We start from the raw sequence: 228,223 nt of genomic DNA on the forward strand, positions 1-228,223 counted from the left end.
GGAACATGATCGCCGGGCCGGCGTCGTCCTTGATCTTCCGCATGCGGTCGAAGGAGAACTTGACGTCCTTCGAGGTGAGGGCGTTGCCGTTGCTGAACTTCAGCCCGTCACGCAGCTCGCACTTGAAGACCTTGGCCTCCATGTCCGTGAAGCCGCAGCTCTTGGCGGCCTCCGGCTCGGGTTCCGTGGCGCCCTTGGGGAAGCTCAGGAGGGACTGGAAGACGTTGTTGAACAGGAGCCACGACCCGGGGTCGTAGCCGGATGCCGGGTCGGTGGCGAGGACGTCGTCGGACATCCCCACCACGACCGCGTCGCCCGTCTCGCCCGCTCCGCCCGACTCCGATCCGCAGCCGGTCAGCAGGGCGGCGGCGAGCCCTCCCGTGAGGGGAAGGGCCAGCCACTGGTTACGACATTTCACGTACGTGCCTTTGTTGTTGTGGTCATTCGGTGGGACTGGGGCCTGTGGGAGGGGGGAATCAGCCGCTCACACCGCGGCCGAGCTCCCACAGCTGGAGGTTCGACGAGGAGTTGAGGGCCCACTCGACGCCCGTGATGTCGTCGCGCGCGGCGATGTACTGCTTGCCCTGCCACAGCGGGAGCACCGGGACGTCCTCGGCCACGATGTCCTGGATCTTGCGGATGCTCTTGGACGCGGCCAGCCGGTCGGCCTCGCGGCGCGAGGTGGGGATCAGCTGGTCGTTGATGTCGCGGTTGACGTACGGCGAGCCGAGGAAGTTGTCCTTGTCGAGGAAGGGCGCGAGGAAGTTGTCGGCGTCGGGGAAGTCGGGGAACCAGCCCATGCCGTACACGTCGTACTCGCCGTCGCGCTCGGCCGCGCGGAACGTGCTCCAGGGCGTGCCCTTGATCGAGACGTCGAAGAGCCCGGAGGCGTTCAGCTGCCTCCGCAGCAGCTCGAACTCCTTCTTGGTGGCCGAGCCGTAGTGGTCGGTGGTGTAGTGCAGCGTGAGCTTCACCGGGGTGGTGATGTTCGCCTTGTTGAGCAGCGAACGGGCCTTGGCCGGGCTCGGGTTGCCGTACTTGTTGAAGAACGAGTTGGCGTGGCCCGTGATGGTGGAGGGCACCAGTGAGTACAGCGGCTCGGCCGTGGAGCTGTACACCGCGGAGGCCAGCGCGCCGCGGTCGACGACCTGCGCCATGGCCTGGCGGACGGCCTTGCTCTTGACCTTCGGGGCGTCGGTGTTGAAGGCGAGGTAGCGGATCTCCAGACCCTGCATCTCGACCAGGTCGATCTTCTTGTCCGAGTCGAGCTTCTCGACCTGCTCGGGCGACATGGTGCGCGTCATCAGGTCGATGTCGCCGTCGTCGAGGGCCTTGCCCATGGACTCGGCGTCCGCGAAGTTGCGCAGCTCCACCTTGTCGCTGTGCGGTGTGAACTCGCCCTTGTACTTGGGGTTCTTGGTGAACACCGTCTTGACCAGGCGGTCGCCGTCGACCTCGTGCTCGGCGGTGTACGGCCCGGATCCGGAGATCTCGAAGCCGTCGCGGAGCTTGTTCTTGCTGTAGTGGTCCTTGCTGATGATGCCGGCGGTGGGGGTGGCCAGCTTGTACGGGAACGTGGCGTCGGGAGTCCTGAGGTGGAAGACGACGCCTCGGCTGCCCTGGGTCTCGATCTCCTCCACGTTCGCGACGAGACCGTCCGAGCCGCTGGGGTCCTTGATCTTGATGTCGCGGACCCGCTCGATGGAGAACTTCACGTCGGCGGCGGTGAGCGGCTTGCCGTCGGAGAACGTCAGGCCCTTGCGCAGGGTGCAGGCGTAGCGCTCGTTGCCCGTGTCGGTGAAGCCGCAGCTCTCGGCGGCCTCCGGCTGCGGGTCGCCGCCGCCGCGGGGCATGGCCATCAGCGTCTGTACGGTCTGGCGCAGCAAATTCCAGGATCCGGCGTCGTAGGCGTACGCCGGATCGAAGGGCGCGGGGACCTCCTTCGAGATGGCGAACGCGTCCGTGGTGCCGACAGCGATCGCGTCGTCACCGTCGCCGCTGCCCGACCCGCCGCATGCGGCGAGTGCGGGGGCGAGCAGGCCTATGACGGCCGGCAGCACCAAAGTCTTGCGGTTCATGCTCGACGTTCTCCAGAGCTCTTGGATCCCGTGAATCCCGCAACGCGGGGTGTGGGTTGGTGGGGCACGGGGGTGGGGCGCGGGGGGTGGGGAGATGTTCTCGCGACGACATTAGTCCGCACCAGTTGGGCTCCGGAGGGGTGGGAGCAGGATCCCCATCACGCAGGGAAACCGGGCGTGAACGCATTGATAACCCGACACTGGAAGGTTTCGTGCATGCGCCCCCCAATCGGGACCAAACGACACGCCCTCAGGGGCCCCCTAAGGGGCCCCTGCACACATCGAGTCCACTGTCGACCCCCATTGGAGTGGGAAACGTCACAGCTTCGACCGAGCCTGACCCGGAACTGTCAGAGGGTCATGAGGCCTTGCAGGAAAGGCAGGTTGACGTGTTCGAGGGAGGGGACGACCGTGCGTCCCGCTGTCGGCGGGATGGGGGCGACCGACGGCACGGCCACCACCCGGCAGCCGGCGGCCTCCGCGGCGGCGACCCCGGTCGCGGTGTCCTCGATGACGGCGCATCTGGCGGGGTCGGCGCCGAGTCCCGCGGCCGCCAGGAGGTAGGGGTCGGGGTGGGGCTTGGTGCGGGCCACCTCGTCGCCCGCGACGGTCAGTTCGAAGTGGTGGGCGCCGATCGAGCCGAGGACGCGGTCGATGATGCGCCGGTGCGAGGCGGAGACCAGGGCCATCGGGACGCCGTGCGCGGTGAGTTCGGCGAGCAGGCGCGCGGCGCCCGGCATCATCGGCAGGGTGCGGCCGATGCGGTCCTCGAAGCCCTCGTTGAGCAGCACGGTCAGCTCGTCGACGGTGATGTCGGCGCCCGTCGAGTCGATGAGGAAGGCCGCGCTGCGCGACATGGGGCCGCCGACCACGACATCGCGCCAGGCCTCGTCGAGCGTGTGGCCGAGCCGGGCGAAGACCTCGACCTCGGCGTCCCACCAGAAGCCCTCGGTGTCGACGAGGGTGCCGTCCATGTCGAGGAGGACGCCCTGGAGCGCCGAGCCTTCGGCCGTCCGGGTGCCGAGCGCGGGAACCGTACTGGTCATGCGACCACACCTTCCATGAGGGACGAGAAGGCCGGCTGCCCGCTTGTGACAAGGAGGCAACCGGCCTGCGTTGGACCGACCAGTCTACGACTGACCCGGATCAGCGCGCGTTGAAATATTTCGCCTCGGGGTGGTGGATGACGATCGCGTCCGTGGACTGCTCGGGGTGGAGCTGGAACTCCTCGGAGAGGTGGACGCCGATCCGCTCCGGCCGGAGCAGCTCGGCGATCTTGGCGCGGTCCTCCAGGTCGGGGCAGGCGCCGTAGCCGAGGGAGAAGCGGGCGCCGCGGTACTTCAGGGCGAACATGTCCTCGACGTCGGCGGGGTCCTCACCGCCGAAGCCGAGTTCGGCGCGCACGCGGGCGTGCCAGTACTCGGCGAGGGCCTCGGCCAACTGCACGGACAGACCGTGCAGTTCGAGGTAGTCGCGGTAGGAGTCGGCGGCGAACAGCTCGGCGGTGGCCTCGCCGATCCTGGAGCCGACGGTGACGACCTGGAGGCCGACGACATCGGTCTCGCCGGACTCCTCGGGGCGGAAGAAGTCCGCGAGGCACAGCCGGCGGCCGCGGCGCTGGCGCGGGAAGGTGAAGCGGGTGCGCTCGGAGCCGTCCTCGTTCAGGATGATCAGGTCGTCGCCCTTGGACACGCACGGGAAGTAGCCGTGCACGACGGCCGCCTCCAGCAGGTTCTTGGTGTGCAGCTCGTCCAGCCAGCCGCGCAGCCGGGGCCGCCCCTCGCTCTCGACGAGTTCCTCGTACGAGGGTCCGTCGCCGGTGCGGGCCTGCTTCAGGCCCCACTGGCCCTTGAAGAGGGCGCCCTCGTCGAGCCAGGAGGCGTACTCCTTGAGCTGGATGCCCTTGACGACGCGGGTGCCCCAGAACGGCGGGGTGGGAACGGGGTTGTCGGTGGCGACGTCCGAGCGGGCGGGCCCGTCGGTCTCGTCGGCCTCCAGGAGGGCCGTGGTGGCCTTGGTGGGGACGCGGCGCTGCTTCAGCTCGGGCAGGGTCGCGCCGGGCACGCCGCGCTTGACGGCGATGAGGGCGTCCATCAGGCGCAGGCCCTCGAAGGCGTCGCGGGCGTAGCGCACCTCGCCCTCGTAGATCTCGTGCAGGTCCTGCTCCACGTACGCCCGGGTGAGGGCGGCGCCGCCGAGGATCACCGGGAAGTCGGCGGACATGCCGCGCTGGTTCAGCTCCTCCAGGTTCTCCTTCATGATCACGGTGGACTTGACCAGGAGGCCCGACATGCCGATGACGTCGGCCTTGTGCTCCTCGGCGGCCTCCAGGATCGCGGAGACGGGCTGCTTGATGCCGAGGTTGACGACGTTGTAGCCGTTGTTGGACAGGATGATGTCGACGAGGTTCTTGCCGATGTCGTGGACGTCGCCGCGGACGGTGGCCAGCACGATGGTGCCCTTGCCCTCGTCGCCCTCGACCTTCTCCATGTGCGGTTCGAGGTGGGCGACCGCGGTCTTCATGACCTCGGCGGACTGGAGGACGAACGGCAGCTGCATCTGGCCGGAGCCGAAGAGTTCGCCGACGACCTTCATGCCCTCCAGGAGGGTGTTGTTGACGATGTCGAGGGCGGGCGTGTCCTGAAGGGCCTCGTCGAGGTCGGCCTCCAGGCCGTTCTTCTCGCCGTCGATGATGCGGCGCTGGAGGCGCTCGTCCAGGGGCAGGGCGAGGAGTTCCTCGGCCTTGCCCGCCTTCATGGACTTGGTGGAGACGCCCTCGAACAGCTCCATGAGCTTTTGGAGGGGGTCGTAGCCCTCGGAGCGGCGGTCGTAGATGAGGTCCAGCGCGGTGGTGACCTGCTCGTCGTCGAAGCGGGCGATCGGCAGGATCTTGGAGGCGTGCACGATCGCGGAGTCCAGGCCCGCCTTGACGCACTCGTCGAGGAAGACGGAGTTGAGCAGCACGCGGGCGGCCGGGTTGAGGCCGAAGGAGATGTTCGACAGGCCGAGGGTGGTCTGTACGTCGGGGCGGCGCCGCTTGAGTTCGCGGATCGCCTCGATGGTGGCGATGCCGTCCTTGCGGGACTCCTCCTGACCGGTGCAGATGGTGAAGGTCAGGGTGTCGATGAGGATGTCCGACTCGTGGATGCCCCAGTTGCCTGTCAGGTCCTCGATCAGCCGCTCGGCGACGGCGACCTTGTGCTCGACGGTGCGGGCCTGGCCCTCCTCGTCGATGGTCAGCGCGATCAGGGCGGCGCCGTGCTCCTTGGCGAGCGCGGTGACCTTCGCGAAGCGCGACTCGGGGCCGTCGCCGTCCTCGTAGTTGACGGAGTTGATGACCGCGCGCCCGCCGAGCTTCTCAAGGCCGGCCTGGATGACGGGGAGTTCGGTGGAGTCGAGGACGATGGGCAGGGTGGAGGCGGTGGCGAAGCGGCCGGCCAGTTCCGCCATGTCCTTGACGCCGTCGCGGCCCACGTAGTCGACGCAGAGGTCGAGCATGTGCGCGCCCTCGCGGATCTGGTCGCGGGCCATCTCCACGCAGTCGTCCCAGCGGCCCTCCAGCATGGCCTCGCGGAACTTCTTCGAGCCGTTGGCGTTGGTGCGCTCACCGATCGCCATGTACGAGGTGTCCTGGCGGAACGGCACCGTCTGGTAGAGGGACGCGGCGCCCGGCTCGGGGCGCGGGTCCCTGGCCGGTGCCCGCATGCCGCGTACCCGCTCGACGACCTGGCGCAGGTGCTCGGGGGTGGTGCCGCAGCAGCCGCCGACCAGGGAGAGGCCGTAGTCGCGTACGAAGTTCTCCTGGGCGTCTGCCAGCTCCGGGGCCGTCAGGGGGTAGTGGGCGCCGTCCTTGCCGAGGACGGGCAGGCCCGCGTTGGGCATGCAGGAGATCGGGACGCGCGAGTGGCGGGCGAGGTAGCGCAGGTGCTCGCTCATCTCGGCCGGGCCGGTGGCGCAGTTCAGGCCGATCATGTCGATGCCGAGCGGCTCCAGGGCGGTCAGGGCCGCGCCGATCTCGGAGCCGAGCAGCATGGTGCCGGTGGTCTCCACGGTGACCGAGCAGATCACCGGCAGGTTGGCGCCGGTGGCGTCCAGGGCGCGGCGGGCGCCGAGGATGGCGGCCTTGGTCTGGAGGAGGTCCTGGGTGGTCTCGACCAGGAGCGCGTCGGCGCCGCCCGCGATCATGCCCTCGGCGTTGATCTGGTAGGCGTCGCGCAGCGCGGTGTAGGGGGCGTGGCCGAGGGTGGGGAGCTTGGTGCCGGGGCCCATGGAGCCGAGGACCCAGCGCTGCTGGCCCGTCCTGTCGGTGTACTCGTCGGCGACCTCGCGGGCGATGCGGGCGCCGGCCTCGGACAGCTCGAAGTTCCGCTCGGGGATGTCGTACTCGCTGAGGGCCGCGAAGTTCGCGCCGAACGTGTTGGTCTCGACGCAGTCGACGCCGACCGCGAAGTACTCCTCGTGCACGGAGCGCACGATGTCGGGGCGGGTCACGTTCAGGACCTCGTTGCATCCTTCGAGGTTCTGGAAGTCCTCGAGGGTGGGGTCCTGCGCCTGGAGCATCGTGCCCATCGCGCCGTCGGCCACGACCACGCGGGTGGCGAGGGCCTCGCGCAGGGCGTCGGCTCGGGCCCTGCTCTCGGGCGAGACGGGCGTGGACTGCGAGGACGGGGTCGGCGACGAGGCCATGAATGAGCTCCCTGGAGTGCGACGGCTGTCGGCTTTGCGCCTTCTGTTGGAGGGCGCACTCGGTCAGGGTAGCCGGGACCAAGGTCCCGTTGGGAAGTCGTCCACGGGGCGGACGGGGCCGGACGGGCGGAACGCGGTTGTCACGGCATTAGCGAGAGGTCGACAACGACCGATAGTGTTCAGCATTGTCGAACGTCGAGTGTGGTGCTAGGGACGGAGGTCGGGGCTGCGATGGCACGCAACATCCAGTCGCTCGAAAGGGCCGCGGCGATGCTGCGACTGCTCGCGGGCGGCGAGCGACGGCTCGGTCTCTCGGAGATCGCCTCCGCGCTCGACCTGGCCAAGGGTACGGCCCACGGCATCCTGCGCACCCTCCAGGCGGAGGGCTTCGTCGAGCAGGACCCCGCGTCGGGCCGCTACCAGCTGGGCGCCGAACTGCTGCGCCTCGGCAACAGCTATCTGGACGTGCACGAGCTGCGCGCCCGCGCCCTGGTATGGACCGACGACCTGGCCCGCTCCAGCGGCGAGAGCGTCCACCTCGGCGTGCTGCACCAGCAGGGCGTCCTCATCGTCCACCACGTCTTCCGGCCCGACGACAGCCGCCAGGTCCTGGAGGTGGGGGCCATGCAGCCGCTGCACTCCACGGCGCTCGGCAAGGTCCTGTCCGCCTACGACCCGGTCGCGCACAACGAGGCCGTAGAGGTCGAGCGCGAGGCCTTCACCGTGCGCACCGTGACCGATCCCGAGGGCTTCGAGGGCGTCCTGGACCTCACCCGCGCGCGCGGGTACGCGGCGGACGTCGAGGAGACCTGGGAGGGCATCGCCTCCGTCGCGGCGCCCATCCACGACCGCCGCCGCATGCCGGTCGGCGCGGTCGGCGTCACCGGGGCCGTGGAGCGCGTCTGCAAGGCCGGGGAGCTGCGTCCCGAGCTGATCGCCGCCGTACGGGACTGCGCGCGCGCCGTCTCCAGGGACCTGGGCGCCGGGCGCTTCTGAGCTGCGCCGAGGCCCGTTCGAGCTGCGGAATCACCGATAACGCGAAACGATCAATAACGATCGTGTTTTCAATAACAGAACCCTTGACGTGCAAGTAACACGGGGGTGAGACTCGCGTCCATCGGTCGGCATTGTCGAACACCTACCGGCATTACGCGTTAGAGTGTGACAAGGCCAAGGGCCGGCAACGACCTCACCTGAGGTCGCGGACCACCGGAGGGACCCGGGGTTCGCCTTCCCCTGGACGAAGGACAAAGGAGTCGCGGGTGTCCAGCTCCGACATCTTCATCGGCGAGACCATCGGTACCGCCGTGCTCATCCTGCTCGGCGGTGGCGTGTGCGCCGCCGTCACGCTCAAGCGCTCAAAGGCCAAGGACGCCGGCTGGCTCGCGATCACCTTCGGGTGGGGCTTCGCCGTCCTGACGGCCGCCTACCTCGCGGGGAGCCTCTCCGGCGCCCACCTGAACCCGGCGGTCACGCTCGGGCTCGCGATAGAGGGCGGCACCAAGTGGGGCAACGTTCCGCTCTACCTGGCCTCGCAGCTGCTCGGCGCCATGATCGGCGCGGTCCTGGTGTGGGTCACGTACATGGGTCAGTTCAAGGCCCATCTGACCGACCCGGAGATCCTCGCGGCGCAGCCCGCCGAAGAGGGCATGATCGACCAGAAGGCGGCCCCGGCGGCCGGCCCGGTGCTCGGCATCTTCTCCACCGGCCCCGAGATCCGGAACTACGTGCAGAACGTGGCGACCGAGATCATCGCCACGGCCGTCCTGGTCCTGGCCATCCTCACGCAGGGCCTGAACGACGGCGGCAACGGCCTCGGTGTGCTCGGCGCCCTGATCACCTCCCTCGTCGTGGTCGCCATCGGCCTCTCGCTCGGCGGCCCCACGGGCTACGCCATCAACCCCGTCCGCGACCTCGGTCCCCGCATCGTCCACGCGCTGCTCCCGCTGCCGAACAAGGGCGGCTCGGACTGGTCGTACGCCTGGGTGCCGATCGTCGGTCCGCTGATCGGCGGCGCCATCGCCGGCGGTCTCTACAACGTCGCGTTCAAGTAGACCCGCGACAGCGACCGATGACCGCCTAAGACGCTTGAGAGCCGTCAGAGAAGAATTCTGGAGCACACCGTGACCGACGCACACACCGCAGGCCCCTTCATCGCGGCCATCGACCAGGGCACCACCTCGAGCCGCTGCATCGTCTTCGACAAGGACGGCCGGATCGTCTCCGTCGACCAGAAGGAGCACGAGCAGATCTTCCCGAAGCCGGGATGGGTCGAGCACGACGCCACCGAGATCTGGACCAACGTCCAGGAGGTCGTCGCCGGGGCCGTGTCCAAGGCCGGCATCACCCGCGACGACATCAAGGCGATCGGCATCACCAACCAGCGTGAGACCACGCTGCTGTGGGACAAGAACACCGGCGAGCCGGTGCACAACGCCATCGTCTGGCAGGACACCCGCACCGACGCGCTCTGCAAGGAGCTGGGGCGCAACGTCGGCCAGGACCGCTTCCGCCGCGAGACCGGCCTGCCGCTGGCCTCCTACTTCGCGGGCCCGAAGGCCCGCTGGCTGCTCGACAACGTCGAGGGCCTGCGGGAGCGCGCCGAGTCGGGCGACATCCTCTTCGGCACCATGGACTCCTGGGTCATCTGGAACCTGACCGGCGGGGTCGACGGCGGCAAGCACGTCACGGACGTCACCAACGCCTCCCGCACCATGCTGATGAACCTGCACAAGATGGAGTGGGACACGCGGATCTGCGAGTCCATCGGCGTCCCCGCGCAGATGCTCCCCGAGATCCGCTCCTCCGCCGAGGTCTACGGCGAGGTCACCGGCGGGCAGCTCGGCGACCTGCTCGGCGGCATCCCCGTCGCCTCCGCGCTCGGCGACCAGCAGGCGGCCCTGTTCGGCCAGACCTGTTTCGCCGAGGGCGAGGCCAAGTCCACGTACGGCACCGGCACGTTCATGCTCATGAACACCGGTGACAAGGCCATCAACTCCTACTCGGGCCTGCTGACCACGGTCGGCTACCAGATCGGCGACCAGAAGCCGGTCTACGCCCTGGAGGGGTCCATCGCGGTCACCGGTTCGCTGGTGCAGTGGATGCGCGACCAGATGGGCCTGATCAACTCCGCCGCCGAGATCGAGACGCTCGCGTCGTCGGTCGAGGACAACGGCGGTGCCTACTTCGTGCCGGCCTTCTCCGGTCTGTTCGCCCCGTACTGGCGCTCCGACGCCCGCGGTGTGATCGCCGGTCTGACCCGGTACGTCACCAAGGCGCACATCGCGCGCGCCGTCCTGGAGGCCACGGCCTGGCAGACCCGTGAGATCACCGACGCCATGACGAAGGACTCCGGCGTCGAGCTCGCGGCCCTCAAGGTCGACGGCGGCATGACCTCCAACAACCTGCTGATGCAGACCCTCTCGGACTTCCTCGACGCACCCGTGGTGCGCCCGATGGTGGCCGAGACGACCTGCCTCGGCGCCGCCTACGCCGCCGGTCTCGCCGTCGGCTTCTGGTCCTCGACCGACGAGCTGCGCGCCAACTGGCGGCGGGCCGCCGAATGGACCCCGAACATGGACGCGGGCACCCGCGACCGTGAGTACAAGAGCTGGCTGAAGGCCGTGGAACGGTCCATGGGCTGGCTCGATGAGAGTGGCGAGGAGTAAGACAATGACCACCCTGCAGAGCGTCCCTGCCCTCGGGACGCATCCGGCTGCCGGCCTCAACCCGAGCCGCGCCGAGACCCGGGAGCAGCTTTCCAAGGCGACGTACGACCTCCTGGTGATCGGCGGCGGAATCCTGGGCATCTCCACCGCCTGGCATGCCGCGCAGTCGGGACTGCGGGTGGCCCTGGTGGACGCCGGTGACTTCGCCGGCGCCACCTCCTCCGCCTCCTCCAAGCTGCTCCACGGCGGTCTGCGCTACCTCCAGACCGGCGCGGTGAAGCTGGTGGCGGAGAACCACTTCGAGCGTCGCGCGGTGTCCCGCCAGGTGGCCCCCCACCTGGCGAACCCGCTCACCTTCTACCTGCCGGTCTACAAGGGCGGCCCGCACGGCGCCGCCAAGCTGGGCGCGGGCGTCTTCGCGTACAGCGCGCTGTCCGCGTTCGGCGACGGCGTCGGCCACCTGCTGTCGCCCTCCAAGGCCGCGCAGGACGTGCCGGAGCTGCGCACCGACAACCTGAAGGCCGTCGCGGTCTACGGCGACGACCAGATGAACGACTCCCGCATGGCCCTGATGACGGTCCGCGCGGCCGTCGAGGCCGGTGCCGCCGTCCTCAACCACGCCGAGGTCACCGGACTGCGCTTCACCAAGGGCCGGGTCACGGGCGCGGAGCTGAAGGACCGCATGAGCGGCGACGAGTTCGGCGTCAACGCGCGCCTCGTGCTCAACGCCACCGGGCCGTGGGTCGACCACCTGCGCAAGATGGAGAACCCGGACGCCGCTCCCTCCATCCGCCTCTCCAAGGGCGCGCACCTGGTCCTCAAGCGCACCGCCCCGTGGAAGGCCGCGCTGGCCACGCCGATCGACAAGTACCGCATCACGTTCGCGCTGCCATGGGAGGACATGCTCCTGCTCGGTACGACGGACGAGGAGTTCGAGGGCGACCCGGCGGACGTCAAGGTGACCGAGGCCGACACCGCGCAGATCCTGGACGAGGCCGCGTTCTCCATCCGCGACCAGCAGCTGTCGCGCGACCTGATCACGTACTCCTTCGCGGGTCTGCGGGTGCTGCCCGGCGGTCCCGGCGACACCTCGAAGGCCAAGCGCGAGACGGTCGTCACCGAGGGCCGCGGCGGCATGCTGTCGGTCGCGGGCGGCAAGTGGACGACGTTCCGCCACATCGGCCGTACGGTCATGAAGAAGCTGGAGTCGCTTCCGGGCCATCCGCTCGGCGACGACTACGAGCCGATCTCCGAGCTGCCGAAGAAGCTGCCGCTGCCCGGCATCGCCAACCCGCGCGCCGTCGCCCACCGCCTGCTGGTGGACGGTCCGGCGCCCGGCCCGCGCATGGCCGCCGACACCGCCAAGCACCTGGCGACGCACTACGGCTCGCTCTCCTTCGACATCGCCCGCCTGGCGAACGAGAACCCCGAGCTGGCCGAGCGCGTCCACCCGGACGCCCCGGAGATCTGGGCCCAGGTCGTCTACGCCCGTGACAGCGAGTGGGCCGAGACGGCGGACGACGTGCTGCGCCGCCGTACGACGCTGACGATCCGCGGCCTCGCCACGGACGACGTCCGCGGCAAGGTCGAGGACCTGCTGAAGAAGAAGGCCTGACGGCCACGCAGCGGTGACATGTAAGGGGCAGCCTCCATAGGGGCTGCCCCTTACGCGTATCCGGGCCCTGGACCACCTGTGACGGGTCGCGGCAGCGGGCTACGATCCCAGGAACACCCGCTGACCCGCCCTGGAGTGATCAATGACTCTCCTGACGACCTGGCCGGAGGCCGGGCCGGAGACCGTGGTGCGCCGCACCTCGGAGCCCACTGAGATCGCCGCCGCGCTCGCCCCGATCGGCGTGCGGTACGAGCAGTGGCCGGTGCGCGAGGACGTGCCGGCCGACGCGGACAGTGACACGGTCCTCGCCGCGTACCGCACGGAGATCGACAAGCTCAACGCCGAGGAGGGCTTCAGGACCGTCGACGTGGTGGCGCTGCATCCCCCCGCCGACGGGGCCGACCCCGAGTGGCCGGTGAAGGCGGCGGCGGCCCGGCGGAAGTTCCTGGCCGAGCACACGCACGACGACGATGACGAGGTGCGCTTCTTCGTCGCGGGCGCCGGGATCTTCTACCTCCACGCGGCCGGTGAGGTGCACGCGGTCTACTGCGAGAAGGGCGATCTGCTCGGCGTGCCGCGCGGCACCACGCACTGGTTCGACATGGGCACCTCGCCCGCCTTCACGGCGATCCGCTTCTTCCACGAGGAGGACGGCTGGATAGGGAACTTCACGGGCAGCCCGATCGCGGACCGCTTCCCGGACTTCGACGCGATCCACGCGGGATACGCGGGGCGTGCGGGGCAGGCGGGGACCGCCGCGTGAGTGTCCGGTTCGACGTGGACGCCGTGGTGCTCGACATCGAGGGCACCACGAGCGCCACCGGGTTTGTGGTGGACGTGCTGTACCCGTACGCGCGCGAGCGGTTCGGCGCGCTGCTCGCCTCGCGGGGCGGGGAGCCCGAGGTGGCGCGGGCCGTCGCCCAGGTGCGGGCGGAGATCGGTGAGCCCGGCGCCGACGCGGCCCGGGTCGAGAAGGTGCTCGGCGAGTGGATCGACGAGGACCGCAAGGCCACGCCCCTGAAGACGCTCCAGGGCATCCTCTGGGCGGAGGGCTTCGCACGCGGGGACCTGGTCTCGCACTTCTACCCCGACGTCATCCCGGTCCTGCGGCGCTGGCACGGGGACGGGGTGCGGCTGTACGTCTACTCGTCGGGCTCGGTCGCGGCGCAGCGGGCGTGGTTCGCACACTCCGCCGAGGGCGATCTGCTGGGGCTCGTCAGCGGGTTGTACGACACCGAGAACGCGGGGCCCAAGCAGGAGCCGGACTCCTACCGGGCCATCGCCGCGAGCATCGGCACCGGCCTCGGGCGGCTGCTCTTCCTCTCCGACCGGCCCGGCGAGCTGGACGCGGCGCGGGCCGCGGGGTGGCGGGCCGTCGGTGTGCGCCGGGCCGGTGAGCCCTACGCGGACGCCGAGTTCGGTGACCACCCCTTGGCCTCGGCGTTCTCCGAGATCACCCTTGCCGCGAGGAGCAGTTCATGACCGGGACCACCCCTGCCACCGACGCTTTGGACCTGGCGGAGGCGGGGGCCGTGCTGGCCGCCGAGGCCGCGCGGTTCGCGGCGCTCGGCTGGATGCGGGGCACGTCCGGGAATCTGTCCCTGGTGCTGTCGCGGGACCCGCTGCGGCTCGCGGTCACCGCCAGCGGGCGGGACAAGGGCGAACTGACCGCGTCCGACGTGGTGTTGACGGACGGGGAGGGCGCGGCGGTCGGTCCGGGCCGCCCGTCGGCCGAGGCGGCCCTGCACGCGCGCGTGGCGCGGCTCACCGGCGCGGGGGCCGTCGTGCACGTCCACACCGTGGCTTCGGTGGTGATGGGCCGGCGCTCGCCCGAGGGAATCCCCTTCGAGGGCCTGGAGATGCTGAAGGGCCTCGGGCATCCGACGCACGAGGTCGCGGTGACCCTGCCGGTGATCGCGAACAGCCAGGACATGACGGAGCTGGGTGACCGCCTCGAAGCGGCGCTCACCCCGGGGATGCCGGCGGTCGTCGTGGCCGGACACGGGATCTACGTATGGGGCGCGGACCCCCGCGAGGCGCGGCACCGGGCCGAGGTCGTGGAGTGGCTGCTGGAGTTGGCGGCGGCTGGGGGCTGAGACTCCCACGGGCCGCGCCGCGCTCGGTTCCGGGCCGGCTCGCGCCGGGGCGATCGCCTTGGGCCGGTTCACCCCGGCTCTGGCACCCCGGCGCTGGCTCGCCCCCGCCTCGCCTCGCCCCGGTGCTGAAGAGCGGGGCCCGGGGACGAGGCCCGGGGACGGGGGCCAAGCGCGCTACTTCAGGCGGTCGCCCGGCAGCTCCCCCGCCCCCACCTCCAGCACGCCCCGCTCCGTGACCAGTGCCGTCACCAGGGAGCCCGGGGTCACGTCGAACGCGGGGTTGTGGCCGCGCGAGGCCGCCGGGGCCGTGCGGACGCCCGCCCACTCCAACACCTCGTCCTCGCCGCGCAGTTCGATATGGATGGCGTCGCCCGTCGCCGTGGCGAGGTCCACCGTCGTGGTGGGCGCCGCCACCATGAACGGGATGCCGGCGTGGGCGCACGCCAGGGCGACGGCGACCGTGCCGACCTTGTTGGCCGTGTCGCCGTTGGCGGCGATGCGGTCCGCCCCGACGATCGCCGCGTCGACCTCGCCCCGCAGGATCGTGCCCGCCGCGGCCCCGTCGGCCTGGACGTAGTGCGGGATGCCCTCCTGGACGAGTTCCCAGGCCGTCAGACGCGCCCCCTGGAGCAGCGGGCGGGTCTCGTCCGCGTACACCGCCTCGATCCGCCCCCTGGCATGCAGTTCGCGGATGACGCCGAGCGCCGTGCCCCAGCCCGCCGTGGCGAGGGCGCCGGTGTTGCAGTGGGTGAGGACGCGCAGGGGGCGGTCCGTACCGGGGCCGACGCGCTTGAGGAGCCAGTCCGCGCCGTGGGCGCCCATCGCGTGGTTGGCCTCCAGGTCCTCGCGGACGACCGCGTCCGCCTCCGCGAGCACCGCGGTGATGCCCTCGTCGACGCGGGCCGCCACCCGGTCCACGCACACCATCAGGTTCACCGCGGTGGGCCTCGCCGCGCGGACGCGGGCGATCTCCGCGTCCAGACGGTCACGGCCCCAGCCCTCGCGCTCGGCCTGCGCCATGGCGAGCGCCACCCCGTACCCGCCCGCCGCACCGATCGCGGGGGCGCCTCGGACGACCAGCCGCACGATGGCGTCGATCAGCTGGTCGACGGTGGTGACGTCGAGCCGCTCCAGGGTGTGCGGGAGTGCCGTCTGGTCGATGAGGGACAGGGACGGGTACGGCGTGCCGCCCGCCGCGGCCGCCGTCCACGTCACGGCGCGCAGATGCCGGCGGATCACCGGGGCGAATCCGAGCTGTTCATGGGCTCAACTCCGAAGGAACGAGGGCGATTCCGGCCCAGGAGGGAAGGGGCGCCGCCACCGTACCCGACGTGTGCCAACCACCTTCCGAGAGGCTCGTGGGACCGCACGGAACCCGCTGTCGCCCTCACCGCCCCCACCGCTCCCCCGGTGTCCTGTTCGGTGCCCCCGCCTCGGCGGCGTACGCGATGATCCTCGCCGTGGAACCACCACCGCCAGGAGCCGGAGCCCCCTCATGACGTCCCTCACCGACGCCCTGCCCGTCACCCGTGTCCCGCGCACCGGCCTGCCCTGCCGGGCCGTCGTGGTCGGCGACCCGGGCCGCGCTGCCGCCGTCGCCGACCTGCTGACCGACGCGAAGGAGGTCTCGTACCACCGCGAGTACCGCACCTTCACCGGCACCTGGCAGGGCACCGAGGTCGTCGTCGCCTCGCACGGCGTCGGCGCCCCCGGCGCGATCCTGCTCTTCCAGGAGCTGGCCGAGGCCGGTGTCCGCACGTTCCTGCGGCTCGGCACGGCGGGCGCGATCCGCCCCGGCATCCGGGACGGCGACCTGGTCATCGCGGACGCGGCGGTACGCGACGACGGCGTGACCCAGCAGCTGATCCCCGCCGAGTACCCGGCGTTCTCCGCCCCCGAGGCGGTCGTCGCCCTCCAGCGCGCGGCCCGGGAGGCCGGTGCCCCCTACCACCGGGGCGTGGTGTGGACACGGGCGGCGTTCCAGCCGGGCTTCCTGCCGCTGCCCGGCGAGGCGTACGCGGCGGCGGGCGTCGCCGCCATCGAGATGGAGCTGTCCGCGCTGTACGTCTTCGCCTCGACGCACGGCCTGACCGCGGGCGGCGCGCTGGTCGTGGACGGAGCGAACGCCGACGACCTGGTCGACGAGGACGACCCCTTCTCGACGGGCGGCTACGACCCGCACCGTGACGTGGTCGCCCGAGGGGTCGACCGGGGCGCCCGGATAGCCTTGGACGCGCTGCGTCTGCTGGCCGCGGCCGAGCACTGAACGACGTAGTGACCAGGAGTACGGAACCGATGCGCCCCACCGACCTGCCGGCCCAGGCCCGCGGCGGCCCGACGGACCTGCTGGTGCACGGAGGTGACGTGCTGACCGTCGACGCGGAGGGCACGGTCGTGCCGAACGGCGCCGTGGCCGTGCGCGCCGGACGCGTCGTCGAGGTGGGCCCCGCGCAGCGGCTGCGCACGGCGTACGAGGCCGCCGAGGAGATCGACGCCCGGGGCTGCCTCGTTATGCCGGGTCTCATCAACACGCACACGCACCTCGCGATGAACGTGCTGCGCGGCATCGCCGACGACGTCACGTTGCAGGGCTTCCTTGACCGGGTGATCCCGCGCGAGGCCGAGATCCTCTCGCCGGCCACGGTGCGGGCGGCCCTCGGCGCCGCGATCGCCGAGTCGGTGCGCGGCGGGGTCACCACCGCGCTGGACATGTACTGGTTCCACGAGGCCGCCGAGGCCGTGGCCCGCGAGGCCGGGTGGCGGCTGCTCACCGGGCCGACGTTCATGGACGTGCCGGGCCCGCCGGACGGGCGCCCCTACGCGCGCCGGATCGGCTGGGCGGCCGCCGACCTGGCATCCCGCGCCCCCGCCCCCGGCAGCCGCCGCGTCGTCTTCGCGCACTCCGCCTACACGCTGGGCCCCGCACAGCTGACGGAGATCACCGCGCTCGCCCGGGAGCACGACGCCCTGCTGCACCTCCACGCCGCCGAGAACGCGGGCGAGGTGGCGATGGTCGCCGAGCGGTACGGCATGCGCCCCGTGGAGCTGCTCGACTCGCTCGGCGTCCTCGGCCCCGACACGCTGCTCGCGCACGCCGTCGACCTCACCGACGCGGAGATCGCGACGCTGGCCCGCACGGGCACGGCCGTCGCGCACTGCCCGGTGTCGAACCTGAAGCTGGGCTGCGGCATCGCGCGCGTGCCCGAGCTGCTCGACGCGGGCGTCACGGTGGGGCTCGGCACGGACGGCGCCGTCAGCTCCAACACGCTGGACGTGCTGGGCGCGGTGAAGGTCGCCGCGCTCGTGCACAAGGCGGGCGGCGACCCCACGGCGGTCGGCGCCGAGCAGGCCGTGCGCATGGCGACGATCGAGTCGGCGCGGGCACTCGGCCTCGGCGACCAGCTGGGCTCGCTGGAGGCGGGCAAACGCGCCGACCTGATCGTGCTGGACCTGGACCGGCCGCACCTCGCGCCCCGGCATGACCCGTGGTCGACGCTCGCGTACGCGGCCGCGTCCGGTGACGTGCGGGACACCGTCGTCGACGGGCGGATTCTGATGCGCGGGCGCACCCTGCGTACGCTGGACGAACCGGCTGTCCTGCGCGCCCTGCGGGACGCGGCGACCGACCCCGAAGTGACGAGCACCGTATGACGCCCGACGTACCCGCCCCCACCGCCTCCTACGAGCCCACCCGCGGCTTCACCGGCCGCGCCCGCGCCGCCGACCGCGACCCGCGCCTGCCGCCCGGCCAGTACGACGCGCGCGACGGCTGGCCCGTCCTGTCCGCCGAGGTGACCCCGCGGCTGACCGCCGCCGAGTGGACGTTCCGTATCGACGGGCTCGTGGCGGCGCCGCGCACCTGGACCTGGGACGAGGCGCACGCGCTGCCTCCTTCCGAGTACCGCGGCGACATCCACTGCGTGACCAGCTGGTCCAAGTTCGGGGTGCGCTTCGGCGGGGTGAGCCTGGACACGTTCCTCGCCGCCGCCCGCCCCCTCCCCGGGGCCTCGCACGTCGTCGCGTACTCCCACACCGGCTACACCACCAGCCTGCCGCTCGATGACGTGACGGGCGGCAAGGCGTGGATCGTCTGGGAGTACGAGGACGGGCCGCTGCCCGCCGAGCACGGCGGGCCCGCCCGGCTGATCGTGCCCCACCTCTACTTCTGGAAGAGCGCCAAGTGGATCGCGGGGCTGCGCCTGCTGGACCGCGACGAGCCGGGCTTCTGGGAGCAGAACGGCTACCACCACCGGGGCGACCCGTGGGCCGAGGAGCGTTACGCAGGTGACTGAGAACCCGCAGGACGTCTTCGTGCCGCCGACGCGGTTCGCCGTGCCCGGCCGGATCGCCGTGAGCGGCGGCGCCGCGGCCCTGTGGCAGCGCGCGCTGATCACGGACATCCGCCGGGAGACCCCGGCCGTTTCGACGTTCCGTCTCAAGGTCCCCGACTGGCAGGGGCACTTGCCCGGCCAGCACCTCATGCTGCGGCTCACGGCGGCGGACGGCTACGTCGCCCAGCGGCACTACTCCATCGCCTCCGCGCCCGAGGGGAGCGGCGAGATCGAGCTGACCCTCGACCATGTGCCCGGCGGGGAGGTGTCGGGGCATCTGCACACCGTCGCCCGCGTGGGCGACACGGTCGAGGTGCGCGGGCCGCTGTCCGGCTTCTTCGCCTGGCCGGGCGACCGCCCCGCACTGCTGCTCGGCGCCGGGTCGGGCGTGGTGCCGCTGATGTCGATGGTCCGCCACCACCGCCGCACGGGCCTCGGCCTGCCCCTGCGCCTGGTCGTCTCGGCGCGCACGCCCGAGGACCTGATCTACGCCGACGAGTACGCCGATGAGACCACCGTCGTCCTGACCCGCACCGAAGGCCGTCTGAGCGCGGGGCACTTGGCGCCCTTCCTGGGCGACGGGGGGCGGCCCGAGGGCGGCTGGGAAGCGTACATCTGCGGCTCCAACGGTTTCGCGGAGCACGCCTCACGGCTTCTGGTGGAGGGCGGCCAGCCGGTGGACCGGATCAGGATCGAACGCTTCGGCTGAAGCCGCGCCGCGCCGCGCCGCGCAGGGGACATAATCGGCTCACACATCGGATGTCTGTCGAACGTCGGATGTCTGTCGATTGCTGCTTCTTGAGGCGAGGTCCCCATGGCTGTCACCGACGAAGCCATCGAGAAGATCAAGGAAATGATCGTCTCGGGTGTGCTGCGTCCCGGCGACCGGCTCCCCAAGGAGAGCGAACTCGCCGCCGGCCTCGGCCTCTCCCGCAACTCCCTGCGCGAGGCGGTCCGCGCCCTCTCGCTGATGCGCATCCTCGACGTGCGCCAGGGCGACGGCACGTACGTAACCAGTCTGGACCCCCAACTCCTCCTGGAGGCGCTGGGTTTCGTCGTCGACTTCCACCGCGACGACACGGTCCTGGAGTTCCTCGGCGTGCGCCGCATCCTCGAACCGGCGGCCACCGCGATGGCCTGCGCCCGCATCACGGAGGAGGAGCTGGACGCGCTGACCCGACAGTTGGACGATCTGGGGGACGCGCCCTCCGTGGAGGAGCTGGTCGCCTGCGACCTGGAGTTCCACCGCGGCATCGTCCAGTCGTCCGGGAACTCCGTTCTGTGCTCCCTGCTCGACGGTCTGTCCGGGCCCACCACCCGGGCCCCCGTCCGGCGCGGCCTGACCCAGGAGGACGCCGTCAGCCGCACGCTCCACGAGCACCACGCGATCCTGACGGCGCTGCGCGACCGGGACGCGGAGGCGGCGAGGTCCTGGGCGACCGTGCACATCGCGAGCGTGGAGCGGTGGCTGCGCTCCACGCTGTGACACCGGCGCACTCCACTGCGTGACGAGGTTCGCGTCTCCGCCCGAACCCGCCGTTTCCCGGCGCCTCCCCTGGGCAGTGATCATGCACTCCCCCACGCAAGGGGGCTGCGGAGGGCCCCCGCCGACGCCGTAAGGTTGGGGCGTACGCAAGGGAACGTCGGAAGGAGGCCTGGGTGATCGAGCTCGAGGGGGTTCCCGAGCTGGTCGACCCGGTCATGGTGGCCGCGTTCGAGGGCTGGAACGACGCCGGCGACGCCGCCTCCACCGCGGTCGCGCACCTCGACAAGGAGTGGAAGGGCGAGGTGTTCGCGGCGCTGGACGCCGAGGACTACTACGACTTCCAGGTCAACCGCCCGACCGTCTGGCTCGACGACGGGGTCCGCAAGATCACGTGGCCGACGACCCGGCTCTCGGTGGTCCGCGTCGGCGGCGACAAGCCGCGTGACCTCGTCCTGGTCCGCGGAATCGAGCCGTCCATGCGCTGGCGGTCGTTCTGCAACGAGATCCTCGGCTTCGCCCACGAGCTGGGCGTCGAACTGGTAGTGATCATGGGTGCGCTGCTGGGTGACACCCCGCACACCCGTCCCGTCCCGGTCAGCGGCGTCACGTCCGACCCGGACCTGGCGCGCACGATGGACCTGGAGGAGACCAAGTACGAGGGCCCGACGGGCATCGTCGGCATCCTCCAGGAGGCGTGCACGCACGCGGGCGTCCCGGCCGTCAGCCTCTGGGCCGCCGTCCCGCACTACGTCTCGCAGCCGCCGAACCCCAAGGCCACGCTCGCGCTCCTCAACCGCCTGGAAGACCTGATCGACCTGCGCATCCCGCTGGGCGAGCTGGCCGAGGACGCGCGCGCCTGGCAGTTGGGCGTCGACCAGCTGGCCGCCGAGGACAGCGAGGTCGCCGAGTACGTCCAGTCCCTGGAGGAGGCGCGGGACACCGCCGAACTCCCGGAGGCCTCGGGCGAGGCCATCGCCCGGGAGTTCGAGCGCTATCTGCGGCGGCGTGACGGGGACGGAGGGGCGTTCCTGCGCGACGCTCCGGCCGACCGGACGCGCCCGCCGAAGCCCAAGCCCAGCCCGCGGGCCGGCCAGGACGCCGAAGGGCCGGGCGCCGAGGGCGAGAGCGACGGCGAGGGTTCCGGCGCGGCCGATTCCTCGGACGACTGAGGCTTCTTTCCCACCAGTAGGGCGGTTCCCGTACGGGGGCCGCCCTACTGCTGTGTCTCTTGCCGCCGTGCCTGTGGCTTGCCGCGCCTGTGGCCGAATTGCACGGGTTTCCCTTTTCAACTTCTTCTCAAACACCGTTGCTCAAAACAGGGGTGGACGTCTCGGTCCGCGAGGAGCAGGGTGTGCCCCGAAGGCGCGGCGCAGCGCCCGGCACGGCACCCGAAGGAGCGAAGGGAGCGGTGAAGCGATGACCGACCAGGCAGACCCGGTACGGGAACCAGGCGCCGGCGGGCCGGGCCCCGACGGGGCGGGATTCACCTACCGAGGAGCCGAGCAGGAGCTGATCGTCGTGGCCCGGCCCGAGGCCCGGCTGCGGGCCGCGGAGCGGGAGGTCCACTCGGCGTCCGGCTCCGACGTGTCGGCCCTCAACATGTTCCTCTCCGACGAACAGCTCGCCCTGGAACCGCTGTTCGGCAACGAGGACCGGCTGCGGGCCGCCGCCCCCACCCGCATCGCCGAGGACGACGTGCCCGACCTGGCCCTCTTCTACCGTGTGCGCGGCGGCGAGGACCGGGCGCAGGAGCTGCGCTCGCGGATGGCGGCGCTGCCCGGCATCGACACGGCGTACGTCAAGCCGGGCGCCGTCCCGGCGTCCGTCGACCCCTCGCCGACCGGCCCGCCCGACCTCGACGAGACGTCCTCGCGCCGCAAGGAGGGCATGCCGGCCACGCCCGACTTCACCGGCCGCCAGGGCTACCTGAACCCGGCGCCCGAGGGAGTCGACGCCCGCTGGGCCTGGCAGCGCCTCGGCGGCTCGGGCGAGGGCGTCACGGTCATCGACGTCGAGGGCGCCTGGCAGCTGCGCCACGAGGACCTCGCCGCCAAGCTGGCGGGCGTCGTACTCGGCACGCCCCTCCAGGACCTGGCCTGGCGCAACCACGGCACCGCCGTCATCGGCGTCATCGGCGGCGACCGCAACGGCCTCGGCATCACCGGTATCGCGCCGCAGGCCGTGACGGCGGCCGCCTCCTTCCAGCCGCTCGGCACGGCTGCCACCATCCACGCGGCGGCCGAGCGGCTGGGCCGCGGCGACATCATCCTGATCGAACTGCACCGCCCGGGGCCGAGGTTCGACTTCGAGCGGCGCGACGACCAGAAGGGGTACGTCGCGATCGAGTGGTGGCCGGACGACTACGCCGCGGTGCGCCATGCCACGGCGAAGGGCGTGCTCGTGGTGGCCGCCGCGGGCAACGGCGGCGAGTCCCTCGACGACGCGGTGTACGAGCGCGGGCCGGACGGTTTCCCCTCCTGGTGGCGCAACCCGTTCAACCCCTCCAACCGTTCCTCGGGCGCGGTCCTGATCGGCGCGGGCGCACCGCCGCCCGGCACGCACGGCCGCGACCACGGACCCGACCGCTCGCGCCTCGCGTTCTCCAACTTCGGCGGCCGCGTGGACGCGCAGGGCTGGGGCCGCGAGACCACCACGACCGGCGGCTTCTGGGACCGGCCCGGTGACCTCCAGGGCGGCACCGAGGAGATCGCCTGGTACACCGACACGTTCTCCGGCACGTCCTCCGCGTCGACGATCGTGGTCGGGGCACTGGCCACGCTGCAAGGCATGCTGAAGGCCGCGGGCCAGCAGCCGATGACGCCGGACCGGGCCCGTGCCGTACTGCGCTGCACGGGCTCGCCGCAGCAGGACGCGCCGGGCAGGCCCGCGTCGCAGCGGATAGGCAACCGCCCCGACATCAAGGCGGCGGTCGCGAACCTGCTGCCGTCGGCGGTGGGTTCGGGGCGGGCCGAGCGGTACTGGGACGAGCTGCTCCCGTATCCGCCGCAACTCCCGCCGAGGCTCCGGCTGTTCGTGGCCGGAGAGTGGCGCAACCTCGTCAACCCGTCCCCGGAGACGCGCCAGGCGGTGCACGCCGCCTTCGCCGGGGGCCGGCCGGACGTACGCGTCTGGTACACGGACGACGAGATCGTCGGCCTGGTCGTGACGGGTTGACGGTACGACCAGTACGGGCTGAAGGACACAACCATTGAGGGAAGGTGGCACCCGCATGAGCACCACCCCGCAGATGAGTCAGTCGGGACAGCAGCACCAGGGCCCGAGCACAGCCCCGCCGCAGCAGGAACAGCAGCAAGGGCAGCAGCAGGGCCGACAGCAGTTCGGTCCCCAGCAGGGCATCCAGGGCCAGCAGGGCTTCCAAGGGCAGCAGCCGGGCATGCAGGGACAAGGCATGCAGGGGCAGGGCATGCAGGGGCAGGGCATGCAGGGGCAGGGCATGCAGTCCGGTGGCCAGGGGACGCAGCAGATCCCGCCGCAGCTGCACCGGCAGATCCAGCAGCTCGGGCAGCAGCAGCCGTTCCAGCAACTGCTCCAGCAGTTCGGCCAGGAGCAGCAGCAGATCCCGCAGGCGCAGGCGCCCGAGATCTCCACGCAGGCGCTCGCGTCGAACGTGGCGACGGCGTTCTGGGACGTCGTCGAGCCCCTTCCGGGCCAGGCGTCGACCCTCTATCTGTACATCGAGGACACCTGGAGGGCGTTCATCGATCCCAGCCCGCACACCCACGACGAGGTCCAGAGGGCGTTCGCCTTCGGGCACCAGGTGATCGGCTACTACGACTCCGCCAACCCGTCGTACCTGCTGGCCATCGTGGTCAGCAAGTGACCCGCACGCGAGTCGCGCGCCTCGCGTGAACACACGGCGGCGCCGGGCGGAGGGTTCCCCGCCCGGCGCCGCTCCCTTGCGCCCGCGCGCGGTCGACCGCGTCTACGCGCAGGTGAACCGGGCCGCCGCCCAGTCCGCGTGGTCCCCGCTCCTGGACCCGTTGGTGTCCGTCACCTTCAGCTCCACGTGCCGGGCTCCGCGCACGTCGACGTCCACCGGGACGGTCGCCGACGCGCCCGTCACCTTCGGCGAGGTCCACAGCACCTTGCCGTCGGCCTCGACCGAGAAGGCCACCTCTCCGTAGCCGTTGATCTCGTCGTCGATGCCCACGTCGGCGGTGAACGCGGAGCAGCGTCCGCCCGGATAGACCTCGATGACGGAGTTGGCGTGCGTGCCGATCCCCTTCTCGTACGTCTTTCCGGCGAGGGTCAGTGTGCGGCCGTCGCCGGCGCCCGACTCGCCGTTGCTGCGGTCGCGTTCGGCGGGACCGTAGCCGTTGGTGGACTTCAGCCACACCATGTCGCTCGCCCAGGTGTCCTTGCCGGGGGCCTCGGGCATCACACCGAGCGCGAACCGCTGGAGGGCGGTGCGGTCCTGGCCTGCCGAGCGGTAGCGGGCGGTCGCGGTGAGCGGCTGTTCGCCCGGGTCCGCGCCCTTGGGCGGGGTGACGGCCACCTCGACGCGGCGCGTGGTGCCCGCCGGGATCCGCCCGGTCTTCGTGGCGGCGACGGTCCATCCCCCGGGCGCGTCGAGGGTGACGTCCACGTCGGTGGCGTCCTTCGTGCCCGCCGTGACGTCGACGGCGACCTTGCCCGGCGTGCCCGCGCCGAGCTCCTGGCCCGCGGGCACACCGACGGTGGCGGCCGCGCCGGGCACGGCACCGCCGACGGCGCTTGTGTCGTCGAGGGTCAGTTCGAAGGCGCGGCCGGTCCGCAGAGAAGGCGTCTTGACCTTCACCACGCCGCCGCGGTCGTCCCGGTCGTAGAACCAGCCCCGCCCGGCCTTCTCGTACGCGCCCTTGGACGCGAGCCGCGGCAGCGCGCGTCCGTCCAGCTCGACGCGGCTCGGCGCGTCCCCGGTGTGCAGCGTGAACGCGTAGGGCCTGCTGCTCTGCTTGCCCTTGAACTCGCCCTCGCTCGCGCCGATCCGCACGCTGACGTCGCCCGCTCCGGAGCGCGGTGCCCGCACGTCGGCGCGCTGTGTGGCGTACTCGCCTGCGCGGTGGCGCCGGGTCACGCCGTCGTCCTCGTACAGCTCGAAGGAGGACTTCCCCTGCGGGTAGATGTCCCAGGCGAGCGGCGAGTCGGCTTCGCGGTCCTCGTAGGAGCGTATTCCGCCGGGCCACATGGGCACGCTCGCGCCGCCCCTGACGAACAGCGGCAGGGTGTCGAGGGGCGCGCTGTAGCCGTCGACGGTGGTGGGGCCCCGGTAGATGCGCCCGCTCCAGTAGTCGGTCCAGGTGCCCTTCGGCAGGTAGATGCCGTCGCGGGTGGCGGTGTCCTTGTAGACGGGTGCGACGAGGAAGTCCTCGCCGGTCAGGAATTCGTACTTGGCGGCGTCGGTCGGGGCCTTCGGGTCGTCCGGGTACTCCAGGGCCAGCGGACGCACGGCGCCCACCCCGGTCTTCGTCGCCTCATGGGCGTACGAGTAGAGGTAGGGCAGCAGTGACTCGTGCAGCTTCAGGTACCTGCGGTTGATGGAGGTGTACGGCTCGCCGTAGCGGAAGGGCTGCTTGTCGCTGGCGGCCCAGCCGTCCATCGTCATCGTGACCGGCAGGAACATCTTCCACTGGAGGTCGCGTACGTACGTCTTGGGGCTGCCGCCGAAGATGCCGTCGACGTCACCGGTCGTGTAGGCGAGGCCGGACATGGTGGACCCGGCGTAGGTGGGGATCTGCCAGCGGATGTACTCCCAGCTGCCGCTCTGGTCGCCGGACCACTGCACGCCGCAGCGCTGCGCGCCGGACCAGCTCTCTGGGGCCCAGGTGAAACCGCGGGCGTCGCTGTGGTCCTCGATGCCCTTGTAGGCGTCCTTGCAGCCGTCCAGCGCCTTCTTGTAGCCGTCGCCGACCCAGGCGACGTCCAGCTTGGCGACGCGCTGGCCCGCCTTGACCTGCTCGGCGATCTTTTCGAGGCCGTCCTCGGTCCACAGGCCCATCTTCATCTTGCGTTCGGCGAGGCCCTTGGAGGTCTCGGGGAGGTCCTCGTAGCCGCAGCCGTAGCCGTCGTTGACGAGCATCCAGCCGTTGGGCATGTCGTGCTGGACATAGCCGTCGGCGACCTTGAGGGAGTCCAGGGTGCGCCGCTCACCGCGGTTGGCGTTGTGGAGGTAGCAGTCGGCGTCGCCGATCTCCATGCCGTAGACGGGCGGCAGGAAGGGCTTGCCGGTGAGCCGGGTGTACTGCCCGATGACGTCCTTGGCCGCATCGTCGCCCTTGCCCGCGAAGTAGTAGGCGTCGAAGCGCTGTTCCTTCGCGGTGGCGGTCACGGGCTCCGCGAAGTCGTAGGTGTTGGGGGCGTAGGTGTTCCGGAAGACGCCGTAACCGGCCGTGGAGAGGTAGAACGGCACGGAGTTGGGGTGCCCGCCGTCGTTCCACTCGTAGTCGACGCTGACCTCGACCTTCTTGCCGCGGTGCGAGGTGTTGCCGCGGCCGTTCTGCATCCCGGCTCCGTAGAACTGCTCGTCGGCGCCGCGCGCGAGGCTCTGCGTGGTCGTGTCCTTCGTCCAGGTGAGGCCCTTGGTCTCGGCCCACACCCGGGTGCCGTCGGCGCGGTACAGGGCGAAGCGCAGCGGCGACTTGTAGGCGCGCAGCGTCACCTTGGAGGTGCTCAGCTCGTAACGGTCGCCCTTCTCCCTCCACTTGGTGCGCGGCACCTTCCCCTGGGGCAGGACGATGTCCTTGCCCGTGGGGTCGGTGAACGTGCCGTCGGGGGCGAGTTCGATGCGGAAGGTCTCCGCGGAGACGAAGCTGACGCGGGCGACGGCGGCACCGGCGGTCAGCCGGTAAACGCCCCCCTCGGCATCGAACCCGGTGACGTCCCCGACGGTGGTGGTCTCGTCGGCGGCCCGCGCGGCCTCGCCGCCGGGCACGGCGAACACCGCGAGCAGCCCCAACAGGACACCACCGACGGCCGCTCTTAAGCGCGTAGGAGATCTCATGCGGGAGGTCTAGCGCGTCAACGGGCCCCGGGGCCATGGACTTTACTGGGCCGCTCCTGGACTTCCGGAGCGGCCCGTGCAAGGTGCGGACCCAAGCCCGCCGGGACGAGAATCAAAGCCCGTCCGGCGATTGAGGACGAGCCCGAAGGGCGACAGACCGAGCCGACGCAGACCTACAGGGCCACGCCGAGCAACGCGTCGACGGCCCGCGACACCACCCCGGGCGCCCCCTCGTCCGTACCGCCCTCGGCATCCTGAAGACCGACCCAGCGATCGACGGCGGCCAGCGCGGCCGGCGCGTCCAGGTCGTTGGCGAGAGCCTCCCGCATCTCCTCGACGACCGCCTCGGCGGCGGGCCCGTCAGGGCGGGACACGGCCGCGCGCCAGCGCCCGAGCCGCTCGACGGCCTCGGTGAGGACGGAGTCGGTCCACTCCCAGTCCGCGCGGTAGTGGTGCGCGAGGAGGGCGAGGCGGATGGCCGCGGGGTCGACGCCGTCGCGCCGCAGCTTCGAGACGAAGACGAGGTTGCCCTTGGACTTGGACATCTTCGCGCCGTCCAGGGCGACCATGCCCGCGTGGACGTAGGCCTTGGCGAAGGGGTACTCGCCGGTCAGCGCCTGGGCGTGCGAGGCGCCCATCTCGTGGTGCGGGAAGGCGAGGTCGGAGCCGCCGCCCTGCACGTCGAAGCCCATGCCCAGGTGGTCGAGGGCGATGGCCACGCACTCGATGTGCCAGCCGGGCCGCCCGCGCCCGAGGGATGCACCGTCCCAGCTCGGCTCGCCCTCGCGGGCCGCCATCCACAGCATCGGGTCGAGCGGGTTCTTCTTGCCCGGCCGCTCCGGGTCGCCGCCGCGCTCGGCGGAGAGCAGCTTCATGGCGGCGGCGTCGAGCCCGGACACCTCACCGAAGTGCGGGTCGGACTCCACGGAGAAGTAGACGTCGCCCTCCAGTTCGTAGGCGGCGCCCATGTCCCTGAGGCGTTCGACGAGCGGCACGATGCCGGGTATCGCCTCGACGGCTCCGATGTAGTGCTGCGGCGGCAGGAGCCGCAGCGCGGTCATGTCCTCGCGGAACAGAGCGGTCTCGCCCTCGGCGAGCTCGACCCAGTCCTTGCCGTCACGGTTGGCGCGTTCCAGGAGCGGGTCGTCCACGTCGGTCACGTTCTGGACGTAGTGAACCTGCCGCTTGGTGTCGAGCCACACGCGCTGCACGAGGTCGAACGCGTTGTAGGTCGCCGCGTGACCCATGTGGGTCGCGTCGTACGGAGTGATGCCGCAGACGTAGATACGGGCGACGGGACCGGGGTCGAGGGTGACGAGTCCACCGGTCGCGGTGTCGTGGATCCGGAGGTCGCGGCCCTTGCCAGGAAGGGCGGGGACCTCAGAAGCGGGCCAGGCATGCATGCCCTGAGCCTAACCGGACGGGGCGTCCGCATACGAGTGGGGATCATCGAATGGTGGCCGGAGGCGCTCCGAACGTGGCCGGCGGGGCTCCGAGGGGCTCGACGGGCGGCCGCTCCGAGGGCCTCAGACGGGCGGCCAGGGGATCGCGGGCCACTCGCCGGACGGCTCGGGGTGGCGCCCGGACGCGAGGAGGGACCCCACCCGCGCGCGCAGTGCCTCGATCTCCGCGGCCGTGATGAGCCCGGCGAGCCTTTCGGCGAGGGCGGCGCCCTCCTTGAGCGCGTCCCGCAGGCCCTGGAGGACCTGGACGGCCTCCCCGGTCAGCGGCTCCCCCGCCCACCCCCACAGCAGCGTGCGCAGCTTGTCCTCGGCGTTGAAGGTGACGCCGTGGTCGATGCCGTAGAGGCGTCCGTCCGCGGCCAGCAGATGGCCGCCCTTGCGGTCGCCGTTGTTGATCACCGCGTCGAGGACCGCGAGCCGCCGCAGCCGGGCGTCGTCGGCGTGGACGAGCAGTGCGGTGCGCTCCTCGTCGACCTGGGCGCGCCCGACCGCCTTCCAGCCGTCGTCGGGCTCGTCGCCGTCGACCAGGGCGAGCAGCGCCTCGTCCCCGGAGGGCTCGATCCACAGCTGGCACATGCCCCGGCCGTAGGGCCCGTCGCGCAGGACGGTGGGCGGCACGAGGTCCCAGCCGGTGGCCCGCGACACCTCGTACGCGGCGACCTCGCGCTGCGCGAGCGTGCCGTCGGGGAAGTCCCACAGCGGCCGCTCCCCGGCGACCGGTTTGTAGACGCAGGCGGCTTCCTCGCCCTCGTACGCGACCGTGCAGTAGAGCACCGCGTTCGAGGCCTCACGGATCTGCCCGCGCACGGTCAGCTCCCCGTGCGTGAGGAGCGTGACGGGGTCCGCGGTCACGCTCCCCGCCGGTATCCGTTCTGGCGCGGGCATACGTGTCCTTCCGGGTCGAGCGGGAGGCTGCACAGCGGGCACGGCGGGCGGCCCGCGTTCACGACGTCGAGGGCGCGCTTGGCGAAGGCGCGGGCCTGCGCCCCGGTGAGGCGCACGCGCAGCATCGGCGGGCCGTTCTCCTCGTCCTGGAGGAGCCTTTCCTCGGCCTCTGCGAGGTCGTCCTCGGAGTCGGCGTCCAGTTCGACGAGGGCCTGTGCCTCGACGATCATCCGCTCCTCCTCGCCGTCCCAGGCGAGGGCCATCGTGCCGACGCGGAACTCCTCCTCCACCGGGGCGTCGAGGGGCGCGCTGTCGGTGATCTCGGCGGGCGCGACGGCCGGTACGGCGGCATTGCCCCCGCTGCGGCGCACGACCTCGTCGAGCAGCTCCTCCATGCGCTCGGCGAGCGCGGCCACCTGGGTCTTCTCCAGGGCGACGCTGGTCACCCTGACGCCCGCCGAGGCCTGCAAGAAGAACGTACGCCGTCCGGGCAGCCCGACCGTTCCCGCGACGAAACGCTCCGGGGGGTCGTAGAGGAACACCTGACGGGACACGTCCTGTCTCCATTGGATCGACTGCAAGAGGGGTGTTTCAACTGCAAGAGGGCTGCTTCAACCGCTTCACCCTACTGCGGGCGACGATCACGGTGCGCCCGCACCGCCTCCCACCGTGGCGTCGCCGCCCGGAGGCACCTCCCGGGGCACGAGGGAGGCGAAGTCACCGGTGTCCCCGAGGCGTACGAGGAAGGGGCGCAGCCGGGTGTAACGGATGACGGTGACGGAACAGGGCTCTACGGAGATGCGCTGGAACAGATCGAGGTGCAGCCCGAGCGCTTCCGCGACGAGGGACTTGATGATGTCCCCGTGCGAGCACATCAGGTAGGCGGCGTCCTCGCCGTGCTCACGCTCCACGCGCGTGTTCCACTCGCGTACCGCCTCGGCGGCCCGCGTCTGCATGGCCCGCATGGACTCGCCGCCGGGGAACGCGGCGGCGGACGGGTGCTGCTGTACGACCTCCATCAGCGGCTCGTCGGCCAGCTCGGCGAGCTTGCGGCCCGACCAGTCTCCGTAGTCGCACTCGCCGATGCGGTCCTCGGTGTGCGCCTGGAGCCCGGGGCGGGCCGCGAGCAGCGGCGCGACGGTCTCGCGGCAGCGCTGGAGGGGGCTCGTGACGACCTCGGCGAGGGGCACGGCGGCCAGCCGGGCGGGCAGCGCTGCGGCCTGTGCGGCGCCGCGCTCGTCGAGGGCCACGCCGGGGGTCCACCCGGCGAGCAGACCCGCGGTGTTGGCGGTGGAGCGTCCGTGCCGGACGAGGATCAGCGTGGGCATACGGTCCACCCTAAGTGCCGGGAAGGTGATACCTACGGGGTGACTGGGAACACTGCGCAGTGTGATTGTCGACTGTGCCATTTACCGAGAGGGTCGTCGCCGCGAGGGCCCGCATGACTTCTCCGACGCCCTCGACGAGGCGCGGACCGCCGACGAGTCGTTCGTCTGGATCGGCCTGCACGAGCCGACGGAGGCGGAGTTCGACAAGGTCAGCGAGGAGTTCGGGCTGCACCCGCTGGCCGTGGAGGACGCCCTCAAGGCCCATCAGCGGCCCAAGCTGGAGGTCTACGACGACTCGCTGTTCATGGTCCTCAAGCCGGTCGTGTACGAGCCGGACAGCGACGCCGTCTCCTCCGGCGAGGTCATGATCTTCATGGGCGACTCCTTCGTGGTGACCGTCCGCCACGGGGAGGGCGCCCCGCTCGGCGCCGTACGCCACCGGCTCGAAGCCGACCCGGACGTCCTGAAGCACGGCCCCACCGCGGTCCTGTACTCGATCGCCGACGCCACCGTGGACCACTATCTGGAGGTCGCCGACGAGTTGCAGGCCGACCTGGAGGTCCTGGAGACGGAGGTCTTCTCACCGGACGGCGGCGGCTCGCGCCACACGGCGTCCCGGATCTACAACTTCAAGCGGCAGATCCTCGAATTCCGCCGGGCCACCGGCCCCCTGTCGCTGCCGCTGGCACGCCTCTCCGGAGCGGGCCCCTTCGGGCCGCCCGTGCCCTTCGTGGACGAGACGGCGCAGCCCTTCTTCCGGGACGTCAACGACCACCTGACGCGCGTCAACGAATCGGTGGAGGGCCTGGACCGCCTGGTCTCGGACATCCTGTCAGCGCATCTGGCGCAGATGAGCGTGCGGCAGAACGACGACATGCGCAAGATCTCGGCCTGGGCGGCGATGGCGGCGGTCCCCACGATGATCGCGGGGGTCTACGGCATGAACTTCGACCACATGCCGGAGCTGCACTGGCGGTGGACCTACCCGGCGGTGATCGTCCTGATGGCCGTCCTCGAAGTAATCCTGTACCGCATGTTCAAACACCGGGGATGGATGTAGGGGACGTCCTGGTAGCGGACGCCCTCGTAGCGGACGCGGCCGGTACCTAGGCGAATTCGGGGGCCGGGGCCGCGGGCCCGCCCAGGGCGTCGCGCCGCTCGGGGAGCTTCAGGGAGACCATCCGCCGCCAGCCGCCCATCCGCTCGTACGCGTACACGGCGTGGATGCCCGCCGCGAGCACCCTGCGCTTGGTGTGGGGCCAGGCCAGGATGTGCCCCATGCGGTCCATCACGGCGAGGCTCACATCGCGGTGGACGCGGATCTCGGCGAGCGCGCACTCGCGCAGGGTGCGCTGGATGGTGTGGCCGTGACCGGCGGCGGCGAAGCGCAGCAACTCCTCGTGGCAGTACGCCAGGTGGTTGTCCTCGTCGTTCGAGATCATCCGGACCGCCCGGCCGAGGTCCGGGTGGTCGGCGAAGTTCTTGAGGAGCAGCCGCATCTGTTCGGAGGCGCGCTGCTCGGTGACCCTGCTGTGCGCGAGATACGTGACGACGTCCCGCACCGTCAGCGGCAGGTCGGACTTCAGCTGTTCGTGCGCGAGGCCGATGCCGTGCTTCTCCAGGAGCATCGTGTAGTCGGTCTCGTGCGGCACCTCGACGGGCCGCAGGCCGCGCTTCTTCAGCAGCGCGTGGAAGATCCGGCCGTGCTTGTCCTCGTCCGCGCCGTGCCGGGCGATCTTGGGGGCGAGCGCGCGTTCGTCGGCCGGGACGAGCGCGGCGATGCGGCGGTTCTCCCAGCCTCCCTGGGCCTCGCCGCTGGCGGCGATGGAGCAGAAGAGCCGGAACGACTCGTCGTTGTCGAGGATCTCCTCGAAGACACCTCTGGCCGACAACATCACTGACACCTCCATGCCCCGGTTCGCCCTGTATGCGAACCTCCGCGAGGAAGGAGTCAACGTGCGGGGTTCGCCCCGGAGCAACGGGCATACCGGCCGCCTCCGCCGAACGAATGACGGCGGCTGCGGCCATCAGGCGGTACAGGCCGTAACCGACGGGCCGCGTGACGCGTTGTGTCCCGTGACGGCCGTGGCGGGGAAGACCCCCCGAGCCCCCACCACGGCCGCGGAAATCGTCAGGCCAGACCCGCCCGCTCCAGCGCCTCGGTACCGGCCCGCAGCGCGGCGATCCGCTCCTCCAGCGTGAAGCCGGCGGGCGACAGCGTGAGCGTGGTGACACCGGCCGCCGCGTAGGCCTGCATCCGGTCGGCGATCCGCTCCACGGAGCCGAGCAGCGCCGTCGAGTCGATCAGCTGCTGCGGGATGGCTGCGGCCGCGCCCTCCTTGTCGCCCGCCAGGTACTTGTCCTGGATCTCGGCGGCCTCCTTCTCGTACCCCATGCGCCGCGCGAGCTGGTTGTAGAAGTTCTGCTTGGGGCTGCCCATGCCGCCGACGTACAGCGCGGTGTAGGGCCGGAACATGTCCGCGAGGGCGTCGATCCGGTCGTCGCCGCCGACCGCGATCGGCAGGGTCGGGACGACGTCGAAACCGTCCATGGTCTTGCCGGCCTTCTCGCGCCCGGCGCGCAGGTGGCGCAGCGCGGTCTCCTCCAGGTGCTCGGCGGCCGGGAAGATCAGCAGGGCTCCGTCGGCGATCTCGCCGGTCTGCTCCAGGTTCTTCGGGCCGATCGCGGCGATGTACAGCGGGATGTGCTCGCGCTGGGGGTGGACGGTCAGCTTGAGGGGCTTGCCGGGGCCGCCGGGCAGCGGCAGCGTCCAGTGCTCCCCCTCGTGGGTGAGGCGTTCGCGGGCCATCGCCTTGCGGACGATGTCGACGTACTCGCGCGTGCGGGCCAGCGGCTTGTCGAACTTCACGCCGTACCAGCCCTCGGAGACCTGCGGGCCCGAGACACCGAGGCCGAGCCGGAACCGGCCGCCCGAGAGCGAGTCGAGGGTGGCGGCCGTCATCGCGGTCATCGCGGGCTGGCGCGCCGGGATCTGGAAGATCGCGGACCCGATGTCGATGCGCTCGGTCTGCGCGGCCACCCAGGACAGCACCGTCGCGGCGTCCGAGCCGTACGCCTCCGCCGCCCAGCAGACCGCGTAGCCGAGCCTGTCCGCCTCCTTGGCGACCGCGAGATTGTCCGCGTCCATCCCGGCGCCCCAGTAGCCGAGGTTGATACCGAGCTGCATGGCCGATCCCCTAACCGCTGTACTCATGAGTAACGTCCCTGTGCCGGGGACTGTAGCGCGCGGACGCCCGATCCGTCAGGGGCGCGGGAGGGGCCCGGGGGTGACCGGGTTCTCCACAGTCGCCGGTTTGTCCACAGGCCCGCCCGCCGCCGGGGCCCGGCCAGTAATCTCGCGCCCATGGAGCAGAGGCATCTCGGCCGGACCGGCCTGCGTGTGTCCCGGATCGGACTCGGCACCCTCACCTGGGGCCACACGGAGGAGACCGACGCCGCCGATCTGTTGAAGGTGTTCTGGGAGGCGGGCGGCACCCTCGTCGACACCGCCGATGTGTACGGCGACGGGGAGAGCGAGTATCTGCTCGGCCGCCTGATCGAGCGGCTCGTGCCCCGGCGCGATCTGGTCATCGCCACGAAGGCGGGCAGCGTGCCCGATCCCGAGCGGCGCTTCGACGGCTCGCGTGGCCATCTGCTCTCCGCCCTCGACGCCTCCCTCGCCCGCCTCGGCACGGACTACGTGGACTTGTGGCAGGTGCACGCCTTCGACCCGAGAACACCCCTGGACGAGACCTTGCAGGCCCTCGACATCGCGGTCAGCAGCGGCCGCGCCCGCTATGCCGGAGTCTCCAACTTCTGCGGCTGGCAGCTCGCCAAGGCCGCGACCTGGCAGCTGGCGGTGCCGGGCGCGCGCACCCGCATCGCCAGTACGCAGATGGAGTACTCCCTGCTCCAGCGCGGCATCGAGCGCGAAGTGCTGCCCGCGGCCGTCGACCTGGGGGTGGGTCTGCTGCCCTCCTCGCCGCTCGGCCGGGGCGTGCTCACCGGGAAGTACCGCCACGCCACCCCGGCCGACTCGCGCGGCGGCTCCGACCACATGGCCCCCTTCGTCGCGCCGTACCTCGACGACGCGGCCGGCCGCATCGTCGACGCCCTCGCGACAGCCGCCGACGGGCTCGCGGCGACCCCGCTCCAGGTCGCCCTCGCGTGGGTGCGGGACCGCCCCGGTGTGACGGCCCCGATCGTCGGCGCGCGCAACGCGCAGCAGCTCACGGCCGCATTGTCAGTGGAGACCCTTAGTCTTCCTGACGAGATCTGCCGGGCGCTCGACGATGTGTCGGCGCCCGTGCACCGCTATCCCGATCACGACTGGAGCACGCTGTGAGTACGGAACCCGCCGCCGCGGAGGAGCCCGAGGCCGAGGTCGAGACCAGGGCCGAGGTCGAGGTCCGGGGCGAGGCCGAGCGGGACTCCGAGGCCGGGCCGGAGGGCGGGACCACCGCTTCGGAGGCCACCGAGGCTGCCGCCGACGGCACGGCCGAGAGCCCCGCCGAGGGCACGGCCGAGCTGTCCGAGACCGAGGCGGAGATCGCCGCGCAGCGGGAGTTGCGGGAGCGGATCGAGCAGCGCAAGGCCTCGAGGGAGGGGCCGATCGAGGCGGGGGCGAAGCTGAGCGGGACGGCCGCCGACCTGCTGGCGGCCGTGCGCGCCGTGGAGAGCGGCGAGAAGCCCGTCGCCACCGCGTTCCGGGAGCCGGAGCCAGAGCGCCGCAGGCCCGCCCCGTCGCCCGCCCAGGAGCCCGTACGCCCGCGGCGGCCTGCGGCGGCGGAGCCCGCGCGGGAGGCCGTCGAGGCGGTCGGCGCCGTGCTCGCCGAGGGAGGCGCGCCGCCCGCGCTGGCCGCGGCCACGGCGGCCGCGCTCGGCGAGGGCGCCGATGAGCAGCTGCGGGCCGACCCCTGGCAGTTGCTGCGGGTCGGCGGTGTGCGGCCCGAGCAGGCCGATGGGTTCGCCAGGGCGCTGCTGGGCTCCGCGTGCGGGCCGGACGACGAGCGCAGGGGCAGGGCGATCACCGTCTGGCTCCTGGAGCAGGCGGCGGTCGCGGGGCACACGGCGCTGGACGCCTCCGCGCTGAGCGCCGCGCTGGGGCAGCGCGCGGTGCCGGATCCGGACGCCGCCGTGCAGAGCGCCCTGGCCGAGGGGGACGCCCTGGTCTTCCAGGACGCCCTCGAAGAGGCCGAGGTGCCGGTCCAGCGCGCGGACGGCGAGGGCGCGCAGGACGGGGACGACGGCGCGGACGGCGAGCAGGAGCGCCCGGTCCGCGTCCTGATCGGCCTCGAGCGGTACGCCATGGCGGAGGAGAGCCTCGCCGACGGGCTCGCAAGGGTCATCAACTCCCTGCCCAAGGAAGGCGACGCGGGCCCCGAGGCCGCCGAGTGGGAGGCCGCCGCGGCGCGTGCGTCCGGCTCCGCGGCCGAGCTGATCCGCGCCGCCGCCGGGCACGGCCTCGTGCTGCACTCGGGCGGGGAGGCCGCGCGCGCCGAGCCCGCCGCGCTGGTGACCGCGGCCGCGGCGCTGGGCCTTCGGGTGTGCGCCGCCGCCCACAGCGCCGGCGGACGGCGCCGCCTCGCGCGGGCCCCCGGCCTGGAGGAGGCCGCCGTGACGGTGGCGGGGCTGCTCTCCGGCGAGCAGGGCCCCGGTCGCGACGCCGACGGCGCCCTCGCGCTGGACCTCCTGGTCGTCCTGGACGCCCCGCAGCTGGACGTGGAGACCGCCGCGATGCTGGTGGAGTCCCTGCCGGACGGCGCCCGCCTGGTGCTCAGCGGCGACCCCGGCGTGCTGTGGTCGGCCGGCCCGGGGCGGGTCTTCGCGGACCTCGTGGCCGCCCGCTGCTGCCCGCAGATCGTCTCGCGCACCCCGGACCCGGGCCCCCTCGGGGAGCTGACGTCCGGCATCGGCATCGGCGAGCTGCATCAGGTCGAGGCGCCCGGCAAGGAGGTCGTGCTCGTCCCGGTGCGCGACGCCCCCGAGGCGATCCACCGCACCGTGCAGCTCGTGGCCGACTCGGTGCCGAGGGCGATCGGCGTGCCCGCCGAGCAGACGCAGGTCATCACGCCCGGGCACGGCGGCGCCGCGGGCACCCGCGCGCTCAACGCCGCGCTGAAGGAACGGCTGAATCCAGGCCCCGGCCGGTTCGGCGGCTTCGACCCCGGCGACCGGGTCGCCCACGTCCCCGCGGCGGGCCGCACGACGCTCGGCCGTGTGGTGCGGGCCGACGCGGAGGGGCTGCACCTGGAGTGCGACGGCGCCCCCGTCCTCGTACGCAAGGAGCGGGTCGAGCAGGAGGTGCGGCACGCCTGGGCGCTCACGGCGCACCAGGCGGCGGGGCTGCGCTGGCCCGCGGTGGTCGTGGTGCTTCCCGGCGACGCCGCGCAGTCACTCACGCGGCCGTGGGTCTACACGGCGTTCAGCCGCGGCGAGCGGCATCTGTCGGTCGTGCAGGGCGTCGAGGCGGCCCTGCCGCGGGCGGTGGCGGAGCGCCTCTGGAAGGACCGCACGACACGCCTGCGGACGCTGCTGCGCCCGCAGGTGCCCTCGGCGGCCGCCTGAGCGGCGCCCGCGCGCACGGGCCACGAGCAGGCGCGCCACCCCGTAAGGAGCGGCGCGCCTGCCGGGCCGTGAGCGACGACCGTCAGCGACCGGCTCCCCGGACGCCCCGGCCCGCCCGGCCGGCCTCGCCCGATGCGCCCGGCCTGCCCGGTCCGCCCGATTCCTCTGATTCGCCCGCCTCTTCCGCCCCCTCGGTCACGTCGACTTCGTCCAGCTCATCGATCTCATCGACCTCGTCGAGAGGGACCGCGAGGTCCGGGTCGATGTCGGGGTCCGCGTCGAGACCGTCGAGACCGTCGAGACCGTCGGCGTCCAACTCGTCGTCGAAGACCGCGCTGACGTCGAAGCGGCACACCACCCGGTGCGGGTCGGCCTGGTCGAAGGGCGCGTCCAGCCACTCCCCCGGCTCGGCGGGGGTGTCCGCCGCGGTGACCCAGAGCGTGGAGTCGCCTTCCTCCAGGCCGAACTCCTTGTGCCGTGAGGCGATTTCGTCCGGTTCGAACTCGCCGAAGAGGACGCCGAGGGCGCCGTGCACCGTATCGGCCGGGCCTGCGCCGCCCTGCCCGCCCGCGTCGAGGCCGGCGACCCGCTGGGCCTGGGCGAGGAGCCGCGGCGGCTCCGCCACGGCGTAGTCGCGGCGGATCAGCACGCTCAGGGCGTTCGCCTCGTCCGGCCCCTGGTACGGCGGCAGCGCGTCCTCCGTGCCGGGGATCTCGAAGGGGGTGACCTCGTCGTAGCGGTCGTAGAGGAGTTCGTCGTACTCCTCGGCGGCCGCGGCGAGTTCGTTGAACGCCTCGTACACGGCCGGATCGTCCTCGCCCGACCTGCGTTCGACCGCGGCCAGGTGGCGGTCGAGCGCGGTCTTGACCGCCTCGGCGGCGGCACGTACCTCGGCAGCGGTGGGCTGCGCAGCATCAGACATAGTGCAGACGCTATCCGTACCGGGCCCATGCCCGCACAATAGATGCGATGCCGGAATACGAATTTGTCGACGTGTACGTACCGCGCGGGGTCACCCGCAAGGAAGCCACACGTCTGCTGACGGACCACGCTGAGTACGGACACTGGGAGTTGGACCGACTGAGTCTGCATCCCGACGGCAGCCGCCGTGTGCGGCTGAGGCGGCGGATCATCCGCCAGGTGCGGGCCACCTGGTGAGCCCGGTCCGACCGGGCTGAGCCGTCGGGCCCGGGACGACGGAAGGAACGGAGCGGGCCCCGCTACGGCGGGGCCCGCTCCGTTCCGCTCTCGGACGCCGGTGGCTCAGGCGGCCGCCCGCGCCCTCCGGTACAGCACGGCGCCCGCGAGCAGCACGCCCGCGCCGGCCGGCAGCGCGATGCCGATGGGCAGCGAGCTACCGGTCTCCGCGAGCTGCGAGGTCCCCTTGGGCTGGGTGACGGTCTGCGTGCCCGGGTGGTTCGGCTTGGCGTGGTCGACCGGGTCGTGAGGCTTACCGGGCGTGCCCGGCTTGCCCGGACCCTCCGGCTTACCGGGGTGCTCCGGCTTCCCCGGGTCACCCGGCTTCCCGGGCTTGCCCGGCTTGCCCGGCTCCTCCGGCTTCCCCGGGTGTCCGGGCTCCGTCGGGGGCTTCTCGTGGCCCGGCGGAGTCGTCCTGCCGGACTCGTTGGCGCAGCCGTTCCCGGTGGTCGGGTTGGCGAGACCGACGACGGTGACGCTGTTGCCGCAGACGTTGACCGGCACGTCCACCGGCAGTTGGACGTCGTTGCCGGAGCCGACGCCGGGTGAGTCGCTGGCGTGACCCTGGGCCTTGGCCCCGCCGCCCGGCTTGTGCGAACCGCCGCCCTTGCCGGAGGCGTTCACACACTTGTTGCCCGCCGCGGGGTTGAGGACCCCGACGACGTTCACGGTGTTGCCGCACACGTTGACGGGGACGTCAACGGGAGCCTGTACGGAGTTGCCCGAGAGCACACCCGGCGAGTTCGAACTGCCCCCCTGGGCGGTCGAGTCCGCGTGTGCGTAGCCGCCGGTCGCGGCGAGTACGCCGGTCGCTGCCGCCACGGTGATCAGGCCTTTACGCGTGACCTGTCGCATAGCTGTTCCCTGCCTTTTACCTTCCGAAGTACGTACGGACGTGCTCGCCCGGACGTGGAATGCCCGTCGGCCCCGGAGCACATGGCGTGCACTCCGGGGCCGACCGACTCAGACCCTCAAGGGGTGAGGCACAACGTCACTTGTTGATGCAGGTGTTGCCGAAGGCGGGGTTCAGCAGCCCGATCACATTGACCGTGTTGCCACAGGCGTTCACCGGCACGTGCACGGGCACCTGGACAACGTTGCCCGAAACCACACCGGGAGACTTCACGGCGGCACCCTGGGCACCGGCGTCGGCAGCGGCGATGCCCGCACCTGCGAGCACGAGACCACCAGTGGCAGCCGCAGCAGCGACGACCTTCTTGATCATTATTCCTCCTTGTTGGCAATGCAGTCCCAGCCGCGGACTGCACCACCTGTAACGAGGAGGGGGTCGGAGAGCTACGAGCCGAGGGCCCCTTTCACCCTTCTCAGGCACGTACGTACGCACTGACGATTATGGGAGAGTCGTTTCAGCACGCAAAGGGGACGTTTCCCGGCCTGCCCACGGCCGGAATTCGTCAGGAAGCGTCGATGAAACGGTCGAGCACGCGGACACCGAACTTGAGACCGTCCACCGGGACCCGCTCGTCGACTCCGTGGAACATGCCCGCGAAGTCCAGCTCCGGCGGCAGCTTCAACGGCGCGAAGCCGAAGCCGCGGATGCCGAGGTCGTCGAAGGACTTGGCGTCCGTGCCCGCGGAGAGCATGTACGGCACGGCGCGCGCGATGGGGTCCTCCGCCCGCAGGGCCGTCTGCATGGCGTCGACGAGCGCGCCGTCGAACGTCGTCTCCAGCGCCTTGTCCGCGTGCACATCCTCGCGCCGGACGTTCGGACCGAGGATGCGGTCCAGGTCGGCGAGGAACTCCTCCTCGTACCCCGGCAGGTAGCGGCCGTCGACGTGCGCCGTGGCCTGACCGGGAATCACGTTCACCTTGTACCCGGCGCCGAGCTGCGTCGGGTTGGCGGTGTTCTGGAGGGAGGCGCCGATGAGCTTGGCGATGCCGCCGAGCTTGGCGAGCGTCTCGTCCATGTTCTCCGGGTCCAGCTCGGTGCCGAGGGCGTCGCCCAGCTCGTCGAGGAAGTGCCGCAGCGTCTTGGTGACGCGTACGGGGAACTTGTGCCGCCCGAGACGCCCGACCGCCTCGGACAGCTCGGTGATCGCGTTGTCCTTGTGGATCATCGATCCGTGGCCGGCTGTGCCGTCCACCGTCAGCTTCATCCAGTGCATGCCCTTCTGGGCCGTCTCGACGAGGTAGAGCCGCAGGTTCTCGTTGACGGTGAACGAGAAGCCGCCGACCTCGCTGATCGCCTCCGTGCACCCCTCGAAGAGGCCGGGGTGGTTGTCGACGAGGTAGCGCGCGCCGTACGTGCCGCCGGCCTCCTCGTCGGCGAGGAAGGCGAGGACGATGTCGCGCGGGGGCTTGCGGCCGCTGCGCATCCGGTCACGGACGACCGCGAGGGTCATCGCGTCCATGTCCTTCATGTCGACGGCACCGCGGCCCCAGACGCAGCCGTCCGCGATCTCCCCGGAGAAGGGGTGGTGCGTCCAGTCCATGGCGTTGGCCGGTACGACGTCGGTGTGGCCGTGGATGAGCAGCGCGGGCCGCGACGGGTCCTCGCCCTCGATCCTCGCCACGGTGGAGGCCCTGCCGGGATGGGACTCGAAGATCTTCGGCTCCAGGCCGACCTCGGCGAGCTTCTCGGCGACGTACTCGGCGGCCTTGCGCTCCCCCGGGCCCGAGTGGTCGCCGTAGTTGCTCGTATCGATCTGGATCAGTTCGCGACAGAGGTCGACGACCTCGTCCTCACCGGTGACGGCCTTGCCCGTGCTGGACCCGCTCACGCTGGGCTCCTCCCGCATTCGCTGCTGGTGGTCCCCCTCATCCTCTCTCTCCCCGGCTCCGCTCCCAAGGCCGGGCACGCGTCGTCATCAGCCGTTCATGGTGGGCGGAGGGGTGATCGAGGACCCCCGGAGGCCTGGTAATGTTCTCTGTGTCGCCGCGGGGAACACCCCGCGAAGACAGACACCTGGTCCGGGTGGCGGAATGGCAGACGCGCTAGCTTGAGGTGCTAGTGCCCTTTATCGGGCGTGGGGGTTCAAGTCCCCCCTCGGACACCAGCAAGACCCCAGTTGATCTGGGGTCTTTTGCTTTTCTGGGGGCGGGGTAACCCATCGCGCAGAAAGGTCCGTTTTTTCGGGCCGACGCCAGGGACGCCCAGCACCTCGCTCCGCATCGCCGTCTCGGCCACAAGGCCCCAGTCCATCGAACTGGGGCCTTCTTCGTGGTCAGGAGCCGTCGCCGCCCCGCGTCGTCAGTTCCCTGAGGGCGATGTTCAGGCGCAGGACGTTCACCCTCGGCTCCCCCAGGAAGCCGAGGGTTCGTTGCTCGGTGTTCTCGTCGACCAGGTTCTGGACCCTCGCCGCGCTCACGTGGTTCTTCTCCGCCACGCGGTGGACCTGGAGGTCCGCGTAGGCCGGGGAGATGTGCGGGTCCAGGCCCGAGGCCGAGGAGGTGACCGAGTCGGTGGGGACCTCGGAGGGCTTGACCTTGTGGGCCGCGGTGGAGTTGTCCCTGATGACCGCTGCCTTGGCCGCCTTGACCTGCTTGATCAGGTCCTTGTTGTCGCCCGACAGGTTCGTGGCGCCGGACAGGAGCAGCTTGTACCGGGTGTTGACGCTGTTCTCGCCGAGGCCGTTGGCGGGGCGCGGCTGGAACCACCTCAGGTCGGGCTCGGGTGTGTCCTGGCCCTTCTTGAGGGGCAGGTCGTAGCGCTGGCCGATGAGTTCGGAGCCGACGACCTTTCCGTCGGCCTTGATCTCGGAGCCGTTCGCCTTGTCGTGGAAGAGGGTCTGGGCCACGCCGGTGACCGCGAGCGGGTAGAGGATGCCGCAGATGACGGTGAGGACCAGCAGGGCGCGCAGGCCCGCGCCGAGCAGGCGGGCGGTGTTTCCTACGGAGTTGTTCATGGTCGCGTCAGCCGATTCCGGGGATGAGGGAGAGGAGTACGTCGATGATCTTGATGCCGATGAATGGGGCGACGAGTCCGCCGAGGCCGTAGACGGCGAGGTTGCGCCGGAGCATCCGGTCGGCGCTCATCGGCCGGTACCGCACGCCCTTCAGAGCCAGCGGCACCAGCGCGACGATGATCAGCGCGTTGAAGATCACCGCGGCGAGGATCGCGGACTCGGGGGAGGTCAGGCCCATGATGTTGAGCTTGTCCAGCGACGGGTACGCCACCGCGAACATGGCCGGGATGATCGCGAAGTACTTCGCGACGTCGTTGGCGATGGAGAACGTCGTCAGCGCGCCCCGCGTGATGAGGAGTTGCTTGCCGATCTCGACGATCTCGATGAGCTTGGTCGGATTGGAGTCGAGGTCGACCATGTTGCCGGCCTCCTTGGCGGCGGAGGTGCCGGTGTTCATCGCCACGCCCACATCCGCCTGCGCGAGCGCCGGGGCGTCGTTCGTGCCGTCGCCCGTCATCGCCACCAGCTTGCCGCCGGCCTGCTCCCGCTTGATCAGCGCCATCTTGTCCTCGGGCGTGGCCTCGGCGAGGAAGTCGTCCACACCCGCCTCGTCCGCGATGGCCTTGGCGGTCAACGGGTTGTCGCCCGTGATCATCACGGTCTTGATGCCCATGCGGCGCAGCTCGTCGAAGCGCTCGCGCATGCCCTCCTTGACCACGTCCTTGAGGTGGATCACGCCGAGGACCCGGGCCCCCTGAGCGTCTTCCAGAGCCACCAGCAGCGGCGTGCCACCAGCCTGCGAAATGGTGTCGGTGAGTTCCTGGGCATCCTTCGCGACCTCTCCCCCGCGCTCCTCGACCCAGGCGATGACCGAACCGGTCGCGCCCTTGCGGACCTTGCGGCCGTCCACGTCCACGCCCGACATGCGGGTCTGTGCCGTGAACGCCACCCACTCGGCGCCGGTCAGCTCGCCCTGGTGGCGCTCGCGCAGGCCGTACTTCTCCTTCGCGAGTACGACGATGGAGCGGCCCTCGGGTGTCTCGTCGGCCAGCGAGGAGAGCTGGGCGGCGTCGGCGACCTCCGCCGCCGTCGTCCCGGCGACGGGGACGAACTCCGCGGCCTGGCGGTTGCCCAGCGTGATCGTGCCGGTCTTGTCGAGAAGCAGCGTCGACACGTCGCCCGCGGCCTCTACCGCCCTGCCCGACATGGCGAGGACGTTGCGCTGCACCAGGCGGTCCATGCCCGCGATGCCGATCGCGGAGAGCAGCGCGCCGATGGTGGTCGGGATGAGGCAGACGAGCAGGGCCGTCAGGACGATGAGGGAGGTCTGGTCGTCGGCCCCGGCATAGATCGCGAAGGGCTTCAGGGTCACCACCGCGAGCAGGAAGACGATGGTGAGGGACGCCAGGAGGATGTTCAGGGCTATCTCGTTGGGCGTCTTCTGGCGGGCCGCGCCCTCCACGAGGTTGATCATGCGGTCGATGAACGTCTCGCCGGGCTTCGTCGTGATCTTGATGACGATGCGGTCGGAGAGGACCTTCGTACCGCCCGTGACGGCGGAGCGGTCGCCGCCGGACTCGCGGATGACGGGGGCCGACTCGCCGGTGATGGCGGACTCGTCGACGGAGGCCACGCCCTCGACGACGTCACCGTCGCCGGGGATGATGTCGCCCGCCTCGCAGACCACCAGGTCGCCGACGCGCAGCTCGGTGCCGGGGACGTTCTCCTCGGCGTCGCCGGTCAGGCGGCGCGCGACGGTGTCGGTCTTGGCCTTGCGCAGCGTGTCCGCCTGCGCCTTGCCACGGCCCTCGGCGACGGCCTCCGCGAGGTTGGCGAAGAGCGTGGTCAGCCAGAGCCAGACGGTGATCGCCCAGCCGAACCAGTCCCCCGGGTCCAGAGCCGCGAGGACGGTGGTGACCACCGAGCCGATCAGGACCACGAACATGACCGGTGACTTGACCATGACGCGCGGGTGCAGCTTGCGCACGGCGTCGGGCAGGGACTTCAGCAGCTGGGCGGGGTCGAAGAGGCCCGCGCCGACCTTGCCCTCGCCGGCGGGCCGGTGTCCGACGGGCACGTCCGGGTGCGGGGCGGGGGTGGGGGCCGGTTCGTCGGTCCCGTACTTCTTCGTGTGTGTGCTCATGACGCCAGCCCCTCGGCAAGCGGTCCCAGCGCGAGCGCGGGGAAGTAGGTCAGACCGGTGATGATCATGATCGTGCCGACCAGCAACCCGGTGAAGAGCGGTTTCTCGGTGCGCAGGGTGCCCGCGGTCTTGGGGACCGGAGTCTGCTCGGCCAGCGAACCGGCGAGCGCGAGGACGAACACCATCGGCAGGAAGCGGCCGAGCAGCATGGCGAGCCCGATCGTGGTGTTGAACCAGTTCGTGTCCGCGCTCAGGCCGCCGAAGGCCGAGCCGTTGTTGTTGGCGCCGGACGTGAAGGCGTACAGGATCTCGGAGAAGCCGTGCGCCCCGGAGTTGAGCATCGAGTCCTTGGGCGTGGGCAGCGCCATCGACACGGCGGTGAAGCCGAGGACGAGCGCCGGGGTGACGAGGATGTAGCAGGCCGCCAGCTTGATCTCGCGGGTGCCGATCTTCTTGCCCAGGTACTCCGGTGTACGGCCGACCATCAGGCCCGCGATGAACACCGCGATGATCGCCATGATGAGCATGCCGTAGAGGCCGGAGCCGGTGCCGCCGGGGGCGATCTCGCCGAGCTGCATGCCGAGCAGCTCGATGCCGCCGCCGAAGCCGGTGTAGGAGGAGTGGAAGGAGTTCACGGCGCCGGTGGAGGTGAGCGTGGTGGCCACCGCGAAGATCGACGAGCCGCCGATCCCGAAGCGGGTCTCCTTGCCCTCCATCGCCCCGCCGGCCAGGTCGAACGCCGGGCCGCCGTGGTGGAACTCGGTCCACATCATCAGCGCGGTGAAGCCGAGCCAGATCGTCGCCATCGTGGCGAGGATCGCGTAGCCCTGCCTGAGGGAGCCGGTCATCCTGCCGAAGGTGCGGGTCAGCGCGAAGGGGATGACGAGGATCAGGAAGATCTCGAAGAGGTTCGAGATCGGGTTGGGGTTCTCGAAGGGGTGGGCGGAGTTGGCGTTGAAGTAGCCGCCGCCGTTCGTGCCCAGCTCCTTGATGACCTCCTGGGAGGCGATCGCGCCGCCGTTCCACTGCTGGCTGCCGCCGAGGAACTGGCCGACCTCGTGGATCCCGGCGAAGTTCTGGAGGGCGCCGCAGGCGACCAGGACGAGCGCGCCGAGCACGGAGACCGGCAGGAGGATGCGGACGACGCCGCGCACCAGGTCGGCCCAGAAGTTGCCCAGCTCACCGGTGCGGGAGCGGGCGAAGCCGCGTACGAGTGCCACCGCCACGGCGATCCCCACCGCCGCCGAGACGAAGTTCTGTACGGCGAGCCCGGCGGTCTGCACGACGTGGCCCATGGCCTGCTCGCCGGAGTACGACTGCCAGTTGGTGTTCGCCACGAACGAGGCCGCGGTGTTGAAGGCCTGGTCCGGGTCGATGGACGTGAAGCCGAGCGAGCCGGGCAGCGAGCCCTGGAGCCGCTGGAGCAGGTAGAGGAAGAGGACGCCGGCCGCGGAGAAGGCGAGGACGCCGCGCAGGTACGCGGTCCAGCGCATCTCGGCGTCGGGGTCGGCGCCGATGGCCTTGTAGATCCACTTTTCGGCGCGCAGGTGTTTCTTCGAACTGTAGACGCGGGCCATGTAGTCGCCGAGAGGGCGGTACGCCAGGGCGAGGGCCGCGATCAGGGCGAGCAGCTGGAGCACGCCGGCAAGGACGGGGCTCATATCCGTACTCAGAACCTCTCCGGAAAGACGAGGGCGAGGACGAGATAGCCCAGGAGGGCGACGGCCACGATCAGGCCGACGACGTTCTCGGCGGTCACAGCTTCGTCACCCCCTTGGCGACAAGTGCCACCAGCGCGAAGACCGCGATCGTGGTGGCGACGAAGGCCAGGTCGGCCATCGTGAGCTCCTGAAGGAAGTGGATGGATGAACTACTTGGTCTGACGGTTAGAGGAAACCCCTGCTCAGACCGTTTTCAGCCGCTGTTGACGCCGTCCATACGGCGTCAAGAGGCGTCTTGACGGGTCTCTTACGAATCGGCCGGTCTCCTAGGAGAGCCGGAAGCGCAGGCGGCAGATCGCGGCGTCGGTGTCCCTGCGCACCGCGTGGGCCACCACCGCGCCGCGCTGGTTCTGCAGGACGCGCTGCCAGGCGCGGGCGGGCTCGACCTCGGGGATCAGGACGGTGACGCGCGTGCCGGGCTCGGTGGCCTCGATGCCGCGTACGTACGCCGCGACGGGGCGGCCGAGGGTGCGTCGGGCGGAGGGCAGGCGGATCAGGTGGACGCCCGGGTTCCACAGCGCCCAGTCCCGCTCCAGGGCCTCGGCCTGGGCGCGGTCCTCCGGGTCGGCGTGGCAGACGGTCACCGCGCGCACCTCGTCACCCAGCGACACGGCGGCGGTCAGTGCCTCGCTGGTGAGCCGGGACAGGGAGGAGACGGGCACGACGACCAAGGAGCGGGCGCGGCGCGGGCAGTCCGGGACGCGGCCGAGGCCCAGGCGTTCACCGATCCCGCTATAGGCGCGGTGGACCGTCTCGAAGGCGGCGACGAGCAGCGGCAGGGCGACGACGATCAGCCAGGCGCCGTCGTGGAACTTGGTGGCGGTGACGACGACCGCGCTCACCCCCGTGAGGAGCGCGCCGAGGCCGTTGAGTGCTGCCTTGCCGCGCCACCGGGGGCCGCGCTCGTGGCGCCAGTGCACGACCATGCCGGTCTGCGCGAGGGTGAAGCCGACGAAGACGCCGATCGCGAAGAGCGGGACGAGGGTGTTGGTGTCGCCGCCGGACAGGACGAGCAGGGCGGCGGAGACCCCGGCGAGGGTGAGGACTCCGTGCCGGTGGACCTGGCGGTCGGCCTTAAGGGCGAAGACGTGCGGCAGGAAGTTGTCGCGGGCCAGCAGTTTCAGGAGGACCGGGAGGCCGCCGAAGGAGGTGTTCGCGGAGAGGGCGAGCAGGGTCATCGTCGCGAACTGGACTACGTAGAAGGCCCAGTTGTGGCCGAGGGAGGCGTCCGCGAGCTGGGCGAGGACAGTGACGCCTTCGACCGGCTGGAGGTGGAAGCGGGAGATCAGCACGGCGAGGCCGGTCAGCATCACGCCGAGTACGGCGCCGAGGGCGATCTCGGCGTGCTGGGCACGCTTGGCGCGCGGGGCGCGGAAGGACGGCACGGCGTTGGCGATGGCCTCGACGCCGGTCAGTGCGGAACAGCCGGAGGCGAAGGCCTTCAGCAGGAGCAGGGCGCCGACGGTGGTGGCGTTGTCCGCGAGGACCGAGGCGTGGCCCTGGGCGGCCTCGGTACTGACCGGGGCGGAGCGGAGGAGGCCGACGACGACGAGGGTGAGCATCGCGAGGACGAAGACCGCGGTCGGCGCGATGAAGGCCTTCGCGGAGTCGGCGATGCCGCGCAGGTTGACGGCGGTCATCAGGGCGAGGACGGCGAGGCAGATCCACAGCCGGTCGCCGTACAGCCCGGGGAAGGCCGAGGTGAGGGCGGCGACGCCCGCGGTGACGGCGACCGCGACGTTCAGGACGTAGTCGAGGACCAGGGAGGCGGCGGCCACCAGGGACGCCCGGCGGCCGAGGTGGGCCCTGGCCACGGCGTAGGAGCCGCCGCCGTCGGGGAAGGCGGCGATGACCTGGCGGTAGGAGGCGACGAGGACCGCGAGCAGGGCGGCGATGGCGAGGGTCACCGGCAGGGTGAAGCCGAGACCGTGGCCTCCGGCGGCGGCCAGGACGAGGACGATCGCCTCGGGGCCGTACGCGACGGAGGCCATCGCGTCCAGGGAGAGCGCGGCGAGGCCGGTGACCGCCGTGAGCCGGTGGCGTTCGCCGGTGTCGGGCGGCTCCTCGTCGCGGGCGGCGGTCTCCGGCTCGGCCGTCAGGGCGGACATGCGCGTGCTCCTTCGTGATCCCGGCGAGCGGAGGTGCTCGACGCGGGCGGGTGCGCTCAGGTTCTGTCCGGTTCCTGTCGGCCGTGCCGTTCCCTAGCGCGTTCTTCGCGCTGAAGTGCCTGGTCTTCGCGGGATCTTGACGGCAGGGTGTTCTCAGGTCAGCGCGTGCCCCGTCGTCGCGTCCACATGGTCCGGGATCTCCTCGTGGCGGTCGCCGACGGTCGGCGTGCCGGTGGGCTCGAAGAGCAGGATGCGGGCGCCGTCCGGGGCGGAGGGCTTGTGTTCGGTGCCGCGCGGGACCGTGAAGACCGAGCCCCGCGGGAGGGTGACCCTGCGCTCGCCCGCGGGTTCGCGCAGGTCGATGTGGAGTTCGCCGCCGAGCACGAGGAAGAACTCGTCGGTGTCGTCGTGGACGTGCCAGAGGTGTTCGCCCTCGACCTTGGTCACGCGTACGTCGTAGTCGTTGACGGTGGTGACGATGCGGGGGCTCCACAGGGCGTCGAACGAGGCGAGTGCCCGGTCGAGGTCGATGGGCCGGTCCGGGGTGAGCGCCTGTCCGGCGGGGAAAGGCTGGTCGGCGGTGTGCGCTTCGGTGGTCATATGGTGATCCTCGGCCGTGACGGGCGGCCCCCGCGAGTGCTAGAAATCGCATATGGCGCAAGAATCCTCGCATCACCACCGCGTCGTCGTCATCGTCGACGAGAACTCCAACCCCTTCGAACTGGGCTGCGCGACCGAGGTGTTCGGGCTGCGCAGGCCGGAACTGGGCCGCGAGCTGTACGACTTCGTGCTGTGCTCCCCCACTCCGGCCACCGTGATGCGGGACGGGTTCTTCACGCTCACCGGGGTCGCGGGGCTCGACGCGGCCGACACCGCGGACACGCTGATCGTGCCCAACCGGCCGGACACCGAGGTGCCACGGCGGCCCGCCGTCCTGGACGCGGTCCGGCGGGCGCACGCGCGCGGCGCCCGGCTGGTGGGTTTCTGCAGCGGGGCGTTCACCCTCGCCGAGGCCGGGGTGCTGGACGGCCGCAGGGCCACCGCGCACTGGCAGTGGGCCGACTCCTTCCGGGAGCGCTTTCCGGCTGTGCGGCTCGAACCGGACGTGCTCTTCGTCGACGACGGTGACATCCTCACCGCCGCGGGCAGCTCGGCCGCGCTGGATCTGGGCCTGCACCTCGTGCGCCGCGACCACGGGGCGGAGGTCGCCAACTCCGTGAGCAGGCGGCTCGTGTTCGCCGCTCACCGGGACGGCGGGCAGCGGCAGTTCGTGGAGCGCCCGGTGCCCGACGTGCCGGACCTCTCGCTGGCTCCCCTCCTCGCGTGGGCGCAGGAGCGCCTCGGCGAACCGGCCGCGCCAGGAGCGGACTGGACGGGCCCCCTCACCGTGGCCGGGCTCGCGGCCCACGCCGGCGTCAGCCCGGCGACACTGCACCGCCGCTTCCGTACGGAGCTGGGAACCACCCCGCTGGCCTGGCTGACCGGTGAGCGGGTGGCCCTGGCCTGCCGCCTCATCGAGCGCGGCGAGGAACGCCTCGACGTGGTCGCGCGGCGCAGCGGCCTCGGCACCGCCGCCAATCTGCGGGCCAGGCTGCGCCGGGAGACGGGGCTCAGCCCGTCCGACTACCGGCGCAGGTTCGGGCCCGGCGGGCCTCCGGCGGCTGGCCGGATCCCGGCTGCCGCCGCGGCCCGCACCCCGTGAAGACTGGCCTCTCGCACGCACCGGGCGCCGGCGCCCCCGCGCGCCCTCGCCACCGAGCAGAGGCGGAACGCCATGCCGAACGGAGCGCAGATCCTGATCGACGGCCTCGTGGACGGGGGCGTCCGCGTGTGCTTCGCCAACCCCGGCACCTCCGAGATGCACTTCGTGGCCGCCCTCGACGAGGCTCCGCGGCTGCGGCCCGTGCTCTGCCTCTTCGAAGGCGTGGCCACGGGCGCCGCCGACGGGTACGGGCGGATGACCGGGCGCCCCGCGTGCACGCTGCTGCACCTGGGGCCGGGCCTCGCGGGCGGCCTGCCCAATCTGCACAACGCGCGGCGGGCCGCGACACCCCTCGTCAACGTCGTCGGCGACCACGCCCTGCGCCACAAACGGCTGGACGCGCCCCTGGAGTCCGACATCGGGGCGCTCGCGGGCACGGTCTCGGCCTGGACGCGGCGTACGTATCACGCCACCGAACTCGCCGGTGACGTCGCGCAGGCCGTGGCCGCGGCGACCGGGCCGCCCGGGTCGATCGCGACGCTGGTCGTACCGGCCGACGTGTCCTGGTCGGAGGCGGCCGCGCCGCCCGCCGCCGTGCCCGCCGCCGCGCGGCGCGGCCTCGTGTCGGTGGACGCGGTGACGGGCGCGGCCGATGCCCTGCGCTCCGGTGAGGGCGTCGCCCTGCTGCTCGGCGGGGAGGCCGCGCGCGGGGCCGCTCTGGTGGCCGCGGGCCGGGTGGCGGCGGCCACGGGCGCCAAGCTGCTGTGCGAGACGTTCCCGGCCCGCCTGGAGCGCGGCGCGGGTCGGCCGGCCGTCGAGCGCCTCGCCTACTTCGCGTCCGGCGCGCAGCGTCAACTGGCGGGCGTACGGCACCTGGTGCTCGCCGGGGCGGCCTCGCCGGTGACCTTCTTCGCCTATCCCGGCCAGGGTGGCGCTCTGGTGCCCGAGGGGTGCGCGGTGCATACGCTCACGGTGGGCGCGGAGGACGTGACGTCGGCGCTCGAAGGGCTCGCCGAGGTGGTGGGGCCCGGCCCCTCCCCCGTACGGGAAGAGGTGGTGCGGCCCGCGCTGCCGTCCGGTGAGCTGACCGCCGAGTCGGCGGCCGCCGTGATCGGGGCGCTGCTCCCGGAGGGTGCCGTCGTCGTCGACGAGGCCAACACCTCGGGCATCTGGCTGCCCGGCGCGACGGCCGAGGCGCCGCCGCACGACTGGCTGACGCTGACCGGCGGTTCGATGGGGCAGGGCCTGCCGCTCTCGGTGGGCGCGGCGGTGGCCTGCCCCGGCCGGCCCGTGCTGGCGCTGGTGGGGGACGGCGCCGCGATGTACACACCGCAGGCGCTGTGGACGCAGGCCAGGGAGGGCCTCGACGTCACGACGGTCGTCTTCGACAACCGCTCGTACGCGATCCTGCATCTGGAGCTGGGGGCGGCGCTGGGCCCGGAACAGGGTGCGGCGGGCGGGGCCCGGGCCCGGCGCCTCCTCGACCTCTCCCATCCCGCCCTGGACTTCGTGTCGCTGGCGCGCGGGATGGGCGTCCCCGCCGAACGGGCCACCACGGCGGAGGAGTTCGCGGCGTCCCTGAAGAGGGGGTTCGCGGAGCCGGGGCCGTTCCTCGTCGACTGCGCGGTGCCGGCGCCGGTGTGATCAGGTGTCCCACAGCCGTTCGTGGCGGCGGTGCGTCTCGGTCAGCCCGCTGGTGAAGAACTTCTCGTAGTACTCCTCCTCCACGTGGTGGACCTGAAGCCACACGCCCGGCACGTGGATGGCGTCCGTATGCGCGGGGAAGCGCCGATGCGTCCGCAGGATGTACGCGCAGATGTCCCGGGTGCAGGCGATCACCCGCTCCTCGTACTCACTCGCCTCCGCCAGGTACCGCTGCCCGTAGTCCTCCCGGTAGATGCGGGTGAAGACGTCCTTGTCGGCGTAGACGCCGCCGGGGCCGAACTTGGCGCGGACGACCGCGTCGACGGCGTGGCGCATCGTGCGGTGCGCGGGTGGGCACGCCGCCTGGATCAGGGGTTCGCCCACAGGGGATGTCAGGCCCACGGGGTGCGAGCGCACGGCGGCGTACTTCGGGAGCGGGACGTGCCAGCGCCACAGGTCCGGCAGGCGCCAGCGCGGGGTGACGAAGGTGAAGCCGAGCATCTTGCCGTAGGCGCGGGAGAACTTCGGGTCGCCCAGGGCGATCTGCGGGTTGACGGAGGCGTGGATCCAGGCGCCGAGTCCCATCGCCTCGGCGGTGAGCATGAGGTTCTGGAGGAGCAGGTCGGCCTCGATCTGGGTGCGCAGGGGGCCGAGCGCGCCGAGGGGCAGTTTCAGGTCGCCGTTGAGGAAGCCGTCGCGGACCCATTTCCGCACGCCCGCGGGGCGGTGGAAGTTGCGGTCGTCGACGAGGGTGGGGCGGGCGCCGTCCGGCTGCGTGAGCAGGTACATGAGGGCGTTGACGTACTGGTGGGAGAGGTCCACCACCGGGAACAGGAGGGTCGTTCCCGGGAGGTTGGACAGGAAGCGGTTGGAGTCCAGGTAGGCCGGGAAGTCGCGCAGGCCCTCGGCGACGTCGAGGCGGTGGTCGAGGACGCGGACCTTCGCCCGCCGCGCCCGCTCGACGAGGCGCTCGGCGGTCAGGGGCTCGTCGGGGGCGGGGGGCAGCCTCCGCAGGAAGTACGTACCCGAGTCGTTGATCAGGAAGAAGTGCGTGCCCTGCGCGTTGTCGGGGCTGCCCGCGGTGCGGCCCGCCATGGTCATGTTGGGCTTGGCCATGATCGGTTTGCCGTCGCGCGGGTCGTCGAAGGGGCGGTCCGGCATGGTGAGGCCGGTGCAGCCCGTCAGCGCGATCAGGACCGCCTCCTCCAGTTCGGTGAGGGGGCGGGGCTCGTGCGGCGAGCGGTAGGTCATCGAGCCCGCCGGCACGGTGGCGCCGCGGCTCACCCGGTGGGTGCGGCGGCGCCAGACCGTCTCCAGGAGGGGCCGGGCAAGCAGATCGGCGAGACCTTCGTGGTCCTCGTGGCTTACGTGGCCGTCATCGGCCGGCATGGCCGCCCCCGCCCCCGCCCCCGCCGCCCACCGGCTGCACGTGCCGCCACGGCGCGAACGCGCTCGCCCCGCGCGGCAGCAGGCCCGCGAGGTCCGGGCAGTGCCGCAGCAGGACGGATTTCATGCCGCCCTTCTGGACCCAGTCGATGCCGAGCGGGGTGTAGATCTCGGGGCGGAAGTCGACGGTGAGGAAGCGGTCGCTCTGGAGTCGGCGGGTGGCCATCAGGATGAAGACACGGAAGGCCGTGTCGCTGAAGCCGAAGCCGTGCGGCGGGTTCTCGGCGAACAGGCCTACGACCGTGTCGATCTCGTCGACCGAGCGGTAGACGTCCCTGAGGCGGGCGACGGTCTCGGGGTCCTGCGAGAGGTCCTCGAAGCGGCGTATGCGCGGCTTGTGCAGGCCCTCGCGGAAGTCGTTGTAGCGGGGCACGCCGCGCCGCCGGGTGCGGACCAGGTCGACGACGGACAGGTCGATGATCTCGCCGTCGCGCTCGAACTGCTGGAGCGCGCGCGGGAAGTTGTGGAGCGTGATCGCGCCGGGGTGGGCGATGCCGAAGGAGTACAGCGTGTCGGCGAGGCCCGTCTTGCGGATGGCGCCCTCGGCCGCGGCGCCCTGGATGTCGCGGAAGCCGAGGGTTTCCAGGCGCCGTCCGAAGTGGTGCTCGCGCAGCTCGAAGTCGTCGGGGATCAGCGGGTGCATGCGGTAGACGGTGACGAAGTCCTCCGTCAGGGAGTACGGCGCCGCGTGGTGGTCCGGCAGGGTGTGGGGGATGCCCGTCAGCGAGTGGGATTCGAGGAGCCACAGGCCGAGCTTGTGGACCCAACTGCTGGGAGGGCCGTCCCAGTTGGTGTGCAGGCCGAGGTCGATGGCCTCGGTGGCGAGGACCGCCGGGGTCCACTCGACGGTATGGATCTTGGCGATGAGGGCGGAGACGACGAGGCGTGCCGTGTGGTAGACGCTCTCCTGGCTCATCGAGGGGTAGGCGTGCCGCAGCGCGCCGCAGACCGCGTTGTGCTCGCGGGCGAAGAGGGTGTGCATGGCGCTGAGCCCCATCCACCAGCTCTCGGCGAATCCGGTGAGCGGCACGCCGTTCGGGCCGAGGGGCAGGTGCCCTTCCTCCAGGCGCAGTTCGGCGCCACCGTCCGGTACGCGCAGATACCTGGCGGTCTGTTCGTTCTCGCCGTACACCTCGGAGCCGTCCCACCAGTGGGAGGCGGTGTTGGCGAACAGGATCGGCGGCTGATCGCCGGGCAGTTCGACGCCTTCGTTCTCGGCGAAGCGCATCACGTGCTCCGCGGGCCCGCCGGGGGTGTTCTGCCAGGTGCTGCCGGGCGGCAGCGGCACCTCGACGGCCTTGCCGCCCGGCTTGTGGCGGCCGTGGTTGACCCAGTCATGCACCTGGAACTGGATCCAGGCGGCGGCCAGGACGTTCAGCGAGGTCGCGGGCAGGAACGTGTCGCGGTACAGGAGTTGGCGGCTGACCGTGACGGGGTTCGGTACGTCGAAGAGGTCGGGCCGGTAGACCGGCTTGAGGTTGCGTCCGAAGGGCGCGCCCACGGCGCCCATGGCGGGACGGGAGAGGTCGTTGTACGACCCGTCGTAGGAACGGACCGTACGCAGCCGTTCATCGGGCGGGGCCGGCACCGGCTCGGCCTTGGGCGGTGCCTCGTGGACCTCGGCGTCGATGAGGTTGAGGCGGCGCAGCGCCTTGCGCAGGAAGACGAGGTTGAGCAGGCTCGCCGCCAGCGGCAGCTTGTGCCAGGGCACATAGCGGTTCAGCAGCCGGAACGCGGCGCCGACGGGGACGCCGAACAGCTTGTTGCGCAGCGGTTCCTCGGTGACGAAGCGCAGCCCGTGGCGGTGGGCCGCGCTCGCCTCGTACGCGGCCTTGCGGGCGCGGTTGAGATTGCCGAGGGGGCGGAAGTCGTCGGTGGTGAACCACGGGTTGAAGCCGATCGTGTCCACGCGGCGCCCCGCGGCGCGCGCCTGTGCGGTGTCGAGGTCCTGGCTCGGGACGGTGAGCGTGCCGACGGGCAGCGCGGGCGCGACGGACTCCAGCCATTCGACGGAGCCGTCCTCGACGGGCGTGCGCCGCTCGTCGACGTACCGCTGGACGCACAGGTCGAAGGCGATGTCCTGGCGGGCGAGGCGGGTCTCCAGGTCGCGGCGCAGGTGCTGGGGATCGCGACGGCCGGTTCCGGGCCCCGCGGCCGGGCCGTGGCCGGAGGGGCGCAGCAGATAGCGGACGGGGCCCGCTTGTGCCCACAGGATGGCGCTGCGGCTCCAGTACGTCTCGGCCGCGAGGCTGGTGACGTCGCGGCGGGCGGCGGACCGGACGTTGCGGCGCATCCGCGCGGCCGTGGAGGGCCCGACGGCGAGCGGGAGTCCGACGAAGAGCGCGACGGCCTTCCGTACGCGGGTGGTGGCGCCCGCCATGACCTTGGCGAAGGCCACGAACTCACGGGCGTCACGGGCGTGCGAGACGGGGTGGTTGGTGGCGAGCAGATCGTGGCTCTCCTCGGTGGACACCGCCACGCGCACGGCGATGCCGCGCAGGTCGGGTGCCCCGTCGGCCTGCCGGATGCCGCTCGCGTTGGAGAGCCGTACGGTCGCGGGGTAGGCGGCGCCGGGTTGCGCGAAGCCGCCGCGCAGGGCGTCGGGGAGGTCGTCGTGGAAGCGGAGCCTGGCGTTCTCGACGCCGAGGACGGCCTTGGCGTGCAGGGCGCGTTCCAGGTCGGCGGCCCGGCTCGCGCGGCGGTTCTTCTCCTGGACCCTCATCAGCTCACCGGCCAGGCGTTCGAAGATCAGGCGTTCCGCTTCGGGGGTGCCGCCCATGTAGCGCTCGTGAGTCTGCTGGTGCTGTCCGGTGTCGGCCATCGGGCGCCTCTTCCATCGCACGGCGTACGGACTGCGTACGGGACTGCGTGAGGGACAGGGAGCAGGCAGACGCTACTGGCGGCACCGGGCGGCCGCAGCGAGGGTTCCCGCCGATGTCCGCGGCCGCGCAGGGGGCTCGAACAGGCGGCCGGGCCAGGGCGTTTGGGCCCGTCGGCGGCCTTCCGGCGACTCCGGGGGAGGGTCATGTCCGTACCGAACACACCCCGTGTGAATCTCCGCTTCCCAGCAGTCCCATGCGCGCGGGTGCGCTGGTGGCCGGGTCCCGACGGGTGTGCGCACACGGGGTGTGAAGGCGTCGTGGACGTTTCAGTCGATGGACATTCCGTTCAGTCGATGAACATTCCGTCGACGTACACCCACGCCCCGTCGAGCCGCTCGAAGCGGCTCCGCTCGTGCAGCGCGTCCGGGCGGCCCCCGTCGGTGTACCGGGCCCGGAAGGTCACCGTGCCGGTGGTGTGGAACGCGGTGCCCTCGGTGGTCTCCTCGATCTCCAGGCCCACCCAGCGCAGCGCCGGGTCGAACTCCACGCGGGGCGGCCGGGTCCGGGGGTGCCAGGTGCGCAGCAGGTAGGCCTCGTCCCGCACCGCGAAGGCGCTGTAGCGGGAGCGCATCAGCTCCTCGGGGGTGCCGGCGGCGGCCTCGCCGCGGTGCAGTCGGCCGCAGCACTTCTCGTACGGCTCGACGTGGCCGCAGGGGCAGGTCGTGGGGCGTAGTGCGGGGCGGGGCGTGGCGCGTCGGGACATGGCGCCCATTGTCGCCGACCCGGCGGACGCCCGGTGTCAGGGCGCCAGGATGTCCAGCTCCTCCAGGGCGCCCAGGGCGATCTGCCGCGTCAGCGCCTCGGCGCGGGCCGCGTCGCCCTCCCGGACGGCCTCCGCCACCTGGACGTGCAGCGAGACGGCGGGCGGGTCGGGGTCCTCGAACATCACCTGGTGGGCGGTGCGCCCGGTCAGGACCTCCGCGACGACGTCGCCGAGCCGGGCGAACATCTCGTTGCCGGAGGCGTTGAGGATGACCCGGTGGAAGGCGACGTCGTACCTCAGATAGCCCTCCAGCTGGTGGCCGCGCGAGTGGGCGACCATGCCGAGGGCGCACTCGGTCAGCTCCGCGCACTGGGCGGCCGTGGCGTGCCGGGCGGCGAGGCCCGCGGCGACCGGTTCGATCGCGGAGCGCAGCACGGTGAGGGAGCGCAGCTGCCGCGGCCGGTCGGCGCCGGCCAGCCGCCACCGGATGACCTGCGGGTCGTAGACGTTCCACTCCTCGGTGGGCAGTACGGTCACGCCCACGCGGCGCCGGGAGGCGACGAGGTGCATGGACTCAAGGACCCGGACCGCCTCCCGCATCACGGAGCGGGAGACCTCGAAGCGCTGGGCCAGCTCGTCCGTGCGCAGGACGCTGCCCGGTGGGTACTCGCCCGCGGTGATGGCGGGCCCGAGGCTTTCCAGTACGCGGGAGTGCAGCCCTCGGGCCTGTGCGGTCATGACGGAAGCCTACGAGGAGAGCCCCGTGAACAATAAGTCAGACTTTTACATCACAGGCTCTTGAATTCGTCATACCTAATGGGTTTCAGTGGCGTGAACGAACCGAACGATGTCGATGATGTCGATGAAGACAGCGAGGCACGCGATGAGCACCCCCCACGTCGTCGTGATCATGGGCGTGGCAGGGACCGGCAAGACCACGATCGGCCCCCTGCTCGCGGACCGGCTCGGCGTCCCGTACGCCGAAGGCGACGACTTCCACCCGCCGGAGAACGTCCGGAAGATGTCCTCCGGCACTCCGCTCACCGATGACGACCGTTGGCCGTGGCTCGACGCCATCGGCAGCTGGGCGCACGGGCGAGCGGGGCGGGGCGGGGTGGTCAGCAGCTCGGCGCTGAAGCGGAGCTACCGGGACCGGCTGCGGGCCGCCGCCCCCGGCGTCGTCTTCGTCCACCTCACCGGGGACCGGAAGCTCATCGAGGAGCGGATGAGGCAGCGCAAGGGGCACTTCATGCCTACGGCGCTACTTGATTCGCAGTTCGCCACGTTGCAGCCTCTCGGGGGCGATGAGGCGGGGGTTGCCGTCGATGTCGCCGGGTCTCCGGAGGAGATCGCCGCCAGGGCCGCGGAGGCCTTGAGCCACCTCGGCTGAGCGTTCGGTCGGATTCATACCCGCGAACCGCCTGTGGCTGGTCGCGCAGTTCCCCGCGCCCCTTGGGCGCGCCCCCGCACCGCACCACCATCACGTACAAGGAAGCCACCGTGACCCATCTCAGCGTCGAGATGCTGGCAGCGGACTCCGTCGAGCCGATCACCTCGGCGGGCCATGCCCAGCTCGGGATCGCCGTTCTCGCGGGCATCGCCGTCATCGTCCTGCTCATCACCAAGTTCAAGCTGCACGCCTTCCTCGCGCTGACCGTCGGGTCGCTCGCGCTCGGCGCCTTCTCGGGTGCTCCCCTCGACAAGGCCATCTCCAGCTTCACGACCGGCCTCGGCTCGACCGTGGCGGGCGTGGGTGTGCTCATCGCGCTCGGCGCGATCCTCGGCAAGCTGCTCGCCGACTCCGGGGGCGCCGACCAGATCGTCGACACGATCCTCGCCAAGGCGGGCGGGCGCGCGATGCCGTGGGCGATGGTCCTGATCGCCTCGGTGATCGGTCTGCCGCTCTTCTTCGAGGTCGGCATCGTGCTGCTGATCCCGGTCGTACTGATGGTCGCCAAGCGCGGCAACTACTCCCTGATGCGGATCGGCATCCCGGCCCTGGCCGGCCTGTCCGTCATGCACGGGCTGATCCCGCCGCACCCCGGCCCGCTCGTCGCCATCGACGCGGTGAAGGCCAACCTCGGTGTCACGCTGGCCTTCGGCGTCCTCGTCGCCATCCCCACGGTGGTCATCGCGGGGCCGCTGTTCTCCAAGGTCGCGGCGCGCTGGGTGGACGTACCGGCCCCCGAGAAGATGATCCCGCAGCGGCCCTCGGAGGACCTGGAGAAGCGTCCCGGCTTCGGTGTCACGGTGGCGACCGTGCTGCTGCCCGTCGTGCTGATGCTGGCCAAGGCGCTGGTGGACATCGTGGTCGACGATCCCGAGGCCACCGTGCAGCGGGTCTTCGACGTCATCGGCTCGCCGCTGATCGCGCTGCTCGCTGCGGTGATCGTGGGCATGTTCACGCTGGGCCGTGCGGCCGGCTTCACGAAGGAGCGCCTCTCCACGACCGTCGAGAAGTCGCTCGCCCCGATCGCGGGCGTGCTGATGATCGTGGGCGCGGGCGGCGGCTTCAAGCAGACGCTCATCGATGTGGGCGTGGGCCAGATGATTCTGGACTTCTCCAAGGACTGGTCGATTCCCGCGCTGCTGCTGGCCTGGCTGATCGCGGTGGCCATCCGGCTCGCGACGGGTTCGGCGACGGTCGCGACGATCTCGGCGGCGGGTCTCGTGGCGCCGCTGGCGGCGGACATGTCGACGTCCCACACGGCGCTGCTGGTGCTGGCCATCGGTGCGGGGTCGCTGTTCTTCTCGCACGTGAACGACGCGGGGTTCTGGCTGGTCAAGGAGTACTTCGGCCTGGACGTCGGCCAGACGATCAAGACGTGGTCCGTGATGGAGACGATCATCTCCGTGGTGGCGGGGGGCCTGGTCCTGCTGCTGTCCCTCGTCATCTAGCGCCCGCCGACGGCACGCCGGAGGGGCTGAATTTTCAGCCCCTCCGGCGTGTGAGGACGAACCCGGCGAAGCCGATGACCAGCCCGAGCCGAAAATGGCGTTACGCCCCGGGCGACGAAGACGCCTTCTCCAGTTGGAACGCCTCGTTGCCGAGGCCGATCCGCGCGTGTGCCTCGGGGTTCCGTGAGCGCAGGATCGCCCCGTAGGTCACACCGATGAGTGCCGCCGCGAAGATGATGCCGGGCAGCACCCAGCTCAGCGCCGAGTCGGGGCCCGCGGCCACCAGGACGTCGAAGTCCTTGACCGTGTAGCCCGCGATGACGAGGAGTCCGGCCGCGGCGAGCGCGGACGCGGTGATGCGCCAGGCCTGGGCCCGCGCGGCGCCCCTGCGGGCGAAGAAGACGATGACGGCGACGGACGCCGTGGCCATCAGCAGGATCACGCCGAGCGCGCCGATGTTGCCGCCCCAGGTGAACAGGTGCAGCACGGGCGCGGTCGGGTCGCCCGCCGGACCGTCGTCGGCGGCGGCGAAGCCCACGACGACCACGACGGAGACGACGGTCTGGAGCAGCGAGCCGGTGCCGGGCGCGCCGGTCGAGGTGTTGGTGCGGCCGAACGCGGCGGGCAGCAGCCTCTCGCGCCCCATCGCGAACGCGTACCGCGCGACCACGTTGTGGAAGCTGAGGATCGCCGCGAACATGCCGGTCACGAACAGGACGTGGAGTACGTCGGTGAAGGTGGCGCCGAGCCGGGACTCGGTGAGGCCGAAGAGCAGTCCGGCGCTCTGTTCCCGGGCCGCCGGGACGATTCCGGAGGGGCCGGCCGCGACCGTCAGCGCCCAGGAGCTGAGCGCGAAGAAGACGGCGACGAAGCCGACGGCGAAGAACATCACGCGGGCGACGACGACCTGCGGGCGGCTGGTCTCCTCGGCGTAGACGGGGGCCTGCTCGAAGCCGGTGAAGGCCGCGATGCAGAAGCACAGGGACGTGGCGACGCCCGCGCCGGTGAGGGTGTCCGGGTGGAACGCCTCCAGGGACAGGCCTTCCCTCGCGGGGTCGGCGATGGCCGCGATGTCGAAGATGACGACGAGCGCCACTTCGACGAGCAGCAGCACGCCGAGCACGCGGGCGTTCAGGTCGATCTTCAGCCAGGCGAGCACGGCGACGACGGCGACGGTGGCCAGCGCGGGGATCCACCAGGCGACCTCGACCTCGAAGTACGTCAGGAGCAGCCCGGACACCTCGAAGCCGAGCAGGCCGTACAGGCCCGCCTGGAGGGCGCTGTAGGCGACGAGGGCCACCAGCGCGGCGCCCGCGCCCGCGGTGCCGCCGAGGCCACGGGATATGTACGCGTAGAAGGCCCCTGCGTTGTGGACGTGCCGGCTCATCTCGGCGTACCCGAGGCTGAAGAGCGCGAGGACGACGCCGAGGATGAGGAAGAGCAGGGGCTGTCCGACGATGCCCATCACGCCGTACGTGGTGGGCATGACTCCGGCGACGACCATCAGCGGGCCGGTCGCGGCGAGCACGGAGAGCAGCAGGCCCGCCGTGCCGAGGCGGCCCGCGCGCAGCGCGCGTTCCTGCCCCTTGTAGGTGCTGATCCCGCTGTCACCCGTCGGTTCACCGAGGGATCTGGTGCCGCTCGTGCTCGAACTGCCCGTCGCCATGGCGCGGTTGTCCTTTCGGGGGGCTTGCAGGGGATAGGGACGTTCAGGCCGAACCGAGCGCGGAGGCGCGCGCGGCGGTGAACGCTCGGTGCGGGTCCCGGTCCGGGTACGACCAGGGGTCCGGGGTCGCGTGCCGGCCGATGCGGTGGAAGAGCGCGGCGGCCTCGGCCGCCCTTCCCTCGCAACACTGGGCGTGGGCGAGGAAGTTGAGGTCGACGTGGCAGCGCGGGTGGCCCGGCTCGTCGGGCGCCTCCCACTCCAGCCACCAGTCGAAGGCGGTCTTCATGACGCCGCGAGCGCGGCGCCCGGTCCAGTGCCCGGAGGCCATCGGGTTGGGCGATTCCAGACCGGCGGCGGCGAGGACACGGTAGCGCTCGGCATGCGCGACGACGGGCAGCACCGCCAACGGGGAGTCGGCGGGGGCCTGTTCGGCGGCCCAGGCGGCGAAGTCGTAGACCTCGTGCAGCGGGTCCTGGCCCGCGCCCGGCCGCCGCTCGGCGAGACGGGCGGCCATCAGGTGGTGGGCGTGGTGGTGCTCGGGGTGGCGGTGGCGGACCTCGTCGAAGAGGCGTACGACGTCCTCCTCGCGGCCCAGCGACCGTTCGAGCAGGAGCAGCGCGAGCCAGGGCGTCGGGTCGGCGGGGACACGGGTGGCCGCCTCCCGGCACAGGGCGCGCGCCTGGTCCGGACGCTTCTTGCCGCGCAGCGCCTTGTGGACGGCGGCGAAGGCGAGCAGCACCTCGGCGTCGTAGCTCTCGGGCTCCACGAGCCGCCAGTCGCGGGCCCACGCGGCCGTGGTGGGCTCCTGTCCGAGGACGTCGAAGCGGTGACCCCTGCGGTCCCAGTCGTCGCCGGTCGCGGCGAGCAGCGCGCGGACCTCGATCCAGCGCCCCTGCGCCAACGCGGCCCGCGCGGCGACCAGTTCGGCGTCGTCGAGCGCGGGGTCGAAGGCGTGCGCCGCGGCCCTCTTGCGGGAACGGCCCAGTGGGGGTGGGGGTGGTGACACCGCGGGACGTCCTCCCCGGCGCGGTTCGCTTACGGATGATCACGCACAGCAAAGCGGTAGGCACCAGTCCACGTCAAGGGCAGCCTAACCTTCGTTCTTCACCAACTCGTTTCACTATCGCCGGACTTCGCCCTTCACCTGGGACGTCCCCGCTTGGTAAAGAGCTGCTCAACTCACCTCGCGGGCGGCCGCACGGCCCGCGGTGCGCCCGGAGAAGAGGCAGCCGCCGAGGAAGGTCCCTTCGAGCGAGCGGTAGCCGTGCACTCCCCCGCCGCCGAAACCGGCGGCCTCCCCGGCCGCGTACACACCCGGAAGAGGGGCGCCGCCCTCGGTCAGAACGCGTGAGGAGAGGTCGGTCTCCAGGCCGCCGAGCGTCTTGCGGGTGAGGATGTTGAGACGTACGGCGATCAGTGGGCCCGCCTTGGGGTCGAGGATGCGGTGCGGCGTGGCGGTCCTGATGAGGCGGTCGCCGAGGAACTTGCGGGTGCCCCGGATGGCGGTGATCTGGAGGTCCTTGGTGAAGGGGTTGGCGATCTCGCGGTCGCGGGCGGCGAGGGTGCGGCGCAGCGCGGCCTCCTCGATGAGGGGTTCCTTGCTGAGCGCGTTCATCCCGCGCACCAGCGCGCCGAGGTCCTTCTCCACCACGAAGTCCACGCCGTGGTCCATGAACGCCTTGACGGGGCCCGGCACTTCGGAGCGCGCGCGGTCGATGACGCCGCGCACCGACTTCCCGGTCAGGTCGGGGTTCTGCTCGGAGCCGCTGAGCGTGAACTCCTTGCCGACGATGCGCTGGTTGAGCACGAACCAGGTGTAGTCGTAGCCGGTGCTCATGATGTGGTGCAGCGTGCCGAGGGTGTCGAAGCCGGGGAAGAGCGGCACGGGCAGGCGGTCGCCGCGCGCGTCCAGCCACAGGGACGAGGGGCCCGGCAGGATGCGGATGCCGTGCCGCTCCCAGATGGGGTTCCAGTTCTGGATGCCCTCGGTGTAGTGCCACATGCGGTCGCGGTTGATGAGGCGCGCTCCTGCGTTCTCGGCGATGCCGAGCATCTTGCCGTCCACGTGCGCGGGCACCCCGGAGATCATCTTCTCGGGCGGAGTGCCCAGCCGCTCGGGCCAGTTGGCGCGTACGAGGTCGTGGTTGCCGCCGATGCCGCCCGAGGTGACGATCACCGCTTGGGCGCGGAACTCGAACGTGCCCGCGACCTCCCGGCCGCTGGCCCTGCCGCGCTCGGCGTCCGACGGTTCGAGGACCTCGCCGGTGACGGTGTCGACGCTGCCCGCGCTGCGCGAGAGGCCGGTGACCCGGTGGCGGAACCTCAGCTGGACGAGGCCGCGCGCGACCCCGGCGCGCACCCGCCGCACGAACGGCGCGAGCAGTCCCGGGCCCGTCCCCCAGGTGATGTGGAAGCGCGGTACGGAGTTGCCGTGGCCCTGTGCGTCATAGCCGCCGCGCTCGGCCCAGCCGACGACGGGGAAGAAGCGGACGCCCTGGCCGTGCAGCCAGGACCGCTTCTCGCCGGCCGCGAAGTCGACGTACGCCTCGGCCCACTCACGCGGCCAGTGGTCCTCGGGGCGGTCGAAGGCGGCCGTGCCCATCCAGTCCTGGAGGGCCAGCGCGTGGGAGTCCTTGATCCGCATCCGCCGCTGCTCGGGCGAGTCCACGAGGAAGAGGCCGCCGAAGGACCAGTGCGCCTGTCCGCCGATGGACTGCTCGGGCTCCTGCTCGACGAGGATGACCCGGCGGCCCGCGTCGACGAGTTCCGCGGTCGCCGCGAGTCCGGCGAGCCCCGCCCCGATCACGATCACATCTGCGTCGTACGCCATGGGGGTCGTCCTCCTCGACAGGGGCCCGCGAAGTTACCGGTGGGTCAGATCCTGGGCAGCGGAGCGCCGCACGTCAACCGGCCGACGGACAGAGATTGCCGGGCGGGTGCTTGGATGGCCGGCATGACGGCACACACTCAGCCCCTGCCCGACCCCCGCGAGGAGATCCTGGCCATCGTCGACGAGCACGACGAGGTCGTCGGCGAGGCCCCGCGCGGTGAGGCGTACGCGCGCGGCCTGCGCCACCGCTGCGTGTTCATCCAGGCGCGCGACACCGAGGGCCGCGTCTTCGTGCACCGCCGCACCGCGACCAAGCTGGTCTTCCCCTCCCTGTACGACATGTTCGTGGGCGGTGTGGTCGGGGCGGGCGAGGCCTGCGACGATGCGGCGCTGCGTGAGGCCCAGGAGGAGCTGGGGGTCACGGAACTCCCCCGCCCGACGCCGCTGTTCAAGTTCCTCTACGACGACGGCGCGGGCCGCACCTGGTGGTCGTACGTCTACGAGGTGCGCTGCGACCCGCCGGTGAACCCGCAGGTCGAGGAGGTCGCCTGGCACACCTTCCTCACCGACGACGAGCTGGAGCACAAGCTCGACGAGTGGGAGTGGGTACCGGACGGGCTCGCCGCCCACCACGAACTGAGGGCCTTCCGCGCCGGCTGACCGGCACGGCTTATGGTGCGGCCGTGAGCAATTTCGTACAGGGTCTGAAGCTGTGGTTCACGCCCGCGCGCATCCGCGAGGAGGGTGACACCCCCGACTACCGCTTCTCGCTCGCCAACGAGCGCACCTTCCTGGCCTGGCTGCGCACCGCGCTCGCACTGATCGGCGGCGGCTTCGCCGTGGACCAGTTCCTGCCGGACCTGCGGTGGGGCTGGCGGATCGGGCTCGCGCTCGCGCTGCTCGCCGCGGGCGTCCTGTGCTCGCTGCGGGCGGTCAACCACTGGGTGCGCTGCGAACGGGCCATGCGGCGCGGCGAGGACCTGCCCGCGGGCCGTTTCCCGACGGTGCTCAGCCTGGTGGTCGCCGTGGTGGCGCTCGCCATGGTGGTGGTCGTGCTCTTCGGGTGGGAGGGGTGACGCGCCCGGAGGCGGAGCCGGTCCGCGATCCCGGGCTCCAGCCGGAGCGGACCCGGCTCGCGTGGCGGCGTACGACGCTGTCCTGCACGGTCGCGGCGGTCCTCGCCGCCCGCGCGGTCCTGCACGGCGGAGCCACCGTGTCCGGCCTACTGGTCTGCGCCCTGTGCCTGCTGCTCTGGCTCGGCTTCCTGGTGGTCGCGCACCGCAGGATGCTCGCGCTGACCGCCCGCAGGCCCCGGACGCTCGGCGCGGGGGCCGCGTGGACGGCGGCCGTGTGCACGCTGGCGCTCGCGGTGTGCGCGGCGGTGATGGCGGTCTGAGACAGGGTGCTCGTGCTGACTGCACGGCGTCGGCGTGCAGTCAGCACGACCGTGTCCGGTCGGCGCCCCCGTAGCCGTAGCTCGGTTCGGGGTCGTACGCCGTATCCGAAGTCCGCCGCGCATCCACGGAATTGCCTGGTGGGGGTGGTGTGGCGCGAGCCCTCCTCCGGTGGCAGTGGGTCCGTGGCGCGGACCGGGCAGGAGCCTGGGGGCGAGGAAAATCGATTGCTGGCCCTGCGATCAGGAACGTAACCTGAGGCCGCTCGTGGAGCTGTCCGCTCCGTTCCCGTATGTCACGAGGTGATGACCTATCTCCCAGGCCTGAGAACCGCTTGCCGTGAGGCTTGACCCCCTGCTCTGTGCAGCAGCGCGCGGTCGTCTCCGAGCAGCGGTCTGCCCTTCGGCCTGGGCGTTCCCGCACCCGAATGTTCCTGTCGCGCAGTAGGCGGGACGGGCATGCCTGGCCTGCCCCCCCCTTTCCCCCTTTCTGTCCGCCTGAACAGGAACTGCTTCGTGTCTGCTGACACCAAGACCCTCCCCTCCCGCTCGATCCTCTCCGGCAACCGTTCTCCCGGCGGTCGCACCGTCATGCTGGTCGTCGTCCTGGTCGCCGAGCTGATGAACGCCCTCGACGGCTCCGTGGTCTACACGGCGCTGCCCTCCATTCAGCACGACACCGGCGCATCGGGCGCCGCCGTGCAGTGGATCCACGCCGCCTACGCGCTGACCTTCGCCCTCGGTCTGATCACCGGCGGTCGGCTCGGCGATCTCTACGGCCGCAAGCGGCTCTTCCTCCTCGGCACCGGCGTGTTCACCGCCGCTTCGCTGCTCTGCGGCCTGGCCGGCACCCCCGCCCTGCTGATCGCCGCCCGTGTCGTCCAGGGCGGTGCCGCGGTGGTCATGGTGCCGCAGGTCCTCGCCACCTTGCACGTCAGCTTCGACGAAGGCTCCCGCGCCAAGGCGTTCGGCCTCTACGGCACCGTCATGTCGCTGGGCAGCGTCGCCGGACCGGTCCTGGGCGGCGTACTCACCGGCGCCGATGTCTTCGGCCTCGGCTGGCGCCCGATCTTCCTGATCAACCTGCCCATCGGCCTGGCGACCGTGCTGCTCGGCCTGCGGTACCTGCCCGAGTCCCGCGACCTCACCGCCCGGCGCCCGGACCTCACGGGCATGGCCCTGGCCGGTCTGGGCCTGCTGCTGGTCATGTACCCGCTCACCGTCGGCGGCGCGCACCAGTGGCCCGCCTGGAGCTTCCTCATGATGGGTGGGGGCATGCTGGCCTTGGCGGGCTTCGTGGTCCAGCAGCGGGCCAGGACCGCGCGGGGCCGTGATCCCCTGGTCGTCCTGGCGTTGTTCAGGAGCCGGACCTTCGCGGCGGGCCTGTCCGCGCAGCTCGTCTTCGGACTGCTGTCCGGTGTGTTCTTTCTGGCGTGGACCCTGTTCATGCAGGACGGGCTCGGGCTCTCCCCCCGCCGGGCGGCGGTAGGTTTCGTGGTGGCCTCGGTGGGCGAGATGGCCGGTGCCTGGCTGGCGATGAGTGCGGCCGGCGGGCGCGGCAGGCGTGCTCCCCAGGCCGGCGCCCTGCTGGCCGCGGCCGCCCTGGGCGGATACGTGTGGCTGATCCGTGATCAGGGCACCGTCCTGTCCCCGGCGTTGACGGTCCTGCCCCTGCTGCCGGTCGGCCTCGGTCTCGGCATGGTCGGAGCGGCGCTGGCCGACATGACGCTGCGCCAGGTCGACCACGACCACGCGGGCTCCGCGTCCGGGATCTTCAACACCTCGACCCAGCTCGGCATCGCCCTGGGCACGGCACTGACCGCCGTGGTGTTCTTCGCTCGCTTCCCGGCCGGCAGCCACGGCACCACCGTCACCGCGGCGTTCACCGGAGCCCTCTGGTACGTCATCGCCGCCCTGCTGGCGATGTGGGCCCTCATGCTCCTGCTGCCCAAGTGCCGGCCATGATCCGAGTGTTGATCGCCGATAGCCTGCGGCTGACGCGCGAAGCGCTCTCAGTCGTCCTCGCGTCCGAACCCGGCATGCACGTGGTGGCGCAGGTACCTCGTGGCGACGAGATCGTGCCGAACGCCCTGCGTGCCCGGCCGACCGTGGCGGTGCTCGACGCCGAGCTTCCCGGCCTGGACGGGACCACGGCCGCGGCACGGCTCAGAGCCGCTCTGCCCTCCTGCCGCATCGTCATCCTGACCACCTCGGAACGCGCCGGGGCCCTGAGAACCGCCCTGGAGGTGGGGGTCGAAGGGTTCATGAGCAAAGGCGTATCGGTCAAGGAACTGACCGACTCCGTCCGCAAGGTCGCCCGGGGCGAGCGCGTCCTCGATCCACGGCTCGTCGCCGACGCTCTGCACGCCCCCGAGAACCCGCTCAGCGAACGCGACACCGAAATCCTCCACCTGGCCGCCCGCGGTCACACGCCCCCGGAGATCGCCGGCATCCTCCACCTGTCCCCCGGGACGGTCCGCAACAATCTGGCCGCCATCAACCGCAAGGTCGGCGCACGCAACCGCATCGAGGCGATACGCACGGCGTCCGCCCGCGGCTGGATCTGACCTGACCGGCAGCCGACCGCGCCGCCGCGTGCAATCTGCACGAGAAGCCATGCGTTTCACCTTTGTGGCATCACCGCCACACCCCTGCCAGACCCCCATGACCACTGGTCAACGCGGTGGCAGCGAGAAAATGGACGTCCGGAACCGGTACCGGGGCCCGTCGTGGCCTTGGAAGAATCTGAACCCGGCCCGGCCTTCGAACGAGCCGTTGCCCACCCACGATCTGAGCGAGAAGGAGACTTCGTGTCCAGCCGGTGTGATGTATGCAGCAAGCAGCCCAGTTTCGGCAAGCGCGTGGCCCGATCCGGGTCCCGCGCCCAGAGCCGGCACGTCCGCGGGCGGTCGAGCCGCCGCTTCAACCCGAACATCCAGTCGGTCCGGGCCGTCAAGGACGGAACGCCCCTCCGCATGAACGTGTGCACCTCGTGCATCAAGGCGGGCAAGGTGTACCGTCGCGTCTCCGCGTAAGCGTGCGGGAGATCCGCGTAAGCATGCGGGAGAAACCGGCGCCCAGGCTCTTCGGCCGTATCCGCGCCGCGGTGCCTGGTGTCCGCCGCCCTCTGCCGAGGAACGAATTCCCTTGCCAGGACTGCGGGTTGCCGACCGCGCCCGTCGACGGCCCCGACGAGTGGTACACCGTACTCGACCCCGTATGGCAATGCGCCGGTGCCGCCGAGGACAGCGTCCTGTGCGTCGGCTGCCTCGAAAGCCGCCTGGGTCGCCGCCTTATGCACACCGACTTCATCCCGGCGGCACTCAACGACCCGGACTACGGCCATCACAGCCAGCGCTTGCTGAGTCGCCTGCGCCCCGCGACCGAGGACTGACAAGCGAGAGTATTGCGTTGCCGGGGCGTCGATTGTCCCTTTAGTCTGATAGTTCCGTCGGCGCCCGTCCGGGGCCCGACGCCGTGTTTCGAGGTGATGACGTATCTCCCAGGCCAAGTAAGCCGCCGCTCCTTCCGAGTCGCTTTCCGGTTGTCCGCGATGGCGGGCTGCCGAGGCGTACCTCGGCGGCGGTGCTCCCCGATGGCCTGGGTTCGTTGCACCCTGCTTTCCCCTGACGCGTCGCAGGCGCGCGGGGGCATGCCCGGGCCTGCCCCCGCCCCCATTCCTTCTGTACGCGAACAGGAACTTCCTCGTGTCGACCGACACCCACACCACCGGCCACCCACGCCCCACCGGGGCCGGCCGTGCCGCAACGATCACCCTGGTGGTGATCCTGATCGCCGAGCTGATGAACGCGCTCGACGGTTCCATCGTCCACACCGCACTGCCCTCCATCCAGGCCGACACCGGCGCTTCCAGCGCGGCGGTCCAGTGGATCCCCGCCGCCTATACGCTCACCTTCGCTCTCGCCCTGATCACCGGCGGGCGCCTGGGCGACCTCTTCGGGCGCAAGCGGGTCTTCATCGCCGGTACCGCCCTGTTCACCGTGGCCTCGCTGCTGTGCGGGATCGCGGCCGGCCCGGACTTCCTGGTCACCGCCCGGGCCTTGCAGGGCGCCGGAGCGGCGGTCATGGTGCCGCAGGTCATGGCCACCATCGCGGTCACCTTCGAGGGCGAGTCCCAGGCCAAGGCGTTCGGCATGTACGGCATGATCATGTCGCTCGGCGGCGTCCTCGGACCCGTCCTGGGAGCCGTTCTGACGGCCGCCGACATCGCCGGACTCGGCTGGCGGACGATCTTCCTGATCAATCTGCCGATCGGCGCGGCCACCGTGCTGTTCGCCCTCCGGTTCATTCCGGAGTCCCGTGATCAGCAGGCCAGGCGCCTGGACCCGCTGGGCATGCTGCTCTCCGCCGCCGGTCTGCTGCTGATCGCCTACCCGCTGACCGTGGGCGGCGAGCGGCACTGGCCCGCCTGGAGCTTTCTCATGATCGCCGCGGGCGTGGTCGTACTGGCCGTGTTCGTGGCCCAGCAGCGCGCCAGGACCGCGGCCGGCGGTTCGGCACTCGTAGCGCTGCCCCTCTTCAAGAGCAAGGCGTTCGCCGGCGGCCTCGCCGCCCAGCTGGTCTTCGGTCTGGTCTCCGGTGTGTTCCTGCTGACGTGGGTGCTGTTCATGCAGTCCGGACTCGGCCTCACGCCGGGACAATTCGCTCCGGCGTCCGTCGCCATCTCCGTCGGCGGCATGGCCGGTGCCATGCTCGCCTCCAAATGGGCGGGGCGGCACATGCGGCGTGTGCCGCAGGCCGGTGCGGTGCTGATCGCTCTCACGCTGGTGGGCTACCAGTTGCTGGTCTCCGCCCAGCAGACCGGGACGCCGTTTGTGGCCGCCGTCGCTCCGATGATCCTCGTCGGCGCCGGGTTCGGCATGGTCGGTGCGGGCCTTGCCGGTCTCACCCTCAGCCAGGTCGGGCACGAGGACGCCGGATCGGCGGCGGGACTGTTCAACACCGCCATGCAGCTCGGCACCGCACTCGGTATCGCGACGGCCTCCGTGGTGTTCTTCGACCGCGCCCCCGCGGGCAGCCACGGCACCACCGTGACCCACGCCTTCGCGGGCAGCGTCTGGTACGTCATCGCGGCCCTCGCGGTGATGTGGGCGCTGATGTTCCGGCTCCCCAAGCCGGTGAAGGCCGCCGCCTGATCCACCGCCGGGGCCCCGCACCACCGGGCGGGACCCCGGGTCACTCCGTCCAGTCGACCGTGACGACGACCTTTCCGCGGGTGCGGCCCTCCGCGTTGCGCCGGTGCGCGTCGGCGGCCCGCTCCAGCGGGAACGTCTCGTCCACGTGAACGGTCACCACGTCCTGCTCCACCAGCTCGGCAAGCCGCTTCAGGTCGGCGGCGTCGGGGCGTACGAAGCAGTAGTGGCCGCCCAGGCCGAGCACCCCGCCGTCCGCGATGGACGCCAGCCGGCCGCCCGGCGCGAGGAGTTCGGCGGAGGCCTTGAGGGTGTCGCCGCCGATGGTGTCGAACGCCGCGTCCACGCCCTCGGGGGCCAGGGCGCGGACCCGGTCCACCAGCCCCTCCCCGTAGGTCACCGGCTCGGCGCCCAGCTCGCGCAGGAAGTCGTGGTTGCGTTCGCCTGCCGTGCCGATGACGCGGGCGCCCGCGTGCCGGGCGAGCTGCACGGCGATGGAGCCGACCCCGCCGGCCGCCGCGTGCACGAGGACGACGTCGCCCTCCTTGACGTCCAGCGCCTTGGTGATCACCTGGTAGGCGGTGAGCCCGGCGAGCGGCAGGCCCGCGGCCTCCTCGAAGGTGAGGTTGCGGGGCTTGCGGGCGAGGGTGCGTACGGGCGCGGCGACGTACTCGGCGAAGGTGCCGCGCGAGAGGAAGTCCTCGCGTACGTACCCGATGACCTCGTCCCCTACGGCGAACTCGGGGACGGAGGGGCCCGGCTGGACCACCACCCCGGCGACGTCCCAGCCCGGGATCACGGGGAAGACCGGTTCGAGCACACCGTCGAGATAGCCCTCGCGGCACTTCCAGTCGACGGGGTTGACGGCCGCGGCCCGCACCTTCACGAGGACGGAGTCGGGGCCGACCTTGGGGTCGGGCACCTCGCCGTACTCAAGGACTTCGGGTCCGCCGTAGCCGCGGTAGCTGATCGCCTTCATGGGGTCGCTCTCATCCGGTCGCTGTCATCGGGGTGCCTTCACTGATCGCCCCCGGGTCACCGTCACGCAGGCCAGGAAACATCGACAAGACTGGCATATCGGAACTAAGGGGGCATCGGGGGCTAGCCTGAGAGAGTCAGCCTCCCCGGACGTCACAGAAGGTGCGCGCCATGACCACGCTCCACCACGAACACCCGGTGCACGACCACATCCACGGCCCGGCGTGCGGGCACCCCGAGGTGCCGCACGGCGACCACGTCGACTACGCGCACGACGGGCACATGCACCGCCTGCACTCCGACCACTACGACGAGTGCGAGCCGGCCGGGCACGTCGCCCACCAGAACCACGGCCACCGGCACGGCGACGGCTGCGGTCACCCGTCCGTCCCGCACGGCGACCACGTCGACTACCTCCACGACGGACACCGGCACGCGGAGCACGACGGACACTGGGACGACCACTGACCCCTGCGCCCTGGAGCTGAGGGGGTCTGGACGGCATACCGACTGGTCGGCATCATGGGGTGGCACGCCACCACCACGCCGATCAGGAGCGACAGATGAGCCCAGACCAGCCGCCGGGACTCGACCTCGACCAGTTGCGCGGCCACCTCGACCGTGAGCGGCCGGGCCTGGTCGGCGGGCCGCTCACGGCGCGGCTGATCGAGGGCGGCAGGTCCAATCTCACGTACGCCGTGACCGACGGCATCGCGCGCTGGGTCGTCCGGCGGCCCCCGCTGGGCCATGTGCTGGCCACCGCGCACGACATGAAGCGTGAGTACCGGGTCATCGAGGCCCTGCACCCCACGAACGTGCCCGTGCCCGCGCCCGTGCTGCTGGGCGAGGCCTTTGAGGACAACGCGGCGGCCGGGGCGCCGTTCTACGTCATGGAGTTCGTGGACGGCACCCCGTACCGCACCGCCGAAGAACTCGCGCCGCTCGGCCCCGCGCGCACCCGCGCCGCCGTCCTCGGTCTCGTCGACACGCTCGTCGATCTGCACGCCGTCGACCCCGCGGCGGTCGGGCTCGGCGACTTCGGGCGGCCCGAGGGCTTCCTCGACCGGCAGCTGCGCCGCTGGGGCAAGCAGCTGGACGCCTCCCGCAACCGCGACCTGGCCGGCATCGACGAACTCCACGCGGCGCTCGGCCGCAACCTGCCCGCCTCGCCCGCGCCGACCGTCATCCACGGCGACTACCGCCTGGACAACGTCCTGATCGGCGAGGACGACCGGATCAAGGCCATCCTCGACTGGGAGATGTCCACGCTCGGCGATCCGCTCACGGACCTCGGCCTGCTCGTGATGTACAGCGCGAAGCTGGAGGTACCCGACTCCCCCGTCAGCACCACGGCGGGCGCGCCGGGCCACCCGGACCCGGCCGAGCTGATCGAGCGGTACGCCGCGCGCTCGGGGCGTGATGTCTCCTCGGTGTCCTGGTACACCGCGTTCGCGTGGTTCAAGCTCGCCGTGATCCTGGAGGGCATCCACTACCGCTACACGCTCGGCCAGACGGTCGGCGCGGGCTTCGACCGGATCGGCGAGCTGGTGCCCGTGTTCATCGAGCACGGCCTGACCACCCTTCAGGAAGGCTGAGCGGACCATGGACTTCGCATTCGACGCGCGCACCGAGGAACTCCGCACCAAGCTGCTCGCGTTCATGGACGAGTACGTCTATCCGGCGGAGCCCGTCGCGCAGGCGCAGCGGGAGCGGCTGGCCTCACCCTGGGACACCCCGGCCGTGGTCGGCGAGTTGAAGGCCGAGGCCCGCCGCCAGGGCCTGTGGAACCTCTTCCTCCCCGACTCCGCGTACGGTGCCGGGCTGACGAACCTCCAGTACGCGCCGCTCGCCGAGATAACCGGCCGCTCCCCGCACCTGGCCCCCACCGCGCTGAACTGCGCGGCGCCCGACACCGGCAACATGGAGGTGCTCAGTCAGTTCGGCGACGAGCGCCAGCGCGAGCAGTGGCTGGAGCCGCTGCTCGCCGGTGAGATCCGTTCGGCGTTCGCGATGACCGAACCGGAGGTGGCCTCGTCCGACGCCACGAACATCACCACCCTCATCGAGCGGGACGGCGACGAGTACGTCATCACGGGCCGCAAGTGGTACATCTCAGGGGCGATGAACCCCGACTGCAAGATCTTCATCGTGATGGGCAAGACGGATCCGGAGGGGTCCGACATCCGCCGTCAGCAGTCGATGGTGCTGGTGCCGCGTGACACGCCGGGTGTCGAGGTGAAGCGCGCGATGCGGGTGTACGGCTACGAGGACCACTCCCACGGCGGGCACGCGGAGGTCATTTTCCACGGTGCGCGCGTCCCCGTCACGAACCTCATCGGCGAGGAGGGCGGCGGCTTCGCCATCGCGCAGGCGCGCCTCGGCCCCGGCCGGATCCACCACTGCATGCGGCTGATCGGCATGGCCGAGCGGGCCATCGAGCTGATGTGCGAGCGTGCGGTGTCGCGCACGGCGTTCGGGAAGCCGCTGGCCCAGCAGGGCGTCGTACAGGAGTGGATCGCGGACGCGCGCGTCGCCGTGGAGCAGCTGCGCCTTCTCGTCCTGAAGACGGCCTGGCTGATGGACACGGTCGGCAACCGCGGTGCCCACACCGAGATCCAGGCCATCAAGATCGCCACGCCGCGGGCGGTGGTGGACATCCTCGACCGGGCGGTGCAGCTGCACGGCGCGGGCGGGGTCAGCCAGGACTTTCCGCTGGCGGAGCTGTGGGCGGCGGCGCGGACGCTGAGACTGGCCGATGGGCCTGATGAGGTGCATCAGCGGTCGCTGGCGCGGCGGGAGCTGAAGCGGTACGCGTAGGCGCGGGTCGTGATTCTTCCGCGGGTGCGCTGTGGCTTGTCGCGCCCACGCGGCGGAGCCGCACATGCCAGCGCCCCGCGCCCCTTACGGGGCGCCCCTGAGGCCCGTCACGGCCGCAAGGCCCGCAGCAGCAGGTCCGCCAGGTGGTCCGCCACCTGTTGGGGCGTCAGGGGGCCCTCCGGGCTGTACCAGGTGGACAGGTGGTGGACCGAGCCGAAGTGGTAGTCCACCACCAGATCCGCCGGGGTCGCCGTGGAGAAGACGCCGGACTCCTGGCCCTCCTCGATCAGGGCCCGGAAGCGCTCGTGGTAGCGGCGGCGTTCCGCGCGCACCTGCTTGTTCTTCTCGGGGCCGAGGTGGTGCATGGAGCGGAAGAAGATCGAGGCGTCGTCGAGGTTGTCGATGGTGGTGACCACGACGTCCGCCGCGGCGTCGCGGACCCGCCGCTCGACCGGGGCGTCCGCGTCCGCGATGGCGTCGAGCCGCTCCTGCTGGACGCGGAGCATCCGGGCGTAGACCTCGTGCAGGAGGTCGTCCTTGGAGCCGAAGTAGTGGTAGAGCGCGCCCTTGGTGACGCCGGCCGCCTCCACGATCTCCTGCACCGAGGTGCGGTCGTAGCCGTGGTCGGCGAAGAGCCGGGTGGCGGCGGCCAGCAGCCGCTGCGGGACGGGCGTGCCGTCACCGTCCGTCGTCCTGGCCACTGCCGCCACCTGCCTTTCGTGTCACTGACTGTCCTGTGGACGGGAACGCAGCTCCCGCCGGAGGATCTTCCCACTTGTCGTCTTCGGCAGCTCCGCCAGGATCTCGACCTCGCGCGGGTACTTGTACGCCGCGAGCCGCTCCTCGCAGTACCCGGTCAGGTCCTCGGCGCGGGTGTCACTGCCGGGACGCAGGCTGACGTACGCCTTGACGCTCTCCCCGCGGTAGCTGTCGGGCACGCCGACGACGGCGGCCTCGCGCACGTCCGGGTGAGAGTAGAGGACGTCCTCGACCTCGCGCGGCCAGACCTTGAAGCCGGACGCGTTGATCATGTCCTTCTTGCGGTCGACGACGTAGAGCCAGCCGGCGGGGTCCATGAAGCCGATGTCGCCGGTGCGCAGTTCGCCGCCGGGGAAGGCCTCGGCGGTGGCGTCGGGGCGCTGCCAGTAGCCGGGGACGACCTGAGGTCCGGCGACGACGATCTCGCCGTGCTCCCCGAACGGGACCTCCCGGCCGGCCTCGTCCAGGATGCGCACGACCGTCTCGGGGCCCGGGACGCCGACGGCGAGCGTGCCGGAGGCGGGGTCGACCGGGGCCTCTTGTCCTGGCGGTACGGAGGCGCAGGGGGCGGTGCACTCGGTGAGGCCGTAGCCGTTGTGCAGATAGGGGCCGAAGGCCGCGCGGAACTTCTCCACGAGGGCCGGGGGCAGCGGCGCGCCGCCCGAGGAGATCAGCTTGAAGGAGTCGAAGTGGGCGCGGGTCACCGAGGGGTGCGCGGCGAGGGCCATGAAGGCCGTGGACGGGCCGACCGTGTACGCCGGGCGGTGTTCGGCGAAGGCGTCGAGGACCACGCCGGCCTCGAAGCGGTAGGCGAGCGCGAGCGTGCCCGCGTTGGTGACGCAAGCCCCGATCTGGGCGACCATGCCGGTGATGTGGAAGAGCGGCGCCATCGCGAAGTAGCAGGCGCCTTCCGGGATTCCGGCGCCGGAGCGCTGGCGTTCCGCGTTGTAGGTGATGTTGCCGTGGGTGTTCATGGCGCCCTTGGGGGTGCCGCTCGTGCCGGACGTGTAGCTGATGAGGGCCACGTCCGAGGGGCCGGGTTCGCGGTCGGCGGGCGCCGGGAGGCCCTGGCGCGCGACCGCCACCAGGTCGTCGGCGTCCGCGGCGACGGGCAGCCGCTCGAAGTCGAGGACCCGGGTGTCGCCCCGGGTCTGGAGGTCGAGCTGGCAGGCGGTGAGCACGACGCGTACCGGCGAGTCCGCCGCCGTAGCGCGCAGATACGCCTCCCAGGCGCGGTCCGCGCAGACCAGCGCGGTCACACCGGCGTCCGCGAGGACGTGGCTCACCTCCGCGGACTTGTACATGGGGTTGACGGGCACCACCGTCGCGCCCGCCTTCCAGGCGCCGAGGAGCGCGATCACGAAGTGCGGGGTGTTCTGAAGAATGATCGCGACGCGGTCGCCCCGCGCGACGCCGCGCGCGGCCAGGTACCCCGCGACGGAGTCACTGAGGGCGTCGGTCTCGCGGTAGCTCAGCCGCCCGTCGAAGTAGGCGAGGGCGGTGTGCTCGGGGGCCCTGGAGACGGCGGCGCGGAAGGCGTGGACCAGGGAGGGGGCGGGGGACACGGGCCTGCGCTGAGCTGCGTTGAGACGGGCGAGCCAGGGCTTGGCGGCGTAGAGGGAGCCGGTGCCGTCCGCGGTCTCGGGGCCGGGGGGAGCCTCGGGGGCGTGCGGGGTTTCAGGGGAGGGGTCCGTCACCGCTGTGTCGCCTCCCACTTGCGCTGGATGTGGTTCATGCCGGTCAGCCATTTTTCGGGGGTGGCCGCGCGGGCCTCGTAGTACGCGGCGACCTCGGGGTGCGGCAGGATCAGGAAGCGGTCCTCCGCCATGCCCGCGAAGAGCGCGGCGGCGACGTCCTCCGGTTCGATCGCGGTGGGCGTGAGCACGATGTCGCCCGCGGAGCCGGTGGCGGCGAGCATGTCGGTGCGCACGCCCTGCGGGCAGATCGCGTGGACCTTCAGGCCGCGGTGGCGGTAGGTCAGCGAGAGCCATTCGGCGAAGGCGTACGCGCCGTGCTTGGTGACGCTGTAGGGGGCGGCGCCGATCATGGTGAGCAGGCCGGCCGCGGAGACGGTGGAGACGAAGCGGCCGCCGCCGCGCTCCAGCCAGCCGGGCAGCAGGGCGTGGGCCGCGCGTACGTGCGCCATGACGTTGACGTCCCAGGCCGCGGCCCAGACCTCCTCGGGGGCGGCCTCGCTGCCGGCGGAGCCGAGGCCGGCGTTGGCGCAGTACACGTCGACGGTACCGCCGAGCACCTCGGTGGCCCGCGGCACGATTCCCGAGGCGTCTCCGGGGACGGCGATGCCGCCCACCTCGTCGGCGACGGCCTTCGCCTTGGCTCCGTCCAGGTCGTTGACGACGACGCGGGCGCCCTCGGCGGCGAAGCGGCGGGCGAGCGCGGCTCCGATTCCGCCCCCGGCGCCGGTGACGACAACTCCCTTGTCCTTCAGGCTCTCCACGAGCGGGCTCCTTCGACCTCGCGCTCGACCACGGCTCTCGCGGCCCGTCCCCCGCAGCAGACTAACCAGTCGGTATGTCGCGGCGAAAGGGGGTCGGGTGAGGTGTGGGGTGGGGTGGGGTGGGGCGATCCCCATCCCGGTCCGGGCGCCTGCCGGATGGCGGCACCGGACCGCCGTACGAGATCGTGCCCTTCGGGCCGCATCAGGCCATCGTCTCGGGTCGAGCCGGACGAGCGGCTTCAGGTCGACTCAAGTGAACCAGGAGGCACGACATGCCCCGCACGACACCGCGAAGAGTCCCGCTCCTGCTGGCCGCGGCGGCGGGGTGACGGCGCTCCTGGCCCCCGAGGCCGCGCGGGCGGCGCCCCGCCCGGCCGACCCGGTCGCGGCGATCGAGCGCGCGGCCCATCCCCTGCGGTCGACCGACCCCGGCGGCGGTACGAAGGACCCGCGGCCCCTGGGCAGAATGGTGGGCGACGCCTCTGTGGTGGGTCTGGGCGAGGCGACGCACGGCTCGCACGAGTTCTTCACCATGAAGGAGCGGGTGTTCCGCTACCTCGTGGAGGAGAAGGGCTTCGCCTCGTTCTCGCAGGAGGTCAGCTGGACGACCGGGCTCCGCTTCGACGCGTACGTGCGGGGCGGTAGGGGCGACGTCCGTGAACTCGTCCACCGCGAGCTGGCGAAGACGCCCTGGGACACCGAGGAGTACGTCCACCTGCTCCGCTGGATGCGCGCGTACAACGACAAGCACCCGGACCGTCAGGTGCGCTTCATGGGCAACCACCTCAACTACCCCGAACTCGGCCGCGAGCTGTTCGACGGGGTGGAGGGCTACGTCCGCGCGTACGAGCCCGACCTGCTGCCCAGGATCACCGCCCGCTACGCGCCGATGCGGCGCCTCGCGGACGGCGACACGTACATGGGCCGGCCTCCGGAGGAGCGGCGGGAGCTGGCGAAGAAGGCGCACGAGGCCTTCGACCTGTTGAAGGAGCGCCGACCCGCCTCTGGGGAGCGGCAGTTCACCTGGGCACTCCAGCACGCCCGGTCCCCGTCGCGGACCGCCACCATCTACGCCTTCACCCTGGACACCGCCGAGGGCAAGAAGCAGGCCATGCTGTACCGCGACCGCCTCATGGCGGCGAACACCGCGTGGTGGCAGCGGCACACCGGCGGCAAGGTGCTCCTTTCGGCCCACAACTCCCATGTCGCGTAAGAGAGTCACGATCGCGTGGAAGTCCTTCACGGTGGGCCCCGCGACGCGCGGCATGAACGAGCACACGCTCGACAAGGTGCGCCACGAGGACTACTTCGTGGACATGCGCTCCCTGCCGAAGCCGGCCCGCGCGTGACTGAGCGAGGCGCGGGTGACGCGCAGCATCGGCTCCGGCTGGCCGGACGGGCCGTACGAGTCCGTCTCGCGCCCTCGCACGACGTCCTCATCCATCTGCACCGCGTCACCGCGGCTCACCGGTCTCAATGAGCGAGACGAGCCGTCCCAGGTATTGACTGGCCTGTACATCCAACGTGAGAGTGCCGCTCGTGCACAGCGAAATCTCACCGGAGCAGACCCGGCAGGACGCCGGGCCCCAGCAGGACACGAGCCCCGAGAGCATGCGCCGCGTGGCCGTGGCCTCCTTCATCGGGACGGCCATCGAGTTCTACGACTTCTACATCTACGGCACGGCGGCCGCCCTCGTCCTGAACCAGGCGTTCTTCCCGACGCTCGATCCCGTCAACGCCACGCTCGCGTCGTTCTCCACGTACGCGGTGGCGTTCGCGGCGCGGCCCATCGGCTCGGTGATCTTCGGGCACTTCGGCGACCGGGTGGGCCGCAAGTCCGTCCTGGTGGCCTCGCTGCTCCTGATGGGCCTGTCCACCGCCCTCGTCGGGCTCCTGCCCGGCTACGGCACGTGGGGCGTCTGGGCCCCCGTCCTGCTGATCCTGCTGCGCTTCCTCCAGGGCATCGGGCTCGGCGGCGAGTGGGGCGGCGCGGCGCTGCTCGCCGTGGAGCACGCGCCGAAGAAGAAGCGCGGGATGTACGCGGCCTTCCCCCAACTCGGCCCGTCCGTGGGGTTCTTCGCGGCCACCGGTGTCTTCTGGCTGCTCTCCTCGGTGCTTTCCGACGACGCGTTCCGCACCTGGGGCTGGCGCGTGCCGTTCCTGCTCTCCTTCCTGCTCGTCGGCGTCGGCCTCTTCGTGCGGCTGCGGATCAGCGAGACGCCGGTCTTCGCGAAGGTCATGGAGGCGCAGGAGGCCAGCAAGGTCCCCACGCTCGACGTGCTCCGCCGCCATCCCCGCGAGCTGCTGCTCGGCGCGGGCGGCATGGTCGTTGCGTACGGCCTCTTCTACACCGCCACGACCTACTGCCTCGCCTACGCCACCGGCACCTTGCACATCTCCCGCAACACCATGCTGGGCCTGTCCCTCGTCGCGTGCCTCTTCCTCGCGGCCGGCACCTGGCTCGCCGCGACGCGCTCCGACGGCGACGGGCGGCGCAAGCTGGTGCTCGCGGGCGCCGGGCTCTCGGCAGTGTGGGGGCTCGTGCTCTTCCCGCTCCTGGACACCGGCCGGCCGGTACTCATCGCGCTGGCACTGGGCGGCGCGCTGTTCTGCATGGGAGTGGTCTACGGCCCGATGGGCGCCTACCTGCCGGAGCTGTTCGCCACGAACGTGCGGTACTCGGGCGCCTCGCTCGCCTACAACCTGGGCGGCGTGTTCGGCGGCGCGGTGTCGCCGCTGGTGGCGACCCGCCTCCAGTCGGCGTTCGGCTCCTCGTCGGTGGGCTGGTACGTGAGCGCGATGGCAGTCGTGTCCCTGGTGTGCGTCCTCGCGCTGCCCGAGACGCGGGAGCGCGAACTGACCTGACCCGCGCTGAGTATGGCCAGGTGGCCCGGGTGGCAGGACCATACCGGCGTGGAGCCCTACTGGGAACTGACCTTCGACGCCGACGGCGACGTCGACACCGCGCAGCGCGAACGGCTGCTGTCCGGCACGGAACGCGAGAGCGTCACGGATCTGCTGGTCTTCGCGCACGGCTGGAACAACGACAAGAAGGACGCCCGCAAGCTGTACCGGCGCTTCTTCGCCCCCTGCCCGCGCCTCGCCGCGGCCGAGGTGCGCCTCGGCTACGTCGGGGTGCTGTGGCCCGCCATCCGCTTCCCCGACGAGCCGATCCCCGACTTCGACCCCTCCGCCGCCACCGCCGCCGCGCCCGGACCGCCCGGCGCGCCCGTGCTCGACGCGGCCACCCGGCAGGCGCTCGACCGCGCCTTCCCCGGCCACGGCCCGACGATCGACCGGATCGCCGAACTGCTCGAAGAGCGCTCCGACGTCCCCTCGCGCGTCTACGAGTTCGGGCGGCTCGTCCGCGAGCTGGTCTCCCTGCGCGAGACGAGCCCGGCCCGCAACCTCGGCGAGGACACGGGGGCGGGCGAGCCGGCCATGCTCACCGACGACGCGGTCCAGGTCTGCGAGGTGCTGGCCGCGGCCCGCGCCGACACCGGGCAGCCCGAGCTGCTGGGGGACTTGCGCAAACGGGTGTGGAACGGCGCGCACGAACTGCTGCGGCAGGGCACCTACTTCGCGATGAAGCGCCGGGCGGGCGCGGTCGGCCAGCTGGGGCTCGGCCCCGCGATCGGCCTGCTCAGCGCTGACGTACCCAATGTCAGGGTGCACCTGATCGGGCACAGCTTCGGCGGCAGGCTCGTCTCGTACGCGCTGCGCGGCATGCCCGCGGACGTCCGCGCGGTGAAGTCGGTGACGCTGCTCCAAGGCGCCTTCTCCCACTACGCGTTCGCCGATCGGCTGCCGCACGACCGCTCGCGCGGCGGCGCCCTGCACGGCGTGCAGCGCCGGATCGACGGCCCCCTCGTGTCCTGCTACTCACGTCACGACGACGCCCTCGGGCGCCTCTACCCCCTGGCGTCGAAGCTGACCGGGGACTCCACGAGCTTCCTGAACCTGTGGGAGCGGTGGGGCGCCGTCGGGTACGACGGCATCCGGGCCGTGGACGGCACCAAGCGCATCAGGCTCGGCGAGGCGATACCGGCCAAGGGGTGCGTCAGCGTGGACGTGGCGTCGGTGGTGCGGCGCGGCGGCCCGCCCGCCGGCGCGCACAGCGATGTGTGCCATGAGGAGCTGGCACGTGCCGTGTTCGCCGCCGGGCGGATCGCGACGGCCTGAGCCGGGCGCCGCCTACCCCCGGCGGCGGGGGAACTCGACGACCTGCTGGTAGGTGGGGCGGTTCTGCCACTGGACCGGCTGGTGCGTGATGCCGCCGAGCGGGCGGTGGATGATCGCGTCCGCGCACCACTGGTCGCCCGCCGCGCACGCGGCGTCGCCGGGATAGACCGTGGTGGCGGGCTTGGCGACGGCCTGTGCGAGGGTGGTGAGCAGGGTGTCGCGGCAGGCGTCGAGCTTGCCGTCCCCGCAGTAGGTGTCGGCCAGCTCGCCCTTCACCGGCTGCCCGAGGACCTTCCGCAGGTCCTTGTCGGCGTAACCCCACCAGCCGTACTGGAAGGCCGATCCGGCGTGCGCCCCGGTGGGGCCGTGGCCCGCGGAGGGTGCCTCGTCGGTGCTCAGCTGCGCGGTCAGCGCCTCGTACAGCTCCTTGCCCATGCCCGGCTTGAACTGGGCCTCGATGAGCAGCGGCCACCAGGCGTCCATGACGCGTACGGCGTCGGGGTGGGCGTACGTCTTGGAGCCGGCGGCCGTCTGGTTGCGCTGCGCGCCCGCCTTGCGCCACGCCTCCAACTGCTTCACGGCCCTGGCGAGTCGCGGGTCGGTGACCGGCTTGCTCCGCACCACCTTCAGCAGCTCGGGCAGCACCTGCTCGCCGCGCAGGTCGGTGACGGCCGCCTCGGACATGGCCCGCGTGAGCGAGGCGCGGGTGACACCGCCTTCCTGCGTGAGCTTCCTGACCCGCCCGTCGAGCAGGTCGCCGCGGTGCACGGCGCTGACGCCGAAGCCGGCCGTACTGAAGTCCTTCGCCTGCTTGTTGTTCCAGGAGATGTAGTAGTCCTGGTTGACGGACTGAGGGTGCGCGGCGGGCGGGGTCTGCGCCGAGGTGTTGTCCTCGGGGTCGAAGTCCTGCCATTCGTACGCCCGTTGGCCCTTGACGGGCAGGGCGGGGTCGATGCCGTCGGCGCGTTCGGGGTTGGCTCCGCTGTTGTAGTACGCGATGTCGCGCGCGTCGGCGTAGAACCAGTTGAAGGCGTAGCTGATGTGCCGCGCCGCCTTCTTGAAGCTCGCGGCGTCCTTGACGTACGCGGGGTCGTTCAGCATCTGGAAGCCGATGATGGAGTCGGCCTCGTGGCGGTAGGTGGAGCGCAGCGAGACATAGGCGACCGGCGTGGAACCGACGCTCGCGCGGTGCGTGACGACGCCGTACTTGGTGCGGAAGACCTGCATTCGGTAGGAGCCGGCGGCCGTGGAGTCGGCGAGGGTCGGCTTCCAGGCGTTCTTGCGCTCCAGCTTCTCCATGGGGGTGCAGGTGCCCCGGTAGAGGTAGCCGGTGGACTGCTTGGTGGGGGTGCCGCCGCCCGGCTCGCACAGCTCGACTGCGTACGTGTCCGTGATGTCCTGCCCGGCGGAGGTCGCCGACCAGGCGTAGTCCTGGCCGCGCCCCAGCTGGACGTACATCCCGACCCCCGCGAAGGAGACGCCGCGGGCGCTGATGCCGGGGCCCTGGAGTTCCTGCTGCATGAGGAGCTGGGGTGCGAAGTAGCCGGTCTGGGGGCCGAAGACGGCGACCGGGTTTCCGCTCGCGGTGTGCTTGCCGGAGACGAGCAGGGCGTTCGACATGCCCTTCTTTCGGCCACCCGGCCGGAAGAGGTCGGCGGGCAGGACGCCCCTGTCGTACACGCCCTGGAGCGGCTTGAGCTTCTCGGGTGCCCGGACCGGATCCTTGGCGCCGGACCTGGCGCCGCCTTCACGGTCGTACACGAGCTGCTCGGGTTCGACCGAGCCGGGGTCGGGCAGCGCGGTGCCGCGCGCCTTCTCCGGTTTTCCGGCGTACGGGAAGCTCGTGCCGTCGTGAATGGTCTGGACGGCCTCGGGGTCGTTGCGGGCGCGGAAGGACTCCCAGACCTTCGTGCCCTTCTCGACGCCGTACTTCTCCTGGGCCTTCAGGAGCGAGAGCGCGGACTCGACCTCTCCGCCGCCGCCGTTGCCGAAGAGCCCGCCGACGACCGAGGCCAGCGCGATCATGTCGGTGACCTTGAAGGGCTCGATCTCGCCGATGTTGGTGATCGCGTCGATCTTGCCGGTGAGGACGTACTCGCCGGGGAAGTAGCGGCCGTTCTTCGCCTTCACGCGGTAGGCGTTGAGCCCGTCGATGTAGGCCTGCGCGTCCTCCATGGCCTGCCTGCCGCGCTCGCCCCGCGTCGCCTTGATGTACTCGACCTGCTTCTCCAGATCCTTCTCGGTGTACGGGGCCTGCGGCCAGAACTGCTGCTCAAGGCCTTGGTTGGCGGGCGCACCGCCCGCGAACGAGGTCAGCTGCCCGCGTCCGATGTGCCGGAAGAGGTCGATGAGCCAGAGCCGGTCCTGCCCGGCGGCGAAGCCCGCGCCGAACTCGGTGCCGTAGCGCGTGGTGCCCTTGATGTGCGGGATGCCGTACTTCTTGTCGCGCGTGATCGTCACGTCGTCGCGCGGCTTGGTGACGGAGGCGACCTGACCGTCGCGCACCCCGAAGGAGGCGTCGCCGAAGAACTCGGCGATGCGGTCGTCGGTGAGGGAGGGGTAGCCGGAGGAGAGGGCGTCGTAGGGGCCCAACTGGTCGTCGGCGTGGGCGGGTCGGGTGCCGAGGAGCCGGTGGGCGAGTATCTCGGCGAGCGTCGCGTTGCCATGGGCTCCGGGCGGCAGGACGTCCGCGCACTGCCCCTCGCAGTAGTCGGCGCCCTCATCGGCGGCGGGCCTCTCGGCCGCGGGCTCCCGCGGCGCCGCCCCCGCACCCGGCAGGGGTGCCGTCAGGGAGGCGCCGAGCGCCAGCGCCGCTCCCGCCGTGAGCATTCTGAGTCTGACGATGCGTCGTCGCATGGCTGCTCCTCCGGGTCGTGCGGAAGGCCGATGCGGCGGAGGTTACTGGTGGGTTGACGAACTCGAAAGATGAACAACCTTCGCCTTTTCGGAATCACCACAACGCGCCCCCTTCCTGGGCGCATCAGACCTGCTCGGGCGGGCAGGCGGAAAGCGGTCGCCTCGAAAGGGAGCCGATTCGCGTGTCGATACGTCTACTCGACGACGTCGTTTCGACTTCGGCTCGACAGCGGCGCCGGCAGATAAACGGAACACGGGGTACCAGTACGAAGGACGTGTGACGGAGGTGCAGGGCGATGGCCGGATTCCGGAGTCTCGCGAGACAGGTGCGTGATCCGCAGAGCGATCTGGCGCTGCGGCGCTACTCGCTGCGCAAGTGCCTGGAGAGGTTCGCCCCCTATGGGCACCGGGCGACCTGGGACCATCTGTGTTCCCGGGCGGGCTTCGGGCCCGAGGACAGGTCACCCGATCCGGCGCGGCTGGTGGCCGCGCTGGAGGAACTGGAGGCGGCGCGGGCGGTCTGGCTCGCCTACGAGGCGGACTTCGCGGAGCGCCGCCGCAAGGAGAAGCACGACGGGCTCAGGCGCCCCGGCAGCGAGGACGACTGGCACCGCCGCACCTGGGGCGGCTGCGGGGTCGCCTGGTGCGACGACCCCGGCGTCCACCCCCGCGCCCCCCTCGCCGAGGTGCTGCGCCGCCTGATCGCGGCACTGGAGAGGGAGCCGGGCACGTCCTGCCCGGTCTGCGGCGACACCTCCCTGGTGTGGAAGCGCGGCCTGGCGCACGCGCCGTCCTCGGGGGCGGTGTGCACGGGCTGCGGCATCGTCGTGCCCGCCCCCGTCCTCACCCAGGACGCGGTGGCCCGCGCGCGGGCACGGCGGCTGCGGCCGCTGGTGTCGGCGTGAGGGAGGGGCTCGGCGGTCAGGGTGTCATCACGCCCGTGTGAATGGCGAGTTTGAACTGGGCGTGCGTGAGCGGCGTGGCGAGTCGTACGTCTCCCACGCCGCGCGCCGTGACCTTCAGTCCGACGGGTGTGTCGGGGTGGACGAACATCTGCCAGACGTACGACCGGAACTGACTGCCCCTGGTGGGCGCGGAGTCGGTGGTGGCCGTCGAGTCGTAGCCGGTGGTGAGGCCCAGCGGGTCGCGGACGAAGCGGAAGCGGTACTCGGCCGGTCGGCTGTCCGGCTGCCAGAAGACCAGCGCGGAGAGCACGCCCCAGCCGTCGTGGCTGGGCCAGATCAACCCCGAGCGGTCGTGCGGGAACTGGGCGGGGGCGGTGCCGCCCTTCGCCGGGTCGTGCATGCGCCACGGGTCGTACGACTCCGCCTCCGCCCCGTACGGAAAGCGCACGAGGTGATAGCCGTCGCTGTCGTACCTGATGGCCTGCGGCCCGTGCTGTGCGGCGTCCCACTTCAACGAGCAGATGGCTACCGACATCGGCCCTCCCCCATGAGTGACGTGGCGTGGTGCCTCTGTTCTCTCTTGTACTACGCCTCGGCCGGCCGCACTACGCCTTGGAGCGGCGCTCCACCATCAGGCGGGAGCCGGTGAGGCGTTCACCGAAGACGTCGTCGGGGTTGGAGAGCACGCACGTCTCCAGGGAGAGGCAGCCGCAGCCGATGCAGTCCGTGAGGTGGTCGCGCAGGCGGCCCAACTGCTTGATGCGCTCGTCCAGTTCCTCCCGCCAGTGCTCCGAGAGGTGCGCCCAGTCCTCTCGGTTGGGCGTGCGCTCCTCGGGCAGCGAGTCGAGGGCCTCCCGGATCGTGGCGAGCGGGATGCCGACGCGCTGGGAGGCGCGGATGAAGGCGACGCGGCGCAGCGTGTCCCGGCAGTAGCGGCGCTGGTTGCCCGAGGTGCGGCGGCTGGTGATGAGGCCCTTGGACTCGTAGAAGTGCAGGGCGGAGACGGCGGCGCCGCTACGGGCCGACAGCTGGCCGACCGTGAGTTCGTGGACCTTCTCTGGAATCTGGGGCACCCCTCGAACCCTAATGGCTGGTCCGTTGACACGCGTCGGCACACCCAGCATGCTGAGCAAGCGCTTAGTCTGCGCGTGACGCATACGTCTAGGAGGCCAGGGACATGGCGGAGCCGAGGATCTTCACGTCGGCCGGGGAACTGCGTGCCGGAGTCGGCGAACAGCTGGGACACAGCGACTGGCTGGAGATCGACCAGAAGCGGATCGACCTCTTCGCCGAGGCCACGGGCGACCACCAGTGGATCCACGTGGACGCGGAGAAGGCGGCCGACGGGCCCTTCGGCACGACCATCGCGCACGGCTATCTGACCCTGTCGCTGCTGCCGAGCCTGGTGCCGCAGATCATGCGCGTCGAAGGCATGCGGATGGGCATCAACTACGGCACCAACAAGGTCCGTTTCCCCTCCCCCGTGCCGGTCGGCTCGCGGCTGCGGGCCACCGCCGTGCTCACCGACGTGACGCCCACGAAGGACGGCGGCGTACAGGTGACGGCCCAGGTGACCGTGGAGCGCGAGGGCGCCGACAAGCCCGCGTGCGTGGCGGAGTCGGTGTCGCGCTACTACTTCTGAGGCCCCTACCGCTTCTGAACTCCTGCGGGGCGGGCGCCCACCATCCGCAGGACGAGGTCGGCGTAGAGCGCGCCGACCTCGTCGGGCGTCCGGTGCCCGGCCGCGTTGAACCAGCGGGCCACGTCGATGCAGAGGGAGAGCACGGCGAGTGTCGTGCCCGGCACGTCCGGGACGTCGAACTCGCCCGCCCGCACACCGTCGTTGATGATGCCCCTGACCGCCGCGTCCGACTCGCGGCGCAGCGCGACGATCTCCGTACGGTGCTCCTCGCCGAGCGCGTCCAGCTCGTACTGCACCACGCGCGCGGTGGTGTGGTGCGCGGCGTGCCAGCCGACGAAGGAGCGCACGGCCGCCGCCAGCCGGTCGGCCGCGCTGCCCTCGCCGTCCGCCGCGGTGCGCAGGATGGTGAGGGCCTTGTCGTGGCCGATCCTGCTGATGCGGTGGAGCAGCTCTTCCTTGGTCTTGTAGTGGATGTAGAGCGCGGCGGGGCTCATCCCCGCGCGGCCCGCGATGTCGCGGGTGGTCGTCGCGTGGTAGCCGCGCTCGGCGAAGGCCTCGACGGCGGCGATCAGCAGCCGCCTTGCCGCGTCAGGGCTGACCTCGCCCCACGGCTGCTCCTCGACGCCGGTCTCCTCCGCCGCACCCATGCCCACTCCTGCCCACTCCATCGCCTTTCGGGAGAGTCACCATACCCCTGATGGTGAGCAAGCGCTTAGGGGGCCGGATCAGACCTTGGTGAACGGGTCGTGCTCGGCGAGCAGCTTGTCGACGCGGGCCTGGTCGACCCTGCTGACGATCTGCTCCACCTCCTGGCGGTCCCTGACCACCTTGGCGAGCGTGAACGCGGAGGTCGTCAGGTACAGCACCGAGATGGCCAGGAAGGCCCGCACCCAGGCGGAGGCGTCGAGGTACCCGATGCCGACGGACACCGCGGCCAGGGCGATGGCGAAGGACGCCACGGCCTGGCCGTAGAAGGCCGTGGTGCTCTGCTTCTTGATGAGCGGCTCAGTCATGGACGACAGCTTCGGCGAGCGCGCCCCCCGGCACATCCGCTCAGCTACTCATGCGGGTGCTCAGAACGCCGAGACACCGGTCAGCGCACGGCCGATGACCAGCTTCTGGATCTGGCTGGTGCCCTCGTAGAGCGTCATCACGCGTGCGTCGCGCAGCAGTTTGCCCACCGGGTACTCGTCTATGTAGCCGTACCCGCCGAAGACCTGGAGCGCGTTGTTGGCGGCGCGTACGGCGGCCTCGGAGGCGAACAGCTTGGCCTTGGAGGACTCCGTGGCGAAGGGCTGCCCGCGGTCGATGAGGTCGGCGACCCGCCACGTCAGCAGGCGCGCCGCGTCCACGTCCACCGCGATGTCGCTGATCAGCTCCTGGATCAGCTGGTGGTGGGCGATGGTCTTGCCGAACTGCCCGCGCTCACCCGCGTACTTCACCGCCGCGTCCAGCGCGGCCTGCGCGATGCCCACACAACCGGCGGCCACCGACATGCGCCCCTTGGCCAGCGCCGACATCGCTACGGAGAAGCCCTTGCCCTCGGGGGCCAGCATGGCCGAAGCGGGGACGCGGACGTCCTCCAGGACCAGCTCGGCGGTGGCCTGGCCGCGCAGGCCGAGTTTGCCGTGGACGGTGCGGCGGCCGAGGCCGGGCGCGTCGGTGGGAACCAGGAAGGCGGATACGCCCTTGTGTCCCGGGGCGCCGTTCGTGCGGGCGAAGAGGAGGACGACGTCGGCCCAGGTGCCGTTGGTGATGAACATCTTGGCGCCGTTGATCACGTAGTCGTCGCCGTCGCGGACGGCCCTGGTCGTGAGGTTGCCCGCGTCCGAGCCGGTGCCGGGCTCGGTGAGCCCGAAGCAGCCGACGTACTCCCCGGAGGTGAGGCCCGGCAGCCACCGCCGCTTCTGCGCCTCGCTGCCCCAGGAGGCGATGGTCTTGGCGACGAGGCCGAGCGAGACGGAGACGATGCCGCGCACGGAGGAGTCGCCGCGGCCCAGCTCCTCGGTCACCAGGCAGTACGCGAGGTGATCACCGCCCGAGCCGCCGTACTCCTCGTCGATCGTGAGCCCCAGGAACCCGACGTCGCCGAGCTTCTTCACGATGGCCCGGTCCACGCTCTCGGCGCGGTCCCACTCGACGACGTACGGGGTGATCTCGCGCGCGACGAAGTCCTCGGCCAGCTGCCGGACGGCGGTCTGCTCCTCGCTGAGCTCCAGGTTCATCGCGGGCACCTCTCGCGTCGGCATATCCGGGGAGTTTTAAATTAGCAGTGCTAGTTTACTGCGGCAGCCCTACTATGTGCCGCATGGCCCGACCGCGCAAGCCCCTCCTCAGCCGGGAACGCATCGTCGAGGCGGCGCGCGTCATCGTGGACGCGGAGGGCCTCGCGGCCGTCTCCACGCGCCGTCTCGCCGCCGAGCTGGGGGTCAGCGGGCCGTCCCTCTACAACCACTTCCGCACCAAGGACGAGATCCTGGAGGCCGTCGCCGACTCGGTGAGCGCACAGGTCGACCTGTCGATGTTCGACACCGCCGACGGCCGCGACTGGCGCACCGCGCTGCACGACTGGGCGGTCTCCTACCGGGCCGCGCTCACCCTGCACCCGAACATCGTTCCGGTCCTCGCCCGTGGCCCCGGGCGCCGCCCGGCGGGGCTGCGGCTCGCGGACACGATGTTCGGGGCGATGGTCGACGCGGGCTGGCCCGCCGCGCAGGCCACGTCGATCGGCGCGCTGATGCGGTACTTCATCATGGGCTCCGCGCTCGGCTCCTTCGCCGGCGGCTTCGTGGACGACGAGACGGCGTACGACCCGTCGGCCTACCCCCACCTCGGCCAGGCCCACCTCCTGGCCGACCGTCAGCAGCTCATCGACGACCGCGCCTTCGAGACGGGCCTCACGGCGCTGCTCGACGGACTCACCTTGCAGTACGAGGCCTTGCGGCACGAACGGGCCCGCACGGTTCGGGGTGCGCCGAGGCGTTCCTGACCCACCGGTCATTCGTGCACGATGCGCTCCACCGCCGCCGCGACGAGCGCGTCCCGCTCGGCCTCCGAGAGCATCCCGGGCAGCGTGAGCTGCTCCACGATGAGCCAGTTGAACGCCAGATAGAGCAGCCGCACGGCGGTCGCGTCCCCCGGCAGTCCGGAGGCCTCGTGGTAGGCGAGGTTGTTCTCCAGATCGGCCCGGACCCGCTCGGTGAGGACGGCGCGCAGATCCGGGCGGCGGGTCGCCTCCAGGCGCAGTTCGAGCAGGGCGAGATAGCCGGTGCGGAAGCCGCTGACCCGGCTGACCACGTCGCGCATCAGCGCCGCGTACGTCTCCTTGTCGGGCTTGGCGGTGCGCTGGCGCTCGACCTCCTCCGCACTGGGGTGGAGACGCTCGTAGACCCGGGCGGCCGCCTGGGTCAGCAGGTCGTCGCGGTTACCGAAGTAGTTGGAGGCCGTGCCGGTGGGCACACCGGCCTGGGTGTCGACCGCGCGAAACGTCAGCCCCCGGGCGCCCTCCGCGGCCAGTACCTCGATGGATGCGTCGACCAGAGCCGCACGCCGTTCGTCGTTCCTCCGCACCATTGACGCCACTCCATTCGTAGTACTACGTTCCGACCACTACAAAAAGAGTACTACAACGGGAGTTACCCAAGGAAGAGGCCGCCGGCGTCCCGAGCCCGTACGCGCACCTGCGCCAGTACGTCGTGTCGTCGACGCTCGGATCCGCCCCCGGCCCCGCGGTGACCGTGAAGAGCTACCCGGTGGTCGCGGGGGCCGGAATCCCCGTGTTCGGCGGGGAGTTCGACCCCACGGCGTTTCACGTGAGCCGGCGCGGGTCGTTCCCCAACGACGTCACGATCACCTGGTTCACGCGCGGGCGCTCGTGACGATATTGCGGTGAGGGCCGAGGTGTCCGGCGCCTAGCCTCTCCTCATGTCTACCTCCAGCCTCTCCCCCGAGCCGGCCGCCCGCCGCTCGGCCCGCCGCCCCGAACTGCTCGCCGCGGCGGCCGCCACGTTCACCGTCGTCATGTGGGCCTCCGCCTTCGTCTCCATCCGCAGCGCGGGATCCGCCTACTCCCCCGGCGCGCTCGCGCTCGGGCGCCTGCTCGCCGGGGCGCTGACGCTCGGCGTCATATGGGCGGTGCGCCGCGAGGGGCTGCCGCCGCGCGCCGCCTGGCCGGGGATCGCCGTGTCCGGCCTGCTCTGGTTCGGGGTCTACATGGTCGTACTCAACTGGGGTGAGCAGCAGGTCGACGCGGGTACCGCCGCGCTGCTCGTGAACATGGGCCCGATCCTCGTGGCCCTGCTCGGCTCGCGGCTGCTGGGCGACCCGCTGCCGCCGCGGCTGCTCGCGGGCATGGCGGTGTCGTTCGCGGGCGCGATCGCCGTCGGCTTCTCGATGTCCGGCGAGGGCCGCGCGTCCGTGCTCGGCGTGGCGCTCTGCCTCATCGCCGCCGTGGGGTACGCGGCCGGGGTCGTCGCCCAGAAGCCCGCGCTCGGCAGCGCGAGCGCCCTCCAGGTGACGACCTTCGGCTGCCTGGTGGGCGCCGTGCTGTGCCTGCCGTTCGCGGGGCAGCTCGTGGACGAACTGAGCCGGGCGCCCGCCTCCGCCACTCTCAACATGCTCTACCTGGGTGTCTTTCCGACCGCCCTCGCCTTCACCACCTGGGCGTACGCGCTGGCCCGCACGACCGCGAGCCGCATGGGCGCGACGACGTACGCCGTGCCGGCGCTGGTCGTCGTGATGTCGTGGCTCGCCCTCGACGAGGTGCCGGGTGCCGTCACCCTCGCCGGGGGCGCGCTGTGCCTGGCCGGGGTCGCGGTGGCGCGTTCCCGTCCCCGCGGCCGCGCCGAGGCCGTCCCCGCACCCGCCCCCTCCGGCAAGTAGCCGTCACCGGGGCCCTGCCGCCCCGGCGGCCGGGCGTCAGAAGACGATCAGCGCTCGGCCGCCCTTGCCCGCGATCATGTGCTCGAAGGCCGCCGGGATGCCGTCGAGGGCGATCCGGTCGGTCACCAGGACACCGAGGTCCAGGCGGCCCGCCCGGATGTGCTCGGCGAGGATTGGCAGGTCGACCGCCGGGTCGCAGTTGCCGTACACGCAGCCGGACAGGGTCCGGCCCCAGTGGAAGAGCTCCAGGGCGTTGAAGGTGACCTGCTGATCCTTGCCGCCGATGCCGACCACCGTGGTGCGGCCGCCGCGGCGCGTGGACTCCCAGGCCGTGCGGATCGTCACCGCGCGGCCCACGCACTCCACGGCGACGTCGACGCCCTGCCCGCCGGTGAGCCCCCGGATGGCGCGGGCGGTCTTCTCCGAGGCGACCACATAGTCGGTGGCGCCCGCCGAACGTGCCAGCTCCTCCTTCTCCGGGGAGACGTCGACCGCGATGAGCCGCGAGGCGCCGGCGATCCGGGCCGCCTGCAAGGTGGCGAGGCCGACCCCGCCGACTCCGAACACCGCGACGGTCTCGCCCGCGCGCACCTTCGCCGAGTGGTGCACGGCGCCGTATCCGGTCAGGACGGCGCAGCCGAGGAGGGCCGCGTCGGTGAGCGGGACGCCTTCCGGCACCGGCAGGACGCAGTTGGCCGCGACGACGGTCTCCTCGGCGAACGCGGCGACGTTCAGGCCGGGGTGCAGATCCGTGCCGTCCGGCCGCTTCGCGTAGACGTCGGCGGCGCCCGCGAGGGCGTTCGCGCAGAGCCACACCTCGCCGATCGAACAGGCGTGACAACTGCCGCAGGAAGGCGCCCAGTTCAGGACGACGCCGGCGCCGGGGGCGAGCCCCGTGACGCCCTCGCCGACGGAGACGACGGTGCCCGCGCCCTCGTGGCCGAGCACGGCGGGCACCGGCACCCGCATCGTGCCGTCGGACAGGGACAGATCGGAGTGGCAGACCCCGGCGGCGGCGAGGCGCACGCGGACCTGGCCGGGTCCCGGCTCCGGCAGATCGATGTCGGCGATCTCCAGCGGGGAGCCGACGGCGGGGAGGATGGCGGCGCGGACCACGTTCACGTACTCCTTGGAGAAGCTGGCTGGCTGGCTGGCTCGGGCGAGTGGGGTCGGAACCGCTCAGAATTGCAGCGACTTCGTCTGTACGTATTCCGCCAGGCCGTGCGCCCCCAGCTCGCGGCCGACGCCCGACTGCTTGTAACCGCCGAAGGGGGCGAGGGGGTTGAAGCCGCCGCCGTTGATGTCGACCTGGCCGGTGTCCATGCGGCGGGCGAAGGCGACCGCCTCGGCGTCGTCGGCCGCCCACACCGCGCCCGCGAGGCCGTACACCGTGCCGTTGGCGATGCGCAGGGCGTCGTCCTCGTCCTCGTACCGGATGAGGGAGAGCACCGGGCCGAAGATCTCCTCCTGGGCGATGGTCATCTCCGGGGTGACGTCGGCGAAGACGGTGGGCTGGACGAAGTACCCCCGCTCCGTCGGCGATTCGGGGCCGCCCGCCACGATCCTGGCCCCCTCCTCGACGCCCTTCTCGATGTAACCGCGCACCCGGGCCTGCTGCTTGGCGTTGACGACCGGGCCGATGCGGGGGCCGTACTTGGCCGCGGCGGCGGACGCCAGCTCCACCGCCTCGTCGTAGCGCGCGGAGTCCACCAGCATGCGGGTCCAGGCGCTGCACGTCTGGCCGGAGTTGGACATGACGTTCGCCACGCCCACGTTGACGGCCTTGGCGAGGTCGGCGCTCGGCAGGATGACGTTGGCGGACTTGCCGCCCAGCTCCAGGGCGACGCGCTTGACGGCCGCGCCCGCCGTGGCGCCGATCCGCCGGCCGACGGCCGTGGAGCCGGTGAACGAGACCAGGTCGACGCCCTCGTGCTCGGCGAGCGCCCGCCCCGCGACCGGGCCGAGCCCGGTGACGAGGTTGAACACGCCCGCGGGCACGCCCGCCTCGTGCACCGCCTCGGCGAAGAGCTGGGCGGTGAGCGGGGTGTCCTCGGCGGGCTTGAGCACGACCGTGCAGCCCGCGGCGAGCGCGGGGGCCACCTTGTTGACGATCTGGTGCAGGGGGTAGTTCCAGGGCGTGATCGCGCCGACCACGCCGACCGGCTCCAGATAGACGGTGGAGTTGCCCACCTTCTCCTCGAAGGGGTGGGTCGCGGCCAGTTCGGCGTACGAACCGCAGACGATGACCGGCACCCCGGCGTGGACCGCCTGCGAGAACGGCAGCGGGGCACCCAGCTCGGCGGTGACGATCCCGGCGATCTCGTCCTTGCGGGCGACCAGCCGGTCGCGGAGCGCGCCGATCAGGGCCGCCCGCTCGGCGGGCGGGGTGGCGGCCCAGCCGGGCAGGGCGGCGCGGGCGGCGCGCACCGCGGCGTCGACGTCCTGCGCGGTGCCGGCCGGGACCCGCCCGATGGTCCGCTCGTCGGCCGGGTTGACGACCGTGATCGTGTCGGTGCCCGCGGCCGGGCGCCATGCGCCGTCGATGTACATGCCGTCGTGCGCCTCGTACACGCCGTCGTGGGCCTTCATCGCACTCCTCCAGGTTGACGTCCGCACTACAAACTAGCGCTGATAGTTTTCTGGCACCAGGGGCAGCCGGCGTCCTCCCCTTTCCGCCGCCCTCCCCGCTCCAGGCTCGCCCTCATGCCGCCTCTGCGCCGTACGTTGCGGATGACCATGGTCCTGGCCGTGACCCTCGCAGCCGCCCTCGTCGGGGCGGGAACGCCACCAGGAGCGGAGCGGCCGGTCGGTCGGTCTCACGGTCGGTCCTGGCCCGCACGCCGTATGGGACTTCGAGGCGGCGGGGACGCGGGGCTGACACGCACGACCCCCCACCGCCGACGGCTTCCTCACCGCCGACGGCCTCCTCACCGGCGGCCGTTGAGCCGGGCGGCCTGGCGTGTCAGGTGGTCGCGTTCGGCGAGGTTGGGCGCCTTCCGGGCCGCCTCGGCGTACAGCCGTGCCGCCGTCGCCAGGTCTCCGTTCCGCTCGTGGAGGTACGCCGCCACCGCGGTGCGGCGGGGAAGGGGGTCCCGGTTCGAAGAGCCCGCGAGGGACGGGAAGGAGTCGTCGAGCGCCGCGAGCGCCGCGAGGCCCGCGCGCGGCCCCTCGGCCTCACCGACGGCCACCGCGCGGTTGAGCCGGACGACCGGGCTCCCGGTCAGGCGGGCGAGTTCGTCGTACCACTCGACGATCTGCGCCCAGTCGGTCTCCTCGGTGCTGGGCGCGTCGGCGTGCAGCGCCGCGATGGCGGCCTGCGCCTGGAACTCGCCGAGCCGGTCGCGGGCGAGGGCCGCTTGGAGGATCCCGATGCCCTCGGCGATCGACGCGGTGTCCCACCGGCCGCGGTCCTGCTCGGCGAGCGGCACGAGAGCGCCGTCTGGGGTGGTCCGGGCGGCGCGCCGCGCGTGGTGGAGCAGCATCAGGGCGAGCAGCCCCGCCGCCTCGGGGTGGTCGATCCCGGCCGCGAGCTGCCGGGTGAGCCGGATCGCCTCGGCGGCGAGGTCGACCTCGCCGGAGTAGCCCTCGTTGAAGACGAGGTAGAGGACGCGCAGCACGGTGGCGACATCGCCGGGCCGGTCGAACCGGACCGCCGAGACAGTGCGCTTGGCCCGGCTGATCCGCTGTGCCATCGTCGCCTCGGGCACCAGGTACGCGCGGGCGATCTGGCGGGTGGTCAGCCCGCCGACGGCCCGCAGGGTGAGCGCGACGGCCGAGGACGGGCTCAGCGACGGATGGGCGCACAGGAAGTAGAGCTGGAGCGTGTCGTCCGCCGTCGGGGCGGGCCCTGGTGCCGGTTCCTCGTCGACGCGTTCCTCGCGCCGGCGCCGGGCGGTGTCCGCCCGGACCGCGTCGAGGAACTTGCGCCAGGCCGCGGTGATCAGCCAGCCCTTCGGGTCGCGCGGAGGGTCGTCGGGCCAGACGCGGACCGCCTCCACCAGAGCGTCCTGCACGGCGTCCTCGGCCGCCGCGAAGTCGGCTCCGCGGCGGACGAGGATCGTCAGGACGCTCGGTGTGAGGCTCCTCAGCAGGGCCTCGTCCATCGGTGAGGTCACTCCGTGATGGTGGGCGGCGCGGCCAGGAACGGGCGCAGTTCGAGCCACTCGTGGATCGGCTTCCCGCCCGCCCCGGGGGCGGCCGACAGCTCTCCGGCCAGCTCGACGGCGCGCTCGTAGGTGTCGACGTCGATGATCATCCAGCCCGCGATGAGGTCCTTGGTCTCGGCGAACGGGCCGTCGGTGACCGGCGGGCGCCCTTCACCGTCGTACCGCACCCACGTCCCTTCGGGGGCGAGCGCCTGACCGTCGACGAACTCGCCCGTCTTCTCCAGCCGGTCCGCGAAGTCCCTCATGTACTGGATGTGCGCCGAGATCTCCTCGGGCGTCCACTGGTCCATGGGCACGTCGTTGTTCGCGGCCGGGGCGCCCCGGTAGTGCTTCAGCAGCAGGTACTTGGCCATCGTGCTCTCCTCGGTTCCGACGCGGCCCATTGTGGTCGCGTTCACCTCGGGGACGGAGCCGGTCACGGGTTCTCGACACGGCGGGCGAAGTTTTTTCGCGATTCCGAGAAGTGACTCCACGAAGCGGCTCCAAAGCTGACATTCACCGCGACGTCGTCCGGAATTTGATTTCCGTTGCGTGACATACGCATGACAAGACGTCGCACCTCTTGATCTACCCCACGCGCAGCGGCCACGCTGCTGCTCGCGACGGGAGCGGACCGCACCGCTCCCTTCTGTGTGTGCGATCACGCACGCACCCCCCACAGTCGCGTCGCCCCACCCGGGCGCGCCGCCTATGAGGAGGACTCCCTCGTAATGGCAATGCTGCGTAGCAAGAAGACGGTGATCGCCGCGGCGATCTCGACCGCCGCCGTCGCCGTCCTCGGCACGGTCACCGCGCTCCCCGCCCAGGCCGCTCCCGCCGAGGGCACCGTGATCGCGGCGGGCTCCGCCGACGCGGTCAAGGGCAGTTACATCGTCACGCTGAAGAAGAGCTCGGGCCTCAAGGCCGCCACGAGCCGGGGCAAGGGCCTCATATCCGAGTACGGCGGCTCGGTGACGAAGACATTCAAGTCCGCGCTCAACGGCTATACCGCGAAGCTGAGCGAGGCGGAGGCGAGACGCCTCGCCGCCGACCCCGCGGTCGCGAGCGTCGAGCAGAACCAGCGCGTGCGGGTCAGCGCGACGCAGACCAACGCGCCCTGGGGCCTCGACCGCATCGACCAGGCGAGGCTGCCGCTGAACGGCGGCTTCACCTACCCGGACACCGCGGGCTCCGGCGTCACGGCGTACGTGATCGACACCGGCGTACGCATCTCGCACTCGGAGATCAGCGGCCGCGCGGTCAACGGCTACGACGCCGTCGACGGCGACGCCACCGCCCAGGACGGCAACGGCCACGGTACGCACGTCGCCACGACCATCGCGGGCAAGACGTACGGCGTCGCCAAGAAGACCAAGATCGTGGGCGTCCGCGTGCTCGACAACGACGGCTCCGGTACCACCGCCGGTGTCATCGCGGGCATCGACTGGGTGACCGGACACCACGCCGCCGGCGCCCCGGCCGTGGCCAACATGTCGCTCGGCGGCGGCGCCTCCACGTCGCTGGACAACGCGGTGAAGAACTCCATCGCCGACGGCGTCACCTACGCGGTCGCCGCGGGCAACGAAGGCGTCAACGCCTCCAGTTCCTCCCCGGCCCGGGTCCCCGCGGCCATCACGGTGGGCGCGACCGGCAGCAACGACGCCAGGGCCAGCTGGTCGAACTACGGCTCGGTCCTGGACATATTCGCGCCCGGCGTCTCCATCAAGGCGGGCTGGCACACCGGCGACACGGCGACCAACACCATCTCCGGCACGTCGATGGCCACGCCGCACGTCGCGGGTGCGGCCGCTATCTACCTGGCGGGCCACACCTCCGCCACGCCCGCGCAGGTCTCCTCTGCGCTGGTGAACGGGGCCACGCCCAGCGTTGTGACCAGCCCCGGGTCCGGTTCTCCTAACCGGCTGCTCAAGATTGTTCAGTAATTCAGCGGCCCGTGGGGGTAGTTGACCGTTTGTCCCTGCGGGTTGTTCTTGGCTGGTCGCGCAGTTCCCCGCGCCCCTTCGGGGCGCTTCCCTCAGGGGCGTGGGGAGCGTACGGCCAGCGTCGCGGCCAGGAAAAGCAGGCCTCCCAGCATCACGAAAGGTGCTGCCACACCCGCGACTCCCGCGATCAGGCCCGCCGACGCGGGAGCTGCTACCTGGCCCAGGCGGTTGCCGGTGAGGCGCAGTGCCAGGGCCGTCGAGCGCGCGCCGTCGGGGGCCGCCTGGACGACGGTCGTCATGGAGAGCGGCTGCCCGGCGCCGAGGCAGAAGCCGAGCGCGGCGAACATCAGGGCGAGCCCCCACAACGGTACGGGCAGCGCCATGCCCGCGCAGAGCAGCCCGCCCAGCAGACAGGTGCCGGTGAGCAGGGCGGTCCTGCCGAGCAGGCGGATCATCGGGGTCATCACCAGGCGGCAGGCGATGGTCGACGCCGCCCGCAGGCTCAGGAGCAGCCCGACCGTCGCGGGGGCGATGCCGCGGTGCTCGCCGACCACCGGCAGGTAGGCGGTGAGGATGTCCGTCGCCGAGAGCACGGCGAGGCTGACGAAGATGCCCCCGGGCACGCCACGGGCGCGCAGGATGCCCAGCACCGGCACCCGCTCGGCGCTCTCCACGGAACGCGCCGGCCGGACGTGCTCGATGCGCCACAGCGAGGCGAGGGAGACCGCGCCGACCGCCGCCGAGACGAGCAGGGCCAGCGCGCTGGTGCGCCCCATGTCCGCGCCGATCAGGGCGCCCGCGGCGATCGGACCGACCAGCTGGCCGAGCGAGGCCCCGATGGTGAAGTGCCCGAAGTTGCGGTCCTGTTCGTCGGGTGCCGACTGCCGGGCCACGATCGACTGGGCGCCGATCACGAAGCAGAGGTGGCCGAGCCCCATCACGCCGCTCCAGGCGGCCATCGCGGCGAGCGAGCCCGCCGCCCCGCTCAGCGCGCAGCCGCCGGAGATCAGCACGACACCGAAGGGCAGCAGCGGCGCGCACCGCCCGTGGTCCGTCCTGCGTCCCAGCGGTACGGCGGCGAAGAGCGGGAGCAGCGCGTAGACGCCCGCGATGACACCGACGGCCCGCTCGTCGGCGCCGAGCGAGAGGGCCCGGTAGGAGACGGCGGGCCGCGCCATCGACACCGCCCCCTGCGCGAAGCCGAAGGCGATGACGAGGCGCAACAACCAGGCCCGGCCGGCAGGCCCGGCCGACGCGTGTGGCATCAGATGATGCCGAAGAGGATCCCGGCGCCGAGCACCACGAGCGAGGTGAGCACGGCCCACTTGACGGTGAACCTCGTGTGGTCGCCGAACTCGACCTTGGCCATGCCCACGAGTACGTACACGGCGGGCACCAGGGGGCTCGACATGTGCAGCGCCTGGCCGGCGATGGAGGCGCGGGCGATCTCCAGGGTGGAGACGCCGTGGGCCTGGCCCGCCTCGGCGAGGACGGGCAGGACACCGAAGTAGAAGCCGTCGTTGGACATGAAGTAGGTCAGCGGGATCGACAGGAGGCCGGTGACCAGGCCCATGTGCGGGCCCATGCCCTCGGGGATGGCGTCGACGAGCCAGTCGGCCATGTGGTCGACCATGCCGGTGCCGGTGAGGACGCCGGTGAAGACTGCGGCGGCGAAGACCATGCCGGTGACGTTGAGGACGTTCTCCGCGTGGGCGGCGATGCGGGCCTTCTGGTCGGGCATGTGCGGGAAGTTGACCGTGAGGGCGAGCGCGGCGCCGAGCAGGAAGAGGACCGGGATCGGCAGCCACTCCATGATCATGGCGGTGAGCAGCAGGACGGTGAGGCCCGCGTTGAACCAGTAGAGCTTGGGCCTCAGGGTGGCGCGGTCCGGGTCGAGTCCCTGGAACCCGTCGTCCTCGCCGTCCTCGCCGTCCGCATCGGCCTCACCGGACGCACCGGACTCACCGGTCCCGCCCGTCGCGCCGGAAGCGGCGTCCGTGTCCGTACCCGAACCCGCTCCCCCGGTGGCCGTCTTGACGAGCGACGTCCGCCCCTCGGTGCCGCCGCCCGCGCCCACCAGGACCGTATCTCCCGCCGTCTCCTTCTCCAGGACCTCGTCCAGGGAGAGCGTGCCGAGCCGCTTGCGCTCCCGCAGGCCGAGTGCGTACGAGAGGAGGAACACGGCGACCAGGCCCATGGCGAGCGCCGGGATCATCGGGACGAAGATGTCGGCGGCGTCGACCTTGAGCGCGGTCGCGGCACGGGCCGTCGGGCCGCCCCAGGGCAGGGTGTTCATGACGCCGTTGGCGGTGGCGGCGACGCCGGTCATCACGACGAGGCTCATCTTGAGGCGCTTGTACAGCGGGTACATCGCCGAGACCGTGATCATGAAAGTGGTCGAGCCGTCGCCGTCGAGGGAGACGATCGCGGCGAGCACGGCGGTGCCGACCACGATGCGCATCGGGTCCGCCTTGCAGAACCGCAGGATGCCCCGGACGACCGGGTCGAAGAGGCCGACGTCGATCATGACGCCGAAGTACACGATGGCGAACATGAGCATGGCCGCCGTGGGCGCGAGATTGCCGACGCCGTCGAGGACGTAGTCCCCGAGATGGGCTCCCTTTCCTACGAACACGCAGAAGAGCGCGGGGATCAGCACGAGTGCCGCGATCGGCGACATCTTCTTCATCATGATCAGCGCCAGGAAGGTGGCGATCATGACGAATCCGAGGATTGTCAGCATGGGGGCTACCTAACGTTCACCATCGAACTCCCACCAGGTCTGGCGGTCCGGTCGACGTTAGGACTCGCTCTTTCGCGTTAACAAGATGTTGACGTGCGAGCAATAAGCGCAAAACTCCAGGTCAACGCCGGGGCGGCGAGGCGTCACCCCGATGCGGCCGTGACGCGTACGGCGAAGCCGTTGAGTACGGCGTTCCCGGAGAGCGGGTCGAGGAGGGTGCCGTCGAGGAGTTGGTTGACGTTGGCGCCGGGCTCCTGGGAGGCGACACCGAGCCGCGTGCCGGGCCGGTCGTGGCCCCAGCCGTGCGGCAGGCTCACCACGCCGGGGCGCACGGTGTCCGTGACCTCCACGCGTACGTCGATCTCCCCTCCGTCGGCGGCCACGCGCGCGTGGCCGCCGTCCGCGAGACCGAGGCGGGCCGCGTCGCCGGGGTGGACGTGCAGGGTGCAGCGGTTGGAGCCGCCGACGAGGGCGGGGACGTTGTGCATCCAGCTGTTGTTGGAACGCAGGTGGCGGCGGCCGACCAGGACCAGCTCGCGCGGCGCCGCGTCCAGGGCGCGGGCGAGCCGCGGCAGGTCGGCGGCGATCGGGGCGGGCAGCAGTTCGACCCGTCCACTGCGGGTCTTCAGGACCTCCCCGATGCGGGGGCGGAGCGGGCCGAGGTCGATGCCGTGCGGGTGGGCGAGGAGGCGCTCCAGGGTGAGGCCTTCGGGGCGTACGCCGAAGCCGTCGCCGTAGGGGCCGAGGCGCAGCATCATGTCGAGCCGCCGCTCGGGCCCGTCGTCGCCGGTGAGCTGCCCGGCGAGGTCCTTCGGGTCGCGGCCGTGGACCGGGGAGTGCGGGTCGGTGACGGCCTTGCCGAGGACGGTGTCGACGACCATCGTGTCGACGGTGGCCGGATCGGCGCCGTGCATGCCGCCGGCGGCGAGCACGAACCGGGCGAGGATCTCGGTCTCCGGCAGCCGCCCCTCCTCCAGGGGGACGGGGGCGCGGGTGTAGCGGACCTGGTTGCGCACGGCGAGCGCGTTGAAGGCGAAGTCGAAGTGGGCGCTCCGGCTTGGCGGGGGCGGCGGCAGGACGACGTGGGCGTGGCGTGAGGTCTCGTTCAGATACGGGTCCACGCTCACCATGAAGTCGAGGGAGCCGAGGGCCTTGTCGAGGCGGTCGCCGTCGGGCGCGGACAGGACGGGGTTGGTGGCGATGGCGATGAGGGCGCGGATCGCTCCCTCCCCCGGGGTGTCGATCTCCTCGGCGAGCACGGCCAGCGGCAGCTCCCCCTTGGCCTCGGGGCGCCGGCTGACACGGCTGTGCCAGCGGGCGAGCGTGAATCCCTTGCCGGGAGCCGCGGGCCGGGGCGCGCGGGCGGTGGCGGCGAGCGGGAAGAGGGCGCCGCCGGGCCGGTCGAGATTGCCGGTCAGGATGTTGAGTACGTCGACGAGCCAGTTGGTGACGGTGCCGAAGGCGACGGTGCTCGCGCCCATGCGGCCGTACACGGCGGCGGTGGGGGCGGCGGCGAGGTCGCGGGCCAGGGTGCGGATGGTGTCGGCGGGCACGTCGCAGGCCGCGGCGACGGCCTCGGGGGCGAACTCCCGTACGGCTCCGCGGAGTTCACCGAAGCCCTCGACCTGCCCTTCGAGCGCGCCGAGGTCCGTCAGCTTCTCGTCGAAGAGGACCTGGACGAGTGCGGCGAGCAGCAGGGCGTCCGTGCCGGGCCGGATCTCGAGGTGCCGGTCGGCGGCCTTGGCGGTGCGGGTGCGGCGCGGGTCGACGACGGTGAGCGTGCCGCCCCGCGCGCGCAGCGCCCTGAGCCTGCCGGGGAAGTCGGGAGCGGTGCACAGGCTCCCGTTGGAATCCAGGGGGTTGGCGCCCAGGAGCAGCAGATGGCCGGTCCGGTCGAGATCGGGCACGGCGATCGCGTACGGGTCACCGAAGAGGAGGCCGCTCGACACGTGCTTGGGCATCTGGTCGACCGTGGTGGCGGTGAAGAGGTTGCGGGTGCGCAGGGCGCGCAGCAGCAGGGGCGGGTAGAGGCCGCCGGCCACGGTGTGGACGTTCGGATTGCCGAGGACGACGCCGACCGCGTCCGGCCCGTGCCGCTCGATCAGTGGCCGCAGCCCGGCGGCCACGGAGTCGAACGCCTCGTCCCACCCGGCCTCTTGGAGCCGTCCGTCCTTGCGGACGAGCGGCCCCCGAAGCCGGTCGGGGTCGGCGTCCGCCTCTGTGAAGGCGGCGCCCTTGGGGCAGATGAACCCCCGGCTGAACACGTCCTCCCGGTCCCCGCGCGCCCCGGTCACCCGGGCGCCTTCGACGGTGAGCGTGAGCCCGCAGGTGGCTTCGCAGAGGGGGCAGATACGCAGGGCGGTGCGGGGCATGGGCCCTCCCGGGCGGGGACGGGGGTGCGTGCGGGCCCAGCATACCGACCGGTATGCATCTGGCCAGCCCCCGCCGGGCGGGGCTGCCGTGCGCCTCGCTCCGGTTGCCCGCGGGTGCGCCGTGGTTGCCCGCGCCGCATTCCGACCACTTGCGGGCGCGTCGTGGTTGCTCGCGCCGTTCCCCGCGCCCCTGGGGCGCTGGTCTCGGCCCCCGCCCAGAGGTGTGCGTCAGTCCAGCGACCGCGCGAAGTACGCGTGCAGCAAGGTCCGCGCCTCCTCCACGAGGTCCGCGTCGCCCGACGGTCGCCCCCGGAAGGCCAGTTGCAGTACCGCGTCGACCGCTTCGACCGCGACCAGCACGGTCCGGCGCAGCCGGTCGTCCAGGGGGCGGTCGAGGTGGTGCGCGAGGAGGGCCGCCACACGCTCCGCCACCCGTACGTTCGCGTCCGGCATCGCCTCCGGGGCCGAGGGGACGCCGAAGTCGACCAGGCCGAATCCGGGTACGGTGCGCTTCATCTCCAGGTACTCGTCGAAGGCCGCGTCGACCGCGCCACGCCAGTCGCCGCGTTCGACGCCGGCCACCCGCGCGGCCACGCGCTCCGCGTACGCGTCGAGATTGCGGTGGGCGAGGGCGTCCGCGAGGGCCCGCTTGTTGCCGAAGAAGCGGTAGACCGAGCCGATCGGGACGCCCGCGCGGTGCGCGACGGCGCGGGTCGTCAGCCCTTCGTAGCCGACCTCGTCCAGGACGTCGGCGCAGGCGTCGAGGATCCGGGTCAGGCGCTCGGCGCTGCGCTCCTGCACGGGCACGCGGCGCAGGGAGGCCGGGGGCCGCGGTTCCTCGGGCGGGTTCCGGTGGGACATCCCGGGAGAGTAGAGCATCGCCCCGGCCCGGAAGGAGAGCGCTCCCTCTTGCGGAAGGAAAACGGGAATCCTACGGTGTTCCATAGGAATCAGGTGCGAGGGAGCGATCATGAGCGGGGACCACGTGAACGACGCAAGCCGTGCGGGCCGGGGCGACGTACGCGAGACGGCCGAGAAGCTGAGCTACCTCTCCGGCTTCGGTAACGAACACAGCTCCGAGGCGGTGCCCGGCGCACTGCCGCACGGCCGCAATTCGCCACAGCGCGCCCCCCTCGGGCTCTACGCCGAGCAGCTGAGCGGCTCGGCCTTCACCGAGCCCCGCGCGCACAACCGCCGCTCGTGGCTCTACCGCATCCGCCCCTCGGCCGCACACCCGCGGTTCACGCGCGTCGACAACGGCACGCTGCGCACGGCCCCCTTCACCGAGTCGGTGCCCGATCCGAACCGGCTGCGCTGGAACCCCCTCCCGGACCCCGCGCCCGGCACGGACTTCCTGGCGGGCCTGTGGACGCTGGGCGGCAACGGCGACGCGACGCAGCGCACCGGCATGGGCATCCACCTCTACCACGCCAACTCCTCGATGACGGACCGGGTGTTCAGCGACGCGGACGGCGAGCTGCTGATCGTCCCCGAGCGCGGCGGCCTGCTGCTGCGCACCGAGTTCGGGCTGCTGCGCGCCGAGCCGGGCGAGGTCGCCCTGATCCCGCGCGGCGTCCGCTTCCGCGTGGAGCTGCTGGAGGCCGCCTCGGACAGCGGGCAGGGCCCGACCGCGCGCGGATACGTCTGCGAGAACTACGGCGCCCCCTTCCAGCTCCCCGACCTCGGCCCGATCGGCGCCAACGGCCTGGCGAACGCACGGGACTTCAGGGCGCCCGTGGCGGCGTACGAGGAGGTGGAGGGCCCGGTGGAGGTGGTGAACAAGTTCTGCGGCAACCTCTGGCGCGCCACCTACGACCACTCCCCCCTCGATGTCGTCGCCTGGCACGGCAACCATGTCCCGTACGTCTACGACCTGCGCCGCTTCAACGTGATCGGCTCGATCAGCTACGACCACCCGGACCCGTCGATCTTCACCGTGCTCACCTCGCCGTCGGACACCCCGGGCCTCGCGGGTGTCGACTTCGTGGTCTTCGCGCCGCGCTGGCTGGTGGGCGAGGACACCTTCCGGCCGCCGTACTTCCACCGGAACGTGATGAGCGAGTACATGGGCCTGATCGAAGGCGCGTACGACGCGAAGGCGGAAGGCTTCGTGCCGGGCGGTGGCTCGCTGCACAACATGATGTCCGCGCACGGCCCCGACCGCGACACGTTCGACAAGGCGTCGGCGGCCGAGCTGAGGCCACAGAAGATCGACGACGGCCTTGCCTTCATGTTCGAGACGCGGTGGCCGGTGACGGCGACGGAACAGGCGGCTCGGGCGTCGCACCTCCAGCGCGGTTACGACGACGTATGGCAGGGTCTGGAGCGCCACTTCCGTAACTGATCAAAGCACGACTGATTCGGAGAGACCGTGACCGCTTTTGCCCCGGACTCGATCGTCCTGAATCGGAAGTTGCCGCTCTGGTATCAGGTGTCGCAGTCCCTGCGCGCCTCGATACTCGGCCGCACCCCCGAGGCCCCGCTCCGACTGCCCACCGAGGAGCAGTTGGCGGGGCACTACGGAGTGAGTGTGCTGACCATGCGGCAGGCGCTCAAGGAGCTGGAGGACGAGGGGCTGATCACCCGCCATCGCAGGCGCGGCACGTTCATCGAACCGAGCGCCCGGCGCGGCGCGCCCGTCCGCCTGCTCGGCTCGGTCGACGCGATCGTGGCCCAGCAGTCGGGCATGATCACAAAACTGCTCGACCACGACACGGCTCCCCCGCCCGCCGAACTCGCCCCGTACTTCCCGGACTCGGTGGAGGTGGCGACGTACCACCGGCTGCGCAGCGACGAGAAGACGGGCGAACCGACCAACCACGCCCGCAATTTCGTCCGCCCCGACCTGGCCGCCCGCATCGACCTGGACGATCTGGTGCGCTGGCCGATGACGAAGGTGCTCCGCGATGTGGTGGGGGTGCGCATCAGCCGCATCACGGACACCGTGGAAGCCACGCTCGCCGACCCGGAGACCGCGCGCCTCCTCCAAGTGCCACTGCTCAGCCCGATCCTGCACTACACCGGCGTCACCTACGACGAGGACGGCCGCGCCCTGGACGTGGTCCGCATCCACTACCGCGGCGACCGCTTCTCCTTCTCGGTCACGCTCGAAGCGACGTGACGCCCGCCACCGGGTCCGTCGTACGATGCCGGGCGTGACGCACGACGAAGCGCCGCTGCTCGCGGACCTCATGCCGTGGTCCGTCGCACCGCTCCGGCCGGGCCGCGGGTGGCCGATGGGACCGGACGCCGCATCGTTGAAGGCCCGCTGGGCGGCCTTCCTCCGCGCGGACGACGCGGCCCGCGAGGCCCTCTTCCGCCCGACCCGCTCCCGCACCCTGCACTCGGCCGTCGCCCAACTCCCGGGCCACCCCTGCGGAACGGGCCGCCTGGTCAGGGAGGCGGGCCCCTGCCCCGAGCCCGTGCGCGTCGCCCACGGCCCCTTCGACGAGCAATGGCTGATCCCCGACCACCGCCTCCTGGACGTGGCCCGTCCCGAGCTGTGGCGGGTCGCCGGCGAGGGCCAGCTCTTCGTCGTCGAACAGGGCTACGTGCCCGGTGCCGCGGGGCCCGTGGTCCTCGCGTCGGCCGCGCTGCCGGACGGGCACTCACCGGCCGGGCGGCCCGGCCGCGTCAGACCGCTGTTCCGCCGCCCCGGGGGCCGGGAACCCAACGTGGCGCCCGGCCTGCTCGGGCACCTGTCGGGGCTGCTCGGCGAGGAGGTCACGGCGCGGACGCTGCTCGCCTGGGTGTTCGCCACGGGGTCCGGTTCGGCGGCGGGCTGCCGCGTGCCGCTCACGGCGGACGCCGGGCTCTGGGCGCGGGGCGTGGCCCTCGGGCGGGGACTGCTGCGGCTTCACCTGCGCGGCGACGGCGAGCGCCCGAAGCTGCCCGGGGGGCGCAGACCGTATGTCCGCGCGCCGCTGCCCGCGCGCCCCCGCTCACTGTCGTACGAGGCCGGGGAACAGGTCCTGCGGGTCGGCGAGGAGGGGGTCATCTCGCCGGTACCGAAGGAGGCATGGGAGTTCGAGGTGAGCGGGGTGCGGGTGCTGGAGCGGTGGTTCGGGCAGCGCGCGGGCGACCCGGAGACGGAGCCGGGGACGCTGGAGGCGATCCGGCCCGCGGCATGGCCGCAGGCCTGGACGTCCGAACTCCTCGAACTGATCACGATCATCGCGCTGATCGCGGAACTCGCTCCGAGGCAGCGTGAGTTGCGGGACGCGCTCGACGAGTCGATCACCGGGGACGAATTGCGGCGGGCGGGCGTCCTGCCCGTGCCCGACGGCGCACGGCGGCCGGCATCCGTCCTCGATCACCACGAGGAGGGGCCGGAGGGGCAGTTCGCGCTGCTCTAAGGCCGGCTCACGGGTCGGCACCGGTCATGGGGGTGGGTGTGGGCGTGCATGACAAGGTTGTCATCGGGGGACGCGGGGAGGGGTCTAACGGGTGGGTGGGAAAGACCCGCCGCGGAGCGGCGGCTCAGTCCCGGGGACCACCCGTGGTCAGCGACCGCCGAAGAGCGATCGCCGCAGCCTGCGCAGCGGCGCGAAGAGCGAGACATGCCTCACTCGGGCACCCCTGCTGCTGCGGGCGCGCGTGGTGTCACGTGAGGTGAGCTCACGCATCAGCAGCGTCGCCTCGTGCGACTCGCGCTGCGGGACGGCGGGGCCGCCCAGCACCGAGAGATGACGATCGAGACGCGAGCTGCTCGCGCTGCTCCCACAAGTGATCGCAGGGACACGCGCCCTGCTGCGCACCGTTATCTGTTCCATGTCACTCCCCACCCGTACGAGGGCACCCGGCCCAGGGCAGGTTAACCCTATCGCCCCGCGGTGACACACGTGTATCCCGGGCGCAGGATTCACCTCCCCCACAAGGGGGTTGACGACTACTCTCCGAATATGAGTGATTCCAGGGCGAGTTGGACATACACCCCCTGAGGCCTGCGCGGGCGGCGGCCCCGCCAGGGCTCACGTGGGCTATCTCACGTGCCGCCATCCGCATTCCCGTTCGTACGGGCAACCGCCTCCCCCTTCCTACGGGGGGTTGCTACTTTTGTGGAGAATCGCACCGCTGCGAATGGGGGGGCGCCCGTGAGCCGGTCAGAGCGTGTGATCGCCGGGCGGTACCGCCTTCTGGCGCCGCTCGGCGAGGGCGGGATGGGCACCGTGTGGCGGGCCAGGGACGATGTGCTCGGGCGCGAGGTCGCCGTCAAGGAGGTGCGCGCGCCCGCCGGCCTCCCGGCGAGCGAGGTGGACCGGCTGTACGCCCGTCTTGAGCGGGAGGCCTGGGCGGCCGCCCGCATCCCGCACCGCAATGTGGTCACGGTCTATGACGTGGCGACGGACGAGGGGCGTCCCTGGATCGTCATGGAGCTGGTGCGGGGGCTCTCCCTGGCCGAGGTCCTCGACGCGGAGGGGACCCTGCCCCCGCAGCGCGTCGCCCGCATCGGCGCCGAGGTGCTCGCGGCCCTGCGCGCCGCCCATGACGCCGGTGTCCTGCACCGCGACGTCAAACCCGGCAACGTACTGATCGCCAACGACGGCCGGGTCGTCCTCACCGACTTCGGCATCGCCATGGTCGAGGGCACCTCCGCACTGACGATGACCGGGGAGGTCGTCGGGTCGCCAGAATTCCTCGCTCCGGAGCGGGCGTTGGGCAACCACCCCGGACCCGCGTCCGATCTGTGGTCGCTCGGCGTGCTGCTCTACGCGGCCGTGGAGGGAAGTTCGCCGTTCCGCCAGGACACCCCGCTGAGCACGCTGCGCGCGGTGGTGGACGAGGAACTGCCGCCCGCCCGCAACGCCGGGCCGCTCACCTCGGTCATCGAGGGGCTGCTGCGCAAGGATCCGGACGAGCGGATGCCCGCCGCCGACGCCGAGCGCGACCTGCGGCTCATCATCTCGGGCGGCAGGCCGCTCGGCGGGACCCCTCTCAGCCACCAGCCGACCGTCACGGCCGGACCCGGGCCGTACGGCTCCCCGGTGCCCGCGCCTCTCCCCGCCCCCTCTCCGCAACCCGCCCGGCCCTCCCCGGACACCACGACGACCGAGCCGGACCGGCGCCGCCGCACGGCGCTCGCCCTGATCGCGGGGTTCATCGCCCTGGCACTGGCCCTGGCCGGACTCACGTACGCCTTGGTCAACCGCGACAGCGGCGGCGGGGGCAACGGCGGCGGTTCAGCGAGCCAGGACTCCCCCGCTGTGACGGGCGGCGGGGACGGGGCCGACCGGACGGCGGGGGGCTCGGGCGGCGGGTCCGGCGACGGCGGTTCGCGGAGGGACTCCCCGGACGACGGCGGCGAGGGTGACGACGGGGGCAGGTCCAAGGGCGGTGGCGGCGGCAGCGGCGGAGGCGGAGGCGGGGCCAACGGCGGTACGACCGCTCCGCCCGCCCAGACCGTGAAGGTCCACGTCTCCGGCGCCCACACCGAGTACGAGGGCTCCTGTCCGCCGACGGCGGGCCAAGCGCCGTCGTTCACCGCGACGTTCACGGTCGGGCGCGTGCCGGCCGACGTCCAGTACCGGTGGGTCACCGCATCGGGCGAGCCGGGCGACCCGGGGTGGAAGACGCTGTCGTTCCCCTCCGGAGGCGGCAGGACGCGGCAGGCCCATCACGTCGAGGCGGCGTACGGGCCGGGCAACGGCACGGTCACGAACTCGATGAGCGTGCAGGTGCGCGACCCCGTGGACGTGACGTCCAACGCGGTGGCGTACTCGGTCACGTGCGTGCAGGAGACCCCGACGGGCGGGGCCTCCTACTCGCCGAACGCGTTCGCCCAGCAAGCGGTGGTCAGGCCGCCGAGGTGAACACGGGGAGGTAGCCACCGGACTGTCCGGAGGCCGTGGGGTGGTAGGACTCGCCGATGTTGAGCCAGTTCACGCTGTGCAGCCACGCGCTGCCCGAGCAGATCTCGTGGCCGGCGAAGGTGCGCGTGACGTCGCCGAAGGCGAAGCCGTGGTCGGCGGCGCGCTTGGCGGTCGCCGTGTTGAGGTAGTCGGCCGCGTCGTTGATCGCGGACCGCTCGCGCTCGGAGAGGCCGGCCGTGCACGAACCGCCCAGCTTGTAGAAGCGGGGGTAGCCGAGCACCACCACGCGGGCGGAGGGGGCCTTCGTCTTGATGGCGGAGTAGACCTTGTCGAGGTTGCCGGGGAGAGTCGAGTCCACGTACGAGCGCGCCTGGGCGATGCGGGAGAGGCAGCTGCTCTCGGACTGGAGCACACAGGTCGTCATGACGTCGGAGAAGCCGGCGTCGTTGCCTCCGACGGAGACGGAGACGAGACCGGTGCCGGAGCCGAGCGGGCCCAGCTGGTTCGCCAGAACATCACCCGTACGAGCGCCCGCACAAGCCGTGAAGTTGAAGCTCGAGGGTGAATGCGCGGCCGCCCAGAGGGCGGGGTAGGCGCGGGTGCTGCGCTTGCAGGAGCCGCTCCCGCTGTCGTAGGCACCGGCGCCGACACCCGACGAATAGGAGTCGCCGAGCGCCACATAGCCGGTGGCCTTTGCCGACTGGTCCGCTTGTGCCGCTGTGGCCCCGGTGAGAGCGAAGGCGATGGAGAGGAGGAGCGAGGACATGTATGCCGTGGTTCGGGACAATCTCATGGAACCTCCCTTAGCAGGGTTTCCGCCTTGTCCGTGGTAGCACGCACCCCCGCCTGTCGATAGTGTCCATGTCAACAAATTCTTCAACGATTCCCCTCCGCGCACGCCGAGTTCACCCGCGTCTCAGCGGTCTGACGGGGAACATCTGCGCGGATTCTCGGCGTCTTGACGGCCCGCCGGGGACTGCGCGACATTGAAGCCCGGCATCCGGCGCGTCGGGGGGCGAAGAGTCGCGAATGCAGACCATCAGGATCAAGGCACCGCCATCAGGTACAGGGAGCGGCGCCGGGCAGGACGCCGGGCGCGAGACCGAGAACGACACCGAGCAGGGCCGCCACAAGGATCTGCTGCCGCTGCTCGTGGGCGCCGCCGTCGCCGTGGGGGCGGTCGGCGCGATGCTCGCGCTGGTCGACCTCGAATCGCCGCTGCGCGGGCCCTTCACCCTCTTCTTCCTCCTCGCCGCGCCTGGAGCGGCGATCGCCGCCGCGCTGCGGGCCCTCGCGCCGTGGGGGCGTGCCGTGGCCTCCGTGGCCGGCGCCGTCGCGGTCGACCTCCTCGTGGCGCAGGGGATGCTGGCGCTGCACATGTGGTCGGTGCGCGGTGGAATCGTCGCCGTCACCGCTCTCAGCGCGCTCACTCTTGTGGCGGCGGTGGCGGGGCGCCTGCGCCGCCGTGCGGCAAGAAGGTGGACTGCCTGACGTGACCATCACCGTGCACCGCCCCGGCGAGCTGACGGCCGCCGACCGGGCGGCGTGGACCGCCGTACAGTCCAAGGCCCACCTCCACGGCTCGCCCGAGCTGGGCAACCCCTTCCTCGCCCCGGAGTTCGCACTCGCCACGGCTCACGGACGGCGCGGGGTGCGGATCGCCGTCGTACGCGAAGGCGGCGAACCGGCCGCGTTCTTCCCCTTCCAGCGGTCCGTCACCGGCGTGGGCCGGGCCATCGGGCTCGGCGTCTCGGACTGCCAGGGCCTGGTGCACCGCCCCGGGTTCCGCTGGGACGGCCGGGAGCTGCTGCGCGCCTGCGGGCTCTTCGTATGGGAGTTCGACCATCTGGCGGGCGGGCAGGGGCCGTTCGAGACGGGGGCCACCGGCTCCTTTCCCTCCCCCGTCATCGACATCGACGAGGGATACGAGACCTATCTCGGCCAACTACGCGCGCGGTCGCCCAAGTTCACCCGCACGACACTCGCCAAGGAGCGCAGGCTCGGCCGCGACCACGGAGCGGTGCGCTACGTCCATGACGAGCGCGACCCCGAGGCCCTGGCCACCCTGATGGGCTGGAAGTCCGCGCAGTACCGCAGGACGGGGCGCAGCGACCGCTTCGCCCACCCCTGGATCACCGAGCTGGTGCGCCGGCTCTTCCACACCAGGAGCGAGTCGTTCGCCGGGATCCTCTCGGTGCTGTACGTGGCCGACGTACCGGTCGCGGCGCACTTCGGGCTGCGCGGCGAGCGGGTCCTCGCCTGCTGGTTCCCGGCCTACGACCCGGCGTTCTCGAAGTACTCGCCCGGCCTCGTGCTGCATCTGCGCATGGCCGAGGCGGCGGCCGCCGACGGCATCGCGTATCTGGATCTCGGCCGTGGCCAGAAGGAATACAAGGACTCCCTGAAGACACGCGAACTCACCGTGTCGGAGGGGTGGGTGGCACTGCGCCATCCGGTGGCGCTCGGACACAGGGCGCGACGCGCTCCGGTCAGGGCGCTGCGGAACACCGTGCTGTCCAGGCCGGAATTCTTCGAACCGGCCGACAAATTGCTCAAGCGGATGGGCAAAATCCGATCGCTGAGCAGGGATTAGAGCAGTCCGAATGTGACCGCATAGATTGCTCAAATAATGTGAAAAGCGAGGCCATCTACCAGGTCTTGCCATAGAGTCTCAGTCATCAATACCGTCATACATCCACCCGCAACGACCCATCACGTAATGCGATCTAGGGGAGGGCTCAAGATCGCGATGGTTGTCTGCGGGGCGCGGTAGGGGGGTGCCGTGCCCGGTGATCGCTCTTCAGCCGGGTCACGTGCCGCGTTATGCCAGCTCACTCGGCATGCACGGAGATCTGTTTCGGCATGCTCAAGTGAGAGCCCCCCTTTCGAACCGGATCAATTACCGGACCGCCCGGGGGCGGGCGGTCCACCGGACGAGAGGGATCACCGACTCATGTCTTCTTTTGTGCACCCGGCCACCGCCGGACAGGACCCGTTAGACGAGATCACCAGGAACTACCGTCCGATCTCCACGCACTTGGCGATCACTCCGCCGGTGAGTGTGGTGATTCCCGCGATGAACGAAGCGGAGAATCTTCCGTACGTCTTCAAGACACTTCCCGACTGGATCCACGAGGTCGTTCTCGTGGACGGGAACTCCACCGACGACACGGTGGCCGTGGCCCGCGAGCTGTGGCCGGACGTCAAGGTCGTCCGCCAGCTCGGCAAGGGCAAGGGCGACGCCCTGATCACCGGCTTCGCCGCGTGCACGGGCGACATCATCGTGATGGTCGACGCCGACGGCTCTGCCGACGGCAGCGAGATCGTCTCCTATGTCTCCGCCCTCGTCTCGGGCGCCGACTTCGCCAAGGGCTCCCGCTTCGCCAACGGCGGCGGCACGGACGACATGACGCCGATCCGCAAGCTCGGCAACCACGTCCTGTGCTCCGTCGTCAACGCCAAGTTCGGCGCCCGCTACACCGACCTCTGCTACGGCTACAACGCCTTCTGGCGGCACTGCCTCGACAAGATCGAGCTCGACTGCACCGGCTTCGAGGTCGAGACCCTGATGAACATCCGGGTGGTCAAGGCCGGGCTGAAGGTGCAGGAGATCCCGAGCCACGAGTACCTGCGGATCCACGGCGCCAGCAACCTCAGGGCCGTCCGCGACGGCATCCGCGTACTGAAGGTGATCCTCGCCGAGCGCTCCAGCCGCGGCAGGCGCGGCGACCGGCGCAAGGGCGCGCGGGGCCTCCCCTTCGGCAAGGGCCAGGGAGAGGTGTCTTGAGAACTGAGATCTCCGTTGTCATCTGTGTGTACACCGAGGACCGCTGGGAGGACATCCTGGCGGCGGTCTCCTCGGTGCGCGCGCAGTCGCGGGCGGCCCTGGAGACCCTTCTGGTGGTCGATCACAACGCCTCGCTCCTCGACCGCCTGGCCAGGGAGTACAAGGAGACCGAGGGGGTGCGGGTGCTCGCCAACGCAGGCCCCCGCGGCCTGTCGGCCGGGCGCAACACCGGCATCGCGGCCTCGCGCGGCTCCGTCATCGCCTTCCTCGACGACGACGCCGTCGCCGAGCGGGACTGGCTGCGCCACTTCGCCGAGGCGTTCGAGGACCCGCGGGTCCTCGCAGTCGGCGGGCGCACCGAGCCGCTGTGGGAGTCCGGGCGGCGGCCCGTCTGGTTCCCCGAGGAGTTCGACTGGGTCGTCGGCTGTACGTACAAGGGGCACCCGGAGGGCCGCGCGCGGGTGCGCAACGTCCTCGGCGGCAACGCCTCCTTCCGTCGCTCCGCCTTCGACGTGGCGGGCGGCTTCGCGACCGGCATCGGCCGCGACGGCGACAAGCGGCCGCTCGGCTGCGAGGAGACGGAGTTCTGCATCCGGCTCACCCGCGCCCAGCCGGACGCGGTCCTGCTGATCGACGACCGCTCGGTGATCCACCACCGGGTGCCGGCGGCGCGGGAGCGGTTCCGCTACTTCCGTACGAGGACGTACGCCGAGGGCCTGTCGAAGGCCCTGGTGTCCCGGAGCGTGGGCGCGGGCAAGGGACTTGAGTCCGAGCGGCGCTACACCACGCGCGTCCTGCCCGCCGGGGTGGGCCGTGGCCTGCGGGACGCTCTGCTCGGACGGCCCGGCGGCGCGGGCCGAGCGGGCGCCATCGTGGCGGGAGTGGCCGCAGCGGCCGGGGGGTACGTCCTCGGCAGTGTCCGTGCGCGCAGGGGAGGTACCACGTTCTCCGTCGTGGAGATCGCCGATCAGGCCGGAGACACGCATGGCACGGGCGGAACGGGTAGCACCGGCGGCACGGGCGGCGACGGGGCCGCCGCATGAGCGACAGACCCGTGCCGATCCTCATGTACCACTCGATCGCGCGGCTGCCGAGCGCGGCGACGCGCGGCCTGTCGGTGTCACCCGAGGCTTTCGCACGCCAGATGGAGGTGCTCGGCGAGCGGGGCTTCACCCCCCTCACCACCGGCCAACTCGCCGCCGTCTGGCGGTCATCGGGCGCCTCGCTGCCCGAACGCCCCGTCCTGATCACATTCGACGACGGCTACGAGGGCGTGCACCGGTACGCGCTGCCCGAGCTGGCCAGGCACGGCTTCACCTCCACCCTGTTCGTCTCCACGGGCTGGCTGCGCGGGGAGCACGACACCGGCGGCGGTCTCGACCTCATGCTCGACTGGGACCAGGTGCGCGAGCTGGCCGCCGCGGGGACGGAGATCGGGGGGCACGGCCACACCCATCTCGAACTCGATCAACTCACCGACGAAGAACTGCGGTTGGAACTGAGCCGCTGCCGTGACATCGTCGTCGGCGAGCTGGGCACCCGGCCCGTGTCCTTCGCGTATCCCTACGGTTACTCCAACCGAAGGGTGCGCGGGCGGGTGCGGGAGGCGGGCTTCGCCCAGTCGCTCGCCGTCGGCAACACCCTGGCCCGCCGCGCCCAGGGCCCGTACGCGCTGCGGCGGGTCACCGTGCGACGATCCACCGGAACCGAGGAGTTCGAGCGGCTCGTGGAGGGCCGCGCCATCGCCCGTACGTTCGCCAGGGACCATGTCCTCACCAAGGGGTACGCCATGGTCCGCAGAGCCCGACAGGTCCGCCGGAAGGCCATCAGTTCCCGTGTCTGACACGACCACCGCCCACGCCGACGTCTCCGGTTCGGACACCGGGGAGCAGCCGCCGTCCGGCAAGCCCCGCAGGACGCGCAGAATGCGCCTGCCCGGCGGGGGCGGCGGCAGCCCGTTGTTCCGCAACGCCTACGCGCTCATGCTCAACACGGGTATATCCGGTGTGCTCGGCGTCGGCTTCTGGCTGGCCGCCGCCCGGTACTACTCGGAGTCGGCGGTCGGCCAGGGCTCGGCGGCGATCGCGGCGATGAAGCTCCTCGCGGGCCTCACCGCCGTGACGCTGACCGGCGCCCTCGCGCGGTTCATCCCCATCGCGGGCCGCGCGACGGGCAAGCTCATCTTCCGTACGTACGCGGGCAGTTCGGTGGCGGTGGCGCTCGCCGCGGTGGTGTTCCTGCTCACGCTCAGCTCATGGGGGCCCTCGTACCGCTTCCTGCACGGCCCGGTGCACGGCGTCGGGTTCGTCCTCGCCGTCGTGGCCTGGTCGGTCCTGACCTTGCAGGACGGTGTCCTGACCGGGCTGCGCAACGCGCTCTGGGTGCCCGTCGGCAACACCGCCTTCTCGGTGGCGAAGCTGGGGCTGCTCATCGCGATGGCCGCCGCGATCCCCACGGCGGGGGTCTTCGTCTCCTGGGTCGCCTCCATCCTCGTCTCGGTGATCCCGCTCGGCTGGCTCGTCTTCCGGCGCCTGGTGCCGCGCCATGTGAAGGCCACCGACGGCAGGACGAAACCGCCGACGCTGCGCGAGATCGGCCGCTTCCTCGCCGGTGACTACACCGGCTCGCTCTTCTCGCTCGCCGTGGTCTATCTCGTCCCGGTGATCGTCGCCTCGCAGGTCAGCTCGGTCGACAACGCGTACTTCTACATCACCACCACCATCGGCGGCACCGTCAACCTCCTCGCCATCAACATGGGCGCCTCACTGACCGTGGAGGGCGCGCACGATCCGGCGCGGCTCGCCGCCAACACCCGGGCCGCGCTGCGCCGGATGGCGGTGATCATGCTGCCGGTCTGCGCCGTCCTCTTCCTCGCGGCGCCGCTCGTACTGCGCATGTTCGGGCAGGGATACGCGGACGCCGCCACTCCCCTGCTGCGCTGGTTCGCGGTGGGGGCGCTGCTGCGGGTCGTCATGGAGACGTACTTCGCGGTGCAGCGGGCGCAGAGCAAGACCTCCGGGATCGCCTGGCTCCAGGGCCTGCTGTGCGTACTGGTCCTCGGTCTCACGCTGATCCTGCTGCCGCGGATGGGGCTGGCCGGCGCGGGTGTCGCGGAGATCTCAAGCCTGGCGGTGATCGTCGCGATCGCGGCGCCCAAGCTGTACCGCGTGATGCGGGTGGCGCCCGGCGGCGGGCCCGCCCGGGGCGCGGCCCCCGACGGGGACCTGGCCGACCTCGGGACGCCGGACGCGCCCGCGGGGCGGGTGCGGGCGGAAACCCCCGGGGGCCGGGCCGAGGGCGCCGCGTACAAGGAGCGGCACGGGCCCGCGTGGGCGCTGCGGGAGTCCCTGGACTCGGACACCCTCCAGCTGGCCGTGCAGCTCGACTTCGAACACCAGGAGCGCAGGCCGGACGTGCGGCCCGGCCCTGGCACGCCCGCCGCCGGCACCTCCGTCCTCGGGGTGACCACGGCGAAGAGCGAGGGGGACGACATGGAGCACCGGCCCACGTGGGCGCTGAGAACCCCGGCCACCGGGCCGTCCTCGCCCCTGCCGACCACGGCGGGACCGGAGGCGGGTCCGGGAGCGGGCCCGGATGCAGGTCCGGAAGCAAGTCCGGAAACAGGTCCGGAAGCCGAGCCCCAGGACCATGCCGTCGCCGAGAGGCCGTCGGCCTCGGCCTCCGAGGCGTCCCTCGCCGAGCGGCCCCACGCCGAGGAGAGCGTGGCGAGGCGGGAGGGGCCGGGGCAGCCGCGGTCCCCCGAGCCGGACACCGATGACCCGCTCGCCGAAGCGCCGTCCGCCTTCCCGCACCCGTCCCGCCTGCGCGTCCTCGTCATGGCGCTGCTGCTGGCCGTCGCGCTCGCCCTGTACTGGGTGCCCGTCATCGGCCTCGGCGAGCGGGACCTGGACGGCATGGGCGGGCTCGGCCTGATCTCCGTGCTGCCCGCACCGACACTGCTCGGCGCCGCGCTGCTGGTCGTCGTGTTCGCCGTACTGCTCTGGATGGACCGGCCGATCAAGGGCCTCCTCCTGGTGACGCTGCTCGCCACGGTCGTGTCGCTGCACGCGCTGCCCGCGGTCATCGAGACCGAGCCGCGGTTCGCCACGGCCTGGCAGCACCTGGGCTTCATGGAGTACATCGACCGGACCGGCACCGCCGTGCCCGATCTGGACGCGCGCTGGAGCTGGCCCGGCTTCTTCGCCGCGGCCACGTTCGTCGCACAGGCGTGCGGCGTCTCGGACATGACCGAGGTGATCCGCTGGTGGCCGACGGCCATGCAACTGCTCTATCTGGCGCCGATGTTCCTGCTCGTGCGCTCGATGCGGGCGGCCTGGCGCGCCAAGTGGACGGGACTGTGGATCTTCGTACTGAGCGGCTGGGTCGGCCAGGACTACTTCTCCCCGCAGGGCTTCACGTACCTGCTCTACATCGCGTTCGTCGCCGTACTCCTGGTGTGGTTCCGCGCCCCGCGCGTGCTGTGGGCCAAGCGGCGCCCCGGTGAGAGCGAGGTCGAGCCGGCGGGCCGCGGGGAGCGCGCGGTGCTGCTCCTGGTCCTTGTCGGCCTCTTCTCGGCGACCGTGCCCGCCCATCAGCTGACGCCGTTCGTGATGCTCGGCGTCCTCGCCGTGCTCGTCCTGATCGGCCGCTCGGAGCTGCGCGGCCTGCCGATGCTGTTCGGGGTGATGGTCGTCGTGTGGCTGGGCTTCCTCGCCGAGCCGTACTGGTCGGGGCACTTCAACGAACTGTTCGGCGGGGTCGGTGGTGTCGGCGGCAACGTCTCCTCGTCGGTCTCCGGGCGCATCGAGGGAGGCAGCTCGACGCATCAGCTCGTGCTGTACGTGCGCGTGGCGATGGCCGGCGGGGTCATGGCGTTCGCCTGCTGGGGCTGGTGGCGGCGGCGCTTCTACCGGTACAGCGAGCGTTCGCTCCTCGTCCTGACCTTCGTGCCGTTCCTCGGCTTCGGCATGCAGTCGTACGGCGGTGAGATGGCCCTGCGCGTCTTCATGTTCGCGCTGCCGGGCGCGGCGCTGCTCGCCGGGCTCGCGCTGTTCCCGCGGGCGGGCCTCACCGAGAAGGAGCGGGACCGGGACCGGGTGAGCCTCGCGCCGCTGGCCGCGCTGATGGCCGGGCTGGTCCTGATGGGCGGCTTCCTGGTGGCGCGCTGGGGCAACGAGGCGTTCGAGCGGATCCGGCCCGGCGAGGTCGCGGCCATGGAGTACGTGTACGCGCACGACGAGCCGACCGTGCGGCTGCTGTGGATGAGCAACGACACGGTGAACAACGTGACGCCCGCGATGCCGTGGGGCACCCGCGACATGGAGAAGGTCGAGTACGTCCCCACGCTCGCGCCCGCCGACCCGGTCCTGGTCTCCGGCCTTGTGAAGGCGCTCAAGGACGCGGGGCCCAACTCGTATCTGATGATCAACCGCGGTCAGTCGACGTATCTCCAGCTGGACGCGGGCTATGCGAAGACGTGGGAGCCGCGGCTCATCCGCCACCTCGACGACCGCCGGGAGCTGAAGAAGGTCCTCACCAACGAGGACGCCACCCTCTACAGCCTGCGTGGACGGCCGGACGGCGCGGCGCCGAAGGCCGATCCGGGGGCGGTCGGGCCGAAGGTGACGTGGACGCCGTGGACGGTGGTGGGCGCGCTCGCCGCCGTGGCGCTCGTGCTGCTGCTCACCACGCGCGAGGTGGTGCGGGTGGCGGCGGCGCCGAGCGTGCGGCAGCAGCGGTGGCTACAGAGCAGTTTCTGGTTCTCGCTGCCGTTGCTCGCGGTGCTGTTCGCGTCGCTGATCCAGCGGTTCGTGACGCTGGCGTGAGCGTGGCCTTCGGGGGATGGCGTGAGCGTGGCTTCGAGGGGGTGGCGCCAGCGTGGCTTCGGGGCGTGGGCCCGGTGGCTCAGCGCTTGAGCCACCTCACCTCGTACCCCTTCAGGTCGAACCGCTGCCCGTCCACCTTGGCGCTGATCTGCCGGTCGAGGGTGTTCGCCACGAGGACCGCCTCGTCGTCGGCGAGGACGCGGAGGTGGGGGCGGTCGTCGGCGGCGACCGTCACCGTCTCGTACGTGGTGCCGGGGCCGAACTCCTTGCCGAACCGCTCGATGAGCTCCAGCATCGGCAACTTGGCGCCGCCATCCGCCTGTTGGGTGGCCGACCACAGGCAGCCCGCGCACTTCGCACCCCGCTTCTGCGGGTTCCAGTAGAAGCCGCTGGTGGCGCCGCCGCGGGCGATCGCCATCAGGCCCGACGCGTGGACGGCCACGCGGTGCGCCTCGGACCAGTCGTCGCGGTTGTCCTGGCTGTCGCCGGGCTCCACGTAGTACTCGGCCCACCACAGGGGCAGGTCCCCGGTCCGCTCGCGCACCCACTCGCCGACGGCCGTGAGCTTCTCGGTGGCCTTGAACTCGTCGGGCAGCATCTCGTCGTCGGCGGTGTAGCTGGCGCCGTCGACGACGACGAAGTCCGCGCCCTTCTTGTGCTTGTTCCAGTACGCGAAGGCGTCGAGGGGCCGCTGGTCGAGACGGCCCCAGGGCCCCTCCACGTCGGAGGCGTTCTGGGTCTGGCGGGGGTCGATGCTGTCCATGACCAGGTAGGGGCCGCCGACCATGATGTTCTTGTCGACCTTCTTCAGCTCGCGGTGGACGAGGTTGTAGAGGTCGGTGTAGCCCTCGTAGTCCCAGCGGGCCTTCTCGTTGTTCCAGAAGCCCTTGAACTCGTTCCAGACGATGAAGTGGCGTACGTCCGGATAGCGCTTGGCGACCGTCGCGGCGAGCCGCGCGAAGTCGTCGTAGTGCTCGCGCTTCGGGGCGGTCTCCAGCGCCTGCTGGCTCCAATCGGTGTTCTCCGCGCCGGGCTTGCCGCCCTTCATCCAGTCCGGGGCGCAGCAGAGCGTGACCACGGGCGTGCCCTTGCTCGCCCGGATGAAGTCGATCCGGCGGTCCATGTCGGAGAAGTCGTAGCGGCCGTCGACCGGTTCCGGGTTGCCCGCGCCCCAGCCCATGATGTGCTGGATCTGCGGGATGGGCCGTCCCTGCCCCGCGAGTTCGCCGCGGACGCGCTCGACGGCTGCCTCCTCGCCCTCGTCCGCGCTGTACTGGGTGTGGGTGAAGCCCCAGCCGACCTCCGGCGCGGTCTCCCTGGGCGGGACCGCGGGCGTGCCGTGCACCTTGTCGCCGTCCGTCGTGGTGCCCTCGGTGCTGCCGTCGTCCCCGGGCATCGTGTAGACCAATGTGATCACCAGGGCCAGTAGGGCCGCACCAACGCCGAGCAGTGCGGTGAGCCGCCACCGCCGTGCATCCGAAAACCACCCATGACGTCCCATCAGCGACAAGCGTATCGGTGGTCATAGGCGGTAGGACAGGTTCCGCACAACAGCTCTTCACCGCGGTCGCGGGCGCCCGGGAGTGTGAACGGCGCGAGGGGGACGTCCCGCGGAAACCGGGTGCGCGGGGGCGCGTGCGTGGCGGATCATGGCGGCATGTCTGCCAACCCTCACGACGCCCTGCCGATCCGGCTCAACGTCGACGACAGCGACTCCCCGTCGGATGTCGTGGACGCGCTGTTCCTCGGCCGCTTCGCGACGGGCGAGCAGCCCTTCTCGCACAGCGCGAACATCGAACGTGTCAAGAAGGGCTCCACCCTGCTCCCGCCCGGGGCGAGGGTGCTGCGGGCCGCCAGGGACGACGACCGCAGCGCGACGCTCGCCGAGGGCGACGGGTGGACACTGCTGGTCTCCCGCTGGAACCGCGGCGCGGACGTCACGGTCACGGCGACCACGGCCGACCTCGCCGAGCGCGTCCTGAAGCAGGCCACGGACGGCTCTTCGGACGAGCCCGAACCCCAGCCGGATAACGTGACCATGGGGTTCTGGTACGTCTCGCCGCGCCGCGGCCCGCACCGCACCACCCGCCAGATCTCGGCCGGTACGTGGGAAGAGGTGCGCCCCAACTACACGGCGCCGGTGGCCGACGCCATGGACAAGCTGATGAAGACGACGCCCGAGGACATCTCGGGGCGCCTGCTCCTCCTGCACGGCCCGCCGGGCACGGGCAAGACGTCGGCGCTGCGGACGCTCGCGCGGTCGTGGCGGGACTGGTGCCAGGTGGACTGCGTCCTGGACCCGGAGCGGCTCTTCGGCGACGTCGGCTATCTGATGGACATCGCGATCGGCGAGGACGACGGCACGGCGAAGGGACGCTGGCGGCTGCTGCTCCTGGAGGACTGCGACGAGCTGATCCGCGGCGAGGCGAAGCACACGGCGGGGCAGGCGCTCTCGCGGCTGCTCAACCTCACGGACGGCCTCCTCGGCCAGGGGCGCAACGTCCTGGTCGGCGTCACCACCAACGAGGACCTGGAGCGTCTGCACCCCGCGGTCGTCCGCCCCGGCCGGTGTCTGGCCCGTATCGAGGTCGGCGCGCTGACCCGGCCCGAGGCGGTGGAGTGGCTCGGCACGGAGGAGGGTGTCTCCCGCGACGGCGCCACCCTCGCCGAACTCTTCGCGCTGCGCCGCGGCACGTCCCCGACGTCGGTCCCCGAGCAGCGGGAGGGGGCGGACGCGGGGCTGTATCTGTAGCCCCCGCGCCCACCGGAGGGCGAGTGCCGTCGTCCGGGGTCAGCCGCGCAGACCCGCTTCGAGCCGGCGGTGGAGGGCGCCGAGCCGGGTGCGGCCGGGCCTGCCGGCGGGCATCCGCCCCACCACCACGCGGACCTGGGGCGGCACTTGCTCCAGCGCCCAGCGGACCTCGTCGTCGCCGACGCCGGGGTCGTCGCCCTCGGCGAACTCACGGGCCCGCGCCTGGTACACCGCGGGTCCGAGGACGTGTTTCAGCTGGTGCGGGGTGGCCAGCGGATGCAGGTAGGGGGCTCCCGCCGCACAGCCCGCGGCGCGGGCGGCGGCCGCGGCCGCGGGGTCGGCGGCCTCGCGTGCGGCCGCGTACGCGCCCCAGGCCGCGGTGCGCAGCCGCACCGTCCGCCGTCCTCCGAGCGCGAAGGCCCGGGCGGCCTCGACCGCCTCGCGCGGTCGGATGTCGGAGGGTGCCTCGGCCTCGAAGAGCGGCAGCGCGCGTGCGGCGCAGGTGACGGCCCAGAGGGTGATGAAGCGGCGGTCGTCCTCGCTCAGTGCGAATTCCTGAACGTCCTTGCTTTCCTGAAGATCCTTGCCTGCCTGAACGTCCTTGCTTTCCTGCGCGTCCTTCCTCATGAAGCTCCATCGTATCTTTGAAGGACCGGTGGAGACTTTCGCAGAGGAACACCTTGTTCTACCGCTCTTTGACGCCGCGAAGCTTCAATCCGGGGTGCTAGCCGGACGTCCCGTAAGCGGCGCGCAGCGCGTCCCGTACGGCGGCCAGCGCGTCCTCCTCGGAGAGGCCGAGCCGCCGGGCCCGCTCGGCGTAGGACTGCGCCGCGGAGGACGCCTCCTTCGCGGCGGCGTCCCCGGCGGCGGCGACGAAGGTGCCGTTGCGGCCCCGGGTCTCGATGACGCCGTCGGACTCAAGGGCCCGGTACGCCTTGGCCACCGTGTTCGCCGCGAGCCCCAGCGACTGGGCGAGCCCTCGTACCGTGGGCAGTTTGTAACCGACGGGCAGCGCGCCCGAACGTGCCTGCCCGGCGATCTGGGCCCGTACCTGCTCGTACGGCGCGTCGCCCGCGCCCTCATCGATGTCGATCTTCAAAGTCACGGAGCGATTCTCCCGTACGGGCCGGAAAATGGGAGGCACCCCGGCGCGCGCCCCGCGTACCGTGCGGCCCATGACTGTGATCGTCCGGACCCTCGCCCCCGACGCCGCCACCGCGGCCGCCGACGACGCGGGGTTCGCCGCCGTACGCCGGGCGTGTGTGCCCGCCATGCTCGCCACCTCCGAGTCGGTCGCCTTCGACCGCGCGCACGCCCATCCGGCCGCCCGGTACCGGCAGTTGATCGCCGAGGCCGACGGGGAGGTCATCGGCACGGCGCAGGTGGGCCTCGCCTACGACAGCCCCGAGCCGGGCCAGGGCTTCGCCAACGTCTACGTGCATCCGCGGCGGCTCGGCACCGGTGCGGGCACGCTTCTGCTGCGCGGCGCGGAGGAGTATCTGGCCGGCGAGGGCGCCAGCACCGTCTACTCCTGGGTCCTCGACGATCCCGCGAGCCTCGCCTTCGCCGCCCGCCGCGGCTACCGCGCGAGCCGCCGCGCGCACTTCCTCCGCCTGGACCTCGCGCACGGCACGCTGCCGCCGCTCCAGGCGCCGGCCGCGGGCGTGGAGCTGGTGAGCGGGTCGGTGTTCGCGGACGACGCGCGGCCGCTCTTCGCGCTGGAGGCGGAGACGGTGGCGGACGAACCGAGCGATGTGACCGCGGAGTTCACGGACTACGCGCACTGGCTCGCCGAGACCTGGCACCACCCGCTGGTCAGCCAGGAGCTCACCACCGTGGCCCTGGTGGACGGCCGCCCCGCCGCCTTCAGCCTGGCCCGCACGGACGGCGCGGGCCGCTACGCCTCGGGCATGACGGGCACCGCGCGCGCCCATCGCGGCCGGGGCCTCGCCAAGCTCGCCAAGAACGACTCCCTGCACCGCGCCCGCGCGGCCGGCTGCACGGAGGCGTTCACGGGCAACGACGCCGGGAACGGACCGATGCTGGCGATCAACAAGTGGTTCGGTTACGAGATCTGCGGAACGGAGGTACGCCATGTCCGGGACCTCGGCTGACGGGCGCCGCTCGGCCACCTCGGAAACCTTGGAGATCGCCCTCGTCAAGGCGGGCCGCACGAAGATCCGCTACCCCGCGGAACTCCTCGACGACGACGGAACACGGATCACGGTCCGCGCCCCCTGGGCGGCCCCCGGCGTCCGCGACTTCGGCTTCGTCCGCTTCGAGCCGGGCGACGTCTTCACCGAGCACTTCTGGCGCGACCGCTGGTACGCCATCAAGGAGGTGTACGCCGCCGACGGCACCTTCAAGGGCTGGTACTGCGACGTGACGCGCCCCGCGGTCCGCGAGGACGGGATCCTGACGGTGGAGGACCTGGACCTCGACCTGTGGTGCTCGGCGGACGCGAGCACCGTACTGCGCCTGGACGAGGACGAGTTCGAGGCGAGCGGCCTGCCCGCCACGGACCCACCGGCGGCCTCCGCGGCCCGCCGCGCCCTCACGGAACTGGAGTCCTTGGCCCGGGGGAACCTCCTCGGCACGGTCTGACACGGGGCGCGGGCCCGAGCGGGACCGACGCGGTGGTGCGCTCACCGTCGTAGGCGACGGGCTCCTCGTCCGACTGCCAGTGCACGGTGAAGCGCTCGCCCCTGTGCCAGGCGGACAGGCCCTCTCGGCAGTACGCCACCATGTCGTGCGGCAGGGAGGTGAGGGGGTGCCAGGCCAGCTCGGCGCACTTGTCCGGCTCGGCGTTGAACGGCTCGCCGCCCGCGCCGTACTCCGCCGTGAAGAACCAGCCCATGCGGGGTGCTTCGCCGGGCCCGCGGTGCTGGACGACGGCTTCCGCCCGCAGGTCCCCCGGGGCGAGGGCGAGGCCGATCTCCTCGCGCGCCTCACGGATCATCGCCGCGCGGACGTCCTCGTGGTCCTCCATGTGGCCCGACGGGAGGTTCCACAGCCCGTCGGCGTATCCGGTGTTGGCGCGGCGGGCCAGCAGGACCTCGTCACCGCGGCGCAGGATCAGGTGGACGTCGACGATCTCCGTGTGCCGCCGCGGGGGCTCGGGCAGCATCCCCACCACCGCGTACCGCTCGTCGTCGACCGGTCCGCCCCACAGGCGCGCGTCCCCCGAGAGGCGTTCGGAGTGCAGGCGGGTGACCAGCGGGGACAGGGCTGCGATCACGCGGGGCATCGGGAGGCCGCGGGGGTGCGTCGCGCCCCACACTCCTTCGACGAGGATCAGGCGGCCGCCGGGGCGCAGGAGGGTGTGCCAGTGGCGCAGGGCCGCCTCGGGGTCCGGGAGGAGCCACAGGACGTGCCGCACGAGGACGGCGTCGAACTTCCGTCCGGCCACTGGTGGGTGGCCCGCGTCGCCGGTGAGTACCTCGGCGTCGTGGCCCGCCAGCTTCTCGCGGGCACGTGCCGCCATGTCCGGCGAGAGGTCGACCGCGGTGACGCGGTGGCCGCGCTCCGCGGCGAGCAGGGCGAGGCTGCCGGTGCCGCACCCCAGGTCCAGCACGTCACCGGGGGTGTCCGGCAGCCACCGCGCGAGCCGCTCCGCCCAGGCCTGGCGCACCGTCTTCTCGCGCAGGCCGTGGTCCGGTTCGTCGTCGAAGGTGGCAGCGGCGGCATCCCAGTCGATCTCCGCGGCGGGTTCGTTCGGCGTCATGTTCCGATCGTGGCATCCGCCACTGACAACGAGTCCGGCACCACCGAGAACGGTGTTCGATCAAAAAGCCGGGCCGCGGAGGTCTAGCACGGGGCTGCGATGGACATCGGTAAGGCAGGGAGGCAGCCATGCGCCGAGTCACCACGCACAAGCCCGCGGTCAAGCCCGTCAGCCGCCGGGTGCGGGAACGCCAAGAGGCCGAGGTTCAGCCACGGGAGAGGCCGGAGGTCCGCAAGGACATCCAGCGGACCTGGTGGCCCGACGGGTGAGCCCCGTCAGGCGCCGCCGTCACGACTCCGCGCCCGCGCCAGCGCCTTCGTCAGCGCCTTCTTCAACAACGGCCACGCCACTATCAGGGCGATGAGGCCGTAGACCGTCACGGAGAAGGGCGTGTCGACGAGCCCGCTGACGCTTCCGTCGCTGATCTGGAGGGCGCGGCGCAGCTGTTGCTCGGCGTTGGGGCCGAGGATGACGCCGATGACAGCGGGCAGGACGGGCAGTCCGTAGCGCCGCATGCCGAGGCCGACGAGGCCGATGACGAGCAGGATGACGAGGTCGATCGGCTCGCCGCCGACCGCGTAGGCGCCGACGGCCGCGAAGAACAGGATGCCCGCGTAGAGGTAGGGCCGCGGGACGCGCAGCAGCTTCGCCCAGAGGGGGGCCAGCGGGAGGTTCAGGGCGAGCAGCAGCACCATGCCCACGAACAGGGACGCGATCAGGCCCCACACCAGGTCGGGTTCGCGTTCGAAGAGCAGGGGGCCCGGCTGGATCCCGTACTGCTGGAAGGCCGCGAGCATCACGGCGGCGACGGCGGTGGTGGGCAGGCCGAGCGTCAGCATGGAGACGAGGGTGCCCGCCGCTGATGCGGACGATGCCGACTCGGGGCCGGCGACGCCCTCGATGGCGCCCTTGCCCCACTCCTCCTGGTGCTTGGACAGGCGCTTTTCGGTGACGTAGGAGAGGAAGGTGGGGATCTCGGCGCCACCGGCCGGGATCGCGCCGAACGGGAAGCCGATGAGGGGGCCGCGCAGCCAGGACTTCCAGCTGCGGCGTACGTCCTTCCTCGCGAGCCAGGGCCGGCCGACGGGGATCGCGTCGGCGCCGGTGCGGCGCAGGTGCGCGGCGACCCACAGGGCCTCGCCGATCGCGAAGAGGCCGACCGCAACGATCACCACGTCGATGCCGTCGGCGAGTTGGAGCGAGCCGAAGGTGAGCCGCTGCTGGCCCGTCATCTGGTCGAGGCCCACGAGGCCGATGGTCAGGCCGATCAGGAGCGAGGCGAGGCCGCGGACGCGGGAGGAGCCGAGGACCGAGGTGACCGCGATGAAGGCGAGCACCATGACCGCGAAGTAGTCCGGCGCGCCGATGCCGACGGCGAGGTCGGCGACGGTCGGCGCGAGGGCGACCAGCAGGACCGTGCCGATCATGCCGCCCGCGAAGTGGCCGATGGCGGCGGCCGCGAGGGCCTGCGCGCCCCGCCCCGCCCTGGCCATGGGGTGGCCTTCCATGGCGGCGACGACGGCGGCGCTCTCGCCGGGGGTGTTGAGCAGGATCGAGGTCGTCGAGCCGCCGAACATCGCCCCGTAGTAGATGCCCGCGAACATGATGAAGGCGCCGGTCGGTTCGAGCCCGTAGGTGACGGGGAGCAGCAGGGCCACGGCCATCGCGGGGCCGATGCCGGGCAGGACGCCGATCGCGGTGCCGAGGAGCACGCCGACCGCGGCCCACAGGAGGTTCAGCGGGGTGAGGGCGGTACCGAAGCCGCCGATGAGGGAGTTGAAGGCGTTCATGTCACAGCACTCCCGTCAGGGGGCCGCCCGGCAGGGGGACGCCGAGCAGGTTGTTGAAGACCGCGTACGTGGTGACGGAGAGCCCTGCGGAGATCAGCGGGTCGCGGTCGGGGTGGCGGCTGCCGAGTGCGTAGGCGGAGCCCCAGAAGAGCAGCGCGCCGGCGACGGGGAAGCCGACGGGCTCGATGAGGACGGCGGTGGCGAGGAAGACGCCCGCCAGGAGCAGGACGGTGCGCCAGTCGGCGGGCTCGGACAGGTCGATGTCCTCGCCGCCCTCGGCCTCGCCGCGGCCGCCGCGCAGGACGTCGACCGCGAGCAGCAGGGCGACGGCGAGGAGGCCGGTGCCCACGGCGACCGGTACGGTCCTCGGGCCGACGGGGCCGCGCTGGGTGATCTCCACGTCCATGGTGAGCGCGTCGGTGAGGACGAGCGTACCGAGGAGCAACAGAAGGACGCTGACGCCGAGTTCGGAGTGTTCGCGCAGCCAGGTGCGGCGGCTTCGCCGGGCGGGGGGTGCGTCGGTGGTGGTCACAGCCCCAGCTCCTTCAGTACCGATACGACGCGCTGGTCCTGGGCGTCCAGGAAGTCGCCGAACCTGTCGCCGGTCAGGAAGGCGTCGTCCCAGCCGTTCGTCTTGAGGGACTTCTTCCACTCGGGCGAGGCGTGCAGCTTCCTGAACAGCTCGGTGAGCTTCTCGCGTTCGGCGTCGGTGAGGCCCGGTGGGGCGACGATGCCGCGCCAGTTGGTGAAGTCCACGTCGTAGCCGGACTCCCTGAGGGTGGGTCCGTCCAGGCCGCGCACCCGCTTCGGGCCGGTCACGGCGAGCAGGCGCAGCTCCCCGGACTTGATCTGGTCCAGGTATTCGCCGACTCCGGAGACACCGAAGGAGACCTTGCTGCCGAGGATCGAGGCGAGCAGTTCGCCGCCGCCGTCGAAGGGGACGTAGTTGACCTTCTTCGGGTCGATCCCGGCGGCGCGTGCCATCAGCATCGGGGCGAGGTGGTCGGGGCCGCCGGGTGCGGAGCCGCCTCCCACGGGCAGTTTGCCGGGGTTCTTCTTCCAGGCCGTGATGAGCTGGTCGATGGTCTTGTACGGGGAGTCCCCGGCGACCACCACGACGTCCTGCTCCTCGGTGAGCCGGGCGATCGGGGTGGTGTCGGCGAGGGTCTTCGGGGAGTGGTTGGAGCGGGCGGCGCCGACGACGCCGAGGCCCATGGACATGGCGAGCTTGCCGTTGCCGTGCTCGCCGACGAGCCGGGTCAGGCCGACGGTGCCGCCGGCGCCGGGCAGGTTGAACACCTCGATGTTGTGGGTGAGTTCGGCGTCCTCGGCGTTCTTCGCGGCGGTGCGGGCGGTGATGTCGTAGCCGCCGCCGGGTGTGTTGGGGACCATGAGGCGCAGGCCGGGGATCTGCGTGCCGGTCCCGGCGCCGCTGCCCGGGGTGAGCAGGGGCGGCGCCACGAGCACGAGGAGCGTGGCGCCGAGCAGGGCGAGGGGGGTGCGCAGGCGCATGTGGGCCACCACCTGTCGGTAACGTCGGACGGGGCATGGGTGTGAGGTGGCCCACATGTTGCCCGGGTGTTAACAACCTGTCTCTCTTCCGGAATCAACGGACGTTGTGGTCGTTGTGGTCGCGCCCATAGCCTGCGGCGATGACAAGGGTCCTGGTCGTGGACGACGACTTCATGGTCGCCAGGCTGCACTCCCGGTACGTCGGCGCGGTGGACGGATTCACCGTGGCCGGTGTCGCCCACAGCGGCTCCGAGGCGCTCGGCGCGGCGGAGCGGCTGCGCCCCGACCTCGTACTCCTCGACGTGTATCTGCCCGACATGGACGGGATCGCGGTGCTCCGTGAGCTGCGGGCCGCCGAGGAGCGCGATCCGGGGCGGCAGCCGGTGGACGCCCTGTTCATCACGGCCGCGCGGGACGCGGAGGTCGTGCGGGCCGCGCTGCGGGCGGGCGCGCTGCACTATCTGATCAAGCCGTTCGACCAGGCGGCCCTGCACGAGCAGTTGAGGCATGTGGCGGCGCTGCGGGCCCGGCTCGACGAGCTGGACGAGGCACGTCAGGAGGACGTCGACCACCTCTTCGGCGCGCGCCCGCCCGGTTCCCGGGGGCTGCCGAAGGGCCTCGCCGCGCACACCGCGGACCTGGTGGAGCAGACCTTGCGGGACCACCCCGGGGGCCTCTCGGCGTCGGAGTGTGCGGGCGCGGGCTCCCTCTCCCGCGTGAGCGCCCGCCGCTACCTGGAGTTCTTCGCGGACACGGGCCGCGCCGAGGTGACGCTCCGCTACGGGGGGACGGGGCGGCCGGTGCGGCGGTATCGGTGGGTGGGGTGAGCCCGCCGACTGAGGTGAGCCCGCCGCGTTCAGCAGCGCTTACTTAAGCCGGGTGCAGGAGCGGGTGGATGGTGTGGTGGACGAGCAGGTGCCCCCACAGCTCCTGCTCGACGCCGCCGGGCCAGCGTGACCGCAGGACCGGCAGGGTGTCCCGTCGCAGCGTACCGACGGCTTCCAGAGACGCCCTGATCCCCCACCGCCGGCGGTACAGGGCTCGCAGAACGGGAGCTGGGTGCGCCTCGTGGTCCACGAGCGTCGTGATCAGGCGGTGCGGAGGGCCGTCGAGCACCCTGACCTTGGTACGCGGCCGCGCGGGCCCGCAGCGCACGTCGCAGAGGTAGGAGCCGTCGGGCAGCGCGGTGCGCTCCGGCAGTACGGCGACCTCCGACGGTCCGGTGCCCTCCTGCGGTACGGGCCAGGCGTCGGCCCGCCACAGCACGTCCGCGCCGGCGGCACGGATCGCGGGCAGCAGTTCCGGGTCGGCCGAGCCGTGGTCGGCGAGCAGCAGGTCTCCACGGGTCAGGGCCGCCAGCAGATCGTTCGTGAGTGCGTGCCCCGTCTCGGCGGGCAACTTCCCGAGCGCGGCCCGGGTGATGGAGTGGCTGCCGCACTCCGCCAGCGCCGCCAGATGCGCCTGCGGCAGGGCCGCGGAGCCCGCCCCGGTGATCGGCGGGTAGCTGTAACGGGCCCGGTTCTCCGGTGTGTCCGGGACGCCCATCGCTGTCGCGTCGACCGCCATCACCCGCCGCCCCAGATAGCGGGCGCACCGTTCCTCCGTGCGCCGCGCCCGTGCGTCGCGCGCGGCTTGCGCGAACAGCGCGGCCAGCGGCTCGGGCCCCAAGCGCACGCGAGCCCGGGAGATGGCAGCGGACGTGGGCGCCGCGGGAGGGCAGCCGTCCTGCCGGGTCACCCAGGACATCGCTTCCGCCAGCCTCCTGGCCACCTGGTCGTAACTGTGCTGGGCGAACAGGCATATGGCGAGGATGAAGTACACGACTGTGCGGGCGGGCAGAAGGCGGTTGCGCCGCTCGGTCCTTCCGCATTCCGCGATCACGCGGTCCACCGCGTCGGGCGGAAACGTACGCATCAGCAGCGCGAGGGCGATGCGGTCGGACAATCCGTCGGTGGCCGCCGCCCTCAACTGCCCCGGCCGTGGCATCGGAGCACCCTCCCGGTCGTATTGATGAATGGCTTGCTTTAAGTCAGCAGTACCAATCGGCACCGACTTGCCCGACCCCTGGCAGGGGTAAACCATGAAAACAAGCCGACACAGCCAAACCTTCCTTCTGCTGTCGGACGCGCATTTCTCGGCTCTGGTTGCATTGCACTTCGAAGAATCGATTCTGTGCAGAAGTCGACGGCCACGCGCGGCATGCGGAAGAAACACAGAAAGGGTTGGGCGATGACAGATCGCGCGTTGCTCATCGGCATCGACGAGTATCCGGATCCGCTGAACAACCTCAACAGTTGCGTCGCCGACACCGTCGCCTTCACCGACCTGCTCGGCCAACTCGACTTCGACAGTTCCGGAATCCGTGTGCTGCTCAACGCGGACGCGACCCTGGCAGCGACCCGGGACGGTCTCGACTGGTTGCTGGACGAGGCCGAGGAGGGGGACCGCCTGGTCTTCTTCCAGTCCTCCCACGGGTACCGCTACCTCAAGGGTGACGTCATGACGGAGGTGCTCTGCGCCTACGACGAGTTCCTGGAGGACACCGAACTCGCCGAGCGCACCGCCCTCCTCCCCCAAGGCGTTCTCACCGTGGTGCTCGACTCCTGCCACTCAGGCGGCATGGAGAAGTCCCTCTTCCGCAGGGGCCTTCAGGAGACCGTGCGCACCAAGGTGTTCACGCCACCCCGGGAGAAGCTCCTGGAACGGGCCAAGTCGGTCTCCCTGGCGCGCGCGCTGAAGCCCTTCGGCCGCACCACCTTGCGCAACGAGGCGTCCCTGACCCTGAACATGGCGCACGTCCCCAACAAGGCGCCCAGGACCAAGGGCGCCATCACCGGGGCGAACGAGCTGAACGCGGTGCTCCTCACCGCCTGTCAGGCGGACCAGACCGCGGCGGCGGGCAGCGCCCCCACCAACGGGCTCTCGGCGTTCACCTACGCCCTGACCACGGAGATGGACCGGTCGGCCTCCGTCTCCGCCCTGCGCGACCGAACCGTGACGCGCATCGAAGGCCTCAACATGAGCCAGACGCCCTGCGCCTTCGCTCCCTCGGATCAACCGCACCTCCTCACCGAAACGTTTATCTCCCGGCAGCAGACAAAGAGCAAGGAGATGATCCGACAGGTCGAGGAGATGCTCAAAGAGGTGGCCTACGCAGGCGGTGGGCACAAACCTTCCACCCCTGGAAAGGGCGAAGGAATCTCAGCGAAAAGTCACACACCGGAGGTAAAGGGAATGAGCACGGTAGAGCTTGAGAAGTCGGTCGGCGCGGCCACCGAAAAGATACTCGCCGGCGTCAAGACGGCGGGTAAGAGCAAGTCGGTCTGGGGCAACGTCCCGTCCGGCCTGGACTACCAGCTGGACACGCAGACGGTCGCCGCCGTTCTCGCCCCCGCCATGGCGGCCGCGATTCCGGTGGACGGCAAGAGCTTCACGGTGCAAGCGTCCGTGACGGACACGGACAATCTCCTCGACAAGGGCTTCTGGGACTCCGCGGCCAGGCTCGCACGGGTCGTCGTACCCGCCGTCCTCGACGAGCTGACCAAGAGCGGCGGTCCCGGGAAGGGTCACTCCAAGGCCGCCGACCCGGACGAGGTGAACCGTGAGATCGCACGGGCGGTCCCGTCGGCCCGGATGGGTGACCCGAAGTTCTTCGGGCTCGTGGAGACGCTGATCGGCATCGCGGCGCCGATCGTCATCAACGCGATCACCAAGGACTTCAAGCCCAACGAGCGTCCCACCGGCGGCAGGATCCAGGTCGATCTGCCGGCCGGCATGAGCGAGAGCGAGAGGAAGAGCTTCTGGGACGACGCCCTCGACGTGGTCAGTACGGCGCTGCCGTACGTCATCCGCGCCATCGCCTAGCGACCGGCGCGGGGACGGCGGCCGCCGCGAACGGCCGCCGTCCCGTCGGCATCCCACCCAGTGGAGGGACTTGCCCGATGCCCGAAGACAACGCCGTCTCCGATGGGACGGCTGCTCGCTGGAGGGCCAGTGCCGGGCAGATCGCCGATACGGCGACAGCGCTGCGCGAGCGGGACCTGGCTCTGGCCAACGCCCCGGACGAGATCGAACGGCGTCAACGGCGGCTGGCCGACCAGGGGCTCGGCCTGGAGGCGCTCGTCGGCGACGACGACTCCGTCGGGACGAACTTCTTGAGTCGCGGCACCACCGCTGCCCGGTCGGTGAGTCGCGTGGTCAGCGTGGCGTCGCGCCGTGATCCGCCCGTCCCGCTCGCCACGGGAGTGCTGATCGCTCCACGGCTGCTCCTGACGAACAACCATGTGGTGCCCGGCGAGGTCGATGCCGCGGAGGCGGCCGCGCAGTTCGGCTTCGAGGTCGATGAGGCGGGCCGTGAGGGTGAGTACGTGACCTGCGCGCTTGCCCCGGAAGTGTGCTGGTTCACCGACGAGGAGCTGGATTTCACCGTGGTGGCCGTCGCCGACTCGCACGGCGAGGCACCGGGAGAGGCCTACGGCTGGGTGCCGCTCATCGAGCAGACCGGGAAAGCGCTCAAGTGCGAGGTGCTGAACGTGATCCACCACCCCGGCGGCGAAAGGAAGCGGGTCAGCATCCGGGCGAACCGGATGGTGGCCCAGGACGAGATCTGGCTGCGGTACACCAGTGACACCCGGAAGGGCTCGTCGGGAGCGCCCGTCTTCAACGATCAGTGGGAGATGGTCGCGCTCCATCGCCGAGGTATCAAATTGCTGGACGAACAGGGAGCGCCGGTCGCCCGCGGCGGGGAGCGCTGGACACCCGAGATGGGTCGTGACGCCGCTGTGTACATGGGAAACGAAGGCGCCAGGGTGAGCAGAATCGTCAAGCGGCTGAGAGCGGCCCCTCTCACCCCGCCGATGCGGACCCTGATCGATGCGGCGATCGAGGCGGGTGCAGACGTATGAACGCGACGTTGGTGTTGGTCCACGGCCGCAAGCAGGAGTGGAAGGACCCCGTCGAGCTCCGGCGCACATGGCAGGCGGGGCTGGCGGCAGGGCTTGTCAAAGCGGGCTTGCCGCCGGTGGACGGCCCCGTGCTCTTCCCGTACTTCGGGAACGTACTGCGCAGGATCACTGACACCTTGGCCCAGAGCAATGCGGCCATCGACCTGGAAACGCTGCCCTCGGACCCCGACAGGCCGGGCCCGCTGCACCCCTGGCTGGGGTCGGACATCGGCGTGATGGAACGGAAGATGCTGGAGGACATGGCCGTCGGAGCGGGCTGGGTTCCCGGGAACGCCGACGACGACCTGGAACGCCTCTCGGACGTACTTTCCTGGTCGGTCGCCCGGCACGCGCTCGACTGGCTCGGCCGCACCACCCCGTTCGACCAGGCGTTCATCGCCGCGCATCTGCGCGATGTGGCCGTCTACTTGACGCGCGCCAGGGCCGAGGTCCTCTCGCACGTGAGGGAGCAACTCCCCTCCGACGGACCCGTCGTCCTGGTCTCGCACAGCCTGGGGACCGTGGTGGCCCGTGATCTGCTCGGTGATCCCGGCCTGCGCGCGCGTACCGTTCTGTGGGTGACGGCAGGCTCTCCGCTGGGCATCGACGCCGTCCGCAAGAACCTCGGCCACCCGACGTACGCGGACAACCCCGGGGTGGAATGGCTGAGTGCCTACGACGTCAACGACATCGTGGCCCTTGGGCACCCGTTGCGGAGAAAGTGGGGCCCTCCGCTCAAGGACGTCGAAGTGGAGAACGGCGAAGCGCCACACTCCATCGAACGCTATCTCGGCCACCCCGAGGTAGCCGGACCGATCGGCGCGGCACTGGCGGCCAAGGGCCCAGCCTGAGCCCTTGGTTAGCCTTTCCTTAAAGCGACCATAAGGATCTCCGTCCCCGGCCTCCAGCCGGGGATTTCGCGGTTTTCAGGGGCTAGCTTTCTGGTCGCGTCCCCCTGAACCGCCGTTTTGAGGAGAACCCCATGACCGCTCGCCGCAAGGCCGCCGCGATCGCCGCCGCCGGTGTCGCCCCGCTCGCCCTGACCGCCCTGTCGGCGACGCCCGCCGCCGCGCACGGATCGATGACGGATCCGGTCAGCCGGGTCTCCGCCTGCTTCCAGGAGGGTCCTGAGGCCCCGAAGTCCGCCGCCTGCAAGGCCGCCGTCGCCGCAAGCGGCGCACAGGCCTTCTACGACTGGAACGGCGTGAACATCGCCAACGCCGCCGGGAAGTCGAAGCAGATCATCCCCGACGGCAAGCTGTGCAGCGCCGGCAACGACAAGTACAAGGGCCTCGACCTGCCGCACACGGACTGGCCGGCCAGCAAGCTGTCCGCCGGGAAGCACACCTTCCGTTACAAGGGCACCGCCCCGCACAAGGGCTCCTTCGAGCTGTACGTCACGAAGGACTCCTACGACCCGGCGAAGCCCCTGAAGTGGTCGGACCTGGAGGCGAGGCCCTTCGTCAAGGTCACCGACCCGAGGATGGAGAACGGCGACTACGTCTTCGACGGGAAGGTCCCCGCCAGGTCGGGCCGTCACCTCATCTACTCGGTCTGGCAGCGCTCGGACTCCCCCGAGGCCTTCTACACCTGCTCCGACGTCGTCTTCGGCAAGGACAGCGGCGGCTCGGGCTCCGCCCCGGCCCCGGCCGCGTCCGCCCCCTCCGACAAGGAGATCGAGGCGGGCGCCGAGAAGTCCACGGTCGAGCACCACGGCCACGGGGACGCCGACGCCAAGACGGGCGCGGAGGCCACCGGCGCCGCCCCCGCCGCTCCCGCCGCCGCTCCCGCCGCCGACGGCGACGCGGCGGCGGCCGGCAACGAGCCCGAGGTGAACGGCGGCGCCGAGAAGCCGGTCACCACCGCGGCCGGCACCGACGACAACCTCGCCGAGACCGGCGGCGACAGCACCACGCCCTACCTCGCGATGGGCGGCGCGGCCGCCCTCGCCGTCGGCGCCGCGGCGATGTTCGCCACGACCCGCCGCCGCACCGCCGGACGCCACGGCCGCTGAGCCGTAGGCACCGGTTGACGGGCTGGGCCGCTGCTACGACAGGCACGTGCTCGGCGTCGCATGCTCCGGGTCGAGCGCGTTCGCCACCTCGTGGTGGGCCACTCGGTCCAGGACGCCGACCGCCAGATGCTCCGCCACGTCGACGCGGCAGAGGTCCTGGACGGTCACGTTGCGCACGTCGGGGCCGTCCAGGAACTGGCTGCGGTACGGGGTGACCACCTCGTCGTACTTGGTGGCGATGACGGTGTAGCGCACGCCGGGCACGGTGTCCCCGCCCTTGTTGAGCCTGGTCAGGAAGGGCGATCCGGCCACCTGGTCGGCGAGGCTCGGCGTCTTGGTGGTCAGCAGGTCCTCGACCCCGGGGAAGTACGGCAGCAGTTTGGTGAGGCCGAGCAGCGTGGTGCCGTGGTTGTCGGGCGCGAGGCCGATGAGGGCGTTCACCTTGTCGGCGCCCCCGAGGAACTTGAGGTAGTGGCGGGGCATCATGCCGCCCTGCGAGTGGCCGACGAGGTCCGCCTCCTCCGCGCCCGTCGAGGCGAGCACCTTGTCGACGAAGCCGTCGAGCTGCTCGGCCGACTTGTCGATGGGGCCGAGCCCGTGGAAGAACGGCACGTCCTTCAACTGGCCGTAGTCCAGGGAGTAGACGCAGTAGCCGCGCCTGACCAGGTAGGGCGCGAGGACGAGCCAGTTGTCGACGGAGTTCCCGAACGTGCCGTGCACGAGGACGACCGGGCGAGGGTGCGCGGTGGAGGGCTTGCAGCTGTAGTCGTTCCAGCCACGGGACGTGGTGGCCTCCGCCACGGAAGCGGAAGCGGAAGCGGTGGGGGTGAGGGTGACCGCGCCCGTGACGAGCAGGGCGGCGGCGAGCGCGCGCAGCGCTCGTCTCCAGGGCAGCATCGTGTGGTCTCCTTGCGGCTCAAGGGAGTTGCGATGGCTGTACGCCCTGTGATCCGGATCGACAGGATGCCGTGCTCACGTCAAATTACGCGCCGGTAGATGAAGAGTGAAGCGCCGCGACACGACAACTTCCAGTGATTACTGGCAGAGTCCCGACACCGGTGGGGTTCCGCTGCCGGCGGTGCTCAGATACTGGCGGGGCTCCGGTACTGGCGGGCCCCGCGCTCACCGTTGGGGTGCCACCAGCCCCATCTCGTAGGCGAGGTCATCGGCGTTCCGCCTGATCAGCCGGGTGGCCTCGATGCCGTCCACGCCCGGCATGCGGATGTCCATGACGACGACGTCGGGGCGTACGTCCCTGGCCGGCCGGACCGCTTCGGCGCCCGCGCCCGCCTCCCCCACGACCTCGATGTCCGCGGTGTCGGCCATCAGGACGCGCAGGCCCGCGCGTACCAGCGGCTGGTCGTCGGCGAGGACCACGCGGGCGGCTCTTGCGCTCATCGGGGGGCCTGTGCCGGGACGGGCAGCCTGGCCGCGACCCGGAAGCCGCCCTCGGGGCGCGGCCCCGCGCTGAAGTCACCGTTCAGCAGGCCCACACGCTCGCGCATACCGAGAGGCCGTATCCGTCGCCCGCGGGCAGCTTTCCGACGCCGCGTCGACGACCTCGACGGTCACGTCGGCGTCGCCGTGGACGACGGTCACCCGGCACGCGCCGGTACCCGCGTGGCGTACGACGTTGGTGAGCGCCTCTTGGAGAACGCGGAACGCGGCCAGGTCGATGTCGGCGGGCAGGGGCCGGGGCTCACCGTGCCGGTGGACCTGGGCGCGGACGCCGGCGTCCCGCCGGACCGCCGCGCGGTGATCGCGGCGAAGTCGGTCGTGGTCACGGCGGTGATGTGCGGGCTCGGCGCGGTCGTCGCGGGTGTCGTTCGGCGTGACGCAGGCGCCGCTGCGGGACGAGGGCGGGCTTTCGATCGGCGACGCGGGGGCCCTGCGGCCCGTCGCGGCCTCGGCGCCGCTCACGCCGGTGTGCGCACTGGTCGGCATGGCGCTCGGGGCGGTCGTCCGGCACGCCGCGGGCACGGTCACCGCGGTGGCCGTGTGCTCCTGCTGCTCCCGGCGCTCCTCCAGGGCGACACCTACCGGTGGATCAAGGAGATCGGCAACGCGATGGCTCACCGCGTGGTGACGGTGACAGTGGTGTGCCGCAGGGACGTGTGAGCCCGGGGGCGCCGGACGTGTGAGCGGAGCCGCCCCGGACACTCGCCCCAGTTACGGACAGTGTCTGCTGCGCGCCACTCCGTTACCCTCTCCACCCCCCTCCTCCCTCTTGAGTCGCTCGACGACTGCGGCGCGGTGCGCGCCGGGACGTTTTCCTCCAACCATGCCGCCCGGTCGGGGATGTGACGGCGCAGCACCTGTTCCGGCCGCCGCTCCCCCGCTGCCAAATCGATGCCGTGTTCGAATCATGTCGCTGACCAGGGCTGATGAAGGTTAGACTAATCGAACGAGCGTACGATGAATGTATCGGGCATACGACGTAAAAGGGTCAACATGGGGTGGAGTGATGGAGGTGCGGCATGGCGGGCTTCGCCCATCTGCACGTCGCGTCCGGTTACTCCGAGCGCTACGGCGCCGCCCACCCCGAGCAGCTCGCCCTGCGGGCCGCCGAGCGAGGCGTGACGGCGCTCGCGCTCACCGACCGGAACACGGTCACCGGTGCCGTCCGGTTCGCGCAGGCATGCGCGGGAACCGGGGTGCGGCCGATCTTCGGTATCGACCTGGCGGTGGAGGCCCTGGCGCCCCCGCCGCCCGCCCAGCGACGCCGCACCCCGGTGCGCGGCGGCGCGCACGTCGTCGAGCCGCCGCTGCGGTTCGTGCTGCTGGCGCAGAACCGCGCCGGGTGGGCGCGGCTGTGCCGCATCACGTCGGCCGCCCACGTGGGCACCGCGTCCGGCGCGGCACCGGTGGTGGTGCCGTGGGAGGCGCTGCGCGAATACGGCGGTCCCGGTCTGACCGTGCTGCTCGGGCCGCTCTCCGAGCCGGTACGAGCCTTGGCGGCCGGGCGGGAAGACGTCGCGATGAAGCTGCTGGCGCCGTGGCGGGAGATCTTCGGGAGTGGGGTCAGGCTGGAAGTCGTAGCGCATAAACGTTCCTCCATCGGTCCTGGATCCCTCCGCCTGGCTGCCCGCACCCTGGCGCTGGCCGACCGCACCCACACCACCGCGGTGCTCTCCAACGCCGTCCGCTACGCCGACCCCGACCAGCACCGCCTCGCCGACGTCCTGGACGCCGCCCGGCTGCTGCGGCCCATCGACCGGCGCCGCCTGGACAGCGGACAGCGCTGGCTCAAGGACGAGAAGGCGATGACGGCCGTCGCGCACCTGGTTGCCCAATGCGCCGGAGCCGACGCCCGGCGGGCCCACCGCCTGGTGGCGGACACCGCCGCCACCGCGGCCCTGTGCGCCGTCGACCCCGGAGCGGACCTGGGGCTGGGCACGCGGCATTTCCCGGAGCCCTCGCTCTTCGGCGCCGAGCCCGGAGCGGGAGGAGCGACACGACTGCTGCGCCGGCAGTGCGAGGCCGGCCTGGCCCGGCGGGGCCTGGACCGCGACCGAGCGGCGCTCGACCGGCTGGACGAGGAACTCAAGGTGATCTCCACGCTGGACTACGACTCGTACTTCCTCGCCGTCGGCCAGGTCGTGGCCGACATCCGGGCCAAGGGCATCAGGGTCGCGGCCCGCGGCTCGGGCGCCGGTTCGATGGTCTGCCACGCGCTGGGCGTCGCCACCGCGAACCCGCTCGACCACCGTCTGCTGTTCGAACGCTTCCTGAGTGTGCGCCGGGCTTCCCTGCCCGACATCGACATCGACGTGGAGTCCGCCCGCCGGCTGGAGTGCTACGACACGATCTTCGACCGGTTCGGCAAGGAGCGGGTCGCCGTCACCGCCATGCCCGAGACCTACCGGGCCCGCCGCGCCCTGCGCGACACCGGCCTCGCCCTCGGAATCGCGCCCGCGGAAGTCGACCGGATCGCCAAGAGCTTCCCGCACCTGAGAGCTTCCGACATCACGGGCGCGCTCACCGAACTGCCCGAACTGAGGCAGCTGGCGGCCGAGGCGCACCGGTACGGACCGCTGTGGGAGCTCGCGGAGGGCCTCGACTCCCTGGTCCACGGCATGGCCATGCACCCCTGCGGAGTGGTCATCAGCGACGCGACGCTCCTGGACCGGCTGCCGGTGCAGCCCACCCCGCAGGGCGATTACCCCATGGCCATGGCGGCGAAGGAGGAGATCGAGGACCTGGGCAACATCAAGCTGGATGTGCTGGGCGTACGCATGCAGTCGGCGATGTCTCACGCCGTCGCCGAGATCGAACGGACGACCGGTAACCACATCGACCTGGACGACCCCAAGCAGGTACCGCTCGACGACGTCTTCGCCTTCAAGCTCATCCAGGAGAGCCAGACCCTGGGCCTGTTCCAGCTGGAGTCCCCCGGCCAGCAAGACCTGCTGTCCAGGTTGCAGCCGCGCGACCCGCAGGACGTCATCGCCGACATCAGCCTCTTCCGACCCGGACCGGTCGCCGGGGGCATGCCCGAGCGGTACATCGCCGCACGTCATGGCGGCACTCCGACGTACGCCCATCCGGACCTGGAACCGGTGCTCGCCGACACCTACGGCGTGACCATCTGGCACGAGCAGATCATCGAGACCCTGGCGGTCATGACCGGCTGCGACTACGCGCTGGCCGAGGTCGCCCGGCGGGCGCTCGGCGAGAAGGACCGGCTGCCGAAGCTCAGGGACTGGTTCCACGGCCTGGCACGCGCGCGTGGCTACAGTGCGGCCGTCCGGGACGAGGTCTGGAAGACCGTCGAGGCCTTCGGCGCCTACGGCTTCTGCCGCGCCCACGCGGTCGCCTTCGCCGTACCCGCCCTCCAGAGCGCCTGGCTCAAGGCGCACCACCCGGCATACCTGCTGGCCGGCCTGCTCGAACACGACCCCGGGATGTGGCCCAAGCGCGTCCTCGTCTCCGACGCCCGTCGCCGCGGTGTACAGGTCCTGCCCGTCGACATCAACCACTCCCAGGTGAAACACACCGTGGAGAAGACCGACGGAGAGCAGCGGGGCGTACGGCTCGCCCTCTCCGCGGTGCACGGCATCAGCGAGGACGAGTGCGTACGAATCGAACAAGGCCAGCCCTACCGATCCCTCTCCGACTTCTGGCAGCGTGCCCGCCCCAGCAGACCCACTGCCGAACGCCTCGCCGAAATAGGCGCCCTGAACTCCCTCCACGACGGCCGCCTCACGCGCCGCGACCTGCTGCTCCAGATCGCCGAACTCCACCGGGCCTCCCGCACCCGGTCCGTCGGCAAGGGCCAACTGCCCATCGAAGCGGGCCCCGTGGGCGGGGCGGAGCCGAGCGGCCTGCCGGAACTGACCGGACGCGAAGCCCTCAGTGCCGAGCTGAGCACCCTCGGCATCGACGTCTCCAGGCACCTGATGGAGCACCACCACCGCCTCATGCGCGAGATCGGCGCGACCGACGCGGCCCACCTGGCCGGAGTGCGCGCCGGCCAGCAGGTCCTGGTCGCCGGCGTACGGGCCTCCACCCAGACCCCGCCCATCGCCAGCGGCAAGCGCATCATCTTCGTCACCCTGGAGGACGGCTCCGGCTTGGTCGACCTGGCCTTCTTCGAGGACTCCCACCCGGCCTGCGCGCACACCGTCTTCCACAGCGGACTGCTGCTGGTGCGCGGCACGGTCCAGGTGCGCGGCACCCGCCGAACCGTCGTCGGCACCATGGCCTGGGACCTGGACGAGATCGCCGCAGCCCGCCGCGACAACGGCCCCGAGGCCGCACTCGCCCTCCTCGGCGAGAGCCACCCGCACCCGACCCCGGCCCAGCCGCAGCGGACCCTGGCCAACGGCACCACCGGCGCCCGGTTGCATCCCTACGCCGACCTCCAACCGGCCGGCACCCGCTCGGCCGACCTGAAGAAGTTCGGCTACACCAGTCCGGGGAGCGCAGGATGACTGCGCGGCAGCGGTACGTCGCCCACCTCCACCTGCACGCCGCGCTGAACGAGCTTCAGTACGACGACGTCATGGAAGTGATGTCTGGTGTCACGCCTCATGTCCAGGCCGTTCCGCCCCACGCCGTCCAGCTCGACCTGACGTCGGCCATCAGATACTTCGACCTGTCCGCCTATGACGTCGTTCAGTTGGCGAAGCTCAGGTTGAAGGCTCTCTACGGCGTCGACAGCAACGCCGGGCTCGCGAGCAACCGCATGCTGGCGGCCATGGCGGCCGACGCGTCCGCGCCGGGAGAGACCACCTGGGTCCCCGCCGATCGCGTGGCCGACTGGCTGTACCCGCGGCCCGTCACCGCGCTGCCCGGGGTCGGGCGCACCACGGCGGAAACGCTTCACAGATACGGCCTGCACACCATCGGCCAGCTCACCGGCCTGCCCTCGGTGACCCTGCAACGGCTCCTCGGCGTCGGTCAGGCGCGGTTGCTGGCCGAGCGCGCCCGCGGCCATGACCCCCGCCCGGTCACCCTCTCCGAACCGGCAGCGCACTTGGTCGCCGATCTCGTACTGGAGCGGGACTGCCTCGACCCGGCACAGCACCACCGCGCGGTTCTGGAGCTGGCCGACCGGATCGGCCAACGCCTGCGCGGCGAAAGCCAGATCGCGAGCCGACTCGCCCTCACGGTGCGGTACGCCGACCGCAGCTCCACCACACGTACCCGTACCCTGCCGGAACCCACCAACCACTCGCCCGCCCTCACCGCGGCCGCGCTGGGCCTGCTGGCCGGTCTCGGACTCCAGCGAGCGAGAGTGCGCGCCTTCATGATCCGCGCGGACGACCTGTTGCCGACCGACAGGGCCTACCACCAGCTCTTGCTGGATCCCGGCGATGCCCGCGCCCGCGCGGCCGAAGCCGCCGCGGACCGCGCCCGTCGGCGCTTCGGACCGGGGGCTGTACGTCCAGCCGCGCTGGCTTAGGGCGGATTGCCTGTCGCGTGGTGTCATGAGTCCCCCCTGACGGCAGTCCGAGGAGGAGCACGGCATGAGCGTTCTCGACATCCTGTCCGACGAGGAACGGCTGGTCGTCGGCACCGTCCACGAGTTCGTCGACAAGGAGGTGCGGCCCGTCGCCCGGGAGTTCGAGCACTCCGACACGTACCCCGAGGCCCTGATCGAGGGCATGAAACGGCTCGGCGTCTTCGGCCTCGCCGTCCCCGAGCAGTACGGCGGCACCCCCGTCTCCACTCCCTGCTACGTCCTCGTCACCGAGGAACTCGCCCGCGGCTGGATGAGCCTGGCCGGCGCCATGGGCGGCCACACCGTCGTCGCCAAACTGCTGCTGCACTACGGCACCGAGGAGCAGAAGCGCCGCTACCTCCCCCGGATGGCCACCGGCGAGCTGCGGGCCACCATGGCCCTCACCGAACCCGGCGGCGGCTCCGACCTCCAGGCCATGCGCACCGTCGCCCGCCGCGACGCCGAGGGATACGTCGTCGACGGCGCCAAGATGTGGATCACCAACGCGCGCCGCTCGGGCCTGATCGCCCTGCTGTGCAAGACCGATCCCGACGCCCGCCCCGCCCACCACGGCATGTCGATCCTGCTCGTCGAGCACGGCCCCGGTCTCACCGTCTCCCGCGACCTGCCCAAGCTCGGCTACAAGGGCGTCGAGAGCTGCGAGCTCTCCTTCGACGGCCACCGCGCCCCGGCCACAGCCCTGCTCGGCGGCGCGGAGGGCCGGGGCTTCGGGCAGATGATGAAGGGTCTGGAGACCGGACGGCTACAGGTCGCCGCCCGCGCGCTCGGCGTCGGCCGGGCCGCCCTGGAGGACGCCCTCGCCTACGCCCGGGCCCGCGAGTCCTTCGGCAAGCCGATCTGGCAGCACCAGTCCATCGGCAACTACCTTGCCGACATGGCCACTTCGCTGACCGCTGCCCGGCAGCTCACGCTGTACGCTGCCCGCGAGGCCGACGCGGGCCGCCGGATCGACATGGAGGCTGGCATGGCGAAGCTGTTCGCCTCCGAGGCCGCGATGCGGATCGCCCTCGACGCCGTACGAATCCACGGCGGCTACGGCTACTCCACGGAGTTCGACGTCGAGCGCTACTTCCGCGACGCACCGCTGATGATCGTCGGTGAGGGGACCAACGAGATCCAGCGGAACGTGATCGCCGCGCAGCTCGTCGCGCGCGGGGGCCTCGACGCCTGAGGGCACCCGAGCACACCCGGCCACCACCACGGTGGCCACCCATCCAGCAGCCGGAGGGGCAGCCAGTGGACACCAGCGAACAGCGCCGACGCGACGAACGGGACGGTCACGCCGAAAAGGCCGGGGCGGCGGCCGGGGAGGGCCCCGCAGGAGGGTTACCGGCCTGGCTGGTGGCCCGCGGCCTGATACCCGATACGGGTCCCAAACGCGTCCTCGCCGCCGCCACCTTCATCAACATGATCGGCAAGGGCCTCTTCATGGCCGGGGCCGCGCTCTTCTTCACCCGCTCCGTCGGCATTCCGGTCGCCCAGGTCGGACTCGCCCTGGGCGCCGCCGCCCTGATCGGCCTCGTCGCCGGCATCCCCGTGGGGCATCTGGCCGACCGGCGCGGCCCGCGCGAGGTCTACCGGATCGCGGTCGTCGTGCAGGCCCTCGCCGTGGCGGCGCTGGTGTTCGTGCACACCTTCCCGTGGCTGATCGCCGCCATGTGCGTGGCCGAGCTCGCCAACTCGGCCGGCACTGCCGCCCGCGGACCGCTGACCCGCGCCGTGGGCGCCCCGAACCCCACCCACTACCGCTCCTACCTGCGGGCCCTCAACAACATCGCCGCCGGCTGCGGCGCCCTCGCGGCCGGTGTCGCCGTCCAGGTGGACACCCGGACCGCGTATGTGAGCCTCATCCTGGGCAACGCCGTCGCGTTCCTGGTCTGCGCGGCCATCGCCTCCCGCATCCCGTCCGTACCACCGGTCAAGGCCCCCGAGGAGAGCGGGCGTTGGCTCGCCCTCAAGGACAGGCCGTACGTGGTGCTCACCGCCCTCGACGGCATCATGTCCATCCACACCCAGGTGCTGATCTTCGCCCTGCCGCTGTGGATCATCGGGCACACCGACGCGCCGCGGTGGTTCGTCGGCGCGAGCGTGGCGGTCAACACCGCCCTCGTGGTCTGCCTACAGGTGCGGGCCAGCCGCGGCATCGACTCCAACCGGGCGGCCGGGCGGGTGGTGCGCCGCGCGGGGGTGGCGCTCCTCATCGCCACCGCCCTCATCGCGGCGGCGGGCGGCACGCCCGGATGGGGCGCGGTGGTCGTCGTCGTGCTCGGCGTGGTCGTGCTCACCATCGGCGAACTCTGGCACACCGCTGCCTCGTTCGAGCTGTCCTTCGGCCTCGCTCCGGCGCACGCGCAGGGCCAGTACTCGGGTCTGCACGGTATCGGCCAGGGGCTGTCCAACTCGATCGGCCCGCCGCTGCTCGGTCTGGTCTGCCTCGGCTGGGGCGAGCCGGGCTGGCTGGTCATGGGAGCCCTCTTCCTGGTCGTCGGCCAGCTCATGCCGCTCGTCGTGAACTGGTCCGACCGCACCCGCGCCCACACCCCGGGCTGACCCGGCAGCACATTCCCGCGTACTCGCGCAAGCCCGCGACGCCCATGGACCGCTGGGACTTTGGTCCTATTCTGGCCGCGCCGGTCCCATGCGAGGCTGAGGCAGCGCGAGCAACGCGGCGGGGGCCGTTCCCAAAGCTCGGATCCGGAATCGGATTCAGCTGCGGGTCCGGGTGCGTGCTTCTGTTCCAAAGACCCCTCGTCGTCGCCGACCGGCCGCCCCGGCCGGGCACGTCCGTCCAGTCCGTGATCGGTGAGGGTGACATCCCCATGTCGGGCACAATCCTGTTCTTGAACCGCTGGCCCCGGCCCGATGACGAGCGGCGCTGGGAGAACCGCCTCGCCGCTCCCGAGGATCTCTTCCTGCCGGAGACCGACCGCGTCACGTACGTCTGCGACGCGGGCGGCCGCAGCGGAGTGCCCTCCGACGCCGAACGCGTCCACCTCGTCGAGGACTTCGACGACCTGAAAGGCGTCCTGCGGCTCCTGGACGCCGTCGTCCGCGACGAAGGCCCCTTCGACCACGTCATCGGCTTCTCCGAACTGCTCCTCGACCTCGTAGCGACCCTGCGCGAGCGCTACGGCATCCCGGGCGCGGGACCCGAGGAGACCGCCCGGTTCCGCGACAAGACCGTCATGAAGGAGACCCTCGCCCGGGCCGGCGTCCGCGTGCCGCGCTGGGCGCCCTGCCACACCGAGGACCAGGTCCTCGCGGTCGCCGAGACGTTCGGCTACCCCGTGATCGTCAAGCCGGTGCGCGGGGCCTCCAGCCAGGGCGTGCGCGAGATCGCCTCGGCCGAGGAGCTGCGGGCGCTGTGCGCCGAGCGGAGCCTGCACGACCTTGAGATCGAGGAGTTCGTGCGGGGTGAGATCCTGCACGTCGACGGCGTCCTGGACGCTTCCGGCAAGCCGCTGTTCCTGTGCACCTCGCGCTACGTCTCCACCTGCCTGGACTTCGAGCTGCTGGGCGAACCGCTCGGCTCCGTCTTCCAGACGGACCCCGCGGTACGCGCCCGGTGCGAGGACTTCGCCCTGCGCTGCCTGACCGCGCTCGGCCTGCGCGGCTCGGCCTTCCACCTCGAACTCTTCGACACCGGCGAGGAGTTGGTGTTCCTCGAGGTCGGCGCCCGGGTGCCGGGCGCGGACGTTCCCTACGTCATCCACGACGTCCACGGCGTGAACCTGTTCCGGCTCTGGGTCGACGTGCTGCTCGGCCGCCCGGTCGACCCGCCGGTCTCCGACCCGGAGCAGAGCGGCGGCTGGCTGATGATCCCGGGCCCCAGGCCACTTCCCCAGAAGGTCACCGCGGCCAACCCCCTCCTCGGCGAAGTGCCTTACTTGTACCGGGAGTTGGTGCCGGAGGCAGGTGAGGTCCTGGTCTCCCGGCCCGGCTCGTACGCCATGCTCCAGGGCGGCCGCTTCCTCTTCCGGGGCGGCACGCAGGCGCAGATCGAGGAAGCCGTGCGCCAGGTGCGCGCCCGCTACCGGCTGACGGCCGAGCCCGTCCCGTAGAGCGCACCGGATACCGCGCCGCAGACCATCCGAACCATCTCGTACATCCGAAATCGAACCATCGAGTCCGTGGAGGAAAGACGTGGGTCAGTTGAACCATGCGGAGCTGGTCGACAAGAACTTCGTGGTGTTCGCCGAGGGGTGCTTCGGCCTCTTCACCAGCAAGATCGCCGCATCACTGATCCGCTACCGCGGGGACCGCTGCGTCGCCGTCGTCGACAGCCGCAAGGCCGGTCAGACGGCCCAGGACGTCCTCGGCTACGGCGGCTCGATCCCGATCGTCGGCCGGGTCGAGGACACCCTGCACCTGCGCCCCGAGGTCATGGTCATCGGCAAGGGCCTGCACTCCGCCGAACTGCCCTCCGGCTGGAAGCCGCACCTCCTCGCGGCCGTCCAGAACGGCCTCCACCTGGTCAACTCCATCCACTACCGCCTCACCAGCGACCCGGACATCGCCCGCGCCGTCCGCGAGAAGGGCATCACCGTCTGGGAGACCAAGGACGCCCCGACGGTGCCGCTCAACAAGGCCCGCGTCCTCGGCCTGGACACCTGGATCATCCACACCTGCGGCAGCGACTCCAACATCGGCAAGAAGACCGCCGCGCTACAGATCTGGAACGAGGCCAACGGCCGCGGCATCTCCACCGGGTTCGCAGCCACCGGCCAGAGCGGCATGATGATCTCCGGCCACGGCGTCGCCGTCGACGGCGTGCCCGGTGACTTCATGGGCGGCGCCGTCGAGCAGGTCGTCATGGAGGCCGCCGCCGGCAACGAATGGGTCGTCGTCGAAGGCCAGGGCTCCCTCAACCACATCGGGGCCAGCGGTGTCGCCCTCGCCATCCTGCACGGCGCCCTGCCGCACGCCCTGGTCTTCTGCCACCGCCTCGGCGCCGAGCGCACCAAGGTCTGGGAGACACCCATCATCCCCATCCCCGAGCTCATCCGCATGAACGAGGAGCTGACCGTCTTCGAACGGCCCGCCAAGGTCGCCGCCGTCAGCGTCAACAGCGCCGGCTTCACCGAGGAGGACTACCGCCGCGAGGCCGAGAAGCTCGAGGCCGAGACCGGACTGCCGGTCCTCGACCCGGTCCGCGAGGGCGGCGCCGCCCAGCTCGTCGACATCCTGCGCGCCCACCAGCGCGAGACCGCGGACCGGCAGCCGGTCCGGCGGCGCTGAGTGCGGACCCGCCAAGCCGAGGAGGTGCACAGGTGAAGAGAGCGGTCCTGCTCCTCATGCACCAGGGAAAGTCGTTCACCGAGGAGGCCGCCGCGGCCACCGCCGGTCTTGGCCTGACCCTGGTCGCGCTCAGCTCCCGCCCGGAGGCCCCGGAGGCCCTGGACGCGAGCCGCCGCCACCTGGCGGACTGCGTGGTCACCGAGGAACCCGAACTGCGTTTCGGCGACGTCGAGAAGGCCGTGCGCGAACTCGCCGACCGCGGCTACCGGGTCGAGGCCGCCCTCGCCACCTTCGAGGGCTACCGGCTCCTGATGGCCGAGCTCAACGAGCGGCTCGGCGCGCGCGACTCCGCCGAGCCCGCGTTGCGCCTCTGCCTCGACAAGTACGAGCTGCGTCGCTTCCTCTTCGCCGAAGGGCTCAGCGAGGTGCGGGTCCGTCGGCTCGCACCGGGTGTGACGCCCGAACTCGACGCCTCGGCACGCTGGTTCGTCAAGCCGGTGCGCGGCGCCTCGTCCTTCGCGGCCTTCGTCCTGGAGGACGTGCGCGACCTGGCGGACCTGCCGGCGATCCAGGAGCAGATGCGGGCCGACCGGCGCATGAAGGCGATCTTCATGGACCGGTACGACTTCCTCGTCGAGGAGTACGTCGAGGGCCCCGAGTTCAGCTTCGAGACCCTCGTCCTCGACGGGCGGGTCCACCACCTGTGCGTCCACGAGAAGGCCCGCGTGGAACGCCTGGAGCGGACCACCCTGGAGGGCATGTCGGTCAGCCCGCCCGCCACCATCGGACGCGAACTCGTCCTGGAGGGGGCGGACTTCGTCTCGCGCTGCTTCGCCGCGCTGGAGCAGCACGGGCTGACCGGCGGCGCCTTCCACGTCGAGGTCAAGTACTGGGAGTCGAAGAAGCGCTGGGAGATCATCGAGATCAACCCCCGGATGGGCGGCAGTCTCATCGACGCCAGCGTCCAGGCCGTCACCGGGCACTCCCTGCTCGACCTGTGGACCGAGTCCCTGCTGCTGCCCGACGGCGAACGCGACGCGTTCCACGACCGGCTCATCCACGCCTCCCAGCTGGAGGCCCTGCGCACCGGCGCGCCGACCCGGGCGACCGTGTTCCTCAGCAAGTACGGCGAGAAGGGGCGGACCGTCGACGCGATCGGCTTCGACCCGCCCACCCGCCCGCCGCGGATCCTGCGCGTGCATGTGGCGGAGGGCACCCGGCTCGACGCCTCCGACCGGGCGATCTGCCTGATGGACGCCCTGTGGGACGTGGCGGCCGACGACCTCGACGCCGAGACCGCCTTCCTCGACCGACACGCGACGGAGCATTTCCATGTCCGCTACCGCTGACCCCGACGACCCGATCCTCGACCTGCACCTGGGCGGCAAGCTGGAGGTCCGAGCCACCGTCCCGCTGCGCGACCGCGAGGACCTCGCCCGGGTCTACACCCCCGGCTTCACCCGGGTCGCCGAGCGGATCGCCCGCGACCCGGCCGCCGCCGGCCGCTGGTCCATCCGCGGCAACACCGTCGCCATCGTCACCGACGGCTCCGCCGTCTCCGGCCTGGGCGACCTCGGCCCGCTGGCGGCCCTGCCGGTCATGGAGGGCAAGGCGCTGCTCTTCAAGGAGTTCGCCGGCATCGACGCCTTCCCCCTGTGCCTGGGCACCCAGGACGTCGACGCGATCGTCGACACCGTCGCCCACCTCGAACCGACCTTCGGCGGCATCATGCTGGAGGACATCGCCGCCCCGCGGTGCTTCGAGATCGAGGACCGGCTGCGCGAGCGGCTCTCCATTCCCGTGCTCCACGACGACCAGCACGCCACCGCCGTCGCCGCGACCGCGGCGTTGATCAACGCGGCCAAGGCGGTCGGCAAGGAGCTGGGCGAGCTCAAGGTGGTCGTCGCCGGCGCCGGAGCCGCCGGCACCTCGACGGCCCGGCTGTTCATGAACATCGGGGTACGGCGGATCGTCGCCTGTGACCGGCAGGGCGCCCTGCACCGGGGCCGCACCGACCTGACGGACGCCAAGCGGTGGTTCGCCGACCGCACCAACCCGGACCAGGAGACGGGCCCGCTGCGCTCCGTCCTGGCCGGCGCGGACGTCTTCGTCGGCTTCGCCGGCCGCGGCGTCCTCGCTCCCGAGGACCTGCGGACCATGGCCGACCGGCCGGTCGTCTTCGCCCTGTCCAACCCGCACCCCGAGTTCCTCCCCCACGAGGTGCAGGACGTCGTCGCGATCCTCGCGACCGGGCGCAGCGACCTCCCGAACCAGATCGACTGCGGACTGTGCTACCCCGGCATCTTCCGGGGCGCCTTCGACGCGGGCGTACCGAGCATCACCGAGGAGATGAAGGTGGCCGCGGCCCGCGCGATCGCCGGTCTCGTCGACGACCGGACCCTCGGACGCGGCCAGATCGTGCCCGACATCTTCGACGGCGTCGCCCCGCACGTGGCGAAGGCGGTGGCCGAGGCCGCCGTCGTGCCCGGCAGCACCACCCTCCCGTGAACGTCCCTCCCGAGCACCACCCTCCCGCGAACCCTCCCCTGAAGGAGAACGCAATGAACCGCGTGCAGAACACCGGGATCACTCACCCGAAGCCGTTCTACAACGAGGAGCAGAGCCGGCTGAAGAAGGCCGAGCTCGACCGCTACATGGACAAGAAGATGGCGGAGTGGAAGGAAACCGTCCCCTTCGCGTCCCACATGACCGACCCCGAGCTCCACCAGGCGTACTACCGCCGCACCCTCATCGAGCACGTGTGGCGGATCCGCCTCTCCCGGGTCAGCCAGTCCAAGGCCATCTACAAGATCGCCCAGATCTCGCCCAAGGCGGCCAAGGACTACGCGCACTACCAGGCCGACGAGATGCTCCACGACAGGCTGTACGTCAGCGACGCCGCGGCCGCCGGCATCACCGAGGAGGAGATCCTCGCCACCGAGCCGTACCTCTCCACCCGCCTGTTCGAGGGCTTCTTCTACTTCGCCCTGGAGCACGAGTCGGCCCTCGCCCCGGTCGTCTCCAACTACCTGGTCGAGTACACCCAGGCCAAGCTCCAGCCGGCCATCGTCCAGAACCTCCAGGAGCGGCTCGGCAAGGAGAACGTCAAGGGCCAGGCCGCCCACCTCCACGTCGACACCACCGAAGACCACTCCCAGGAGATGTGGGACATCCTCCACCAGCTGATCTTCAGCGAGGAGGACTTCCAGAAGGTGTTCAAGTACATCGACGACGTCCAGGAGATCCTCGCCATGTTCTTCCGCGAGATCTACGAGGACACCGTCGCCAAGCACGCGGCGACCGCCGCGTGACCCACTCGTCCCGGGCCACGCCGACGACAGGACCAGCACGCGGAGACCTCATGCGCCTACGGGTTGAACCGATCGACAGCTTCACGGGGACGTTCCGCGTCCCCGCCTCGAAGCCGGAGACACAGCGGGCGATCCTGGCGAGCACCCTGGCCGAGGGGCGCTCGCGGATCACCAACGACCTCCGCTGCGAGGAGACCGAGACCATGAAGCGCGCCTGCCGCGCGCTGGGCGCCGAGATCGTCGAGCACGAGGGATACCTCGACATCACCGGCACCGGAGGGCAGTTCAAGGACGACGGCCGGACGGTGATCCGCTCCGACGGCTCCGGGCTCGTCTTCCGTACGATGACGGCGCTGGCCTCCGTCCTGCCGTCACCGGTCGTCGTGACCGGCGACGAGACCCTGTGCAAGCGGGTCATGTCCCCGCTCCTGGACGCCCTGCGCGACCTCGGCGCGGACATCGAGTCCATCTGCCGCGAGGGCAACGCACCCGTCGTCAACTGGGGCGGGCGCCTCGCAGGCGGTGTCTGCCGGCTGCCCGGCGACGTCAGCTCTCAGTTCATCACCGCCATCCTGTTCGCCGCCCCGTTCGCCGAACGCCCGGTGGAGATCGAGGTGGCGGGCCGGGTCCACTCGATGTCGTACATCGAGCAGACCCTGCACACCCTGCGACAGGCGGGCATCGACGTCACCGTCTCCGACGACCACCGGCGCTACCGCGTGGAGCCCTCGCTCTACCGGTCCCAGGACGTCGCCGTCCACGAGGACTACACCTCCGCCTCGTACCTGCTCGCCGCCGCCGCGCTCTACCCGGGCCGTAAGGTCTTCACCGGCGTCCACGGCACCAGCACCCAGGGCGAGTCGGCGATCGTGCCGATCCTGGAGCGGCTCGGCGTGCGCACCGCGTTCGACCGCGGGGCCGACACCCTGACCGTCGACACCCCGCCGGACAGCATGCGCGGCGACTTCCACATCGACGCCACCGACTGCCCCAACATCGTGCCCACCCTCGCCGCCCTCGGCGCCTACGTCGACGGCACCCTCCGGGTCACCGGGGCGCGGGTGACGCACTTCCACAAGGCCTCCCGCATCGAGGCCATGGTCGGCGAACTGTCCAAGGCGGGCGTGGACATCCGGCCGCGGTACGAGCGCGGGGTCTGCGACGGCTTCGAGGTGCGCGGCAGGTCCACGTACCCGGGCGGCGTGGAGTTCTCGCACTGGGGCGACCACCGCATCTTCATGTCGCTGTTCGTGGCCGGTCTGCGCATGGAGTCCGCCAACCTCTACTCCGGCTTCGAGGAGGTCCGGCTCTCCTTCCCCGCGTTCTTCGAGGAGTTCGCCAAGGCGGACGTCGTCACCTCGGCCGTCGACGGGCCGGACGCCGACCCCGCCCCGCCCGGCCCGCGCCGGGCCCCGGCCGCGGTGCCGGTCGGCGGCGCCTGAGCCGTCGTGGGGCGCCGGTCGGCCCTCGCCGACCGGCGCCCCCCGCACGGCCCGCGCCCCGCCCCACCGCCGCCGCCCACCAGAGCGCCCACCAGAGAGGAACCCCCCGGATGTCCGCACCCGACACGGCCGCGCTCGTCAAGGAATACCGCGAGAACGGCTTCGCGGTCGCCGAGCGTCTCTTCGACCCGAGCGAGGTCGCCGAGCTCAACACAGCCATCACGGAGATCCTGGACGTCCCCGACATCGGCTCCGTCGCCGAAGTGGAGCCGGGTGACAAGGGCATGGCCCGCCGGATCTGGTCGCCCACCAAGCAGCACTCCGCGTTCGAGCGGGCCGCCGCCCACCCCCGGCTGCTCGACCACGTCGAGGCGCTCATCGGCCCCGACATCCTGTTCCACTACAGCAAGCTCCACCTCAAGGCCCCGCAGGTCGGCAGCGTCGTGGACTGGCACCAGGACTTCGCCTACTACCCGCACACCAACACCGACCTGGTGACGGCCCTGATCTACCTCGACGACACCACCACCGAGAACTCCGCCCTCCAGGCCGTCCCCGGCTCCCACAAGCGCGGACTCGCCGACCACTACGTCGACGGATACTTCCGCGGCAAGGTGGCGGGCGCCGACGCCCCCGACCCGGCGCTCGCCGTGCCGATCGAGGCGCCCGCCGGCAGCGTGGTCTTCATCCACTGCCTGCTGCTGCACTACTCCTCCCCGAACCACTCCGACCGGTACCGCCGCGCCTTCCTGCCGGCCTACCGGGCGGCCGACGCCTACCCGATCCACTTCGGGCCGCACGCCGGCCACAACGAGGCAGGGGTGACCCTGCTGCGCGGTAGCGTGTCGGACACGGCCCGCGTGGAGGCCGGTGCGTGGCGACTCCCGCTCGCGGAGCGCCCCTTCGGCTCGCTCTTCCAGCTCCAGGAAGGCACCCACACCACGGAGACCGCGGCGGCCACCGGGTACGCCACGCTCGAGGAGGCGAAGTGACAGCCCCATGAGGACGCCGAACGTGACGGTCGTCCGCGCCTGCCTGCGGGGCGGCGCGGGCGGCAGCCCCACGGCCGTGGTCCTGGAGGACGACACGGCCGGCCCGCGTCTCGGGGACGACGAGCGGCGCCGGATCCCGGTCGAACAGGGCACCTCGCACGCGGTGTACGTACGCCAGGACGGCGACACGACCGAGCTGCGCTTCTTCACCGCGGAAGGGGAACTGCCGGCCTGCGGGCACGGTACCGTCGCCGCCCTCGCCCTGCTCGCGGCGCGGCACGGCGGCGACCGGCCCTATCGGGCCACCCTGCGCGCCGGGGGGCGCGTCTTCGCCGGCCGGGCCGAGCGCGACGGCGACCGGATCACCGCCGCCTTCGACCCGGGCCCCGTCGACCTGCGCGAGCCCACCGCCGAGGAACGCGACCTGGTCCTGCCGGCGCTCGGCCTGGCACCGGACGACGTCGGTCCTGACGTCCGGATCGCCGGCGTGGGCCGCGAACGCGTCCTGGTGCCGGTCCCCAGCTGGGCCGCGCTCGCCGCGCTCCGCCCGGACCTGGACCGGCTCAGGGCGGCCTGCGACCGGTTCGGCCTGCTCGGCGCGTACGTCCATTCGGCGCCCTCGCCCGAGGGCGCGCTCGCGGCCCGGATGTTCGCCCCCTCGATCGGCGTCCCCGAGGACATCGCCAACGCCAACAGCACGGCCTGTCTCGCCGCCCACCTGGCCGACCGCGGCGTCCACCGGATCGCCGTCGACATGGGCGACGCCCTCGGCAGCCCCGCCACCATCACCGCCACGGCGGGACCGGACCACCGCGTAGAACTCGGCGGCAGCGCACGGCTCCTGACGGAGGCGGACCGGCCCACCGGCTGACCGCCGGAGGTCGACGAGCGGTGCGAACGCATGTACGACACGTGTGCGAGCGCCACTCCCCGGTGCCCCTGACGTCGTCCGTTCGGCCCATCCCACCTGCGGGAACGACCCGCGCCCCGGACCGTTGGGGGCATGAGGTTCGCCGACGAATTGAAGAGCGCCGTCACCCCGCGAGCAGCCCTGCTCGTCATCGGCGTACTCGCCCTGCAACTGCTGTTCATCGCCTCCTACGTGGGCGCGCTGCACAACCCTAAACCGAAGGACGTGGCCTTCGCGGTGGTCGCCCCGGGCCCCGCCGCGAAGGAGACCGCCGACAAGCTGGAGAAGCTCCCCGGCGAGCCGCTGGACACCCGCGTCCTCAAGGACGAGGCCGCGGCCCGCCACCAGATCATCAACCGGGACATCGACGGCGCCCTGATCGTCGACCCGCGCGGCACGACCGACACCCTCCTGGTCGCCTCCGGCGGCGGCACCGCGCTCTCCAGAACCCTGACCACACTCGTCACCGAGGCCGACGCGGCCGAGAAGCGCGAGGTCAAGACCGTGGACGTGGCCGCGGCCTCGGACCAGGACTTCAACGGACTCTCGTCCTTCTACCTCGTCGTCGGCTGGTGCGTCGGCGGCTATCTGTGCGCGTCGATCCTCGCGATCAGCGCGGGCTCCCGGGCCGCCAACGTGCCGCGCGCGATCGTCAGGCTCGGCACCATGGCGCTCTACTCGATCGTCGGCGGACTCGGCGGCGCGGTCATCATCGGGCCGATCCTCGGCGCCCTGCCCGGCAGCGTTCTTGGCCTGTGGGGCCTCGGCGCCCTGATCGTCTTCGGGGTCGGCGCGATCACGCTCGCCCTCCAGGCGCTCACCGGCATCGTGGGCATCGGCCTGGCCGTCCTCATCGTGGTGATCGGGGGCAATCCGAGCGCGGGCGGCGCCTTCCCGCTGCCGATGCTGCCCCCCTTCTGGAAGGCGATCGGACCCTGGCTGCAACCGGGCGCGGGCACCTGGACGGCTCGCTCCATCGCGTACTTCGAGGGGAACGCGATCACCGGACCGCTCCTCGTCCTCTCGGCCTGGGCACTCGTCGGCGTCGTCGTGACCCTCGCCCTGTCCGCCCGGCGCAGACCGGTCAGCGGCTCGATCGACCTCAGCGGCACGGGGTACGGCAAGCCGTGAAGGAGCCCCGCCCCCGCCTCTGGCGCGTTCCAGAAGCGGGGCGGGGCCATGACCCTCGTACCGTCTCAGCCGTACGGGCTCAGCCGATTTCCGCGCCGTAGGCGCTCAACGCCTCCGGCACCGGCTGGAAGAAGGTCTCACCCCCGGAGGAGCAGTCGCCGCTGCCGCCCGAGGTGAGGCCCAGCGCGGTGTCGCCGGCGAAGAGCGCGCCGCCGCTGTCGCCGGGCTCCGCGCAGACCGTGGTCTGGATCAGACCGTCGACCTGGCCCTCCTGGTAGTTCACCGTGGCGCCCAGCGCGGTGACCTCGCCGTCGTGCAGCTGGGTGGTGCTGCCGCTGCGCTGCACCTTCTGCCCCACCGTGGCCTCCCCGGCCTTGCTGATCGCCTGGCTGCTGCCGTTGTAGAGGTTCACCTCGCTCGGGTGCGGGGTGTCGGCCGTGTACTTCACGAGGGCGTAGTCGTTGCCCGGGAAGCTGGACTCCTGCGTGGTGCCGATCTCCTGGCCGCCCTGCGAGTCGGACCAGCTCTTGACGGCGTTGCCGCAGTGGCCCGCCGTCAGGAAGTGCGGCTCACCGCCCTTGACGACGTTGAAGCCGAGCGAGCAGCGCGAGCCGCCGCCCCAGATCGCGTCGCCACCGGCGATGAACGCCTTGTACTCGCCCTTGCTGCGCTTGAGTTCGGCCTTGCCGCCGAGGCTCTTCACGATCGAGGCGACCTTGTCCAGCGCGGCGCCCTTGACCGTGCGGTCCGCCGTGACGACGACCTTGTTGGTGGCCGGGTCCATCGCCCAGGAAGTGCCGGGCACGGCCGCCTTGTCGTCGAGCGTGGCGCGGGCGCTCTTCAGTTCCGCCAGGGAGTTCTCGACGATTCTGGCCTTGCCGCCCGCGGACTCGACGGCGTCCGCCGCGCTCTTGTTCAGCACGTTCACGACGAGGTTCTTGGCCTTGGCGTCGTAGTACGTGCCCGCGGCGTCCGCGCCCAGGTCCTTGCCCAGGGACGAAGCGAGCTTTCCGGCCTTGGCCACCGAGAGGGTGGCCGGTGTGGGTTCGGGCGAGTTCTCGCTCGCGTTCGCGGTCTGGAAGGTGATGCCCGCGGCGACCAGCGCGGTGATGCCCGCGCCTGCCACGGCGGCACGCCGCTTGGGTATGCGTCGGTGCTTCAAAACTCACGACCTCCTGTGGGGGGAACGACCCGTCCGGTGTGGGGTCCTGACGGATCGATAGGCGGACGCGACACGGATTGACCACGCCGGAACAGCGGCGTTGCCGCGCTCTGTAGCCGCGTCCATGCCAAGTTACTTCGTCCACTATCCCGACGCCCTGCGGTCGCACACAAGGTCAACTTCAGGACGCGCACGCGAAAACGGCAGTGCGCCCTTCAGCCCTCACACGACCCCATCGCACCACGTCGTTTCCGTTGCAAACACCGTGTGCGAGGGAAGGGTAGTCAGCCTGTGAGGACTAGTCCTGTCCGGTTCTCGCCCCTTCGGAGGGGCCCGACCGGGGCGCAGGTGACTGCTGTTGTGGAGGTGACTGCGGTTGCGGAAGGGCCTGTTGAGCCCGCTCAAGGAAGCGGAGCAGCTCCACCGGGAAGGGCAGGACGAGGGTGGAGTTCTTCTCGGCGGCGACGGCCACCACGGTCTGCAACAGGCGCAGTTGGAGCGCGGCCGGCTCCTCCGCCATCTCGTGGGCGGCCTCGGCGAGCTTCTTGGAGGCCTGCAACTCGGCGTCGGCGTTGATGACGCGGGCCCGCCGCTCGCGGTCGGCCTCGGCCTGCCGGGCCATGGACCGCTTCATGGTCTCGGGCAGGGATACGTCCTTGATCTCGACGCGGTCGATCTGCACGCCCCACCCGATGGCCGGGCTGTCGATCATCAACTCAAGGCCCTGGTTCAGCTTTTCGCGGTTGGACAGCAGGTCGTCCAGGTCGCTCTTGCCGATGATCGAGCGCAGCGAGGTCTGCGCCATCTGCGAGACCGCGAAGCGGTAGTCCTCCACCTGCACGACGGCCTCGGCGGCGTCCACCACCTTGAAGTAGATGACCGCGTCCACCCGCACCGTGACGTTGTCGCGCGTGATGCCGTCCTGCGCGGGCACCGGCATCGTCACGATCTGCATGTTGACCTTACGGAGCCGGTCCACGAGCGGCACGATCAAGGTGAGCCCCGGCCCGCGCACCGTGTGCTGGAGCTTCCCGAGCCGCAGCACCACGCCCCGCTCGTACTGCTTGACGACGCGCGCCGCCGCCAGTACGTAGACCACCGCGACAGCCCCCGCGGCCGATCCCGCCGCCACCAGCTCCTCGACCATGCCGGCCCCCCAGGGTCCGAAGTGGGCGTGTCGGTCGTCCCCTTCGAAGGTAGCCCGCCTCCCGGGAGAGGGCGAGCCCTCCGACGGCGGGCCGGGGACGGGCGAGCCCCCGCCCGGAAGCCGGGCGGGGGCTCATCCTGTTGTCGGTCAGCGGTTCACCTGCGAGCGTGCGTGCGCGGTCTCAGTAGACGCTGACGTTGTACGCGCGCAGCGCCTCCGTGACCGGCTGGAAGAACGTGGTGCCGCCGGAGGAGCAGTTGCCGCTGCCGCCGGAGGTCAGACCGAGGGCCGTGGAACCCGAGTAGAGCGGGCCGCCGCTGTCGCCGGGCTCGGCGCAGACCGTCGTCTTGATCATGCCGTAGACGACGTCGCCGCCGCCGTAGTTGACGGTCTGGTTCAGCGCGGTGACCCGGCCGCTGTGCGTGCCGGTGGTGGAGCCGCGCCGGGTGACGCTCTGCCCGACCGTGGGGTCGGCGGCGCGCGTGATGTCCTGGCTGCCCACGGTGCCGGACTTGGTGATCGAGGTGTTCGTGTAGCGCACGATCCCGTAGTCGTTCGTCGGGAAGCTGGAGCCCGACGTGGTGCCGAGGACGGTGGTCTTCGCGGAGTTGGCCCACCAGGTCGTGGCACCGTCGGTGCAGTGACCGGCGGTCAGGAAGTAGTAGGCGCCCGCGCTGTTGCGCACGTTGAAGCCGAGCGAACAGCGCCAGCTGCTCGCGTAGATGGCGTCGCCGCCCGAGATGTACTTCTGGAACTTGCCCGGGGTGCGCTCGATCTTCAGGGCGTCCGCGTTGGATCCGGCGGCCGCCTTCAGCTTGGCGATCTCGGCCTTGGAGACCGTGCTGTCGGCGGTGACGACGACTCGCTTGGTCTTCGGGTCGACGCCCCAGGCGGTGCCCGCGACGTCGGCGTCGAGCACGGCGTCGCCCGCCTGCTCCAACTGGGACGCGCTGAAGGTCGTCGTGCCGTCGTGCGCGTTGGCCGCGGGCACGGCGAGCGCTCCGACGGCGACGAGCCCGGTGGCCACGGCGAGCAGGCGGGTACGTCTCGCTATGCCGGTGTGGGGGATGGTGCGCTTGATCCTCACGTTGTTCCCTCCCGAGGGAAGTCAGTGGGTCCGTGTGGGTTGAGGACCCGTGAGGCGCAGCCAAAGAGCAGGCCCTGATTCCGGATACGCCGTGCCCCTGACAAGCGCTGCTCGGGAGTATTGGGGGGCGAGGACCGGCCGCACAAGGGCGCCTTTCGGCCGACGACCGGTCGACATATCCTCTTTCCCCGGTGTTCCCCGGTGTTCCCCGGTGTTCCCCGGTGTTCCCAGGCTCCCGCCGGCTTCCCCCGGTACCGGCTCAGCCGTCGAGGAGGTTCCGCTCCCCCGCCGCGACCTCGGTGACCAGGGTGTTGCCCGGCGGCGGGAAGGGGCAGATGAAGTGGTCGGCGAAGGCGCACGGAGGGAGCAGCGCCCGGTTGAAGTCGACCGTGGTGCGCCCTTCGGCATCGGGGGCGGTGGGGCGCAGGAAACGGAAGTGGTAGCTGGAGATTCCGCTGGTGGCGTCCGCGAACACGGCCCAGAGCGAGCCGTCGCCCTCGACGCTCACCTGGAGGGTGTGCTCGACTCCCCCGAGGCGGAAGGAGAGCTCACCGCCGAGGCCGAGGCCGCGCTCCTTGCCGTCGGCGTTGCCCACCCTGACGGTGCGGCTCTCGCCGTAGGGGGTGAAGCGGCCGGGCACGGCCCAGCGCGCGTCGTACGCGGTGGCGTCGATGCCCTTGAAGGCGCGGCGCGCGTCGGCGTCCGGGTCGAAGTCGCGTACCGCCCAGAGACCTTCGCGGTGGATGACGACGAGCCTGCGCTCCCCGTGCCGGACACGGGCCGCGGCGACCGGGCCGCTGTCGGCACCCAGCAGGACCTCGCCGGTCAGGGGCTGTCCGTCGACGGTGAGGCCGTCCTCGGCGCGGGCGGTCAGGACGACCCCGTCGGGAGTCTCGGCCCACCGCCCGGGGATGTCCGGAATTGAACCATCCGGATGATCCGCGAGCCAGTGCGTGCCGGTGAGGGAGAGCGGCCCGTAGGGGGCCGAGACCGTCTCCGTGCGCTGCTCGTGCCAATGCCGCCAGTCCCGTACGGCGTCCGCGTCCGGGGTCGCGGCGTTCTCGGTGCTCATGGTGATCAACCCTTCCATACGGGCTCGCGCAGCCCGAGGTGGGAGCGCAGCGTCGCGCCCCGGTATTCCGTGCGGTAAGCGCCGCGCTCCTGGAGCAGGGGCACCACCTTCCCGACGAAGTCGTCGAGACCGCCGGGGGTGAGGTGCGGGACGAGGATGAAGCCGTCTGCGGCGTCCGCGCCTACGAACTCCGCCATCTGCTCGGCGACCGAGGCGGGGGTGCCGATGAAGGACTGGCGGGCGGTGGTCTCGATGACGGTCTGGCGGATGGAGAGCCCCTTGGCCTCGGACAGGGCCCGCCACTTCGCGGCCACCGCGAACGGGTCGGTGATCTTCACGCGCCCCTGGGCCAGCTCGGACGCCGGCTCCGGGTCGATGGCGGGCAGCGGGCCGTCCGGGTCGTACGAGGAGAGGTCCACGCCCCAGACCTGCTCCAGGGCGAGGATCGCGTTCTGCGGGGAGACCTGCTCGCGGCGGATCTCGGCGGCCTTCTCCTGCGCCTCGGCGGCGGTGTCGCCGAGTACCCAGGTGACTCCGGGCATGATCTTCAGCTCGTCGGCGTGCCGTCCGTACGCCGCGAGCCGCCCCTTCACATCGGCGTAGAAGGCGCGGCCCGCCTCCAGGGTGCCGTGCCTGGTGAAGATCACGTCGGCGGCCGACGCGGCGAACTCCCGCCCCTCGGACGAGTCCCCGGCCTGGATCACGACGGGGTGCCCCTGCGGGGAACGCGGGGAGGTGAACTCGCCCTCGATCCGGAAGTGCTCCCCGTGGTGCGCGAAGGGCCGCGGCCGGCCTTGTGGCGTCCAGGAGTCCCACAGCTCGCGCGCCGTCGCCAGGAACTCGGCGGCCCTGGTGTACCGGTCCGCTCTGTCGAGGTAGCCGCCGCGCCGGAAGTTCTCGCCCGTGAAGGCGTCCGAGGTGGTGACGACGTTCCAGGCGGCGCGGCCCCCGCTGAGGTGGTCGAGCGCGGCGAACCTGCGGGCCAGTTCGAAGGGCTCGTTGAAGGTCGCGCTGACGGTGCCCGCCAGGCCGAGCCGCTCGGTGACGGCGGCGAGCGCGCTCAGGACGGTGAGCGACTCGGGCCTCCCGACGACGTCCAGGTCGTGGATCCGCCCCTTGTGCTCGCGCGGCCGCAGCCCCTCGGCGAGGAAGAAGAAGTCGAACAGGCCGCGCTCGGCGGTGCGGGCCAGATGCTCGAAGGACGAGAAGTCGATGTGGGAGCCGGACCTCGGGTCGGACCAGACGGTGGTGCTGTTGACCCCCGGGAAGTGGGCGGCGAGATGGATCTGCCTGTGCCGCTCGGGCCGCTGTGTCATGACGGCTCCCCCACGAGCGATCCGGGCTTCCCCGCGAGCTGGGCGTAACGGTTGGCGGGCCGGGCGAGCCCCAGGTGTTCCCGGAGCGTGCTGCCCGGATAGAAGGTGCGGAACAGGCCGCGGTGCTGGAGCAGGGCGACGGTTCCGTTGACGAGCCGCTCCAGGTCGCGGCGCGGTTCGAGGGGTGTCAGATGGAAGCCGTCGACGGCTCCAGCGCGGTGCCAGCCGGCGATCAGCTCGGCCAGATCGACGGGCCCGCCCCGGTAGGCGGGCCCCTGGGCGGTGGGCAGCGGCCCTCCCCCGTGTCCCGGCTCCGCGGCGCACTCGCCGCCCCCGAGGTCGACGACGAGCGCGGCGAACACCCGCAGCGCGTCCGGGTCACGCCCGGACCGGGCCGCGAGGCCCCGCAGTTCCGCCCGCGCGGCGTCGGCCTGGAGGGCGGAGGCGGCGCGCACCAGGGCGACGTCCGCATGCCGGGCGGCGGTCTCACGGGCGGGCGGGGCCGTGGCGTCGACGACCCGCACGGGGTGGCCCTGCGGCGGCCGCGGCACGATGGAGGGGCCGCGCACCGAGAAGGTGCTCCCCTCGAAGTCGACGTGGTGCAGCTTGTCCCGGTCGATGAAGCGGCCGGTCGCCACGTCCCGTATCTCCGCGTCGTCCTCCCAGCTGTCCCAGAGCCGGGTCGCGGCGTCGGCGACGTCACCGGCCTCGCGCCACAGCTCCTCGCGGGGCGCCGCGGGGCGCCGCCCGAAGAGGCGGGCCTCGGCCTCGGTGGCCGACACGTCGACGAGCCAGCCTGCCCGGCCCCGGCTGACCCAGTCGAGGGTGGCCACGGCGGCCTGCACGTGGAACGGCTCGGTGTGCGTGGTCGTGACGGTCGGGACGAGGCCGACGCGGCCGGTGCGGGGCGCGATCCCGGCGGCCACGGCGAGCGCGTCGGGTCCGGGCCGCGCGAAGGAGTCCCCGAGCGTCACGAAGTCCAGCGCCCCGCGCTCGGCCAGCAGGGCCAACTCGGCGTAGGGGGCGGCTTCGTGGACCTCGGGCAGGTCGATGGCGGCGGCGAGGTGGAGAGGGCCACGGCCGGTAGGTGGGGTCATCGGGTACAGGAGCCTTTCTTCGGGGGCTTGAGGAGCGGGCCTCGGAGGACCTCGGAGAGGAGTAGCCCTCGGAGGGCCGAGGGCTTCAGAGGACTTTGGAGAGGAACGCGCGCGTACGTTCGTGCCGCGGGGCGTCCAGGACGTCCCCCGGGCGGCCCTGCTCGACCACGCGCCCGTCATCCATGAAGACGACGGTGTCGGCGACCTCGCGGGCGAAGCCGATCTCGTGGGTGACGACGATCATCGTGGTGCCCCGGGCGGCCACGTCCCTGATGACGTCGAGGACTTCGCCGACGAGTTCCGGGTCGAGCGCGGAGGTCGGCTCGTCGAAGAGGAGCAGCTTCGGCTCCAGGGCGAGCGCGCGGGCGATGGCCACGCGCTGCTGCTGTCCGCCGGAGAGCTGCTGAGGGTAGGCGCCCGCCTTGTCGGCGAGGCCGACCCGGGCGAGCAGGGTCTCGGCACGTGCGGCGGCCGCCTCGCGGGGGCGCTTGAGGGCGAAGACCGGGGCCTCGACGACGTTCTCCAGGACGGTCAGGTGCGGGAAGAGGCGGAAGTCCTGGAAGACGAAGCCGATCCGGGTGCGTTGTCTGAGCACGTCGCGTTCGGGCAGCTCGTACAGCTTGTCGCCCGAGCGCCGGTAGCCGATGAGCGATCCGTCGACGCTCACCCAGCCCGCGTCGGCCTTCTCCAGGTGGTTGATGGTGCGCAGGAGCGTGGACTTGCCGGATCCGGAGGGACCGAGGACGACGGTCACCTCCCCGGCCCGGACCGTCAGGTCGACGCCCTTGAGGACTTCCAGGAGGCCGAAGGACTTGCGTACGGAGTGGACTTCGACCATGGCGTTCATCGTGCGGCTCCCAGGAAGTCGAGTACGGCACGCGCGGTGGCGTCGTTCTGGCGGAAGGTGGGGCTGTTGGTGCGGGGCCGGGTGAACGCCCCGGCACCGCGTGCGTTGGTGTGCGGACCGAGCGCGAACCGGCGCGGGTGCGCCACGCCGGTGCGGTCGAGCACGCGCCCGTCGGCGGGGTCGACGGCGAGCAGCCCCGTCTCGGTGGAGGCGGCGCCCTCGGCGTGCAGGGCGCTCAGCAGCGGGTCGCGGGTGCGGGCGAGGGTGGGCTGCGGAAGCCGTGCCTCGACGAGGGCGCGGGCCTCGGTGACCTGCCCCGGCAGGGTGGGGCTGTGTGCGCGGAACACCCCTGCTTCGGCGGTCACTTGGACGTCGGCGCCGAGGAACCGCACGACTCCCGCGCGCGAGAGGGCGAGCAGCTGCCGCAGCCGGGGTCCCGGCGGCCCGGACGCGAGGAGGCTGAAGAAGCCGTGCCACCACGTCCCCGTGTCGCCGAGCCGGGTCAACTGCCCGTAGACGGAGAGGAGTCCGAGGAAGACGGCGTGGTCGGGGCTGTGCTCCGGGTCGTGCCGGCGGGCGAGGTCGGCGGCGATGTGGGCGCGCAGGGCTTCCTGGAGCGCGTCGTGCGAGGTGTGGCGCACCCCGGCCAGGGGGCGGTCGAGCGCGGCGAGGTCGAGCCGGTCGGCGGGGTCGGGCACGGCGGAGGTGACGAGGGCGTCGAGCTCGGGGCTGCCGGGCGCGCAGGCCTCGTACTTCTCGTCGAAGTCCGTCCAGGAGACCCGGGTGCGGTCGGGGTGCGCGGTGAAGAGGCGGTGGTAGTGGGCGAAGCCCAGTTCCTTGTCGATGAGCGGCCACACGTCCCGCCGGAAGTCGATGCCGCCGGGCCTCGCGAGGAGTTCGTCAACCTCTGCGGCGCCCAAGTAGCGTGGGAGCGGCGGCCGTTCGCCCGTCCAGTCGTAGCCGATCTTGGAGTGGTACGGGACGCCGCGCCGCGAGCCGACGTACAGCACGGGCTCCTTTCCCGAGGGTAGGTAGCGCTCCCCCTCGTACCGCCCGCCGCGCCCTTCGGTGAGCAGCACCATCAGGTCGACGAAGGCGAGCCCGAAGCCGCGCACGAGGACCGTTTCGCCGGGCGCGAGCCGTGACAGATCGCTGTCGGCGGTGAAGTCGGGCGGCAGGTACACGAGCCGGTTCGACTCGGCGTACGCGGCCAGAGCGGCCTCGCTGTCGTCGGGTTCGGCGTCCAGGTGCCCTTGGGCCAGGACGACCAGGTCGGCGGCGAGCGGTGTCTCGGCGCCCTCCAGCCACACCTCCTGGCGGGTGTCGGGGGCGCCGGTGACGCGCAGCGCCCTGCGGCGGTGATGGTGGACGACGGCGCCGGGCGGCAGGGCGGCCACGGCCTTCTCGTACACCCAGCGCAGATATCCGCTCTGTTCGCGGCGGCCGGCGAAGTCCCGGCCGTCGCGTCCGGCCCACTCGTGCAGCGTGGGCCCGGGTAGGACCGGCCCGGCCACCTCCACCGTCTCGTCGGTGAACATCGTGACGTCCTGGGCCTGCGAGTTCATCCACAGCAGCGGCGACTGGTCCCGCCGCCAGATGCGGCCGCCGCCCGGCGGGTACGGGTCGACGAGATGGATGTCGAGCGGTGAACCGCCCCACAGCTCGGGCGCGTTGGCCGCGATGCGCTCCAGGATCCCGGTGCCGCGAGGACCCGCGCCGACGATCACCAGCGCCGGGCGCCGCGCCGCCCCGGCCGCACTCGTCTCACACGCCCCGGCCGCACCACTCATCGCGCACGCCCCGGCCGCACGGCCCCGCGGAGCCCGCTCATCGCGCGCGCTCCGAGCCGCGCGCGTAGTGCCGCTCCACGTAGTGCTGCCCGACGCCGAGCACCGAGGTGACCACGACGTACCAGATGGTGGCGACCATGAGCAGTGGGATGACCTGGTAGGTGCGGTGGTAGACGAGCTGCACGGAGTAGAGCAGGTCCTGCACCGCGATGACGCTGACGATCGAGGTGCCTTTGAGCGTGCCGATCAGCATGTTCCCGGCGGGCGGCACGATGGACCGCATGGCCTGCGGCAGGACGATCCGCCGCAGGCGGCGCCACCGCCCGAGTCCGAGCGCCTGCGCGGCCTCGGTCTGCCCGCGGCCGACGGAGAGGATGCCGCCGCGCACCACTTCGGCGGCGTAGGCGGCCTCGTGCAGGGTGAGCCCGATGACGGCGATGGTCACGGGCCCGAGGAGGTTCACCGTCCGGACGCCGAACACCTGCGGATACAGCGCCCCGATGTTGAACCAGAAGAGCAGCTGCACCAGGATGGGCATCGACCTGAAGAACCAGACATAGCCCCAACTCACCGCCCGCAGTACGGGGTTGGCGGACAGTCTACCCATGGCCAGAAGCGTGCCGAGCGCGAAGCCGAGCACCATGACGACGGTGGTCAGCCAGAGCGTGAGCCACAGGCCCCGCAGCACGGACGCGGTGGTGAAGTAGTCGGCGACGACGTCCCATTGGAACGCGTCGTTGCGTACGACGGACTGGGCGGCGAAGGCGAGCAGCGCCAGGACGAGCACGGCGGCCGTCCACTGCCCCGCGCGGGGCCGGGGCACGATGCGCGGCGCGGCGGGGGCCGTCGCGGGGTCTTCGGGAGGAGGGGCGGTCGCGACTTTGGCGAGGATGTCGGAAGACATGCGGAAGGCTCCGTGGATACAGAAGACCGGACACGGGTGACGCCTTCACATGGACTGAGCCCCTCAGCACGATCCGCGTTCGAGATTACGGGGCGTCTCACGTGCGCTGTCAAGGGCGTCCAGGATGTGAGCGTTACGTCTCACGGCAGTTGACGCGGAAACGGATGCCTGTTCCACTTGGCCCATGCATCCGCAGCAGTGGCTGGCCACGCGCTCCCACATCGACTTCGGTCGAGTGTGGTCGGCGTCTTGTTGATGCCCTCCTGAGCTTGATGCCCTCCTGAGCCGGCCCCCTGCGCTTCACGCACCGCCAGAACCCGCTCCGTATGTGCCGGGCTTCCACTCCGCACGCGCCGAGCCGGCTTCACCGTGGCCGGGCCGCCTCTCCACTCTCTTCTCAACGCCCGCGCCGCACGGCGCCGTTGACGCCCTCGCCTTCACACGCGCACCTCACCGCCCGGTTCGTCACGGGCGGTGACACCCCTCCCCTCGTACGTTCCGCTTCTCCCTGCCCCGCCGAGCTGGAGACCGTCACGCCATGAGCACGCCCCCGCGATCCCACCCTCCCGCGCATCCACCCCGCCCCCCGCGCTCCCACCGCGTCCCGGCGGCCTTCGCCCTGATCACCGCCGTCACCCTCGCGCTGACGTCCTGCGGCTCCGGCGGCGGCAACACCGCGGACGGCGCGGCCCCCGCGGGAAGGAGCGCCAAGATCCCCACCGCCGACGTGGTGTCGTCGGTCAGGAAGGACGAGGCGGCGGCACGCCTGCTGCCCTCTTCCGTACGGGACCGGGGGACCCTGCGCATCGCGTCCTCCGTCGGCGGCACCCCGCCCGGAGCGCTCTACCTGGAGGACGGCAGAACGATCGTCGGCCAGGACATCGACTTCGCGGACGCCGTCGCCGAAGTGCTCGGGCTGAGGCTGGAGCGGGAGGCGGCGAGCTTCGAGGCCATCCTGCCGGCCCTGGGCAGCGGCAAGTACGACCTCGGCACGGGCAACTTCGGCGTGACCGAGGAGCGCCGCAGGACCATCGACTTCGTCACGTACATCAACGACGGCCAGGGCTTCGCCGTCCGCGCGGACAGCGAGCTGAAGAAGGTCACCGACCTCGGACAGCTGTGCGGCCTGAACGTGGCGACCGGCGCGGGCACCACCTTCGAGGTCACGCTGGAGGAGAACAAGCACGTCTGCGAGGAGGCGGGCAAGGAGCCGTACGCCGTGAAGACGTACGCCGAGCCCGGCGCCGTCTGGCCCGCGCTGCGGCAGGGCCGCGCCGACGTGGTCATGTCCACCATCAACGGCCTGCGCTACGCCGTACGGCAGCAGGAAGGCCTGAGGTTCCTCGGCGAGTACCGCCGCCTCGACGTCGGCTTCGCCTTCAAGAAGGGCACGAAGCTGGCACCGGCGTTCCGGGCGGCGGTGGACCGGCTGATCGAGGACGGGACGTACGACCGCATCCTGAAGAAGTGGGGCACGCGGGGATCGGCGATCGGGAAGTCCCGGATCTCCCCGCCGGAGACCAAGGGCTGACGCCTCGTCACCGGCCGTCCGCTACAGCCCGCAGTCGCAGCAGGAGCAGCACTCGCAGATGCCGCAGCACCCACCGTCGCAGTCGCAGTTGTTGCAGCAGCCCTCGCGCTTCTTACGGGACCAGGGACCTTCGTACTCGTCGGCGCAGCACACCTTGCAGGTGCAGCACAGCCCGATCGCGACGGCACACCCCGCCCAGAAGCCGCGCTTGCCGGGCTTCGGCGGCTGCGGCTCGAACGCGGGCCCACCCCCGAAACCACCAGGACCGCCCGGACCGCCCGGCCCCTGAGGCCCGCCCGGCGGCACCTCACCCCCGTACGGATTCCCGCCCCCGTAAGGATCCCCGCCCCCGTACGGATTCTGTGACCCGTACGGCCCGCCCTGCTGCGACGGCGGCGGACCGAAGCCCCCGCCCTGATGAGCCGTCACCGTATGCTCGTGACCACATGACTCGCTCCCGAACGCGCGGTCGACCGAGCGGCGCAGTTCGTGCGCGAGCAGGACGTGCGCGAGCTTGCCGTCGGTGAATTCGGCGTCCCGCAGCGCGAGCCGTATGCCGTGCAGCGCGTCGTCGGCGAGGCGGCGCGCCTCCGTTAGGGACGTGCCGGTCGCGGTGAGGGGGTTCCAGGCACCCGACGCGGCGTCAGCTTCCCTGTCCTCCACGGCGTCGAGCAGATGAGCGAGGCGGCCGAAGAGCCGTCCGGCCTCGGCGAGGGGTTCCATGTTGCCGGGGCGCCCCGCGAGCACCGCGGTGTGCGCGAAGGCAGCCGCGGTCGCGGTCTCGGTCGGCTCGGTGACCGCGAGCAGCGAGGTGCCGGGCCCGGCCAAGGCCTCGACACCCGCCTGCCGTTCGACGGCGTCGAGCAGGACCGCCGTGTCGAACCCGACGTCGGAGCCGGTCCGCGCGCCCGCCTTGTCCCAGCTCCTGGCCACGCGCCGCGCGGCGACGGCCACCGGGCGGCGCCCCAGGAGGCCGTCCCCGTCGACGACGTGGTCGCGGACCTTGGCCGAGGCGAGCACCAGCGAGACGGCGGCGGCGAGCCGCGCTCCCTCGCCCCGCGCGACGGAGGCGGTCCGCATCCCGCGCAGGGGACAGGGCCCTGCGGTGCGCCGCCGGCCGGGGGACGACGGGGCCTGAGCCTCCGTCAGGACCGAGATGATGAGCCCGTCGTAGTTGGTGACGACGCGGGCGAACTGCCCGTGGTCACCGCGCAGCGCGAGGCAGAGCCCGCACAGGTGCGCCATCCATTGGGCCTTGAGCCCGTCACCGAGGCGGTGGGTACAGGGCCTTACGATTCCGAACAAGACGACGACTCCCCCGAGCGGCCGGAAGTTGACCAACCCCGGCATCGTATCGAGGGTCGTTCACCCGTACGTACCTGCCGTCACCCGTACGCCTCGAATCATCATATTTCACTCTCCGTCAGCAACCGTACACAGTACGACCCTTGAAGTAGGGCGTGCGTCGGCGTGTTGACTCTGCACCAGTACCGTCACGAAAACCCCGCGCGGCGACTATCCACTTGGCGCACCATCCGCATCATGGACGAGCATAGGGATGCGGAACGCAGGGAAACCGCTGTGAGAGGAGGCGTCCATGGGATCGGTGCGCAAGGCGAGTGCTTGGCTTGGGCTCGTCGACGACAACAACGACGAGCGTTACTACGACGACGGCTACGAGGACGACCGGGACGAGGGGCCCGCCCGGCCGGAGGCCTGGGTCACCGACCCGGGCTCGCGGGTGGTGCCCGAGGCCGCGGAGGACCAGGATCGCCGGATCGGGACCGTGACCCCGGACAGCTTCCGGGACGCCCGCCACATCGGCGAGCTGTTCCGGGACGGCGTCCCGGTCATCATGAACCTCACGTCCATGGAGCCCGCCGACGCCAAGCGCGTGGTCGACTTCGCGGCCGGTCTCACCTTCGGTCTGCGCGGTTCGATCGAGCGCGTGGCGACGCGGGTCTTCCTGCTGACCCCCGCCGACACGCACATCGTCAGCGGTGAGGCCGCGGGCCGCCCGTCGGACGGCTTCTTCAACCAGAGCTAGGGGGCAAGGCCGCTCACCGGAACCTGCCGGGTCTCACCGGAAGGCGTCGAGACCGGTGAGCGCCTTGCCCAGAACCAGCTGATGCATCTCGACGGTGCCCTCGTAGGTGAGCACCGACTCCAGGTTCGTCGCGTGCCGCATGACGGGGTATTCCAGCGAGATCCCGTTGGCGCCCAGGATCGTCCTGGACGTGCGGCAGATCTCGATCGCTTCTCGTACGTTGTTGAGCTTGCCGAAACTGACCTGCTCGGGACGGAGCCTGCCCGCGTCCAGGCGCCGCCCGAGATGGTGGGCGAGCAGGATGCCCTTGTGCAGCTCGACCGCCATGTCGGCGAGCTTGGCCTGGGTGAGCTGGAAGCCTCCGATGGGCCGGCCGAACTGCTCGCGGGTCTTCGCGTACTCCACCGCCGCCTCGAACGACGAGCGTGCGGCGCCCATCGCACCCCAGACGATGCCGTAGCGCGCGTGGGACAGACAGCTGAGCGGGCCCTTGAGGCCGACGACCTCCGGCAGGACCGCGTCGGCGGGCAGCCGCACCTCGTCCATCACCAGCTCACTGGTGACGCTGGCCCGAAGTGACCACTTGTGCTTGATCTCGGGCGCCGAGAACCCGGCCGCGTCGGTCGGCACGACGAAGCCCCTGATGCCCTCCTCGGTCTGCGCCCAGACCACGGCCACCCCGGCCACCGACCCGTTCGTGATCCACATCTTCCGCCCGCTCAGCACCCAGTCGGTGCCGTCCCTCTTCGCGTACGTCCGCATCGACGCCGGGTCGGAGCCGTGGTCGGGCTCGGTCAGGCCGAAGCAGCCGATGATCTCGCCCGCGGCCATCCCGGGCAGCCACCGCCGCTTCTGCTCCTCGGAGCCGAAGCGGTGGACGGCGTACATCGCGAGGGAGCCCTGCACCGAGACCAGCGAGCGGATGCCGGAGTCGGCGGCCTCCAGCTCCAGGCAGGCGAGCCCGTACTGGACCGCGCTCGCGCCCGCGCAGCCGTAGCCCTCCAACGACATGCCGAGCGCCCCGAGGGAGCCCAGCTCGCGGGCCAGCTCGTGGATGCCGGGCAGCTCGCCCTTCTCGTACCAGTCGGCGATGTGCGGCAGGACCCGGTCGGCGGCCCAGCCGCGCACGGTGTCGCGGATCGCCAGGTCCTCCGGGTCGAGGAGGTCGTCGATGCCGAGGAGGTCGGCGGGGTCGAGGGGCGGCAGAGGGGTGCGGGCGCTTGGGGACATGCGGGCCTCCGGCGGCACAAAACTAGCACTGGTAGTTAGCTACGGCTCGCGCTGACGTTACGACGCAGTGTCCCGCACGTCCAGGGCCCTGAGGCGCGCTGAAAGGGCGGGCGGGGAACTTCCCGGCCGAAGGCCACCAAGACCTCAGCGGCGGGAGTCGACCCCGACCCCCGCGGGATCACGGGGCGCCGGAATACCCCGCTCGGCCCGCGCCGCAGGCGCCGCGCACTCCATGGCCCGCGGCAACCGCAGCGCCGCGAGCGCCCCGAGCAGCAGCAGCCCCGCACTGACCAGCAGAGTCACATGCAGCCCGTGCACGAAGGAGTCCCGCGCCGCGGCCCGCAGGGCGTCGCCCGCGTCACCGCCGAGCCGCGCGGCGACCTCGTACGCCTCGCCCAGCGAGTGACTGGCCGCCGCACTGTCCTCCGCGGGAACCCCCCGCACCGACGAGAGCCCCGGCGCGTACGCCGCGTTCATGACCGTGCCGAGCAGCGCGATGCCGATGCCCGCGCCCAGCTGGTACGAGGTCTCGCCGATGGCCGCGGCCCCGCCCGCCTCGGACTGCGGCGCCTCGCTCAGCATCGATTCGTACGCGCCGAAGAGCGTGGTCTCCAGGCCGAAGCCGAGCAGGACGAAGCCCGTGAGCAGCAGGGTGTCGTTGGCGTGGCCGCCCATGCCGGTGAGCACCACCACGGCGAACGCGGTGAGGCAGAACCCGGCGCAGACCATCCTGCGCGGCCCGAAGCGGTGCAGCAGCTTCGACCCGGCGAGGCCCGCGGCCATCGCGGCGATGGTGAGCGGCAGCAGCCGCAGGCCGGTCTCCAGCGGGGACAGGCCGAGGACCAGCTGCAAGTACTGCGCGGCGATCAGCTCCAGGCCCACGAGCGCGAGCATGGCGAGCACGATGCAGCCCACCGACGTGCTGAACGCGGGCCGCGCGAACATGGACAGGTCGACCAGTGGATGCTTGCGCCGCCGCTGTCTGCGGACGAAGCCGACGAGCAGGGCGGCGCCCACGGCGAGGGAGACCAGGGTGGTGGCGCCGAGCGGCGCCTCGCCGCCGCCGAGCCGCTTCACGCCGAGCACGAGCCCGAAGAGCCCGCCCGCCGCCATCAGCGCGCCGGCCACGTCCCACGGCCCGTTCTGGTCCCCGGTGGACTCGGGCAGCAGCCAGCGCCCGATCGGCAGGCTGACCAGCATCAGCGGAATGTTGATGAGGAAGACCGAGCCCCACCAGAAGTGCTCCAGGAGGAACCCGCCGAGCAGCGGCCCGACGGCCGCGCCGACCGCGGCCACCGCGCTCCAGATACCGATGGCGACGGCCCGCTCGCGCCGGTCGGGGAAGACCTGGCGCAGGATCGACAGCGTCGCGGGCATGATCATCGCGCCGCCGACGCCGAGCAGCGCCCGGGCGGCGATGAGGACCTGCGCGTTGTCGGCGAGGGCGGCGATCGCCGAGGCCACGCCGAAGAGCGCGTAGCCGAGCAGGAGGACACGTCTGCGGCCGACGCGGTCGCCCAGCGTGCCGAACAAAATGAGGAGCGAGGCGCAGACCAGTGGATAGATGTCGACGATCCACAGCAGTTCCATCGCGCCGGGTTTCAGGTCCTCGGTGACCGCGGGCACGGCGACGTGCAGGACGGTGGCGTCGACGGCGACCAGCAGCAGGCTGACGCAGAGGACGACGAGCACGAGCCAGCGGTTGGCCCCGGCACCGGCCCCGGATCCCCGACGGCCCTGCGGTGCTGCGGCCGTGGTCGTCCCGGACATGTGCGTACCTCCCAGTGATCCCTCGCGTCGGCGGCCTGCGGGATGGGGACTGGCTGCTCCGGCGGCGCAGACAAGGCGAGTGAGCCGTCAGAGTACGCGAGTTCGCTCCGGGGGCGCGTGGCGGACCTCTCATGGTTGTACGGATGCGGTGTGGTGTGCGCCACGCCCCCTCCCTCGGACCACGCCCCGGGCGGGCGTCCGGTTCCGTCCACGGCCGATAATCGACCCCGTGACCGATCTTGATCAACGCCTCTCGGCGCCCTCGGCGTCCCCGGCGGGCCACGCGCTGCGCCGCGCCGCGCCCGCCCTCCTCGTGTACGCGGGGGTGCGCGCGCTGGGTGTCGCGGTGCTCGCGGTGTGGGGCGCGGCGGCGGGCAAGAGCCCGCACACGCTGCTGGCCGCCCGCTGGGACTCGCTCTGGTACACCCGCGTCGCCGAGCACGGCTACGGCTGGGAGGTGACGCTCCCGGACGGCAGCGTGCACTCCAACCTCGCGTTCTTCCCGCTCCTGCCCTGGCTGGAGCGGCTCGTCTCGGCGGCCGGCCCGCTGTCGTACGCCGACGCGGGCCTGATGGTGAGCTGGGTCGCGTCACTCCTCGCCGCCGCGGGGATCTTCGCGGTCGCCGACCATGTGTACGGGCGCCGGGCCGGGATCTGCGCGGCCGCGCTCTGGGCGGTGCTGCCGGTCGGCATCGTGCAGTCGATGGCGTACAGCGAGTCCCTGTTCACGGCGCTGGCCGCCTGGTCGCTGTACGCGGTACTCAGGGGGCGGTGGGTCTGGGCGGGTGTGCTCGCCTCGGCCGCGGGCCTCACCCGGCCGGTGGGCGCCGCGGTGGTCGCCGCGATCTGGGTGGCGGCGGCGGTCCAGGCGTACCGGGAGCGGCGGGCCGACGGGCGCACGGTCCTCGGCGTGGTCCTGGCCCCGCTGGGCGCCGCGGGCTACGTGCTGTGGGTCGGCCACCGCACGGGCGGTGGTCTCCTCGGCTATCTCGACGTGCAGGCGGGCTGGGGCAACGGCTTCGACTTCGGCTATGCCTTCGCCCGCTTCGTCGGGGACAAGTTCACCTCCGTCCCCGGCGCCCTGGCGGGCCTCGGCCTCGTCGTCGGGGTGGTGCTGGTGGTCTGGCTGTACGTCGTCGGCGTACGACAGGGGCAACCCCTGCCGCTGCTCGTATACACCGGGATCGTCGTCGCGCTGGCGCTCTGCGCGGCGGGCTACTTCGGCTCGAAGCCGCGCCTCCTCATGCCCGCCTTCCCGCTGCTGCTGCCCCTCGCGGTGGCGCTGGCCCGGCTGCGTACGTCCAGGTCGGCGCTGGTCCTCGGGGGTGTGGCCGTGGTGAGCGCGGTGTACGGGGCGTTCTGGCTGCACGGCTCGGGGCCGCCGTGATCCCGTCATGATCATTTACATGCGCATCGGTGACCGGGCGGAGAATTCCGCACCAGGACCCGGTGAACGAATTCATAAGCGCCATAAGAATGGCATGGGAAACGATCAACGAATTGAGTAAGGCGACCCCCGGCGAATAAGGAATCCCCGGAATAAACCCCGCTCTGAGATCAATCCCACATCACATCGTCATCACAAAGCCACTGATTCGGCCTAGTGCCAGACTCACTCGCTGTAACGTCGATTGGGTGCGTACCGAACGAAACCTCACCCGTCTTGACCGGGTCTTCGCCCGGCTGGACCGTGAGCCGGAACGACCGGCCCACCTCGATGTGCCGAGGATGAGCCGGCACCGGGTCGTGCTCTTCAGCGCGACCCTGGCGTTCTACCTCGCCATCGTCGTCGCCGTGCTGACCACCTCGTGGCTGGTGCGGTTCGACTGGCAGGTCATGTTCTTCCGGCCCTACCAGCAGTGGCCGGAGATCCACGCCTTCCTCGACTACTGGGTCGTCCTCGGCCAGCGCGGCCCGACCGCCGTCATGGTCGCGGCCTGGCTCGGCTGGCGCTCCTGGCGGCAGCACACGCTGCGCCCGCTGCTGATGTTCGGCGCGTCCCTGCTCCTGCTCAACGTGACGGTCGGCGCCGCCAAGCTCGGCATGGGCCGCCTCGGCCCGCACTACGCCACCGCGATCGGCTCGAACGAGATGTGGCTCGGCGGGGATATATTCCCTTCGGGCCACACCGCCAACGCCGTCGTGACCTGGGGAATCCTGGCCTATCTGGCCTCCACTCCGCGCACCCGCCGCTATCTGTCGGCCCTCTCGGCCGTGGTCTCCCTGAGCGTCGGCCTCACCACCGTCTACCTCGGTACGCACTGGCTGAGCGACGTCTTCCTCGGCTGGGCCGCGGGGCTGCTCATCCTGCTCGCGCTGCCCTGGTTCGAGCCGCTGATCACCCGGGTCGAGGGCGTCGTCCTCGGTCTCCGCGAGAGCTGGCGCGCCCGCCGTGCCCGTCTCGCGCCCCTGCCCGAGCCCGCCGCGGCCCCCGTGGGCGTCCCCGCGATCGTGCCACCGCGCCCCGCCGCGGAGGAGACCGTACCGGCCCGCGAGACGGTGGGCGCCGTCCGCGCCGTGCGCCCCCCGGCCTATCTGGCGCCGGGCCCGCACACGGCCCGCTCCGAGCGCACCCCGGTCACCCCGGCCGGCAGCCGCCGTCCGCCGCACTCCGACCGCGTGCCGCGCGGCACCACGTCCGCCCGCCCGATGGCGGGCGGCTGACCCCACCGACAGCGGGGGCCGGTACGCACAGCCCATCCCCCGCACCGCGAAGGCCCCGGTTCCGTCGAGGAACCGGGGCCTTCGTCGTACGCGGATGCCGGGCGGACGGCCCAAGCGGTCGGGCGCTCAGCCCTTCCAGGAGCGCGTCACGAGGCCTTTCTCGACCTCGAAGTTGAGCCGCCCCGCGAGGTACTCCATGGTGATGATCGCCCCGGGCGGCAGCGACCTGACGGTGGACCAGCCGCGCTCACGCGCCTGCCGCTCGGCAGCCTCGGCCGCCAGCCCGACGTAACGGTCGGGGCTGTCCTGGGGCTCTGCGGGTGGGGTCGGGATAGGTGCCATGGCCGCCACGGTAGGCGGCGCGACACCGCCGCGGAAGGCCGGGGCCGGGCACCAAGCGTCACGGATACCTCTCCGGTCACGCTTTTGTCACAGGATCACGACGCGCGTTTCGGTCGAACTCCGTCACACGTATGGGCGGTTCCGTACGTGTAACGGTGTAATTCACGGATGACTTCGGGACGCCGAGAGGACTCCACGGCAACTGCCTGAATTGCCCGCACCGAATAGCCTCTCGCCCCCTTTACGCAGCCTCCGCATTTCGGAATCCAGGCCCCCTCCACCGGTGGTGACGGCGCATAGGGAATTCACGGTTCCGGCCCGGCGCCCCGTGCGCCGCCCGTCCGGAAGCGGCGTACGCCCCCTGTCGGAGTCGGCACCGACGCGCGCATGATGGCGTGAGCTTCGAGCGGACTTCGGCGGGCCCGGCACGCGATGGCGAAGGGGCAGGGGATGGGGACCGAGACGGTACGGGCGGTTCGGCGGCCGGGGCCGGAGCGGCGGCGCGGCCGGGTGGTGGTGGAGTGGCTGACCACCACGGACCACAAGAAGATCGGCCACCTCTACCTCATCACGTCGTTCGTCTTCTTCCTCGCCGCCGGTCTGATGGCCCTGATGATGCGGGCCGAACTGGCCCGCCCCGGACTCCAGCTGATGAGCAACGAGGAGTTCAACCAGGCCTTCACCATGCACGGCACGATCATGCTGCTGCTCTTCGCGACGCCGACGTTCGCGGGGTTCGCCAACGAGATCATGCCGCTCCAGATCGGCTCGCCGGACGTCGCCTTCCCGCGGCTGAACATGCTCTCGTACTGGCTGTTCCTCTTCGGCGGCCTCATGGTGCTCGGCTCGCTGCTCGTGCCGAGCGGTCCCGCGGCCTTCGGCTGGTTCGCGTACGCCCCGCTCAACAGTCTGGAGCGGTCTCCGGGCATCGGAGCCGACCTGTGGATCATGGGGCTCGCGCTCTCCGGTTTCGGCACGATCCTCGGCGCGGTCAACTTCCTGACGACCATCATCGGGATGCGCGCACCCGGGATGACGATGTTCCGGATGCCCATCTTCACCTGGAACGTGCTGTTCACCTCGATCCTGGTGCTGATCGCGTTCCCCGTGCTGGCCGCCGCGCTGCTCGTCCTGGAGGCGGACCGGCGCTTCCACTCGCTCGTCTTCGCCTCGGAGAACGGGGGCGCGCTGCTGTGGCAGCACCTCTTCTGGTTCTTCGGGCACCCCGAGGTGTACATCATCGCTCTGCCGTTCTTCGGCATCGTCACGGAGATCATCCCGGTCTTCAGCCGCAAACCGATGTTCGGCTATCTGCCGCTGGTCGGCGCGACGATGGCCATCACCGGCCTGTCCGTGGTCGTGTGGGCGCACCACATGTTCGCGACGGGCGCGGTCCTGCTGCCCTTCTTCTCGTTCGTGTCGTTCCTCATCGCGGTCCCGACGGGCGTGAAGTTCTTCAACTGGACGGGCACGATGCTCAGGGGCTCGCTGTCCTTCGAGACGCCGATGCTGTGGGCGGTCGGGTTCCTGGTGAGCTTCCTGTTCGGCGGCCTCACGGGCGTCATCCTGGCCTCGCCGCCGCTCGACTTCCACGTCACCGACTCGTACTTCGTCGTCGCTCACTTCCACTACGTCGTGTTCGGCACCGTCGTCTTCGCGACCTTCGGCGGCTTCTTCTTCTGGTGGCCGAAACTGACGGGCAAGATGCTCGACGAACGCCTCGGCAAGATCCAGTTCTGGACGCTCTTCGTGGGGTTCCACACCACCTTCCTCGTTCAGCACTGGCTGGGCGCCGAGGGGATGCCGCGCCGCTACGCCGACTATCTGGCAGCCGACGGCTTCACGGTCCTCAACACCGTCTCGACCATCGGGGCGTTCCTGCTCGGCCTGTCCACCCTGCCGTTCCTCTACAACGTCTGGAAGACCGCCAAGTACGGCGAGAAGGTCGAGGTCGACGACCCCTGGGGGTTCGGCCGCTCCCTGGAGTGGGCGACCTCCTGCCCGCCACCGCGCCACAACTTCCGCACACTGCCCCGGATCCGTTCCGAGTCACCGGCCTTCGACCTGCACCATCCCCAGTACGCGGCGTTCACGGAGTGGGAGACGGACCGGCCCCCCGAGGATCCGCAGACGGAACACCCCGGTCCAGGGCCCGGCTCAGGAGGTCCCGGGACTCCCTGATCCGGTCGGCGAGCCGGGCGGGCTCCAAGACCTCGAACTCGAAGCCCATGAACATCACGTGGAACACCATCACGTCCAGGCTCGGCGCTCCCGTGCGCAGCAGGCAGCTCCGCGCGGTCTCGGCCTCCAGGGTGCCGTCGCTCGGGGTGATCCGCTGGGCAGCCTCCTCCAGCGGCACGAGCAGCCGGACCACGGCCTGCGCGGCGTGCGCGCGCGTGGAGACGCCCTGCGACACGTACGAGGCCAGGTCGTCGGCCGGCGGGGTGCGCGGGGCGAAGCGCGGCCCGTGCGGCGGCCTCGGCGTGAGGCGGTCCACGCGGAACGTACGCCAGTCCTCGCGGTCCAGGTCCCACGCCACGAGGTACCAGCGGCGCTCGGTGCACACCAGCCGGTGCGGCTCGACGACGCGGCGGCTCGAACTGCCCTCATGGTCGCGGTAGTCGAAGCGCAGCCGCTCCGCGTCCCGGCAGACGCCGGCGAGTTCGGTCAGGACGGCGGGGTCCACCCCCTGCTGCCGCGGGGCGCGGAGCATGGGCACGGTGAAGGCGTTGAGGGCCCCGACGCGGCGCCGCAGCCTGCCCGGCAGCACCTGCTCCAGCTTGGTGAGCGCGCGTACGGAGGTCTCGCCGATGCCCTCGATGCCCTGCCCCGCGGCGGTACGCAGGCCCACGGCGACCGCGACCGCCTCGTCGTCGTCCAGGAGCAGCGGCGGCAGTTCGGCACCCGCGCCGAGCTGGTAGCCGCCGCCGGTGCCGGGGCTTGCGTTCACGGGATAGCCCAGCTCGCGCAGCCGGTCCACGTCACGGCGGACCGTGCGCGGTGTGACGCCGAGCCGGTCGGCGAGGTCCGCGCCGGACCAGTCGCGGTGGGCCTGCAACAGGGAGAGCAGGCGGAGCAGTCGTGCGGAGGTCTCCAGCATGGACGTGATTGTGCCCCGGCTTGAGGACAGGGACGGTCCGCGACCGGAGGCCCGGTCCCGGCGCGGACTCGTCCGCCCCTCACGGGGTGCCTGCGCCTAGACCGCGCGGACGCGGACGGCCAGGTCGTTGTCGTACGTGTAGTACGGGCCGACCTCGACCGCCCCGTGCGGGGTCTCGCGGCGCGTCACCGGATACGTGAAGATCGTCTTCTTGTCCGGGATGTCGTCCAGGAGCCGGGCCAGGCGTACCCGCGGCCCGCTCTCGCCCGCCGGGCGCAGCCACAGGTCCCAGGGTCCCGGGCCGCTGTCGGCGAGCGGCCCCTGGTGCAGCCCGAAGGTGAAGTCCGGTCCTTCGGCGGTGACTTCGGCCCGATGGACGAGGCCGGGCTCTTCGCGCCGGACGGCCTCGGCGAACGCGGCGTCGGTCAGCGCGGTGCCGTAGAGCCGGCCGTGCACATTCAGGGCCCCGTCCGCCAGGTCGAGTTCGCCCGCCTCGGCGTGCGGCGCCCGCAGCCAGCTGCGCACCGAGAGGTTGCCCTGCTTCGTCGCGTACGGGATGCGCACCGCGACATGCCCGCGGCTGCCGCTCGGCGCGCGGTCGACCAGCGAGCGCAGGTCGTTCACGCCCGGCATAAGACGGCGCGGCTCACCGCCCGCCACCTGCGCGTACGCGTTCCAGCGGCCCTCGGGCAGCTCGACGCTGCTGGGCAGCGCGGCCCGCAGCCGCCCGTCGGCCGACGGGGAGAGCGGCAGCCGGACGTAGTCCTCGGCGGATTCGGCGTCGCGGCGGCGCAGCAGCAGATGGGCCGCGTCCGTCTCGGTCCCGCCGGGGTCCGTCACGTCGAAGGTGAGGCCCCCGGCGGAGTCGGCGACACAGTCGGCGCGCGGAGCCGAGGACGCCTGCCGGTCGTCCCCGGTGTCCGACGCGGGCTGCGAGGTGGCCGAGGCCGTCATGCGGTCGATCCCTTCGTCTCTACGCGTCCGAGATCCCGCACCGCGTACGCACCGCCGAGCAGCGCGCCGCGGGTGCGGTGCAGGGTGCCGCGCACGCGGCCCCCGAGCGAACTCCCGCGGGTGAGCATCCCGGAGAACATCGCGTCGTACCGCTCGGCGATGCGGACCGGGTCGAAGCGCTCGGAGTCGTGGAGCGCGGCGTCCGCCATCCGGTGCCGGAGCGAGTCGTTGTTGATCAGTTCGAGCAGTCCGCCGGCGATGGCGTCGGGGTTGCCGACCTCGACGAGGCGGCCGTCGACGCCGTTGTCGATGATCTCCCCCGGGCCGTGCGGGCAGTCGGTGGCGACGACGGGCAGCCCGCAGCGCATCGCCTCGACGATCGTCATGCCGAAGGACTCCAGGCTGGAGGTGACGGCGGCGATGGAGCCCTTGGCCCACTCGGGCTCGATGGGGTGGGCGGGGCCCATGAGGAAGACGTGATTGTAGAGACCGAGTTCGTCGATCAGGGCGCGCAGCTTCTCCTTCTGCCTGCCGCTGCCGTAGATCCGCAGCCGCCAGTCGGGGCGCTCGCGCCGCACCTTGTCGAACGCCCTGATCAGCAGGTCGTACCGCTTGACCGGCGCGAGCCTGCCGGCTGCGACGACCCACTTGTGGGAGCCGTCGGCGGGCTCTATGCCGGGCGCGGGTACGGGGTTGGGCAACGCCTGCACATGGACGCCGGGCAGCCGCATCTTGCGGGAGTAGGCGCGCGCGTCGGCCTCGGTCGTCGTGGTGAGGACGTCGAGGCGGGGGTAGACGCTGCGCAGCTGGCGGCGGAGTTCCTTGGAGTGGCTGTCCAGTGTCAGGTGCTCCTGGCCGACGCGCAGGGGGCCGCGCGCGGTCTGGCGGGCGACGTGCACGTTGAGCCCGGGACGGGTGCCGACGACGACGTCCGCGTCGAGCGCCGCGAGGTGGGCGGCGATACGCCGGTCGGTGAGGGCGCTGTACTGGTGGTAGCGGCCCTCGGCGCTCGGAAAGGTCCTGGCCCGGCGCAGATGCTCGGGGTCCTCGCCCTCGTAGCCCGGCGTGCCCTTGCGCGTGTCCACGAGGTGGCTCAGACGCACGCGCTGGTCAGGCGCGAACACCGGCTCGTCGCGGTGCCGGAACACGGAGACGATCTCGACGTCGTGCTGCTGGGCCAGTGTGTTCGCCAGGTTGTACGTCGTCCGGATCGTCCCTCCGATCCCGTACGCGTTGTGTATCAGGAAAGAGATGTGCATGCGTCCCCGTATCCCGCGTTTCCGTGCGGACAGTCCCCCTCGTCCGCCTACCGCAGGGTTAGACGGGGATTCCTGGCCAAAGGTTGGGTGTCATCACCATCCTGTTTTGGAAGAGATACGCGATCGAAAGCCAGAACGGGAACTTTTCCGCGCCCTCGGGCATCAAGGCTGGTAGGCGAGCTGGGGCACGTCGAAGCAGTTGTCGGTCATATCTCCCCCTTGGGTGACCCAGCCCTTCCCGTCCCGCCAGCGGGCCACCGACACACACGTCCTGCGGCTCCCCGGAGGTTCGGCCCGCTCCTCGAAGGTGACGGGAAGCAGCAGCCCGCGCGCCGAGTACGGCTCATTCCGGTTCATGAAGGCGTCCACGCACGCGCGCGTGACGTCTCCGTCCCCGCGCAGGCAGGAGGTCGCCGCGTCGGTGAACCACATGGCGGCGGCCCACCCCTCCAGCTGCCATTGGGAGAGCGCCTTCCCCTTGCCCGCGTCCATGGCGTCCGCGTCCATGGCGGCGCGGAACTCGCGTACCGCCGGGTGCCCGGTGTCCTCGTAGTTCCTGCTCGACCCGGTGGCCCACAGGGCGTTGCGGCAGCGCGGTGCGTCCTTGTAGTCGTCGCCGACGGCCGAGGTCCAGTTCTGTACGTGGGTGACCTTGGCGGTGACCTCGGCCCCGACGGCGTCCATCGCCTCGCACAGCTGGGCGTTGCCGTGCACGTCCAGCGCGTCGAAGACCAGGTCGGCGCCCTGCTCCTTCATGTCGGCGGCCGCGGCGCGGAAGTTGGGCAGCGCGAAGTCGACCTGCTCGGTGACCACCTTGTAGCCCTCCGCCTTCAGGCCCCGGGTGACGAGCCGGGCGTACGCGGCGGACGCGGCCTGGTTGTAGGAGACGACGGCGGCGGTCCGCGCGCCCTGCTCCCGCTTGAAGTAGCGGTAGACCTCGGTGCCGCCGTAGAGCTTGCCGTCCCAGCCCGGCTTCCCGTTCCGCGGGGCGAGGCTGCCGTAGATCCCGTACAGGTGCGGATACGTGTCGTACGCGGCCCCGATCGGCTGCCCGCCGATGTCGGGCACGCGCGCGCGGGAGACCCGGGAGGCTCCCGCGTAGTCCAGGGAGGCGGTGGCGACGAGCGCGACGACCTCGTCCTGCTCGACGAGGTCGCGCACGCAGTCGTTGTTGCCGACGCCGCTGCCGCCGTCGTCGCAGGTACGCACCTCCACCCGGCGTCCCTGGAGGCCACCGCGCGCGTTCAGACGGTCGAAGTAGGCCTTGGCCCCGTCGCGCGGCCCGGTGAACGCGGCGCCGCCGACCGGGCTGGTCGCGCTGGTGATGATGCCGACCCTGACCGGCGCTCCGCCGGTGGTGGCGGGTGCCGTGCCGCGCCGTTCGAAGTCGCTCTCGGGCAGCCGGCTCCCGCAGGCCGCGCTCGCCGCGCCCGCCACCAGGAGCGCGGCGACGAGCAGTGCCTCAGCAGCCCGGACCGGGCGACGCATTCCCGCTCAGCTTCACCAGCGCGCAGAGGGTCTTGACGGACACCTTCCAGGTGTCGTCCTGGTTGACGGCCGTTCCGGAGGCGTCGGGCAGCGCGGTGGCGCCCTTCAGGGTCAGCGCGTACGTGACGTCGGCCTCATCGGCCGCGGTGAACTCGACCTCGCCGACCTTCGCGGCGACCTGCTTGCCGCGCTCGTCGCCGCTGAAGCCTTCGAGGACGGCACGCATCTTGGGCCCGTTCTCCAGGACGGCTTCCTTGTCCTTCAGCGGGACCTCGGGGTCGAAGAACCTCTCCCAGTTCTTCCGCACTTCCTTCTCCGCGGCCGCCGGGTCTGCGGGCGCGGTGGCGCTGTCGTCCGCGGGCTCGGAGGACTTCTCCGTGGCGGACTTCTCCACGGAGGGCTCGGGCGGCGTACCGCTGTCCCCACCCCCGCTGTCGTCACCACAGGACACGGCGGCCGCAGCGAGCAGTACGAACGCGGCGGCCGCCAGCGCCGCGCCGCGCGCCCTGCCCCGCTCGCCGCGCACCCTTTCCCGCTCGCCGCGCACCCTTTCCCGCTTGGGGCTGCTCCCGAGAACCATCTGGCTCACCACCGGTGTCGGTCCGGGCCCTCACGGCCCGGAGCTTTCAGGGTCGGCTTCCAGAGGGCATAGTGCAATCGATCGGCCGACATGGACAGAGCGCCGACGTGACTGACGTGACCGACGACGTGTCCCGGGGGGCCTCGATGCGGACGGCTCAGACAGCTCAGGCGGCGGACGCGTCCCACCCGCCCCGGCCCCGGACCGCGCATCCCGTCCTGTGGGCGGCCCTTGCGGCGCTCGCGGGCGGCGCGGTGCTCTGCGTGCTCGGCTGGTACGGCGTCTCCGGAGAGCGTTTCGCCGAGCGGCAGTTGCCCTATCTCGCCTCCTGCACGGTGCCGGGCGCCGCCCTGATCGTCGCGGGCGCGGTCCTGCTCACGCACGGCAGAAGCGCCCTGGCGGCGGCGCGCGTGGAGGAGTTGTACGGCCTTCTCGTGGCGGCCGAACCCGCCATGTCCCCCGAGCGGTTGCGGGCCCCCGTGGCGTCGAGCGACGAACTCCTCACGGTCCCCGGCGGCACCCTGTGGCACCGCGCGGACTGCCCCCTGGCCGCGGACCGGCCGGAGGCGGCGCCCGCGGACGCCGTGATCCTGGCGCGGGGCACGCTCGCCCCCTGCCCCATCTGCGAACCCCCGCGCCCCGCAACACCCTCCGAGCCGCCCACCACCGGCCCGCCGACCGCCCCTGAGCCCGCCCCGGAGCGATGACCCGGTGGCGTCCCTGAGCTACGACCTCACGCTGGCCGGGCTCTCGGTCGGCGGCGCCGCCGCCCTCACCGGCATCGGCCTGATCGTCACGTACCGCGCGACGGGCGTCCTCAACTTCGCACACGGCGCGATCGCCATGGTCTGCGCGTACGTCCTGCGCCACCTGACAGTCGACTGGCACTGGCCCCTCCCGCTCGCCGCGGTCCTCACGCTGCTCGTCGTCGCACCCGGCATCGGCCTGCTCCTGGACCGCGCGGTCTTCCGCCCCCTGTCCGTCCTCGGCGGCGACCCCGCGCAGACCCTGGTCGCCTCGATCGGCGTTTTCGTGCTGCTCGTCGGCGGGGCGGCCCTCGTCTGGGGGCCGGGCGCCCGCGCCGACGCGCCCACGCTCGGATCCGCCGACCCATGGGTCCCGCTGGGCGCGGCCGTCGCCCTCGCCGCGGCCGTCGGGGCGGTCACCCGCTGGACCCGCTTCGGCGGCGAGCTGCGGGCGGTCGTCGACAACCGCGGGCTCGCCGTGCTCTTCGGCGTGGACGCGGACCGGGTGGCCGCGGCGGGCTGGGCCTTCGGTTCCTTCACGGCCGGCCTCACCGGCGTACTCCTCGCCCCTTTCGTACGACTCGACCCGTACGGCATGCCGCTGCTGGTGATGGAGGTGGTGGCCGTCGCCGTGGTGGCCGGGATGCGCAGCCTGCCCGTCGCCGTCGCGGTGGCGCTCGGCCTGGGGGTGGCCCAGAGCCAGCTGACGCGCCTGCACCCGTCGGGCCGGCTGGAGCAGCTCGTCCAGACCGCCGGGGCGAACCTCTTCGTGATCGCCCTCCTCGTCGCGGCACTGGTCCTGCCGGGCATCGGCTCCCGGGCCGCGCTGCCCCGCACGGCGACGGCCCGCGTGCCGACACCGCCGGGCGCCTGGATCGTGGCGGCGGTTCTCTTCCTCATCCCGCTCGGGTTCGCGGGCACGGACCTGACGACGTCCGTTCAGGTACCGGCGCTCGCGGTGATCCTCCTGTCCCTCGTGATCGTCACGGGCCGCGGCGGCCAGATCTCCCTCGGCCAGGCGGCGTACGCGGGTCTGGGGGCCCTCTTCACCGCCCTGCTGGCGGCGGGCCGCTTCCCCGGCCTGCCCGAGCTCCCGCACCTGGCGGCGCTGGCCGTGGCGGTCCTCCTCGTCGCGCCGCTCGGCCTGCTCACCGGCTGGCCCGCGATCAGCCGCCACGGCCTGGCGCTGGCCCTCGCGACGTTCGCGGTCGGCGTGGGCGTCAGCCGCTTCGTGTTCACGCAGCCGTACGCGACGTCCGGGCTGGCCCTCGACCGTCCTGCGGGCTTCGGCGGGGACCGCGCGTACTACGTCCTGGAACTGGCGCTTCTCGCCGGGGCGCTGCTCCTGGTCACCGCACTGCGCCGGGGCCGTACGGGCCGCGCGCTCGCGGCGATGCGGGACCACGAGGCTGGGGCGGCGGCCGCGGGGGTGCCCGTACGCGCCCTGAAACTCACGGCGTTCGTCACCGGGGCCGCGCTGGCCGGGCTGGGCGGCGGCATGCTGGCGATGGGGCAGCGGGCGTTCGACTCCGGGGCGTACGACCCCGTGCGCGGGCTCCTCTGGTTCGCGGCGGTGGTGGTCCTCGGGTCGGACAGCGTCCTCGGGGCGCTGGCCGCGGCGGCGCTGCTGATCGGTCTGGACGCGGGCACGGAGGGCGGGGTCGCCGCGGCGGTGATCGGGATCCTCGCGGTGCTGATCGGCCGCTTTCCCGGCGGCCCCTACGAGGCCCTCCGCACCCTCAAGCGCCCCCAACGCCGCCCGAGCCCCACTCCCCTGGGCACCGCAACCCGCAAAGCCCTGCACCCCCCGAAACCCCCCTCTCCCACCCACCCGCCCGTTCACCCCGCACCACCCCCCACCCGAACAAACCCACACCCAGACCCCCCACCCACACACCCCGAGCCCCAAACCCCAGACACAGACGCCCCGCAGCCACGCCCCCAGCCCTCCGGGACAACCCCAGACACGAACGCCCCGCACCGGCACCCCCCGACCACAGGCACAACCCGAGACACAGACACCCCGCAGCCGCACGGCCGCACCACAGGCACGACCCCAGACACCCACAACCCGCAGCCGCACCCCCCAGCCGAAGGGATACCCCCAGCCACAGAAAACCCGCAGCCACGCCCCCGGGCCTCCGGGACAACCCCAGACACACACAACCCGCAGCCGCACCACCGGGCCGAGGGGACGTGGGGGTATCTGCGAGCGGAGCACAGTGGAACCAACTGGCCGAGCCCAACAACCAACGGGCGCCGGCACCAAGATGGCGAGCACGCAGATACCCCCGCGGCCCCGCCCCCACGACGCACGGAAGCGCCCCCCGCCAACCCGTCACCACGCCCACGACGACGCCCGCGCACGGGAGCCACCCCCGCACACACCCCCCTGACAGCCCACCACCTCACCCTCACCTACAACGGCTTCACCGCTCTCGACGACGTCACCCTCACCGTGCCCCGCGGACACATCACCGCGGTCATCGGCCCCAACGGCGCCGGCAAAAGCACCCTCTTCCACTGCCTCGCCGGCACCCTCCGCCCCGACTCAGGACGGATCACCCTCGGCCCCCGCGACATCACGGGGCTCCCCGCCCACGCCCGCACCCGCACCGGCATGGCCCGCACCTTCCAGCAACTGGCGGTCTTCCCGTCGCTGACGATCGCGGAGAACGTCCAGGTCGGCGCGGACCGGGCACCGGCCCCCACCCCCCGTGCGGCCGACCAGGCCCTCCGCCTCCTGGACCTGACGGCACTCCGCGCCCGCCCCGCCGCCGGCCTCTCCACCGGCGCCCTGCGCCGCACGGAACTGGCGAGGGCCCTCGCGAGCGCCCCCCACACCCTCCTCCTGGACGAACCCGCCGCCGGCCTGGACACGGCCGAAGTGACCGCCCTGGCCACCCTGCTGCACGCCCTCGCGGCCGACGGCATGGCGCTCCTCGTGGTCGAACACGACCTCGACCTGGTCGCGGGCCTCGCCGACACCGTGCACTCCATGAAGGCCGGCCGCATCATCGCCTCGGGCCCGGCCGACCAAGTACTGCACAGGGCACCGGATGACGAAAAGCACCAGAAGACGAAGGGCACCGGAAAATGAAGGGCATCGGAAAATGAAGGGCATCGAACTGCGCGACGCCCGCGCACGCTACGGCCCTCTCGAAGCCCTGCACGGCATCACCCTCGCCGCCCCCGCCGCCACCCTCACCGTCCTCCTCGGCCGCAACGGCTCCGGCCGCACCACGGCCCTGCGCGCCCTCGCCGGGACGATCCCCCTCTCCTCGGGAGCCGTGCTCCGCGACGGGCGGGACATCACCCGGCACGCGGCCCACGAACGAGCGGCCCGCGGCCTGTGCTTCGTACCGGACCGCCAGGCGGTGTTCTCCTCCCTCACCGTCGCTGAGAACCTGGAACTCTGCGACGCCGAAGGCGACTTCGGCCACGCCCTGACCGTCTACCCCGAGCTGCGCCCGCTGCTGCCCCGCCGCGCGGGCACCCTGTCGGGCGGCGAACAACGCATGCTCGCCCTCTCCCGGGCCCTGCTCACGCGGGCCCCACACTCCCCGGCCCCGCACTCCCCGGCCGCGGTGATCCTCGTGGACGAGCCGACACAGGGCATGTCCCCCACCGTCGCGGCCCGCACCTACACGCACCTGACCGACCTGGCCGCCGACCAGGGCGCCTGCGTCGTCGTCGCCGAACAACAACTGCCGCCCGCCTTGCGCGAGCGCGCGAGCCGGACGGCAGTGGTCGTACACGAACTACGGCGGGGCACGGTGGCCCTCAGCGGAGAGGCCGCGGAGTTCAACCCCGCCCCGACGCCCCCGAGCCGCCGCGTCCCGGAATGAGAAGCTTCACCCCGACGGCGAGCCGGTCGGGGCTGCTCCCGACGACACCGCGGTTGGCCCGGTAGAGGGCCTGCCAGCCCCCGGCGACCTGGTACCGCCGAGCGATCGAACTCAGCGTCTCCCCGGGCTGGACCACATGCACGTGCCGGTCGAATCGGTCGAGCCGCTCGAACCGTTCGATCCGCACCTTCCTGGAGCAGGCGGGCCAGGCCTTCCAGCCCTGGGTGACCAGCACCTTCTCGGCGACCTTGATCTGCTCCGCCTTGGTGGCGAGGTCGGCGCGCGGCGCGTACGCGAGCCCGCCGTGCTCCTCCCAGGTCGGCTGCCAGAACTGGAGGCCGCCGTAGAAGCCGTTGCCGGTGTTCGTGTCCCAGCGCCCGTTGCTCTCGCACTGGGCGAGGCAGTGCCAGGGCCCCTTGTCGAGAGGACAGTCGTACTCCCCGGACGGGGCGCCGAGCCGCGGCGGCGCAGCCGCGGACGCGGCGGCCGGTGGCAGCGCCACCGCGGCCAGAACCGCGCCCACGACCACCGCCAAGGCCCTCGACGATCGCCTGGGACGGGTGAGCGGATGCCTCGGATGCGTGAGATACCTCGGATGCGTGAGCGGATGCCTCGACTGCGTCAGCTGCATCGGGTCACGCTAGGCAGCCGCGCCCCGGGCCCGGCGCGTGCCGCGCCCGCCGCGGCCGCGACCCCACCCGGACGGAGGCTCAGACGTTCAGCCGCTGCCCCGGCACGATCACGTGCGGATCGCCGCCGATGACCGCCCGGTTGGCCGCGTACACCCGCTGCCAACTGCTCCCGTGCCGGGCCGCGATGCCGCTGAGGGTGTCACCCGACTGGACGGTGTAGGTCCCGGAAGCGCCCCGGGAGGTCCCCCGGTCGGCACGTCCCGTCCCACCGCCCGGCTGGCGCTCGCCGGCGTCGGGCGCGGGCTTCACCGCCTTCGGCGCGGGCGCGGGCGCGGGCTTCGCGGGCTTGGGCGCCGGCGCCGCGGCGGACGGCGCGCTGCCGTACGCCCCCGCCCGGGCCGCGCAGGTGGGCCACGCGCCCCATCCCTGGGCGCGCTGGACCTTGGTGGCGACAGCGATCTGCTGCGCCTTCGACGCCTTGTCGGCGGTGGCCGCGTAGGCCCCTCCGCCGTACGCGCGCCAGGTACTCGCGGAGAACTGCAGCCCGCCGTAGTAGCCGTTGCCCGTGTTGATCCGCCAGTTGCCGCCGCTCTCGCACCGTGCGATGCGGTCCCACACCCCGCCGTCGGCCGCGGCGGCCTGGCCGGTCGCGGCGAGCAGCCCCAGGGGCGCGAAGAGCGCGGCCCCTGCGATCACTGCCGTCGTGCGAATGCGCTTGGGACGTGCGGTCATGAATTTCCCTCTCGAAGGACCCGGGCTCCCCCTGGCCGTACGGTCCCCTCACGCGTCCGGCGCCCGGGGTCCGTCCGGTCCGCCCGCCGGGGTCGGTGCTGTGCTCGGTCGAACCTGTGCTTGGTCGAACCTGTGCTTGGTCGGAGCTGGCTGTGCGACCGGCGGACGTACCCGAGCGGTGCTCGCTGCACACGGCGGTGGAATCTAGGAGCCCGCTCGCCCCGGTATCAACCGACTCCTTGTCATTCCAGGCCAGTTGCGCGTTACCGAGGGTATCGGCTAATTCCAGCCACCCACTTCATTCGCTGATATCAGTATTTGTCGACCGCTCGGGCCGGTGATCTGTGACTCACCTCACCGCCCCAACTTCCCTGCACCGCCCACCTGTTGGCGCTCAGTGACAGATTCCGGGGCCCGACTCACCCTCCGCTGCGGATGGTTCGATTCCGTTCGCCTTCATCCGTGACTTGCGCCACTGATCCACCGTTGTCTTCTTATGAGCCGGGCACCGACCGGCTCGCCACACCCTCCCCAAGCACCCCACGTAACGATCCCGAGGAGCCACCCGTGCCGCGCATGCTCGACGTCAGCGACGACGTACGCGCCGAGATCGGCGACGAAGAAGCCGACCGGCTGCTCGCCGGAGAGAACACCCCGGGCAGCTACGACTGCACGTCCTGCCGGACCCCGGGCGACTCCGAGCAGGAGCGCACCAGCACGGTCCTGTTCGTCGGCGACGAGACCGCCGTACTCGCCTTCGCGCACGCCACCTGCCTGCCCTCCCAGATCGTGACGGTCTCCGAGGAGCAGTTGCAGGGTGCCGTGCGGTCCATCACCGGCGAGGAAGCCGAGGGCGACGCCGCCCCCAGTCAGGCCGTCCTCGGCGTGACCAGCGGCCTGGTCCTGATCGAGGGCGAGCTGCGCCCCGCACTCGTCGTCGAGCCCACCGGACCCATCGCCCGTCCGGGCGCGGCTCCCGGCGGCGGCGATGAGTTCCTGCCGCTCCTGATCGAGCAGGGCTTCATGCCGACGACCTCCCTCGACGGCGTGCCGCCCGTGCTGCACGGCTGGTCGGTGCTGCTCGCCATGGGCCAGCTGCACGCCGTCCTCCAGCCCGGCACGGGCGGCGGCTCACCCGTCGCCTGGTGGCAGGCCCACCAGCCGCTCCAGGTCACCGACGCGTGGCGGGCGGCGGCGAACAAGACGCAGAGCGTGCTGCTCTTTGCCGCGCCCGCGGGCTCCATCGGCCGCCAGCCGCGCGAGGACCTGTTGCGGGACGCCCTGGACAGGACGGCGGCCCGCGGACACCTGGTCGCGTGCACGATGCCGCTGGCCGGCACCTGACCGACCGGGTGCCCCGGGGCCGCGTCCTGACCGCGACCGCGCCGGTCACGCACCTGCCGGAGCCGGAAAGCCGCGCGGCCCCCGCATCCGTCGGGCGGCGGTTTCGTTGGCACAGACGTGCACACATACGACCCCTCCCGCCCCCGGCCGACGTACCAGAACCCGATCCCGTCCATGCGCACGGCGCAGGACACCACGGGCGAGCGCTCGGCCACACCGATCTACGACACGCTGTACTCGGAGTACCGCAGGGCCTTCCGGTCCCTGCCGGGCGACCGCACCGGCGAGGAGAATCTCGGGTTCACCGCCTTCGGCACCGGGCCGTACGGCACGCAGCACCGCGGCGACGGACGCTACGACTCGCGTCACGACCCGCGGCAGAACTCCTTCGGCCAGTTCCACGTGGGCCGCTACGGCCAGTACGACCAGCACTACGCGGGAGCGGGCCAGCACCTCACCGGACACCACTACTTCCCCGCGGCCCTGCCGCCGGCTCCCCGCCGCGAGCACTGAGCACGGCCCACGCCGAGCAGTGAAAAAATGCCCGGCCCCCGAGAGCGGGGGCCGGGCATTCACGTACGTACGTACCGTCTGGCGTACGTCTCGCCGGGGACTACTTCTTGCGGCCGCGCTTCTCGCGCACCCGCACCGAGATATGGATCGGCGTCCCCTCGAAGCCGAACTCCTCGCGCAGGCGGCGCTCCAGGAAGCGGCGGTAGCCCGCCTCGATGAAGCCCGACGCGAAGAAGACGAAGCGCGGCGGCTTCGTGCCCGCCTGGGTGCCGAAGAGGATGCGGGGCTGCTTGCCGCCGCGGACCGGGTGCGGGTGGGAGGCGACGATCTCGCCGAGGAACGCGTTCAGACGGCCGGTCGGCACGCGCGTCTCCCAGCCCGCGAGGGCCGTCTCGATCGCCGGGACGAGCTTCTCCATGTGCCGGCCGGTGGCCGCCGAGACGTTGACCCGCGGCGCCCACGCGACCTGGGCCAGCTCGGTCTCGATCTCCCGCTCCAGGTAGTAGCGGCGCTCCTCGTCGAGGGTGTCCCACTTGTTGTACGCCACGACGATCGCGCGGCCCGCCTCGACGGCCATCGTCACGATGCGCTGGTCCTGGATCGAGATGTTCTCGGAGGCGTCGATGAGGATCACCGCGACCTCCGCCTTCTCGACGGCGGCGGCGGTGCGCAGCGAGGCGTAGTAGTCGGCGCCCTGCTGGAGGTGGACGCGCTTGCGGATGCCCGCCGTGTCGACGAACTTCCAGGTGACGCCGCCCAGCTCGATCAGCTCGTCGACCGGGTCGCGGGTGGTGCCCGCCAGTTCGTTGACGACCACGCGGTCCTCGTTCGCCACCTTGTTGAGCAGCGAGGACTTGCCGACGTTCGGGCGGCCGATGAGCGCGATGCGGCGGGGGCCGCCGACGGCCGTGCCGAAGGTCTGCTCGGGCGCCTCGGGCAGCGCCTCCAGGACGGCGTCCAGCATGTCGCCGGTGCCGCGGCCGTGCAGCGCGGAGACGGGGTGCGGCTCGCCGAGGCCGAGGGCCCACAGGGCGGTGGCGTCGGCCTCGCCGGAGGGGCCGTCGACCTTGTTGGCGCACAGGACGACGGGCTTGCCGGCCTTGCGCAGGAGGCGCACGACGGCCTCGTCGGTGTCGGTGGCGCCGACCGTGGCGTCGACGACGAAGACCACGGCGTCCGCGGCCTCGATGGCGTACTCCGCCTGGGCGGCGACGGACGCGTCGATGCCGAGCACGTCCTGCTCCCAGCCGCCGGTGTCGACGAGCTTGAAGCGGCGGCCGGCCCACTCGGCCTCGTACGTGACGCGGTCGCGGGTCACGCCGGGGCGGTCCTCCACGACGGCCTCGCGGCGGCCGATGATGCGGTTCACCAGTGTCGACTTGCCGACGTTCGGGCGGCCGATGACGGCGAGGACGGGCAGCGGGCCGTGGCCCGCCTCCTCGATGGCACCCTCGACATCCTCGATGTCGAAGCCCTCTTCGGCGGCGAGCTCCATGAACTGCGCGTACTCGGCGTCGCCGAGCGCCCCGTGGTCGTGCTCGGCGAAGCCGTCGCCCTCGGGCTGGATCTGGTCGCTCATGAAGTCCGTACCTCGTCGTTCATCGTGGTGATCGGTGCGCCGGCCTTTCGACGGCCGGGGCACTACTTGATAAGTCTCGCTCAGCGCCCGGTCAGGCGCCTGGCGTTTTCCAGGTGGGCGGCGAGCCGCCCCTGGATGCGCACGGTCGCCTCGTCGAGCGCCTTGCGCGTACGCCGGCCGGTGCCGTCGCCCGCTTCGAACGGGTCTCCGAAGACGACGTCGACCCGGCTGCGCAGCGGGGGCAGCTGCTTTATCAACCGTCCGCGCTCCTCGGTGCTTCCCAGCACCGCGACCGGGACGATCGGGGCGCCCGAGCGCACCGCGAAGTACGCGAGCCCGGCGCGCAGCGACGCGAAGTCGCCCTCGCCCCGGGTGCCCTCAGGGAAGATCCCGAGGACGCCGCCCTGGTCCAGGACGCCGAGGGCCCGGGTGATGGCCGTCCGGTCGGCGACCGAGCGGTCCACCTTGACCTGGCCGATGGCGCTCAGGAAAGGGCCGAGCGGGCCGATGAACGCTTCCTTCTTGATCAGGAAGTGCGTCGGCCGGGGCGCGACGCCCATGACCATGGGGCCGTCCACGTTGTGCGAGTGGTTGACGGCCAGGATGGCGGGGCCGCTCGCGGGCACCCGCCATGAGCCGAGGACCCGCGGCTTCCACAGGCCGTACATGAGGCCGACGCCGATGCGCCGGCCCACCTCGGCACCGCGCTCGGAAGCACCTTCGGTCACTTGGCGGCCCGCTTCTCCCCGACGAGGGTGACGACGCACTCGATGACCTGCTGGAGCGTGAGCTCGGTGGTGTCGACCTCGACGGCGTCGTCGGCCTTGGCCAGCGGGGACGTCTTGCGGCTCGAGTCGGCCGCGTCCCGCTTGATCAGGGCTTCCTGGGTCGCCTTGACGTCGGCGCCCTTCAGCTCGCCCGAGCGGCGGGCGGCGCGCGCCTCGGGAGAGGCGGTGAGGAAGATCTTCAGGTCGGCGTCGGGCAGCACGGTCGTGCCGATGTCACGGCCCTCGACGACGATGCCCTTCTCGGCCGACCGGGCGATGGCGCGCTGGAGCTCGGTGATGCGGGTGCGCACCTCGGGGACTGCGCTGACCGCGCTGACCTTGGAGGTGACGTCGGTGGTGCGGATCGGGCCCGCGACGTCCGTGCCGTCGACCGTGATGGTCGGGGCGGCCGGGTCGGTGCCGGAGACGATCTCGGGCTTGCCCGCGACGGCGGCGATCGCGCTCGGGTCGGTGAGGTCGATGCCGTTGTGCACCATCCACCAGGTGATCGCCCGGTACTGGGCGCCGGTGTCCAGGTAGCTGAGGCCGAGCTGGGCGGCGACGGCCTTGGAGGTGCTCGACTTGCCCGTGCCGGAGGGCCCGTCGATGGCGACGATCACTGCTGCCGGGGCGGCGGTTGCTGCGGTTTCCACGGGGGGCGGGCACCTTTCGCGGTACGCGGGGCGGGGAGGCGGGGCGCGAACACGCCCCGCACAAGGTTACTGGCTCGCGCACGCTGCCCCGACAGCCCCTTCGGCGGCCCCCCGCCGCGGGCCTCCCGGTCCCCTACTGCCCGTTCGACTACAGCCGGTTCGACTACTGCCGGATCGACCAGCCCCGCTCCCGCAGCGCCGCGCTCAGCGCGGACGCGGCCCTCGGCTCGACCATGAGCTGCACCAGACCCGCCTGCTGGCCGGTCGCGTGCTCGATGCGCACGTCCTCGACGTTGACGCCCGCGCGGTCCGCGTCGGCGAAGATGCGGGCCAGCTGGCCCGGCTGGTCGTCGATGAGGACCGCGACGATCTCGTACGCGGCCGGCGCCGTGCCGTGCTTGCCGGGCACCCGGGTCTGGCCGGCGTTCCCGCGCCGCAGCATGCTCTCGACGCCCGCCGCGCCTTCGGCCCGCTTCTGCTCGTCGGCGGACTGGAGGGCCCGCAGCGCCGTCACGGTCTCGTCGAGGTCCCCGGCGACCTGGGCCAGCAGATCGGCGACCGGGCCGGGGTTGGCGGAGAGGATGTCGATCCACATCCGGGGGTCGGACGCGGCGATCCGCGTGACATCGCGGATGCCCTGGCCGCACAGGCGTACCGCGGTCTCCTCGGCGTTCTCCAGGCGGGCCGCGACCATGCTGGAGACCAGGTGCGGCATGTGGGAGACGAGGGCGACCGCGCGGTCGTGGGCGTCGGCGTCCATGACCACGGGAACGGCGCGGCAGAGCGCGACCAGCTCCAGGGCGAGGTTGAGCACCTCGGTGTCGGTGTCGCGGGTCGGGGTGAGCACCCAGGGCCGCCCCTCGAAGAGGTCGGCGGTGGCGGCGAGCGGACCGCTGCGCTCGCGTCCGGACATGGGGTGCGTGCCGATGTACGGGGTGAGGTCGAGGCCCAGCGCCTCAAGCTCGCGGCGCGGGCCGCCCTTGACGCTCGCCACGTCGAGGTAGGCGCGGGCGGTGCCGCGCCGCATGGCGTCGGCCAGCGTGGCGGCGACGTGCGCGGGCGGTACGGCGACGACGCACAGGTCGACAAGTCCCTCAGGGGATTCGTCGGTACCGGCGCCGAGCGCGGCGGCGGTGCGGGCCTGCGCCGGGTCGTGGTCGGCGAGGTGGACGGTCACGCCGCGGGAGGCGAGGGCCAGGGCGGCGGAGGTGCCGATCAGGCCGGTGCCGATGACGAGGGCGGTTCTCACTGGGCGATGTCCTTGCGGAGTGCGGCGGCGGCACCGAGGTAGACGTGCGCGATCTCGGAGCGGGGGCGGTCGGTCTCGATGTGCGCGAGGACGCGGACGACACGGGGCAGGGCGCCCTCGATGTCCAGTTCCTGCGCGCAGAGCAGCGGTACGTCGGCGAGGCCGATGCCGAGCCCGCGCGCGGCGGCCGCGGGGAAGTCGGAGTGCAGGTCGGGGGTGGCCGTGAACCAGATGCTGATCAGGTCCTCGCCGGTCAGTCCGTTCCGCTCAAGGACGGCGGTGAGCAGCGCGCTGACCTGCTCGCCCATGTGCGCGGCGTCGTCCCTCTCCAGCTGGACGGCGCCCCGGACCGCTCGTACCGCCACGTCACAGCTCCTCGTATCGCGTACGTCGTACGTTCATCGGGTGGGCCTCAAGCCTATCCAGCGCCGCACCCGGGGGCGCGCGGGGCCGGTCGGGCCCCGTACGCTCCCCGCATGCCCGCTCAGGACCTGGTACGCGACCACACGATCTACGCCTGCGTGATGGGCTCGCGCGCCTTCGGTCTGGCCACGGAGGGCAGCGACACCGACCGCAGGGGCGTCTTCGTGGCCCCCACCCCACTGTTCTGGCGCTTCGAGAAGCCGCCGACGCACGTGGACGGGCCGGCCGATGAACAGTTCTCCTGGGAACTGGAGCGCTTCTGCGAACTCGCGCTGCGCGCCAACCCGAACATCCTGGAGTGCCTGCACTCCCCGCACGTCGAGCACGTCACGGACACCGGCCGCGAGCTGCTCGCGCTGCGCGGGGCGTTTCTCTCCCGTCGGGTCCACGGCACGTTCACCGGTTATGCCGCGAGCCAGCGCAAGAAGCTGGAGGCGGACATCCGCCTCCACGGCGCCCCTCGCTGGAAGCACGCCATGCACCTGCTGCGGCTGCTCATGTCCGGGCGCGACCTGCTGCGCACCGGCGAACTGACGATCGACGTCGGCGACCTGCGGGAGCCGCTCCTCGCGGTCAAGCGCGGCGAGGTGCCCTGGCCGGAGGTCGAGTCGTGGATGAACCGGCTCGCGGCCGAGGCGGAGCAGGCGGTTCGGCAAAGCCCCCTCCCCGACGAGCCGGACGGGGACAGGATCACGGACTTCCTGTTCCGTGTGCGGCGGGCGTCGGCCCTGGCCGCCTGAGCCCGTCACCGGCCGTTCAGGCGTCCCAGAGTGCCCCGAACCCCAGCAGCTCGTCCCGGTGCTCGATCCGCTCGACCCAGTCGGCCGGCCATGCGTCGGCGCCGAGGTGCGCGCCCGCGAAGGCGCCCGCCAGGCAGGCGATCGAGTCCGAGTCGCCCGAGGTGCAGGCGGCCCGGCGCAGCGCGGTGACGGGCTCGTCGACGAACATCAGGAAGCAGAGGAGGCCGGTGGCGAGGGCCTCCTCGGCGATCCAGCCCGCGCCCGTGGCCAGGCAGGGGTCGGTCTCCGGGTTGGCGTTCCTCAGCTCGGCTTCCAGGCGCTCCAGGACGGCCAGGCACTCGTCCCAGCCGTGGGAGATGAACCGCTCCGGTGCCGAGGCCCGGGAGCGGGACCACAGGTCGCCGAGCCACGCCTCCCGGTAGTGGGTGCGGTTCTCCAGCGCGTACGAGCGCAGGAGACCCACCAGGCCCATCGGTTCCGCGCCCCGGGCCAGCAACCGCACCGCGTGTGCCGTGAGGTCGCTCGCGGCGAGCGCGGTGGGGTGGCCGTGGGTGAGCGCGGACTGCATCTGGGCGGCGCCCGCCCGCACCTCGTCGTCGATGCCGGGCACGAGCCCGAGCGGCGCGACCCTCATATTGGCCCCGCACCCCTTGGAGTGCAGCCGGCTGGCGTCCCGCCAGTCGCGTTCCTCGTCGGCGAGCAGTTCGCAGGCCTGGATGCAGGTGTTGCCCGGGGCGCGGTTGTTGTCCGGCGACACGTTCCAGGCGACGAACTCGCGGCGGGCGAGCAGCGCGAAGCGCTCCGGACCGCACAGGCCGCGCGCGGCGGCGGCCTTGAGGGCGCGGCTGAGCGCGAGGGTCTTCTGCGTGTCGTCCGTGATGAGGGCGGGGTCCGGCAGCCCCATGCCCCGCCAGGGGCCGGACTTCGTGAGGATCGACGGCACGTCGTCGAACTCGGTCGGGAAGCCGAGCGCGTCGCCGAGGGCGAGCCCGATCAGGGATCCGGAGGCGGCGCGCTTCATGAGGACGGTCCTTCCGAGGTGGGGCGCAGCAGGGGCGGGTGCAGGGCGCCGGCGGTGCCGGCCCGGAAGAGCGCCGCGGGTTTGCCGCGCCCGCCGGTCAGCCGCGCGGCGCCGGGGATCGCCTCGACGAGTCCCGCGGTGCCGACGACCTTGCGCCGGAAGTTCGCGGGGTCCAGCTCGGCGCCCCACACCGCCTCGTAGACCTGTCGCAGCTCGCCGAGCGTGAACTCGGGCGCGCAGAAGGCGGTGGCGAGCCCGGTGTACTCCAGCTTGGCGCCGATCCGTTCGTGGGCGTCGGCGAGGATCCGGTCGTGGTCGAAGGCGAGCGGCCGGTAGGTCGCGGGGCTGTAGGGCAGCCAGGCCGCGCGGGCCGCGTCGCCTCCCCCGCGCGCTTTCGGCGGGTCGGCGACGAGTGCCGCGAACGCGACGGAGACGACCCGCATGCGCGGATCACGGTCCGGTTCGCTGTAGGTGCGCACCTGCTCCAGGTGGAGCCCGCTGACGTCGGCGAGCCCGGTCTCCTCGGCCAGCTCGCGCTGCGCCGCGCTCTCGGCGGACTCGTCGGGCAGCACGAATCCGCCGGGCAGCGCCCAGCACCCCTCGTACGGCTCCTGGCCGCGCTCGACGAGCAGCACGTGCAGCGCGCCCTCGCGGATGGTGAACACCGCCAGATCGACGGTGACGGCGAACGGCTCGAAGGCGTACTTGTCGTAGCCCCGCATGCACGACCACCCCCCTCTCTTTAGAGTCTCATTGACTATAAAGAGAGGGGGGTGGCCCTGCCAAGCGATTCCCCAGGGGTGTCTAGAGCTCGACTTCCTTCATGAGCATGCCGACCTCCGTGTTCGAGAGGCGCCGCAGCCACCCGGACTTCTGGTCGCCCAGGGTGATCGGCCCGAAGGCCACCCGCACCAGCTTGTCGACGGGGAAGCCGGCCTCGGCGAGCATGCGCCGCACGATGTGCTTGCGGCCCTCGTGGAGGGTGACCTCGACGAGGTAGTTCTTGCCGGTCTGCTCGACGACACGGAAGTGGTCCGCGCGGGCGTACCCGTCCTCCAGCTGGATGCCGTCCTTGAGCTGCTTGCCCAGGTCACGCGGGATCGGGCCCACGATGTGCGCGAGGTAGACCTTCTTCACGCCGTACTTGGGGTGGGTCAGGCGGTGCGCCAGCTCGCCGTGGTTGGTGAGCAGGATGACGCCCTCGGTCTCGGTGTCGAGCCGCCCCACGTGGAAGAGCCGCGTCTCGCGGTTGGTCACGTAGTCGCCGAGGCACTGGCGGCCCTCGGTGTCCTCCATGGTGGAGACGACACCGGCGGGCTTGTTGAGCGCGAAGAACTGGTACGACTGCGTGGCCACCGTCAGGCCGTCGACCTTGATCTCGTCCTTCTCGGGGTCGACGCGCATCCCCTGCTCGACGACGATCTCGCCGTTGACCTCGACGCGGGCCTCGTCGACCAGCTCCTCGCAGGCACGGCGCGAGCCGTAGCCCGCGCGGGCCAGCACCTTCTGGAGCCGCTCGCCCTCCTGCTCGGCGCCCGGGAAGGTCTTGGGGAGGTTCACCTTGGGCTTGCCCGCGTACCGCTCGCGGTTGCGCTCCTCCTGGCGGGTGTCGAACTCGCGGGAGGTCGCGGGGGCGGGGCGACGGCTGCCGCGGGCGCCTGCGCCCTGGGAGGTCCGGGGACCGCCCTTGGCGCCGCCACGCGCGGCCGCGCCGCGGCCCTTCCTCGCCGCGGACCCGAAGACCGCGTCGGAGCCGCCCACGTCATAGCGACGCTCCTCGGGGCGCGGCTTGCTCGGCCTGCTGGGCTTGTCGTCGCGCCTGTCGTCTCGCCTGTCGCCCGGCCTGCCGCCGCCCTGCCGGTCGCCCGGCTTACCGCCCTGCCGGTCGTCGCGGCCGTTACCGGCACCCCGGTAGTTGCCGCGGCCACCGCTGCTGCCACGGCCGCCGCTGTTGCCACCACGGCTCCCGCCGTTGTTTCCGCTGCTGTTCTTGCCGTTGCTGCTTCGCATCAAAGTTCCGTTTAGTCGGCTGTGTCCTGGGTGTATTCGTACCCCGGCGCATCGGGTGCGTCCGGGTCGAACGACGGAACGCCCTCCTGGCTCTCGGCCTCGATCGCATCCGCCTCGGGGAGGAAGGGCGCGAGCTCCGGTAGCTCGTCCAGGCCACGCAGGCCCATCCGCTCCAGAAAATAGTTCGTCGTCCTGTACAGGATCGCACCTGTTTCGGGTTCCGCGCCCGCCTCCTCCACCAGACCCCTCTGGAGGAGGGTGCGCATCACGCCGTCGCAGTTCACCCCGCGCACCGCGGAGACCCTCGAACGACTGACCGGCTGGCGGTACGCGACGACCGCGAGGGTCTCCAGAGCCGCCTGGGTGAGCCGCGCCTGCTGCCCGTCGAGCACGAAGCCCTCCACGGCGGCGGCGTACTCGGGGCGCGTGTAGAACCGCCAGCCGCCCGCGACGAGCCGCAGCTCGAAGCCCCGCCGCTGGACGGTGTACTCGTCGGCGAGCGCGCGCAGCGCGTCGGCGACCTCGCGCCTGGGCCGCTGGAGGATCTTCGCCAGGTGTTCCTCGGTGGCCGGCTCGTCGACGACCATCAGGACGGCCTCGAGCGCGGGCCGCAGCTCCAGGTCCGCGACGGCTCCGGCCAGGGCGCCGGCTCCGGCCAGGGCTCCCGCGGGGTGCTCGCTCACGCCATCTCCTCCATCGGCTCGGGGGCCCGGTCGAACTCGTCGGTCACGGTCGGCTCCCCGACGCCGTCCCCGCCGGTCCACCGCACCATCAGCTCCCCCAGGGGGTCCTCCTGGTCCAGGGCTACGGCCTTCTCGCGGTACAGCTCCAGCAGGGCGAGGAAGCGCGCGACCACGGTCAGGGTGTCCCCCGCGTCCTCCACCAGCACCTGGAAGCTGGCCTCCCCCCGCTCCCGCAGCCGGGCGACGACAAGACCGGCCTGCTCCCGCACGGACACCAGCGGGGCGTGGATGTGATCGACGTACACCTGCGGCTTCGCGCGCGGCCGCATCGCCTTCACGGCGAGCTTGGCGAACCCCTCGGCGCCGATGCTGATGACCACTTCCGGCAGCAGCTCGGCGTGGTGCGGCTCCAGGCCCACGGTCCGCGGATAGCGCCGCGCCTCCTCGTCGAGCCGCCCGCTGAAGATGTCCGCGATCTGCTTGTACGCGCGGTACTGGAGCAGCCGCGCGAACAGCAGGTCCCGCGCTTCGAGCAGCGCCAGGTCCGCCTCGTCCTCGACCTCGGCGGCGGGCAGCAGCCGCGCCGCCTTCAGGTCGAGCAGCGTGGCGGCGACCACCAGGAACTCGGTCGTCTGGTCGAGGTCCCAGTCGGCCCCCATGGCCCGGATGTGCGCCATGAACTCGTCGGTCACCTGTGACAGCGCGACCTCGGTGACGTCCAGCTTGTGCCTGGCGATCAGCTGGAGCAGCAGATCGAAGGGCCCTTCGAAGTTCGCGAGCCGAACCTTGAACCGCCCGTCGTCGGGCTCGGCCGACTGTTCCCCCGCATCGCCGTCGGAGCTGTGGGCAGGCGTCCCGCCGGGGGACTCACCAGGCCCTCGCCCAAGGGCGCGCCTGCGGGCGGGCGGTGCGGGGTCGTCGTTCGTGGCCATCAGGCGGGAAGGCTACCCCTTAGCGCCCGCGCAACCGTCGTACGAGAATGCTCGCGTCCCCGCGCGACTCCAGATCGGCGAGGACGACGGCGACCGCCTCCCGCACGATCCGTCCGCGGTCGACCGCGAGCCCGTGCTCACCGCGCAGCACGAGCCGCGCGTGTTCGAGGTCCATCAGCTCCTCGGCGGAGACGTACACGGTGATCTTCTCGTCGTGCCGCTCGCGTCCGCTGGGCCGCCGGTTGGCCGCCCGCGCCCGCCGCCGCGCCTGCGCGGTGGAGGAGCCGGACTTGCCGCCGCCCTGCGCGGCGGAACCGGCAGAACCTTCCTGCGCCGGGGCCGCACGGCCTGCCGCGCCCTCCGAGGCGGCGGCCCTGCTGCGGGACTCGGCGCCCGACTCCGCGTCCGTGGCTGCGTGTTCGGCGGGCTCACCGCCCTCGCCGTGCGCCGCGTTCTCGGCCGATGCCGCCGCCTCGTCGCTCTCGCCCGCCGGGGCGGGCACCCTCGCCTCGCCGTTGGCCGGGCGCCGCGGGGAGGACGACTGGAGGGCCATCCCCCCGGTCGTACGGAACAGTTCGTCGGCCCCGGGCAGACTCACTCGGCGTGACACCGGGCGAGCACCTCCCTGGCGAGCTGACGATAGGCGGCCGCGCCGACCGAGTTGGAGGCGTACGTGGTGATCGGCTCACCGGCGACCGTGGTCTCCGGGAAGCGGACCGTGCGCCCGATGACCGTGTGGTACACGTGGTCGTCGAAGGCCTCGACCACGCGCGCGAGCACCTCCCGGCTGTGGACCGTGCGGGAGTCGTACATGGTCGCGAGGATGCCGTCCAGCTCCAGCTCGGGGTTGAGCCGCTCCTGGACCTTCTCGATGGTCTCCGTCAGCAGGGCCACACCGCGCAGCGCGAAGAACTCGCACTCCAGCGGCACGATCACCTTGTGAGCCGCCGTCAGGGCGTTCACGGTGAGCAGGCCGAGCGAGGGCTGACAGTCGATCACGATGTAGTCGTAGTCCTGCATCAGCGGCTTGAGCGCCCGCTGGAGCGTGGACTCGCGCGCGACCTCGCTCACCAGCTGCACCTCGGCGGCCGACAAGTCGATGTTGCTGGGCAGCAGGTCCATGTTCGGGACCGCCGTCTTCAGGAGCACCTCGTCCGCGGACATGCCGCGCTCCATGAGGAGGTTGTAGACCGTCAGGTCCAGCTCCATCGGGTTCACCCCGAGGCCCACCGAGAGGGCGCCCTGCGGGTCGAAGTCGACGAGCAGGACCCGTCGCCCGTACTCCGCGAGGGCGGCGCCCAGGTTGATGGTCGACGTCGTCTTGCCGACGCCGCCCTTCTGGTTGCACATCGCGATGATCTTGGCCGGACCGTGGTCGGTCAGCGGACCCGGGATCGGGAAGTACGGCAGCGGGCGGCCGGTGGGGCCGATGCGCTCGCGGCGCTGACGGGCGGCGTCCGGGGCGAGCGTGGCCGCGTACTCCGGATCGGGTTCGTACTCGGCGTCTGGGTCGTAGAAGTGCCCTTGGGGCAGTTCCTCGTAGTCGGCGAGGGGGGTGTGGGTGTTATCGCCACTCCGGTCGCCGGCCATGGCGTTCACGTGATGGCCATCCATGCTCTGGGGTGCTGACTGTGTCGGCTGGGGGCTCTGCCGGGCTTCGAAGGTGCGGACAGCGACGGAGCCGACAGCCTCGAGCCCGACGGGTCCTTGGTCCCGCACAGACATTCCTGGTTGACCACCCCCGGGAGCAAATGTCGACTCATTCACAAGTCGTCTTACCTCCTTGGTGACCAGGAAATTTCTCGATAGGTCAGCGTGGCACCATGCCGACGGTTGGCGACTCTATGGCGTGTCACCGCTCCGCAGCAACACAATCCGCCGGACCGGACCCGATGTGTCGGCAAAGGAACACCTCGATGTCAAGGGCATACGGCTTGCCAACGGCACGTTTCCGGGGTGGGCGAAACGGCTAAAGGGTTACGTTCAAGGCGAGTTGAGCGTGTCCACACGGATACGCATACGGCCGGACCCCTCTCAAGGTCCGGCCGCGGGCGTGAGATTGACGACTTTCGTTGACGAAAGTGTCCGAGACCGACCGGAGTCGGTCACCTGGGTCAGCCGAGGAGCGACTCCAGCTCAAGGTGTTCGAGACCGTGGGCCTCGGCGACCTGCCGGTAAACGACCTTGCCGTCATGGGTGTTGAGACCCAGGGCCAGCGCGGGGTCGCGGCGCAGCGCCTCGACCCAGCCGTTGTTCGCGAGCGACACGATGTAGGGCATCGTCGCGTTGGTGAGCGCGTAGGTGGAGGTGTTGGGCACCGCGCCGGGCATGTTGGCGACGCAGTAGAAGACCGAGTTGTGGACCGGGAAGGTCGGCTCGGCGTGCGTGGTCGGCCGCGAGTCCTCGAAGCAGCCGCCCTGGTCGATCGCGATGTCGACAAGGACACTTCCCGGCTTCATGCGGGAGACCAGCTCGTTGGTGACCAGCTTCGGGGCCTTGGCGCCCGGGATGAGGACGGCGCCGATGACGAGGTCGGCCTCCAGGCAGGCCTTCTCCAGCTCGAAGGCGTTGGAGACGACGGTCTGGATCTTCGTGCCGAAGATCTTGTCGGCTTCCTTGAGCTTGTTGATGTCCTTGTCGAGCAGGGTCACGTGGAAGCCCATGCCGATGGCGATCTGCGCCGCGTTCCAGCCGGAGACACCGCCGCCGATGACGACGGCCTTGCCCGCGGCCACGCCCGGGACGCCGCCCGGCAGGACGCCGCGGCCGCCGTTGGCGGCCATCAGGTGGTAGGCGCCGACCTGCGGGGCGAGGCGGCCCGCGACCTCGGACATCGGGGCGAGCAGCGGCAGCGCGCGGTTCGCGGTCTCGACGGTCTCGTACGCGATGGCGGTCGTGCCCGACTCCAGGAGCGCGTCCGTGCACTCCTTGGACGCGGCCAGGTGCAGGTAGGTGAAGAGCGTCTGGTCCTTGCGGAGGCGGTGGTACTCCTCCGCGATGGGCTCCTTGACCTTCAGGAGCAGGTCAGCGGCGGCCCAGACCTCGTCGGCGGTGTCCAGGATCCGGGCACCGGCCGAGACGTACTCGGCGTCCGTGATCGAGGAGCCGACGCCGGCGTTCCGCTCGATGACGACCTGGTGGCCGTGGCGCACCAGCTCGTGCACACCGGCGGGGGTGATGGCCACCCGGAACTCGTTGTTCTTGACCTCGCGGGGGATGCCGACCTTCATCGTCGATCACGGTCCTTGGCTCAGGGGATATCTCGGGCAATGCGACACAGACCGGTGCACACGAGGGCGCAACGGAGGACACCACGAATGTACGCGGCGGAGCCAGTCTAATGAAGGATTTCCTGCTGTCTAGCCTTTCAATACTTCAATCCTCTGCGGATGCACTACGGATTTCGCAGGCGGAAGGTGCTGCTCCACCGTTTGTTTCAAGCCTGGCGGCTTCCGGGTACTCCCCTCCCAGCATGCGCTCGGCCGCGCTCCTGTGCAGCCGGGCGGCCGCCGGGTCACCGAGCCGCTCCAGGGTGTCCGCGAGGCGCAGCTGCAACGCCGCTTGCAGACGTACGTCGTTGGCGTGTCGCGCCCACTCGACGGCTTCCTGACAGGTACGCAGCGATTCCTCGGGCCGGCCCGCGTACTCCTGCACACGGGCCATCTCGCTCAACGCCCGTGCCTGGGCGGCCACATCGCCGTTCTTGCGGTGTCCGGTGAGGGCCGAACTCCAGTTGCGCAGCGCCTCGCCGTAGCGTCCCGCGTAGGTGTGCACGGCCGCGATACGGCCGTAGAGGCGGGCGGCGTCGGCGCGCTCGCCGCGGGCCAGGCGCTGGGCCAGCGCCCTGCCGAACCAGTCGGAGGCCCGGGACCAGTCCCCCAGCTCCTGGTAGGCGCCGCCTACGGATTCCATCGCGCGTCCGGTGGCGTACGGATCGCCCGCCGCGCGGCCCGCGTCCAGCGCCGCCCGGTAGCGGGCGAGCGCGTCGTGCGTACGGCCCGTCTGCGCGTCGAGGTCCGCGAGGTTCAGGAGCGCGGCGGCCTTCTCACGCGGCAGGTCCCGCCGCTCGGCCACGTCCAGGACCAGCCGGTGGATGCCGTAGAGGTCAGGGGCGGCCGCCTGGGTGCCGCGGTGCGCGACCAGGGCCCGGGTCAGGGCCGCCATCAGGCGCCGGGCGAGGGTGTCCAGCTCGCCGTCGGCCACGGCGAGGCGGGCCGCGGCGAGCAGGGCGGGCCGCCGGGTCGAGAGCCACTCTGCGGCGGCGCCGGGGCCGTCGAAGCGCAGGGCGCGCGGCAGTCCCGCGATCTTCTTGCGGGCCGCGGAGGCATCCGGCTCGGTGACCGCCCGGCAGGACTGGAGCAGCCGTACGGTCCGCTCCAGCATCCGGGCGCGGGCCAGCTGGAGCTCGGCCGGGCGGTCCTGGCTCTCGGTGAGGGACCGCAGGAGCGGCACGAGGCAGCCGGGCACCTCGTACTGCGGCAGCGAGGACTCCACGCGCCGGACGAGTCCGAGGGCGGCGAAGTCGTCGAGGGCGGCCTTGGCCCCGGAGACCGAGCAGCCCGCGAGCGCGGAGGCGGTGTGCGGGTCGACGTGGCCGGCCGGGGCGAGGGAGAGCAGGCGCAGGACCCGCGCGGAGGGCCCGGACAGCGAGGCGTAGGTGTGCCGGAAGACCCGTGCGAGGGGCGAGCCCTCCGCGGGCAGGTCGTGCACCCGCTTGGCCAGGTCGGCGACGGCCGCCTTGGGGCGTACGGAGAGCCAGCCCCCGGCGAGCACCAGGGCCGCCGGATGGGCGGCGCACGCCTCGACCAGGGACTCCGCGGAGCGCGGGTCCACCGTGATGCGCACGGGTCCCGCGGCGCGGGAGAGCAGTTCCACCGCGGCCGCCTTGTCGAGACCGCCGAGCGTGCACGGCCGCACGTCGGGGATGCCGGTGAGCGGGCCCTGGGAGACGGCGACGACCAGGCAGCCGGGGGTGTCGGGGAGCAGCGCGTCGACCTGTTCGGCGTCCGCCGCGTCGTCGAGGAGCAGCAGGGCCCTGCGCTCCTTCAGGGCGCCCCTGAGCAGTGCGCAGAGGTCGTCCGCGCAGGCGCCGGGCGGCGCGGGCACGGCCAGGGCGTCGAGGAGTTCGCGGGCGGTGCGCTCGGTCGGCACCCGCTCGCCGTCGGGCTCCGAGAGGCGGGCCCGCAGCACTCCGTCGGGGTAGTCGCCCGCGAGCCGCCGTACGAGTTCCTCGGCGAGCGCGGTGCGGCCCGAGCCGGGGCGGCCCGCGACGAGCAGGACGCGGGCGCGGGGCGCTTTGCGGCCGGACAGGGTGTCGAGTCCCGCCCGGTCGACGTCCGCCCGCAGCTCCTTCAACTCCCGGAGCCGGCCGACGAACTGATCGTTTGCCGGCTCCCCAGCGGTACCGGCCGGGGACGGCACCGCGCCGCCCGCCGCCGTACCGTCCGTGTCGACCGCCTGATCCGTCACGGGCCACGCTCCCGTCCGCCTGCGCACGAACCCGCCGGGACTTCTGGCGGGACGCTTTCAGAGCCTAGTTCAGGCCCCGCGGGGCTTCGGGACACGCGGCGCGCACAAGTCCCCCGATCGGATCAGCAGATCGTCATACCGGTAGGGCTGTCCGGGGAGCGCCCCTCGCCGCCTACGCCTCGAAGGGGCGCGCGGGCCAGGGGGCCTCGGCCGGGCGCAGCGCGTCGACGCCGTCGCCGTTCAGGGCCGCGTACAGCGAAAGGACGCCCACGACGAGGCAGTTGTTGTGCAGCTCGCCGGCGAGCACCCCGCGGACGAGTTCGTCGAGCGGGACACGGGTCAGCTCCATGTCGGCCTCCTCCTCGAAGACCTCGAAGCGCTCCCCCTCGGCCTCGGCGAGATCGCGGGCGAGGAAGACGCGCACGGCCTCGTCGCAGCCGCCGGGGCTGGTGTAGACGTCGGTGAGGACCCGCCAGTCGCCCGCCTTGACGTGCGCCTCTTCGTACAGCTCGCGCTGCGCGGCGTGCAGGGGGTTCTCACCGGGGACGTCGAGCAGTCCGGCGGGGATCTCCCAGAGCTTGTGGCGGACCGGGTGGCGGTACTGGCGGATGACCAGGACGTTGCCCTCGCCGTCGAGCGCGAGGACGGCCACCGAGCCGGGGTGGGCCTGGTAGTCACGGCGGACCACGGATCCGTCGGGCATCACCACGTCGTCGGTGCGCACCGAGGTCTTGTTGCCCACGAAGGGCGTCTGCGTGGCCGTGACCTGCCACTCCTCGGCGGTGTCCTTGATCGTCATGTCGCCCTGTCCTCCCACACGTGCAAACGAAACCGGGGCACGCGCCTCGAAAGGCACGCACCCCGGCAACCGTAACGCCCCGATGTCACTTACCGGACTTCACGCCCGCCTTGCGCTCGCCCTGCTGCCGCTCGACGGCGGCCTTGACCAGGCCCGCGAAGAGCGGGTGCGGACGCGTCGGGCGGGAGCGCAGCTCCGGGTGCGCCTGAGTGGCGACCAGGTAGGGGTGCACCTCGCGGGGGTACTCGACGTACTCGACGAGCTTGCCGTCCGGGGAGGTGCCGGAGAACAGGATCCCGGCCTTCTTCTCCAGGTCGGCGCGGTAGGAGTTGTTCACCTCGTAGCGGTGGCGGTGGCGCTCCTCGACGTACTCCTTGCCGTCGTACACCTCGCGCGCGATGGAGCCCTCGGCCAGCTTGGCCGGGTACATGCCAAGGCGCATCGTGCCGCCCATGTCGCCCTCGCCCGCGACGATGTCGAGCTGCTCGGCCATGGTGGAGATCACCGGGTGGGCCGTGGCGGCGTCGAACTCCGTCGAGTTCGCGTCGGGGATGTCCGCGAGGTTGCGGGCGGCCTCGATGACGATGCACTGGAGGCCGAGGCAGATGCCGAGCAGCGGCACCTTGTTCTCGCGGGCGTACCGGATGGCGCTGACCTTGCCGTCGACGCCGCGCTCGCCGAAGCCGCCGGGGATCAGGATCGCGTCGACGTCGCCGAGCTGCTTCTTGGCGCCCGCCGGGGTCTTGCAGTCGTCGGAGGTGACCCACTTGACCTTGACGCGGGCCTTGTTCGCGAAGCCGCCGGCGCGCATCGCCTCGGTGATCGAGAGGTACGCGTCGGGCAGGTCGATGTACTTGCCCACGAGCGCGACGGTGACCTCGTGCTTCGGGTTGTGCACGCGGTCGAGCAGGTCGTCCCACTGCGTCCAGTCGACGTCGCGGAACGGCAGGTCGAGCTTGCGCACGACGTAGGCGTCGAGGCCCTCGGTGTGCAGCACCTTCGGGATGTCGTAGATCGACTTGGCGTCGATGGCGGCGACCACGGCGGCCTCGTCGACGTCGCACATCAGCGAGATCTTGCGCTTGATGGCGGTCGGGACCTCGCGGTCGGCGCGCAGCACGATGGCGTCCGGCTGGATGCCGATGTTGCGCAGGGCGGCGACCGAGTGCTGGGTCGGCTTGGTCTTCAGCTCGCCGGAGGGGCCGATGTAGGGCAGCAGCGAGATGTGCACGACGAAGACGTTGTCCCGGCCGACCTCGTGGCGGACCTGGCGGACGGTCTCCAGGAACGGCAGCGACTCGATGTCGCCGACCGTGCCGCCGACCTCCGTGATCACGACGTCGACGTCGTCGGTGGCCATGCGGCGGATGCGGTGCTTGATCTCGTTGGTGATGTGCGGGATGACCTGGACGGTGTCGCCGAGGTACTCGCCGCGCCGCTCCTTGGCGATCACCTGGGAGTAGACCTGGCCGGTCGTCACGTTCGCCGAGCCGTCGAGGTCGACGTCGAGGAAACGCTCGTAGTGGCCGATGTCCAGGTCGGTCTCGGCGCCGTCGTTGGTGACGAACACCTCACCGTGCTGGAAGGGGTTCATCGTGCCCGGGTCGACGTTCAGGTACGGGTCGAGCTTCTGCATCGTGACACGCAGGCCACGCGCCTTGAGGAGCGCACCCAGGCTGGAGGCAGTCAGACCCTTGCCGAGGGAGGAGGCGACACCCCCGGTGACGAAGATGTGCTTGGTCGTCGTGGATTTGGGCTGCATGGCCAAGGGGGGCTCCCGTGTCGCGGTCTGAAGGGGGCGTACCGGCGGCCTCACCAGGGATTCGGGGGAGGCGCCGTCGCTGCGGTTCGGGGGTTCTATGACCACCGGCTCACGGGCTACCAGGGTATCAGCGACGGAAGGAGCATGCTTCCGGCCACGCTCCGCCATCAGGCGCACACAGTGGCGTCACAGGACCCGCACCTGCACAATTACCGGAGACACCACCTCTCACCTGCCGCTCACCCGTTCGGCCGCGCCTCGTTGCCGGGAGGGGCGCGCGGATCACCAACGTGCGTCGTATCCTGCTCGGACACTCGCTGCCGAGCCCCCTCCGGCACACGGCACCACCCCGCCTTGCACCCGGAACAAGCGCTCGGCAACGATCACTTGACCGCAGACCAGTAAGTAAGCGCCCCGCGGGGCGAACGTGGCCGTTCGACTGGAGATGCACGTGGCCGGGCGCATCGAGGACTACGCACTCATCGGAGACATGCAGACCGCAGCCCTGGTCTGCCGGGACGGCACAGTCGACTGGCTGTGCCTTCCCCGCTTCGACTCCCACGCCGTTTTCGCCGGCCTGTTGGGCACCGAGGAGCACGGCTTCTGGCGCCTCGGGCCCGCGTACGCGCCGGAGGCGCAGCCACCCACGGCTGCCCGCCGCACCTATCGCGGCGACTCCCTGGTGCTCGAATCGGAGTGGGACACCCCGCGCGGCACTGTCCGCGTGATCGATTTCATGCCGCCGCGCGACACCGACGCGCCCCAGCTGGTGCGGATCGTCGAGGGCGTCACCGGCCGGGTGCCGATGCGCTCGGCGCTGCGGATGCGTTTCAGCTACGGGCGTGTGGTGCCCTGGGTGCACAAGGTCGACGGCCGCACGGTGGCCGTCGCGGGACCAGACTCCGTGTGGCTCGATTCCGACGCCGAGACCTTCGGCAAGGACCTCACCACGTACTCGGACTTCACGGTCTCGCCAGGCGAGCGGATCGCGTTCACCATCTCGTGGCAGCCCTCGCACAGGCAGCAGCCCGCCCTGCCGGAGCCCGAGACGGCGCTCGCGGCCACGGAGGACTTCTGGCGCGAGTGGGTCGACCACTGCACGTACCACGGGCCCTACCGGGAGGCCGTGGTCCGCTCGCTGATCACCCTGAAGGCGCTCACGTACGCGCCGACGGGCGGCATCGTCGCGGCGCCCACCACCTCGCTGCCCGAGGACATCGGGGGCTCGCGGAACTGGGACTACCGCTTCACCTGGCTGCGCGACGCGGCGATCACCCTGTCGTCGCTGCTGCGCACGGGCTACCGCGAGGAGGCCCGCGCCTGGCGCGAGTGGCTGCTGCGCGCGGTGGCGGGCGACCCGGAGAACCTCCAGATCATGTACGGCATCGCCGGCGAGCGCGAGCTGGGCGAGACGGAGCTGGACTGGCTGCCCGGGTACGAGGGCTCCCAGCCGGTCCGGGCGGGCAACGGCGCCGCCCACCAGCTCCAGCTCGACGTCTACGGCGAGGTCACCGAGGCGCTGCACCTGGCGCACATGACCGGCCTGGCCCGCAACGACTACGCCTCGCTGCTCCAGCTCAAGCTGATCCGCTACCTCGAGGACCACTGGGACGAGCCGGACGAGGGCATCTGGGAGGTGCGAGGACCGCGCCGCCACTTCGTGCACTCCAAGGTGATGGCCTGGGTCGCCGTGGACCGCACCATCAAGCTCCTGGAGTCCGGTGAGGCCGACGGCCCGCTGGAGAAGTGGCGCGAGCTGCGCGACGACATCCACCGGGACGTGTGCGAGAAGGGCTACGACCCGGAGCGCAACACCTTCACGCAGTCGTACGGCTCCAAGGAACTGGACGCCTCGCTGCTGCTGATCCCGCAGATGGGCTTCCTGCCGCCCGACGACAAGCGCGTCATCGGCACGATCGAGGCGATCCAGCGGGAGCTCTCGACGTCGGACGGGTTCATCCTGCGCTACCCCACGGCCGGCGACGACGAGGGTGTGGACGGCCTCGAGGGCGACGAGGGCGCGTTCCTCGCCTGCTCGTTCTGGATGGCCGACGACCTCGCGATGATCGGCCGGGTCGACGAGGCCCGCAAGCTCTTCGAGAAGCTGCTGGCGCTCCGCAACGACCTGGGGCTGCTCGCGGAGGAGTGGGACCCGCGGCTCCAGCGCCAGGTGGGCAACTTCCCGCAGGCGTTCAGCCACGTGCCGTTGATCGACACGGCCCTGCGGCTGACGGCTTCGGGGGCGTACGGGGGCTAGCGGGCCGCGGGGCCTCGGACGGCGAGGCACCCTGCCGTGACGTGACGTACGCCACACGCGGCAGGGGGTCGCGCAATGTCCGTCCGGAAGTGACGAGTTGTCCCCCGCGAGAGCCCCGGGGCCGCCGCCGTGGCCGGTCGGAGATGTTCCGGTGCGGTGCGCCCCGGTAGCGTCCGCGCCATGGACAGTCAGGGCACTCGGGGCGGCATCACCGTGCAGCGCGCGCTGGAACTTCCGGGACTGCGCGGCGGGCTCCCCGAGGTCGTCGCGGGCGCGGACCGGCTCCAGCGGACGGTGCGGTGGGTGCACGCGGGCGAGGTGCCCAATATCGCCTCGCTGCTCAAGGGCGGCGAACTGCTGCTCACCACCGGGCTCGGGCTCGGGTCGCGCCCGGCCGAGCAGCGCGCGTTCGTGCGCGAGCTCGCGGAGCGGGGCATCGCGGCACTGGTCGTCGAGCTGGGTCCGCGCTTCGCCCGGCTGCCTGCGGCGATCGTGGAGACGGCGCGGACCGCAGGGCTGCCACTGGTGCAGCTGCACCGGGAGGTGCCGTTCGTGACGGTCACCGAAGAGGTGCACACCGAGATCGTCAACGGCCACTACGCGCTGCTCCAGCAGGCCGAGGAGGTGCACAGGCGGTGCACGGAGGCGCTGCTCGGCGGGGGCGGCATCCCCCAAGTCCTCGGCATCCTCGCGGAGTTCAGCGGCAACCCGGTGTTCCTGGAGACGGCGGACGGGCAGCTGCTGTACGCCGCGGGGGCGGGCACGGAGTGTGCGGATCCGCTCCAGGTGTGGGAGGGGCTGCGCGGCCGGAGCATCGAGAGGGGCGGCCCGCCCGCGGGCGCGGTCCTCGTCGACGTGCCGGGCGGTGGGCCCGGCGCGGGCTCGGTGCGGGCCCGTCTCGTACTGCTGGCCGTGGAGGCGGCGCCGCTGCCGGTGCACCGCATCGCCGCGGAGCGGGCGGCGAGCAGTCTCGCGGTGGTGCTGATGCAGGCCCGCCAGGAGGAGGAGCTGGCGGCGCGCGGCCGCGGCGACTTCCTCACCGATCTCGCGGAGGGGCGGATCGCGGCCGACGACGCCCCGGCGCAGGCCCGCGTCCTCGGCTTCAAGCCGGTCCCCGCGGACAGCCCTCTGCTGCCGGTGGTGATGCGGCTCGCGGACGGCCTGCCGACGGGCGGCGGCTGGGCGGTGCTCGCGCGGGCGGTCGCGGAGGAGCTGGCGTCCGTGGGCGTGCCGGTGCTGCTCGGCGTACGTCCCGTGGAGGGCCGGGTGCCCCTGCTCCTCGGCCTGCGGTCGGAATCCGAGAGGACCGCGGTGGCCGACCGGGTCGCGGCGGCGCTGCGGGCCGGGGTCGAGCGGGCCGGGATGCGGCGGCCGGGGGCCCAGCCGCCCGTCGTCGTGGTCGGCGTAGCGGGCGGCTGGGCGGCGGCGTCGGCGGGACTGCGGCACGCGGCGGAGACGGCGACGGCCGCGCAGGGCCTGACCGACCGCCCCTGGTACGACGCGCGGCGCCTGGACATCGACCTGCTGCTGTGGCGGCTGCACCGCCATGACGAGGACGGGGTCCTGGCGGCGTTCGTGGACCGCGCGATCGGCCCCCTGCGCACCCATGACGAGCGTTCGAAGCCGCCGCTCCTGCCCACGCTCCAGACGTATCTGGCGCATGCGGGACGCAAGGCGGAGACGGCACGCGAGCTGCATCTGAACCGGCAGACGCTGTACAACCGCCTGGCCCGGATCAGCGAACTCCTGGGCACCGACCTCGACGATCCGCAGACGGTTCTCGCACTGAGCCTGGCGCTGCGGGCGCGCAGGCACGTGACGTAGGCGGGTGAGGTCGGCACCCGCCGCCGACGTCAGCTGTACGGCACCGGCTGCGTCAGCTCGTCGTAGACGCTGAGGACTTGGGTGACCGTCTCGTCCTCGGTCGGCCACGAGGCCGCCTGGGCCGTGCCCCTGTTCTTCAGCTCGGCCCTGCGGGCCGGGTCGGCGAGCAGGCGCAGGACGGCGGTGGCGAGGGCCGGGGGGTCTTCGTGGGGGACGAGTTCGGCGGCGTCGCCGACCAGGTCGGACACGCCGCCGGTCGCCGCCGCGACGAGCGGCACGCGCGCGTGCAGGGCCTCCTGGGCGAGGACGGGGCGGGGCTCCGAGCCGCCGGGCAGCACCGCGAGGTCGGCGGCCGCGAGGAGGTCGGGGACGTCGTCGCGCCGCCCGACCAGCCGGACCGGGAGCAGTTCGGCCTCGATGCGGCGCTGAAGGGCCGCCCGCTCCGGGCCCTCCCCCGCGATGACGAGCAGTGGCAGCGGGTCCAGGTGCCGCCACGCGCGCGTGGCGTCCAGGAGGACGTCGTAGCCGCGGCCCCGCTCCAGGGCGCCGACGGCCAGGACCAACGGGCGGTCCACGGCGCCCAGTTCGGCGCGGGCCTTGTGGAGGAGGCGGTCCGGTTCCTCGTCCGGGGCATCGGGGAGGCCGGCGCGACGGGGCACGGGCAGTGCGACCGCGGCGAGCCGGGCGTCCCTGGCGCCTCTCCTGCGGGCCCGGTCGACCAGGTCGGACGAGGCACCGAGCACCACGGCGGCGGCCTTGGCGACGCGCCGTTCCAGGATGCGCAGGACGCGGGCGCGGGCGCCTGCCGCGTGGGTGTGGTTGTGCCAGGTGACGACGAGCGGAGTGGGGCGCCCGGTCAGCGCGAGGACCGCACGGAACGCGGCGTGCAGCCCGTGCGCGTGTACGAGGTCGGCGTCGGCGCAGGCCACGCGGAGGGCGGCCACGGAGGCGGGGTCGCCGCTGCGGGGCACATGGACGTGGCGGGCGCCCGTGCCGGTGAAGTCGTAGGCGCGGGCGGCCTCCTCGGGGGCGCATACGGTGACCCGTACCCCCCGGGCGGCGAGTCCCGCGGCCAGCGATCTGACGTGCGCGCAGCTGCCCGCGCTGGCACCGCCGACGACTTGAACCGTGTGCAGCGGCGTCTGTCCGTGCGGTGTCTGTCCGTGCGGCGAGTGGCTGCTCACGTGGCTCACGCGGCCGGGGCTCCTGAGTCTGCGGCGGGCGGTCCCGCCAAGGATGCCAGCCGGGGGTGCCGTTCCGGCACTGCTGAAAGGTCACTGCCGCGCCCAGGCGGACAACTCCCTGGACGCAATCACCCACACGGGTGAAGATGCGGGCCCCGAAGGGGCGCGGGGAACTGCGCGAGCAACCACAGAAAAGCCGCAGGCGCGTCTGCCGAGTTACTGAGCAGACGCGTCTGCGGCCTGTCGGGGGCCGAGCGCGCAGGCTCCCCGCGCCCCTGTCGGGGCTTCACGCGAGGGAGCCTTAACCGTCCCCCCTAGCGGTAGCGAGAAGCTCCTCGGCGTGGGCCCGCGCCGTTTCCGAGTCCTCCTGGCCCGCCAGCATCCGCGAGAGCTCCCGTACGCGGTCCTCGCCCTCCAGGACCTGGACCCCGGAGCGGGTCACCATGCCGTCGTTCGTCTTCTCGACGAGCAGCTGGCGGTCGGCGAAGGCCGCGACCTGCGGAAGGTGCGTGACGACCACGACCTGCGCCGATTTGGCCAGCCGCGCGAGGCGTCGGCCGATCTCCACCGCCGCCTTGCCGCCGACGCCCGCGTCGACCTCGTCGAAGAGGTACGTCGGAACGGGGTCCGTCCCCGCGAAGACCACCTCGACGGCGAGCATCACACGCGACAGCTCACCGCCCGACGCGCCCTTGGCGATGGGCCGGGCCGGGGCGCCCGGGTGCGGGGCGAGGAGGAGTTCCACCTCGTCGACGCCCGCGGGGCCGTAGGCGACCGTACGGCCGTCGACGACCACGCCGTCGGCCCCCTCGGGAACCTCCGTACTGCTGATGGCGATCGACACGCGCGCGTGGGGCATCGCCAGCGAGGCCAGCTCTTCGGTGACGGCCGCCGCGAACCGCGAGGCCGCCTCCCGCCGCGCCTCGGTCAGCGTCTGCGCGAGCCCCGCCAGTTCGGCCCGCAGCGCGTCCCGCTCGGCGACCAGCTCGTCCAACCGGTCGTCGTCGCCCTCCAGTTCGGTCAGGCGGACGGCGCCCTCCTCGGCCCAGGCGAGTACGGCGTCGATGTCGGCGCCGTACTTCCGGGTGAGCTGGGTCAGCGCGGCCCGCCGTTCCTCGACCGCGGCGAGCCGCAGCGGGTCGGCGTCCAGGTCGTCCGCGTACCCGGCGAGTTCGCCCGCGACATCGCTCAGCAGGATCCCGATCTCGCCGAGGCGGTCGGCGAGGGCGGACAGGGCGGGGTCGTGCGAGCGCACGGCCTCCAGGGCCCTTGAGGCGCCCGCGACGAGCGTGGAGGCGTCGACGACCTCCGGGTCCTCGGGGTTGCCCGCGAGCGCGGCGTGCGCGGACGTGGCGGCGGAGGCCAGGGCCTCCGCGTGGCCGAGCCGCTCGGCCTCGGCGGCGAGTTCGGTGTCCTCGCCCTCGCGCGGCTCGACGCCTCCGATCTCCTCCAGGCCGAAGCGCAGCAGGTCCGCCTCCTGGGCCCGCTCCCGCGCGCGCGTGGTGATCTCGTCGACCTCGGCGGTGACGGCCCGCAGCCTGCGGTAGGCGGCCGTGTACTTGGCGAGCGGCACGGCGACGGCGTCGCCCGCGTACCGGTCGAGGGCGCCGCGCTGCCGGGCCGGTTTCAGCAGGCCCTGCTGGTCGGTCTGGCCGTGCACGGCGACCAGGTCATCGGCGAGTTCGGACAGCAAACCCACCGGTACCGAGCGTCCGCCGAGGTGCGCCCGGGAGCGCCCTTCCGCCGAGACGGTACGGCTGACCAGCAGTGCCCCGTCGTCCAGCTCGGCCCCGGCCTCCTCCGCGCGGACGGCCGCCGAGGAGTCGGGGGGTACGGCGATGCGCCCCTCCACCACCGCCGACTTCGCGCCGATCCGCACCAGGGCGGGGTCCGCGCGCCCGCCGAGCAGCAGGCCAAGGCTCGTGACCACCATCGTCTTGCCCGCGCCGGTCTCACCCGTCACGGCGGTGAACCCTGGCGACAGCTCGACGACCGCGTCGTCGATGACTCCGAGCGACCGTATCCGCATCTCCTCCAACACGGACACGACCTTACGAGGTCGCGGGGCCGGTGTGCGACGGCCCCTCGGCTCCGTCCGCTAAGGCGCAGGTGGTGGCGGCGCACCGGCGGGCGCTGTCACTCGCGGGAGTGGGCCGCGCGCGGGCGCCGAACGGAGCCCGCGCAGGGTGGTGCCGCCGGGGGTGGGGTTATCCCCAGCAAGATCCACCGGCCCGCCGCATGGTCCCCGCCCCACCCCCGCCACGACCATGATCCACATGGCAACAGGACTGGCACGGGCGGCGCTGCGCGCGCACCGCCCGGCATTCATAGGCACCTCGGTGGCCGCCCTCTTCGCGGCGACCGTGGTGAGCGCGTCGACGATGATGCTCGGCACGACGAGCACCGGAAGCACCGAGGGGCTCTCCGCGTCGGCGCGTCGGCAGATCACGGAGAACGGCGTGGGCGACATGGCGATCGTCCTGCTGATCGGCTCTATCTACATGTCGATTTTCGTGGTCGTCTCGACCATGGGCACCGCCGTGGCCCAGCAGCACCGCGAGCTGGCGATGGTGCGCTCCATCGGCGCGAAGCCCCGCCAGATCCGCCGCGCGGTGGCCCTCCAGGCCCTCGCCGCCTCCGTCCCCGCCGCACTCGCCGGCTTCGCCCTCGGCGGTCTCGGCGCCCGCTGGTGGCACGCGGGCATGGTCTCCCACGGGCTGCTGCCCGCCGAGGCGACCTTCCGCTTCAGCTGGGTCGCGCTGCCGGTCTGCGTGGGCGTCGCCGTGGTGACGACGACGCTGGCCGCCTTCTTCTCGGCGTTGCGCTTCTCCCTGTTGCGCCCGGCCCGCGCGCTCTCCGAGGCGGCGACCGGGCGGCGGGGGCTCGGCATGTTGCGGGCGCCGCTCGGTGTGATCGCGGTCGCCGGGGCGTGCTTCGTGTCGGTGCTCCTGTCGAAGAAGCCCGCGGCCGAGGCGAGCGAGGGCGCCTTCCTCGTGCTCATCATGTTCTGCGTCGGCGCGGGGCTGCTGGGCCCGCGCATCATCGGCCCGGCGGCCTGGCTGGTCTCGGCGCTGATCGGCCGCGTCGGCCCGAGCGCCCGGCTCGCGATGCTCAACGTCCGCTCGCAGCCCCGCCGCTTCTCCGCCGCGGTCGTCCCCCTCGTCCTCGTCGTGGGCTTCGGCCTCACCAAGATCGGCATGCACACGACGGCGCAGCACCACACCGGCTCGGCGGGCAGCACCGGCGAGGTCTGGCTCGACTACGTGGGCACGGGCCTCTACGCGGGCTTCGCCGCCATCGCCGCGGCCAACACCCTCGCCATGATCTCCTTCGAGCGCCGCCGTGACGTGGCTCTGCTGCGGGTGGTGGGCAGCCAGCGCGCCCAGGTGCGGGCGATGGCGGCCTGGGAGGCCGTGGTCGTCGCGGGGACCGCCCTGCTGCTCGGCGGCGCGATCGCGCTCGGCACGCTCGCCCCGATCCTCAGCACGGCCTTCGGCTCCGCCCTGCCCTACCTGCCGTGGACCGTACCGACCGGCGTCGCCGCGGGCACGCTGCTCCTGACCCTGCTCGCGACGGGCCTTCCGATACGCGCGGCCATGCGAAAGCGGGCCATCTCCGTGGTCAGCTCCACGTAAGGGCCCGCTTTCCCAGCGGAGCTAGTGCGGCGCCCCCCGCCACCCGGAGACCGGCAGCGCGAACTTGGCGACCAGCCGGTCGGTGAACGAGGCGTGGTGCAGCCGCGCGAGCCGCACCGGCACCTCGCCCCGGCGCACCTCCACCCGCGCCCCCGAGGGCAGTTCGACGGTCCGCCGCCCGTCGCACCACAGCACCCCGTGCGGGGTGTGCGGCTGGACCTCGACGGCGAGCACCGAGTCCGGCGAGGTCACCAGCGGCTTGGCGAACAGGGCGTGCGCGCTGATCGGCACCATGAGCAGGGCCTCCACCTCGGGCCACACCACGGGGCCGCCCGCCGAGAACGCGTACGCCGTCGAACCGGTCGGTGTCGCGCAGACGATGCCGTCGCAGCCGAAGCCGGTGACCGGCCGCCCGTCGATCTCCAGGACGACCTCGAGCATCCGCTCGGGCGACACCTTCTGGACGGCCGCCTCGTTCAGCGCCCAGTCGCGGTGCACGACGTCGCCGTTGCGGTGCACGATGACGTCGATCGTCATGCGCTCCTCGACCTCGTACTCCTTGGTGACCACCCGGTCGACGACCTTGTCGAGGTCGTCCCGCTCGGCCTCGGCGAGGAAGCCCACGCGCCCGAGGTTCACCCCGAGCATCGGCACCCCGGAGGCCCGCGCGAAGTCGGCGCCGCGCAGCAGCGTCCCGTCACCGCCGAGGACGACGATCAGCTCGCAGTCGTCGATGCAGTCGGCGGTGGCCTCCCTGACCGTCTCGACGGCGGAGGGCAGCGGAAGGTCCGCGGCCTCCGCCTCAAGGACTCGTACGCCGATGCCGCTGCGCAGCAGCCCCTGGACGACGAGTTCGGCGCTGCGGATGGCCGCGGGCCGTCCGGTGTGCGCGAGCAGGAAAACGGTTCGCGCACTGGTCTGGGTCACTCGGCACTGAGTCAACGGGGCCCCTCCGCCACGGCACGGTCTACGTCCGCCGGGTCCAGCTCATCGGCCCCGGCGCGCAGCCACAGAAAGTACTCGACATTCCCCGAGGGCCCCGGCAGCGGGCTCGCGGTCACCCCGCGCACCCCGAGGCCGAGCCCCCACGCCTGACGTGCGACGCCGCGCACGGCATCGGCCCGCAGCTCGGCGCTGCGCACCACGCCGCCGCTGCCGAGCCTCTCCTTGCCCACCTCGAACTGCGGCTTGACCATCAGCACCAGGTCCGCGTCGGGGGCCGCGCACCGCACGAGGGCGGGCAGCACCAGGCCGAGCGGGATGAAGGAGAGGTCGCCGACGACGATGTCGACGGGCACGCCGTCGATCGCCTCCAGCGTCAACTCCCGTACGTTCGTGCGGTCCTTCACGGTGACCCGGTCATCGCTCTGCAACGACCAGGCGAGCTGGCCGTAGCCGACGTCCACGGCGACGACGTGCGCGGCGCCGGACCGCAGGAGCACGTCCGTGAAACCGCCGGTGGACGCGCCCGCGTCCAGCGCCCGCCGCCCTTCGACGACAAGGCCCCGCGGCACGAACGCGGCGAGGGCGCCCGCGAGCTTGTGACCGCCGCGCGAGACGTAGTCGGGGTCGCTGTCGTCCTGCGAGACCACGATCGGGGCGGCCGTCTCCACCTGTGTCGCCGCCTTGGTCGCGACGGTCTTGCCGACCGAGACACGGCCGGCGGAGATCAGCTGGCTCGCGTGCTCGCGCGAGCGCGCGAGCTTCCGCCGGACGAGTTCGGCGTCGAGGCGGCGTCGTGCCACTCCTGCCACGTTCGGTTCAGCTCCTGTCGTACGAGGATGACGGCGCACCGGTGGGTGCCGGTGGGCCGGGGCGTTCGTCGAGCGCGGTCAGCGCGTCGCGCAGGCCCCGGTGTACATCCTCGTACACCTCGATGTGGCCGTCGGTGGCGAGGTGGTCGGCGTCGCCGAGCCGGGCGAGGCAGGCGTCCACGTCGGCATGGCCGGTGGGCGCGCGTCCGACGCCGAGGGGCGCGGGGGCGGCGGGGTCGTACGACGGTCCGTCCGCCTCCGCCTCTGGTGGTCCCGCGTGAGAGTCGCTCATGGCACGACGCTACCCCGAAGCGCTGCGGTACCGTCGATCACGATGGCGACCATGGCGGAGTGCCGCACGGCACTCGACGAACTCTCGGACAGTCTCGCGTCCGCCGACGGCGACGTGCGCGGCGCCGCCGCGCTGAACCGCTCGCTGAGCTGCCACATCACCGACCTCGACGCCACCTTCACCGGCCGTCTCGAGAACGGCCGGATCGCGCTGCTCGACACCCATGAGGGACCGCCCCGCGACAAGGCCGAGATCCGCCTGGCGATGACGGGGGACGACCTCGTCGCGTTGGTGGGCGGTGAGTTGGGGTTCGCGAAGGCGTGGGCTTCCGGCCGGGTCAGGCTGGAGGCCGGCTTCCGGGACCTGCTGAAGCTCAGAGCGCTGCTTTAGCCGGTGCCCGGCGCCCCGCGCGTGCGGCCGGGATCACCAGCGGCGTCCCGCTCTCCGGGTCGTCGATGATCCGGCACTGGATCCCGAACGTCTGCTCGACCAGCTCTGCCGTGACGATCTCGGAGGGCGCGCCCTCGGCGACCACCGCGCCGTCGCGCAGGGCGATGAGGTGCGTGGCGTAGCGCGCGGCGTGGTTCAGGTCGTGCAGGACGGCGACGAGGGTGCGGCCCTGCTCCTCGTGGAGTTCGGCGCACAGGTCGAGGACGTCGAGCTGGTGCTGGATGTCGAGGAACGTGGTCGGCTCGTCGAGCAGCAGCAGCGGGGTCTGCTGGGCGAGCGCCATCGCGATCCACACGCGCTGGCGCTGGCCGCCGGAGAGTTCGTCGACGTAGCGGTCGGCGAGTTCGCGTACGCCCGTCGACTCCATCGACTCGTCGACGATCCGCTCGTCCTCCTCGGACCACTGCCGCAGGAGGCCCTGGTGGGGGTAGCGGCCGCGCGCGACCAGGTCGGCGACCGTGATGCCGTCGGGCGCGATGGACGACTGGGGCAGCAGGCCGAGCGTCTTGGCGACCTTCTTCGCGGGCATCGACTGGATGACGTTCCCGTCGAGCAGCACCCGCCCCGCGGACGGCTTGAGCATCCGGGACAGGGCGCGCAGCAGCGTGGACTTGCCGCAGGCGTTGGGCCCCACGATCACGGTGAAGGAGTTGTCGGGGATCTCGACGGACAGCTTCTCGGCGATGACGCGCTGGTCGTAGCCGAGGGTGACGTCGTCGGCGATGAGCCGGTTCACAGCAACACGCTCCTGGTCGTGGGGTGGTACGCGTTCATGGCGGGACTTCTCGGCAGGCACGGGCGTCATATCCGGCCCGCCTTGCGCTGGGTGACGAGCAGCCCCAGCAGGTAGACGCCGCCGAGCACGCCGGTGACGACGCCGACGGGCAGCTGGTCCGCGCCGAAGGCCCGCTGCGAGGCGAGGTCCGCGACGATCAGCAGGGCGGCGCCCATGAACATCGCCGGCATGAGGTTGGGCCCCGGCGAGCGCGTGAGGCGCCGCGCCAGCTGCGGCGCGGTGAGCGCGACGAAGCTGACCGGCCCCGCGGCGGCGGTGGCGGCCGCCGTGAGCAGCACGGACGCGGTGAGCAGCACGGCCCGGGTGCGTTCGACGCGTACGCCGAGCGCGTTCGCGACGTCGTCGCCCATCTCCAGCATCCGCAGCGGACGCCCGTAGACGAGCACGAGCGGGACGAGGACGGCGCAGAGCACGAGCAGCGGCCAGACCTGCTCCCAGTCGCGGCCGTTGAGCGAGCCGGTCATCCAGACCACGGCACGGGCGGCGTCGACGAAGTCCGCCTTGGTGAGCAGATAGCCGTTGACCGCCGTGATGAAGGCGGCGACGCCGATGCCGACGAGGACGAGCCGGTAGCCGTGGACGCCGCGCTTCCAGGCGAGCAGATAGATGGCGGCACCGGTCACGAGACCGCCGACGAGCGCGCCGCCCGCGACCTCGACCGCGCTGCCCTGGAACAGGACGATCATGGTGAGCGCCCCGGCGGTCGAACCCTGGCCGAGGCCGAGCACGTCCGGACTGCCCAGCGGGTTGCGGGAGACGGACTGGAAGAGCGCGCCGCCGAGCCCGAGGGCCGCGCCCACCAGGAGCCCGACGAGGACCCGCGGCAGCCGCAGGTCGTTGATGATGAACTCCTGCCCGGCGTCGCCGTCGCCGAGCAGCGTGCGGATGACGTCGGCGGCCGGGATGTCGAAGTCGCCGGTGCCGATCAGGACGACGCTCGCGGCGAGCGCGGCGACGAGGAGCAGGGTGACGACCGCGGTCGTGCGGACGTCGAGCCGGACGGAGAGGCCGGCCCGGGTACGTATCGCCTTCACAGCTGGGCCAACTTCCGCCGTCGTACGAGAAAGATGAAGACGGGCGCGCCGATGACCGCGGTCACGATGCCCACTTGGAGTTCCGAGGGACGCGCCACGATCCGTCCGACCACGTCCGCGCCGAGCAGCAGGACCGGCGAGAGGACGGCCGAGTACGGCAGGATCCAGCGCATGTCGGGGCCGGTGAAGGAGCGCACGATGTGCGGCACCATCAGGCCGATGAACACGATCGGCCCGCAGGCGGCGGTCGCGGCCCCGCACAGCAGGGTCGCCGCCGCCATCGACAGTGCGCGCGTGCGCGTGAGGTGGGCGCCGAGCGCGCGGGCGGTGTCGTCGCCCATGGCCATGGCGTTCAGCGGCCTGGCGAGGCCGAGCGCGAGCACGGTGCCGACCGCGAGGAAGGGCAGCACCTGCTGGATGGTGTCCATGTTGGCGGAGGCGAGCGAACCGACCGTCCAGAACCGCATCTTGTTGAGCGCGGCCCCGTCCATGATCATGACGGCCTGGAGATAGCCGTAGAGCGCCGCGCTGATCGCGGTACCGGCGAGGGCCAGCCGCACCGGCGTCGCGCCGCGCGCCCCGCCCAGGATGTAGAGCAGGACGCCGACGAGCGCCGCCCCCACGAAGGCGAACCACACATAGCCGCTCAGGGAGGTGACGCCGAAGAAGCTGATCGCGCTGACGACCGCGGCCGACGCGCCCAGGTTGATGCCGAGCAGACCGGGGTCGGCCAGCGGGTTGCGGGTGAGCGCCTGCAACACGGCACCGGAGAGTCCGAGCGCGACACCGGCGAGCAGCCCGAGCAGGGTGCGCGAGAGCCGCTCTCCGACGACGACATCGCCGTACGTCCCCGTGTCCTGGAACAGTCCGTGCCAGACCTGGTCCATGGACATCGGTTTGGCGCCGACCGCGATGCTCACGAGGAAGACGAGCAGGAGGACGGCCACCGAGACGAGCAGCCCGATGCTGCGTATCGCGCGGCGTTTGGGAGGCGCGGGAGCGGTCTCCGCGCGGGGTTCTGGGGGACTGTCGACCAACACCAGGTTAGGTTAGCCTACCCTCGCAGCGTCCTGATCCCTGGCCCGGCAGCTCCCCGAGCCTGCCCTCAAGCCCTGCCCCCGCACCGCCTTCGACGAGAGAAGCGCCACCATGCCCGCACCACGTCGCTCCCCCACGCGTGCCCCCCACCGCCGCGACGTACTCCTCGCGGGCGGCGCCCTCGGCCTCGGCGCCCTGCTCACCGCGTGCGGCGGCGACAGCGACGCCTCCACCACGAGCGGGAAGGGCGGCAAGGGCGACAAGCCCTGGAGCTTCAAGGACGACCGCGGCAAGACCGTCACCACCAAACAGCACCCGAAGAACATCGTCGCCTTCGTCAGCACGGCGGCCGCCCTGCACGACTACGGCATCGAGTGCAAGGGCGTCTTCGGCCCCTCCAAGCCCGTGAACGGCAAGCCGAGCCCGCAGGCGGGCGACCTCGACCTCTCCCGACTGACCAGTCTCGGCAACGCGTGGGGCCAGTTCAACATCGAGAAGTACGCGGCCCTCCAGCCGGACCTGCTCATCAGCAACATGTTCCCGCCGCCCAACCTCTGGTTCGTCCCCGAGGAGAGCGCCAAGAAGATCGCCTCACTCGCCCCCACCGTCGGCATCAACGGCGCCCGCGTCTCCCTGCGCGAGCCCCTGAAGCGGTACACCGAACTGGCCGCCTCCCTCGGCGCGGACCTGGAGTCCGAGAAGGTACGGGCGGCCAAGTCCCGCTTCCAGAAGGCCGAACGGACCCTGCGCAAGGCCGCCGAGGCCAACCGCGGCCTCAAGGTCATGGCGACCACGGGCGACGCCGAGAACATGTACGTCGCCGTCCCCGACAGCTACTGCGACCTCCACTACTTCAAGGACCTCGGCATCGAGTTCGTCGAGGGCAAGAAGAGCGACGAGTGGGGCTTCTGGGAGTTCCTCAGCTGGGAGAACGCCGACAAGTACCACGCCGACCTCATCATGATCGACAACCGCACGACCGCGCTGCCCCCCAAGGAGCTCGCGAAGAAGCCCACCTGGGCCCAGCTCCCCGCCGTCAAGGCCGGCCAGACCGTCCCGTGGTCGATGGAGGAGCGCTACAGCTACGCCGGATACGCCCCTGTCATTGAGCGGCTCGCCGCCGCCGTCGAGAAGTCGAAGAGGCTCAAGCGATGACCGACTCCCCTTACCAGTACTTCGATGTCGAGGTCCTGCGCACCGAGCGCCTCACTCCCGCCATGATCCGCGTGACCTTCGGCGGAGCCGATCTGTCCCGGATGGCGTCGGGCGGCCGGGACCAGCGCATCAAGATCTTCCTGCCGCACCCGGGACAGGACGCCCCGGTCATGCCGGACACCGGCAGCGGCGACGCTGCCGACTGGTACGCCGCCTGGTGCGCTCTCGACCCGTCGGTACGGGGCATCATGCGCACGTACACGACCCGTGAGCTGCGCCGCGACCCCGACGAGCTGGTCGTCGACTTCGCCGTCCACTGCGCGAACCCCTCGCCGGCCGACGGCCCCGCCACCAGCTGGGCCCGGACCGCCCGCCCCGGCACCCGCATCGGCGTGCTCGCCCCGGTCGACGAGGAGAACGCCGCGTACGACTTCCGGCCGCCGCAGGACAGCGACTGGCTGCTCCTGACCGCCGACGAGTCGGCGCTCCCGGCCGTCGCGGCCATCCTCGAAACGCTGCCGTCCGGCCTGCCGACGCGCGTGTGGATCGAGGTCCACGACCTGGCCGACCGCCAGCCCCTGCCCACCAAGGCCGACGCCGAGATCCACTGGCTCACCCGGGAGGGCGCCACCGCGGACGCGGTCCGCGGGTCGGTCCTCCCCGAGGGAACGCCGTACGCCTGGATCGCGGGAGAGTCCGCGACCGTCAAGGCCGTACGCCGCCACCTCGTGGGCGAGCGCGGCTTCGACCGCAAGCGGGTGTCGTTCTCCGGCTACTGGCGCAAGAACACGACCACGGACGAGCTGATCGACCGCGGCGAGAACCCCTGAGCGGGCCCGAGCATCCCTGACGGGGTCTCCCGCACCGGCGCCTGAGCGACCTCGGGCTGTAGGCGCGCCTACAGCCCGAGGCGCCCGACGGCCCGAGGCCCGAGGCCCGAGGCCCGAGGCCCGAGGCCCGCTTACAGCCCGAGGCGCGAGAGCGCCTTGTCCGCGTCCAGCGCGCAGCTGCCGTCCCCCGCCTCGGTCCACGCCGCCGCGCACAGCGCCCGCAGACCGTCCATGGCCTCGCCCTCGCCGTCCAGCGCCAGTTCGTCACCGCGTACCGACGCGGTCCACCCGCCGCAGCCGAAGCCGCCGTCCACCGGCGCCACTTCGGGCTGCCCGACGAGCATGCCGCGCAGATCCGCGTCCACATACGTGGGCCGGTGCTCGGGCCGCGCGGCGAGCAGCTGCGCGCCGTCCGTGACGCCCGTCAGCACCAGCAGCGAGTCCACCTCACCGTGGAACGCGCCCTCGATGTCCGTGTCAAGACGGTCGCCCACGACCAGCGGCCGCTCCGCCCCCGTCCGCAGGATCGTCTCCCGGTGCATCGGGGGCAGCGGCTTGCCTGCCACCCGCGGCTCGGCGCCCGTCGCGATGCGTACGACCTCGACCGCCGCGCCGTTGCCCGGCGCGATGCCCCGCGCGCCCGGGATCGTCAGATCGGTGTTCGACGCGAACCACGGCACGCCGCGCGCGATCGCGTAACAGGCCTCGGCGAAACGCCCCCACGCCAGGTCCGGCCCCCCGTACCCCTGCACGACGGCCGCCGGATCGTCGTCGGCCGACTCGACCGGCTCAAGCCCCCGCTCCCGCAGCGCGACCCGCAGCCCTTCGCCCCCGATCACCAACACCCGCGCACCCGCGGGCACTTGCTCGCTCACCAGGCGGGCAACGGCCTGCGCCGAGGTGATGACGTCCGACGCCCCGGTCGCGATCCCCAGCTCCGTCAGGTGCTCCGCCACCGCGTCCGGCGTCCGCAGCGCGTTGTTCGTGACATACGCGAGGTGCATCCCGCCCTCGCGCGCGGTCCCCAGGGACTCGACGGCGTGCGCGATGGCGTGCCCGCCCGCGTACACCACCCCGTCCAGGTCGAGCAGAGCCGTGTCATAGGCCTCGCTCAGCGCCCGGCTGCTGCCATCGGGCCGCGTCCTGACGCTCCCGCCCGTGCCGTGGCCTGCGGTCTGGCTCATTACACATCGCTCCTCGCTCGATCCCACTCCCCCGATCATCGCTTATGCCACTGACACACATACGATGCCCTAATGAACACAGCGGGTCACACGGACACAGCCGGCCTCGACCTGATCCCGTTCCGGGGCGTGCGCTACGTCCCCGAACAGATCGGCAGTCTGGCCGCGGTGACCTCACCGCCCTACGACGTGGTCGTACGGCCAGACGGGCTGCTCCACCTGGAGTCCGCCGACCCGCACAACATCGTGCGTCTGATCCTCCCGCAGGCCACCACCCCGGCCGCCCGCAACCAACAGGCCGCGGACACCCTGCGCACCTGGCTCGGCGAGGGCATCCTCGCGCCCGACGACGAGCCGAGCCTGTACGTCTACGAACAACAGGACGGCGAGATCCTCCAGCGAGGCCTCATCGGCGCACTCCGCCTCTCCGAGGCCGACGACGGCATCGTCCTCCCCCACGAGGGCGTCATGCCGCACGTCGTCGAGGACCGCGCGGCCCTGATGCGGGCGACCGCCGCGAACCTCGAACCGCTCCTGCTGACCTACCGCAGCGACAGCGAGGCCGAACCCACCGGGGCGATGGCCGTCATAGAGCGCACGGCCGAACGCGAGCCGCTCCTCTCGACGACCACCGAGGACGGCTTCCACCACCGCCTGTGGTCCGTCACCGACCCGGCGGAGATCGCCGAGATCCAGTCAGATCTCGCCACCCACCAGGCCCTGATCGCGGACGGCCACCACCGCTGGGCGACCAACCTGCGGCTGCGGGCCGAGCACCCCTCGCCGAGCCCGTGGGACTACGGCCTGGTCCTCCTGGTGGACACCGCCCGCTACCCCCTGCGTGTCCGCGCCATCCACCGCTACCTCCACCGCCTGCCGGTGTCCGAGGCGCTCGCCGCCCTCGGCGACTCCTTCCGCGTACGCACCGTCGAGGGCCCTCTGGACCACGTGCTCGACGCCCTCGCCGGGGCCGCCTCCAAGGGCAACGCCTTCGTCCTCGCGGGCGACGGCGCCTTCCACCTCATAGATCACCCTTCGCCCGACCTCCTCGCCCGTACGATCCCGGACGACCGCCCCGAGGCCTGGCGCACCCTGGACGCGACGGTCCTGCACGCCAC

The 228,223-nt window shown here is 71.8% G+C and carries 199 protein-coding genes, 1 tRNA gene and 1 pseudogene (2 of these 201 cut by a window edge); 95 read left to right on the forward strand and 106 right to left on the reverse strand.

All coding sequences use genetic code 11. From position 1 onward, the window contains the following. The 4 genes from CP975_RS06410 to metH form a co-directional block, all read right to left on the reverse strand. Positions 1-418: the start of an ABC transporter substrate-binding protein gene (locus CP975_RS06410; protein ID WP_055530667.1), read on the reverse strand. 1,169 nt of this gene lie to the left of the window's left edge; only the first 418 of its 1,587 coding nucleotides appear in the window; the start codon lies at positions 416-418; the stop codon falls past the left edge of the window. A gap of 58 nt (positions 419-476) precedes the next feature. Continuing rightward, a complete protein-coding gene (locus CP975_RS06415; protein WP_055530669.1) occupies positions 477-2,078 on the reverse strand; it encodes an ABC transporter substrate-binding protein in 1,602 nt (533 codons plus the stop codon). A gap of 350 nt (positions 2,079-2,428) precedes the next feature. Further along, a complete protein-coding gene (locus tag CP975_RS06420) occupies positions 2,429-3,124 on the reverse strand; it encodes an HAD family hydrolase (RefSeq protein WP_150476653.1) in 696 nt (231 codons plus the stop codon). A gap of 100 nt (positions 3,125-3,224) precedes the next feature. Continuing rightward, positions 3,225-6,764 (reverse strand): methionine synthase, encoded by a 3,540-nt coding sequence (metH, locus tag CP975_RS06425; RefSeq protein ID WP_055529836.1) that lies wholly within the window; start codon positions 6,762-6,764, stop codon positions 3,225-3,227. Positions 6,765-6,995: 231 nt separating this feature from the next. On the opposite strand from metH, the gene CP975_RS06430 reads away from it, so the two are divergent. The 7 genes from CP975_RS06430 (at position 6,996) to mtnB (ending at position 14,143) form a co-directional block, all read left to right on the forward strand. After that, entirely contained in the window at positions 6,996-7,760 is a 765-nt protein-coding gene (locus tag CP975_RS06430) for an IclR family transcriptional regulator (protein ID WP_150476654.1), read from the forward strand. A gap of 266 nt (positions 7,761-8,026) precedes the next feature. Continuing rightward, a complete protein-coding gene (locus tag CP975_RS06435) occupies positions 8,027-8,818 on the forward strand; it encodes an MIP/aquaporin family protein (RefSeq protein WP_055529834.1) in 792 nt (263 codons plus the stop codon). 69 nt (positions 8,819-8,887) lie between these two features. After that, the gene (gene glpK / locus CP975_RS06440; protein WP_055529832.1) at positions 8,888-10,432 is read left to right on the forward strand and encodes a glycerol kinase GlpK; all 1,545 of its coding nucleotides are present in this window, start codon (positions 8,888-8,890) and stop codon (positions 10,430-10,432) included. Positions 10,433-10,436: 4 nt separating this feature from the next. Further along, positions 10,437-12,047, forward strand: coding sequence for a glycerol-3-phosphate dehydrogenase/oxidase (locus CP975_RS06445; RefSeq protein WP_150476655.1), 1,611 nt, complete (start codon positions 10,437-10,439; stop codon positions 12,045-12,047). Positions 12,048-12,189: 142 nt separating this feature from the next. Beyond that, complete coding sequence (locus tag CP975_RS06450; protein WP_055529828.1) at positions 12,190-12,810, forward strand: 1,2-dihydroxy-3-keto-5-methylthiopentene dioxygenase; 621 nt, start codon at positions 12,190-12,192, stop codon at positions 12,808-12,810. Beyond that, positions 12,807-13,529 (forward strand): acireductone synthase, encoded by a 723-nt coding sequence (gene mtnC / locus CP975_RS06455; protein ID WP_055529826.1) that lies wholly within the window; start codon positions 12,807-12,809, stop codon positions 13,527-13,529. Before CP975_RS06450 ends, mtnC begins: the two co-directional genes overlap by 4 nt. Beyond that, entirely contained in the window at positions 13,526-14,143 is a 618-nt protein-coding gene (gene mtnB / locus CP975_RS06460; protein WP_055529824.1) for a methylthioribulose 1-phosphate dehydratase, read from the forward strand. Before mtnC ends, mtnB begins: the two co-directional genes overlap by 4 nt. A gap of 174 nt (positions 14,144-14,317) precedes the next feature. On the opposite strand, the gene mtnA is transcribed toward mtnB, so the two are convergent. Then, complete coding sequence (mtnA, locus tag CP975_RS06465) at positions 14,318-15,379, reverse strand: S-methyl-5-thioribose-1-phosphate isomerase (protein WP_055529848.1); 1,062 nt, start codon at positions 15,377-15,379, stop codon at positions 14,318-14,320. A gap of 259 nt (positions 15,380-15,638) precedes the next feature. Between mtnA and CP975_RS06470 the strand changes: the two genes are divergently transcribed. From CP975_RS06470 to CP975_RS06505, 8 genes are all read left to right on the forward strand, one after another. Next, positions 15,639-16,409, forward strand: coding sequence for a nucleoside phosphorylase (locus CP975_RS06470; RefSeq protein WP_150476656.1), 771 nt, complete (start codon positions 15,639-15,641; stop codon positions 16,407-16,409). A 29-nt stretch (positions 16,410-16,438) separates the two neighbouring features. Next, entirely contained in the window at positions 16,439-17,794 is a 1,356-nt protein-coding gene (locus CP975_RS06475; RefSeq protein ID WP_055529822.1) for an amidohydrolase, read from the forward strand. Then, positions 17,791-18,435 (forward strand): sulfite oxidase-like oxidoreductase, encoded by a 645-nt coding sequence (locus CP975_RS06480; protein WP_055529820.1) that lies wholly within the window; start codon positions 17,791-17,793, stop codon positions 18,433-18,435. Before CP975_RS06475 ends, CP975_RS06480 begins: the two co-directional genes overlap by 4 nt. Further along, the gene (locus CP975_RS06485; RefSeq protein ID WP_055529818.1) at positions 18,428-19,183 is read left to right on the forward strand and encodes a ferredoxin reductase; all 756 of its coding nucleotides are present in this window, start codon (positions 18,428-18,430) and stop codon (positions 19,181-19,183) included. Before CP975_RS06480 ends, CP975_RS06485 begins: the two co-directional genes overlap by 8 nt. Positions 19,184-19,288: 105 nt before the next feature. Beyond that, entirely contained in the window at positions 19,289-19,960 is a 672-nt protein-coding gene (locus CP975_RS06490) for a FadR/GntR family transcriptional regulator (protein ID WP_055529816.1), read from the forward strand. 173 nt (positions 19,961-20,133) lie between these two features. Further along, on the forward strand, positions 20,134-21,129 hold the full coding sequence (locus CP975_RS06495) for a PAC2 family protein (protein WP_055529815.1): 996 nt from the start codon (positions 20,134-20,136) through the stop codon (positions 21,127-21,129). Between the two features lie 247 nt (positions 21,130-21,376). Then, entirely contained in the window at positions 21,377-23,134 is a 1,758-nt protein-coding gene (locus CP975_RS06500) for a S8 family peptidase (RefSeq protein WP_055529814.1), read from the forward strand. Between the two features lie 55 nt (positions 23,135-23,189). Continuing rightward, complete coding sequence (locus CP975_RS06505) at positions 23,190-23,801, forward strand: hypothetical protein (protein ID WP_055529813.1); 612 nt, start codon at positions 23,190-23,192, stop codon at positions 23,799-23,801. Between the two features lie 102 nt (positions 23,802-23,903). Here the strand turns inward: CP975_RS06505 and CP975_RS06510 are convergent, their stop codons facing one another. The 5 genes from CP975_RS06510 to CP975_RS06530 all read right to left on the reverse strand — a co-directional run bounded on the left by CP975_RS06510 (position 23,904) and on the right by CP975_RS06530 (position 30,636). Next, positions 23,904-26,960, reverse strand: coding sequence for an NPCBM/NEW2 domain-containing protein (locus CP975_RS06510; protein ID WP_055529812.1), 3,057 nt, complete (start codon positions 26,958-26,960; stop codon positions 23,904-23,906). 173 nt (positions 26,961-27,133) lie between these two features. Continuing rightward, positions 27,134-28,363 (reverse strand): cysteine--1-D-myo-inosityl 2-amino-2-deoxy-alpha-D-glucopyranoside ligase, encoded by a 1,230-nt coding sequence (mshC, locus tag CP975_RS06515; RefSeq protein ID WP_055529811.1) that lies wholly within the window; start codon positions 28,361-28,363, stop codon positions 27,134-27,136. A gap of 123 nt (positions 28,364-28,486) precedes the next feature. After that, positions 28,487-29,308 (reverse strand): SCO1664 family protein, encoded by an 822-nt coding sequence (locus CP975_RS06520; RefSeq protein ID WP_055529809.1) that lies wholly within the window; start codon positions 29,306-29,308, stop codon positions 28,487-28,489. Next, positions 29,272-29,862 carry a DUF3090 domain-containing protein gene (locus tag CP975_RS06525; protein WP_030778808.1) on the reverse strand — a complete coding sequence of 197 codons (591 nt, stop codon included), beginning with the start codon at positions 29,860-29,862 and terminating at the stop codon, positions 29,272-29,274. Before CP975_RS06525 ends, CP975_RS06520 begins: the two co-directional genes overlap by 37 nt. An 87-nt stretch (positions 29,863-29,949) precedes the next feature. After that, on the reverse strand, positions 29,950-30,636 hold the full coding sequence (locus CP975_RS06530; RefSeq protein ID WP_055529807.1) for a histidine phosphatase family protein: 687 nt from the start codon (positions 30,634-30,636) through the stop codon (positions 29,950-29,952). 61 nt (positions 30,637-30,697) lie between these two features. On the opposite strand from CP975_RS06530, the gene corA reads away from it, so the two are divergent. Beyond that, positions 30,698-31,696: a magnesium/cobalt transporter CorA gene (gene corA / locus CP975_RS06535; RefSeq protein WP_055529805.1), complete on the forward strand. Its 999-nt coding sequence runs from the start codon at positions 30,698-30,700 to the stop codon at positions 31,694-31,696. 46 nt (positions 31,697-31,742) lie between these two features. On the opposite strand, the gene CP975_RS06540 is transcribed toward corA, so the two are convergent. Further along, complete coding sequence (locus tag CP975_RS06540; protein ID WP_055529803.1) at positions 31,743-32,531, reverse strand: hypothetical protein; 789 nt, start codon at positions 32,529-32,531, stop codon at positions 31,743-31,745. Between the two features lie 236 nt (positions 32,532-32,767). Continuing rightward, positions 32,768-33,823 carry an LLM class F420-dependent oxidoreductase gene (locus CP975_RS06545; protein ID WP_055529801.1) on the reverse strand — a complete coding sequence of 352 codons (1,056 nt, stop codon included), beginning with the start codon at positions 33,821-33,823 and terminating at the stop codon, positions 32,768-32,770. A gap of 177 nt (positions 33,824-34,000) precedes the next feature. On the opposite strand from CP975_RS06545, the gene CP975_RS06550 reads away from it, so the two are divergent. Together CP975_RS06550 and CP975_RS06555 are read left to right on the forward strand one after the other, a co-directional pair. Continuing rightward, positions 34,001-34,981, forward strand: a complete 981-nt coding sequence (locus CP975_RS06550) for an aldo/keto reductase (RefSeq protein ID WP_055529800.1) — start codon at positions 34,001-34,003, stop codon at positions 34,979-34,981. Continuing rightward, positions 34,978-37,203 (forward strand): helix-hairpin-helix domain-containing protein, encoded by a 2,226-nt coding sequence (locus CP975_RS06555; RefSeq protein ID WP_055529798.1) that lies wholly within the window; start codon positions 34,978-34,980, stop codon positions 37,201-37,203. The genes CP975_RS06550 and CP975_RS06555 overlap by 4 nt, the downstream gene beginning before the upstream one ends. 82 nt (positions 37,204-37,285) lie before the next feature. On the opposite strand, the gene CP975_RS06560 is transcribed toward CP975_RS06555, so the two are convergent. Then, positions 37,286-38,125, reverse strand: a complete 840-nt coding sequence (locus CP975_RS06560) for a hypothetical protein (protein WP_167532670.1) — start codon at positions 38,123-38,125, stop codon at positions 37,286-37,288. 47 nt (positions 38,126-38,172) lie between these two features. On the opposite strand from CP975_RS06560, the gene CP975_RS06565 reads away from it, so the two are divergent. After that, positions 38,173-38,361: a DUF5703 family protein gene (locus CP975_RS06565; RefSeq protein ID WP_030778823.1), complete on the forward strand. Its 189-nt coding sequence runs from the start codon at positions 38,173-38,175 to the stop codon at positions 38,359-38,361. 105 nt (positions 38,362-38,466) lie between these two features. On the opposite strand, the gene CP975_RS06570 is transcribed toward CP975_RS06565, so the two are convergent. The 3 genes from CP975_RS06570 to CP975_RS06580 all read right to left on the reverse strand — a co-directional run bounded on the left by CP975_RS06570 (position 38,467) and on the right by CP975_RS06580 (position 41,159). After that, the gene (locus CP975_RS06570) at positions 38,467-39,255 is read right to left on the reverse strand and encodes a chaplin (RefSeq protein WP_055529796.1); all 789 of its coding nucleotides are present in this window, start codon (positions 39,253-39,255) and stop codon (positions 38,467-38,469) included. 136 nt (positions 39,256-39,391) lie between these two features. After that, positions 39,392-39,625: a chaplin ChpH gene (chpH, locus tag CP975_RS06575; RefSeq protein ID WP_055529794.1), complete on the reverse strand. Its 234-nt coding sequence runs from the start codon at positions 39,623-39,625 to the stop codon at positions 39,392-39,394. Positions 39,626-39,815: 190 nt separating this feature from the next. Continuing rightward, on the reverse strand, positions 39,816-41,159 hold the full coding sequence (locus tag CP975_RS06580; RefSeq protein WP_150476660.1) for a M20/M25/M40 family metallo-hydrolase: 1,344 nt from the start codon (positions 41,157-41,159) through the stop codon (positions 39,816-39,818). Between the two features lie 170 nt (positions 41,160-41,329). On the opposite strand from CP975_RS06580, the gene CP975_RS06585 reads away from it, so the two are divergent. Beyond that, positions 41,330-41,417: transfer RNA gene (locus CP975_RS06585), tRNA-Leu, on the forward strand. Positions 41,418-41,585: 168 nt separating this feature from the next. Here the strand turns inward: CP975_RS06585 and CP975_RS06590 are convergent. The 6 genes from CP975_RS06590 to CP975_RS06615 form a co-directional block, all read right to left on the reverse strand. After that, positions 41,586-42,266: a potassium-transporting ATPase subunit C gene (locus tag CP975_RS06590; RefSeq protein ID WP_055529792.1), complete on the reverse strand. Its 681-nt coding sequence runs from the start codon at positions 42,264-42,266 to the stop codon at positions 41,586-41,588. Positions 42,267-42,273: 7 nt separating this feature from the next. Next, positions 42,274-44,409, reverse strand: a complete 2,136-nt coding sequence (gene kdpB / locus CP975_RS06595) for a potassium-transporting ATPase subunit KdpB (RefSeq protein ID WP_055529790.1) — start codon at positions 44,407-44,409, stop codon at positions 42,274-42,276. Next, on the reverse strand, positions 44,406-46,070 hold the full coding sequence (kdpA, locus tag CP975_RS06600) for a potassium-transporting ATPase subunit KdpA (RefSeq protein WP_055529788.1): 1,665 nt from the start codon (positions 46,068-46,070) through the stop codon (positions 44,406-44,408). The genes kdpB and kdpA overlap by 4 nt, the downstream gene beginning before the upstream one ends. 8 nt (positions 46,071-46,078) lie before the next feature. After that, positions 46,079-46,168, reverse strand: coding sequence for a K(+)-transporting ATPase subunit F (kdpF, locus tag CP975_RS06605; protein WP_037896654.1), 90 nt, complete (start codon positions 46,166-46,168; stop codon positions 46,079-46,081). 228 nt (positions 46,169-46,396) lie between these two features. Continuing rightward, positions 46,397-48,238, reverse strand: a complete 1,842-nt coding sequence (locus CP975_RS06610; protein ID WP_055529786.1) for an APC family permease — start codon at positions 48,236-48,238, stop codon at positions 46,397-46,399. Positions 48,239-48,391: 153 nt separating this feature from the next. Further along, positions 48,392-48,838, reverse strand: coding sequence for a cupin domain-containing protein (locus CP975_RS06615; protein WP_150476661.1), 447 nt, complete (start codon positions 48,836-48,838; stop codon positions 48,392-48,394). Between the two features lie 52 nt (positions 48,839-48,890). Between CP975_RS06615 and CP975_RS06620 the strand changes: the two genes are divergently transcribed. Both CP975_RS06620 and CP975_RS06625 read left to right on the forward strand, forming a co-directional pair. Then, entirely contained in the window at positions 48,891-49,940 is a 1,050-nt protein-coding gene (locus CP975_RS06620; RefSeq protein WP_055529784.1) for a GlxA family transcriptional regulator, read from the forward strand. A gap of 72 nt (positions 49,941-50,012) precedes the next feature. After that, positions 50,013-51,584: an acetolactate synthase large subunit gene (locus CP975_RS06625; RefSeq protein WP_150476662.1), complete on the forward strand. Its 1,572-nt coding sequence runs from the start codon at positions 50,013-50,015 to the stop codon at positions 51,582-51,584. Here CP975_RS06625 and CP975_RS06630 read toward each other — a convergent pair whose 3' ends face one another. The 4 genes from CP975_RS06630 to CP975_RS06645 all read right to left on the reverse strand — a co-directional run bounded on the left by CP975_RS06630 (position 51,585) and on the right by CP975_RS06645 (position 57,353). Further along, positions 51,585-52,973: a hypothetical protein gene (locus CP975_RS06630; RefSeq protein ID WP_150476663.1), complete on the reverse strand. Its 1,389-nt coding sequence runs from the start codon at positions 52,971-52,973 to the stop codon at positions 51,585-51,587. After that, complete coding sequence (locus CP975_RS06635) at positions 52,960-55,851, reverse strand: peroxidase family protein (RefSeq protein ID WP_150476664.1); 2,892 nt, start codon at positions 55,849-55,851, stop codon at positions 52,960-52,962. The genes CP975_RS06630 and CP975_RS06635 overlap by 14 nt, the downstream gene beginning before the upstream one ends. A 347-nt stretch (positions 55,852-56,198) precedes the next feature. Continuing rightward, entirely contained in the window at positions 56,199-56,615 is a 417-nt protein-coding gene (locus tag CP975_RS06640) for a YchJ family protein (protein WP_055534825.1), read from the reverse strand. 36 nt (positions 56,616-56,651) lie between these two features. Then, positions 56,652-57,353, reverse strand: coding sequence for a FadR/GntR family transcriptional regulator (locus CP975_RS06645; RefSeq protein WP_055534798.1), 702 nt, complete (start codon positions 57,351-57,353; stop codon positions 56,652-56,654). A gap of 145 nt (positions 57,354-57,498) precedes the next feature. Here CP975_RS06645 and CP975_RS06650 point away from each other — a divergent pair, with 145 nt between their 5' ends. Next, positions 57,499-58,005 (forward strand): gluconokinase, encoded by a 507-nt coding sequence (locus CP975_RS06650; RefSeq protein WP_055534827.1) that lies wholly within the window; start codon positions 57,499-57,501, stop codon positions 58,003-58,005. A 110-nt stretch (positions 58,006-58,115) separates the two neighbouring features. After that, on the forward strand, positions 58,116-59,513 hold the full coding sequence (locus CP975_RS06655; RefSeq protein WP_055534829.1) for a GntP family permease: 1,398 nt from the start codon (positions 58,116-58,118) through the stop codon (positions 59,511-59,513). 100 nt (positions 59,514-59,613) lie between these two features. Here CP975_RS06655 and CP975_RS06660 read toward each other — a convergent pair whose 3' ends face one another. The 3 genes from CP975_RS06660 to CP975_RS06670 form a co-directional block, all read right to left on the reverse strand. Continuing rightward, positions 59,614-61,179 carry an APC family permease gene (locus CP975_RS06660; RefSeq protein ID WP_055534799.1) on the reverse strand — a complete coding sequence of 522 codons (1,566 nt, stop codon included), beginning with the start codon at positions 61,177-61,179 and terminating at the stop codon, positions 59,614-59,616. Positions 61,180-61,222: 43 nt separating this feature from the next. Next, positions 61,223-62,185, reverse strand: a complete 963-nt coding sequence (locus CP975_RS06665; protein ID WP_055534801.1) for a hypothetical protein — start codon at positions 62,183-62,185, stop codon at positions 61,223-61,225. A 168-nt stretch (positions 62,186-62,353) separates the two neighbouring features. Next, on the reverse strand, positions 62,354-64,009 hold the full coding sequence (locus CP975_RS06670) for an FAD-binding dehydrogenase (protein ID WP_055534803.1): 1,656 nt from the start codon (positions 64,007-64,009) through the stop codon (positions 62,354-62,356). Between the two features lie 123 nt (positions 64,010-64,132). Here CP975_RS06670 and CP975_RS06675 point away from each other — a divergent pair, with 123 nt between their 5' ends. The 8 genes from CP975_RS06675 to CP975_RS06710 all read left to right on the forward strand — a co-directional run bounded on the left by CP975_RS06675 (position 64,133) and on the right by CP975_RS06710 (position 70,558). Then, entirely contained in the window at positions 64,133-64,669 is a 537-nt protein-coding gene (locus tag CP975_RS06675) for an NUDIX hydrolase (RefSeq protein ID WP_150476665.1), read from the forward strand. A 23-nt stretch (positions 64,670-64,692) separates the two neighbouring features. Then, entirely contained in the window at positions 64,693-65,085 is a 393-nt protein-coding gene (locus CP975_RS06680; RefSeq protein ID WP_055534807.1) for a YidH family protein, read from the forward strand. Further along, the gene (locus CP975_RS06685) at positions 65,082-65,405 is read left to right on the forward strand and encodes a DUF202 domain-containing protein (protein ID WP_055534809.1); all 324 of its coding nucleotides are present in this window, start codon (positions 65,082-65,084) and stop codon (positions 65,403-65,405) included. The genes CP975_RS06680 and CP975_RS06685 overlap by 4 nt, the downstream gene beginning before the upstream one ends. A 513-nt stretch (positions 65,406-65,918) precedes the next feature. Then, on the forward strand, positions 65,919-67,367 hold the full coding sequence (locus tag CP975_RS06690) for an MFS transporter (protein WP_199783163.1): 1,449 nt from the start codon (positions 65,919-65,921) through the stop codon (positions 67,365-67,367). A gap of 5 nt (positions 67,368-67,372) precedes the next feature. After that, positions 67,373-67,969 carry a response regulator transcription factor gene (locus CP975_RS06695; protein WP_425474309.1) on the forward strand — a complete coding sequence of 199 codons (597 nt, stop codon included), beginning with the start codon at positions 67,373-67,375 and terminating at the stop codon, positions 67,967-67,969. 243 nt (positions 67,970-68,212) lie between these two features. After that, on the forward strand, positions 68,213-68,437 hold the full coding sequence (gene rpmB / locus CP975_RS06700) for a 50S ribosomal protein L28 (protein ID WP_055534811.1): 225 nt from the start codon (positions 68,213-68,215) through the stop codon (positions 68,435-68,437). Between the two features lie 128 nt (positions 68,438-68,565). Next, entirely contained in the window at positions 68,566-68,796 is a 231-nt protein-coding gene (locus tag CP975_RS06705) for a hypothetical protein (RefSeq protein ID WP_055534813.1), read from the forward strand. Between the two features lie 313 nt (positions 68,797-69,109). Then, the gene (locus tag CP975_RS06710; RefSeq protein ID WP_199783164.1) at positions 69,110-70,558 is read left to right on the forward strand and encodes an MFS transporter; all 1,449 of its coding nucleotides are present in this window, start codon (positions 69,110-69,112) and stop codon (positions 70,556-70,558) included. Positions 70,559-70,598: 40 nt separating this feature from the next. On the opposite strand, the gene CP975_RS06715 is transcribed toward CP975_RS06710, so the two are convergent. Beyond that, the gene (locus CP975_RS06715; protein WP_055534815.1) at positions 70,599-71,534 is read right to left on the reverse strand and encodes an NADP-dependent oxidoreductase; all 936 of its coding nucleotides are present in this window, start codon (positions 71,532-71,534) and stop codon (positions 70,599-70,601) included. 170 nt (positions 71,535-71,704) lie between these two features. Between CP975_RS06715 and CP975_RS06720 the strand changes: the two genes are divergently transcribed. The 3 genes from CP975_RS06720 (at position 71,705) to CP975_RS06730 (ending at position 74,350) form a co-directional block, all read left to right on the forward strand. Beyond that, the gene (locus CP975_RS06720) at positions 71,705-72,001 is read left to right on the forward strand and encodes a hypothetical protein (protein ID WP_055534817.1); all 297 of its coding nucleotides are present in this window, start codon (positions 71,705-71,707) and stop codon (positions 71,999-72,001) included. A gap of 95 nt (positions 72,002-72,096) precedes the next feature. Further along, positions 72,097-73,128, forward strand: a complete 1,032-nt coding sequence (locus CP975_RS06725) for a phosphotransferase family protein (RefSeq protein WP_055534819.1) — start codon at positions 72,097-72,099, stop codon at positions 73,126-73,128. A gap of 7 nt (positions 73,129-73,135) precedes the next feature. After that, complete coding sequence (locus tag CP975_RS06730) at positions 73,136-74,350, forward strand: acyl-CoA dehydrogenase family protein (RefSeq protein WP_055534821.1); 1,215 nt, start codon at positions 73,136-73,138, stop codon at positions 74,348-74,350. Between the two features lie 107 nt (positions 74,351-74,457). On the opposite strand, the gene CP975_RS06735 is transcribed toward CP975_RS06730, so the two are convergent. From CP975_RS06735 to CP975_RS06745, 3 genes are read right to left on the reverse strand one after another with little or no spacing between them, the layout of a single operon-like run. Continuing rightward, on the reverse strand, positions 74,458-75,051 hold the full coding sequence (locus tag CP975_RS06735) for a TetR/AcrR family transcriptional regulator (RefSeq protein WP_030778890.1): 594 nt from the start codon (positions 75,049-75,051) through the stop codon (positions 74,458-74,460). A gap of 21 nt (positions 75,052-75,072) precedes the next feature. After that, a complete protein-coding gene (locus CP975_RS06740) occupies positions 75,073-76,857 on the reverse strand; it encodes a class I adenylate-forming enzyme family protein (RefSeq protein ID WP_246201415.1) in 1,785 nt (594 codons plus the stop codon). Beyond that, positions 76,803-77,558, reverse strand: a complete 756-nt coding sequence (locus CP975_RS06745; RefSeq protein ID WP_425474310.1) for an SDR family oxidoreductase — start codon at positions 77,556-77,558, stop codon at positions 76,803-76,805. Before CP975_RS06745 ends, CP975_RS06740 begins: the two co-directional genes overlap by 55 nt. A gap of 262 nt (positions 77,559-77,820) precedes the next feature. Between CP975_RS06745 and CP975_RS06750 the strand changes: the two genes are divergently transcribed. The 4 genes from CP975_RS06750 (at position 77,821) to CP975_RS06760 (ending at position 81,749) form a co-directional block, all read left to right on the forward strand. Then, positions 77,821-78,780 carry an erythromycin esterase family protein gene (locus CP975_RS06750; RefSeq protein ID WP_208835541.1) on the forward strand — a complete coding sequence of 320 codons (960 nt, stop codon included), beginning with the start codon at positions 77,821-77,823 and terminating at the stop codon, positions 78,778-78,780. After that, positions 78,770-78,916, forward strand: a complete 147-nt coding sequence (locus CP975_RS35370; RefSeq protein WP_199783085.1) for a hypothetical protein — start codon at positions 78,770-78,772, stop codon at positions 78,914-78,916. The genes CP975_RS06750 and CP975_RS35370 overlap by 11 nt, the downstream gene beginning before the upstream one ends. Positions 78,917-79,178: 262 nt before the next feature. Further along, positions 79,179-80,432: an MFS transporter gene (locus tag CP975_RS06755; protein ID WP_055532659.1), complete on the forward strand. Its 1,254-nt coding sequence runs from the start codon at positions 79,179-79,181 to the stop codon at positions 80,430-80,432. Positions 80,433-80,444: 12 nt separating this feature from the next. Next, on the forward strand, positions 80,445-81,749 hold the full coding sequence (locus tag CP975_RS06760) for a hypothetical protein (protein ID WP_055532653.1): 1,305 nt from the start codon (positions 80,445-80,447) through the stop codon (positions 81,747-81,749). Positions 81,750-81,761: 12 nt separating this feature from the next. On the opposite strand, the gene CP975_RS06765 is transcribed toward CP975_RS06760, so the two are convergent. Beyond that, a complete protein-coding gene (locus tag CP975_RS06765; protein WP_055532651.1) occupies positions 81,762-84,605 on the reverse strand; it encodes a penicillin acylase family protein in 2,844 nt (947 codons plus the stop codon). 296 nt (positions 84,606-84,901) lie between these two features. Between CP975_RS06765 and CP975_RS06770 the strand changes: the two genes are divergently transcribed. Further along, positions 84,902-85,510, forward strand: coding sequence for a hypothetical protein (locus CP975_RS06770; protein WP_055532649.1), 609 nt, complete (start codon positions 84,902-84,904; stop codon positions 85,508-85,510). 16 nt (positions 85,511-85,526) lie between these two features. Here CP975_RS06770 and CP975_RS06775 read toward each other — a convergent pair whose 3' ends face one another. Next, positions 85,527-86,045, reverse strand: a complete 519-nt coding sequence (locus tag CP975_RS06775; RefSeq protein WP_055532647.1) for a hypothetical protein — start codon at positions 86,043-86,045, stop codon at positions 85,527-85,529. 70 nt (positions 86,046-86,115) lie between these two features. After that, positions 86,116-86,583 carry a redox-sensitive transcriptional activator SoxR gene (gene soxR, locus CP975_RS06780; protein ID WP_055532645.1) on the reverse strand — a complete coding sequence of 156 codons (468 nt, stop codon included), beginning with the start codon at positions 86,581-86,583 and terminating at the stop codon, positions 86,116-86,118. A gap of 104 nt (positions 86,584-86,687) precedes the next feature. On the opposite strand from soxR, the gene CP975_RS06785 reads away from it, so the two are divergent. Beyond that, a complete protein-coding gene (locus CP975_RS06785) occupies positions 86,688-87,152 on the forward strand; it encodes a MaoC family dehydratase (protein WP_055532643.1) in 465 nt (154 codons plus the stop codon). A 5-nt stretch (positions 87,153-87,157) separates the two neighbouring features. Here the strand turns inward: CP975_RS06785 and CP975_RS06790 are convergent, their stop codons facing one another. From CP975_RS06790 to CP975_RS06800, 3 genes are all read right to left on the reverse strand, one after another. Continuing rightward, complete coding sequence (locus CP975_RS06790) at positions 87,158-87,799, reverse strand: TetR/AcrR family transcriptional regulator (protein ID WP_055532641.1); 642 nt, start codon at positions 87,797-87,799, stop codon at positions 87,158-87,160. Positions 87,800-87,877: 78 nt separating this feature from the next. Then, positions 87,878-88,165 (reverse strand): YiaA/YiaB family inner membrane protein, encoded by a 288-nt coding sequence (locus tag CP975_RS06795; protein ID WP_030778917.1) that lies wholly within the window; start codon positions 88,163-88,165, stop codon positions 87,878-87,880. A 60-nt stretch (positions 88,166-88,225) separates the two neighbouring features. Continuing rightward, positions 88,226-89,377, reverse strand: a complete 1,152-nt coding sequence (locus CP975_RS06800) for an acyl-CoA dehydrogenase family protein (RefSeq protein ID WP_055532639.1) — start codon at positions 89,375-89,377, stop codon at positions 88,226-88,228. An 83-nt stretch (positions 89,378-89,460) separates the two neighbouring features. Between CP975_RS06800 and CP975_RS06805 the strand changes: the two genes are divergently transcribed. Next, the gene (locus CP975_RS06805) at positions 89,461-90,141 is read left to right on the forward strand and encodes a TetR/AcrR family transcriptional regulator (protein WP_055532637.1); all 681 of its coding nucleotides are present in this window, start codon (positions 89,461-89,463) and stop codon (positions 90,139-90,141) included. An 8-nt stretch (positions 90,142-90,149) separates the two neighbouring features. On the opposite strand, the gene CP975_RS06810 is transcribed toward CP975_RS06805, so the two are convergent. Then, entirely contained in the window at positions 90,150-90,725 is a 576-nt protein-coding gene (locus CP975_RS06810) for a TetR/AcrR family transcriptional regulator (RefSeq protein WP_055532635.1), read from the reverse strand. A 122-nt stretch (positions 90,726-90,847) separates the two neighbouring features. On the opposite strand from CP975_RS06810, the gene CP975_RS06815 reads away from it, so the two are divergent. Together CP975_RS06815 and CP975_RS06820 are read left to right on the forward strand one after the other, a co-directional pair. Continuing rightward, complete coding sequence (locus tag CP975_RS06815) at positions 90,848-91,030, forward strand: hypothetical protein (protein WP_055532633.1); 183 nt, start codon at positions 90,848-90,850, stop codon at positions 91,028-91,030. Positions 91,031-91,076: 46 nt separating this feature from the next. Further along, the gene (locus CP975_RS06820) at positions 91,077-92,033 is read left to right on the forward strand and encodes a DMT family transporter (RefSeq protein ID WP_055532631.1); all 957 of its coding nucleotides are present in this window, start codon (positions 91,077-91,079) and stop codon (positions 92,031-92,033) included. Positions 92,034-92,069: 36 nt separating this feature from the next. Here CP975_RS06820 and CP975_RS06825 read toward each other — a convergent pair whose 3' ends face one another. From CP975_RS06825 to CP975_RS06840, 4 genes are all read right to left on the reverse strand, one after another. Further along, a complete protein-coding gene (locus CP975_RS06825; RefSeq protein WP_055532657.1) occupies positions 92,070-93,149 on the reverse strand; it encodes a Zn-dependent alcohol dehydrogenase in 1,080 nt (359 codons plus the stop codon). A gap of 63 nt (positions 93,150-93,212) precedes the next feature. Beyond that, a complete protein-coding gene (locus CP975_RS06830) occupies positions 93,213-94,622 on the reverse strand; it encodes an aldehyde dehydrogenase family protein (protein ID WP_055532629.1) in 1,410 nt (469 codons plus the stop codon). Positions 94,623-94,960: 338 nt separating this feature from the next. Next, the gene (locus tag CP975_RS06835; RefSeq protein WP_055532627.1) at positions 94,961-96,136 is read right to left on the reverse strand and encodes an RNA polymerase sigma factor; all 1,176 of its coding nucleotides are present in this window, start codon (positions 96,134-96,136) and stop codon (positions 94,961-94,963) included. A gap of 8 nt (positions 96,137-96,144) precedes the next feature. Next, positions 96,145-96,552 carry a YciI family protein gene (locus CP975_RS06840; RefSeq protein ID WP_055532655.1) on the reverse strand — a complete coding sequence of 136 codons (408 nt, stop codon included), beginning with the start codon at positions 96,550-96,552 and terminating at the stop codon, positions 96,145-96,147. Positions 96,553-96,909: 357 nt separating this feature from the next. Between CP975_RS06840 and CP975_RS06845 the strand changes: the two genes are divergently transcribed. After that, positions 96,910-98,121 (forward strand): S8 family peptidase, encoded by a 1,212-nt coding sequence (locus tag CP975_RS06845; RefSeq protein ID WP_150476668.1) that lies wholly within the window; start codon positions 96,910-96,912, stop codon positions 98,119-98,121. A 92-nt stretch (positions 98,122-98,213) separates the two neighbouring features. Here the strand turns inward: CP975_RS06845 and CP975_RS06850 are convergent, their stop codons facing one another. The 4 genes from CP975_RS06850 to CP975_RS06865 all read right to left on the reverse strand — a co-directional run bounded on the left by CP975_RS06850 (position 98,214) and on the right by CP975_RS06865 (position 104,097). Next, entirely contained in the window at positions 98,214-99,386 is a 1,173-nt protein-coding gene (locus tag CP975_RS06850) for an MFS transporter (protein ID WP_055526937.1), read from the reverse strand. Beyond that, a complete protein-coding gene (locus CP975_RS06855) occupies positions 99,386-100,864 on the reverse strand; it encodes a CitMHS family transporter (RefSeq protein WP_055526939.1) in 1,479 nt (492 codons plus the stop codon). Before CP975_RS06855 ends, CP975_RS06850 begins: the two co-directional genes overlap by 1 nt. Before the next feature lie 143 nt (positions 100,865-101,007). Continuing rightward, positions 101,008-103,236, reverse strand: coding sequence for a molybdopterin-dependent oxidoreductase (locus CP975_RS06860; RefSeq protein ID WP_055526941.1), 2,229 nt, complete (start codon positions 103,234-103,236; stop codon positions 101,008-101,010). Positions 103,237-103,464: 228 nt separating this feature from the next. Beyond that, a complete protein-coding gene (locus CP975_RS06865; protein ID WP_055526947.1) occupies positions 103,465-104,097 on the reverse strand; it encodes a TetR/AcrR family transcriptional regulator in 633 nt (210 codons plus the stop codon). 109 nt (positions 104,098-104,206) lie between these two features. Here CP975_RS06865 and hmgA point away from each other — a divergent pair, with 109 nt between their 5' ends. Genes hmgA through CP975_RS06880 form a run of 3 tightly spaced genes read left to right on the forward strand, consistent with a single transcriptional unit; the run spans position 104,207 to position 107,591 of the window. Beyond that, a complete protein-coding gene (gene hmgA, locus CP975_RS06870) occupies positions 104,207-105,580 on the forward strand; it encodes a homogentisate 1,2-dioxygenase (RefSeq protein WP_055526943.1) in 1,374 nt (457 codons plus the stop codon). Between the two features lie 27 nt (positions 105,581-105,607). Next, the gene (locus tag CP975_RS06875) at positions 105,608-106,357 is read left to right on the forward strand and encodes a GntR family transcriptional regulator (protein ID WP_055526945.1); all 750 of its coding nucleotides are present in this window, start codon (positions 105,608-105,610) and stop codon (positions 106,355-106,357) included. 25 nt (positions 106,358-106,382) lie between these two features. Next, the gene (locus CP975_RS06880) at positions 106,383-107,591 is read left to right on the forward strand and encodes a type ISP restriction/modification enzyme (protein ID WP_150476669.1); all 1,209 of its coding nucleotides are present in this window, start codon (positions 106,383-106,385) and stop codon (positions 107,589-107,591) included. Positions 107,592-107,738: 147 nt separating this feature from the next. On the opposite strand, the gene CP975_RS06885 is transcribed toward CP975_RS06880, so the two are convergent. Continuing rightward, entirely contained in the window at positions 107,739-108,008 is a 270-nt protein-coding gene (locus CP975_RS06885; protein WP_078593835.1) for a hypothetical protein, read from the reverse strand. Positions 108,009-108,395: 387 nt separating this feature from the next. Here CP975_RS06885 and CP975_RS06890 point away from each other — a divergent pair, with 387 nt between their 5' ends. Beyond that, positions 108,396-110,045: a serine/threonine-protein kinase gene (locus CP975_RS06890; RefSeq protein ID WP_246201750.1), complete on the forward strand. Its 1,650-nt coding sequence runs from the start codon at positions 108,396-108,398 to the stop codon at positions 110,043-110,045. Here the strand turns inward: CP975_RS06890 and CP975_RS06895 are convergent. Next, on the reverse strand, positions 110,029-110,838 hold the full coding sequence (locus CP975_RS06895; RefSeq protein WP_150476671.1) for an SGNH/GDSL hydrolase family protein: 810 nt from the start codon (positions 110,836-110,838) through the stop codon (positions 110,029-110,031). The genes CP975_RS06890 and CP975_RS06895 overlap by 17 nt on opposite strands. A gap of 236 nt (positions 110,839-111,074) precedes the next feature. On the opposite strand from CP975_RS06895, the gene CP975_RS06900 reads away from it, so the two are divergent. The 6 genes from CP975_RS06900 (at position 111,075) to CP975_RS06925 (ending at position 119,657) form a co-directional block, all read left to right on the forward strand. Further along, positions 111,075-111,536, forward strand: coding sequence for a hypothetical protein (locus CP975_RS06900; protein WP_246201418.1), 462 nt, complete (start codon positions 111,075-111,077; stop codon positions 111,534-111,536). 1 nt (position 111,537) lies between these two features. Next, on the forward strand, positions 111,538-112,638 hold the full coding sequence (locus tag CP975_RS06905; protein WP_055526429.1) for a GNAT family N-acetyltransferase: 1,101 nt from the start codon (positions 111,538-111,540) through the stop codon (positions 112,636-112,638). A 360-nt stretch (positions 112,639-112,998) separates the two neighbouring features. Then, a complete protein-coding gene (locus CP975_RS06910; RefSeq protein WP_055526432.1) occupies positions 112,999-113,832 on the forward strand; it encodes a glycosyltransferase family 2 protein in 834 nt (277 codons plus the stop codon). After that, complete coding sequence (locus CP975_RS06915) at positions 113,829-114,875, forward strand: glycosyltransferase family 2 protein (protein WP_055526434.1); 1,047 nt, start codon at positions 113,829-113,831, stop codon at positions 114,873-114,875. Before CP975_RS06910 ends, CP975_RS06915 begins: the two co-directional genes overlap by 4 nt. Continuing rightward, positions 114,872-115,675, forward strand: coding sequence for a polysaccharide deacetylase family protein (locus CP975_RS06920; protein WP_199782836.1), 804 nt, complete (start codon positions 114,872-114,874; stop codon positions 115,673-115,675). Before CP975_RS06915 ends, CP975_RS06920 begins: the two co-directional genes overlap by 4 nt. Continuing rightward, positions 115,668-119,657, forward strand: a complete 3,990-nt coding sequence (locus CP975_RS06925) for a lipopolysaccharide biosynthesis protein (RefSeq protein ID WP_055526439.1) — start codon at positions 115,668-115,670, stop codon at positions 119,655-119,657. The genes CP975_RS06920 and CP975_RS06925 overlap by 8 nt, the downstream gene beginning before the upstream one ends. A gap of 79 nt (positions 119,658-119,736) precedes the next feature. Here CP975_RS06925 and CP975_RS06930 read toward each other — a convergent pair whose 3' ends face one another. Next, entirely contained in the window at positions 119,737-121,158 is a 1,422-nt protein-coding gene (locus tag CP975_RS06930) for a GH39 family glycosyl hydrolase (protein WP_055526441.1), read from the reverse strand. 156 nt (positions 121,159-121,314) lie between these two features. Here CP975_RS06930 and CP975_RS06935 point away from each other — a divergent pair, with 156 nt between their 5' ends. Next, positions 121,315-122,409: a DUF5925 domain-containing protein gene (locus tag CP975_RS06935; protein ID WP_055526444.1), complete on the forward strand. Its 1,095-nt coding sequence runs from the start codon at positions 121,315-121,317 to the stop codon at positions 122,407-122,409. Between the two features lie 39 nt (positions 122,410-122,448). On the opposite strand, the gene CP975_RS06940 is transcribed toward CP975_RS06935, so the two are convergent. Beyond that, complete coding sequence (locus CP975_RS06940; protein WP_246201420.1) at positions 122,449-123,036, reverse strand: putative immunity protein; 588 nt, start codon at positions 123,034-123,036, stop codon at positions 122,449-122,451. Positions 123,037-123,133: 97 nt separating this feature from the next. Beyond that, positions 123,134-123,514, reverse strand: coding sequence for a GntR family transcriptional regulator (locus CP975_RS06945; RefSeq protein WP_055526445.1), 381 nt, complete (start codon positions 123,512-123,514; stop codon positions 123,134-123,136). A gap of 70 nt (positions 123,515-123,584) precedes the next feature. On the opposite strand from CP975_RS06945, the gene CP975_RS06950 reads away from it, so the two are divergent. After that, the gene (locus tag CP975_RS06950; RefSeq protein WP_055526446.1) at positions 123,585-124,523 is read left to right on the forward strand and encodes a GNAT family N-acetyltransferase; all 939 of its coding nucleotides are present in this window, start codon (positions 123,585-123,587) and stop codon (positions 124,521-124,523) included. Continuing rightward, positions 124,504-125,013 (forward strand): ribonuclease FAU-1 family protein, encoded by a 510-nt coding sequence (locus CP975_RS06955; protein ID WP_055526447.1) that lies wholly within the window; start codon positions 124,504-124,506, stop codon positions 125,011-125,013. Before CP975_RS06950 ends, CP975_RS06955 begins: the two co-directional genes overlap by 20 nt. On the opposite strand, the gene CP975_RS06960 is transcribed toward CP975_RS06955, so the two are convergent. Continuing rightward, the gene (locus tag CP975_RS06960; RefSeq protein ID WP_055526448.1) at positions 124,964-126,133 is read right to left on the reverse strand and encodes a methyltransferase domain-containing protein; all 1,170 of its coding nucleotides are present in this window, start codon (positions 126,131-126,133) and stop codon (positions 124,964-124,966) included. The two genes, CP975_RS06955 and CP975_RS06960, sit on opposite strands and share 50 nt — an antisense overlap. A 128-nt stretch (positions 126,134-126,261) precedes the next feature. Here CP975_RS06960 and CP975_RS34965 point away from each other — a divergent pair, with 128 nt between their 5' ends. After that, positions 126,262-126,402, forward strand: coding sequence for a hypothetical protein (locus CP975_RS34965; RefSeq protein WP_164551702.1), 141 nt, complete (start codon positions 126,262-126,264; stop codon positions 126,400-126,402). A 6-nt stretch (positions 126,403-126,408) separates the two neighbouring features. Here CP975_RS34965 and CP975_RS06965 read toward each other — a convergent pair whose 3' ends face one another. Genes CP975_RS06965 through CP975_RS06975 form a run of 3 tightly spaced genes read right to left on the reverse strand, consistent with a single transcriptional unit; the run spans position 126,409 to position 129,435 of the window. Beyond that, positions 126,409-127,923 carry a tripartite tricarboxylate transporter permease gene (locus CP975_RS06965; RefSeq protein ID WP_055526451.1) on the reverse strand — a complete coding sequence of 505 codons (1,515 nt, stop codon included), beginning with the start codon at positions 127,921-127,923 and terminating at the stop codon, positions 126,409-126,411. 1 nt (position 127,924) lies between these two features. Next, positions 127,925-128,455 (reverse strand): tripartite tricarboxylate transporter TctB family protein, encoded by a 531-nt coding sequence (locus CP975_RS06970; RefSeq protein WP_055526453.1) that lies wholly within the window; start codon positions 128,453-128,455, stop codon positions 127,925-127,927. Next, the gene (locus CP975_RS06975) at positions 128,452-129,435 is read right to left on the reverse strand and encodes a Bug family tripartite tricarboxylate transporter substrate binding protein (RefSeq protein WP_055526455.1); all 984 of its coding nucleotides are present in this window, start codon (positions 129,433-129,435) and stop codon (positions 128,452-128,454) included. The genes CP975_RS06970 and CP975_RS06975 overlap by 4 nt, the downstream gene beginning before the upstream one ends. Positions 129,436-129,575: 140 nt before the next feature. Here CP975_RS06975 and CP975_RS06980 point away from each other — a divergent pair, with 140 nt between their 5' ends. Then, positions 129,576-130,262 (forward strand): response regulator, encoded by a 687-nt coding sequence (locus CP975_RS06980; protein ID WP_055526458.1) that lies wholly within the window; start codon positions 129,576-129,578, stop codon positions 130,260-130,262. A 43-nt stretch (positions 130,263-130,305) separates the two neighbouring features. On the opposite strand, the gene CP975_RS06985 is transcribed toward CP975_RS06980, so the two are convergent. Beyond that, entirely contained in the window at positions 130,306-131,421 is a 1,116-nt protein-coding gene (locus CP975_RS06985) for an IS4 family transposase (RefSeq protein WP_167532671.1), read from the reverse strand. 243 nt (positions 131,422-131,664) lie between these two features. On the opposite strand from CP975_RS06985, the gene CP975_RS06990 reads away from it, so the two are divergent. The 4 genes from CP975_RS06990 to CP975_RS07005 all read left to right on the forward strand — a co-directional run bounded on the left by CP975_RS06990 (position 131,665) and on the right by CP975_RS07005 (position 136,392). Further along, entirely contained in the window at positions 131,665-133,299 is a 1,635-nt protein-coding gene (locus CP975_RS06990) for a caspase family protein (RefSeq protein WP_167532672.1), read from the forward strand. A 77-nt stretch (positions 133,300-133,376) separates the two neighbouring features. Then, positions 133,377-134,339, forward strand: coding sequence for a trypsin-like serine peptidase (locus CP975_RS06995; protein ID WP_055526465.1), 963 nt, complete (start codon positions 133,377-133,379; stop codon positions 134,337-134,339). Further along, positions 134,336-135,229 (forward strand): PGAP1-like alpha/beta domain-containing protein, encoded by an 894-nt coding sequence (locus CP975_RS07000; protein WP_055526474.1) that lies wholly within the window; start codon positions 134,336-134,338, stop codon positions 135,227-135,229. The genes CP975_RS06995 and CP975_RS07000 overlap by 4 nt, the downstream gene beginning before the upstream one ends. A gap of 131 nt (positions 135,230-135,360) precedes the next feature. Continuing rightward, complete coding sequence (locus CP975_RS07005) at positions 135,361-136,392, forward strand: lytic polysaccharide monooxygenase auxiliary activity family 9 protein (protein ID WP_055526477.1); 1,032 nt, start codon at positions 135,361-135,363, stop codon at positions 136,390-136,392. Between the two features lie 33 nt (positions 136,393-136,425). Here the strand turns inward: CP975_RS07005 and CP975_RS07010 are convergent, their stop codons facing one another. From CP975_RS07010 to CP975_RS35375, 3 genes and pseudogenes are all read right to left on the reverse strand, one after another. Beyond that, positions 136,426-137,289 (reverse strand): esterase/lipase family protein, encoded by an 864-nt coding sequence (locus tag CP975_RS07010; RefSeq protein WP_055526479.1) that lies wholly within the window; start codon positions 137,287-137,289, stop codon positions 136,426-136,428. A 270-nt stretch (positions 137,290-137,559) separates the two neighbouring features. Then, positions 137,560-137,790, reverse strand: a pseudogene (locus CP975_RS07015) (response regulator); the annotation flags it as partial. A 75-nt stretch (positions 137,791-137,865) separates the two neighbouring features. Next, entirely contained in the window at positions 137,866-138,378 is a 513-nt protein-coding gene (locus CP975_RS35375; RefSeq protein ID WP_055526483.1) for a sensor histidine kinase, read from the reverse strand. Between the two features lie 491 nt (positions 138,379-138,869). On the opposite strand from CP975_RS35375, the gene CP975_RS07025 reads away from it, so the two are divergent. The 13 genes from CP975_RS07025 to CP975_RS07090 all read left to right on the forward strand — a co-directional run bounded on the left by CP975_RS07025 (position 138,870) and on the right by CP975_RS07090 (position 156,383). Then, positions 138,870-142,325 carry a DNA polymerase III subunit alpha gene (locus tag CP975_RS07025; RefSeq protein WP_055526486.1) on the forward strand — a complete coding sequence of 1,152 codons (3,456 nt, stop codon included), beginning with the start codon at positions 138,870-138,872 and terminating at the stop codon, positions 142,323-142,325. Then, positions 142,322-143,299, forward strand: coding sequence for a DNA polymerase Y family protein (locus CP975_RS07030; protein ID WP_150476675.1), 978 nt, complete (start codon positions 142,322-142,324; stop codon positions 143,297-143,299). Before CP975_RS07025 ends, CP975_RS07030 begins: the two co-directional genes overlap by 4 nt. A 64-nt stretch (positions 143,300-143,363) precedes the next feature. Continuing rightward, positions 143,364-144,530, forward strand: a complete 1,167-nt coding sequence (locus CP975_RS07035; protein WP_055526491.1) for an acyl-CoA dehydrogenase family protein — start codon at positions 143,364-143,366, stop codon at positions 144,528-144,530. A gap of 65 nt (positions 144,531-144,595) precedes the next feature. Next, on the forward strand, positions 144,596-145,909 hold the full coding sequence (locus CP975_RS07040; RefSeq protein ID WP_246201422.1) for an MFS transporter: 1,314 nt from the start codon (positions 144,596-144,598) through the stop codon (positions 145,907-145,909). A 269-nt stretch (positions 145,910-146,178) separates the two neighbouring features. Beyond that, positions 146,179-147,420: an ATP-grasp domain-containing protein gene (locus CP975_RS07045; protein ID WP_055526504.1), complete on the forward strand. Its 1,242-nt coding sequence runs from the start codon at positions 146,179-146,181 to the stop codon at positions 147,418-147,420. A gap of 82 nt (positions 147,421-147,502) precedes the next feature. Continuing rightward, positions 147,503-148,597, forward strand: coding sequence for a DUF1611 domain-containing protein (locus CP975_RS07050; RefSeq protein ID WP_055526493.1), 1,095 nt, complete (start codon positions 147,503-147,505; stop codon positions 148,595-148,597). Between the two features lie 32 nt (positions 148,598-148,629). Beyond that, positions 148,630-149,946, forward strand: coding sequence for an ATP-grasp domain-containing protein (locus CP975_RS07055; protein ID WP_150476676.1), 1,317 nt, complete (start codon positions 148,630-148,632; stop codon positions 149,944-149,946). Continuing rightward, entirely contained in the window at positions 149,930-151,105 is a 1,176-nt protein-coding gene (locus CP975_RS07060) for an NAD(P)-dependent malic enzyme (protein ID WP_150476677.1), read from the forward strand. The genes CP975_RS07055 and CP975_RS07060 overlap by 17 nt, the downstream gene beginning before the upstream one ends. Before the next feature lie 53 nt (positions 151,106-151,158). Then, positions 151,159-151,908 carry an iron-containing redox enzyme family protein gene (locus tag CP975_RS07065; protein WP_055533503.1) on the forward strand — a complete coding sequence of 250 codons (750 nt, stop codon included), beginning with the start codon at positions 151,159-151,161 and terminating at the stop codon, positions 151,906-151,908. A gap of 50 nt (positions 151,909-151,958) precedes the next feature. After that, the gene (gene aroA / locus CP975_RS07070; RefSeq protein WP_150476678.1) at positions 151,959-153,350 is read left to right on the forward strand and encodes a 3-phosphoshikimate 1-carboxyvinyltransferase; all 1,392 of its coding nucleotides are present in this window, start codon (positions 151,959-151,961) and stop codon (positions 153,348-153,350) included. Between the two features lie 110 nt (positions 153,351-153,460). Then, positions 153,461-154,342 carry a phytanoyl-CoA dioxygenase family protein gene (locus CP975_RS07080; protein WP_055528263.1) on the forward strand — a complete coding sequence of 294 codons (882 nt, stop codon included), beginning with the start codon at positions 153,461-153,463 and terminating at the stop codon, positions 154,340-154,342. A gap of 7 nt (positions 154,343-154,349) precedes the next feature. Beyond that, positions 154,350-155,213, forward strand: coding sequence for a PhzF family phenazine biosynthesis protein (locus CP975_RS07085; protein WP_055528264.1), 864 nt, complete (start codon positions 154,350-154,352; stop codon positions 155,211-155,213). Positions 155,214-155,345: 132 nt separating this feature from the next. Next, on the forward strand, positions 155,346-156,383 hold the full coding sequence (locus tag CP975_RS07090; protein ID WP_055528265.1) for a hypothetical protein: 1,038 nt from the start codon (positions 155,346-155,348) through the stop codon (positions 156,381-156,383). Positions 156,384-156,462: 79 nt separating this feature from the next. Here CP975_RS07090 and CP975_RS07095 read toward each other — a convergent pair whose 3' ends face one another. From CP975_RS07095 to CP975_RS07135, 9 genes are all read right to left on the reverse strand, one after another. Further along, positions 156,463-157,545: a S1 family peptidase gene (locus tag CP975_RS07095; protein ID WP_055528267.1), complete on the reverse strand. Its 1,083-nt coding sequence runs from the start codon at positions 157,543-157,545 to the stop codon at positions 156,463-156,465. A gap of 298 nt (positions 157,546-157,843) precedes the next feature. Then, complete coding sequence (locus tag CP975_RS07100; RefSeq protein ID WP_055528268.1) at positions 157,844-158,692, reverse strand: slipin family protein; 849 nt, start codon at positions 158,690-158,692, stop codon at positions 157,844-157,846. Positions 158,693-158,873: 181 nt separating this feature from the next. Beyond that, the gene (locus tag CP975_RS07105) at positions 158,874-159,779 is read right to left on the reverse strand and encodes a S1 family peptidase (protein WP_055528269.1); all 906 of its coding nucleotides are present in this window, start codon (positions 159,777-159,779) and stop codon (positions 158,874-158,876) included. Between the two features lie 259 nt (positions 159,780-160,038). After that, positions 160,039-160,851 (reverse strand): DUF1684 domain-containing protein, encoded by an 813-nt coding sequence (locus tag CP975_RS07110; RefSeq protein WP_055528271.1) that lies wholly within the window; start codon positions 160,849-160,851, stop codon positions 160,039-160,041. 5 nt (positions 160,852-160,856) lie between these two features. Continuing rightward, the gene (locus tag CP975_RS07115; RefSeq protein WP_055528272.1) at positions 160,857-162,167 is read right to left on the reverse strand and encodes an NtaA/DmoA family FMN-dependent monooxygenase; all 1,311 of its coding nucleotides are present in this window, start codon (positions 162,165-162,167) and stop codon (positions 160,857-160,859) included. Next, positions 162,164-163,264, reverse strand: coding sequence for an LLM class flavin-dependent oxidoreductase (locus CP975_RS07120; protein ID WP_055528273.1), 1,101 nt, complete (start codon positions 163,262-163,264; stop codon positions 162,164-162,166). The genes CP975_RS07115 and CP975_RS07120 overlap by 4 nt, the downstream gene beginning before the upstream one ends. An 85-nt stretch (positions 163,265-163,349) precedes the next feature. After that, positions 163,350-164,111 (reverse strand): amino acid ABC transporter ATP-binding protein, encoded by a 762-nt coding sequence (locus tag CP975_RS07125; protein WP_055528275.1) that lies wholly within the window; start codon positions 164,109-164,111, stop codon positions 163,350-163,352. Continuing rightward, complete coding sequence (locus CP975_RS07130) at positions 164,108-165,901, reverse strand: FAD/NAD(P)-binding protein (protein ID WP_055528277.1); 1,794 nt, start codon at positions 165,899-165,901, stop codon at positions 164,108-164,110. Before CP975_RS07130 ends, CP975_RS07125 begins: the two co-directional genes overlap by 4 nt. A gap of 37 nt (positions 165,902-165,938) precedes the next feature. Continuing rightward, positions 165,939-166,805 carry an amino acid ABC transporter permease gene (locus CP975_RS07135; RefSeq protein ID WP_150476680.1) on the reverse strand — a complete coding sequence of 289 codons (867 nt, stop codon included), beginning with the start codon at positions 166,803-166,805 and terminating at the stop codon, positions 165,939-165,941. 538 nt (positions 166,806-167,343) lie between these two features. Between CP975_RS07135 and CP975_RS07140 the strand changes: the two genes are divergently transcribed. Continuing rightward, positions 167,344-168,336 carry an ABC transporter substrate-binding protein gene (locus tag CP975_RS07140; RefSeq protein WP_150476681.1) on the forward strand — a complete coding sequence of 331 codons (993 nt, stop codon included), beginning with the start codon at positions 167,344-167,346 and terminating at the stop codon, positions 168,334-168,336. A 21-nt stretch (positions 168,337-168,357) separates the two neighbouring features. Here the strand turns inward: CP975_RS07140 and CP975_RS07145 are convergent, their stop codons facing one another. Then, positions 168,358-169,641, reverse strand: a complete 1,284-nt coding sequence (locus tag CP975_RS07145) for a DUF5685 family protein (protein WP_208835543.1) — start codon at positions 169,639-169,641, stop codon at positions 168,358-168,360. 292 nt (positions 169,642-169,933) lie between these two features. Between CP975_RS07145 and CP975_RS07150 the strand changes: the two genes are divergently transcribed. Next, positions 169,934-170,383, forward strand: coding sequence for a cell division protein SepF (locus tag CP975_RS07150; protein WP_055528076.1), 450 nt, complete (start codon positions 169,934-169,936; stop codon positions 170,381-170,383). Positions 170,384-170,416: 33 nt separating this feature from the next. On the opposite strand, the gene CP975_RS07155 is transcribed toward CP975_RS07150, so the two are convergent. Beyond that, positions 170,417-171,613, reverse strand: coding sequence for an acyl-CoA dehydrogenase family protein (locus tag CP975_RS07155; protein ID WP_055528077.1), 1,197 nt, complete (start codon positions 171,611-171,613; stop codon positions 170,417-170,419). A 144-nt stretch (positions 171,614-171,757) separates the two neighbouring features. After that, positions 171,758-173,383, reverse strand: coding sequence for an MFS transporter (locus CP975_RS07160; RefSeq protein ID WP_055528079.1), 1,626 nt, complete (start codon positions 173,381-173,383; stop codon positions 171,758-171,760). 229 nt (positions 173,384-173,612) lie between these two features. Between CP975_RS07160 and CP975_RS07165 the strand changes: the two genes are divergently transcribed. Both CP975_RS07165 and CP975_RS07170 read left to right on the forward strand, forming a co-directional pair. Beyond that, on the forward strand, positions 173,613-174,770 hold the full coding sequence (locus tag CP975_RS07165) for a mannosyltransferase family protein (protein ID WP_055528080.1): 1,158 nt from the start codon (positions 173,613-173,615) through the stop codon (positions 174,768-174,770). Between the two features lie 248 nt (positions 174,771-175,018). Further along, complete coding sequence (locus tag CP975_RS07170; protein WP_055528081.1) at positions 175,019-176,047, forward strand: phosphatase PAP2 family protein; 1,029 nt, start codon at positions 175,019-175,021, stop codon at positions 176,045-176,047. 126 nt (positions 176,048-176,173) lie between these two features. Here the strand turns inward: CP975_RS07170 and CP975_RS07175 are convergent, their stop codons facing one another. Further along, positions 176,174-176,389 carry an I78 family peptidase inhibitor gene (locus CP975_RS07175; protein WP_055528088.1) on the reverse strand — a complete coding sequence of 72 codons (216 nt, stop codon included), beginning with the start codon at positions 176,387-176,389 and terminating at the stop codon, positions 176,174-176,176. Positions 176,390-176,839: 450 nt separating this feature from the next. Between CP975_RS07175 and ctaD the strand changes: the two genes are divergently transcribed. Beyond that, entirely contained in the window at positions 176,840-178,570 is a 1,731-nt protein-coding gene (gene ctaD, locus CP975_RS07180; protein WP_055528082.1) for an aa3-type cytochrome oxidase subunit I, read from the forward strand. On the opposite strand, the gene CP975_RS07185 is transcribed toward ctaD, so the two are convergent. From CP975_RS07185 to CP975_RS07205, 5 genes are all read right to left on the reverse strand, one after another. Next, positions 178,479-179,489: a helix-turn-helix transcriptional regulator gene (locus tag CP975_RS07185; RefSeq protein WP_055528083.1), complete on the reverse strand. Its 1,011-nt coding sequence runs from the start codon at positions 179,487-179,489 to the stop codon at positions 178,479-178,481. The two genes, ctaD and CP975_RS07185, sit on opposite strands and share 92 nt — an antisense overlap. A gap of 96 nt (positions 179,490-179,585) precedes the next feature. Beyond that, a complete protein-coding gene (locus CP975_RS07190) occupies positions 179,586-180,443 on the reverse strand; it encodes a hypothetical protein (RefSeq protein ID WP_055528084.1) in 858 nt (285 codons plus the stop codon). Next, entirely contained in the window at positions 180,440-181,702 is a 1,263-nt protein-coding gene (locus CP975_RS07195) for a glycosyltransferase family 4 protein (RefSeq protein ID WP_055528086.1), read from the reverse strand. The genes CP975_RS07190 and CP975_RS07195 overlap by 4 nt, the downstream gene beginning before the upstream one ends. Before the next feature lie 162 nt (positions 181,703-181,864). Next, positions 181,865-183,190: an ABC transporter substrate-binding protein gene (locus tag CP975_RS07200; protein ID WP_055528087.1), complete on the reverse strand. Its 1,326-nt coding sequence runs from the start codon at positions 183,188-183,190 to the stop codon at positions 181,865-181,867. Next, complete coding sequence (locus tag CP975_RS07205; protein WP_246201424.1) at positions 183,165-183,770, reverse strand: MTB12 C-terminal domain-containing protein; 606 nt, start codon at positions 183,768-183,770, stop codon at positions 183,165-183,167. The genes CP975_RS07200 and CP975_RS07205 overlap by 26 nt, the downstream gene beginning before the upstream one ends. A gap of 146 nt (positions 183,771-183,916) precedes the next feature. Between CP975_RS07205 and CP975_RS07210 the strand changes: the two genes are divergently transcribed. Genes CP975_RS07210 through CP975_RS07220 form a run of 3 tightly spaced genes read left to right on the forward strand, consistent with a single transcriptional unit; the run spans position 183,917 to position 188,364 of the window. After that, positions 183,917-184,477 (forward strand): hypothetical protein, encoded by a 561-nt coding sequence (locus tag CP975_RS07210; protein ID WP_055528090.1) that lies wholly within the window; start codon positions 183,917-183,919, stop codon positions 184,475-184,477. Positions 184,478-184,481: 4 nt separating this feature from the next. Beyond that, positions 184,482-187,616, forward strand: coding sequence for an ABC transporter permease subunit (locus tag CP975_RS07215; RefSeq protein ID WP_150476683.1), 3,135 nt, complete (start codon positions 184,482-184,484; stop codon positions 187,614-187,616). Between the two features lie 13 nt (positions 187,617-187,629). Then, on the forward strand, positions 187,630-188,364 hold the full coding sequence (locus CP975_RS07220; protein WP_055536418.1) for an ATP-binding cassette domain-containing protein: 735 nt from the start codon (positions 187,630-187,632) through the stop codon (positions 188,362-188,364). Here CP975_RS07220 and CP975_RS07225 read toward each other — a convergent pair. After that, positions 188,321-188,893, reverse strand: coding sequence for a LysM peptidoglycan-binding domain-containing protein (locus CP975_RS07225; RefSeq protein ID WP_425474311.1), 573 nt, complete (start codon positions 188,891-188,893; stop codon positions 188,321-188,323). The two genes, CP975_RS07220 and CP975_RS07225, sit on opposite strands and share 44 nt — an antisense overlap. 181 nt (positions 188,894-189,074) lie before the next feature. After that, a complete protein-coding gene (locus tag CP975_RS07230) occupies positions 189,075-189,728 on the reverse strand; it encodes a LysM peptidoglycan-binding domain-containing protein (RefSeq protein ID WP_055536416.1) in 654 nt (217 codons plus the stop codon). Positions 189,729-190,295: 567 nt separating this feature from the next. Here CP975_RS07230 and CP975_RS07235 point away from each other — a divergent pair. Both CP975_RS07235 and CP975_RS07240 read left to right on the forward strand, forming a co-directional pair. After that, positions 190,296-191,072 (forward strand): hypothetical protein, encoded by a 777-nt coding sequence (locus CP975_RS07235; protein ID WP_055536415.1) that lies wholly within the window; start codon positions 190,296-190,298, stop codon positions 191,070-191,072. 174 nt (positions 191,073-191,246) lie between these two features. Beyond that, positions 191,247-191,585 carry a hypothetical protein gene (locus CP975_RS07240; protein ID WP_037897915.1) on the forward strand — a complete coding sequence of 113 codons (339 nt, stop codon included), beginning with the start codon at positions 191,247-191,249 and terminating at the stop codon, positions 191,583-191,585. A gap of 100 nt (positions 191,586-191,685) precedes the next feature. On the opposite strand, the gene der is transcribed toward CP975_RS07240, so the two are convergent. The 5 genes from der to aroH form a co-directional block, all read right to left on the reverse strand. Beyond that, complete coding sequence (gene der, locus CP975_RS07245; RefSeq protein WP_055536414.1) at positions 191,686-193,164, reverse strand: ribosome biogenesis GTPase Der; 1,479 nt, start codon at positions 193,162-193,164, stop codon at positions 191,686-191,688. Between the two features lie 80 nt (positions 193,165-193,244). Next, positions 193,245-193,931, reverse strand: a complete 687-nt coding sequence (locus CP975_RS07250) for a lysophospholipid acyltransferase family protein (RefSeq protein WP_425474229.1) — start codon at positions 193,929-193,931, stop codon at positions 193,245-193,247. Further along, positions 193,889-194,584: a (d)CMP kinase gene (gene cmk, locus CP975_RS07255; protein ID WP_150476685.1), complete on the reverse strand. Its 696-nt coding sequence runs from the start codon at positions 194,582-194,584 to the stop codon at positions 193,889-193,891. Before cmk ends, CP975_RS07250 begins: the two co-directional genes overlap by 43 nt. Positions 194,585-194,747: 163 nt before the next feature. Continuing rightward, the gene (locus CP975_RS07260; RefSeq protein ID WP_055534973.1) at positions 194,748-195,833 is read right to left on the reverse strand and encodes a prephenate dehydrogenase; all 1,086 of its coding nucleotides are present in this window, start codon (positions 195,831-195,833) and stop codon (positions 194,748-194,750) included. Beyond that, on the reverse strand, positions 195,830-196,198 hold the full coding sequence (gene aroH / locus CP975_RS07265) for a chorismate mutase (RefSeq protein WP_055534975.1): 369 nt from the start codon (positions 196,196-196,198) through the stop codon (positions 195,830-195,832). Before aroH ends, CP975_RS07260 begins: the two co-directional genes overlap by 4 nt. A 111-nt stretch (positions 196,199-196,309) precedes the next feature. Between aroH and CP975_RS07270 the strand changes: the two genes are divergently transcribed. Beyond that, positions 196,310-196,996 (forward strand): nucleotidyltransferase domain-containing protein, encoded by a 687-nt coding sequence (locus tag CP975_RS07270; RefSeq protein WP_055534977.1) that lies wholly within the window; start codon positions 196,310-196,312, stop codon positions 196,994-196,996. Positions 196,997-197,012: 16 nt separating this feature from the next. On the opposite strand, the gene CP975_RS07275 is transcribed toward CP975_RS07270, so the two are convergent. The 11 genes from CP975_RS07275 to CP975_RS07325 all read right to left on the reverse strand — a co-directional run bounded on the left by CP975_RS07275 (position 197,013) and on the right by CP975_RS07325 (position 209,672). Beyond that, positions 197,013-198,017 (reverse strand): ADP-ribosylglycohydrolase family protein, encoded by a 1,005-nt coding sequence (locus CP975_RS07275; protein WP_055534979.1) that lies wholly within the window; start codon positions 198,015-198,017, stop codon positions 197,013-197,015. After that, complete coding sequence (locus CP975_RS07280; RefSeq protein WP_055534981.1) at positions 198,014-198,739, reverse strand: NUDIX hydrolase; 726 nt, start codon at positions 198,737-198,739, stop codon at positions 198,014-198,016. The genes CP975_RS07275 and CP975_RS07280 overlap by 4 nt, the downstream gene beginning before the upstream one ends. 82 nt (positions 198,740-198,821) lie before the next feature. Then, a complete protein-coding gene (locus tag CP975_RS07285) occupies positions 198,822-200,027 on the reverse strand; it encodes a pseudouridine synthase (protein WP_055534983.1) in 1,206 nt (401 codons plus the stop codon). An 11-nt stretch (positions 200,028-200,038) separates the two neighbouring features. Then, positions 200,039-200,710: an SMC-Scp complex subunit ScpB gene (gene scpB, locus CP975_RS07290; RefSeq protein WP_425474230.1), complete on the reverse strand. Its 672-nt coding sequence runs from the start codon at positions 200,708-200,710 to the stop codon at positions 200,039-200,041. Further along, positions 200,707-201,642: a segregation and condensation protein A gene (locus tag CP975_RS07295; RefSeq protein WP_055534985.1), complete on the reverse strand. Its 936-nt coding sequence runs from the start codon at positions 201,640-201,642 to the stop codon at positions 200,707-200,709. The genes scpB and CP975_RS07295 overlap by 4 nt, the downstream gene beginning before the upstream one ends. 19 nt (positions 201,643-201,661) lie before the next feature. Beyond that, positions 201,662-202,252, reverse strand: a complete 591-nt coding sequence (locus CP975_RS07300) for a hypothetical protein (RefSeq protein WP_070321289.1) — start codon at positions 202,250-202,252, stop codon at positions 201,662-201,664. Next, positions 202,237-203,367, reverse strand: coding sequence for a ParA family protein (locus tag CP975_RS07305; protein ID WP_078594628.1), 1,131 nt, complete (start codon positions 203,365-203,367; stop codon positions 202,237-202,239). The genes CP975_RS07300 and CP975_RS07305 overlap by 16 nt, the downstream gene beginning before the upstream one ends. Before the next feature lie 389 nt (positions 203,368-203,756). Beyond that, positions 203,757-204,872 (reverse strand): alanine dehydrogenase, encoded by a 1,116-nt coding sequence (gene ald, locus CP975_RS07310; RefSeq protein WP_055534989.1) that lies wholly within the window; start codon positions 204,870-204,872, stop codon positions 203,757-203,759. 145 nt (positions 204,873-205,017) lie between these two features. After that, positions 205,018-207,111 (reverse strand): tetratricopeptide repeat protein, encoded by a 2,094-nt coding sequence (locus tag CP975_RS07315; RefSeq protein WP_150476686.1) that lies wholly within the window; start codon positions 207,109-207,111, stop codon positions 205,018-205,020. 172 nt (positions 207,112-207,283) lie between these two features. After that, positions 207,284-207,910, reverse strand: coding sequence for an NUDIX domain-containing protein (locus CP975_RS07320; RefSeq protein WP_055534990.1), 627 nt, complete (start codon positions 207,908-207,910; stop codon positions 207,284-207,286). Between the two features lie 85 nt (positions 207,911-207,995). Next, positions 207,996-209,672 (reverse strand): CTP synthase, encoded by a 1,677-nt coding sequence (locus CP975_RS07325; RefSeq protein WP_055534991.1) that lies wholly within the window; start codon positions 209,670-209,672, stop codon positions 207,996-207,998. A gap of 427 nt (positions 209,673-210,099) precedes the next feature. On the opposite strand from CP975_RS07325, the gene CP975_RS07330 reads away from it, so the two are divergent. Further along, the gene (locus CP975_RS07330) at positions 210,100-211,929 is read left to right on the forward strand and encodes a glycoside hydrolase family 15 protein (protein WP_199783171.1); all 1,830 of its coding nucleotides are present in this window, start codon (positions 210,100-210,102) and stop codon (positions 211,927-211,929) included. Positions 211,930-212,109: 180 nt separating this feature from the next. Next, positions 212,110-213,753, forward strand: a complete 1,644-nt coding sequence (locus CP975_RS07335) for a PucR family transcriptional regulator (RefSeq protein WP_055534995.1) — start codon at positions 212,110-212,112, stop codon at positions 213,751-213,753. Between the two features lie 29 nt (positions 213,754-213,782). Here CP975_RS07335 and CP975_RS07340 read toward each other — a convergent pair whose 3' ends face one another. Together CP975_RS07340 and recN are read right to left on the reverse strand one after the other, a co-directional pair. Beyond that, on the reverse strand, positions 213,783-214,946 hold the full coding sequence (locus CP975_RS07340) for a glycosyltransferase family 4 protein (RefSeq protein ID WP_055534997.1): 1,164 nt from the start codon (positions 214,944-214,946) through the stop codon (positions 213,783-213,785). A 292-nt stretch (positions 214,947-215,238) separates the two neighbouring features. Next, positions 215,239-216,966 (reverse strand): DNA repair protein RecN, encoded by a 1,728-nt coding sequence (recN, locus tag CP975_RS07345; protein WP_055534999.1) that lies wholly within the window; start codon positions 216,964-216,966, stop codon positions 215,239-215,241. Positions 216,967-217,213: 247 nt separating this feature from the next. Between recN and CP975_RS07350 the strand changes: the two genes are divergently transcribed. After that, complete coding sequence (locus CP975_RS07350; protein WP_246201426.1) at positions 217,214-218,572, forward strand: FtsX-like permease family protein; 1,359 nt, start codon at positions 217,214-217,216, stop codon at positions 218,570-218,572. A 21-nt stretch (positions 218,573-218,593) separates the two neighbouring features. Here the strand turns inward: CP975_RS07350 and CP975_RS07355 are convergent, their stop codons facing one another. Genes CP975_RS07355 through CP975_RS07365 form a run of 3 tightly spaced genes read right to left on the reverse strand, consistent with a single transcriptional unit; the run spans position 218,594 to position 220,618 of the window. Then, positions 218,594-219,499 carry an NAD kinase gene (locus CP975_RS07355; protein ID WP_055535003.1) on the reverse strand — a complete coding sequence of 302 codons (906 nt, stop codon included), beginning with the start codon at positions 219,497-219,499 and terminating at the stop codon, positions 218,594-218,596. 11 nt (positions 219,500-219,510) lie between these two features. Then, positions 219,511-220,326: a TlyA family RNA methyltransferase gene (locus tag CP975_RS07360; protein WP_030790845.1), complete on the reverse strand. Its 816-nt coding sequence runs from the start codon at positions 220,324-220,326 to the stop codon at positions 219,511-219,513. Positions 220,327-220,333: 7 nt separating this feature from the next. Next, a complete protein-coding gene (locus CP975_RS07365) occupies positions 220,334-220,618 on the reverse strand; it encodes a hypothetical protein (RefSeq protein ID WP_055535005.1) in 285 nt (94 codons plus the stop codon). Positions 220,619-220,660: 42 nt separating this feature from the next. On the opposite strand from CP975_RS07365, the gene CP975_RS07370 reads away from it, so the two are divergent. Beyond that, positions 220,661-221,008, forward strand: coding sequence for an alkyl sulfatase C-terminal domain-containing protein (locus CP975_RS07370; protein WP_055535007.1), 348 nt, complete (start codon positions 220,661-220,663; stop codon positions 221,006-221,008). On the opposite strand, the gene CP975_RS07375 is transcribed toward CP975_RS07370, so the two are convergent. Genes CP975_RS07375 through CP975_RS07385 form a run of 3 tightly spaced genes read right to left on the reverse strand, consistent with a single transcriptional unit; the run spans position 220,992 to position 223,938 of the window. Beyond that, positions 220,992-221,873, reverse strand: coding sequence for an ABC transporter ATP-binding protein (locus CP975_RS07375; RefSeq protein ID WP_055535010.1), 882 nt, complete (start codon positions 221,871-221,873; stop codon positions 220,992-220,994). The two genes, CP975_RS07370 and CP975_RS07375, sit on opposite strands and share 17 nt — an antisense overlap. Further along, positions 221,870-222,898, reverse strand: a complete 1,029-nt coding sequence (locus tag CP975_RS07380) for a FecCD family ABC transporter permease (RefSeq protein ID WP_055535012.1) — start codon at positions 222,896-222,898, stop codon at positions 221,870-221,872. Before CP975_RS07380 ends, CP975_RS07375 begins: the two co-directional genes overlap by 4 nt. Continuing rightward, on the reverse strand, positions 222,895-223,938 hold the full coding sequence (locus CP975_RS07385; protein ID WP_055535014.1) for a FecCD family ABC transporter permease: 1,044 nt from the start codon (positions 223,936-223,938) through the stop codon (positions 222,895-222,897). Before CP975_RS07385 ends, CP975_RS07380 begins: the two co-directional genes overlap by 4 nt. 109 nt (positions 223,939-224,047) lie before the next feature. Here CP975_RS07385 and CP975_RS07390 point away from each other — a divergent pair, with 109 nt between their 5' ends. After that, a complete protein-coding gene (locus CP975_RS07390; RefSeq protein ID WP_055535016.1) occupies positions 224,048-225,091 on the forward strand; it encodes an ABC transporter substrate-binding protein in 1,044 nt (347 codons plus the stop codon). Further along, entirely contained in the window at positions 225,088-225,921 is an 834-nt protein-coding gene (locus CP975_RS07395; RefSeq protein WP_055535018.1) for a siderophore-interacting protein, read from the forward strand. Before CP975_RS07390 ends, CP975_RS07395 begins: the two co-directional genes overlap by 4 nt. Before the next feature lie 131 nt (positions 225,922-226,052). On the opposite strand, the gene CP975_RS07400 is transcribed toward CP975_RS07395, so the two are convergent. Continuing rightward, the gene (locus tag CP975_RS07400) at positions 226,053-227,105 is read right to left on the reverse strand and encodes an HAD hydrolase-like protein (protein WP_055536093.1); all 1,053 of its coding nucleotides are present in this window, start codon (positions 227,103-227,105) and stop codon (positions 226,053-226,055) included. Between the two features lie 72 nt (positions 227,106-227,177). Between CP975_RS07400 and CP975_RS07405 the strand changes: the two genes are divergently transcribed. After that, positions 227,178-228,223, forward strand: the 5' portion of a protein-coding gene (locus CP975_RS07405) for a DUF1015 domain-containing protein (protein WP_055536092.1). It continues 238 nt past the right edge of the window; the window shows 1,046 of its 1,284 coding nt (coding positions 1-1,046); the start codon lies at positions 227,178-227,180; the stop codon falls past the right edge of the window.

Source organism: Streptomyces alboniger (assembly GCF_008704395.1).
Classification (GTDB): Bacteria; Actinomycetota; Actinomycetes; order Streptomycetales; family Streptomycetaceae; genus Streptomyces; species Streptomyces alboniger.

Bases quoted from the DNA above. Each gene is read 5' to 3' on its own strand.
- CP975_RS06975 (WP_055526455.1), bottom strand. From the start codon at position 129,435: ATGCGCCTGCGCACCCCCCTCGCCCTGCTCGGCGCCACGCTCCTCGTG.
- CP975_RS06770 (WP_055532649.1), top strand. From the start codon at position 84,902: ATGGCCGGATTCCGGAGTCTCGCGAGACAGGTGCGTGATCCGCAGAGC.
- CP975_RS06845 (WP_150476668.1), top strand. From the start codon at position 96,910: ATGGCAATGCTGCGTAGCAAGAAGACGGTGATCGCCGCGGCGATCTCG.
- CP975_RS07025 (WP_055526486.1), top strand. From the start codon at position 138,870: ATGGCGGGCTTCGCCCATCTGCACGTCGCGTCCGGTTACTCCGAGCGC.
- CP975_RS06860 (WP_055526941.1), bottom strand. From the start codon at position 103,236: ATGCCCCGCACCGCCCTGCGTATCTGCCCCCTCTGCGAAGCCACCTGC.
- CP975_RS06995 (WP_055526465.1), top strand. From the start codon at position 133,377: ATGCCCGAAGACAACGCCGTCTCCGATGGGACGGCTGCTCGCTGGAGG.
- CP975_RS06890 (WP_246201750.1), top strand. From the start codon at position 108,396: ATGGGCACCGTGTGGCGGGCCAGGGACGATGTGCTCGGGCGCGAGGTC.
- CP975_RS06920 (WP_199782836.1), top strand. From the start codon at position 114,872: ATGAGCGACAGACCCGTGCCGATCCTCATGTACCACTCGATCGCGCGG.
- CP975_RS06580 (WP_150476660.1), bottom strand. From the start codon at position 41,159: ATGCGGGAGGAGCCCAGCGTGAGCGGGTCCAGCACGGGCAAGGCCGTC.
- CP975_RS06470 (WP_150476656.1), top strand. From the start codon at position 15,639: ATGACGTCCCTCACCGACGCCCTGCCCGTCACCCGTGTCCCGCGCACC.
- hmgA (WP_055526943.1), top strand. From the start codon at position 104,207: ATGAGCGGGGACCACGTGAACGACGCAAGCCGTGCGGGCCGGGGCGAC.
- CP975_RS07065 (WP_055533503.1), top strand. From the start codon at position 151,159: ATGAACCGCGTGCAGAACACCGGGATCACTCACCCGAAGCCGTTCTAC.
- CP975_RS06445 (WP_150476655.1), top strand. From the start codon at position 10,437: ATGACCACCCTGCAGAGCGTCCCTGCCCTCGGGACGCATCCGGCTGCC.
- CP975_RS07030 (WP_150476675.1), top strand. From the start codon at position 142,322: ATGACTGCGCGGCAGCGGTACGTCGCCCACCTCCACCTGCACGCCGCG.
- CP975_RS07185 (WP_055528083.1), bottom strand. From the start codon at position 179,489: ATGCTGGAGACCTCCGCACGACTGCTCCGCCTGCTCTCCCTGTTGCAG.
- ctaD (WP_055528082.1), top strand. From the start codon at position 176,840: ATGGGGACCGAGACGGTACGGGCGGTTCGGCGGCCGGGGCCGGAGCGG.
- CP975_RS06840 (WP_055532655.1), bottom strand. From the start codon at position 96,552: ATGGCCAAGTACCTGCTGCTGAAGCACTACCGGGGCGCCCCGGCCGCG.
- CP975_RS06650 (WP_055534827.1), top strand. From the start codon at position 57,499: ATGAGCACCCCCCACGTCGTCGTGATCATGGGCGTGGCAGGGACCGGC.
- CP975_RS06520 (WP_055529809.1), bottom strand. From the start codon at position 29,308: ATGCCCGCGCCAGAACGGATACCGGCGGGGAGCGTGACCGCGGACCCC.
- CP975_RS07010 (WP_055526479.1), bottom strand. From the start codon at position 137,289: ATGCTGCCCTGGAGACGAGCGCTGCGCGCGCTCGCCGCCGCCCTGCTC.
- CP975_RS06865 (WP_055526947.1), bottom strand. From the start codon at position 104,097: ATGTCCCACCGGAACCCGCCCGAGGAACCGCGGCCCCCGGCCTCCCTG.
- kdpB (WP_055529790.1), bottom strand. From the start codon at position 44,409: ATGAGCACACACACGAAGAAGTACGGGACCGACGAACCGGCCCCCACC.
- CP975_RS06660 (WP_055534799.1), bottom strand. From the start codon at position 61,179: ATGGCGACGGGCAGTTCGAGCACGAGCGGCACCAGATCCCTCGGTGAA.
- CP975_RS06795 (WP_030778917.1), bottom strand. From the start codon at position 88,165: ATGACTGAGCCGCTCATCAAGAAGCAGAGCACCACGGCCTTCTACGGC.
- CP975_RS06830 (WP_055532629.1), bottom strand. From the start codon at position 94,622: ATGAAGGCCCACGACGGCGTGTACGAGGCGCACGACGGCATGTACATC.
- CP975_RS06430 (WP_150476654.1), top strand. From the start codon at position 6,996: ATGGCACGCAACATCCAGTCGCTCGAAAGGGCCGCGGCGATGCTGCGA.
- CP975_RS06930 (WP_055526441.1), bottom strand. From the start codon at position 121,158: ATGGGACGTCATGGGTGGTTTTCGGATGCACGGCGGTGGCGGCTCACC.
- CP975_RS06570 (WP_055529796.1), bottom strand. From the start codon at position 39,255: ATGCGACAGGTCACGCGTAAAGGCCTGATCACCGTGGCGGCAGCGACC.
- chpH (WP_055529794.1), bottom strand. From the start codon at position 39,625: ATGATCAAGAAGGTCGTCGCTGCTGCGGCTGCCACTGGTGGTCTCGTG.
- CP975_RS07045 (WP_055526504.1), top strand. From the start codon at position 146,179: ATGTCGGGCACAATCCTGTTCTTGAACCGCTGGCCCCGGCCCGATGAC.
- aroA (WP_150476678.1), top strand. From the start codon at position 151,959: ATGCGCCTACGGGTTGAACCGATCGACAGCTTCACGGGGACGTTCCGC.
- CP975_RS06415 (WP_055530669.1), bottom strand. From the start codon at position 2,078: ATGAACCGCAAGACTTTGGTGCTGCCGGCCGTCATAGGCCTGCTCGCC.
- CP975_RS06990 (WP_167532672.1), top strand. From the start codon at position 131,665: ATGACAGATCGCGCGTTGCTCATCGGCATCGACGAGTATCCGGATCCG.
- mshC (WP_055529811.1), bottom strand. From the start codon at position 28,363: ATGCATGCCTGGCCCGCTTCTGAGGTCCCCGCCCTTCCTGGCAAGGGC.
- CP975_RS06615 (WP_150476661.1), bottom strand. From the start codon at position 48,838: ATGACCACCGAAGCGCACACCGCCGACCAGCCTTTCCCCGCCGGACAG.
- CP975_RS07110 (WP_055528271.1), bottom strand. From the start codon at position 160,851: ATGAGCACCGAGAACGCCGCGACCCCGGACGCGGACGCCGTACGGGAC.
- CP975_RS06635 (WP_150476664.1), bottom strand. From the start codon at position 55,851: ATGGCCGACACCGGACAGCACCAGCAGACTCACGAGCGCTACATGGGC.
- CP975_RS06850 (WP_055526937.1), bottom strand. From the start codon at position 99,386: ATGCCACACGCGTCGGCCGGGCCTGCCGGCCGGGCCTGGTTGTTGCGC.
- CP975_RS06620 (WP_055529784.1), top strand. From the start codon at position 48,891: ATGGCGCAAGAATCCTCGCATCACCACCGCGTCGTCGTCATCGTCGAC.
- CP975_RS06910 (WP_055526432.1), top strand. From the start codon at position 112,999: ATGTCTTCTTTTGTGCACCCGGCCACCGCCGGACAGGACCCGTTAGAC.
- CP975_RS06720 (WP_055534817.1), top strand. From the start codon at position 71,705: ATGACCACGCTCCACCACGAACACCCGGTGCACGACCACATCCACGGC.
- CP975_RS06540 (WP_055529803.1), bottom strand. From the start codon at position 32,531: ATGTTGTCGGCCAGAGGTGTCTTCGAGGAGATCCTCGACAACGACGAG.
- CP975_RS06530 (WP_055529807.1), bottom strand. From the start codon at position 30,636: ATGCCCACGCTGATCCTCGTCCGGCACGGACGCTCCACCGCCAACACC.
- CP975_RS06480 (WP_055529820.1), top strand. From the start codon at position 17,791: ATGACGCCCGACGTACCCGCCCCCACCGCCTCCTACGAGCCCACCCGC.
- CP975_RS06960 (WP_055526448.1), bottom strand. From the start codon at position 126,133: ATGACGCCGAACGAACCCGCCGCGGAGATCGACTGGGATGCCGCCGCT.
- ald (WP_055534989.1), bottom strand. From the start codon at position 204,872: ATGAAGGTCGGCATCCCCCGCGAGGTCAAGAACAACGAGTTCCGGGTG.
- CP975_RS07275 (WP_055534979.1), bottom strand. From the start codon at position 198,017: ATGAAGCGCGCCGCCTCCGGATCCCTGATCGGGCTCGCCCTCGGCGAC.
- CP975_RS07115 (WP_055528272.1), bottom strand. From the start codon at position 162,167: ATGACACAGCGGCCCGAGCGGCACAGGCAGATCCATCTCGCCGCCCAC.
- CP975_RS06590 (WP_055529792.1), bottom strand. From the start codon at position 42,266: ATGAACAACTCCGTAGGAAACACCGCCCGCCTGCTCGGCGCGGGCCTG.
- CP975_RS06760 (WP_055532653.1), top strand. From the start codon at position 80,445: ATGGCCAGGTGGCCCGGGTGGCAGGACCATACCGGCGTGGAGCCCTAC.
- CP975_RS07085 (WP_055528264.1), top strand. From the start codon at position 154,350: ATGAGGACGCCGAACGTGACGGTCGTCCGCGCCTGCCTGCGGGGCGGC.
- kdpA (WP_055529788.1), bottom strand. From the start codon at position 46,070: ATGAGCCCCGTCCTTGCCGGCGTGCTCCAGCTGCTCGCCCTGATCGCG.
- CP975_RS07035 (WP_055526491.1), top strand. From the start codon at position 143,364: ATGAGCGTTCTCGACATCCTGTCCGACGAGGAACGGCTGGTCGTCGGC.
- CP975_RS06565 (WP_030778823.1), top strand. From the start codon at position 38,173: ATGCCGGAATACGAATTTGTCGACGTGTACGTACCGCGCGGGGTCACC.
- CP975_RS07140 (WP_150476681.1), top strand. From the start codon at position 167,344: ATGAGCACGCCCCCGCGATCCCACCCTCCCGCGCATCCACCCCGCCCC.
- CP975_RS07370 (WP_055535007.1), top strand. From the start codon at position 220,661: ATGGCGACCATGGCGGAGTGCCGCACGGCACTCGACGAACTCTCGGAC.
- CP975_RS07100 (WP_055528268.1), bottom strand. From the start codon at position 158,692: ATGGTCGAGGAGCTGGTGGCGGCGGGATCGGCCGCGGGGGCTGTCGCG.
- CP975_RS06510 (WP_055529812.1), bottom strand. From the start codon at position 26,960: ATGAGATCTCCTACGCGCTTAAGAGCGGCCGTCGGTGGTGTCCTGTTG.
- CP975_RS07230 (WP_055536416.1), bottom strand. From the start codon at position 189,728: ATGACCGCACGTCCCAAGCGCATTCGCACGACGGCAGTGATCGCAGGG.
- CP975_RS07125 (WP_055528275.1), bottom strand. From the start codon at position 164,111: ATGAACGCCATGGTCGAAGTCCACTCCGTACGCAAGTCCTTCGGCCTC.
- CP975_RS07305 (WP_078594628.1), bottom strand. From the start codon at position 203,367: ATGTCTGTGCGGGACCAAGGACCCGTCGGGCTCGAGGCTGTCGGCTCC.
- CP975_RS06755 (WP_055532659.1), top strand. From the start codon at position 79,179: ATGCGCCGCGTGGCCGTGGCCTCCTTCATCGGGACGGCCATCGAGTTC.
- CP975_RS07320 (WP_055534990.1), bottom strand. From the start codon at position 207,910: ATGACGATCAAGGACACCGCCGAGGAGTGGCAGGTCACGGCCACGCAG.
- CP975_RS06740 (WP_246201415.1), bottom strand. From the start codon at position 76,857: ATGGCTGACCGGCATGAACCACATCCAGCGCAAGTGGGAGGCGACACA.
- CP975_RS07395 (WP_055535018.1), top strand. From the start codon at position 225,088: ATGACCGACTCCCCTTACCAGTACTTCGATGTCGAGGTCCTGCGCACC.
- CP975_RS07295 (WP_055534985.1), bottom strand. From the start codon at position 201,642: ATGGCCACGAACGACGACCCCGCACCGCCCGCCCGCAGGCGCGCCCTT.
- CP975_RS06900 (WP_246201418.1), top strand. From the start codon at position 111,075: ATGCAGACCATCAGGATCAAGGCACCGCCATCAGGTACAGGGAGCGGC.
- CP975_RS06880 (WP_150476669.1), top strand. From the start codon at position 106,383: ATGCCGGGCGTGACGCACGACGAAGCGCCGCTGCTCGCGGACCTCATG.
- CP975_RS07205 (WP_246201424.1), bottom strand. From the start codon at position 183,770: ATGGTTCTCGGGAGCAGCCCCAAGCGGGAAAGGGTGCGCGGCGAGCGG.
- metH (WP_055529836.1), bottom strand. From the start codon at position 6,764: ATGGCCTCGTCGCCGACCCCGTCCTCGCAGTCCACGCCCGTCTCGCCC.
- CP975_RS07060 (WP_150476677.1), top strand. From the start codon at position 149,930: ATGTCCGCTACCGCTGACCCCGACGACCCGATCCTCGACCTGCACCTG.
- CP975_RS06800 (WP_055532639.1), bottom strand. From the start codon at position 89,377: ATGAACCTGGAGCTCAGCGAGGAGCAGACCGCCGTCCGGCAGCTGGCC.
- CP975_RS07390 (WP_055535016.1), top strand. From the start codon at position 224,048: ATGCCCGCACCACGTCGCTCCCCCACGCGTGCCCCCCACCGCCGCGAC.
- CP975_RS07130 (WP_055528277.1), bottom strand. From the start codon at position 165,901: ATGAGTGGTGCGGCCGGGGCGTGTGAGACGAGTGCGGCCGGGGCGGCG.
- CP975_RS06980 (WP_055526458.1), top strand. From the start codon at position 129,576: ATGACAAGGGTCCTGGTCGTGGACGACGACTTCATGGTCGCCAGGCTG.
- CP975_RS07210 (WP_055528090.1), top strand. From the start codon at position 183,917: ATGCGGACGGCTCAGACAGCTCAGGCGGCGGACGCGTCCCACCCGCCC.
- CP975_RS07240 (WP_037897915.1), top strand. From the start codon at position 191,247: ATGCGCACGGCGCAGGACACCACGGGCGAGCGCTCGGCCACACCGATC.
- CP975_RS07120 (WP_055528273.1), bottom strand. From the start codon at position 163,264: ATGACCCCACCTACCGGCCGTGGCCCTCTCCACCTCGCCGCCGCCATC.
- CP975_RS06950 (WP_055526446.1), top strand. From the start codon at position 123,585: ATGACTGTGATCGTCCGGACCCTCGCCCCCGACGCCGCCACCGCGGCC.
- CP975_RS06475 (WP_055529822.1), top strand. From the start codon at position 16,439: ATGCGCCCCACCGACCTGCCGGCCCAGGCCCGCGGCGGCCCGACGGAC.
- CP975_RS06785 (WP_055532643.1), top strand. From the start codon at position 86,688: ATGGCGGAGCCGAGGATCTTCACGTCGGCCGGGGAACTGCGTGCCGGA.
- CP975_RS07285 (WP_055534983.1), bottom strand. From the start codon at position 200,027: ATGCGAAGCAGCAACGGCAAGAACAGCAGCGGAAACAACGGCGGGAGC.
- CP975_RS07160 (WP_055528079.1), bottom strand. From the start codon at position 173,383: ATGTCCGGGACGACCACGGCCGCAGCACCGCAGGGCCGTCGGGGATCC.
- CP975_RS07190 (WP_055528084.1), bottom strand. From the start codon at position 180,443: ATGACGGCCTCGGCCACCTCGCAGCCCGCGTCGGACACCGGGGACGAC.
- CP975_RS07280 (WP_055534981.1), bottom strand. From the start codon at position 198,739: ATGCGGGGCTACGACAAGTACGCCTTCGAGCCGTTCGCCGTCACCGTC.
- CP975_RS06965 (WP_055526451.1), bottom strand. From the start codon at position 127,923: ATGAACGCCTTCAACTCCCTCATCGGCGGCTTCGGTACCGCCCTCACC.
- CP975_RS07150 (WP_055528076.1), top strand. From the start codon at position 169,934: ATGGGATCGGTGCGCAAGGCGAGTGCTTGGCTTGGGCTCGTCGACGAC.
- CP975_RS06955 (WP_055526447.1), top strand. From the start codon at position 124,504: ATGTCCGGGACCTCGGCTGACGGGCGCCGCTCGGCCACCTCGGAAACC.
- der (WP_055536414.1), bottom strand. From the start codon at position 193,164: ATGAGCGACCAGATCCAGCCCGAGGGCGACGGCTTCGCCGAGCACGAC.
- CP975_RS07375 (WP_055535010.1), bottom strand. From the start codon at position 221,873: ATGACGCCCGTGCCTGCCGAGAAGTCCCGCCATGAACGCGTACCACCC.
- CP975_RS06765 (WP_055532651.1), bottom strand. From the start codon at position 84,605: ATGCGACGACGCATCGTCAGACTCAGAATGCTCACGGCGGGAGCGGCG.
- CP975_RS06985 (WP_167532671.1), bottom strand. From the start codon at position 131,421: ATGCCACGGCCGGGGCAGTTGAGGGCGGCGGCCACCGACGGATTGTCC.
- CP975_RS06855 (WP_055526939.1), bottom strand. From the start codon at position 100,864: ATGCTGACAATCCTCGGATTCGTCATGATCGCCACCTTCCTGGCGCTG.
- CP975_RS07000 (WP_055526474.1), top strand. From the start codon at position 134,336: ATGAACGCGACGTTGGTGTTGGTCCACGGCCGCAAGCAGGAGTGGAAG.
- CP975_RS06895 (WP_150476671.1), bottom strand. From the start codon at position 110,838: ATGAGATTGTCCCGAACCACGGCATACATGTCCTCGCTCCTCCTCTCC.
- CP975_RS06835 (WP_055532627.1), bottom strand. From the start codon at position 96,136: ATGGACGAGGCCCTGCTGAGGAGCCTCACACCGAGCGTCCTGACGATC.
- CP975_RS07195 (WP_055528086.1), bottom strand. From the start codon at position 181,702: ATGCACATCTCTTTCCTGATACACAACGCGTACGGGATCGGAGGGACG.
- CP975_RS06645 (WP_055534798.1), bottom strand. From the start codon at position 57,353: ATGACCGCACAGGCCCGAGGGCTGCACTCCCGCGTACTGGAAAGCCTC.
- CP975_RS07365 (WP_055535005.1), bottom strand. From the start codon at position 220,618: ATGAGCGACTCTCACGCGGGACCACCAGAGGCGGAGGCGGACGGACCG.
- CP975_RS07325 (WP_055534991.1), bottom strand. From the start codon at position 209,672: ATGCAGCCCAAATCCACGACGACCAAGCACATCTTCGTCACCGGGGGT.
- CP975_RS06730 (WP_055534821.1), top strand. From the start codon at position 73,136: ATGGACTTCGCATTCGACGCGCGCACCGAGGAACTCCGCACCAAGCTG.
- CP975_RS06630 (WP_150476663.1), bottom strand. From the start codon at position 52,973: ATGCCGGCCGATGACGGCCACGTAAGCCACGAGGACCACGAAGGTCTC.
- CP975_RS06820 (WP_055532631.1), top strand. From the start codon at position 91,077: ATGTCTACCTCCAGCCTCTCCCCCGAGCCGGCCGCCCGCCGCTCGGCC.
- mtnB (WP_055529824.1), top strand. From the start codon at position 13,526: ATGACCGGGACCACCCCTGCCACCGACGCTTTGGACCTGGCGGAGGCG.
- CP975_RS07080 (WP_055528263.1), top strand. From the start codon at position 153,461: ATGTCCGCACCCGACACGGCCGCGCTCGTCAAGGAATACCGCGAGAAC.
- CP975_RS06725 (WP_055534819.1), top strand. From the start codon at position 72,097: ATGAGCCCAGACCAGCCGCCGGGACTCGACCTCGACCAGTTGCGCGGC.
- CP975_RS35370 (WP_199783085.1), top strand. From the start codon at position 78,770: ATGTCGCGTAAGAGAGTCACGATCGCGTGGAAGTCCTTCACGGTGGGC.
- CP975_RS06545 (WP_055529801.1), bottom strand. From the start codon at position 33,823: ATGCAGCTCGGTATCAACCTCGGCTACTGGGGCGCCGGGATGGACGCG.
- CP975_RS07175 (WP_055528088.1), bottom strand. From the start codon at position 176,389: ATGGCACCTATCCCGACCCCACCCGCAGAGCCCCAGGACAGCCCCGAC.
- CP975_RS06885 (WP_078593835.1), bottom strand. From the start codon at position 108,008: ATGGAACAGATAACGGTGCGCAGCAGGGCGCGTGTCCCTGCGATCACT.
- CP975_RS06935 (WP_055526444.1), top strand. From the start codon at position 121,315: ATGTCTGCCAACCCTCACGACGCCCTGCCGATCCGGCTCAACGTCGAC.
- CP975_RS06560 (WP_167532670.1), bottom strand. From the start codon at position 38,125: ATGTCTGATGCTGCGCAGCCCACCGCTGCCGAGGTACGTGCCGCCGCC.
- CP975_RS07335 (WP_055534995.1), top strand. From the start codon at position 212,110: ATGGACAGTCAGGGCACTCGGGGCGGCATCACCGTGCAGCGCGCGCTG.
- CP975_RS07270 (WP_055534977.1), top strand. From the start codon at position 196,310: ATGCCCGCTCAGGACCTGGTACGCGACCACACGATCTACGCCTGCGTG.
- CP975_RS07005 (WP_055526477.1), top strand. From the start codon at position 135,361: ATGACCGCTCGCCGCAAGGCCGCCGCGATCGCCGCCGCCGGTGTCGCC.
- CP975_RS07350 (WP_246201426.1), top strand. From the start codon at position 217,214: ATGGCAACAGGACTGGCACGGGCGGCGCTGCGCGCGCACCGCCCGGCA.
- CP975_RS06805 (WP_055532637.1), top strand. From the start codon at position 89,461: ATGGCCCGACCGCGCAAGCCCCTCCTCAGCCGGGAACGCATCGTCGAG.
- CP975_RS34965 (WP_164551702.1), top strand. From the start codon at position 126,262: ATGCGCCGAGTCACCACGCACAAGCCCGCGGTCAAGCCCGTCAGCCGC.
- CP975_RS06420 (WP_150476653.1), bottom strand. From the start codon at position 3,124: ATGACCAGTACGGTTCCCGCGCTCGGCACCCGGACGGCCGAAGGCTCG.
- CP975_RS06640 (WP_055534825.1), bottom strand. From the start codon at position 56,615: ATGTCCCGACGCGCCACGCCCCGCCCCGCACTACGCCCCACGACCTGC.
- CP975_RS07155 (WP_055528077.1), bottom strand. From the start codon at position 171,613: ATGTCCCCAAGCGCCCGCACCCCTCTGCCGCCCCTCGACCCCGCCGAC.
- CP975_RS06500 (WP_055529814.1), top strand. From the start codon at position 21,377: ATGACCGACCAGGCAGACCCGGTACGGGAACCAGGCGCCGGCGGGCCG.
- CP975_RS06550 (WP_055529800.1), top strand. From the start codon at position 34,001: ATGGAGCAGAGGCATCTCGGCCGGACCGGCCTGCGTGTGTCCCGGATC.
- CP975_RS07090 (WP_055528265.1), top strand. From the start codon at position 155,346: ATGAGGTTCGCCGACGAATTGAAGAGCGCCGTCACCCCGCGAGCAGCC.
- recN (WP_055534999.1), bottom strand. From the start codon at position 216,966: ATGCGGATACGGTCGCTCGGAGTCATCGACGACGCGGTCGTCGAGCTG.
- CP975_RS06670 (WP_055534803.1), bottom strand. From the start codon at position 64,009: ATGGCGTACGACGCAGATGTGATCGTGATCGGGGCGGGGCTCGCCGGA.
- CP975_RS06790 (WP_055532641.1), bottom strand. From the start codon at position 87,799: ATGGGTGCGGCGGAGGAGACCGGCGTCGAGGAGCAGCCGTGGGGCGAG.
- CP975_RS06715 (WP_055534815.1), bottom strand. From the start codon at position 71,534: ATGAAGGCGATCAGCTACCGCGGCTACGGCGGACCCGAAGTCCTTGAG.
- CP975_RS06625 (WP_150476662.1), top strand. From the start codon at position 50,013: ATGCCGAACGGAGCGCAGATCCTGATCGACGGCCTCGTGGACGGGGGC.
- CP975_RS06610 (WP_055529786.1), bottom strand. From the start codon at position 48,238: ATGTCCGCCCTGACGGCCGAGCCGGAGACCGCCGCCCGCGACGAGGAG.
- CP975_RS06450 (WP_055529828.1), top strand. From the start codon at position 12,190: ATGACTCTCCTGACGACCTGGCCGGAGGCCGGGCCGGAGACCGTGGTG.
- CP975_RS07135 (WP_150476680.1), bottom strand. From the start codon at position 166,805: ATGTCTTCCGACATCCTCGCCAAAGTCGCGACCGCCCCTCCTCCCGAA.
- CP975_RS06940 (WP_246201420.1), bottom strand. From the start codon at position 123,036: ATGAGGAAGGACGCGCAGGAAAGCAAGGACGTTCAGGCAGGCAAGGAT.
- CP975_RS06675 (WP_150476665.1), top strand. From the start codon at position 64,133: ATGACGGCACACACTCAGCCCCTGCCCGACCCCCGCGAGGAGATCCTG.
- CP975_RS06775 (WP_055532647.1), bottom strand. From the start codon at position 86,045: ATGTCGGTAGCCATCTGCTCGTTGAAGTGGGACGCCGCACAGCACGGG.
- CP975_RS06810 (WP_055532635.1), bottom strand. From the start codon at position 90,725: ATGGTGCGGAGGAACGACGAACGGCGTGCGGCTCTGGTCGACGCATCC.
- CP975_RS07200 (WP_055528087.1), bottom strand. From the start codon at position 183,190: ATGCGTCGCCCGGTCCGGGCTGCTGAGGCACTGCTCGTCGCCGCGCTC.
- CP975_RS06505 (WP_055529813.1), top strand. From the start codon at position 23,190: ATGAGCACCACCCCGCAGATGAGTCAGTCGGGACAGCAGCACCAGGGC.
- CP975_RS06490 (WP_055529816.1), top strand. From the start codon at position 19,289: ATGGCTGTCACCGACGAAGCCATCGAGAAGATCAAGGAAATGATCGTC.
- CP975_RS07400 (WP_055536093.1), bottom strand. From the start codon at position 227,105: ATGAGCCAGACCGCAGGCCACGGCACGGGCGGGAGCGTCAGGACGCGG.
- CP975_RS07220 (WP_055536418.1), top strand. From the start codon at position 187,630: ATGAAGGGCATCGAACTGCGCGACGCCCGCGCACGCTACGGCCCTCTC.